This window comes from Streptomyces sp. NPDC048269, from assembly GCF_040652395.1.
In the GTDB taxonomy this organism is placed as follows: domain Bacteria; phylum Actinomycetota; class Actinomycetes; order Streptomycetales; family Streptomycetaceae; genus Streptomyces.
This window is the reverse complement of sequence record NZ_JBEZLW010000011.1, coordinates 1-220,285: the sequence shown is the minus strand read 5'-3', so window position 1 is coordinate 220,285 and position 220,285 is coordinate 1. Positions and strand designations below refer to the sequence as shown.

Annotated in this window: 214 protein-coding genes, 1 tRNA gene, 3 pseudogenes and 1 riboswitch (1 of these 219 cut by a window edge); of the genes and pseudogenes, 119 read left to right on the top strand and 99 right to left on the bottom strand. The window is 72.0% G+C overall.

Going from position 1 to position 220,285, the window contains the following annotated elements; all coding sequences use genetic code 11:
- From AB0D48_RS15935 to AB0D48_RS15920, 4 genes are all read right to left on the bottom strand, one after another.
- A protein-coding gene (locus tag AB0D48_RS15935; protein WP_362396024.1) for an SCO6880 family protein crosses the window boundary here: on the bottom strand, window positions 1-1,380 show its 5' portion. Its footprint begins 183 nt before the window's first position; only the first 1,380 of its 1,563 coding nucleotides appear in the window; its start codon is at window positions 1,378-1,380; its stop codon lies beyond the left edge, outside the window.
- Window positions 1,377-2,678: a hypothetical protein gene (locus AB0D48_RS15930; RefSeq protein WP_362396021.1), complete on the bottom strand. Its 1,302-nt coding sequence runs from the start codon at window positions 2,676-2,678 to the stop codon at window positions 1,377-1,379. Before AB0D48_RS15930 ends, AB0D48_RS15935 begins: the two co-directional genes overlap by 4 nt.
- Window positions 2,668-3,474, bottom strand: coding sequence for a hypothetical protein (locus AB0D48_RS15925; RefSeq protein ID WP_362396018.1), 807 nt, complete (start codon window positions 3,472-3,474; stop codon window positions 2,668-2,670). Before AB0D48_RS15925 ends, AB0D48_RS15930 begins: the two co-directional genes overlap by 11 nt.
- A gap of 73 nt (window positions 3,475-3,547) precedes the next feature.
- Window positions 3,548-3,856: a hypothetical protein gene (locus AB0D48_RS15920; protein ID WP_008742356.1), complete on the bottom strand. Its 309-nt coding sequence runs from the start codon at window positions 3,854-3,856 to the stop codon at window positions 3,548-3,550.
- 306 nt (window positions 3,857-4,162) lie between these two features.
- Between AB0D48_RS15920 and AB0D48_RS15915 the strand changes: the two genes are divergently transcribed.
- Complete coding sequence (locus AB0D48_RS15915; RefSeq protein ID WP_362396015.1) at window positions 4,163-5,317, top strand: alpha/beta hydrolase; 1,155 nt, start codon at window positions 4,163-4,165, stop codon at window positions 5,315-5,317.
- A gap of 445 nt (window positions 5,318-5,762) precedes the next feature.
- On the opposite strand, the gene AB0D48_RS15910 is transcribed toward AB0D48_RS15915, so the two are convergent.
- Both AB0D48_RS15910 and AB0D48_RS15905 read right to left on the bottom strand, forming a co-directional pair.
- Entirely contained in the window at window positions 5,763-6,617 is an 855-nt protein-coding gene (locus AB0D48_RS15910) for a pentapeptide repeat-containing protein (RefSeq protein ID WP_362396012.1), read from the bottom strand.
- Between the two features lie 2 nt (window positions 6,618-6,619).
- Window positions 6,620-7,114 carry a GNAT family N-acetyltransferase gene (locus AB0D48_RS15905; protein WP_362396010.1) on the bottom strand — a complete coding sequence of 165 codons (495 nt, stop codon included), beginning with the start codon at window positions 7,112-7,114 and terminating at the stop codon, window positions 6,620-6,622.
- Window positions 7,115-7,178: 64 nt separating this feature from the next.
- Here AB0D48_RS15905 and AB0D48_RS15900 point away from each other — a divergent pair, with 64 nt between their 5' ends.
- The 4 genes from AB0D48_RS15900 (at window position 7,179) to AB0D48_RS15885 (ending at window position 10,852) form a co-directional block, all read left to right on the top strand.
- On the top strand, window positions 7,179-7,787 hold the full coding sequence (locus AB0D48_RS15900) for a LysE family transporter (RefSeq protein WP_362396008.1): 609 nt from the start codon (window positions 7,179-7,181) through the stop codon (window positions 7,785-7,787).
- A 100-nt stretch (window positions 7,788-7,887) separates the two neighbouring features.
- A complete protein-coding gene (locus AB0D48_RS15895) occupies window positions 7,888-8,682 on the top strand; it encodes a thioesterase family protein (protein ID WP_362396006.1) in 795 nt (264 codons plus the stop codon).
- Window positions 8,683-8,900: 218 nt separating this feature from the next.
- Window positions 8,901-9,908, top strand: a complete 1,008-nt coding sequence (locus tag AB0D48_RS15890) for a bifunctional lytic transglycosylase/C40 family peptidase (RefSeq protein WP_362396067.1) — start codon at window positions 8,901-8,903, stop codon at window positions 9,906-9,908.
- Window positions 9,909-10,111: 203 nt separating this feature from the next.
- Window positions 10,112-10,852: a phosphatase PAP2 family protein gene (locus tag AB0D48_RS15885; RefSeq protein ID WP_362396003.1), complete on the top strand. Its 741-nt coding sequence runs from the start codon at window positions 10,112-10,114 to the stop codon at window positions 10,850-10,852.
- A gap of 183 nt (window positions 10,853-11,035) precedes the next feature.
- Here AB0D48_RS15885 and AB0D48_RS15880 read toward each other — a convergent pair whose 3' ends face one another.
- Together AB0D48_RS15880 and AB0D48_RS15875 are read right to left on the bottom strand one after the other, a co-directional pair.
- Complete coding sequence (locus tag AB0D48_RS15880; protein WP_362396000.1) at window positions 11,036-11,284, bottom strand: hypothetical protein; 249 nt, start codon at window positions 11,282-11,284, stop codon at window positions 11,036-11,038.
- A 145-nt stretch (window positions 11,285-11,429) separates the two neighbouring features.
- Window positions 11,430-11,702 carry a hypothetical protein gene (locus AB0D48_RS15875; RefSeq protein ID WP_362396073.1) on the bottom strand — a complete coding sequence of 91 codons (273 nt, stop codon included), beginning with the start codon at window positions 11,700-11,702 and terminating at the stop codon, window positions 11,430-11,432.
- Window positions 11,703-11,834: 132 nt separating this feature from the next.
- Here AB0D48_RS15875 and AB0D48_RS15870 point away from each other — a divergent pair, with 132 nt between their 5' ends.
- Entirely contained in the window at window positions 11,835-12,668 is an 834-nt protein-coding gene (locus AB0D48_RS15870; RefSeq protein WP_362395997.1) for a hypothetical protein, read from the top strand.
- A gap of 160 nt (window positions 12,669-12,828) precedes the next feature.
- Complete coding sequence (locus AB0D48_RS15865; protein WP_362396070.1) at window positions 12,829-12,984, top strand: hypothetical protein; 156 nt, start codon at window positions 12,829-12,831, stop codon at window positions 12,982-12,984.
- 26 nt (window positions 12,985-13,010) lie between these two features.
- Here the strand turns inward: AB0D48_RS15865 and AB0D48_RS15860 are convergent, their stop codons facing one another.
- On the bottom strand, window positions 13,011-13,325 hold the full coding sequence (locus AB0D48_RS15860; protein ID WP_030009310.1) for a metal-sensitive transcriptional regulator: 315 nt from the start codon (window positions 13,323-13,325) through the stop codon (window positions 13,011-13,013).
- 195 nt (window positions 13,326-13,520) lie between these two features.
- Between AB0D48_RS15860 and AB0D48_RS15855 the strand changes: the two genes are divergently transcribed.
- Together AB0D48_RS15855 and AB0D48_RS15850 are read left to right on the top strand one after the other, a co-directional pair.
- The gene (locus tag AB0D48_RS15855; protein ID WP_008742369.1) at window positions 13,521-14,141 is read left to right on the top strand and encodes a DUF47 family protein; all 621 of its coding nucleotides are present in this window, start codon (window positions 13,521-13,523) and stop codon (window positions 14,139-14,141) included.
- 5 nt (window positions 14,142-14,146) lie between these two features.
- Window positions 14,147-15,145: an inorganic phosphate transporter gene (locus tag AB0D48_RS15850; protein WP_362395993.1), complete on the top strand. Its 999-nt coding sequence runs from the start codon at window positions 14,147-14,149 to the stop codon at window positions 15,143-15,145.
- A gap of 121 nt (window positions 15,146-15,266) precedes the next feature.
- On the opposite strand, the gene pstB is transcribed toward AB0D48_RS15850, so the two are convergent.
- From pstB to mshD, 7 genes are all read right to left on the bottom strand, one after another.
- Window positions 15,267-16,043 carry a phosphate ABC transporter ATP-binding protein PstB gene (pstB, locus tag AB0D48_RS15845; protein WP_362395991.1) on the bottom strand — a complete coding sequence of 259 codons (777 nt, stop codon included), beginning with the start codon at window positions 16,041-16,043 and terminating at the stop codon, window positions 15,267-15,269.
- A 28-nt stretch (window positions 16,044-16,071) separates the two neighbouring features.
- Window positions 16,072-17,154: a phosphate ABC transporter permease PstA gene (gene pstA, locus AB0D48_RS15840; RefSeq protein ID WP_362395988.1), complete on the bottom strand. Its 1,083-nt coding sequence runs from the start codon at window positions 17,152-17,154 to the stop codon at window positions 16,072-16,074.
- Complete coding sequence (gene pstC / locus AB0D48_RS15835; RefSeq protein ID WP_362395985.1) at window positions 17,154-18,143, bottom strand: phosphate ABC transporter permease subunit PstC; 990 nt, start codon at window positions 18,141-18,143, stop codon at window positions 17,154-17,156. The genes pstA and pstC overlap by 1 nt, the downstream gene beginning before the upstream one ends.
- A gap of 135 nt (window positions 18,144-18,278) precedes the next feature.
- On the bottom strand, window positions 18,279-19,415 hold the full coding sequence (gene pstS / locus AB0D48_RS15830; RefSeq protein ID WP_362395983.1) for a phosphate ABC transporter substrate-binding protein PstS: 1,137 nt from the start codon (window positions 19,413-19,415) through the stop codon (window positions 18,279-18,281).
- Window positions 19,416-19,660: 245 nt separating this feature from the next.
- Entirely contained in the window at window positions 19,661-20,608 is a 948-nt protein-coding gene (locus AB0D48_RS15825; RefSeq protein ID WP_362395980.1) for a CHAD domain-containing protein, read from the bottom strand.
- A gap of 4 nt (window positions 20,609-20,612) precedes the next feature.
- Window positions 20,613-22,886, bottom strand: coding sequence for an RNA degradosome polyphosphate kinase (locus AB0D48_RS15820; RefSeq protein WP_362395977.1), 2,274 nt, complete (start codon window positions 22,884-22,886; stop codon window positions 20,613-20,615).
- Window positions 22,887-23,333: 447 nt separating this feature from the next.
- On the bottom strand, window positions 23,334-24,266 hold the full coding sequence (gene mshD / locus AB0D48_RS15815; RefSeq protein WP_362395975.1) for a mycothiol synthase: 933 nt from the start codon (window positions 24,264-24,266) through the stop codon (window positions 23,334-23,336).
- Window positions 24,267-24,436: 170 nt separating this feature from the next.
- Between mshD and AB0D48_RS15810 the strand changes: the two genes are divergently transcribed.
- Window positions 24,437-26,251 (top strand): bifunctional metallophosphatase/5'-nucleotidase, encoded by a 1,815-nt coding sequence (locus tag AB0D48_RS15810; RefSeq protein WP_362395972.1) that lies wholly within the window; start codon window positions 24,437-24,439, stop codon window positions 26,249-26,251.
- 99 nt (window positions 26,252-26,350) lie between these two features.
- On the opposite strand, the gene AB0D48_RS15805 is transcribed toward AB0D48_RS15810, so the two are convergent.
- Both AB0D48_RS15805 and AB0D48_RS15800 read right to left on the bottom strand, forming a co-directional pair.
- The gene (locus AB0D48_RS15805; protein WP_362395969.1) at window positions 26,351-26,995 is read right to left on the bottom strand and encodes a dihydrofolate reductase family protein; all 645 of its coding nucleotides are present in this window, start codon (window positions 26,993-26,995) and stop codon (window positions 26,351-26,353) included.
- 103 nt (window positions 26,996-27,098) lie between these two features.
- A complete protein-coding gene (locus AB0D48_RS15800) occupies window positions 27,099-27,881 on the bottom strand; it encodes an alpha/beta hydrolase (RefSeq protein WP_362395966.1) in 783 nt (260 codons plus the stop codon).
- A gap of 143 nt (window positions 27,882-28,024) precedes the next feature.
- Between AB0D48_RS15800 and AB0D48_RS15795 the strand changes: the two genes are divergently transcribed.
- Together AB0D48_RS15795 and AB0D48_RS15790 are read left to right on the top strand one after the other, a co-directional pair.
- Window positions 28,025-28,594 carry a helix-turn-helix domain-containing protein gene (locus AB0D48_RS15795; protein WP_362395964.1) on the top strand — a complete coding sequence of 190 codons (570 nt, stop codon included), beginning with the start codon at window positions 28,025-28,027 and terminating at the stop codon, window positions 28,592-28,594.
- 88 nt (window positions 28,595-28,682) lie between these two features.
- Complete coding sequence (locus AB0D48_RS15790; protein ID WP_362395961.1) at window positions 28,683-29,561, top strand: phosphatidylinositol-specific phospholipase C; 879 nt, start codon at window positions 28,683-28,685, stop codon at window positions 29,559-29,561.
- Here the strand turns inward: AB0D48_RS15790 and AB0D48_RS15785 are convergent.
- The 5 genes from AB0D48_RS15785 to AB0D48_RS15765 all read right to left on the bottom strand — a co-directional run bounded on the left by AB0D48_RS15785 (window position 29,541) and on the right by AB0D48_RS15765 (window position 35,036).
- Complete coding sequence (locus AB0D48_RS15785) at window positions 29,541-30,974, bottom strand: HAMP domain-containing sensor histidine kinase (RefSeq protein ID WP_362396064.1); 1,434 nt, start codon at window positions 30,972-30,974, stop codon at window positions 29,541-29,543. The two genes, AB0D48_RS15790 and AB0D48_RS15785, sit on opposite strands and share 21 nt — an antisense overlap.
- 5 nt (window positions 30,975-30,979) lie before the next feature.
- Window positions 30,980-31,729 carry a response regulator transcription factor gene (locus tag AB0D48_RS15780; protein WP_362395958.1) on the bottom strand — a complete coding sequence of 250 codons (750 nt, stop codon included), beginning with the start codon at window positions 31,727-31,729 and terminating at the stop codon, window positions 30,980-30,982.
- A 50-nt stretch (window positions 31,730-31,779) separates the two neighbouring features.
- Window positions 31,780-32,961 carry a trypsin-like peptidase domain-containing protein gene (locus AB0D48_RS15775; RefSeq protein ID WP_362395955.1) on the bottom strand — a complete coding sequence of 394 codons (1,182 nt, stop codon included), beginning with the start codon at window positions 32,959-32,961 and terminating at the stop codon, window positions 31,780-31,782.
- 178 nt (window positions 32,962-33,139) lie between these two features.
- Window positions 33,140-34,162 carry a LacI family DNA-binding transcriptional regulator gene (locus AB0D48_RS15770; protein WP_362395952.1) on the bottom strand — a complete coding sequence of 341 codons (1,023 nt, stop codon included), beginning with the start codon at window positions 34,160-34,162 and terminating at the stop codon, window positions 33,140-33,142.
- Window positions 34,163-34,259: 97 nt separating this feature from the next.
- Window positions 34,260-35,036 carry a response regulator transcription factor gene (locus AB0D48_RS15765; RefSeq protein WP_362395949.1) on the bottom strand — a complete coding sequence of 259 codons (777 nt, stop codon included), beginning with the start codon at window positions 35,034-35,036 and terminating at the stop codon, window positions 34,260-34,262.
- Window positions 35,037-35,506: 470 nt separating this feature from the next.
- Between AB0D48_RS15765 and AB0D48_RS15760 the strand changes: the two genes are divergently transcribed.
- The 13 genes from AB0D48_RS15760 to AB0D48_RS15700 all read left to right on the top strand — a co-directional run bounded on the left by AB0D48_RS15760 (window position 35,507) and on the right by AB0D48_RS15700 (window position 45,452).
- The gene (locus AB0D48_RS15760) at window positions 35,507-35,761 is read left to right on the top strand and encodes a MoaD/ThiS family protein (protein ID WP_362395945.1); all 255 of its coding nucleotides are present in this window, start codon (window positions 35,507-35,509) and stop codon (window positions 35,759-35,761) included.
- A 10-nt stretch (window positions 35,762-35,771) separates the two neighbouring features.
- Window positions 35,772-37,256: a hypothetical protein gene (locus AB0D48_RS15755; RefSeq protein ID WP_362395942.1), complete on the top strand. Its 1,485-nt coding sequence runs from the start codon at window positions 35,772-35,774 to the stop codon at window positions 37,254-37,256.
- A gap of 64 nt (window positions 37,257-37,320) precedes the next feature.
- Window positions 37,321-38,037, top strand: a complete 717-nt coding sequence (locus tag AB0D48_RS15750) for a DUF2993 domain-containing protein (protein ID WP_362395939.1) — start codon at window positions 37,321-37,323, stop codon at window positions 38,035-38,037.
- Window positions 38,038-38,192: 155 nt separating this feature from the next.
- Complete coding sequence (locus AB0D48_RS15745; protein WP_350875872.1) at window positions 38,193-38,282, top strand: Ms5788A family Cys-rich leader peptide; 90 nt, start codon at window positions 38,193-38,195, stop codon at window positions 38,280-38,282.
- 191 nt (window positions 38,283-38,473) lie between these two features.
- Complete coding sequence (locus tag AB0D48_RS15740) at window positions 38,474-39,319, top strand: sulfurtransferase (protein ID WP_362395936.1); 846 nt, start codon at window positions 38,474-38,476, stop codon at window positions 39,317-39,319.
- Window positions 39,320-39,383: 64 nt separating this feature from the next.
- Window positions 39,384-39,674, top strand: coding sequence for a DUF1416 domain-containing protein (locus AB0D48_RS15735; RefSeq protein WP_362395933.1), 291 nt, complete (start codon window positions 39,384-39,386; stop codon window positions 39,672-39,674).
- A gap of 137 nt (window positions 39,675-39,811) precedes the next feature.
- Window positions 39,812-40,075, top strand: coding sequence for a DUF3099 domain-containing protein (locus AB0D48_RS15730; RefSeq protein ID WP_362395930.1), 264 nt, complete (start codon window positions 39,812-39,814; stop codon window positions 40,073-40,075).
- Window positions 40,076-40,196: 121 nt separating this feature from the next.
- The gene (locus tag AB0D48_RS15725; protein WP_362395927.1) at window positions 40,197-40,961 is read left to right on the top strand and encodes a hypothetical protein; all 765 of its coding nucleotides are present in this window, start codon (window positions 40,197-40,199) and stop codon (window positions 40,959-40,961) included.
- Complete coding sequence (locus AB0D48_RS15720; RefSeq protein ID WP_362395924.1) at window positions 40,958-41,878, top strand: hypothetical protein; 921 nt, start codon at window positions 40,958-40,960, stop codon at window positions 41,876-41,878. The genes AB0D48_RS15725 and AB0D48_RS15720 overlap by 4 nt, the downstream gene beginning before the upstream one ends.
- Entirely contained in the window at window positions 41,875-42,990 is a 1,116-nt protein-coding gene (locus AB0D48_RS15715; protein WP_362395922.1) for a hypothetical protein, read from the top strand. Before AB0D48_RS15720 ends, AB0D48_RS15715 begins: the two co-directional genes overlap by 4 nt.
- Before the next feature lie 270 nt (window positions 42,991-43,260).
- Window positions 43,261-43,833 (top strand): FABP family protein, encoded by a 573-nt coding sequence (locus AB0D48_RS15710; protein WP_362395919.1) that lies wholly within the window; start codon window positions 43,261-43,263, stop codon window positions 43,831-43,833.
- 141 nt (window positions 43,834-43,974) lie between these two features.
- The gene (locus tag AB0D48_RS15705) at window positions 43,975-44,430 is read left to right on the top strand and encodes a Fur family transcriptional regulator (RefSeq protein WP_362395916.1); all 456 of its coding nucleotides are present in this window, start codon (window positions 43,975-43,977) and stop codon (window positions 44,428-44,430) included.
- 53 nt (window positions 44,431-44,483) lie between these two features.
- Entirely contained in the window at window positions 44,484-45,452 is a 969-nt protein-coding gene (locus AB0D48_RS15700; RefSeq protein WP_362395914.1) for a folate-binding protein, read from the top strand.
- Between the two features lie 55 nt (window positions 45,453-45,507).
- Here the strand turns inward: AB0D48_RS15700 and dtd are convergent, their stop codons facing one another.
- The gene (gene dtd, locus AB0D48_RS15695; RefSeq protein WP_362395911.1) at window positions 45,508-45,933 is read right to left on the bottom strand and encodes a D-aminoacyl-tRNA deacylase; all 426 of its coding nucleotides are present in this window, start codon (window positions 45,931-45,933) and stop codon (window positions 45,508-45,510) included.
- 136 nt (window positions 45,934-46,069) lie between these two features.
- Between dtd and AB0D48_RS15690 the strand changes: the two genes are divergently transcribed.
- From AB0D48_RS15690 to AB0D48_RS15665, 6 genes are all read left to right on the top strand, one after another.
- Window positions 46,070-46,669 (top strand): AmfC protein, encoded by a 600-nt coding sequence (locus AB0D48_RS15690; protein WP_362395908.1) that lies wholly within the window; start codon window positions 46,070-46,072, stop codon window positions 46,667-46,669.
- A 97-nt stretch (window positions 46,670-46,766) separates the two neighbouring features.
- Complete coding sequence (locus AB0D48_RS15685) at window positions 46,767-48,011, top strand: GNAT family N-acetyltransferase (protein ID WP_362395905.1); 1,245 nt, start codon at window positions 46,767-46,769, stop codon at window positions 48,009-48,011.
- Between the two features lie 187 nt (window positions 48,012-48,198).
- On the top strand, window positions 48,199-48,969 hold the full coding sequence (locus AB0D48_RS15680; RefSeq protein WP_362396061.1) for a putative protein N(5)-glutamine methyltransferase: 771 nt from the start codon (window positions 48,199-48,201) through the stop codon (window positions 48,967-48,969).
- 80 nt (window positions 48,970-49,049) lie between these two features.
- Window positions 49,050-49,496, top strand: coding sequence for a helix-turn-helix transcriptional regulator (locus AB0D48_RS15675; protein WP_362395902.1), 447 nt, complete (start codon window positions 49,050-49,052; stop codon window positions 49,494-49,496).
- Window positions 49,497-49,519: 23 nt separating this feature from the next.
- The gene (locus AB0D48_RS15670; RefSeq protein ID WP_362395899.1) at window positions 49,520-50,107 is read left to right on the top strand and encodes a hypothetical protein; all 588 of its coding nucleotides are present in this window, start codon (window positions 49,520-49,522) and stop codon (window positions 50,105-50,107) included.
- Between the two features lie 126 nt (window positions 50,108-50,233).
- The gene (locus AB0D48_RS15665) at window positions 50,234-50,572 is read left to right on the top strand and encodes a DUF2516 family protein (RefSeq protein WP_362395897.1); all 339 of its coding nucleotides are present in this window, start codon (window positions 50,234-50,236) and stop codon (window positions 50,570-50,572) included.
- A gap of 77 nt (window positions 50,573-50,649) precedes the next feature.
- Here AB0D48_RS15665 and AB0D48_RS15660 read toward each other — a convergent pair whose 3' ends face one another.
- The 3 genes from AB0D48_RS15660 to AB0D48_RS15650 all read right to left on the bottom strand — a co-directional run bounded on the left by AB0D48_RS15660 (window position 50,650) and on the right by AB0D48_RS15650 (window position 54,854).
- The gene (locus AB0D48_RS15660; RefSeq protein ID WP_362395894.1) at window positions 50,650-52,005 is read right to left on the bottom strand and encodes a fused response regulator/phosphatase; all 1,356 of its coding nucleotides are present in this window, start codon (window positions 52,003-52,005) and stop codon (window positions 50,650-50,652) included.
- 711 nt (window positions 52,006-52,716) lie between these two features.
- Entirely contained in the window at window positions 52,717-53,757 is a 1,041-nt protein-coding gene (locus AB0D48_RS15655) for an NlpC/P60 family protein (protein WP_362395891.1), read from the bottom strand.
- 266 nt (window positions 53,758-54,023) lie between these two features.
- Window positions 54,024-54,854 (bottom strand): class I SAM-dependent methyltransferase, encoded by an 831-nt coding sequence (locus AB0D48_RS15650; RefSeq protein ID WP_362395888.1) that lies wholly within the window; start codon window positions 54,852-54,854, stop codon window positions 54,024-54,026.
- Window positions 54,855-55,074: 220 nt separating this feature from the next.
- Between AB0D48_RS15650 and mshA the strand changes: the two genes are divergently transcribed.
- Window positions 55,075-56,445 (top strand): D-inositol-3-phosphate glycosyltransferase, encoded by a 1,371-nt coding sequence (mshA, locus tag AB0D48_RS15645; protein ID WP_362395885.1) that lies wholly within the window; start codon window positions 55,075-55,077, stop codon window positions 56,443-56,445.
- A complete protein-coding gene (locus tag AB0D48_RS15640; RefSeq protein ID WP_362395882.1) occupies window positions 56,438-56,938 on the top strand; it encodes a YbjN domain-containing protein in 501 nt (166 codons plus the stop codon). The genes mshA and AB0D48_RS15640 overlap by 8 nt, the downstream gene beginning before the upstream one ends.
- A gap of 94 nt (window positions 56,939-57,032) precedes the next feature.
- On the opposite strand, the gene AB0D48_RS15635 is transcribed toward AB0D48_RS15640, so the two are convergent.
- Complete coding sequence (locus AB0D48_RS15635) at window positions 57,033-58,319, bottom strand: MFS transporter (protein WP_362395879.1); 1,287 nt, start codon at window positions 58,317-58,319, stop codon at window positions 57,033-57,035.
- A gap of 151 nt (window positions 58,320-58,470) precedes the next feature.
- Between AB0D48_RS15635 and AB0D48_RS15630 the strand changes: the two genes are divergently transcribed.
- A complete protein-coding gene (locus AB0D48_RS15630) occupies window positions 58,471-59,232 on the top strand; it encodes a phosphoglyceromutase (RefSeq protein WP_362395876.1) in 762 nt (253 codons plus the stop codon).
- A 133-nt stretch (window positions 59,233-59,365) separates the two neighbouring features.
- Here the strand turns inward: AB0D48_RS15630 and AB0D48_RS15625 are convergent, their stop codons facing one another.
- The 3 genes from AB0D48_RS15625 to phoU all read right to left on the bottom strand — a co-directional run bounded on the left by AB0D48_RS15625 (window position 59,366) and on the right by phoU (window position 62,300).
- Window positions 59,366-60,892, bottom strand: coding sequence for a hypothetical protein (locus tag AB0D48_RS15625; protein ID WP_362395873.1), 1,527 nt, complete (start codon window positions 60,890-60,892; stop codon window positions 59,366-59,368).
- A gap of 409 nt (window positions 60,893-61,301) precedes the next feature.
- The gene (locus AB0D48_RS15620; RefSeq protein WP_167344738.1) at window positions 61,302-61,451 is read right to left on the bottom strand and encodes a hypothetical protein; all 150 of its coding nucleotides are present in this window, start codon (window positions 61,449-61,451) and stop codon (window positions 61,302-61,304) included.
- 171 nt (window positions 61,452-61,622) lie between these two features.
- The gene (gene phoU, locus AB0D48_RS15615; protein ID WP_362395869.1) at window positions 61,623-62,300 is read right to left on the bottom strand and encodes a phosphate signaling complex protein PhoU; all 678 of its coding nucleotides are present in this window, start codon (window positions 62,298-62,300) and stop codon (window positions 61,623-61,625) included.
- Window positions 62,301-62,515: 215 nt separating this feature from the next.
- Here phoU and AB0D48_RS15610 point away from each other — a divergent pair, with 215 nt between their 5' ends.
- Both AB0D48_RS15610 and AB0D48_RS15605 read left to right on the top strand, forming a co-directional pair.
- Entirely contained in the window at window positions 62,516-63,754 is a 1,239-nt protein-coding gene (locus tag AB0D48_RS15610; protein WP_362395866.1) for an ATP-binding protein, read from the top strand.
- A complete protein-coding gene (locus AB0D48_RS15605) occupies window positions 63,751-64,431 on the top strand; it encodes a response regulator transcription factor (protein WP_030387286.1) in 681 nt (226 codons plus the stop codon). Before AB0D48_RS15610 ends, AB0D48_RS15605 begins: the two co-directional genes overlap by 4 nt.
- Window positions 64,432-64,526: 95 nt before the next feature.
- Here the strand turns inward: AB0D48_RS15605 and AB0D48_RS15600 are convergent, their stop codons facing one another.
- On the bottom strand, window positions 64,527-65,213 hold the full coding sequence (locus AB0D48_RS15600) for a DUF461 domain-containing protein (protein ID WP_362395863.1): 687 nt from the start codon (window positions 65,211-65,213) through the stop codon (window positions 64,527-64,529).
- Between the two features lie 658 nt (window positions 65,214-65,871).
- Here AB0D48_RS15600 and AB0D48_RS15595 point away from each other — a divergent pair.
- The 6 genes from AB0D48_RS15595 to AB0D48_RS15570 all read left to right on the top strand — a co-directional run bounded on the left by AB0D48_RS15595 (window position 65,872) and on the right by AB0D48_RS15570 (window position 72,091).
- The gene (locus AB0D48_RS15595) at window positions 65,872-66,354 is read left to right on the top strand and encodes a CarD family transcriptional regulator (RefSeq protein WP_003953493.1); all 483 of its coding nucleotides are present in this window, start codon (window positions 65,872-65,874) and stop codon (window positions 66,352-66,354) included.
- Between the two features lie 220 nt (window positions 66,355-66,574).
- Window positions 66,575-67,330: a 2-C-methyl-D-erythritol 4-phosphate cytidylyltransferase gene (gene ispD / locus AB0D48_RS15590; protein ID WP_362395860.1), complete on the top strand. Its 756-nt coding sequence runs from the start codon at window positions 66,575-66,577 to the stop codon at window positions 67,328-67,330.
- Window positions 67,320-67,823 carry a 2-C-methyl-D-erythritol 2,4-cyclodiphosphate synthase gene (gene ispF / locus AB0D48_RS15585; protein WP_362395857.1) on the top strand — a complete coding sequence of 168 codons (504 nt, stop codon included), beginning with the start codon at window positions 67,320-67,322 and terminating at the stop codon, window positions 67,821-67,823. Before ispD ends, ispF begins: the two co-directional genes overlap by 11 nt.
- A 94-nt stretch (window positions 67,824-67,917) precedes the next feature.
- Window positions 67,918-69,318: a cysteine--tRNA ligase gene (gene cysS, locus AB0D48_RS15580; RefSeq protein ID WP_362395854.1), complete on the top strand. Its 1,401-nt coding sequence runs from the start codon at window positions 67,918-67,920 to the stop codon at window positions 69,316-69,318.
- Between the two features lie 95 nt (window positions 69,319-69,413).
- Window positions 69,414-70,385 (top strand): 23S rRNA (guanosine(2251)-2'-O)-methyltransferase RlmB, encoded by a 972-nt coding sequence (rlmB, locus tag AB0D48_RS15575; RefSeq protein ID WP_362395851.1) that lies wholly within the window; start codon window positions 69,414-69,416, stop codon window positions 70,383-70,385.
- Window positions 70,386-70,582: 197 nt separating this feature from the next.
- Window positions 70,583-72,091 carry a DoxX family membrane protein gene (locus tag AB0D48_RS15570; RefSeq protein WP_362395849.1) on the top strand — a complete coding sequence of 503 codons (1,509 nt, stop codon included), beginning with the start codon at window positions 70,583-70,585 and terminating at the stop codon, window positions 72,089-72,091.
- 140 nt (window positions 72,092-72,231) lie between these two features.
- Here the strand turns inward: AB0D48_RS15570 and AB0D48_RS15565 are convergent, their stop codons facing one another.
- From AB0D48_RS15565 to ugpC, 3 genes are all read right to left on the bottom strand, one after another.
- On the bottom strand, window positions 72,232-73,008 hold the full coding sequence (locus AB0D48_RS15565) for a nucleotidyltransferase family protein (RefSeq protein WP_362395846.1): 777 nt from the start codon (window positions 73,006-73,008) through the stop codon (window positions 72,232-72,234).
- Between the two features lie 26 nt (window positions 73,009-73,034).
- On the bottom strand, window positions 73,035-73,448 hold the full coding sequence (locus AB0D48_RS15560) for a hypothetical protein (protein ID WP_362395843.1): 414 nt from the start codon (window positions 73,446-73,448) through the stop codon (window positions 73,035-73,037).
- Between the two features lie 241 nt (window positions 73,449-73,689).
- Window positions 73,690-74,778, bottom strand: a complete 1,089-nt coding sequence (gene ugpC, locus AB0D48_RS15555) for a sn-glycerol-3-phosphate ABC transporter ATP-binding protein UgpC (protein ID WP_362395840.1) — start codon at window positions 74,776-74,778, stop codon at window positions 73,690-73,692.
- Window positions 74,779-74,961: 183 nt separating this feature from the next.
- Here ugpC and AB0D48_RS15550 point away from each other — a divergent pair.
- Window positions 74,962-75,035 (top strand) — tRNA-Thr (locus AB0D48_RS15550).
- 50 nt (window positions 75,036-75,085) lie between these two features.
- Here the strand turns inward: AB0D48_RS15550 and AB0D48_RS15545 are convergent.
- Entirely contained in the window at window positions 75,086-76,468 is a 1,383-nt protein-coding gene (locus AB0D48_RS15545; protein WP_362395837.1) for an FAD-dependent oxidoreductase, read from the bottom strand.
- Window positions 76,469-76,701: 233 nt separating this feature from the next.
- Here AB0D48_RS15545 and AB0D48_RS15540 point away from each other — a divergent pair, with 233 nt between their 5' ends.
- Both AB0D48_RS15540 and AB0D48_RS15535 read left to right on the top strand, forming a co-directional pair.
- Entirely contained in the window at window positions 76,702-77,649 is a 948-nt protein-coding gene (locus AB0D48_RS15540; RefSeq protein WP_362395834.1) for an aminoglycoside phosphotransferase family protein, read from the top strand.
- Window positions 77,646-78,137, top strand: coding sequence for a GNAT family N-acetyltransferase (locus AB0D48_RS15535; RefSeq protein ID WP_362395831.1), 492 nt, complete (start codon window positions 77,646-77,648; stop codon window positions 78,135-78,137). Before AB0D48_RS15540 ends, AB0D48_RS15535 begins: the two co-directional genes overlap by 4 nt.
- On the opposite strand, the gene AB0D48_RS15530 is transcribed toward AB0D48_RS15535, so the two are convergent.
- Together AB0D48_RS15530 and AB0D48_RS15525 are read right to left on the bottom strand one after the other, a co-directional pair.
- Window positions 78,134-78,352 (bottom strand): hypothetical protein, encoded by a 219-nt coding sequence (locus AB0D48_RS15530; protein ID WP_362395828.1) that lies wholly within the window; start codon window positions 78,350-78,352, stop codon window positions 78,134-78,136. The two genes, AB0D48_RS15535 and AB0D48_RS15530, sit on opposite strands and share 4 nt — an antisense overlap.
- A gap of 111 nt (window positions 78,353-78,463) precedes the next feature.
- A pseudogene (locus tag AB0D48_RS15525) lies at window positions 78,464-78,589 on the bottom strand (zinc-binding dehydrogenase); the annotation flags it as partial.
- A 212-nt stretch (window positions 78,590-78,801) separates the two neighbouring features.
- Between AB0D48_RS15525 and AB0D48_RS15520 the strand changes: the two are divergent.
- Window positions 78,802-79,476 (top strand): pentapeptide repeat-containing protein, encoded by a 675-nt coding sequence (locus AB0D48_RS15520; RefSeq protein WP_362395825.1) that lies wholly within the window; start codon window positions 78,802-78,804, stop codon window positions 79,474-79,476.
- Between the two features lie 259 nt (window positions 79,477-79,735).
- Here the strand turns inward: AB0D48_RS15520 and AB0D48_RS15515 are convergent, their stop codons facing one another.
- From AB0D48_RS15515 to AB0D48_RS15505, 3 genes are all read right to left on the bottom strand, one after another.
- Window positions 79,736-80,239: a hypothetical protein gene (locus tag AB0D48_RS15515; RefSeq protein ID WP_362395822.1), complete on the bottom strand. Its 504-nt coding sequence runs from the start codon at window positions 80,237-80,239 to the stop codon at window positions 79,736-79,738.
- A gap of 71 nt (window positions 80,240-80,310) precedes the next feature.
- On the bottom strand, window positions 80,311-80,934 hold the full coding sequence (locus tag AB0D48_RS15510; protein WP_362395819.1) for a response regulator transcription factor: 624 nt from the start codon (window positions 80,932-80,934) through the stop codon (window positions 80,311-80,313).
- Window positions 80,931-82,151 (bottom strand): sensor histidine kinase, encoded by a 1,221-nt coding sequence (locus AB0D48_RS15505; RefSeq protein WP_362395816.1) that lies wholly within the window; start codon window positions 82,149-82,151, stop codon window positions 80,931-80,933. The genes AB0D48_RS15510 and AB0D48_RS15505 overlap by 4 nt, the downstream gene beginning before the upstream one ends.
- Window positions 82,152-82,440: 289 nt before the next feature.
- Here AB0D48_RS15505 and AB0D48_RS15500 point away from each other — a divergent pair, with 289 nt between their 5' ends.
- Together AB0D48_RS15500 and AB0D48_RS15495 are read left to right on the top strand one after the other, a co-directional pair.
- On the top strand, window positions 82,441-82,998 hold the full coding sequence (locus tag AB0D48_RS15500) for a heme-binding protein (RefSeq protein ID WP_362395813.1): 558 nt from the start codon (window positions 82,441-82,443) through the stop codon (window positions 82,996-82,998).
- Window positions 82,999-83,086: 88 nt separating this feature from the next.
- Window positions 83,087-84,496, top strand: coding sequence for a M1 family metallopeptidase (locus AB0D48_RS15495; protein ID WP_362395810.1), 1,410 nt, complete (start codon window positions 83,087-83,089; stop codon window positions 84,494-84,496).
- 38 nt (window positions 84,497-84,534) lie between these two features.
- On the opposite strand, the gene AB0D48_RS15490 is transcribed toward AB0D48_RS15495, so the two are convergent.
- Window positions 84,535-85,059 (bottom strand): GNAT family N-acetyltransferase, encoded by a 525-nt coding sequence (locus AB0D48_RS15490; RefSeq protein ID WP_362395807.1) that lies wholly within the window; start codon window positions 85,057-85,059, stop codon window positions 84,535-84,537.
- A gap of 83 nt (window positions 85,060-85,142) precedes the next feature.
- Entirely contained in the window at window positions 85,143-85,718 is a 576-nt protein-coding gene (locus tag AB0D48_RS15485) for a TerD family protein (RefSeq protein ID WP_362395804.1), read from the bottom strand.
- Between the two features lie 227 nt (window positions 85,719-85,945).
- Between AB0D48_RS15485 and arfB the strand changes: the two genes are divergently transcribed.
- On the top strand, window positions 85,946-86,371 hold the full coding sequence (arfB, locus tag AB0D48_RS15480; protein WP_362395802.1) for an alternative ribosome rescue aminoacyl-tRNA hydrolase ArfB: 426 nt from the start codon (window positions 85,946-85,948) through the stop codon (window positions 86,369-86,371).
- A gap of 27 nt (window positions 86,372-86,398) precedes the next feature.
- Here arfB and AB0D48_RS15475 read toward each other — a convergent pair whose 3' ends face one another.
- Window positions 86,399-86,968, bottom strand: a complete 570-nt coding sequence (locus AB0D48_RS15475; RefSeq protein WP_362395799.1) for a flavin reductase family protein — start codon at window positions 86,966-86,968, stop codon at window positions 86,399-86,401.
- A 301-nt stretch (window positions 86,969-87,269) separates the two neighbouring features.
- On the opposite strand from AB0D48_RS15475, the gene cdgB reads away from it, so the two are divergent.
- Window positions 87,270-89,003, top strand: a complete 1,734-nt coding sequence (gene cdgB / locus AB0D48_RS15470; RefSeq protein WP_362395797.1) for a diguanylate cyclase CdgB — start codon at window positions 87,270-87,272, stop codon at window positions 89,001-89,003.
- Window positions 89,004-89,071: 68 nt separating this feature from the next.
- A complete protein-coding gene (locus AB0D48_RS15465) occupies window positions 89,072-90,103 on the top strand; it encodes a CBM35 domain-containing protein (protein ID WP_362395794.1) in 1,032 nt (343 codons plus the stop codon).
- Window positions 90,104-90,177: 74 nt separating this feature from the next.
- Here the strand turns inward: AB0D48_RS15465 and AB0D48_RS15460 are convergent, their stop codons facing one another.
- The 4 genes from AB0D48_RS15460 to AB0D48_RS15445 form a co-directional block, all read right to left on the bottom strand.
- A complete protein-coding gene (locus AB0D48_RS15460; protein ID WP_362395791.1) occupies window positions 90,178-90,639 on the bottom strand; it encodes a hypothetical protein in 462 nt (153 codons plus the stop codon).
- Window positions 90,640-90,770: 131 nt separating this feature from the next.
- Window positions 90,771-91,691 carry a 1-phosphofructokinase family hexose kinase gene (locus AB0D48_RS15455; protein ID WP_362395784.1) on the bottom strand — a complete coding sequence of 307 codons (921 nt, stop codon included), beginning with the start codon at window positions 91,689-91,691 and terminating at the stop codon, window positions 90,771-90,773.
- Window positions 91,692-91,790: 99 nt separating this feature from the next.
- Window positions 91,791-92,954, bottom strand: coding sequence for an N-acetylglucosamine-6-phosphate deacetylase (gene nagA / locus AB0D48_RS15450; RefSeq protein WP_362395781.1), 1,164 nt, complete (start codon window positions 92,952-92,954; stop codon window positions 91,791-91,793).
- Window positions 92,954-93,886: an ROK family protein gene (locus AB0D48_RS15445; protein ID WP_362396059.1), complete on the bottom strand. Its 933-nt coding sequence runs from the start codon at window positions 93,884-93,886 to the stop codon at window positions 92,954-92,956. The genes nagA and AB0D48_RS15445 overlap by 1 nt, the downstream gene beginning before the upstream one ends.
- Window positions 93,887-94,060: 174 nt before the next feature.
- Here AB0D48_RS15445 and AB0D48_RS15440 point away from each other — a divergent pair, with 174 nt between their 5' ends.
- From AB0D48_RS15440 to otsB, 3 genes are all read left to right on the top strand, one after another.
- A complete protein-coding gene (locus AB0D48_RS15440; RefSeq protein ID WP_362395778.1) occupies window positions 94,061-95,368 on the top strand; it encodes an extracellular solute-binding protein in 1,308 nt (435 codons plus the stop codon).
- A 247-nt stretch (window positions 95,369-95,615) separates the two neighbouring features.
- Complete coding sequence (locus AB0D48_RS15435) at window positions 95,616-95,852, top strand: DUF3263 domain-containing protein (protein ID WP_362395775.1); 237 nt, start codon at window positions 95,616-95,618, stop codon at window positions 95,850-95,852.
- A 33-nt stretch (window positions 95,853-95,885) separates the two neighbouring features.
- Complete coding sequence (otsB, locus tag AB0D48_RS15430; RefSeq protein WP_362395772.1) at window positions 95,886-96,734, top strand: trehalose-phosphatase; 849 nt, start codon at window positions 95,886-95,888, stop codon at window positions 96,732-96,734.
- A 218-nt stretch (window positions 96,735-96,952) separates the two neighbouring features.
- Here otsB and AB0D48_RS15425 read toward each other — a convergent pair whose 3' ends face one another.
- Entirely contained in the window at window positions 96,953-98,401 is a 1,449-nt protein-coding gene (locus tag AB0D48_RS15425) for a trehalose-6-phosphate synthase (RefSeq protein WP_362395769.1), read from the bottom strand.
- 46 nt (window positions 98,402-98,447) lie between these two features.
- Window positions 98,448-99,398 carry a glucosyl-3-phosphoglycerate synthase gene (locus AB0D48_RS15420; RefSeq protein ID WP_362396056.1) on the bottom strand — a complete coding sequence of 317 codons (951 nt, stop codon included), beginning with the start codon at window positions 99,396-99,398 and terminating at the stop codon, window positions 98,448-98,450.
- A gap of 186 nt (window positions 99,399-99,584) precedes the next feature.
- Window positions 99,585-99,741, top strand: a riboswitch (SAM riboswitch).
- A 17-nt stretch (window positions 99,742-99,758) separates the two neighbouring features.
- Here AB0D48_RS15420 and thrC point away from each other — a divergent pair.
- The 6 genes from thrC to AB0D48_RS15390 all read left to right on the top strand — a co-directional run bounded on the left by thrC (window position 99,759) and on the right by AB0D48_RS15390 (window position 105,575).
- Window positions 99,759-101,042 carry a threonine synthase gene (thrC, locus tag AB0D48_RS15415; protein ID WP_362395766.1) on the top strand — a complete coding sequence of 428 codons (1,284 nt, stop codon included), beginning with the start codon at window positions 99,759-99,761 and terminating at the stop codon, window positions 101,040-101,042.
- 86 nt (window positions 101,043-101,128) lie between these two features.
- On the top strand, window positions 101,129-101,407 hold the full coding sequence (locus AB0D48_RS15410; protein WP_362395763.1) for a MoaD/ThiS family protein: 279 nt from the start codon (window positions 101,129-101,131) through the stop codon (window positions 101,405-101,407).
- 382 nt (window positions 101,408-101,789) lie between these two features.
- The gene (locus AB0D48_RS15405) at window positions 101,790-101,996 is read left to right on the top strand and encodes a cold-shock protein (protein ID WP_030009783.1); all 207 of its coding nucleotides are present in this window, start codon (window positions 101,790-101,792) and stop codon (window positions 101,994-101,996) included.
- 307 nt (window positions 101,997-102,303) lie between these two features.
- On the top strand, window positions 102,304-103,926 hold the full coding sequence (groL, locus tag AB0D48_RS15400; protein WP_362395760.1) for a chaperonin GroEL: 1,623 nt from the start codon (window positions 102,304-102,306) through the stop codon (window positions 103,924-103,926).
- A 220-nt stretch (window positions 103,927-104,146) separates the two neighbouring features.
- Entirely contained in the window at window positions 104,147-104,764 is a 618-nt protein-coding gene (locus AB0D48_RS15395) for a phosphoribosylanthranilate isomerase (RefSeq protein ID WP_362395757.1), read from the top strand.
- A gap of 70 nt (window positions 104,765-104,834) precedes the next feature.
- The gene (locus tag AB0D48_RS15390) at window positions 104,835-105,575 is read left to right on the top strand and encodes a beta-glucanase (protein WP_362395754.1); all 741 of its coding nucleotides are present in this window, start codon (window positions 104,835-104,837) and stop codon (window positions 105,573-105,575) included.
- Window positions 105,576-105,660: 85 nt separating this feature from the next.
- On the opposite strand, the gene AB0D48_RS15385 is transcribed toward AB0D48_RS15390, so the two are convergent.
- On the bottom strand, window positions 105,661-107,280 hold the full coding sequence (locus tag AB0D48_RS15385) for a serine/threonine-protein kinase (protein WP_362395751.1): 1,620 nt from the start codon (window positions 107,278-107,280) through the stop codon (window positions 105,661-105,663).
- Window positions 107,281-107,560: 280 nt separating this feature from the next.
- The gene (locus AB0D48_RS15380) at window positions 107,561-107,761 is read right to left on the bottom strand and encodes a hypothetical protein (protein ID WP_362395749.1); all 201 of its coding nucleotides are present in this window, start codon (window positions 107,759-107,761) and stop codon (window positions 107,561-107,563) included.
- Between the two features lie 138 nt (window positions 107,762-107,899).
- On the opposite strand from AB0D48_RS15380, the gene AB0D48_RS15375 reads away from it, so the two are divergent.
- Window positions 107,900-109,336 (top strand): hypothetical protein, encoded by a 1,437-nt coding sequence (locus AB0D48_RS15375; RefSeq protein ID WP_362395746.1) that lies wholly within the window; start codon window positions 107,900-107,902, stop codon window positions 109,334-109,336.
- Between the two features lie 11 nt (window positions 109,337-109,347).
- On the opposite strand, the gene AB0D48_RS15370 is transcribed toward AB0D48_RS15375, so the two are convergent.
- The 5 genes from AB0D48_RS15370 to AB0D48_RS15350 are packed head-to-tail and all read right to left on the bottom strand — an operon-like array spanning window position 109,348 to window position 113,771.
- A complete protein-coding gene (locus tag AB0D48_RS15370) occupies window positions 109,348-109,938 on the bottom strand; it encodes a GNAT family N-acetyltransferase (protein ID WP_362395743.1) in 591 nt (196 codons plus the stop codon).
- Window positions 109,935-110,339, bottom strand: coding sequence for a hypothetical protein (locus AB0D48_RS15365; RefSeq protein WP_362395740.1), 405 nt, complete (start codon window positions 110,337-110,339; stop codon window positions 109,935-109,937). The genes AB0D48_RS15370 and AB0D48_RS15365 overlap by 4 nt, the downstream gene beginning before the upstream one ends.
- Window positions 110,340-110,377: 38 nt before the next feature.
- Window positions 110,378-111,850: a PTS transporter subunit EIIC gene (locus AB0D48_RS15360; protein ID WP_362395737.1), complete on the bottom strand. Its 1,473-nt coding sequence runs from the start codon at window positions 111,848-111,850 to the stop codon at window positions 110,378-110,380.
- Between the two features lie 58 nt (window positions 111,851-111,908).
- Entirely contained in the window at window positions 111,909-112,838 is a 930-nt protein-coding gene (gene murQ / locus AB0D48_RS15355) for an N-acetylmuramic acid 6-phosphate etherase (RefSeq protein WP_362395734.1), read from the bottom strand.
- Between the two features lie 45 nt (window positions 112,839-112,883).
- The gene (locus tag AB0D48_RS15350; RefSeq protein ID WP_362395731.1) at window positions 112,884-113,771 is read right to left on the bottom strand and encodes an SIS domain-containing protein; all 888 of its coding nucleotides are present in this window, start codon (window positions 113,769-113,771) and stop codon (window positions 112,884-112,886) included.
- A gap of 217 nt (window positions 113,772-113,988) precedes the next feature.
- Here AB0D48_RS15350 and AB0D48_RS15345 point away from each other — a divergent pair, with 217 nt between their 5' ends.
- Window positions 113,989-114,360 carry a hypothetical protein gene (locus tag AB0D48_RS15345; RefSeq protein ID WP_362395728.1) on the top strand — a complete coding sequence of 124 codons (372 nt, stop codon included), beginning with the start codon at window positions 113,989-113,991 and terminating at the stop codon, window positions 114,358-114,360.
- On the top strand, window positions 114,357-114,626 hold the full coding sequence (locus AB0D48_RS15340; RefSeq protein ID WP_362395725.1) for a DUF4031 domain-containing protein: 270 nt from the start codon (window positions 114,357-114,359) through the stop codon (window positions 114,624-114,626). Before AB0D48_RS15345 ends, AB0D48_RS15340 begins: the two co-directional genes overlap by 4 nt.
- A gap of 10 nt (window positions 114,627-114,636) precedes the next feature.
- Here the strand turns inward: AB0D48_RS15340 and AB0D48_RS15335 are convergent, their stop codons facing one another.
- Both AB0D48_RS15335 and AB0D48_RS15330 read right to left on the bottom strand, forming a co-directional pair.
- Window positions 114,637-115,923 (bottom strand): Cmx/CmrA family chloramphenicol efflux MFS transporter, encoded by a 1,287-nt coding sequence (locus AB0D48_RS15335; protein ID WP_362396053.1) that lies wholly within the window; start codon window positions 115,921-115,923, stop codon window positions 114,637-114,639.
- Window positions 115,924-116,009: 86 nt separating this feature from the next.
- Window positions 116,010-116,672, bottom strand: coding sequence for a hypothetical protein (locus AB0D48_RS15330; protein WP_362395722.1), 663 nt, complete (start codon window positions 116,670-116,672; stop codon window positions 116,010-116,012).
- Between the two features lie 110 nt (window positions 116,673-116,782).
- Here AB0D48_RS15330 and AB0D48_RS15325 point away from each other — a divergent pair, with 110 nt between their 5' ends.
- Window positions 116,783-117,469, top strand: coding sequence for a copper homeostasis protein CutC (locus AB0D48_RS15325; RefSeq protein WP_362395719.1), 687 nt, complete (start codon window positions 116,783-116,785; stop codon window positions 117,467-117,469).
- Window positions 117,470-118,032: 563 nt separating this feature from the next.
- On the opposite strand, the gene AB0D48_RS15320 is transcribed toward AB0D48_RS15325, so the two are convergent.
- Complete coding sequence (locus tag AB0D48_RS15320; protein ID WP_362396050.1) at window positions 118,033-120,006, bottom strand: AAA family ATPase; 1,974 nt, start codon at window positions 120,004-120,006, stop codon at window positions 118,033-118,035.
- Between the two features lie 399 nt (window positions 120,007-120,405).
- On the opposite strand from AB0D48_RS15320, the gene AB0D48_RS15315 reads away from it, so the two are divergent.
- Window positions 120,406-120,591, top strand: coding sequence for a hypothetical protein (locus tag AB0D48_RS15315; RefSeq protein ID WP_362395716.1), 186 nt, complete (start codon window positions 120,406-120,408; stop codon window positions 120,589-120,591).
- Window positions 120,592-121,102: 511 nt separating this feature from the next.
- On the opposite strand, the gene AB0D48_RS15310 is transcribed toward AB0D48_RS15315, so the two are convergent.
- The 3 genes from AB0D48_RS15310 to AB0D48_RS15300 form a co-directional block, all read right to left on the bottom strand.
- Window positions 121,103-122,746 carry a DNA repair helicase XPB gene (locus AB0D48_RS15310; protein WP_362395713.1) on the bottom strand — a complete coding sequence of 548 codons (1,644 nt, stop codon included), beginning with the start codon at window positions 122,744-122,746 and terminating at the stop codon, window positions 121,103-121,105.
- 401 nt (window positions 122,747-123,147) lie between these two features.
- Window positions 123,148-123,843 carry a DUF4291 domain-containing protein gene (locus AB0D48_RS15305; protein ID WP_362395711.1) on the bottom strand — a complete coding sequence of 232 codons (696 nt, stop codon included), beginning with the start codon at window positions 123,841-123,843 and terminating at the stop codon, window positions 123,148-123,150.
- Window positions 123,844-123,886: 43 nt separating this feature from the next.
- Entirely contained in the window at window positions 123,887-126,379 is a 2,493-nt protein-coding gene (locus AB0D48_RS15300; RefSeq protein WP_362395708.1) for a helicase C-terminal domain-containing protein, read from the bottom strand.
- A gap of 86 nt (window positions 126,380-126,465) precedes the next feature.
- On the opposite strand from AB0D48_RS15300, the gene AB0D48_RS15295 reads away from it, so the two are divergent.
- Window positions 126,466-127,458: a hypothetical protein gene (locus AB0D48_RS15295; protein ID WP_362395705.1), complete on the top strand. Its 993-nt coding sequence runs from the start codon at window positions 126,466-126,468 to the stop codon at window positions 127,456-127,458.
- 339 nt (window positions 127,459-127,797) lie between these two features.
- A complete protein-coding gene (locus AB0D48_RS15290) occupies window positions 127,798-128,433 on the top strand; it encodes an HAD family hydrolase (protein WP_362395702.1) in 636 nt (211 codons plus the stop codon).
- Between the two features lie 93 nt (window positions 128,434-128,526).
- Here AB0D48_RS15290 and AB0D48_RS15285 read toward each other — a convergent pair whose 3' ends face one another.
- Complete coding sequence (locus AB0D48_RS15285) at window positions 128,527-128,778, bottom strand: hypothetical protein (RefSeq protein ID WP_362395699.1); 252 nt, start codon at window positions 128,776-128,778, stop codon at window positions 128,527-128,529.
- A 187-nt stretch (window positions 128,779-128,965) separates the two neighbouring features.
- Here AB0D48_RS15285 and AB0D48_RS15280 point away from each other — a divergent pair, with 187 nt between their 5' ends.
- The gene (locus AB0D48_RS15280; RefSeq protein WP_308312115.1) at window positions 128,966-129,349 is read left to right on the top strand and encodes a cold-shock protein; all 384 of its coding nucleotides are present in this window, start codon (window positions 128,966-128,968) and stop codon (window positions 129,347-129,349) included.
- A 92-nt stretch (window positions 129,350-129,441) separates the two neighbouring features.
- Here AB0D48_RS15280 and AB0D48_RS15275 read toward each other — a convergent pair whose 3' ends face one another.
- The 4 genes from AB0D48_RS15275 to AB0D48_RS15260 all read right to left on the bottom strand — a co-directional run bounded on the left by AB0D48_RS15275 (window position 129,442) and on the right by AB0D48_RS15260 (window position 133,047).
- Entirely contained in the window at window positions 129,442-130,290 is an 849-nt protein-coding gene (locus tag AB0D48_RS15275) for a 1,4-dihydroxy-6-naphthoate synthase (RefSeq protein WP_362395696.1), read from the bottom strand.
- Window positions 130,280-131,002, bottom strand: coding sequence for a futalosine hydrolase (locus AB0D48_RS15270; protein WP_362395693.1), 723 nt, complete (start codon window positions 131,000-131,002; stop codon window positions 130,280-130,282). Before AB0D48_RS15270 ends, AB0D48_RS15275 begins: the two co-directional genes overlap by 11 nt.
- A 13-nt stretch (window positions 131,003-131,015) precedes the next feature.
- A complete protein-coding gene (locus AB0D48_RS15265; protein WP_362395690.1) occupies window positions 131,016-131,507 on the bottom strand; it encodes a DUF2771 domain-containing protein in 492 nt (163 codons plus the stop codon).
- 175 nt (window positions 131,508-131,682) lie between these two features.
- Entirely contained in the window at window positions 131,683-133,047 is a 1,365-nt protein-coding gene (locus tag AB0D48_RS15260; protein ID WP_362395687.1) for an MFS transporter, read from the bottom strand.
- A gap of 345 nt (window positions 133,048-133,392) precedes the next feature.
- Between AB0D48_RS15260 and AB0D48_RS15255 the strand changes: the two genes are divergently transcribed.
- The 3 genes from AB0D48_RS15255 to AB0D48_RS15245 all read left to right on the top strand — a co-directional run bounded on the left by AB0D48_RS15255 (window position 133,393) and on the right by AB0D48_RS15245 (window position 136,213).
- A complete protein-coding gene (locus AB0D48_RS15255; protein WP_362395684.1) occupies window positions 133,393-134,310 on the top strand; it encodes a DUF3027 domain-containing protein in 918 nt (305 codons plus the stop codon).
- A 65-nt stretch (window positions 134,311-134,375) separates the two neighbouring features.
- Entirely contained in the window at window positions 134,376-134,600 is a 225-nt protein-coding gene (locus AB0D48_RS15250) for a hypothetical protein (RefSeq protein WP_362395681.1), read from the top strand.
- A 137-nt stretch (window positions 134,601-134,737) separates the two neighbouring features.
- Window positions 134,738-136,213, top strand: a complete 1,476-nt coding sequence (locus AB0D48_RS15245; protein WP_362395678.1) for an SPFH domain-containing protein — start codon at window positions 134,738-134,740, stop codon at window positions 136,211-136,213.
- Window positions 136,214-136,683: 470 nt separating this feature from the next.
- Here AB0D48_RS15245 and AB0D48_RS15240 read toward each other — a convergent pair whose 3' ends face one another.
- On the bottom strand, window positions 136,684-137,682 hold the full coding sequence (locus tag AB0D48_RS15240; protein ID WP_362395675.1) for a WD40 repeat domain-containing protein: 999 nt from the start codon (window positions 137,680-137,682) through the stop codon (window positions 136,684-136,686).
- Between the two features lie 76 nt (window positions 137,683-137,758).
- Here AB0D48_RS15240 and AB0D48_RS15235 point away from each other — a divergent pair, with 76 nt between their 5' ends.
- Together AB0D48_RS15235 and AB0D48_RS15230 are read left to right on the top strand one after the other, a co-directional pair.
- A complete protein-coding gene (locus AB0D48_RS15235; protein WP_362395672.1) occupies window positions 137,759-138,442 on the top strand; it encodes a GDSL-type esterase/lipase family protein in 684 nt (227 codons plus the stop codon).
- Window positions 138,443-138,549: 107 nt separating this feature from the next.
- Window positions 138,550-139,539 (top strand): aldo/keto reductase, encoded by a 990-nt coding sequence (locus AB0D48_RS15230; RefSeq protein ID WP_362395669.1) that lies wholly within the window; start codon window positions 138,550-138,552, stop codon window positions 139,537-139,539.
- A gap of 237 nt (window positions 139,540-139,776) precedes the next feature.
- Here the strand turns inward: AB0D48_RS15230 and AB0D48_RS15225 are convergent.
- From AB0D48_RS15225 to AB0D48_RS15215, 3 genes and pseudogenes are all read right to left on the bottom strand, one after another.
- A pseudogene (locus tag AB0D48_RS15225) lies at window positions 139,777-140,969 on the bottom strand (tachylectin-related carbohydrate-binding protein).
- Between the two features lie 65 nt (window positions 140,970-141,034).
- The gene (locus AB0D48_RS15220) at window positions 141,035-141,169 is read right to left on the bottom strand and encodes a hypothetical protein (protein ID WP_362395666.1); all 135 of its coding nucleotides are present in this window, start codon (window positions 141,167-141,169) and stop codon (window positions 141,035-141,037) included.
- A gap of 183 nt (window positions 141,170-141,352) precedes the next feature.
- Complete coding sequence (locus AB0D48_RS15215) at window positions 141,353-141,640, bottom strand: hypothetical protein (RefSeq protein WP_362395663.1); 288 nt, start codon at window positions 141,638-141,640, stop codon at window positions 141,353-141,355.
- Between the two features lie 137 nt (window positions 141,641-141,777).
- Between AB0D48_RS15215 and AB0D48_RS15210 the strand changes: the two genes are divergently transcribed.
- Window positions 141,778-142,770: a helix-turn-helix transcriptional regulator gene (locus AB0D48_RS15210; RefSeq protein ID WP_362395660.1), complete on the top strand. Its 993-nt coding sequence runs from the start codon at window positions 141,778-141,780 to the stop codon at window positions 142,768-142,770.
- 33 nt (window positions 142,771-142,803) lie between these two features.
- Here AB0D48_RS15210 and thpR read toward each other — a convergent pair whose 3' ends face one another.
- From thpR to AB0D48_RS15195, 3 genes are all read right to left on the bottom strand, one after another.
- Window positions 142,804-143,358 (bottom strand): RNA 2',3'-cyclic phosphodiesterase, encoded by a 555-nt coding sequence (gene thpR, locus AB0D48_RS15205; protein ID WP_362395657.1) that lies wholly within the window; start codon window positions 143,356-143,358, stop codon window positions 142,804-142,806.
- A gap of 348 nt (window positions 143,359-143,706) precedes the next feature.
- Window positions 143,707-145,059, bottom strand: coding sequence for an MFS transporter (locus AB0D48_RS15200; RefSeq protein ID WP_362395654.1), 1,353 nt, complete (start codon window positions 145,057-145,059; stop codon window positions 143,707-143,709).
- 26 nt (window positions 145,060-145,085) lie between these two features.
- Complete coding sequence (locus AB0D48_RS15195; RefSeq protein ID WP_267726860.1) at window positions 145,086-145,523, bottom strand: MarR family transcriptional regulator; 438 nt, start codon at window positions 145,521-145,523, stop codon at window positions 145,086-145,088.
- Between the two features lie 119 nt (window positions 145,524-145,642).
- Here AB0D48_RS15195 and AB0D48_RS15190 point away from each other — a divergent pair, with 119 nt between their 5' ends.
- Entirely contained in the window at window positions 145,643-145,825 is a 183-nt protein-coding gene (locus tag AB0D48_RS15190; RefSeq protein ID WP_030156886.1) for a hypothetical protein, read from the top strand.
- Between the two features lie 24 nt (window positions 145,826-145,849).
- Here AB0D48_RS15190 and AB0D48_RS15185 read toward each other — a convergent pair whose 3' ends face one another.
- On the bottom strand, window positions 145,850-147,304 hold the full coding sequence (locus AB0D48_RS15185; RefSeq protein WP_362395651.1) for an NCS2 family permease: 1,455 nt from the start codon (window positions 147,302-147,304) through the stop codon (window positions 145,850-145,852).
- Between the two features lie 128 nt (window positions 147,305-147,432).
- Here AB0D48_RS15185 and AB0D48_RS15180 point away from each other — a divergent pair, with 128 nt between their 5' ends.
- The 3 genes from AB0D48_RS15180 to AB0D48_RS15170 all read left to right on the top strand — a co-directional run bounded on the left by AB0D48_RS15180 (window position 147,433) and on the right by AB0D48_RS15170 (window position 150,874).
- Entirely contained in the window at window positions 147,433-147,729 is a 297-nt protein-coding gene (locus AB0D48_RS15180; RefSeq protein WP_362395648.1) for a DUF2530 domain-containing protein, read from the top strand.
- 110 nt (window positions 147,730-147,839) lie between these two features.
- A complete protein-coding gene (locus AB0D48_RS15175; protein ID WP_362395645.1) occupies window positions 147,840-150,293 on the top strand; it encodes a cation-translocating P-type ATPase in 2,454 nt (817 codons plus the stop codon).
- Between the two features lie 122 nt (window positions 150,294-150,415).
- Window positions 150,416-150,874 (top strand): hypothetical protein, encoded by a 459-nt coding sequence (locus AB0D48_RS15170; RefSeq protein WP_362395642.1) that lies wholly within the window; start codon window positions 150,416-150,418, stop codon window positions 150,872-150,874.
- Between the two features lie 91 nt (window positions 150,875-150,965).
- Here the strand turns inward: AB0D48_RS15170 and AB0D48_RS15165 are convergent, their stop codons facing one another.
- Window positions 150,966-154,115 carry a molecular chaperone Hsp90 gene (locus AB0D48_RS15165; RefSeq protein WP_362395639.1) on the bottom strand — a complete coding sequence of 1,050 codons (3,150 nt, stop codon included), beginning with the start codon at window positions 154,113-154,115 and terminating at the stop codon, window positions 150,966-150,968.
- Window positions 154,116-154,283: 168 nt separating this feature from the next.
- Entirely contained in the window at window positions 154,284-155,402 is a 1,119-nt protein-coding gene (serC, locus tag AB0D48_RS15160) for a phosphoserine transaminase (RefSeq protein ID WP_362395636.1), read from the bottom strand.
- A 175-nt stretch (window positions 155,403-155,577) separates the two neighbouring features.
- On the opposite strand from serC, the gene AB0D48_RS15155 reads away from it, so the two are divergent.
- Genes AB0D48_RS15155 through AB0D48_RS15145 form a run of 3 tightly spaced genes read left to right on the top strand, consistent with a single transcriptional unit; the run spans window position 155,578 to window position 159,684 of the window.
- A complete protein-coding gene (locus AB0D48_RS15155; protein WP_362396046.1) occupies window positions 155,578-158,280 on the top strand; it encodes an FAD-binding and (Fe-S)-binding domain-containing protein in 2,703 nt (900 codons plus the stop codon).
- Between the two features lie 46 nt (window positions 158,281-158,326).
- Entirely contained in the window at window positions 158,327-159,328 is a 1,002-nt protein-coding gene (locus tag AB0D48_RS15150; RefSeq protein WP_362395633.1) for an EamA family transporter, read from the top strand.
- The gene (locus AB0D48_RS15145; RefSeq protein ID WP_362395630.1) at window positions 159,328-159,684 is read left to right on the top strand and encodes a DUF1801 domain-containing protein; all 357 of its coding nucleotides are present in this window, start codon (window positions 159,328-159,330) and stop codon (window positions 159,682-159,684) included. The genes AB0D48_RS15150 and AB0D48_RS15145 overlap by 1 nt, the downstream gene beginning before the upstream one ends.
- Before the next feature lie 25 nt (window positions 159,685-159,709).
- Here AB0D48_RS15145 and cutA read toward each other — a convergent pair whose 3' ends face one another.
- The 3 genes from cutA to AB0D48_RS15130 form a co-directional block, all read right to left on the bottom strand.
- On the bottom strand, window positions 159,710-160,120 hold the full coding sequence (cutA, locus tag AB0D48_RS15140) for a divalent-cation tolerance protein CutA (protein WP_362395627.1): 411 nt from the start codon (window positions 160,118-160,120) through the stop codon (window positions 159,710-159,712).
- 30 nt (window positions 160,121-160,150) lie between these two features.
- The gene (locus AB0D48_RS15135) at window positions 160,151-160,294 is read right to left on the bottom strand and encodes a hypothetical protein (protein WP_362395624.1); all 144 of its coding nucleotides are present in this window, start codon (window positions 160,292-160,294) and stop codon (window positions 160,151-160,153) included.
- Window positions 160,295-160,424: 130 nt separating this feature from the next.
- Window positions 160,425-162,047 (bottom strand): CocE/NonD family hydrolase, encoded by a 1,623-nt coding sequence (locus AB0D48_RS15130; RefSeq protein WP_362395621.1) that lies wholly within the window; start codon window positions 162,045-162,047, stop codon window positions 160,425-160,427.
- A gap of 351 nt (window positions 162,048-162,398) precedes the next feature.
- On the opposite strand from AB0D48_RS15130, the gene AB0D48_RS15125 reads away from it, so the two are divergent.
- The 7 genes from AB0D48_RS15125 to AB0D48_RS15095 all read left to right on the top strand — a co-directional run bounded on the left by AB0D48_RS15125 (window position 162,399) and on the right by AB0D48_RS15095 (window position 171,724).
- Window positions 162,399-163,256 (top strand): TIGR03084 family metal-binding protein, encoded by an 858-nt coding sequence (locus tag AB0D48_RS15125; RefSeq protein WP_362395619.1) that lies wholly within the window; start codon window positions 162,399-162,401, stop codon window positions 163,254-163,256.
- A 23-nt stretch (window positions 163,257-163,279) separates the two neighbouring features.
- Window positions 163,280-165,265: an acyclic terpene utilization AtuA family protein gene (locus tag AB0D48_RS15120; protein ID WP_362396044.1), complete on the top strand. Its 1,986-nt coding sequence runs from the start codon at window positions 163,280-163,282 to the stop codon at window positions 165,263-165,265.
- Window positions 165,262-166,860: a carboxyl transferase domain-containing protein gene (locus AB0D48_RS15115; RefSeq protein WP_362395617.1), complete on the top strand. Its 1,599-nt coding sequence runs from the start codon at window positions 165,262-165,264 to the stop codon at window positions 166,858-166,860. Before AB0D48_RS15120 ends, AB0D48_RS15115 begins: the two co-directional genes overlap by 4 nt.
- An 8-nt stretch (window positions 166,861-166,868) precedes the next feature.
- Window positions 166,869-168,803: a biotin carboxylase N-terminal domain-containing protein gene (locus AB0D48_RS15110; protein ID WP_362395615.1), complete on the top strand. Its 1,935-nt coding sequence runs from the start codon at window positions 166,869-166,871 to the stop codon at window positions 168,801-168,803.
- Window positions 168,800-169,960 (top strand): acyl-CoA dehydrogenase family protein, encoded by a 1,161-nt coding sequence (locus AB0D48_RS15105; RefSeq protein WP_362395613.1) that lies wholly within the window; start codon window positions 168,800-168,802, stop codon window positions 169,958-169,960. Before AB0D48_RS15110 ends, AB0D48_RS15105 begins: the two co-directional genes overlap by 4 nt.
- Window positions 169,961-170,366: 406 nt before the next feature.
- Entirely contained in the window at window positions 170,367-171,125 is a 759-nt protein-coding gene (locus AB0D48_RS15100) for an enoyl-CoA hydratase family protein (protein WP_362395611.1), read from the top strand.
- Window positions 171,113-171,724: a TetR/AcrR family transcriptional regulator gene (locus tag AB0D48_RS15095; RefSeq protein WP_362395609.1), complete on the top strand. Its 612-nt coding sequence runs from the start codon at window positions 171,113-171,115 to the stop codon at window positions 171,722-171,724. Before AB0D48_RS15100 ends, AB0D48_RS15095 begins: the two co-directional genes overlap by 13 nt.
- 66 nt (window positions 171,725-171,790) lie before the next feature.
- Here AB0D48_RS15095 and AB0D48_RS15090 read toward each other — a convergent pair whose 3' ends face one another.
- On the bottom strand, window positions 171,791-172,897 hold the full coding sequence (locus AB0D48_RS15090; protein WP_362395607.1) for a citrate synthase 2: 1,107 nt from the start codon (window positions 172,895-172,897) through the stop codon (window positions 171,791-171,793).
- Between the two features lie 200 nt (window positions 172,898-173,097).
- Here AB0D48_RS15090 and pdxH point away from each other — a divergent pair, with 200 nt between their 5' ends.
- The 3 genes from pdxH to AB0D48_RS15075 all read left to right on the top strand — a co-directional run bounded on the left by pdxH (window position 173,098) and on the right by AB0D48_RS15075 (window position 176,377).
- The gene (gene pdxH / locus AB0D48_RS15085) at window positions 173,098-173,769 is read left to right on the top strand and encodes a pyridoxamine 5'-phosphate oxidase (RefSeq protein WP_362395605.1); all 672 of its coding nucleotides are present in this window, start codon (window positions 173,098-173,100) and stop codon (window positions 173,767-173,769) included.
- A 536-nt stretch (window positions 173,770-174,305) separates the two neighbouring features.
- Window positions 174,306-174,911, top strand: a complete 606-nt coding sequence (locus AB0D48_RS15080) for a PH domain-containing protein (RefSeq protein WP_362395603.1) — start codon at window positions 174,306-174,308, stop codon at window positions 174,909-174,911.
- A 149-nt stretch (window positions 174,912-175,060) separates the two neighbouring features.
- Window positions 175,061-176,377: a PAS domain-containing protein gene (locus AB0D48_RS15075; RefSeq protein WP_362395601.1), complete on the top strand. Its 1,317-nt coding sequence runs from the start codon at window positions 175,061-175,063 to the stop codon at window positions 176,375-176,377.
- A gap of 145 nt (window positions 176,378-176,522) precedes the next feature.
- Here AB0D48_RS15075 and AB0D48_RS15070 read toward each other — a convergent pair whose 3' ends face one another.
- Window positions 176,523-177,278 (bottom strand): SIS domain-containing protein, encoded by a 756-nt coding sequence (locus AB0D48_RS15070; protein WP_362395599.1) that lies wholly within the window; start codon window positions 177,276-177,278, stop codon window positions 176,523-176,525.
- A gap of 233 nt (window positions 177,279-177,511) precedes the next feature.
- Between AB0D48_RS15070 and AB0D48_RS15065 the strand changes: the two genes are divergently transcribed.
- On the top strand, window positions 177,512-178,204 hold the full coding sequence (locus tag AB0D48_RS15065) for a metal-dependent transcriptional regulator (RefSeq protein WP_362395597.1): 693 nt from the start codon (window positions 177,512-177,514) through the stop codon (window positions 178,202-178,204).
- 296 nt (window positions 178,205-178,500) lie between these two features.
- Window positions 178,501-179,421 (top strand): alpha/beta hydrolase, encoded by a 921-nt coding sequence (locus AB0D48_RS15060; protein ID WP_362395595.1) that lies wholly within the window; start codon window positions 178,501-178,503, stop codon window positions 179,419-179,421.
- Between the two features lie 205 nt (window positions 179,422-179,626).
- Here AB0D48_RS15060 and AB0D48_RS15055 read toward each other — a convergent pair whose 3' ends face one another.
- From AB0D48_RS15055 to AB0D48_RS15045, 3 genes are all read right to left on the bottom strand, one after another.
- The gene (locus tag AB0D48_RS15055; protein WP_362395593.1) at window positions 179,627-181,267 is read right to left on the bottom strand and encodes a transporter; all 1,641 of its coding nucleotides are present in this window, start codon (window positions 181,265-181,267) and stop codon (window positions 179,627-179,629) included.
- Window positions 181,264-182,109, bottom strand: a complete 846-nt coding sequence (locus AB0D48_RS15050; RefSeq protein WP_362395591.1) for an ABC transporter ATP-binding protein — start codon at window positions 182,107-182,109, stop codon at window positions 181,264-181,266. The genes AB0D48_RS15055 and AB0D48_RS15050 overlap by 4 nt, the downstream gene beginning before the upstream one ends.
- A 138-nt stretch (window positions 182,110-182,247) precedes the next feature.
- The gene (locus AB0D48_RS15045) at window positions 182,248-182,934 is read right to left on the bottom strand and encodes a bifunctional DNA primase/polymerase (RefSeq protein ID WP_362395589.1); all 687 of its coding nucleotides are present in this window, start codon (window positions 182,932-182,934) and stop codon (window positions 182,248-182,250) included.
- A gap of 213 nt (window positions 182,935-183,147) precedes the next feature.
- Here AB0D48_RS15045 and AB0D48_RS15040 point away from each other — a divergent pair, with 213 nt between their 5' ends.
- Together AB0D48_RS15040 and AB0D48_RS15035 are read left to right on the top strand one after the other, a co-directional pair.
- Window positions 183,148-184,518: a transcriptional regulator gene (locus AB0D48_RS15040; protein WP_362395587.1), complete on the top strand. Its 1,371-nt coding sequence runs from the start codon at window positions 183,148-183,150 to the stop codon at window positions 184,516-184,518.
- A 379-nt stretch (window positions 184,519-184,897) separates the two neighbouring features.
- Window positions 184,898-186,139 (top strand): hypothetical protein, encoded by a 1,242-nt coding sequence (locus tag AB0D48_RS15035; protein ID WP_362395585.1) that lies wholly within the window; start codon window positions 184,898-184,900, stop codon window positions 186,137-186,139.
- Window positions 186,140-186,178: 39 nt separating this feature from the next.
- Here the strand turns inward: AB0D48_RS15035 and AB0D48_RS15030 are convergent, their stop codons facing one another.
- Entirely contained in the window at window positions 186,179-187,525 is a 1,347-nt protein-coding gene (locus tag AB0D48_RS15030) for an ABC transporter substrate-binding protein (RefSeq protein WP_362395583.1), read from the bottom strand.
- 208 nt (window positions 187,526-187,733) lie between these two features.
- Between AB0D48_RS15030 and AB0D48_RS15025 the strand changes: the two genes are divergently transcribed.
- A complete protein-coding gene (locus tag AB0D48_RS15025; RefSeq protein ID WP_362396041.1) occupies window positions 187,734-188,180 on the top strand; it encodes a hypothetical protein in 447 nt (148 codons plus the stop codon).
- A gap of 14 nt (window positions 188,181-188,194) precedes the next feature.
- Entirely contained in the window at window positions 188,195-189,073 is an 879-nt protein-coding gene (purU, locus tag AB0D48_RS15020) for a formyltetrahydrofolate deformylase (RefSeq protein ID WP_362395581.1), read from the top strand.
- A gap of 390 nt (window positions 189,074-189,463) precedes the next feature.
- Here purU and AB0D48_RS15015 read toward each other — a convergent pair whose 3' ends face one another.
- Complete coding sequence (locus AB0D48_RS15015; protein ID WP_362395578.1) at window positions 189,464-189,982, bottom strand: EF-hand domain-containing protein; 519 nt, start codon at window positions 189,980-189,982, stop codon at window positions 189,464-189,466.
- Window positions 189,983-190,281: 299 nt separating this feature from the next.
- On the opposite strand from AB0D48_RS15015, the gene AB0D48_RS15010 reads away from it, so the two are divergent.
- Complete coding sequence (locus AB0D48_RS15010) at window positions 190,282-190,860, top strand: sigma-70 family RNA polymerase sigma factor (protein ID WP_362395576.1); 579 nt, start codon at window positions 190,282-190,284, stop codon at window positions 190,858-190,860.
- Window positions 190,857-192,122 (top strand): zf-HC2 domain-containing protein, encoded by a 1,266-nt coding sequence (locus AB0D48_RS15005; RefSeq protein WP_362395574.1) that lies wholly within the window; start codon window positions 190,857-190,859, stop codon window positions 192,120-192,122. The genes AB0D48_RS15010 and AB0D48_RS15005 overlap by 4 nt, the downstream gene beginning before the upstream one ends.
- A gap of 174 nt (window positions 192,123-192,296) precedes the next feature.
- Here the strand turns inward: AB0D48_RS15005 and AB0D48_RS15000 are convergent, their stop codons facing one another.
- Entirely contained in the window at window positions 192,297-193,847 is a 1,551-nt protein-coding gene (locus tag AB0D48_RS15000) for an AMP-binding protein (protein ID WP_362395572.1), read from the bottom strand.
- Window positions 193,848-194,006: 159 nt separating this feature from the next.
- Here AB0D48_RS15000 and AB0D48_RS14995 point away from each other — a divergent pair, with 159 nt between their 5' ends.
- The 4 genes from AB0D48_RS14995 to AB0D48_RS14980 all read left to right on the top strand — a co-directional run bounded on the left by AB0D48_RS14995 (window position 194,007) and on the right by AB0D48_RS14980 (window position 198,122).
- A complete protein-coding gene (locus AB0D48_RS14995) occupies window positions 194,007-195,194 on the top strand; it encodes an amidohydrolase family protein (protein WP_362395569.1) in 1,188 nt (395 codons plus the stop codon).
- Window positions 195,194-196,357, top strand: coding sequence for an acyl-CoA dehydrogenase family protein (locus tag AB0D48_RS14990; RefSeq protein ID WP_362395567.1), 1,164 nt, complete (start codon window positions 195,194-195,196; stop codon window positions 196,355-196,357). The genes AB0D48_RS14995 and AB0D48_RS14990 overlap by 1 nt, the downstream gene beginning before the upstream one ends.
- Before the next feature lie 5 nt (window positions 196,358-196,362).
- A complete protein-coding gene (locus AB0D48_RS14985) occupies window positions 196,363-197,325 on the top strand; it encodes an acyl-CoA dehydrogenase family protein (protein WP_362395564.1) in 963 nt (320 codons plus the stop codon).
- 332 nt (window positions 197,326-197,657) lie between these two features.
- On the top strand, window positions 197,658-198,122 hold the full coding sequence (locus AB0D48_RS14980; RefSeq protein ID WP_362395562.1) for an ATP-binding protein: 465 nt from the start codon (window positions 197,658-197,660) through the stop codon (window positions 198,120-198,122).
- Between the two features lie 238 nt (window positions 198,123-198,360).
- On the opposite strand, the gene AB0D48_RS14975 is transcribed toward AB0D48_RS14980, so the two are convergent.
- From AB0D48_RS14975 to AB0D48_RS14945, 7 genes and pseudogenes are all read right to left on the bottom strand, one after another.
- Entirely contained in the window at window positions 198,361-198,669 is a 309-nt protein-coding gene (locus AB0D48_RS14975; protein WP_362395559.1) for a hypothetical protein, read from the bottom strand.
- 357 nt (window positions 198,670-199,026) lie between these two features.
- A pseudogene (locus tag AB0D48_RS14970) lies at window positions 199,027-199,233 on the bottom strand (RHS repeat-associated core domain-containing protein); the annotation flags it as partial.
- Between the two features lie 13 nt (window positions 199,234-199,246).
- On the bottom strand, window positions 199,247-199,519 hold the full coding sequence (locus AB0D48_RS14965; protein WP_362395556.1) for an SseB family protein: 273 nt from the start codon (window positions 199,517-199,519) through the stop codon (window positions 199,247-199,249).
- A gap of 15 nt (window positions 199,520-199,534) precedes the next feature.
- Window positions 199,535-199,696, bottom strand: a complete 162-nt coding sequence (locus tag AB0D48_RS14960) for a hypothetical protein (RefSeq protein WP_362395553.1) — start codon at window positions 199,694-199,696, stop codon at window positions 199,535-199,537.
- Between the two features lie 171 nt (window positions 199,697-199,867).
- On the bottom strand, window positions 199,868-200,113 hold the full coding sequence (locus AB0D48_RS14955) for a DUF2283 domain-containing protein (RefSeq protein WP_362395550.1): 246 nt from the start codon (window positions 200,111-200,113) through the stop codon (window positions 199,868-199,870).
- 303 nt (window positions 200,114-200,416) lie between these two features.
- Complete coding sequence (locus AB0D48_RS14950; protein ID WP_362395547.1) at window positions 200,417-201,112, bottom strand: hypothetical protein; 696 nt, start codon at window positions 201,110-201,112, stop codon at window positions 200,417-200,419.
- Between the two features lie 166 nt (window positions 201,113-201,278).
- Window positions 201,279-201,698, bottom strand: coding sequence for a hypothetical protein (locus tag AB0D48_RS14945; RefSeq protein WP_362395544.1), 420 nt, complete (start codon window positions 201,696-201,698; stop codon window positions 201,279-201,281).
- A gap of 301 nt (window positions 201,699-201,999) precedes the next feature.
- Between AB0D48_RS14945 and AB0D48_RS14940 the strand changes: the two genes are divergently transcribed.
- Window positions 202,000-202,593 (top strand): MBL fold metallo-hydrolase, encoded by a 594-nt coding sequence (locus AB0D48_RS14940; protein WP_362395542.1) that lies wholly within the window; start codon window positions 202,000-202,002, stop codon window positions 202,591-202,593.
- A gap of 195 nt (window positions 202,594-202,788) precedes the next feature.
- On the opposite strand, the gene AB0D48_RS14935 is transcribed toward AB0D48_RS14940, so the two are convergent.
- Entirely contained in the window at window positions 202,789-203,715 is a 927-nt protein-coding gene (locus AB0D48_RS14935) for a cyclase family protein (RefSeq protein ID WP_362395539.1), read from the bottom strand.
- Window positions 203,716-203,823: 108 nt separating this feature from the next.
- Here AB0D48_RS14935 and AB0D48_RS14930 point away from each other — a divergent pair, with 108 nt between their 5' ends.
- From AB0D48_RS14930 to AB0D48_RS14920, 3 genes are read left to right on the top strand one after another with little or no spacing between them, the layout of a single operon-like run.
- Window positions 203,824-204,807 (top strand): SDR family oxidoreductase, encoded by a 984-nt coding sequence (locus tag AB0D48_RS14930; protein ID WP_362395536.1) that lies wholly within the window; start codon window positions 203,824-203,826, stop codon window positions 204,805-204,807.
- A gap of 9 nt (window positions 204,808-204,816) precedes the next feature.
- Entirely contained in the window at window positions 204,817-206,019 is a 1,203-nt protein-coding gene (locus AB0D48_RS14925; protein WP_362395533.1) for an acyl-CoA dehydrogenase family protein, read from the top strand.
- The gene (locus AB0D48_RS14920; protein ID WP_362395530.1) at window positions 206,016-207,125 is read left to right on the top strand and encodes a Zn-dependent alcohol dehydrogenase; all 1,110 of its coding nucleotides are present in this window, start codon (window positions 206,016-206,018) and stop codon (window positions 207,123-207,125) included. Before AB0D48_RS14925 ends, AB0D48_RS14920 begins: the two co-directional genes overlap by 4 nt.
- A gap of 89 nt (window positions 207,126-207,214) precedes the next feature.
- On the opposite strand, the gene AB0D48_RS14915 is transcribed toward AB0D48_RS14920, so the two are convergent.
- Window positions 207,215-207,826, bottom strand: a complete 612-nt coding sequence (locus AB0D48_RS14915) for a flavin reductase family protein (RefSeq protein ID WP_362396039.1) — start codon at window positions 207,824-207,826, stop codon at window positions 207,215-207,217.
- Between the two features lie 174 nt (window positions 207,827-208,000).
- On the opposite strand from AB0D48_RS14915, the gene AB0D48_RS14910 reads away from it, so the two are divergent.
- The 3 genes from AB0D48_RS14910 (at window position 208,001) to AB0D48_RS14900 (ending at window position 210,606) form a co-directional block, all read left to right on the top strand.
- Window positions 208,001-208,885: a hypothetical protein gene (locus AB0D48_RS14910; protein ID WP_362395528.1), complete on the top strand. Its 885-nt coding sequence runs from the start codon at window positions 208,001-208,003 to the stop codon at window positions 208,883-208,885.
- 123 nt (window positions 208,886-209,008) lie between these two features.
- Window positions 209,009-209,839, top strand: coding sequence for a hypothetical protein (locus AB0D48_RS14905; protein ID WP_362395525.1), 831 nt, complete (start codon window positions 209,009-209,011; stop codon window positions 209,837-209,839).
- A 26-nt stretch (window positions 209,840-209,865) separates the two neighbouring features.
- Complete coding sequence (locus AB0D48_RS14900) at window positions 209,866-210,606, top strand: hypothetical protein (RefSeq protein WP_362395522.1); 741 nt, start codon at window positions 209,866-209,868, stop codon at window positions 210,604-210,606.
- 42 nt (window positions 210,607-210,648) lie between these two features.
- On the opposite strand, the gene AB0D48_RS14895 is transcribed toward AB0D48_RS14900, so the two are convergent.
- Window positions 210,649-211,665, bottom strand: coding sequence for a LuxR C-terminal-related transcriptional regulator (locus tag AB0D48_RS14895; RefSeq protein ID WP_362395519.1), 1,017 nt, complete (start codon window positions 211,663-211,665; stop codon window positions 210,649-210,651).
- Window positions 211,666-211,909: 244 nt separating this feature from the next.
- On the opposite strand from AB0D48_RS14895, the gene AB0D48_RS14890 reads away from it, so the two are divergent.
- From AB0D48_RS14890 to AB0D48_RS14850, 9 genes are all read left to right on the top strand, one after another.
- The gene (locus AB0D48_RS14890; RefSeq protein ID WP_362395516.1) at window positions 211,910-212,221 is read left to right on the top strand and encodes a hypothetical protein; all 312 of its coding nucleotides are present in this window, start codon (window positions 211,910-211,912) and stop codon (window positions 212,219-212,221) included.
- A gap of 34 nt (window positions 212,222-212,255) precedes the next feature.
- The gene (locus AB0D48_RS14885) at window positions 212,256-213,989 is read left to right on the top strand and encodes a carbamoyltransferase N-terminal domain-containing protein (RefSeq protein ID WP_362395513.1); all 1,734 of its coding nucleotides are present in this window, start codon (window positions 212,256-212,258) and stop codon (window positions 213,987-213,989) included.
- 12 nt (window positions 213,990-214,001) lie between these two features.
- Window positions 214,002-214,964 (top strand): hypothetical protein, encoded by a 963-nt coding sequence (locus tag AB0D48_RS14880; RefSeq protein WP_362395510.1) that lies wholly within the window; start codon window positions 214,002-214,004, stop codon window positions 214,962-214,964.
- A complete protein-coding gene (locus AB0D48_RS14875) occupies window positions 214,964-216,301 on the top strand; it encodes an ATP-grasp domain-containing protein (protein WP_362395507.1) in 1,338 nt (445 codons plus the stop codon). The genes AB0D48_RS14880 and AB0D48_RS14875 overlap by 1 nt, the downstream gene beginning before the upstream one ends.
- 51 nt (window positions 216,302-216,352) lie before the next feature.
- Window positions 216,353-216,613, top strand: coding sequence for a YciI family protein (locus tag AB0D48_RS14870; RefSeq protein WP_362395504.1), 261 nt, complete (start codon window positions 216,353-216,355; stop codon window positions 216,611-216,613).
- 30 nt (window positions 216,614-216,643) lie between these two features.
- Window positions 216,644-217,978, top strand: a complete 1,335-nt coding sequence (locus AB0D48_RS14865) for an MFS transporter (protein WP_362395501.1) — start codon at window positions 216,644-216,646, stop codon at window positions 217,976-217,978.
- 3 nt (window positions 217,979-217,981) lie between these two features.
- Window positions 217,982-219,262, top strand: coding sequence for a GNAT family N-acetyltransferase (locus AB0D48_RS14860; protein ID WP_362395499.1), 1,281 nt, complete (start codon window positions 217,982-217,984; stop codon window positions 219,260-219,262).
- A gap of 23 nt (window positions 219,263-219,285) precedes the next feature.
- Complete coding sequence (gene cysC, locus AB0D48_RS14855) at window positions 219,286-219,894, top strand: adenylyl-sulfate kinase (RefSeq protein ID WP_362395496.1); 609 nt, start codon at window positions 219,286-219,288, stop codon at window positions 219,892-219,894.
- Between the two features lie 26 nt (window positions 219,895-219,920).
- Window positions 219,921-220,285 (top strand): phosphoadenosine phosphosulfate reductase family protein (locus tag AB0D48_RS14850; RefSeq protein WP_362396036.1); only part of this gene is annotated, 365 nt, incomplete at its 3' end.

Genomic DNA, 220,285 nt, shown 5'->3' with positions numbered 1-220,285 from the left:
CGCACCGCTGGCGAGATCTTCACCCCTTTGGTCGAGCCGGCCGTGGGCCGCGATGTCGCGCGGGTCGACGGTCCGGTTCATCTTCGCGGCGCGGGAGGCGTCGGCCTCGTCGTTGGTCTTCTCCGTGAGCATGCGCTCGATGGCCACCTCGGTGGGCTCCAGGTCCATGGTGACGGCGACGGTGCGGATCACGTCCGGGGTGTGGACGAGGAGGGGGGCGAGGAAGTTGACGCCGACGGGGGTCATCGGCCATTCCTTCACCCAGGCGGTGGCGTGGCACCAGGGGGCGCGGGTGGAGGACTCGCGGGTCTTGGCCTGGAGGTAGGTGGGTTCGACCGCGTCGAGTTCGGCGGGCCAGGCGTTGCGCTTGGTCATGGCCTGGATGTGGTCGATGGGGTGGTCGGGGTCGTACATGGAGTGCACCAGGGAGGCGAGGCGGCCCTGGCCGAGGGGCTGGCGGACGCGGATGTCGGCCTCGGCGAGGCGGGCGCAGATGTCGGTGAGCTCGCGGGCCATGACGATGGCGAGGCCGGCGTCGCGGTCGAGCTTGCGGCCCTTGTGGGGGGTGGCGGCGCGGGCGATGGTATGGGCCTCGGCGGCGAGTTCGCGGTTGTAGTGCATACAGGCGACGAGGTACGCGCGGTGCTGCTCGGAGGAGGTCGACACCATCGACTGGAGCTGGTCGTAGGACTCGCGCAGCCAGCCGGGGGCCTGGGTGTCGCCGCGCTGGGCGACGTCCTTGGCGTGTGCGTCGGGGTCTGCGGGCAGCGTACGGGCGAGCATCTGGAGGCGGGTGACGAAGCCGTCGCCGTTGGCGACGTGCTTGAGGAGGGTGCCGAAGCGGTCGACGAGGGCTTCTTGGTCTTCGCTGTCGCGCAGGCCTACGCCGGGGCCCTCGATCTCGATGGCCGCGGTGACCGTTCTGCGGTCGGCGTGGAGGAGGACGGCGATCTCGTCGGGGCCGAAGGGGGCGGCGAGCCAGCTGATGCGGCCGATGCCGGGGGGCGGGCCGACCTCGACCTCGCGGCCGTCGGCCGCGCGGGTGCCCGCCTCCATGGCCGGCGAGCGGTACGTGGTGCCGCGGCGCAGGGTGCGCTTGTAGCTGCGGCTGATCTCGAACCAGCGGTAGAAGGTGCGGCCCTTGTACGGGACGTACACGGCGGCGAGCGCGAGCATGGGGAAGCCGGCGAGGCTGACGATGCGCAGGGTGAGGTCGGGGACGAGCAGTCCGCTCATCATGCCGAAGAACGCCCCAGCGATGATCAGGGCGATCTCGCCGGTCTCGCGGTTCTTGCCGACGATCGCGTTCGGCCGGGCCCGGCCGATGAGATACGTGCGGCGGGGCGCGACCGGGTGCAGCTGATGGGACTGGGTCGTCAACGCCCGTCACCTCCTGTGTTCCTCGTACTCGAACTCGTGCGGGGCGGGGGTGCGGCGGAGGGGACAGATCCGCCGCCGGACCCGCCGCCGGAGGTGGGGCGGCTGCTGTGGGCGGCCACGCCTCCGGAGATGGGGTTGGCGGGGCGGGGCGCGCTGATGCCGCCGTCGCCGCGGTGGGCGCCGCGGCTGCTGTGGGTCTTGATGCCCTGCGAGACGAGGGAGGCCGGGGAGCTGATGACGGCTGCGGCCTGGGCGCCGTCGGTGGCCTTGCTGTGGTTGGAGCGGGCGGAGGCGATCTCGTCGCCGAAGCCCGGGACGAAGCGGTAGATCATCGCGGAGGCGAAGATCGCCAGGAGGATGATGGCGAGGCCGGTGACGACGGCGGAGAAGGCGTCGGGGCCCTTTTCGCCGGCGAGGGCCCCGGCGAGGCCGAGGACGATGACGATGACCGGCTTCACGAGGATGACGGCGACCATAATGCCGGCCCAGCGGCGGACGTGGCCCCAGAGGTTCCGGTCGACGAGGCCCGCGTAGACGACGACGCCGAGGAGGGCGCCGACGTAGAGGAGCGCGGCCCGGATGAAGAGCTCCAGGAAGAGGATGCCGGCGGCGAGGACGGTGACGAGGGCGACGACGATCAGCATGATCGGGCCGCCGCCGATGTCGTCGCCCTTCTTGAGGGCCTCGGAGAAGGAGCCGAAGAAGACGTCGGTCTGGCCGCCGGTGGCGGAGGCGATGACCTCGGTGACGCCGTCGGTGGCGGAGACGACGGTGTAGAGGATCAGGGGGGTGAAGGCGGAGGCGAGGACAGTGAGCCAGAGGAAGCCGATGGCTTCGGAGAGTGCGGTGGTGAGGGGGACGCCGCGGACGGCTCGCTTGGCGACGGCGAAGAGCCAGAGGACGAGGGTCAGGATGGTGGAGGCGGCGAAGACGACGGCGTACTGCTTGAGGAAGGCGGGGTTGGTGAAGTCGACGTTGGCGCTGCCCTTGACCGCTGCGCTGAGCTTGCCGACGATCCAGGCTGCGGCGTCGGCGCAGCCCTTGGCGAGGGAGGCGAGGGGGTTGAGGGCGTCGGCGGGGTCGTTGGGGGCTAGGCCGGTTGCCGGGGCTTGGCCGCTGGAGCCGCGCTCGCAGTACTGCTTGGCCGGGCCGATGAGAAGGTCGCAGGGGTTGTTGCTGGCCTGCGGTGTAGGTGTCGGCTGGGGTGGCGGTGCGGCGTAGGCGCGGTCCGCCAGCGTTACGACGGCCAGGTGGACGGAGGCCACGATGCCAAGCCGGAGCCGGAAGCTAGCGGGCATAAGTGAACCCTCCGAACTCCTTGACTGCCTTGCTGATGTCGTCGGACGTCGCCGCGGCGTTGTCGCCGGGAACCGGGGCGGGCCCGTCCTGCTGGGTATCGGTGACGATCTTCCAGTCCTCGCCCACCCAGGTCAGTTCGAAGGTCCAGGTCTTCCAGAGGGTCCGGACCGGGTCGGTCGATTTGGTGCCGGACATGCCGATCAGCCCCGTGTACCACACCGCGATCTTCGCGCCGGTCGGGGTGTAGCTCTCGACGCGGGTGCCGATCGGGACGGCGCGGGTGACGAAGGTGTTGCCCTGCGGGGGGTTGCCGTTCGCGTCGAGGCCGAGCTGGGCGAGGAAGGCGGCGGAATAGGCCTCGTCCTGTGGTCCTTTAAGCCGGTTCGCTGCGTCCGACGTGTAGATCCCGTCCACGAGGGCGTGGCGGGTGTTCTTTCTGAACATCCCGTCGGAGCCCAGGGCTACCGCGTAGTTGGCGGCCGCCGACTGGGCTCCCTGTTCGTCGTGGGCGAAGCCCTTGGGGATGGCGCCGTTCTTGCCGGTCACCGGGGATGTGCCCGTGGCTGCCGTGGAAGAAGTGGTCGGAGCGTTGTCCTTCGACGGGGAGGTGGGAGCGTCCGGGCCCTGGTTCGCGAACGCGATGGCGGCGATCAGGAGGACCACCACGCCGACGACCGTGATCAGGCTGCGGGAGGTGCGTGGGGTGCGGCGGGTGGGGCCGTACGGGTCGGCGGGGGAGTCCGGGAGGCGGGTACGGGTCTGGCCCGTGCCGCCGTACTGGTCGTCGTTGCTCATTCCGTTTCGGCCCCCTCGTTCCCGCGTAGGCGCGGTGTGGTGATTCCTCATCAAGTACGGCCGCGGTGGCCCGCTAGACGGCCATTCCGTAGACGATGGTGAAGAGGGTGCCCAGGGAGCCGATGATGAAGACGCCCGTGAGGCCGGCCACGATCAGGCCCTTGCCCTGTTCCGCGCTGAACGTGTCGCGCAGGGCGGTCGCGCCGATGCGCTGCTTGGCCGCGCCCCAGATGGCGATGCCGAGGCAGAGGAGGATCGCCACGGCCATGACCACCTCGATCATGACCTTCGCTTCGTTGCCGAGACTGCCGAACGGCCCCCAGTTCGGGGCGATTCCGCCGATGATGGTGGTGATGTCGCCCTTTTCGGCTGCCAGGATCATGTAACTCACCGCCCCTGTATGGGTAGTTCCGAAAGCCCGTGCCCGACGGCAGGGGTCACGCACTATCTTCGCTGATGAAACTGCCGCCGTCGTCGACTTGACGGCTCTCTTTACCCGATCCTCCGGCCCGCGCCCCGCCCCTGCGCTCTGACCTGGGCCGGGGCGGTGTGGACGCGAACGAACGTATGGTCACTCTGTGTATCACGGGGGGTGACGCCGGGCAATGATTGTCGTCTCGGCGTACGGGGGGTGGCGGCGTTCCCCGTGTCGGCGGCGTTGTCAGTGGGGTGCGGCAGGCTGGTGGGCATGAGGACGACTCCGTGGACCCTTGCCGATGTAGAGGCGGCCATCCGGGCTGGATGGTCGGCCGAGACCTGCGAGCCGGCCGGCATCACGCGGCTCCCGTGGTCGGCCGAGAATCCGGCCTGGGGGCATTGCGACATCACGGCCGTGGTCGTGCAGGACATCGTGGGCGGGGAGCTGGTGCTGGGCGAGGTGTTCCTCGACGGCCGGCAGGAGGGGTACCACTGGTGGAACCAGCTGCCCGGGGGGATACGCATCGATCTGACGCGGGAGCAGTTCCGTCGGGGTGAGACCGTGACGCCGGGGCGGGTCGTGAAGCGGCCGCCGGGGCGGCTGCCGAGGCGCTGGGAGGAGTACCAGCTGCTGCGCCGGCGGGTCATCGACAAGCTGGGGCCGTTGCCGGGCGCGATGGAGACACCGGACGGGCGGCGGCTGGCCTACACGGACTTCGGCGGGCCGGGGGCGCCGCTGCTCGCGCTGCACGGGCATTTCCAGGACGGCAGGAGCTTCGAGGAGCTGGCCGGGGAGGTGGGGCCGGCGTGGCGGGTGATCGGTCTCGACCAGCGGGGGCACGGGGAGTCGGACCGGGCCGCGGAGTACACGCGAGAGGGGTACGTGGCGGACGCCGCGGCGGTCCTGGAGCACTTGGGGCTGGGGCCGGCGGTGGTGGTGGGGCACTCGCTGGGCGGGGTCAACGCGTACCAGCTCGCTGCGAGGCGGCCGGATCTGGTGCGGGCGGTGGTGGTCGAGGACATCGGGGCGGTGGTCGACGGCGACCTGATGTTCGCGCGGGAGTGGCCGAGGCGAGCCGCGACCCGGACGGGGTTCCTGGCTGCGGTGGGGAGTGCGGCGCCGCATCTGGACGGGTCGCTGAGGGAGTACCCGGACGGGTGGGGGACCGCGTTCGAGGTGGAGGACATGGTGGATTCCCAGCGGGGGCTGAACGGGGACCACTGGGGGGACTGGCTGGCGGTGCGTCAGCCGACGCTGCTGGTGCGGGGGGACCGGAGCGGGGTGCTGTCCGCCGAGCATGCGCGGGAGATGACGGTGCGGAGGGCGGGGGTGCGGTTGGTCGAGTTGCCTGCTGGGCACGCGGTGCGGGGTGGGGATCCGGAGGGGTTCTACGCCGCCGTGCGGGGGTTTTTGGCGTGGGTGTGAGTGGGGGCGGGTCCGGCGCCGTTGCCGGCTCCGCCGCCGGGGACCGAGCCTCAGACGTCGGCGGGGCCTGAGGGGCTTCGGCCCCAGTTCCCTGCGCCTCAAGCGCCAGCGGGGCTGGGATGTGCCTGGCGGGGCTGAAGGATCGGGGCTCCGCCCCGGGCCCCGCGCCTCAAGCGCCGGCGGGGCTGGATGGTGCGGCGGGGCTGGGATGTGCCCGGTGGGGCTGAAGGGTCTGCGCCTCAAGCGCCGGCGGGGCTGGATGGTGCGGCGGGGCTGGGGGGTCGTCGGGCGGGCTGGGGAGGGTTCGGCGGGGTAGAAGTTGCCGGGCGACGGTTGCCCGTCCCTGCACCGGGCCCGCGCGGGCACGGGCGGGGCTGGGATGTGCCCGGTGGGGGTGGAGATCCGGGGCTCTGGCCGTGCCTCGAGCGTCGGGGGGCTGGTGCGGTCAGGCCCAGTGGGTCGGGCGGGTGAGGGTGGGGGGGATGTGGGTGGTGGGGTTGCCGTGGGCGGCGTTGAGCTGGGGTTGGGTGAGGAAGACGGCGTTGCGGAGGTCCGCGTCGCGGAGGTTGGCGTCGCGGAGGTCCGCGCCGATCAGGTCGGCCGTGCGGAGGTCGGCGCGGCTGAGGTCGGCGGCGATGAGGTAGGCGCCGCGGAGGTTCGCGCCGCGCAGGTCGGCGCCGGAGAGGCGGGCGCCCATGAGGTCGGCGCCGCGGTGGTTCTTCTTGCGGCCCGGCACCTTGGCCCGTACGAGTTCGCTGGTCTTCAGCAGCAGGGTGTTGATCTTCTGGCGGAGGGCGCCCACGTCCAGGTCGGCGAGGGCCCGCGCGTCGGCGCGGGTCCACTCCTCGGTCTCCGTGAGCGCGTCGCGCAGCTGCGCGTGGACCGGCGCGGCGTCCGGGAGGGTCAGAGCCTCGGCGACGTAGAAGAGGAGCTCGTGCAGCTGCCGCATCACGGGGAAGACGTCGAACATCCGACGGGCCGTGCCGGGGTCGGTGCGCCAGTCGCGGCCGCCGAAGGTGACCTGGGAGACCTGCTGGCCCGCGCCGAAGCAGTCGAAGACGGTACAGCCCTGGAACCCCGAGTCGCGCAGCCGGGTGTGGATGCCGCAGCGGAAGTCCTCGCGCAGGCTCTTGCAAGGGGTTCCGGCGGGCTTGTTCACGGCGAAGTCGTTGGACCTGGCGAAGGGCAGGGCGACGCAGCACAGCGCGAAGCAGTTCGCGCAGTCGGCCTGCAGGACGGGGAGGTCGGGGAGGTCGGGCTGGGCGGGCCGGGCGGCGGGAGTACTGGACACGTCGTCCATTGTCACCGCTCAGGGGCCGTGAGCCGCATCTGGAGGGCGGTCCAGCAGACGCCGTCGACCTCCTCGACGTCCTTGAGGATCTCCTCCGTACGGAATCCGAGCTGCTCGTATATGCGGATCGCCGCGGTGTTGTGGGCCCAGACGCCGAGGCTGAGCTCCGGCAGGCCCAGCTCGCCGAAGCAGAGTTCGACGGCCTGGGTGACGAGGGCCCGGCCGTAGCCCTGGTCGCGGGCGTCGGGGGCGATCAGTACGCGGCCGAAACGGGTGCCGGCCACCGAGACGTGCCCGACGCGGTATTCGTCGGGGGTCACGGCGGTCCAGATGTGGCGGCCGGGCGCGGCGGCGTAGGCGGCGAGCTGTGCGTCGTCCAGGGGCCAGGTGAAGGCGGGGCCCGCCCAGGTCATCAGCTCGGCGGGGGTGGTCACCCACTCGCGCAGCAGCGGGGCGTCATCGGCCGGGCGGTAGGGGTGGAGGGAGAGCAGGTACGGGAAGGTCATTCCCCACGTATCGGGAGGGCGAACGGGGTTGATCGGGGAGGTGGGCCCCGGTGAGCATGCCGGTATGACAGAAGTGATCGCAGTCGCCGTCATTACTCTTCTCGCCGTGATCAGTCCCGGCGCCGATTTCGCCATGGTGGTCCGCAACAGCTACCTCTACGGGCGGCCCACCGGGCTGTTCGCCGCCGCCGGGGTCGCGGCGGGGGTCCTGGTCCACGTCTCCTACACGATGCTCGGGGTCGGTCTGCTGATCGCCTCCTCCACCGCGCTGTTCACCGTGATCAAGCTGGCGGGTGCGGCCTACCTGGTGTGGATCGGCATCCGCACCTTCCGGGCGCGGACCGAGGTGACCGTGGACCTGGAGTCCCAGCCGGGGCTGACCCGGCTCGGGGCGATGCGGTCGGGGTTCCTGACCAATGTGCTGAACCCGAAGACCACGCTGTTCGTGGTGTCGACCTTCACGCAGGTGGTCAATCCGGATACGCCGGTGTGGCAGCAGGCCGGCTACGGGCTGTTCATGTCGGCGGCGCACCTGGCCTGGTTCGGGGCGGTGGCGCTGTTCTTCTCGAACTCCCGGCTGCGGGACCGGATGCTGAAGGCGCAGAAGGCGCTGAACCGGGCCATCGGATCTGTGCTGGTGGGACTGGGGGTGGGGCTGGGGTTCGCCCGCTGACCGGTCGGCCGCGGTCGTCGGCCGCGGTCGTCGGCCCCGGTCGTCGGCCCCGGTGGCGCGGGGCTGGTGTGCCTGGTTACCTGTCGGTAGCGTGCAGGGTATGGGCGCTGTCGAGGGCTTCTTCGAACGGGTTGACACCGGGCGGTTCACCGCCACCGAGTACACGCGCGGGCCGTGGGACCCGGGCGCGCAGCATGCCGGTCCGCCGGCCGCTCTGCTCGGCAGGGCCGTAGAGGAGCGGCCGGGTGCGCGCGCGGACATGCGGATCGCCCGGATCACGTACGAGATCCTGCGCCCGGTGCCGATCGGCTCGCTGGAGATCACCACCAGCGTGCTGCGGGCCGGGCGCGGTACGGAGGTGGTGGAGGCCGCGCTCACGCCGGCGGGCGCGGACGCCCCGGTGATGCTGGCGCGGGCCCTGCGGATCAGGGTGGCGCAGGAGCCGGTGCCGGCCGTGGTGCCGGGGCCGCAGCTGCCGACGCCAGGGGAGGCCGTGGTCACGCCGTTCTTCCCGGTGCCGTGGGACACCGGCTATCACACGGCCATGGAAGCCCGCTTCACCGAGGGCGCCTTCGTGGAGCTCGGCCCCGGTACCTGCTGGATGCGGATGAGGGTGCCGCTCGTCGCCGGGGAGGAGATCCGGCCGCTGGACCGGGTGCTGGTCGCCGCCGACTCCGGGAACGGCATCAGCTCGGTGATGGACTTCGGCCGGTTCGTGTTCGTCAACGGCGACCTCACGGTCCACCTGCACCGCCATCCGGTCGGGGAATGGGCCTGTGTGGAATCCCGTACGAGCGTGGACGCGGCCGGCATCGGCCTCGTCGACGCCCGGCTCCACGACGAGAAGGGCCCCATCGGGCGCAGCGCGCAGAGCCTCTTCGTCGCACCCAGGTAGGGGCCGGGCCGCCGGACACGTGGCCGGTCCGCCGTGCCCCCGGCCGCCGGGTCGTGCGGACTGGACGGTGGTCTTCTGCCGCGTCGAGGATGACCCCACGAAGTACGCGAGCATCGCCTGTTCGGGCTTCCGAGTGGGGTAGTACGACATGCGACACGGCCGAATCACACGTTGAAGTGACGAGGATGGGGGAGGGTTGACGGGTGCGTAGATTCTGGATGGCCGGCGGGATCGGGTTCGGGCTGTGTCTGACCTTCGTGGTGCTGCTCGTCGTGGGGACGTACTCCGCGGCCGCGGGCCTGGTGGGGGCGGGGGCGGGCGGGCGTGCCGTCGGCCTCGCGAAGGGGGCGGTGCCCGCCAAGTACCAGGCGCTGGTGGAGAAGTGGGGCAACCTGTGCCCGGCCATCAGCCCGCCGCTGCTCGCCGCCCAGCTGTACTCCGAGAGCGGCTGGAACCCGAGCGCCGTCAGCCCGGCGGACGCGCGCGGGATCGCGCAGTTCATCCCCGGCACCTGGGCGGGTCACGGCATCGACGGTGACGGGGACGGGGACCGGGACATCTGGGACCCGAGCGACGCGATCCCCTCGGCGGCCTCGTACGACTGCGAGCTGGCCAAGGACGTGGCGAGCGTGCCGGGTGACGCGACGTCGAACATGCTCGCGGCGTACAACGCGGGTGCCTACGCGGTCATCAAGTACGCGGGGGTGCCCCCGTACAAGGAGACCCAGGGCTACGTGAAGACGATCACGACCCTGGCGAAGAGCTTCGAACGGCCCGTGGGCCGGGTGGCGCCCTCGCAACAGGCCGCCGGGGCCATCTACTTCGCGCAGAAGCAGCTCGGCACGCCGTACTTGTGGGGCGGCAACGGAACGCCCGACCAGGACGGGCGGTTCGACTGCTCGGGACTGACCAAGGCCGCGTACGAGACGGTGGGGATCGAGCTGCCGCGCGTGGCGAACGACCAGTACAACGCCGGTTCGCATCCCTCGCGCGACCAACTGCTCCCCGGGGACCTGGTGTTCTTCTCCGATGATCTGACGAACTCTCGGGAGATTCGGCACGTCGGGCTCTACGTGGGCGGCGGCTACATGATCAACGCCCCGTACACCGGCGCCGTGATCCGTTTCGACAAGATCGACACCCCTGATTATTTTGGTGCGACGCGCGTGACGAAGGACGGCGCCGCGGCCCTTCCGGAGCGCGCGGCGGCGAGCAAGGCGCCCTAGTGACGCTCTGTTAACCCAAGGCCCTGAGCTGCGACGATGAGTCACTCTTCGATAACGTTGGAGTGATCATTCAGTGGAGAGTGGAACGTAGTCGCCAGAACGGGCGTTCCATGGGCACGGGGGTTGATCACACGGGGGCGAAGGGGCGCACACCGGCGTGCGCCCGCAGGCGAACCACGGCAAGGGCAAGGGGCCGCATCACCATGGCTGGACTCTCAACCGGTGGGCCGAACGTGGATGTCAGCCTGCTGTACGAGATCAACGGAGTGGCCCGGCACGCCCCGGACTGGCTGGACCGGACCGTGAGCCTGGCCGGTGAGTACGGGATCCCGCTGGCCCTGGTGCTCCTGGTCCTGTGGTGCTGGCGAGGTGCCCGCCGCCAGGACGAGAGCACGGCCGTCGAGTCGTTCGCCGCGCTGGTGTGGGCCCCGCTGGCCGCCGGGCTGGCGCTGCTCGTGAACGCGCCGCTGCGCGAACTGGTCGGGCGGCCGCGGCCGTTCCACCAGCACGAGGGTCTGCAGGTACTCGATCCCACCCTCGATCCCGGTTTCGGCGCCGGTCTCGCGCAGCCGGAGTTCTCCTTCGTCAGCGACCACGCCACCCTCGCGATGGCCCTGGGCGTCGGCCTGTTCGTGGCGAACCGCAGGCTCGGGCTGATCGGGATCGGGCTGGCCTTCGCCGAAGGCGTGTGCCGCGTGTACACGGGCGTCCACTACCCCACCGACGTGATCGGCGGGTACGCGCTCGGCACCGCCGTGGTCCTGGTCCTCGCACCGCTCGCGATGGCGCTGCTGACGCCGGTGGTGCGGGCGGTGGCCGGCTCCCCGCGTCTGGGCCGTCTCGTACAGGCCAAGGGCCGGACCTGGCTCCGGCCCGTCGGCCTGGCCCAGCCGCAGACCCCGCCGGCGGAGCAGCTCACACAGGAGAGCGACCTCGCCGCCTGACGTCCTGACACGTTGACGCCGGCCTCGACGGGCTGCGCGCTGACGGACTGACCCCCTGACACGTACGGGGCCCTCAGGCGTGGGCGTACAACTCCCATACGGCGAGCAGCACGGCCGCCAGCAGGCACAGCCCCGCCACGCCGAAGCAGACGCGGACCGCCGCAGGGCGAGTCCGCGGCGGCGTCATCGGTCGCCACCCTCGGCGGGCCGCGCACCCGGCCCGTCCGCGCCGCCGGTACGGCGGGAGCGCAGCCACAGCCCGGTGGCCACGGCCGCAGCGGTCGTCAGTGCGACGGCCAGGGTCACGTCGCCGGGTCCGTCCGCCGAGCCCACGGGCCGGGCCCAGGCCGTGACGACCGGGGCCCCCAGGATGTCGAGAGCGATGAGCAGGGCCCAGAGGAGGGCCGCGAGGCGGGCTGCGGGTCCTGGCATGAATCAAGGGCATCCGCTGCGCTCCGCCCCGGCCAGCCGGGCCGTCCGAACGGGCGACGCCGGTCGTACCCGGCCGTTCCCGGAACTTCCTGGAACTTCCCGGAACCGGAACGTCGCGGAACTTCCCGGTCCTTGGCCTGCCCCGTCACTCCGTCGCGTGCCGGGCGGCGTCCTTGCGCGCCAGGTCGCGGGAGCGGCGGGCGGGCCCCGTCCAGCCGCAGGCGCAGACGGCCAGGCAGAAGGAGCCGCGGTCGGCAGTGGAGGCGGTGTGTGCGGTGGGCGGCGGCTGGGGCTGCGGCTGTTGCTGTGGCGGCTGTTGCTGTGGCGGCGCCGAGTCTTCGGCGGCGGGCCGCGGTGGCGGGAGCGGCACGGAGGAGGCAAGCGGAGGGGCCGGGGTCGCTTCGGTGTGCGGTTCCACGCCTCCACGGTACCCGGGTCGGCCACGGGCCGGGGACGTGTTCGGGCCGTGACGGGAAACCCCTGACCTCGTTAAGCGGAGCGGGTGGGGGCCTCGGGCAAACAGCGGTCACGCGTTGGGGGTTGGCAGGCGATGGTGGTTCACCAGCACAGGCGGCTGCGCGGACGTGTGGCTGGGGCGCTGCTCGCCGCCGGCGTCACCCTGGCGGTCACGGAGCTGAGCGGCTGCGCGGGCGGCGGCGCAGGCGACGACCGGCCCCCCGCGGACGCGGCGGCGGTGGTCCGCGGGGCCGCCGACGCGCTGGCGAGGGCGGGCACTGCGCAGGCCCGTACGGCCATGGAGATGGCCACCGGCGGCACCCGGGTCACGATCCGCGGTGAGGGCGGGGTCGACTTCAAGAACCGGATGGGCCAGCTGCTGGTCATGCTCCCGGCCGATGTGAAGGGCAAGGCCGAGCACCGGCCCATCACCGAGCTGCTGGTGCCGGGCGCGCTCTACATGAAGAACAGGGGGGCGGGTGTCCCAGACGACAAGTGGGTCCGGGTCGACACGACGGCCCTCGCCGACGGGAACCTCGTCACGGGCGGGGCCACCGATCCGCTGGTCGCGGCCGAGCTGCTGCGGGGGGCGCAGGAGGTCACGTACGTCGGGGAGACCGAGGTGGCGGGCATCAAGGTGCGGCACTACCGGGGGACCACCGACATCGGGCGGGCCGCGGGGAGCGCGTCGCCGGAGGCCAGGGGGGCGCTGGAGGCGGCGGCGAAAGGGTTCAGCAAGGACACCGTGCCGTTCGATGCCTACCTGGACGAGGAGGGGCGGCTGCGGAAGGTCCGCCACCGCTTCACGTACGTCAACAATGGCGTGATCGATGTCTCGTCGACCACGCTGCTGTACGGATTCGGGACGCCCGTGACGGTCGTATTGCCCGCAAGCGGGGACATTTACGCCGGGAAGATCGCCGAATAGCGGAGGTGGGCCCTGGCCGACGGTGTGATCGGGCCATGGCCGGGTATCCGGAAATGGTCCATCCGTGTCATGCGCCGTGTGCCGCGGCCTCCCTAGGCTGAGAAGACGAGCGCCGACGCTGACGACCGATGACCGAAGACGGCAGATTGGGGTGACACGCGTGACTCCCGCAGGCGGTACGACGGTGCAGGACCACGTGGCGCTCGCCGAGATCGAGCTGTGCGGTGAGCTGATCATCGCGGCGTCGGCCGCGGTCGAGGACCGCTTGAGTCAGGATCGGATCGACGAGGTGCTGATGGGCATCTGGTCCGGCTGACCCGCCGCCGGCCCCGCGGGGCCGGGTCAGGTGCGCAGGAGACGGGCGATGGCCTTGGTGGCTTCCTCGACCTTGGCGTCGATTTCGGTGCCGCCCTTCACGGCGGCGTCGGCCACGCAGTGGCGGAGGTGTTCCTCCAGGAGCTGGAGGGCGAAGGACTGGAGGGCCTTCGTGCTCGCCGAGACCTGGGTGAGTATGTCGATGCAGTAGACGTCCTCGTCGACGAGTCGCTGGAGGCCGCGGATCTGGCCCTCGATCCGGCGCAGCCGCTTGAGGTGCTCGTCCTTCTGGTGGTGATAGCCGTGGACGGCTCCGGAGCCCTCGGCCTCGATGGTGGTCATGCGTCCTCCCGTGGTCCGGAACGAGGGACGTATACCCCTCATGGGTATAGGGTACTGGGCTCCTGCCGCGGGGGCAGGGGGTCCGTGGTCCTCACTCTGCCTGATGGAGGACACTGGGGAACCGCCGGTTAGCCGTGGCCGGGGGATGCGCCTAGCATCAGCCTGACCGAATCCAATGCACCCCGAGGACCTCACGTGCGATTTCGTCTGACCCCCAGGGAGACGAGCTTCTACGACATGTTCGCCGCATCCGCGGACAACATCGTCACGGGCTCCAAGCTCCTGATGGAACTGCTCGGAGCGGACTCCTCCGCCCGGGCCGAGATCGCGGAGCGGATGCGGGCGGCGGAACACGCGGGGGACGACGCGACCCACGCGATCTTCCACCAGCTGAACTCCTCCTTCATCACGCCGTTCGACCGCGAGGACATCTACAACCTGGCGTCGTCGCTCGACGACATCATGGACTTCATGGAGGAGGCGGTCGACCTGGTCGTCCTCTACAACGTGGAGGAGCTCCCCAAGGGCGTAGAGCAGCAGATCGAGGTGCTGGCGCGCGCGGCGGAGCTGACCGCCGAGGCGATGCCGCACCTGCGGACGATGGACAACCTCACCGAGTACTGGATCGAGGTCAACCGCCTTGAGAACCAGGCCGACCAGATCCACCGCAAGCTGCTCGCCCAGCTCTTCAACGGCAAGTACGACGCCATCGAGGTGCTGAAGCTCAAGCAGATCGTCGACGTGCTCGAAGAGGCGGCCGACGCGTTCGAGCACGTCGCGAACACGGTGGAGACCATCGCGGTCAAGGAGTCCTGAACCTCGTGGACACCTTTGCCCTGGTCGTGACCATCGGTGTCGCGCTCGGCTTCACGTATACGAACGGCTTCCACGACTCCGCGAACGCGATCGCCACGTCGGTCTCCACGCGGGCGCTGACCCCGCGGGCGGCACTGGCGATGGCGGCCGTGATGAACCTCGCCGGTGCCTTCCTGGGCAGCGGGGTCGCCAAGACGGTCAGCAAGGGCCTGATCGAGACGCCCCACGGCAACCGCGGCATGTGGATCCTCTTCGCGGCGCTGGTCGGCGCGATCGTCTGGAACCTGATCACCTGGTACTTCGGCCTGCCCTCGTCCTCCTCGCACGCGCTGTTCGGCGGCATGGTGGGCGCGGCGCTGGCCGGTGGTACGGAAGTGATCTGGTCGGGTGTGGTCGACAAGGTCGTCATCCCGATGTTCGTCTCGCCGGTCGTCGGTCTGGTCGTCGGTTACCTGGTGATGGTGGTCATCCTGTGGATGTTCCGCCGGTCCAACCCGCACAAGGCCAAGCGCGGCTTCCGTATCGCGCAGACCGTGTCGGCGGCCGGCATGGCGCTCGGCCACGGCCTCCAGGACGCCCAGAAGACGATGGGCATCGTCGTGATGGCCCTGGTCATCGCCGACGTGCAGGCCGCCGATGCCGCGATCCCGGTCTGGGTCAAGATCGCGTGTGCCGTGATGCTGTCGCTGGGTACGTACGCGGGTGGCTGGCGCATCATGCGTACGCTCGGCCGCAAGATCATCGAGCTGGATCCGCCGCAGGGCTTCGCGGCCGAGACCACGGGCGCCTCGATCATGTTCGGCTCGGCGTTCCTCTTCCACGCGCCGATCTCCACCACCCACGTGATCACCTCGGCGATCATGGGTGTGGGCGCGACGAAGCGGGTGAACGCGGTCCGCTGGGGCGTCGCCAAGAACATCATCCTGGGCTGGTTCATCACCATGCCGGCGGCCGCCCTCGTCGCCGCGTTGAGCTTCTGGATCGTGGACCTGGCCTTCGTCTAGCGACGCGGCGGGCAGACGAAAGCGGGCCGGCTCCCCCCACCCAGGGGGAGCCGGCCCTCTTCTTTCTTTCGCCTTGCGGTGGCACCGCCATGCAGCACCGCAGGACGTTCACGGCATCTCGTCAGCCGAAGCGGCCCGAGATGTAGTCCTCGGTCGCCTGGACGGACGGGTTGGAGAAGATCCGGTCCGTGTCGTCGATCTCGACGAGCTTGCCGGGCTGGCCGACCGCGGAGAGGTTGAAGAAGGCGGTGCGGTCCGAGACGCGGGCCGCCTGCTGCATGTTGTGCGTCACGATGACGATCGTGAAGCGCTCCTTGAGCTCGCCGATCAGGTCCTCGATCGCGAGGGTGGAGATCGGGTCGAGGGCCGAGCAGGGCTCGTCCATCAGCAGGACCTGCGGCTCGACCGCGATCGCGCGGGCGATGCACAGACGCTGCTGCTGGCCGCCGGAGAGGCCGGAGCCCGGCTTGTTCAGGCGGTCCTTGACCTCGTTCCAGAGGTTGGCGCCCCTGAGGGACCGCTCCACTATGTCCGTGAGCTCGGACTTCTTGAAGCTGCCGTTCAGGCGCAGGCCCGCCGCCACGTTGTCGAAGATCGACATGGTGGGGAAGGGGTTGGGGCGCTGGAAGACCATGCCTACCGTGCGGCGGACCGCGACCGGGTCCACGCCGGGGCCGTACAGGTTCTCGTCGTCCAGGAGGACCTTGCCCTCGACGCGGCCGCCGGGGGTGACCTCGTGCATCCGGTTGAGGGTGCGCAGGAAGGTGGACTTGCCGCAGCCGGAGGGGCCGATGAAGGCGGTCACGGAGCGCGGCTCAACGGTCATCGAGATGTCGTCGATGGCCTTGTGGCTGCCGTAGAAGGCGGAAAGGCCGCTGACGTCGATTCGCTTGGCCATGAGGGGTCACTTCGCTTTCATAGTCGCGTCAGCGACCGGTCTTCGGGGCCTTCCAGCGGGCGATGCCGCGGGCCACCAGATTGAGGATCATGACGAAGGCGATCAGGACGAGCGCTGCGGCCCATGCCCGGTCGTAGGAGGCTTCACTGCCGACCTTGTACTGCTCCCAGATGTAGAGGGGGAGCGAGGACTGGGCGCCTTCGAAGGGGTTGCCGTTGATCAGCTGGGAGCCGAAGACCAGCAGCATGATCGGCGCGGTCTCACCGGCGATGCGGGCCACGGCCAGCATCACACCGGTGGAGATACCGCCGATGGCGGTCGGGAGCACGACCTTGAGGATCATGCGCCACTTCGGCACACCGAGGGCCAGGGCGGCCTCGCGCAGCTCGTTCGGGACGAGCTTGAGCATCTCCTCGGTGGAGCGGACCACGACGGGCATCATCAGGATCGACAGGGCCATGGCGCCGGCGAAGCCGGAGGGGCCGAAGCCGAGCATCAGGTTCCAGGTCGTCAGGATGAACAGACCCGCGACGATGGAGGGGATGCCGGTCATGACGTCGACGAAGAAGGTCACGGCCCGGGCGAGCGAGCCCCGGCCGTACTCGACCAGGTAGACGGCGGTCAGCAGGCCGATGGGAGCCGCGAGCAGGGTGGCCAGGGCGACCTGCTCGATGGTGCCGAGCAGGGCGTGGTAGACGCCGCCGCCTTCGTCGAAGCTCGTCACGCCGTTCATCGAGTGGCTGAGGAAGTTCGCGTCGAGGAGCTTCAGACCGCGGCTGATCGTGGTCCACATCAGCGAGAGCAGCGGGACGACCGCGAGGACGAAGCAGACCCACACGACGGAGGTCGCGACGCGGTCCTTGGCCTGGCGGCGGTTCTCGATCACCGCGCTCGCGGTGTACGTGACGAGGACGAACAGCAGGGCTGCGATCAGACCCCACTGGATCTTGCTGTGGAGGCCGAAGACGAGGCCGATGCCGCTGCCGAGGGCGATCGAGAGGACCGTGATGCCGGCCGGGGCCCAGCGGGGCAGGCCGCCTCGGGTGAGGCGGGTGGGGGCGGCGGACTTCGGGGCCCGGGCGGGCCGCTGGTCCTGCAGTGCGTGGCTCATCAGGCGTTCGCCCCCGAGAAGTCCTTGCGGCGAGCGATGATCAGGCGAGCTGCACCGTTGACCAGCAGGGTGAGCAGGAAGAGGACCAGACCCGAGGCGATCAGCGCGTCCCGGCCGAACTCGTTGGCCTCGTCGAACTTCGCGGCGATGTTCTGCGCGAAGGTGCCGCCGCCCGGGTTCAGGACGTGGAACGAGATCAGGAAGCTCGGGGAGAGGACCGTCGCGACGGCCATGGTCTCGCCGAGCGCGCGGCCGAGGCCGAGCATCGAGGCGGAGATGACACCGGAGCGGCCGAAGGGCAGCACCGACATCCGGACGACCTCCCAGCGGGTCGCGCCGAGGGCCAGGGCGGCCTCCTCGTTCATGCGCGGGACCTGGAGGAACACCTCGCGGCTGACGCTGGTCACGATCGGCAGGATCATGATCGCGAGCAGGATGCCGACGGTGAAGAGCGAGCGGGCGACACCGATCTGGGTCTTGTCGAAGACGTACGTCCAGCCCAGGTACTCGTCGAGCCAGAGGTTCAGGCCGTTCAGCTGCGGGACGAGGAAGAGGGCGCCCCAGATGCCGTAGATGATCGACGGCACGGCGGCCAGCAGGTCGACCACGTACGCGAGGGGCGCCGCCAGCCTGCGCGGCGCGTAGTGCGAGATGAAGAGGGCGATGCCGACAGCGATCGGAACCGCGATGGCCATCGCGATGATCGAGCTGACGACGGTGCCGAAGAGCAGGACGGCGATGCCGAAGACGGGCGGGCTGGCCGACGCGTTCCAGTCGAAGGTGGTGAGGAAGTTCCCCTCGTTCTTCGACAGGGCGATCGAGGCGCGGTAGGTGAGGAAGGCGGCGATCGACGCCATGATCACCAGGAGCAGGATGCCGGATCCCTTGGAGAGGCCGGCGAAGACCTTGTCCCCGGCACGGCCGGTGGACCTTCCGCTCTTGGTGACAGGCGGAGCCGTGTCTATCTGGGTGGGTGTGGTGGAAGCCATGGTCTTTCCGGTCTGTGTGGGGGGCAGGCCCCCTGGCGGCGGTGCACCGGATTCCCCTGGGCGAAGGGGAAGGTCCCCCCGAGGTGTTGGTTGCCCGGACGGGGGCGGCCGACACCTCGGGGGTCAGGATTTGCTTCAGCCGAGGGTCTTGATGACTTCGCGGACCTTGGCGTTGATCTCGGCCGGGATCGGCGCGTAGCCGTTCTCGAGGAGGACCTTCTGGCCCGAATCGGAGGCGGTGTAGTTCAGGAAGGACTTGACGGTCGGAAGGGTCTCGGCCTTGTTGCCCTTGTCGCAGACGACCTCGTACGTGACCAGGACCAGCGGGTAGGCGCCCTCGGCCTTGGTGGTGTAGTCGAGCTTCAGGGCCAGGTCGCAGCCGGTGCCGGCGATCTTGGCGGCGGCGATGGCCTTGGAGGCGTTCTCGCCGGTGGCCTTGACCGGGGCGGCGGCACCCGTGTTCAGGTCGACCGTCTTGATGCCCTGCGAGCCGGCGAAGGAGAGCTCGAAGTAGCCGATCGCACCGTCGACCTGCTTGACCTGGGCGGCGACACCGGCGGAGCCGGAGGCGGCCTGGCCACCCGGAGCGGCCCACTTCTTCGCGGCCTCGTGCGGCCAGGCGTCGGGCGCGGCGGCCTTGAGGTACTTGGTGACGTTCTCGGTGGTGCCCGAGTCGTCGGAGCGGTGGAAGGCCTGGATGGCGGTGGAAGGAAGCGTGACGCCGGGGTTCAGCTTCTTGATCGCCTCGTCGTCCCACTTCTTGATCTTGTCGTTGAAGATGTTGGCGACCGTGGCGGCGTCGAGGTTCAGCTTGTCCACGCCGGCGACGTTGAAGCCGAGCGCGACGGGGCCGCCGACCATCGGCAGGTTGACGCCCTGGCCACCGGTGCAGACCTTCTTCGACTCCTCGACCTGCTCCGGCTTCAGCGCCGAGTCGGAGCCGGCGAAACCGACGCTGCCCTGGTTGAAGGCGACGATGCCCTCACCGGAGGAGGAGGACTTGTAGTTCACCTCGACGCCGGAGCAGACGGCCATGTAGTTCTTCACCCACAGCTCGACCGCGTTCTTCTGCGCGGACGAGCCCGAGGCCAGGAGCTTGCCCTTGGCGTCGTCGCACTTGATGTCGCCGGCGGCGGCCGCGGAGGGCTTCGCCGTCCCGTCGGCGGTCTTCGTGTTGTCGTCCGAGCCGCACGCCGTGAGGACCAGGGCGCCGGACACGACGAGCGCCCCGAGGGCGGAGGCACGAAGCATGTTCTTGCGCTGAAGCTTCACTTTCGGGTGTTCCTTCCAGAAGCCGCCGGCCGCTTTCTCTATCGGGGCGGCGTGCGAAGAGGACTACGTCGGTTGCCCGGGTGGGCCGCTGGTTCTGGCCGGCGACGCGCTCCGTGCACCACTCAAATTAGGCAGAACAGGTGAAGCGGCCGACCGGGGCGAGTGAACGGACGGTGAACCGTGGCGGACGACCCGGTGCGTTCGCGCGGCTGTACCCACAGCCGTAAGCGGACGTTATCCGCCCGTTACCTCGGCGTGACGGCGCTGCCCGATGCCAGGGGCGCCGGGAGCCAGATCTGCCGGAAGGCGAAACGGGCGGCCTCGACCTCGTGCCGCTGGTCCGCGTGCAGGACGCCCAGGGCGTACGCCGTGGCCGGGGCGATGCGCGGGGTGCGCGCCGCGGTCGCCGAGGCGGCGGCCGCCTCGGCCGCGTCGCGGTGGCGGTCCAGGGCCTCGCCCGCGGCCGCCGCTCGGGTCACGTCGTCGCCCAGCGCCTCCCGGGCGTACCGGTGGACCCGCAGGAGGCGGCGTACCTCGTGCCAGCGCCCGTCGTGGTCCGCGTCGTAAGGGTGCGTGACCTCGGCCGGCGGCAGCGCCGCGACGGCCGCCGACAGACGGGTTTCGGCCACTGCCGCCAGGGGGACCAGGACGTCGTCCACCTGCCCCCGGGCCGCGACCGCGTCCAGCGGGACCTCGGAAGCCAGCACGGCGACCGCGTCCGCCACCGCGTGGAAGCGGGCGGAGCCGAGCGCCTGGAGCGTGGCCGAGTGGGAGCGGGTCCGCGCCAGGGTCAGCTGCCGTTCCAGCAGCGCACCCGCCCGCGCCGAGCCCACCGTGAGGGCGCCGGCCGAGCCGCGCGGCGCCGGAACCCCGGAGTCCCCCGACAGCCGGCGCAGCGCGTCCATCAGCCGGTCCAGCCGGGCGGCGTACGCGTGCTCGCCGGCCAGCGTCGAGGACAGCCACACCAGCTCGGTGCGCAGCCCGTCCGCCCAGGAGGACTCGGTCACCACCCGGAAGGTGGCCAGGGATCCGCTGATCCGGCGCGCAGCCCCCCGCAGGCTGCGCGCCGCGTCACTGCCCTCCGCGGCGTCGGCTCCGCTCTCCTCGTGCAGGCGCAGCCCGCGGAGGAAGGCGGTGGCCTGGGCGCGCAGGTACGCGCCGAGCACGTCGCCTGCGCGGGGCGGAGCCGTCATAGGGTCAAGGTTTGGCTGAGCCACGCCGGCGCCTCCGGGCGTCTATGAGCATCTCCTGTACGTGCCGCAGCGGCTGGCCTTCCGCGTCCGTGCTGTGCCGGGTCCATTCGCCGTCCGGGCCCAGGTGCCAGGAGGAGGTGGCGTCGGACATCCCGGCTTCCAGCATCCGGTCCAGGGCCGCGCGGTGGGCCGGGTCGGCGACCCTGACCAGTGCCTCGATACGGCGGTCGAGGTTGCGGTGCATCATGTCGGCGCTGCCGATCCACACCTCGGGTTCGCCGCCGTTGCCGAAGGCGAAAACCCGGGAGTGCTCCAGGAAGCGGCCGAGGATCGAGCGGACCCGGACGTTCTCCGAGAGCCCGGGGACCCCTGGGCGCACCGCGCAGATGCCGCGCACCCAGATGTCGACCGGGACGCCCGCCTGCGAGGCCCGGTACAGCGAGTCGATCAGGGCCTCGTCGACGATCGAGTTCATCTTCAGGCGCACGTACGCGGGACGGCCGGCCCGGTGGTGGGCGGTCTCCTTGTCGATCCGGGCTATCAGCCCGTCGCGCAGCGAGCGCGGAGCCACCATCAGCCGGCGGTAGGTCTCGCGGCGCGAGTACCCGGACAGCCGGTTGAACAGGTCGGAGAGGTCCGCGCCTACCTGCGGGTCGGCGGTGAGCAGGCCGAGGTCCTCGTAGAGCCGGGCGGTCTTGGGGTGGTAGTTGCCGGTGCCCACGTGCGAGTAGCGGCGCAGCTGGTCGCCCTCCTGGCGGACGACGAGGGACAGCTTGCAGTGGGTCTTGAGGCCGACGAGCCCGTAGACGACGTGGCAGCCGGACTCCTCCAGCTTGCGCGCCCACTTGATGTTGGCCTGCTCGTCGAAGCGGGCTTTGATCTCGACGAGTACGAGGACCTGCTTGCCTGATTCGGCGGCGTCGATCAGGGCGTCCACGATCGGGGAGTCGCCTGAGGTCCGGTAGAGCGTCTGCTTGATCGCGAGGACGTCCGGGTCGGCCGCGGCCTGCTCCAGGAATGCCTGCACCGAGGTGGAGAAGGAGTCGTACGGGTGGTGCAGCAGCACGTCCCGCTCGCGCAGCGCGGCGAAGATGTCCGGCGCGGACGCGGACTCGACCTCGGCCAGGTCCCGGTGGGTGCCGGCGATGAACTTGGGGAACTTCAGCTCGGGCCGGTCCAGGGAGGCGATCCCGAAGAGGGCGGTCAGGTCCAGCGGGCCGGGCAGCGGGTACACCTCGGAGGCGTTGACCTTCAGCTCCTGCACCAGGAGGTCCAGTACGCCCGGGTCGATGGACTCCTCGACCTCCAGCCGCACCGGCGGGCCGAAGCGGCGCCGCATGAGCTCCTTCTCCAGGGCCTGGAGGAGGTTCTCGGCGTCGTCCTCCTCGACCTCCAGGTCCTCGTTGCGGGTCACCCGGAACATGTGGTGCGCCAGCACCTCCATGCCGGGGAACAGCTCCTCCAGGTGCGCGGCGATGACGTCCTCCAGCGGGACGTACCGGTGCGGGGAGGCCTCCAGGAAGCGGGAGAGGAGCGGCGGGACCTTGACCCGGGCGAAGTGGCGGTGGCCGCTGACCGGGTTGCGCACGACCACGGCCAGGTTCAGCGAGAGGCCCGAGATGTACGGGAACGGGTGCGCGGGGTCCACGGCCAGCGGGGTCAGCACCGGGAAGATCTGGTTGCGGAACAGCGTGAAGAGGCGGGCCTGCTCCTTCTCGGTGAGGTCCGGCCAGCGGATGAGGTGGACGCCCTCCTCGGCCAGCGCCGGCGAGATGTCCTGCTGGAAGCAGGCGGCGTGGCGGGCCATGAGCTCGCGCGAGCGCGTCCAGATGAGGTCCAGCACCTCGCGGGGCTGCAGGCCCGAGGCCGAACGGGTGGCGACACCGGTCGCGATACGCCGTTTGAGGCCGGCCACGCGGACCATGAAGAACTCGTCGAGGTTGCTCGCGAAGATCGCCAGGAAATTGGCGCGCTCCAGGAGCGGGGTCGTCGGGTCCTCGGCGAGCTCCAGCACCCGCTCGTTGAAGGCCAGCCAGCTGCGCTCGCGGTCGAGGAAGCGGCCGGGCGGGAGCTCGCCGCCGTCCTTGTCGTCGTAGGCGTCCAGGTCGGCGTCGAGATCGGGCTCGAGATCGACGTGCGGACGGTGCGCGGAGATGGAACCAATCCGCGCGTGGGTGCCGGTGACGGCGTTGGCGGTGCCATTGCCTGCGGCGCCGGGCGTGTGCGACGGGTGCTGGGCGGGGACCTCGGTGGGGCCTGCGCTGGGCTGGTGGCTCATGACTCCATTCTTCCGCGCACGGGGGAGGACAGGCGCGTCGGAAGCGTCGGCCGTCAGCCGGAGGCGGGGGTACATGCGGGGAGGGTCGCAAGCGTGTCTTAATGCCCGGTTAATGGCGTGTGGCTTCCCGGGTCTCGCTGGCGCACGAGTCCGTCGCGTGTGCGCCGGGGGGTCCGGTGTGCGGTGTCCGCGGGGGTCCGGTTCGGGGGTGCGCTGTGCGCGGGGGTCCGGTCCGGGGTTGCCGGGTTTGCGGGGGCCCGGTGCGGGGGTGCGGTGTGCGCGGGGGTCCGGTCCGGGGTTGCCGGGTTTGCGGGGGCCCGGTGCGGGGGTGCGGTGTGCGCGGGGGTCCGGTCCGGGGTTGCCGGGTCCGCGGGGGTCCGGTGCGGCGCCATTGCCCGGGGCTCCGCCCCGGACCCCCGCGCCTCACACGCCGGCGGAGCTGGAGGCTCAGCTCTCCGTGCGGTACATCAGGTCGACCTCGTGGGTCGTGAAACCGAGGCCCTGGTAGACGGCGAGGGCTGCCGGGTTGTCGGCGTCCACGTACAGCATCGCCGTCGGAAGGCCCGCCGCGGCGAGGTGGCGCAGGCCGATCGCCGTGAGGGCCTTGCCGAGGCCGCCGCCCTGGGCGCCGGGGCGGACGCCCACCACGTACACCTCGCCCAGCTGCTCGGCCTCGTGGATCTTCGTCCAGTGGAAGCCGACCAGCTCGCCCTCGCGCTCGGCGAGGAAGAACCCCTTGGCGTCGAACCACGGCTGCGCGATCCGGTCGTTGAGGTCCCGCTGGTTCAGCGCGCCCTGCTCGGGGTGGTGGGCGAAGGCGGCCGCGTTCGCCGCGAGCCAGGCCGCGTCGTCGGTGCCGGGCACGAAGGTCCGTACGGTCACACCCGGCGGGAGCACCGGCTCGGGCAGCGGCTCCGCGCCCGGGCCGAGCGGCCGGCGCAGCTGGCGCAGCTCGCGGAAGAGGGTCAGGCCGAGCACCTGGGCCAGGTGCCGGGCGGCCGACTTGCCGCCGTGGGCCCATACCCGGATCCGCTTGCCGGAGGCGGCCAGCAGGGCCGTGCCGAGCGCCCGCCCGTGGCCGCGCCCGCGCAGCGCCGGGTGGATGACGAGCTCGGCGGCCGGGGCCTCCACCGGGTCGGTGTCCTCCAGTTGCCCGTATCCGGCGAGCCGGCCGCTCTCGGTGAGCAGGAAGTGCCGGATGCCCTCGCGCGGGCCGCCGCGCAGCTGGAGCCGCCCCTGCTCGGACACGGCCGTGGTCCCGTCGGTACGGGCCGCGTCCTCGATCAGGGCGAGCACGGCTCCGGCCTGTTCCTCCGTCAGCTCGTCGAGGGTCTCAATCTGCCGTCCCGGCTCCAGGGCCGCTGCTGCTGCGTCAGTCATACCCCGAGCCTACGACCGCAGGGGGCGCATGGCGGAGTGCGGCCCCGGCGGTGATCCGTCTTCTGCGCGTAACCAGCTCGATACCGGTTACCCCCTGTCGTGCTACGCGCGTTGACAATAGGCTGCGGCGGACCTCCCATGTTTGTCTCGCTGTCCACAAAGGGGACTAAATGTCAGCGACGCCACAACGGCACCCCCGCGCCCGCCGGTTGACCCTCACCGCCCTCGCCGTCACGGCCGGGGCCGGGGCGATGGTCGCCGCCGCACTGCCGGCCGGAGCCGCGAGTGGTGGCGGTGCCGCCAAGGGCCGCACCGTCGACGTGCAGCTGCTGTCGTTCAATGACTTCCACGGCACGCTCGAGCCCCCGCAGGGCTCCTCCGGCACTGTGACCGAACGTCAGGCCGACGGCACCACCAAAGCCATACCCGCGGGCGGGGTCGAGTACCTCGCGACCAGCCTGCGCGAGGCCCGCAAGGGCCACGAGTACTCCGTCACCGCAGCGGCCGGTGACATGATCGGCGGCAGCCCGATGCTGTCCGGGCTCTTCCACGACGAGCCGAGCGTCGAGGCGCTGAACAAGCTGAAGCTGGACGTCACCAGCGTCGGCAACCACGAGTTCGACGAGGGCAAGTCCGAACTGCGCCGCATGGCGTACGGCGGCTGCCACCCGGTCGAGGGCTGCTTCGAGCCGGGCAAGGAGTTCACGGGCTCCGAGTTCAAGTACCTCGCCGCGAACGTCACGGACGAGAAGACCAAGCGTCCGATGATGAACCCCACCTTCATCTGGAAGAAGGGGGACGTGAAGATCGGCTTCATCGGCGTCACCCTGGAGGGCACTCCGGACGTCGTGACCGCCGAGGGCGTCAAGGGCCTGAAGTTCGGCGACGAGGTCGAGACGATCAACAAGTACGCCGCCGAGCTGAACAAGCAGGGCGTGAAGTCGATCGTCGCGCTGATCCACGAGGGCGGCCTGCCCGCGAACGGCGCGTACAACTACGACTGCGACGTCCCGGGCGCGGGCGCCGGCGTCTCCGGTGCCATCGTGGACATCGCCAAGAACGTGGACCCGAAGGTCGACGCCCTGGTCACCGGACACACGCACCAGGCGTACGCCTGCAACATCCCCGACCCGGCGGGCAACCCGCGCATGGTGACCTCCGCCGCCTCGTACGGCCGGCTGTTCACGGACTCCACCCTCACCTACGACCGGCAGACCAAGGACATCGTCCGTACGCCGGTCAGCGCGCCCAAGCCGGTCAACAAGGTCGTCACCCGCGACCAGCCCAAGGCCGCGGACATGACCGAGCTGATCCAGCGCTGGAGCGCGCTGGCGGCCCCCGTCGCGAACCGCCCGCAGGGCTTCATCTCCGCCGACATCCCGGGCCGCGGCTCGGAGGCGTACGAGAAGCCGCTGGGCGACCTGATCGCCGACGCGCAGCTCGAGGCGCTGGCCCCGGCCGACAAGGGCGGCGCGCAGCTGGCCATCATGAACCCGGGCGGCATCCGCGCCGACCTCGCGTACAAGGCCTCGGGGGCCGAGGGCGACGGTGTGGTGACCTACGGCGAGTCCTACACGGTCCAGCCGTTCAACAACATGATGAACATCGTGGACCTGACCGGCGCGCAGCTGATCACCGCGCTCCAGCAGCAGGTCAGCGGGCCGGTCAACGGCCCGAGCCCGAAGATCCTGCAGGTGTCGAAGGGCTTCACGTACACCCTGGACATGACGAAGACCGGCGCGGACCGCGTGGTCGTCGACTCGGTGAAGCTGAACGGCGCGGCGATCGACCCCGCCAAGACCTACCGCGTCGCGATGAACGAGTTCCTCGCGGGCGGCGGTGACGGTTTCACCGTCCTGAAGGAGCACAAGAACAAGCTGGTCGGCGCGCCCGACCTGGAGTGCTTCAACGCCTTCCTCGGGAAGTCGACGGAGACGAGCCCGATCGTCCCGCCGGCGGCGGACCGGATCACGGTCATCAAGTAGTGCCGGTACCGGTGAACCGCTCGTACCAGTACCGGTGACACCGCGCACAGCACGCCCGAAGGGGCGGTGGGCCCGTCGGCCCGCCGCCCCTTCGGCTTGTCACTTCCGCCAGAACAGGTGGTGCGTCACTCCGCTCGGGCTGGGCACGACATCGCAGTGGAAGCGGTCCAGTAGCTCGTCGGGCGACTCCCAGAGCCGCACCCCGGATCCGAGCCGCACGGGCGAGACCGCCACGTGCAGGGTGTCGACGAGTCCGGCGTCGAGGAACTCCCGGATGGTGGTGGCCCCGCCGCCGAGCCGGACGTCCTTGCCCTGCGCCGCCACCCGCGCCCGTGCGAGCACGGTGGCCGGGTCGGCGTCGACGAAGTGGAAGGTGGTGTCGGAGAGCGTGAACGAGGGGCGCTCGTGGTGGGTCATGACGAACACCGGGGTGTGGAACGGGGGCTCGTCACCCCACCAGCCGCGCCATTCGTGGTCCTGCCAGGGCCCGCGCTGCGGTCCGAACTTGTTGCGGCCCATGATCTCGGCGCCGATGTTGCGCCCGAAGTCCCGCGTGAAGTAGTCGTCGAGGCCCCGGCTGCCCCCGGGGGCGGTCCGCATGGGCCAGCTCGCCGTGGCGCCGGCCCAGGAGAACAGCTCACCGGGATCGGCGTGGCCGAACGGTCTCTCCAGGCTCTGTCCCTCACCGGCACCGAATCCGTCACTGGAGACAATGAAGTTCTGGACCCTCAGCAACTGGTTCACGTGTTCCTCCTGTGCGTCGACAACGATGAGACTGCCGGTGCGGGCCGAACTCATCGGTGTGGACGCGGCCGGTCGGTCACCCGGTCGGGGGCGGGCGGGCGGTCTAGAGCCCGGCCAGGAACTTCCGCACGGCCTCGTGGAACCCCTGCGGGTCCTGGAACGGGGCGAAGTGCTCGGTGTCGAGGGCGGTGTACGAGGTCCCGGGCCGCCGGGCCACCATCGCGTCGGCCTGCTCCCGCAGGAGGACGTCGCTGCGCAGGCCGTGGATCAGCAGCGCCGGGCAGCGGCTCGCGAGCCAGACGTCCCAGCGGTCTCCGTACCCGGCGGCGAGGGTGTCCAGGGTGGCCTGAGGGTCGAACGGCAGCCGCCAGCCGCTCCCGTCGGGCAGCAGCCGCAGGGCCGGGCCGACCATCTCGCCGAGGGGGCCGGCGGCGGTGATGAGTTCCTCGCGGGTCGGTGCGGTGTACGGCAGGTGGTGGAGGAAGTCCCAGAAGTCCGGGCCGTCCCCCCGCACGATCTCTACGGGCGCCTCGGCGTTGACGAGCGCGGAGACCAGCCCGGGGTGGCGGGCGGCCAGGTGGTACGCGTTGAGGCCGCCGAGCGAGAACCCGAGGACGGGCAGCGGCTCGGCGAGGCCGAGGTGTTCCAGCAGGGCGACGGCGTCGGAGACGTAGCCCTCGCGGCTGTACTCGGCGGCGCGGTCGGAGTCGCCGTGGCCGCGCTGGTCGGGGGCGATGACCCGCCACTCGTCGCCCAGGGCGGCGGCCAGGCCGGTGAAGTGGGCGCCTTCGGACATGCCGCCGTGCAGGGCGAGCAGCGGGCGGCCGGTGCCGCCGAAGTCCAGGTAGGAGAGGGTGCGGTCGTCGATCTTCAGCTCGTGGCGCATGGCTGCTCTTGCCTCCCGTAGGACCGTGGATCTTCCGATGGCTGAAGCCTGCCAGTGTTTGGGCAAATGCGCAATACGCACGTCTAGCGCACTTGCCCAAATCGGATGGGACCCCACAGCGGGGGCACGGCTACGATCCCGGCATGGGAAATCGCGAGGACCTGCTGGCCGGAGCGCGGCGCTGCCTGGAGGAGAAGGGCTATCTGCGCACGACCGTGCGCGACATCGCCACGGCCTCGAACGTGAGCATGGCCGCGATCGGCTACCACTTCGGATCGCGCGACGCCCTGCTCAACCAGGCCCTGTTCGACGCCATGGAGGAGTGGGCCGCCGGGTCCGGCCGGCTCCTCGGGCAGGGCGACACCGCCGAGGAGCGCTACGCCGACACCTGGGACCGCAAGATCCGGGACTTCGGCGAGATGCGCTGGCTCTGGACCGCCTCCGTCGAGGCCTTCGTCCACGCGCAGTCCCAGCCGGAGCTGCTCGCGATCCTGGCCGAAGGCCAGCGCCGCAACCGGCGCATGGTGGCCGCCGGGCTGGCCGGAGTGCCCGAAGGGGAGGTCGCGGAGGAGGACGTACGGGCCCTCGGCTCGCTGCACATCGCACTGCTGACCGGGGTCATGGTGCAGTGCCTGACCGATCCGGAGCAGGCCCCGACCGGCCCCGAGCTCGCCCAAGGGCTGCGCCGGATGGCGGAGTTGCTGGAGGGCTAGGGCGGGGTGGAGGTTCGTACCCACGGGTAGTGAAATTGACGTGCGCACGCCATAATCTGGCCACCACTGGGTCGGCAAAGGGGCGGGCATGGGCATGGGACCGGGACTGGACCGACGGGCCTTTCTGGTCGGAGCACTGGCTGCGGGCGTCACCGCCGGGCTCGGCACACCACCCGCCGCGGCCACGGCACTCGGCACCCAGGACTGGATGGCGGGCCTCGCCGACTCCACCGCCCTCCAGCGGATGACCATCCCCGGCACGCACGATTCCGGTGCCCGCCAGGGCGGGCTCTACGTCGCCTGTCAGAACACCTCGATAGCCGAACAACTCGACTCGGGCATCCGGTTCCTCGACGTCCGCTGCCGGGTGACGGGCGGCTCCTTCGCCATCCACCACGGGTCCTTCTACCAGAACCTGATGTTCGGCGACGTGCTCGCGGCCTGCTGGAACTTCCTCGCCGCGCGCCCGTCCGAGACGGTCCTGATGCGGCTCAAGCAGGAGTACTCCACGGACAGCGACGCCACCTTCCGCGCCGTCTTCGACGACTACCTGGACCACCGCGGCTGGCGTCCGCTCTTCCGGATCGCCGACACCCTGCCCACGCTCGGCCAGGCCCGCGGCAAGGTGGTCCTGCTCGCCGACAACGGCGGACTGCCCGGCCTGCGCTACGGGGACGGCAACGTCTTCGACATCCAGGACGACTGGAACGCCGAGCCCTTCGCCAAACGCGGCAAGATCGAGAACCACTTCCGCAAGGCCTTCCAGCAGCCCGGCAAGCTGTTCGTGAACTACGTCAGCACCTCGGCGTACATGCCGCCGCGCTGGAACTCCGACCGCCTCAACCCCCAGGTGCACGCCTTCGTCGACGGCGGGGAACTGGCCGGCCGGACCGGGCTCGGGATCGTCCCGATGGACTTCCCGAACACCCGCTCCGGCCTGGTCGCCTCACTGATCCGGCACAACTGACGGCTCGGGCGGCGGCGGTGCCGGCGCCCCCGGGATGCGGAGCACCGCCTCAGTGCCCGGACCCCCGCCGGCCGCCGCCCGCAGCTCGGCGCTCCCGCCCGCGCGTGCCACCGTACGGGCGACGATCGACAGACCGAGGCCGCTGCCGGGCAGGGCGCGGGCCGACGGAGAGCGCCAGAACCGCTCGAAGACGTGCGGCAGGTCCTCGTCCGGGATGCCCGGACCGTGGTCCCGTACGGTCAGTTCGCCCGCCCGCAGCGTCACCTCGACCGCGCCGCCCGGCGGGCTGAACTTCACCGCGTTGTCCAGGACGTTGACCACCGCGCGCTCCAGCGCGGCCGCCTCGCCCCGTACGTACCAGGGCTCCAGCGCGGAGCTGAAGCTCAGCTCCGGACCGCGCAGCCGGGCCCGGGACAGCGCGGCCCCCGCGATCTCGTGCAGGGCCACCACCTGGAGCGGGCCCGGGGACGCCGCGTCCGGGCGGGACAGCTCCTGGAGGTCCCCGATGAGGGCGGCCAGCTCCGTCATCTGCGCCTTGACCGAGTCCAGCAGCTCCTTGCGGTCCTCGGGCGGGATGGCCCGGCCGGTTTCCTCGCTGTGTGCGAGCAGCTCGATGTTCGTACGGAGCGAGGTGAGCGGCGTGCGCAGCTCGTGCCCGGCGTCGGCGATCAGCTGGGCCTGCCGTTCCTGGGAGGAGGCGAGTGCGGCGGTCATGGAATTGAAGGACCGCGACAGGCGCGCGATCTCGTCGTCGCCCTCGTCGGGGATCCGTACGGTCAGGTCCTCGGTCCGGGCGATGTGCTCGACGGCGCCGGTGAGTTCGTCGACCGGCCGCAGCCCCGTCCGGGCCACCCACAGTCCGGCCGCGCCCGCGCCGACCACTCCGATGCCCGAGACCAGGAGCAGCACCCAGGCCAGGGTGGACAGGGGCTTGTCGACGTCGGCGAGGGGTTTGGCGACGGACAGCGCGGCGGGCTGCCCCGCCAGGAGGGCGGGCTGGGTGTAGACGCGGACGGGGGTGCCGTCGGAGGTGGTCGCGTCGTAGTGGACGGGGCCGCGGCGGCGCTGGGCGACCTCCAGGTCGGTGTCGGTGACCTGCAGTGTGCTCCGGCCGTCGACCCAGCAGTGTCCGCCGTCGGGCAGCACGATCTGCACCTGCGCGCTGAGGTTGTTGGACGGCCGGTCCGGCAGGGTGCTGGCGACGACGCAGCCGAACGCCTTGTACACCTGGTTGGCCTGTGCCTCGGCGTTGGTGGCGCGCAGGGAGCCGTCCAGCTGGTCGCGGAGCTGGGCCCGCACCATCACCCAGGACACCGCCGTGACGGCGGCCACGGCGAGTGCCACCGCCACCGTGACCAGCAGCGCGAGGCGGGAACGCAGCGGGAGGGCGCGGAACCTGGCCACCGGGTTCATGCGGCTCACTCGGGCCCGCTCTCGCCGGCGCGCAGGACGTAGCCCACCCCGCGCACGGTGTGGACCAGACGCGGCTCGCCGGCCGCCTCGGTCTTGCGGCGCAGGTACATCACGTACACGTCCAGGGAGTTGGAGCTGGGCTCGAAGTCGAACCCCCAGACGGTCTTCAGGATCTGCTCGCGGGTCAGGACCTGCCGCGGGTGCGCGAGGAACATCTCCAGCAGCGTGAACTCGGTACGGGTCAGCTCCACCGGGCGCCCGGCCCGGGCGACCTCGCGGGTCGCCAGGTCCATGCGCAGGTCGCCGAAGGTCAGCGCGTCCTCGTGGGCCGGCTCGCCGGCCTGCGGGACGGCGTAGGAACTGCGGCGCAGCAGGGCGCGGACGCGGGCGAAGAGCTCGTCGAGCTCGAAGGGCTTGACGAGGTAGTCGTCGGCGCCCGCGTCGAGGCCGGTGACGCGGTCGCCGACCGTGTCGCGGGCGGTGAGCATCAGGACCGGGGTGACGCTGCCGGCCGCGCGCAGCCTGCGGGCCGCCGTCAGGCCGTCCATCCGGGGCATCTGGACGTCCAGGACGATCAGGTCGGGGGCGTACGAGGCAGCCTGGTCGAGGGCGTCGAGGCCGTCGACGGCGGTCTGTACGGCGTACCCCTCGAAGGCGAGGCTGCGGCGCAGGGCCTCGCGGACGGCCGGCTCGTCGTCCACGACGAGGATCCGCTGCTGGTCGCCTTCGGCGCCCGTGACGGAATGTGCAGCCATCTTGGTCCCCCAGGGGTGGTGGTCGGTGGCACGTACCAGGGTCCAGGGTCTCAGTACGAGGTGCCGAAGCCGTTGGCGGCGGTGCCGCCGCTGTCGCCGCCGGAACCCGTGCCCGTGCCGCCGGGGCCGCCCTTGCGCAGGGAGTCCAGGTCGGCCTTGATCGTGTTGACCGGGATGGCGAAGCCGAGGCCGACGCTGCCGGCGGTGGAGCTGTCGCTGGAGGGGGAGTAGATGGCGGAGGGCATGCCCACGATCTCGCCGTTCAGGTTGACGAGGGCGCCGCCGGAGTTGCCGGGGTTGAGGGAGGCGTCCGTCTGGATGGCCTTGTACGAGGTGGTTTCCGAGCCGGTGTTCCCGTTGAACTGCCGGCCGTCGTACGAGAACGGCCAGCCGCCGCTGCCGCCCTGCTGGCGCTGCGGAGACTGCTGCTCCGACTTCGGTACGTTCACCTCGCGGTCGAGCGCGGAGACGATGCCGCTGGTGACCGTGCCGGTGAGGCGGTCGGGGGAGCCGATGGCGACGACCTGGTCGCCGACCTTCAGGCTGCCGGAATCGCCGAGCTCGGCGGCCTTGAGTCCGCTCGCGCCCTGGAGCTTGATGAGGGCGAGGTCCTTGTCGGGGTCGGTCCCGACGGTCCTGGCGCTGTACTTCTTGCCGTCGCTCATCGTCACCTGGATCTCGGAGGCGCCGCTGACGACGTGGTTGTTGGTGACGATCTCCCCGTCGGCGGTGACGACGATGCCGGAACCGGTGCCCTGGCCGGAGCCGGTGCGGGTGTCGATGCGGACCACGGAGGGGCTGACCTGCTCGGCGACGCCGGAGACGGTGCCGTTGCTGGACTGGGAGACGTTCGTCCCGTTGACGCCGCTGCCGCTGGTGCCGTCGTGGGTGCCGATCAGCTGCTGGACGGCCGCCGCGGTGCCGCCGCCGACCACGGCGGCGGCGAGTGCGACGGCGGCGAGCAGCGCGACCGGGCGCTTGGCGCGGGGGGCTGCGTGGGGGGCCGGGGCCGACGGGGCCGCGGGGACGGTCTCCCCCTGGATGACCGGGGGCTGGTGCGCCTCGTGCCACCCCGGGGCGGCGGGCGGGTACACGGGAGGCGGCGGGTAGCCCCCTGCCGCGGCGGCCTGCGCCGGCTGGTCGGGCTCCCGCTGCCAGTCCTCGCCGAACGGCGTGTGCTGGGTCGGGCGGTGCTGCGGGTACTCGCCTTCGCGGCGGAAGCTGTCGGTCATGTCTATGACCATGTCCGCGGATCATGAGAGCTTCCTGAGTCCCCGCTGAGAAGCCCGACAGAACCGCGTATGCCCGACATAAGGCCGGGCACGTCCCAGCGGGGAGGCGGCCCGCAGGAAGGCGGGCCCCAGTGAGGCGGGCCGCAGGCGAAAAGCCGGCCTGCCGACCGCCGGACGGCTAGCGGCAGCCGCAGGACCGGCGGATCACCAGCGCCGACGGGAACTGCTTCAGCCGTTCCCGGCGGGAGCCGGCCACACGCAGGGCGTCGTCCAGGACCAGGTCCACCGCCGCCCGGGCCATCGCCGGACGGTCCGAGGCGATGGTGGTGAGGGGCGGGTCCGTGAGGGCCGCCTCCTTCACGTCGTCGAAGCCGGCGACGGCCAGCTCCCCGGGCACGTCGATCCGCAGCTCCCGCGCAGCCCGCAGCAGACCGATCGCCTGGTCGTCCGTGGCGCAGAAGATGGCCGGCGGGCGGTCCGGCCCGGCCAGCACCTCGAGCGCCACGCGGTACGCGTCGTAGCGGTTGTACGGCGCCTGGAAGAGCCGGCCCTCCACCGAGCGGCCCGACTCCAGCATGGCCCGGCGCCAGCCCTCGACGTGGTCGGCCACCGGGTCGCCGACCTCCGGGGTGGTCTCGACGCCGCCGAGGCAGGCCACGTACTCGTGCCCGTGCTCCAGCAGGTGGCGGGTGGCGAGCTGCGCGCCACCGATGTCGTCCGTGACGACGGCGACGTCGTCGATCGCCTCCGGACGTTCGTGAAGCAGCACGACCCGCGCGTCCCACGCCTCGATCTCCGACGCCGCGCGCTCGCTCATGCCCTGGCTGACCAGGATCAGGCCCGAGACCCGCATCCCGAGGAAGGCCCTCAGGTAGTGGACCTCGCGCTCGTCGCGGTAGTCGGAGTTCCCGACGAGCACCATCTTTCCGCGCTCGGCGGCGGCCTGCTCGACCGCGTGCGCCATCTCCGCGAAGAAGGGCTGCCGGGCATCGGGGACGATCATGCCTATGAGGTCGGTGCGCCGCGAGGCCATCGCCTGGGCGACCCGGTCCGGGCGGTAGCCCAGGTCCTTGATCGCGGCGAGTACACGCTCGCGCGTGGCCGGGGCAACCGGCCGGGGTCCGTTGTTGATGACGTAGCTCACGACGGCGGTAGAGGTACCCGCAAGTCGCGCCACGTCATCCCGCGTCACCTTGGCCACGCGCGAAGTCTACGCGGGGTGACCTACCTCTGGGCAGGGCGTCCGGCCAATGGATGCTCACGCCGCCTTCCGCCGAGTGGGTGATGGCCGCGCCGCACTACGCCCCGGTCTGGGCGCCGACCTGTGCGGCCGTCTGCGCGGCGGCCTCGGCCGCGGCCTTCGCCGCAGCCTGTGCCGCGGCCTCCGCCGCCGCCCGCTCGACCTTCTCCGGCGTGACGAAGCGGTAGCCGACGTTGCGGACGGTGCCGATCAGCGACTCGTGCTCGGGGCCGAGCTTCGCGCGCAGCCGCCGTACGTGGACGTCGACCGTCCGGGTACCGCCGAAGTAGTCGTAGCCCCACACCTCCTGCAGCAGCTGGGCGCGGGTGAAGACCCGGCCCGGGTGCTGCGCGAGGTACTTGAGCAGCTCGAACTCCTTGAAGGTGAGGTCCAGCACCCGCCCCTTGAGCTTGGCGGAGTACGTCGCCTCGTCCACCGACAGATCGCCGTTGCGGATCTCCATCGGGGAGTCGTCCGAGCCCAGCTGCTGGCGGCCGGTGGCCAGCCGCAGCCGCGCCTCGACCTCGGCGGGGCCGGCGGTGTCCAGGAGTACGTCGTCGACGCCCCAGTCGGCGGTGACGGCCGCGAGGCCGCCCTCGGTGACGACCAGGATGAGCGGGCAGCCCGGCCCGGTGGAGCGGAGCAGCTGGCACAGCGACCGCACCTGCGGCAGGTCGCGGCGGCCGTCGACGAGGATGACGTCGGCGCCCGGGGTGTCCACGAGGGCCGGGCCCTCGGCGGGGGCCACCCGCACGTTGTGCAGGAGCAGGCCGAGGGCGGGCAGGACCTCGGTGGACGGCTGCAGGGCGTTGGTCAGCAGCAGGAGTGAGCTCATGCCCGACCACCCCGCCCGGTGCCGGTGGGTCGGTCGATCACGGTTCGCTGGTCCATCACGTCGGTTCCTCCTCGGTCCCGTCGAGGACGTGCGCGGTACTGCTTCGTACGTGGTGCGTCTGGTGCGGTGTCCGCCGGCCCCGCGCCCTGAGGCCCGGACGGATGCCGTCGTTCTCGGTTGTTCTCGGTTCGTTCAACGCGCTGAAAGCACAAAAGGACCCGGGGGCAACGTTGCCCGGATCCTCTCGCAGCAGAATAGCCCACTGGCGCTTTCGGGGCCGAGGCCTCCATCACTCCCTCTTCTGTGGTTCCTGCCACGCCCCTGCCCTGCGTATGCCCCGGTTTCACCGGATCGATGGACCTCCCGCGGGCCGCCCGGGCGCATACGGGGCGCGCGGAGGCACGCTGGTGTGCGGGGTGGGAGGGGTCATCATGGAGGCCGACGGTAGAGAGCCGACGATAGGAGCTGCAGTGGCAACCGGAACCATCCGCTACTGGGCGGCGGCCAAGGCCGCGGCCAAGACGGCGGAGGAGCCGTACTCGGCGGGCACACTGGCCGAGGCGCTCGAGGGCGTGCGGGAACGCCACCCCGGGGAGCTGACCCGGGTCCTGCTGCGCTGCTCCTTCCTCGTGAACGATGAGCCTGTGGGCAAGCGCCCGCACGATTCCGTCCTGCTGACCGAGGGGGGCACCGTCGAGGTGCTCCCGCCGTTCGCGGGCGGGTGAGCGGGAGCCGATGAGCACGCCTGAAGAACAGCAGAACCAGCAGAACCAGCACCAGCACCAGCAGCAGGAGTACGCGCAGCAGCAGGACCCGTACGGGACCCAGACCTGGCAGTCCGACACCTGGGACACCGGCTATCAGCCGGTGCCGCCGCCGCTGGGCGGGGTGCCGGGGCAGCCGGTCGCGCCCGAGGGCTGGTTCCGCGACGACGTCGCGCCTGCTCCCGCCCCCGCTCCCGCCCAGGAGTGGGCCGAGACGGCGTACCTGCCGCCGTACCCGGGTCCCGCGCAGCAGCAGCCGGTGCAGCAGCCGCAGCCGGCGGCGCCGGAGGGGTGGTTCCGGGACGAGGTTGCGGCTCCGGCTCCGGCCCAGGACTGGTCCCCGGCACCGGCGGCAGAGCAGACCGCCTACCTCCCGCCCTACCAGGCTCCGGCCCCGGCCGAGGAGACCGCGTACCTGCCGCCGTACCCGGGTCCCGCAGTCGCACAGCAGCAGCAGCAGCAGCAGCAGCAGCAGCAGCACCAGCAGCCGGCGGCGCCGGACGGCTGGTTCCGCGACGAGGCCCCGGCCCCGGCCCCGGCCCAGGACTGGTCCCCCGAAGCCCCGGCCGAGCAGACGGCCTACCTCCCGCCCCAGGCCGCCGCCGAAGCCCAGGCCCCGGTTCCCGCCCCGGTCCTGCCGGACGCGCCCGAGGAGGAGCCGGAGTACTCCCCGCCCACCCTCGCCGGCAATACCCTTCGCGCCGTCGACCCGGCCCAGGCCCGCGCCGAGGGCCGGTCGCCGATCATCGACCCCGGCCCGCAGCCGGCCATACTGACCGCCGTTCTCGGGGTGCTGCTCGCCGTGGCCGCGGCCCTCGGGCAGTACGCGCTGCTCCTGCCGCTGGTCGCCCTCCAGGGCCTCACCGCGGCCGGCTGGTTCCGCCTCAACGGCATGTGGCCCGCCCGCCAGGGCATCGCCCTCGCCTTCGCCGGAGCCCTCGTCGCCGACGTGGCCGTGCTCGCCGTGGACGACTCGTACGGCCCCGGCGCGATCGTCGGCACCCTCGGAGCCTGGGTGCTGCTCACCCTGGTGCTCCAGCTGCGCAGTCACGCCGACCCCGACGAGCGGATGTACGGCCTGATGGCATCGGTGGCCTCGGCCGCGCTCGCCATCGTCTGCGCCGGGTACCTGGCCGCGGACACCGCCGCCGTCACCGTCGGTGCGGCCGCCGTCGCCGTCGCCGTCTTCGCCCGCGCGCTGCCGCTGCCCACCCCGGCCTCCGTCGGCGTCTCGCTGGCCGCGGCCGTCGGTGCGGGCATCGCCGTCGGAGGGCTGACCGACATCGGGGTGGGCGGGGCGCTGCTCGGCCTCGCCGCCGGCGTGTGCGCGCTGGTCGGGCTGCGCGTGGCGGCGTACGACTACCCGTCGAAGTTCGTCCACATGACGGCCGGTGTCGCACTGCCGCTGGCTGCCGCCGCGCCCGCCGTCTATCTGATCGGCCGGGTGGTGGCCTGATCTGGCCCTGACAACGGACATGGTCCACTAGACCGCACGTACCGACTAGTAGGGGGAGTGGCACGTGCGTTTCCTGCGCGCCGTCGTGATCATCGGAGTGGTTCTGGGAGCCCTGTTCGTGGGGGTGGACCGCTGGGCGGTCGGCTATGCCGAGAACCGGCTGGCCGACCGGCTCCAGGCCCGGCAGGGGCTGGCCGGCACCTCTGAGGTGGACATCCACGGGTTTCCGTTCCTCACCCAGGCGCTCAGTCACGACCTGGACCGGGTGGACCTGAAGCTCCGCGGCGTCGACGTCGCCGCGGAGGGCCGCAAGACGCGGCTCTCCGAGCTCGACGCGACCTTCCGCAACGTGAAGCTGAACGCGGACTACAGCGGTGGCACGGCCAAGCGTGCCGAGGGCACCGGCCTCATCACGTACGCGGACCTGACCGCGGCCTCGCAGACCGGCGCGACCCTCTCCTACGGCGGGGCGCCGGGCAAGGTGAAGGTGACCGCGTCGGTGGACGTCCTCGGCAAGACGCTGACGCGCAGCGTGGTGTCGACCATCACACTGGAGGACGCGCAGGACGGCAAGGGCGGCCGGATCGTGCGGGTGCGCGCCGACGAGGTGCCGGGCGAGGGGATCCCCGGGGTCGAGAAGCTGGTCCGCAAGAAGACCGACTTCGACCGCAGTCTCGACAGCGGGCTGCCGGCCGGCCTGCACCTGTCCGCCCTGACCTCGGACGAGGCCGGTGTACACCTCACGCTGGGCGGTACGGACGTGGTGCTGGCCGGATCGTGAGACGGAGCGGTCCGATCCGCAGAAGGACGGGCCGCACGGTGGCTCCGGAAGGCCGCGCGGCGGTCGCTCACCCAGCATTGATCCCACTATTCGGACGATCCCGTCTCGGGATATGACACGCCGGTGACAGGGTGGCCGCTTCGTCCCTACGATCCATGGCTATGAAGCATCAGCAGGCGGACCTCACGAAGCGGCGGGCAGTAGACCTGTGCCGCGTCGCCGCCATGCTCTGTCGATCCATGTGACGTGTGAGCGCATCCGCTCCATCAGCCGGACGACGGCTCTTCCCGCGTGACCGCACCCGACTCCTGACGCCTCCCCGCGCAGGAACTGTGGGGCACCCGGACACACGCACGAGTGACACCTGCAGCCAGCCCGGCAGGTTTTCAGCAGTACCCGCACAGCCCCGCCGCACACTGCCCCGGAGGAGAACACCATGAGCCGCAGCGACGTCCTCGTAGACGCCGACTGGGTCGAGGCCCACCTGAACGACGCCAACGTCGTCATCGTCGAGGTGGACGAGGACACGTCCGCGTACGACAAGAACCACATCACCAACGCCGTCCGGATCGACTGGAAGCAGGACCTCCAGGACCCGGTCCGCCGCGACTTCGTGGACCAGGAGGGCTTCGAGAAGCTCCTCTCCGCCAAGGGCATCTCCAACGACGACACCGTCGTCCTCTACGGCGGCAACAACAACTGGTTCGCGTCCTACGCCTACTGGTACTTCAAGCTCTACGGCCACCAGGACGTGAAGCTCCTCGACGGCGGCCGCAAGAAGTGGGAGCTCGACTCCCGCGACCTGGTCGACGGCAAGGACGTCCCGAACCGCCCGGCCACCCAGTACAAGGCCAAGGCCCAGGACACCTCGATCCGCGCCTTCCGCGACGACGTCGTGGCCGCGATCGGCTCCCTGAACCTGGTCGACGTCCGTTCGCCCGACGAGTTCTCCGGCAAGCTGCTCGCCCCGGCGCACCTCCCGCAGGAGCAGTCGCAGCGCCCCGGCCACGTCCCGAGCGCCCGCAACATCCCGTGGTCGAAGAACGCCAACGACGACGGCACCTTCAAGTCCGACGAGGAGCTGACCGCCCTCTACCAGGAGGAGCAGGTCGACCTGGCGAAGGACACCATCGCCTACTGCCGCATCGGTGAGCGCTCCGCGCTCACGTGGTTCGTGCTGCACGAGCTCCTGGGCCAGGAGAACGTCAAGAACTACGACGGCTCTTGGACCGAGTACGGCTCGCTGGTCGGCGTGCCGATCGAGCTCGGCGCCAACAAGTAATCCCGGCCGGGCACGCGACGCCCGCCCCGTAGCAGCAGAACCTCTCTAGGACAGGACAGAGAACATGTGTGGAGCACAGATCGGCGGGCCCGACCTCGCGACGCTCAAGCCCGGTGAGACCGCGATCCAGGGTCAGGTGACCAAGGGGGGCGAGCCGGTGTCCGGCTACGTCCGCCTGCTGGACTCGACCGGCGAGTTCACCGCCGAGGTCCCGACCTCGGCCACCGGCCAGTTCCGCTTCTACGCGGCCACCGGCTCCTGGACGCTTCGGGCGCTCGTCCCCGGTGCCACGGCGGACCGCCAGGTCGTGGTCGCCGAGGCCGGAGGCGTGACGGACGTGGCGATCGCGGTCTGATCGACAGCTGAACCGGCCGAAGGGCCGCACCCCCGGGGGTTGGACGCCACTGGACCGGGGTGCGGCCCTTCGTGCCGTCGTGGCCGCGTGCCGTCCGCGCGGGTTGTACTTGCGGGGCCCCGCTCTACCCTGGAGACATGTACGCCCGGCGCCGGCGCGCCTACTTCCTGCTCATGGGCGGATGCCTCTTCCTCTTCGTCTCCGCCTGGGCCTTCGTGCGCCTCCTCTCGGTGGAGGCCGCGGTCGCCATGTGTGTCGTCGCCATGGTGATCCCGCCGGTCGCCGCGATGATCGCCAACCGGCGCGGCCCGGACGACCGCTGGTGGGACGACCCCTCGGGGGATCCGAAGTCCGACGAGTGGTGGGACGAGCTGGACGGAAAGCGCCGTCACGAGGACTGAAGCGGGACCGGCCCAGCGAGATAAGAATGTAATAAGCATTCATACAACTGCGTCCCCCCGGATCGGGTCATGGGTACGCGCGGGTAATGCGCCTGCGCCTCAGTCCTGTGGGGGGACCCTTTTGGAACACGAACAGACCACCCCTGAGCAGCAAAAAGGGACGGAATCCGGGCCGCGCCGTCCCCGCCGGACACCCCTGCTGATCGCGGGCGCGGCCACCCTCGGCATCATCGCGGGCACGGTCACCGGCTACACGATCCAGTACCACCGCGCCCCCACCCCGCTGCCGCCGCTGGCCCAGCAGTCGGTGGACGTACCGAAGCCCCTGCCGGCGGACGGGTCGACGACCCCGCGCACCGTGAATGCCAACCGGTGGCACAAGACGGACGACGACCTGGCCAGGCTCCTGGTGGAAGCCCCGGCCGGGGTGGAGGTCAGCTACTCCGGGGTCGAACCGGTGGACGAATACGCCGCGGACTACTTCGCGGATCCCGGGTCGGGGCTCCGCGGCCTGCTCTCCAAGCACGTGCGGCGCATCGCGACACTGCGGTGGAAGGACGGCGGACACAACGTCGTCACGGTACGGCTGAAGCAGTTCCACGAGCGGTCGGGAGCCGAGGACGACCAGGCCGGTTACTCCTTCATGTCGCAGCCGAAGTTCGCCGGGAACCCGGGCAAGGACTTTCCCGGCGTGCCTGCGGCCTACGGTCACCTCTGGGTCGACTCGAAGGCGCATCAGACCCCCGGCTACCAGCCGGTGCAGTCGGGCCGAGCCGTCGCCCGGCGCGGCGACATCGTCATGGACGTCAAGATCCAGAACAACCGGGGCGACCTGGACGAGAACGCCCTGGTCGATCTGGCCAAGCGGCAGTGGGAGCGGCTGTGAGCGACGAGCAGAACCGCCTGCCGGACGCGGCGACCGAAGACCGGCCGGACGACCGGAACCGCCGGCCGGACGCCGCGACCGAAGAGGGACACACCACCGCCGGGCCGCCCGCCGGGGTGTCCGCTCCGGCTCGCCGGACCAGGCGGCCGGCCGTAGCCGTACTCGCCGGCGTACTGTCCGTGGCCGTGCTCGCCGGCGGCGGCCTCTGGGCGTCCGCCGTGATGGACCGGGCCGACCGCACCGCCCCGACGCTCTACTGGGCCGCCGAGGACGCGCCGGATCCCTCGGGCTCCGAGCCGCCGGTCCCGACCGTGCCGCCGAACGACCTCGTGGCCAAGCTGCTGCCGTACACCAGCGCCCTCTCCGTCGGCCCCGACATAGATGCGGAGGGCCATGACTTCTACGTCCCCGGGGAACGGGCGCTCCAGTCGATGAAGGACGCCGAGACCGGACTTTCCGACCAGCAGCGCGCCGAACGGGAAAAGACGCTGGCCGAGCTGAAGCTCAAGGGCCTGGCGGCACGCAGCTACCGCTCGGGCAACCACGCGAAACTGTCGGGCGTGGAGATCACCCTGACGCAGGCCGATCCCGAGGCCCTCGCTTCGCTGTCCTCCCTCACCGGGAAGCTCCTCGAACTGCTCCGGTCGCTCGGCGGCGACGGCCGTGAGGCGCCGAAGGTGGAGGGCTTCGACAACGCCAAGTGCGTGCTGAGCACGGTGCGCGCGCCGAGGAGGGAGAACACGGAGAAGGACAAGGACACGAGCACGGTCGAGAGCATCGACTGCGTCGCGGTCCAGGGTGACGTCCTGGTGGACTTCACGATGTACGCAGGGGCAGGCCAGTTCTCCGCGACCGATGCCGTGAACCTCTTCGAGGAGCAGCTGAACCGACTGAAGTCCCCCGGGGAGTCCGTGTGAGCGAGCAGAACACCGCCAAGACCCAAGCGGCTCCGGCGCTCGGCGCACCGGTCGCGGCCGCGCCGGACACCACGCCCGAGGCCGTGCCGGACACCACGCCCGAGGCCGTGCCGGACACCACGCCCGAAGCCGTGCCCGAGGCAGCGCCGGAAACCACGCCCGAAGCCGTGCCCGAAGCCGTGCCCGAGACCGTGCCGGAAACCACGCCCGAAGCCGTGCCCGAGGCCGTGCCCGAAACCGCGCCGACGACCGCGCCGACGACCGCGGCAACACCCCGGCCGGATGCCCCGCCCGAGACCGCCCCCGCCGCGTCGCGGGACCGCCGCCGCCTGCGTGCCCTCCTGCGCTGGACGGCCGCCGTCGTCGTCTTCGCCGCTGCCGGCACGGGAGCCGCGTACGGGATGATCCAGCCCGAGCGCGCCGACCTGCCCGGGCTGTCCACCGAGGCCGACGGCCGCTGGTCCTACCCGGCGCTGTCGTGGCCCACGCTGCCGCCGGGTGCACCCCTGCCGGGGGCCGAGGACAACAAGGCCGGGATCCACTACGCCGCGCTGTCGGCCCTGCTGCTGCCCAGCCCGGGGGCCGCCCGGCCGGATGGCGCGTTCAAGGCCGACAAGGACGGGAACGTGTCGACCGACGCCTTCTTGGAGGAGTACGCCCCCGCCACCCGGGCGAAGATCAAGGAGGGCCTCGACCACGACGGGCTGCGCCAGATCACCGGCCGCGGCTGGACGATGCCGGACGGCACGAGGGCTCGTATCTACCTGCTGCGCGCCCACTCCGGGAGCTTCAGGGACTCCTACGAAGTCTGCAACAGCAACAGCGTCTTCCTCGGCGCCGAGGCGCTCACGCTGGACCCGCACTGGAGCAAGGCCAAGTCGGGGCAGCCGCCCGCGACGGGGCGGAGCGGCCCGGGCCGGCCCGCCGGCGTCTTCTACAGCAACGACATCAGCGTCTACGTGGAATCCGTGCCGTACGGCGACGAGCAGACCAAGGTCGGCTGCCTGAAGGCGGGTGACGTGCAGGCGGTGATCATCCAGACCCGGAAGGGCGAGGTGGCCACCGTCCCCTTCCACCAGACGGTGATCCTGCAGAGCCAGATGCTGAGCTGAGCTCCCGCGGCGGGCGGAACGGCCGACCTCACAGAGTGCGGCGGTCCCCGGGCCAGTAGGCTTGGGGACCGGCCGTACCTCCCCCGAACGAAACCTCCGAGGAGCACCCCGTGCTTGAGGCAGTCTTCACCTCCCTGCTGGTCCTGGTCTGCGTCGGCGTCCTCGCCTTCACCGGCCTGGCCGTCAAGAAGCTGTACCAGGGTCAGCGCTGAGCGTCCGCCCAGCAGACCGCCCCGGAACCCCTCCCACAGATCGCCTGAGCAGCCAATCATGATCCAGATCCCGTCCGACCTGAATCCGGGACTCGTCCCCCTCGCCTTCCTCCTCGGCAACTGGGAGGGTGCGGGAGTCTTCGACTTCCCGGGCGAGGAGAAGTGCAACTTCGGCCAGGAGGTCGTCTTCAGCCACGACGGCCGGGACTTCCTCCAGTACACCTCCCACACCTGGGTCCTCGACGCCGAGGGCAACAAGGTGCGGCCGCTGGAGTCCGAGTCGGGTTACTGGCGCATCGACAAGGACCGCAAGGTCGAGATCGTCATGGTCCGCGACCAGGGCGTCGTCGAGATCTGGTACGGCGAGCTCGCCGACCAGAAGCCCCAGATCGACCTGGTCACCGACGCGGTCGCCCGCACCGCGGCCTCCGGCCCGTACAGCGGCGGCAAGCGGCTGTACGGCTACGTGAAGAGCGACCTCATGTGGGTCGGCGAGAAGGCCACCCCGGACGTCGAGCTGCGTCCGTACATGTCGGCCCAGCTGAAGAAGGTCGTCACGCCCGAGGAGGTCGCCGAGATGGCGCGCAACCTCCCGGACATGCCGGACGACGGCATCGCCTTCTTCCGCTGACCGGACCGGCAGGCACGGACCGGCAGGCACGGACCGGCAGGCACGGACCGGCCGGTCCGGCCGGCCGAACATGTCCACAGGCTGTGCACGAAGGGGACCGCGGGCAGCCCGCGGTCCCCTTCGCGCGCTTACACTGGCCGGGTGGCGAGGACCGAGAGCACCGAAGGCGCCGACTGGAAGACCGATCTGCGGCAGCGCGGATACCGCCTGACCCCGCAGCGCCAGCTTGTCCTGGAAGCGGTCGACGCCCTGGAGCACGCCACCCCGGACGAGATCCTCGCCGAGGTGCGCAAGACCGCCTCCGGCGTCAACGTCTCCACCGTCTACCGCACGCTGGAGCTGCTGGAGGAGCTGAAGCTCGTCTCCCACGCCCACCTCGGCCACGGCGCGCCCACGTACCACCTCGCCGACCGGCACCACCACATCCACCTGGTCTGCCGCGACTGCGGCGACGTCATCGAGGCCGATGTGGACATCGCCGCCGAGTTCACCGCCAAGCTCCGCGCGACCTTCGGGTTCGAAACCGACATGAAGCACTTCGCGATCTTCGGGTTGTGCAAGAAGTGCGCCGCCCAGCACCGCGACGGCCACGCGTAGGCCACGCGCGGGCGCCGTAGGCCCTGTCCTGGCCGGGTCGTACGCTTGGTCCCATGACCAGCAGCCCTTTGCTCCATCTCCCCGGCGCCGTGCAGGCCGAAGGCCGTGACGAGGGCGTCGCCGCCCACTACGGAGAGCTGTACGGCGAACAGCGCGCCCTCGCGGACGGCCGCGGGTTCGTCGACCTCTCGCACCGAGGAGTCGTCACCGTCACCGGCCCGGAGCGGCTGAGCTGGCTGCACCTGCTGCTGACCCAGCACCTCACCGAGCTGCCGGCCGGGCAGGCCACCGAGGCGCTGATCCTCTCCGCCCACGGTCACATCGAGCACGCGCTCTACCTCGTCGACGACGGGGAGACCACGTGGGCGCACGTGGAGCCCGGAACCCAGGGCGAGCTGATCGCCTACCTGGAGTCCATGAAGTTCTTCTACCGCGTCGAAGTAGCCGACCGCACCGAGGAGTTCGCCGTCGTGCACCTGCCGGCCGGCTCCATCGCCGAGGTCGCCGAGGAGCACGTGGTACGGGAGACCCCGCACGGCCGCGACGTCTTCCTGCCCCGCGCCGAGCTGGAGGCGTTCGCCGCCTCGCACGGCCCCGCCGCGGGCCTCCTCGCGTACGAGGCCCTGCGCGTCGAGGCGCACCGGCCGCGGCTCGGCCAGGAGACCGACCACCGCACCATCCCGCACGAGCTCGGCTGGATCGGCACCGCCGTGCACCTCCAGAAGGGCTGCTACCGCGGCCAGGAGACGGTGGCCCGCGTCCACAACCTGGGGAAGCCCCCGCGCCGCCTGGTCTTCCTGCACCTGGACGGCTCCGAGGTGGTCCTCCCGGCGCACGGCGCGCCCGTCCGGCTCGCCGCCGACGGGGAAGAGGGCCGGCAGCTGGGCTTCGTGACCACCGCCGTCCGCCACCACGAGCTGGGCCCGATCGCGCTCGCGCTGGTCAAGCGGAACGTGCCGGTCGACGCGCCGCTGCTGGCCGGGAAGACGGCCGCCGCGCAGGAGGTCGTCGTAGCCCCCTGACCGACGCGGCAGCGCCCCGACCCGCGGCACGAGGTCCTGTCCGCCCGGACAGGACCTAGACGTCGATGACGATGGTGAACGGGCCCTGGTTGGTGAGCGAGACCCGCATGTCCGCGCCGAACCGGCCCGTCTCCACCGTCGCGCCCAGCGCCCGCAGCTGCGCCACGACCTCGTCCACCAGCGGCTCGGCGACCGGCCCCGGCGCGGCCGCGTTCCACGTGGGCCGACGACCCTTGCGGGCGTCTCCGTAGAGCGTGAACTGGGAGATCACCAGCAGTGGCGCGTCCACGTCGCTGCAGGACTTCTCCGCCTCCAGGATCCGCACGGACCACAGCTTGCGCGCCAGCAGCGCCGCCTTCTCCGGTGTGTCGTCGTGGGTCACCCCCACCAGCACGCACAACCCCTCGCCGACGATCTCGCCCACCGTCTCACCGGCCACGACGACGCTCGCGCCGTCCACCCTCTGCACCACAGCTCGCATACCACCTGTGTACCAGCCGTGCACCCGTCCGGGGCCGATCGGGTGGACTGGGACTGCGTCGGGACCACGGAGAGTGGCACGATGCAGGCAGGCGGTGCGGGTGCGCCGCACCGGTCGAGGGGACGGACTCGTTCGTATGAATACTTCTGGTACCTCCGTACCTGCATCACCCGCGTCCATGTCCGCTGCCGCGGTACGACCGCCCGCGCAGCGCAGCGCCGACGTACCGGGTACGGCCACGGCCGTCGCCCCGGCCGGGGCCGCGCCGACCAGCGCGCTACGGCTGCCGGAACTGCGCGCGCTGCGCCGTGACGCGCAACGCGACGAGGCCGACCTGAGCTACGTGCGCCGGCTGCTCCAGGGCCGCATCGACATCCTGCGGGCCGAGCTGGCCCGGCGTACCGACCCCGAGACGCCGGTGGTGGACCGGCTCTCCGAGATCCTCGCCGACGCTCCCTCCAGCCGCAGCGCCTCGGCGCGGCACGTCACGCTCGGCACCCCGCACAGCGAGGAGTACCGGCTGCTGGCGGCGGAGATGCTGGCCGACGTGGAGCTGTCGGACCTGGGCGCGCGCACGGACGGCGAGCTGTACGACGGGATGGGCAAGCTGATCCGTTACGAGCAGCAGGTCTCGCGGCGCCGCCAGCAGCTCCAGCGCACGGTGGACGACTGCAGCGCGGAGATCACCCGGCGGTACCGGGAGGGCGAGGCGCAGGTGGACGACCTGCTGGCCTGAGCCGCGGGCGGCGCGGGCGGCGTGCGAGCCGGGGGGGTACGGAGGGCGCCGGAAAACCGGGCGACTTGGGCCGGGCCCACGATTAGCGTGGCCGGTTATGAGTGCTGACGTCCGGCCGATCGCCGAATCCGAACTCCACGAGTGGCTCAACACCCTGAACACAGGCTTCCTGAGCCCGGCCCGGGCAACGGAGAACGACGTTGCCGAGCGGGCCAGGTACAGCGACCTGACCCGTATCCAGGGCGCGTTCGACACCGACACCGGCCGCTGCGTGGCGGCCTTCCTCTCCTTCGCGCAGGAGCTGACCGTGCCCGGCGGGGCGACCGTGCCCGTCAGCGCCGTCTCGAACGTCGCGGTGCTCGCCACACACCGCCGGCAGGGTCTGCTGACCCGCATGATGGCCGCCGAACTCGCCGCCGCCCACGCGCGCGGGGACGTGCTGGCGACGCTGATCGCCGCCGAGTACCCCATCTACGGGCGGTACGGGTACGGGCCCGCCACCTCGACCTCGGAATGGGAGATCGACGTACCGCGGACCGGACTGGACCGGCGCCTGCCCCCCGACCTGGACGGGGGGCGGATCGACATCGTGGACGCGGCCGAGGTCCGGCGCGTGGGCCCTGAGCTGCACGAGCGGCTGCGCGCGGTCACGCACGGCGCGGTGGACCGGCGCGAGCGCTGGTGGAACCTCACGACCGGCCTGGAGGAGATGTCGCACCGCCCGTACAAGGACAAGTTCCACGCCGTGTACCGGACGGCGGTCGGCGAGGTGGCGGGCCTGGTCACCTACCAGGCCGACGACCACTGGACGGACGCGAAGGTCCCGCAGAACACCGTGCAGGTCAGGGACCTGCTGGCGGTCACCCCCGAGGCGCAGCGGGCGCTGTGGCACTTCCTGTGCTCCATCGACTGGGTGCTCAAGGTCCGCACCGGCTACCGGGCTCCCGACGACCTGCTCCCGCAGCTGCTGCCCGACCCGCGCTCCGCCAGGACCCTGACCTCCGCCGACTTCCTGTGGGTGCGGCTGCTGGACGTCGTACGGGCGCTGGGCGCGCGGACGTACGCGGTGCCCGGGGTGCTCGTGCTCGAGGTGACGGACGCGACGGGCCCGGCGGCCGGCCGCTACCGGCTGGACGCGGGCGCCGGCTCCTGCGAGCGGACCGAGGAGGCCGCGGACCTGCGACTGGACGTGGCCGTCCTGGGCTCGCTGTACCTCGGCGACGAGTCGGCCGTGCGGCTGGGCGCGCTCGGCAGGATTGCCGAGGAGCGTCCGGGGGCCCTGGCGCTGGCCGACGCGGTGTTCCGCACGGCACGCCGGCCGTGGTGCCCGGACGTGTTCTGAGCCCTGGCCGGCCCTTCGATGGCGTTCGAGGAGATCGCGCCCATCGTGGAGTGCACGCCGGTCGCCGCCCGGCGGCTGGCGACCCGGGCGCGACGGTGCGTGCGGGTCGGCGACCGTATCGTGTGATCGTTTGTGGAATTTCGACAACGAACATCGAACAACGAGCAATGGGTACTGGGACTGAGGACTGAGGTATTTGACGACTGTCGTGGAACAACTGCGTGCGGCGGGCTGTGTCTTCGCGGAGGAGGAGGCGGACCTGCTGCTCGCGGCCGCGCGGGACGACGCCCACCTGGCGGAGCTGCTGGGCCGCCGGGTCGGCGGCGAACCGCTGGAACACGTGGTGGGCTGGGCCGAGTTCTGCGGACTGCGGATGGAAGTGGGCGCGGGGGCCTTCGTACCGCGCAGGCGCACCGAGTTCCTGGTGACGGAGGCGGTGGCGCTGGCCCGGCCCGGCGCGGTCGTGCTGGACCTGTGCTGCGGGGTGGGCGCCCTGGGCGCGGCCGTGGCGGCTCGGGTCCCGGGCGGTGTGGAGCTGCACGTGGCGGACATCGACGCGGCGGCGCTGGCGTACGCGCGGCGCAACGTGGCCCCGTACGGCGGCAGTGTGTGGGAGGGCGACCTGTACGCCCCGCTCCCGGAGTCACTGCGCGGGCGGGTGGACGTGCTGGTGGTCAACGCCCCGTACGTGCCGACGGAGGAGATCGGGTTCATGCCGTCGGAGGCGCGCGACCACGAGCCCCTGGTCTCCCTGGACGGCGGCGCGGACGGTCTGGACTTCCACCGCCGGGTCGCGGCGGGCGCCCTGCCCTGGCTGGCTCCGGGCGGTCACCTGCTGATCGAGACGAGCGCCCGTCAGTGCCCGACGACGGCCGCGGTCCTGACTTCGGCGGGACTGACGACCCGGGTGGCCGCCTCGGAGGAGCTGTGCGCGACGGTGGTGATCGCCGCGGCCTGAACCGGAGCGGCGGAGACCGGGGTGGGAGATGTTGCAAGCGCCTGCTTGCAATAGTTAGCAGAATCGGGCAGGATCGAGTCATGGCATCGCTCAACGTCGGAAACCTCGGCGAGTACCTCCGTGAGCAGCGTCGGCAGGCCCAGCTTTCGCTGCGGCAGCTCGCCGAGGCGGCGGGGGTGTCGAATCCGTACCTGAGCCAGATCGAGCGCGGGCTGCGCAAGCCGAGCGCGGACATCCTCCAGCAGCTGGCCAAGGCGCTGCGGATTTCCGCGGAAACGCTGTACGTGCAGGCCGGGATCCTGGATGAGCGGGACCGGGACGAGGTGGAGACGCGGGCCGTCATCCTCGCCGACCCGTCCATCAACGAGCGGCAGAAGCAGGTGCTGCTCCAGATCTACGAGTCGTTCCGCAAGGAGAACGCGCTCGACGCGCCCGCCGAGGCCGGGACCGACGGGACCAACGGGACCGACGGGACCGACGGGGCCGTCAGGGCCGACGAAGAGATGCCGTCGAAGACGACGAACTGAACTTGATCCGGGAGGACCAGCACATGGCCATCGCCGATGACCTGAAGAAGACCCTCACCGACCCCACCCCGCTCTACTTCGCGGCCGGCACCGCCGACCTCGCCGTGCAGCAGGCCAAGAAGGTGCCGGGGCTCATCGAGCAGCTGCGCGCCGAGGTGCCGGCGCGCATCGAGGCCGTGAAGAACACCGACCCGAAGGTCGTGCAGGAGAAGGCCAAGGAGGCCGCCAAGGAGGCGCAGGAGGCGGTCACCGCCAAGGCCGCCGAGGTGTTCGGCGCGATCGACCCGAAGAAGCTCGGGGAGACCGCGCAGGACCTGGCGCTGCGCGGCGTCGGGGTGGCCGCGGAGTACGCGGTCCGCGCCAAGGAGACCTACGACAAGGTCGCCGAGCACGGCGAGCAGGCCGTCCGCGCCTGGCGGGGCGAGGTCTCCGAGGAGATCGTCGAGATCGCCGTGGCCGTCGAGCCCGGGGCCGAGCGCACCGCTGAGCCGGCCGCCGAGCCGGCCGCCGGCGACGCGTCCGCCGGTGACGAGAAGCCCGCCGCGAAGAAGCCCGCGGCTCGCAGGAACGCGGCCAAGAAGGCCGGCGTCACGGCGGGCGACGAGAGCTGAACCGCATGACCGATGGCGGGCCGGGCACCTTGAGGGTGTCCGGCCCGTTGTGGTTCACGAGGGCGTTCGTGCCGGTAGCGTGGAATCAGGTGTGCGGAACACGAGCATGAGAAGGCGGTCGAAGCGATGTTGATGGACGGGTTCGATCGAGGGGTGATCCCGCTGCTCGGGCTCGCCATGCTGGTGCTCGCGGTGGTGGCCTTCGTGTTCGCGCTGCTGGCGCGTGAGGACGCGTACCGGGCGGCCGACAAGCAGACCAAGACCTTCTGGCTGGTCATTCTCGGCATCACCGTCCTCGTGGACTTCTTCCTGGGGATGCTGTTCCTGGAGATCGCCGGCCTGGTCGCGACCATCGTGTTCTTCGTCGACGTACGCCCCGCTCTCAAGCAGGTCTCGGGCGGCGGCCGGCGCAGCGGCGGGAGCAGCAGCGACGGGCCGTACGGGCCGTACAACGGCGGTCGCTAGGCCTCGCTAGGCCTCGTAGCGGTACCGCACCGCGCCGTGCCACCGGGGCGGTAGCGCCCCGTACCGCCCCGTTCGGCTCAGCCTTCGGCGCGGGAGAGCAGGACCACGGCCACGTCGTCGGTGAGTTCGCCGCCGTTGAGGCGGCGCGCCTCGGTGACGGCGGCCTCCAGCAGACCCTCGCCGCTCAGCCCGCGGTCCAGGTGACGGTTGATCATCTCGACCATCCCGTCCTGCCCGAGACGCTCCTTGCCCTCACCGATCCGGCCCTCGATCAGCCCGTCGGTGTAGAGCATCAGGCTCCAGGTGCCGCCGAGCTCGACCTGGCGCCGGGGCCAGCGGGCCTTGGGCAGCAGTCCCAGTGCCGGGCCGCTGTTCTCGTACGGAAGGAGCCGCGCGGGGCGGCCCGGCCTGGATATCAGCGGGGCCGGGTGCCCGGCCAGGCACAGGCCCGCGCGGCGGCCGTCGGGGGAGATGTCCACGGTGCAGAGCGTCGCGAAGATCTCCTCGCAGGGGCGCTCCACCTCCAGGACCTCCTGGAGCGTGGCCAGCAGGTCGTCGCCGCACAGGCCGGCCAGGGTCAGGGCGCGCCAGGCGATGCGGAGCTCGACGCCGAGGGCGGCTTCGTCGGGGCCGTGGCCGCAGACGTCGCCGATCATGGCGTGGACGGTGCCGTCGGGGGTGCGGACGGTGTCGTAGAAGTCGCCGCCGAGGAGGGCCCGGCTGCGACCGGGTCGGTAGCGGGCGGCGAAGCGGAGGTCGGAGCCCTCCAGGAGGGGGTTGGGGAGCAGCCCGCGTTCCAGGCGGGCGTTCTCCTGGGCGCGCAGTTTCGATTCTGCGAGCTTGTACTGGGCGATGTCCGCCCGTTTTCTCTCCACCGCGTAGCGGATGGCACGGCTCAGCAGCCGGCCGTCCAGCTCGTCGCGGAAGAGGAAGTCCTGGGCGCCGACCCGGACGGCCTCGGCGGCGCGCTCGGCGTCGTCCTCGGCGGTCAGGACGAGGACGGCGTGACCGGGGGCGATCCGGAGCACCTGGCGGAGGGCGGCCAGCCGGTCCACGGCGGTCGCCGCGGCGGACGGGGACGGCGACGGCGTACGGGGGCCCGTGTCCGGGAGGGACAGGTCGAGCAGGATGCAGTGCACGTCGGGCGTGAGCAGCCGTGCGGCCTCGGTGAGGTTGCGGGCGGTGCGGATCCGGATGCGGTGGCCGTCGGCGTCGAGGATCTCGGGGACGGTGAGGCCGCCGGCGGGGTCGTCCTCGATGACCAGGAGGGTAAGGGCGGTCGTCTGCGAGGTCGTCTGCGAGATCGTGTGCGAGGTCGCCTCGCCGACCGCCGGCGCGGTCGCTCCCGCGAGGGGCGGCGCGGCGGTGTGCAGAACGGCCTGACCGCTCTCCGTGGCCGGGGTGTCCCTCTGCCGCGGTACGGGTACGGGCATCGTCTCCGGTTCCTTCCCTCCCCCCGAGGGTGCGCTCGTCCGGCAGACCCTAGCGGTCCAGGCCCGGCGAGCGGAATGCCGTCCTGGGCCAAGGCCTCCGTCATATGCCGTTATCGCGGGGGAAAATCGGCCTCACTGGATGACAAAAGTCACGCGGGGGCCGTGTCCGTCCCGTCCACCCAGACGCGCCGGACGCCGGATCGGTTGCCTCCACCGGCCGCCCCGAAGCCACCTGCGCCGGTGCGCCCCCGACGCAGGCCGGCCCGCCGCTGGCGGCCGGCCGCTGCCGGTGCCGGACAGGTGACGGCTTCGGTGGCTCGGCTGCCGACCGCCCGGGGCGCCGAGCCAACCGGGCCCCGGCCCGGGCGCGGCCCTTGGCGGGCCCACCCGCAGACGGCTCCGGCTGCCCGGCCGATCCCCGGTGCAGCGGCCTGCCCGCCGGAGGCCGTGCGCCCGGCACCCGCCCCCGGTCGGTCGGTGGGGCCGGTGCGAGCGCCCCGGCGGCCGATCCCCGCCGCCCCCGAGGGCTACGCGTCCGGGCGTACCAACACGTCGTGTTGCGGGGGCCCCGCGGCCCGGGTACGCGTGGTGGCCCGGCCCGCGGCCCGGCGGCCCGGGTACCGTGGCGGGCCGGGCCGCGGCCCGGCCCGGGGGCCGCGGCGGGGCGGCCAGTGCCCCCGCCAGCGGTACGTGCGGCGGTCCGCTCAAGGGCTACGCGTCCGGGCGGACCACTGCCTTGATCGGCATCGAGCCCGCGCCCGCTATCGTCACGTTCCGGCCGGGCCGTGGGGCGTGGACCATCGCGCCGTCGCCGACGTACATCGCGACGTGGCTCGCGTCGTCGAAGTAGATGATCAGGTCGCCCGGGCGCATGTCCTTGAGCGCGACCTTCGGCAGCAGCCGCAGCTGCTCCTGCGAGGTGCGCGGGATCGGCCTGCCCGCCGCCAGCCAGGCCTGGGAGGTCAGGCCGGAGCAGTCGAACGAGCCCGGACCCTCGGCTCCCCAGACGTACGGCTTGCCGACCTGGGCGGTGGCGAACTGCACGGCCCGCTTCCCGGCCTCCGTCGCCGCGCCGTTGACGTCCTTCATCGCGCCCGACGACAGCCACGCCGTCTGCGCCTTGTACTGCGCTTCCTGCTCCAGCTGGATCAGCCGGGCCTTCTCCTCGGCTTCGAGCTTGTTCTCCAGCTCCTCCGCAGCCTTGATCTTCTCCTCGATCTGCTTCTTCGAGGCTTCCTGCTTCAGCCGGTTGGCCTCCAGCGTCGCCCAGTGCGCGCTCGCCTCCTGCGCATACCGCTTCAAGTCGTTCTGCGTCCGGTCCAGTTCGGCCAGCATGTCCGACGCGGCCTTCTCGCCCTGCTTCAGCCGGCCCGCCCCGTCGAGGAACTTGCCCGGGTCATCGCTCAACGCCAGCTTCGCGCCCGCCGGCAGGCCGCCCGAGCGGTACTGGGCCCGGGCGGCAGCGCCCGCGCGGCCCTTCAGGGTGGTGATCCGCTCCTGGCCGGCGACGATCAGGTTGGCGATCTCGACGATCTTGTCCGACTGGGCCTTGGCCTCGGCCTCGGCGAGGTTGTACGCGTCCGTGGCGGTGCCCGCCTGGCGGTAGAGGTCCTCTATCTCCTTGCGGACCTGCTCCAGGGACTTGGCGCCCGGCTCGGGCGCGGGTGCCGCCGGCGCTCCGGGAGCGGCCGGCGCGGCCGGTGCCGCGTACGCCGTGCCCGTCGCCAGGCCCGGTGCCGTCAGTACCGCCATCGCGCACAGCAGCACGAGAGCGCTTGCGCCTCGCTGTCGCCTTTCGGCCCCCATGGTCCCCCCAGGCACCCCGAGCCAGACCCCGCATCACTGCGTAGAGAATCTGACTATTCGTCAGTAACTTATCGCTGCCTTCGGGATGGTGCCACGAGTCGATGAATTGCAACACCCTCACGGGTGTTCGTCCGACCTTGTCCGCCCCAACGGACCCCATCCCTGACGGCTCAACGGGCGATCCGTATCACCGGTTCCCCACGGCGCCGCATTCACCCCGTCGGGCGCAACGCCTCCCAGCGCACCGTCAGTTCCCCCTGCCGCCACCGCCCCGGCCCGTCCGCCAGCGGCCAGTCGCCGGACAGCGCCCGCGCAGTCCGGATCCAGCGCTGCCGGGCGCCGTACGAGGCGTACGGAGCCGCCGCCGCCCACGCCCGGTCGAAGTCGCGCAGGAACGCGTGCACCGGCTCGCCCGGCACGTTGCGGTGGATCAGCGCCTTCGGCAGCCGCTCCGCCAGGTCCGAGGGCCGCTCCAGGGAGCCCAACCGGGTCGCGAAGGTCACCGTGCGCGCTCCCTCCGGCCCCAGCGCGACCCACACGTGCCGCCGCCCGATCTCGTCGCAGGTCCCCTCCACCAGCAGCCCGTCCGGGGCCAGCCGCGCGCACAGCCGCTGCCACACCGCCGCGACCTGCTCCTCGTCGTACTGGCGCAGTACGTTCGCCGCGCGGATCAGCGCCGGCCGTTCCCCGCCGCCCGGCCCGTCCAGCGGCACCTCGAAGCCGCCGTGCCGGAAGCTCAGCCCCTCCCGTTCGTACGGCTTCGCCGCAGCGACCCTCGCCGGTTCGATCTCGATGCCGACCACCCGCACCCGCGGCGCCGCCTCGCGCAGCCGCGCCAGCAGCTCGACCGCCGTCCAGGGCGCGGCCCCGTATCCGAGGTCCACAGCGACCGGCGCCTGCGCGCGCCGCAGCGCCGCCCCGTGCGTGGCGGCGATCCAGCGGTCCATCCGGCGCAACCGGTTCGGGTTCGTCGTCCCGCGCGTCACCGAGCCCACGGGGCGGCCGGGGACGCGGCTCGGGGTCGGGGTGGTGCGGGAGGCCATGAGCCGAGCGTAAGCGGAGGGCCCTCGCCCGATGAAAATCAGGCCTCTTCCCGTGCCCCGCCAAGAAACATCGAGCAAAACCTGGAGACCCCGGAATGCGCGGGGCGCCCATCCGGGTTGCACTGCTTGCAGAGCGCCGAGCGGTGCTCCTGCAGTCATGCCGTCCGAGTGGCCTGTCCGATCGTCCGAGTGGCCCGTCCGAGCGAGAGGAACTGCTCCCTTGAGTCAGTACGTGTCCCGCATCAGCGGCCGTCTCGCCGCCGCCCGCGCCACCCGCCACGAGCCTCCGCGCATGCGCCTCCCCGCCGTGGGCCACCACCGCAAGCCCCGCCGCGTGGCCATGCTCAGCGTGCACACCTCACCGCTGCACCAGCCCGGCACCGGCGACGCCGGCGGGATGAACGTCTACATCGTGGAGCTGGCCAAGCGCCTCGCCGCGATCAACATCGAGGTCGAGATCTTCACCCGGGCCACCGAGGGGGGCCTGGCGCCCGTGGTCGAGCTGGCCCCCGGCGTCCTCGTACGGCACGTGGACGCGGGCCCGTACGAAGGCCTCGCCAAGGAGGAGCTCCCGGCCCAGCTGTGCGCCTTCACCCACGGCGTGATGCAGGCGTGGGCCGGCCACCGCCCCGGCTTCTACGACCTCGTCCACTCCCACTACTGGCTTTCCGGCCACGTCGGCTGGCTCGCCGCCGAGCGCTGGGGCGTGCCGCTCGTGCACGCCATGCACACCATGGCCAAGGTCAAGAACGCCGCGCTGGCCGAGGGCGACACGCCCGAGCCCGCGGCCCGCGTCATAGGCGAGACCCAGATCGTGGCCGCCGCGGACCGGCTCATCGCCAACACCGCCGAGGAAGCCGACGAACTCGTCCGCTACTACGAGGCCGACTCGGGCAAGGTCGCCGTCGTCCACCCCGGCGTGAACCTCGACCGCTTCACCGTCGGCGACGGCCGGGCCGCCGCCCGCGTCCGCCTGGGCCTGCCGCAGGACGCCGTCATCCCGCTCTTCGCCGGCCGCATCCAGCCGCTCAAGGCCCCCGACATCCTGCTGCGCGCCGTCGCCGAGCTGGTCGACCGGGACCCCTCGATGCGCAGCCGCCTCTTCGTCCCCGTCGTCGGCGGCCCCAGCGGCAGCGGCCTCGCCAAGCCGGAGGGCCTGCAGAAGCTCGCCGCGAAGCTGGGCATCGCCGATCTCGTGCACTTCCATCCGCCGGTCGCGCAGGACGGGCTCGCGGACTGGTTCCGCGCGGCGTCCGTGCTGGTCATGCCCTCGTACAGCGAGTCCTTCGGGCTCGTCGCCATAGAGGCGCAGGCCAGCGGTACGCCGGTGCTCGCCGCCGAGGTCGGCGGCCTGCCCGTCGCCGTCAACGACGGGGTCACGGGCATCCTCGTACCGGGCCACGACCCCGTGGACTACGCGCGGGAGCTGCGCCGCTTCGTCGACGAGCCCGGGCTCGCCGACCGGATGGGCGCCGAGGCCGCGCGGCACGCGCAGTTCTTCGGCTGGGACACGGCCGCGAGCGGCACGGCCGACGTGTACACCGCGGCCATGCATGATCATCGCCGTCGCGTACGCTCCCACCATGGCTGACGCTGACACCGACACCACCGCGATCATCGAGAGCGTCCTGACCGGCTCGGAGCTGAGCTGGGAGAGCCCCGGACCGGGCTCGTACGTCGTCCAGCTCCCCGGCACCCGCAAGCTGAGCACCACGTGCTCGCTGCGGATCGGACGGCACTCGCTGTCGGTCAACGCCTTCGTGATCCGGCACCCGGACGAGAACGAGGCCGGCGTCCACCGGTGGCTGCTGGAGCGCAACCTGAAGCTGTACGGGATGGCGTACGCGGTGGACGGCCTCGGTGACGTCTACCTCACGGCGCGGCTCCCGCTGTCCGTGATCACCCCGGACGACCTGGACCGGCTGCTCGGCACGGTCCTGGAGGCGGCGGACGGCGCGTTCAACACCCTGCTGGAGCTGGGGTTCGCGAGCGCGATCCGGCGGGAGTACGAATGGCGGGTGTCCCGTGGGGAGCCGACGTACAACCTCGACGCGTTCAAGCACCTGACGCAGCCGGCGTCCTGACCTGCCGGTGCGGCGCAGCTGCCGGGGGCCGGCCCCCGGACCCCCGCGCCTCAAACGCCGACGGGGCTGAAACGGCCTTGCGGGCGATCCGGCCCTACGCCTCGGCGGCGGCCGGGAGCGGTGGGGACACCGGGGCGGCAGCCGTGGCGGCCTCGGGTTCCTGACCCGCGCCCGCGGCAGCCGGGAGGCTCCTCATCAGCAGCCAGTACCCGAGCCCCGCCACCGTCCCCAGGACCGCGGTCGTCCCCCACAGCCAGGCCGCCCCGAAACGGTCGATCACGAAGCCCGCCAGCAGCGGCGCGATGAGCGAGGCCACCGCCCAGGACATCGTGTACATGCCCTGGTAGCGGCCGCGCCCGTGCAGCGGGGAGAGCCGCGCGACCAGGCCCATCTGGGTCGGCGAGTTGATGATCTCGGCCAGGGTCCACACGCAGACGGTCAGTCCGAGGACCCCGATCGAGCCGCCGAAAGCCGTGAGTCCGAACCCGTACCCCGCCAGCAGCGCCGAGATCACCAGCAGCTTCTGCGGGTCGCGGTGCTCGATGAACCGGGTGACCGGGATCTGCAGCAGCACGATCAGGATCCCGTTCACGGCGACGACCATGCCGTAGTCGCCGGCGGAGAAGCCCGCCGAGCCCATCGCGAGCGGGAGCCCGAACGAGCCCTGCATGAAGATCAGCGAGATCAGGAACGACAGCCCGACCACGCCCATGAAATGGCCGTCGCGCAGCACCGTGCCCAGGCCGATCTCCGCCTCGGCTGCTTGCTGCGCCGCGTCGCCCTTCTCGGGCCGCGACTCGGGCAGCTTCACGTACACCAGGACCGCGCAGAGCAGCGTCAGCGCCGCCTCGCCCAGGAACCCCGCCAGGTAGCTGTACTCCGCCACGAAGCCGGCCACCGTCGCGGAGACGGCGAAGCCGAGGTTGATCGCCCAGTAGTTGAGCGCGAAGGCCCGTACCCGGTCCTCGGGGCGGACGATGTCCGCCATCATCGCCTGCACGGCCGGCCGGGACGCGTTCGAGGTCATGCCGACCAGCAGCGCGACGGCCGCGATCGCCGCCGGGTGCTCCATGAAGCCCAGCAGCGCGACGGAGAAGGCGGTCGAGGCCTGCGCGGCCATCAGCGTGGGCCGCCGGCCCAGCCGGTCGGTCATCACGCCCGCGACGAGCGAGGAGATCACACCGCCGAGCCCGTGGAGGGCGACCACGAGTCCCGCGAAGGAGGCCGAGTAGCCCCGGTCCACGGTCAGGTACAAGGTCATGAACGTGGCGACGAAGGCCCCGAGGCGGTTGACGAGCGTGCTCGTCCACAGCCACCAGAACTCGCGGGGCAGCCCCGACACGCTCTCCCGGGCGGCCCGTCTCAGACTGGCAACGGACATAAGGATCCCCCCGGGCGTGTAAGTGTCTCTCTGGCTCCCCGCACATTACGAGTGGGCGCCTTCCGGCGCCACTCAATTGACGTCCGCCGTCAATTGACAGGGGGCGGACACCGCGCGCGAGCGGTCCGGCCCGTCCATTAGGCTCGTACGCATGGCCGACGCACCGTACAAGCTGATCCTCCTCCGCCACGGCGAGAGCGAGTGGAACGCGAAGAACCTGTTCACCGGCTGGGTGGACGTCAATCTCAACGAGAAGGGCGAGAAGGAGGCGGTCCGCGGCGGTGAGCTGCTCAAGGACGCCGGCCTGCTCCCCGACGTCGTGCACACCTCGCTCCAGAAGCGCGCGATCCGCACCGCGCAGCTGGCGCTCGAGGCCGCCGACCGTCACTGGATCCCGGTCCACCGCTCCTGGCGCCTGAACGAGCGCCACTACGGCGCCCTCCAGGGCAAGGACAAGGCCCAGACCCTCGCCGAGTTCGGCGAGGAGCAGTTCATGCTGTGGCGCCGCTCGTACGACACCCCGCCGCCGGCCCTCGAGGACGGTACGGAGTTCTCGCAGTCCGAGGACCCGCGCTACGCCTCCATCCCGCCGGAGCTGCGCCCGCGCACCGAGTGCCTCAAGGACGTCGTCGTCCGCATGCTCCCGTACTGGTACGACTCGATCGTCCCGGACCTGCTGGACGGCCACACGGTGCTGGTCGCCGCGCACGGCAACTCCCTGCGCGCGCTGGTCAAGCACCTGGACGGCATCTCCGACGCCGACATCGCGGGCCTGAACATCCCGACCGGCATCCCGCTCTCCTACGAGCTGGACGCCGACTTCAAGCCCCTCAACCCGGGCGGCACCTACCTCGACCCGGCCGCGGCCGCGGCCGCCATCGAGGCCGTCAAGAACCAGGGCAAGAAGAAGTAAGTATCGCGATCATGCCCCTGACCCGCGCGTTCGGTGCAGGTCAGGGGCTTTCGTCTGCTCCGGGCCCACTGTGGGCACGGAGCCGGGGAACGGCCGACGGGCCGGTCCCGGGACGCCTCGAAGCACTGCTCGGCTACTCGTTGTCGTAGTAGCCGAAGATGTCGACGACCAGGTCGGCGGCGTCCCAGCCCTGGTTCCAGAGGTCGACGATGCCGTAGGGGCCGGTTCTCGTCTGAACCAGGTTGGCGACGGTCTTGCCCGCCGTCCAGTTCAGGGTGGAGGACACCGGACGCTCCGGAGTGACGGCGGTTCCGTGGGCGTAGTCGATGCTCGAGTTGGGGTCCGGTGCGACCGAGAGGAAGCCCGTGCCGCGCGTGTTGGTGACCGTGGTGTTCAGCACCCAGGCCTCCTGCTCCAGCGAGAAGGCCTGCCGGATGTACCCGCGCGTGGGCCACGGCCCGTTGGGCCAGCTCCGCGTGTCGATCGTCCGGCCGGGCGTGACCGGCACGTAGGCGGCACCGCCGCTCGCGGTGCTGTACGTGCCGACCAGGTCCACGATGACGTCGGACGGGGCCCAGGCGCCGTTGCGGACGGTGATCTCGCCGTCCTTGCCGACCGGCACGATCACCGAGTTGGCGACCGTCTGCCCGGCGGTGAAGTTCACGTTCGACGTGGTCGGCGCCGCCTGCCCGGCCGGGTGGACGGTCAGGTGACCGGCCTCCTGCGGATTGGTGACCGTCACGTTCAGCGCGACGGCGGTGGCGCCCGGCTGGGCCACCTTGACGGTGAAGGTCCCCTGGCCGGCGACGGGACCGCGCTGCGTGCCGGTCCCGTCACGGGTGTCGACGACCCGGGCCGGCGCCTGCGGGGCATACCCGCCGGCTTCCTGCCGGCCGAAGTAGCCGGTGACGTCCGCGATCAGATCGACCGGCTCCCAGCCGCCGTTGTACAGCTCGACGTAGCCGTCCTCGCCGACCTTCGCGATCACCAGGTTCGGGACGGTCTGACCGGCCTCGAAGTTGATGTTCGATGCGGTCGGCCGCGTGTCACCGGAGGCGAAGACGCTGACGTGTCCGCCACTGGTGGTGTTGGTGGCGGTCACGTTGAGCGCGACGGCGGTGACCCCTGTGGGGATGCCGCCGTTCCCCGCGACCTTCAGGCGGGTCGAGGAGTACCCCTGGACCTTGCCCTTGACGGCGCCCGTGCCGCTGCGGGTGTCCAGCAGGCGGGTGGGACCGTACGGGGTGAACTCCGAGCCCAGCGTCTTGACCTGTACCTCGTTGGTGGCGTGCGTCCCGAGTACCGGATCGACGACAGTGGCCTTGATCGTGTACTCGCCGAGCTCCTTGTAGATGTGCTTGGTCCGCGTCTCCGAAGAACCGGAGGCCACCACCGTGCCCGTGGTCCCGTCACCCCAGTCGATGGTGGTGTCCAGCGGCGGGGTACCCCTGTTGAGCGAGGTCGTCAGCTCGAAGCCGTGCGCCGACGACATCCGGGCGCTCAGGAACAGACTCAGCTGCGCGCCGCTCGGGGCGGCGCTCGTGAAGGTCCCGAACCCTGCCGCCACACCCTCTGCCGGGTCGACCGCAGGTGCTCCCGCCGCCTGCGCGGCGGGCTTGACCGGATCAGCGGCCTGAGCCGTGCCGGGTATGAAACCCATGCTTGCCGCCACGATGGCGGCAGCGGACATTACGAGTCGGCGATTGCGCACCGAACCCCCCCCGTTTTTTAGCTTTTGAACGCGCTCAGCATGAGCTCGCGCACAGCCTACATAGCAGCGCGCGGGCGATCACCCGGCACGGGTCCGGCGGACTCTCCGCTGGGCACAGACGTCTGGCGTGACAGCTTCGACGGCGACGTCCCGTGTGTCACGCCGGCAGAGAGGCAGAAGGCCGAGAACAGGGCCAGCCACGGCCGGCTGATCGACAACGGCCCGCACCTCACCGGCATTCCGGGGAAGTGATCCCTCACCGGGGAAGGGCGAGAAGTGGCGCCCACGCACGAAACGGGCCCCGTCCGAAGGAAGTTCGGACGGGGCCCTTCGCGTGCGTCGAGCGGGGGCGGGCGGGTCAGCCGCCGCACTGGCAGGGGGCGCCGGACTGGCAGCCGCAGCCGCAGCCCGAGCCGCAGCCGCAGGCTGCGAGCAGCGGGAGGCGGAGGGGCTCCGGCCTCGGCGGCTGCTCCTGCTCCGGGGTGATGGGGACGGGGGAATCGGGCATGGTTCCTCCTCGTGGGCGGCGTACGGGACTTCGCACGATGGACCGCCTCGCCTCATTCATGCCCAGCCACAGCGGCGCGTCAACGGCGCATTGGGGCTCGCCGCCGCCCGCCCGGTGTGCCCCGACGCCGCCCGGTCGCCGCCCGACGCCGCCCCGCCCGTGCCCGTACGGTCAGACGCCCTCGACCTGCGTCGGCGGCTGGAGTTCGTCCGCGTGCTCGCCCGTCACCAGGTAGACCACGCGCTTGGCCACCGACACCGCGTGGTCCGCGAAGCGCTCGTAGTAGCGGCCCAGCAGCGTCACGTCGACCGCCGTCTCGATGCCGTGCTTCCAGCGGTCGTCCATCAGGTGCTGGAACAGCGTGCGGTGCAGCTGGTCCATCTCGTCGTCGTCCTGCTCCAGCTGGAGGGCGAGGTCGACGTCCTTGGTGATGATGACCTCGGCGGCCTTCGCCATCAGCCGCTGCGCCAGCTGCCCCATCTCCAGGATGGTGGCGTGCAGGTCCCGCGGCACGGCCCTGTCCGGGAAGCGCAGCCGGGCCAGCTTGGCCACGTGCTGGGCCAGGTCACCGCTGCGCTCCAGGTCGGCGCTCATCCGGAGCGAGGTCACGACGATGCGCAGGTCGGTGGCGACCGGCTGCTGCCGGGCCAGCAGCGCGATGGCGCGTGCCTCCAGGTCGTGCTGGAGGTCGTCGACCTTCTGGTCGGCGGCGATGACACTCTCGGCGAGCTTCAGGTCCGCGTCGAGCATGGACGTCGTGGCCCGCCCGATCGCGGAACCGACCAGCCGGGCCATCTCGACCAGGCTTTCACCGATCGAGTCCAGTTCCTCGTGGTACGCGTCACGCATGTCTGGTGTCCCTCTCTTGACCTACGGCACTACTGCCCGGGGGGCCGGCCGGGGCGGCCTCCTGCCCCACGTTGACACGGTGAGCCGCAAACGCGTCCGACTCCGGCACCACAAGTGAATCAACCCCGTCGCCAGGGTGAACTCTGGGCGACGACTGTTCGAGGTGCCACCCGAACGGCTGTGGAAGTGTCGTTGTGCCTGCTTAACCTGGATGCATGGACGTGAACGCGGCGGTCGCCGCAGCTGCAGCGATTGCCGGTCTTTGCACCGGCGTCATCGCCATGCTGGCGTTCCGCTGGAGCGAGCGCGACCAGGCCCGCCCCACCCGGAGCTCCATGCGCCCCGACATCAATGCGGTGCTCCCGCCCGGCGTGGACACCGTCCTGTCCGTGCTCCGCTCCTCCGCCGTCGTACTGGACGAGGGCGACGCGGTGGTCAAGGCCAGCTCGGCGGCGTACGCCCTCGGGCTGGTCCGCGGCGGGAAGCTCGCCGTGGAACCCATGCTCCACATGGCCCGCGACACCCGCCGCGACGGGGAGATACGCCAGGTCGAACTGGACCTCCCCCGGCGCGGCACCGGCCGTGGCGAGGCCCTGGCCGTCTCGGCGCGAGTCGCCCCGCTCGGCTCCCGCCTCGTGCTCCTCCTGGTCGAGGACCTCACCGAGGCCCGCCGCATCGAGGCGGTGCGCCGCGACTTCGTCGCCAACGTGTCGCACGAGCTGAAGACCCCGGTCGGGGCGATCTCCCTGCTGTCCGAGGCCGTCATGGACGCTGCGGACGACCCCGAGGCCGTCAGCCGCTTCGCGGGCCGCATGCAGATCGAGGCCACCCGGCTGATCAACCTCGTACAGGAGCTCATCGACCTCTCCCGGGTGCAGAACGACGACCCGCTGGAGGACGCCGAGCCCGTCCGCGTGGACACGCTGGTCGCCGAGGCCATCGACCGCTGCCGTCACACGGCGTCCTCCAAGCAGATCACCATGGCCGCGGGCGGCACCGCCGACCTGCGCGTCTGGGGCAACCGGGGACAGCTCGCGGCCGCCCTCGGAAATCTGGTCGAGAACGCCGTCAACTACAGCCCCGCCCGCACCCGCGTCGGCATAGCCGGGCGCAGGGTGACGGCACCCGGGGGAGACTTGATCGAGATCGCCGTGACCGACCAGGGCATCGGCATCCCCGAAAAGGACCGCGAGCGCATCTTCGAGCGCTTCTACCGCGTGGACCCGGCCCGCTCCCGTGCCACGGGAGGAACGGGCCTCGGCCTTGCGATCGTGAAGCATGTAGCGGCCTCGCACGGCGGGGAGGTGTCGGTGTGGAGTTCGGAGGGCCAGGGCTCCACGTTCACGCTGCGACTCCCCGAAGCGGCCGCGCCGGCCCCGGCGACGGCCCCCGCCTCCGCACCGCCCCTGCCTGAATCAGCAACAGCCATTCCTGCCCCGGAGGTCCTTCCGTGACCCGAGTGCTCGTCGTCGAGGATGAGGAATCCTTCAGCGACGCCCTGTCCTACATGCTCCGCAAGGAGGGCTTCGAGGTCGCCATCGCCGCGACCGGGCCCGACGGGCTCGACGAGTTCGAGCGCAACGGCGCCGACCTCGTCCTCCTCGACCTGATGCTCCCCGGGCTGCCCGGCACGGAGGTCTGCCGGCAGCTGCGCGGCCGCTCCAACGTCCCCGTGATCATGGTGACGGCCAAGGACAGCGAGATCGACAAGGTCGTCGGGCTGGAGATAGGAGCCGACGACTACGTCACCAAGCCCTTCTCCTCGCGGGAGCTGGTCGCCCGTATCCGCGCGGTCCTGCGCCGCCGCGGCGAGCCGGAGGAGGTCACCCCGGCTGCCCTGGAGGCGGGCCCCGTGCGCATGGACGTCGACCGCCACGTGGTCACCGTCGCCGGCGGGAAGGTGGACCTCCCGCTGAAGGAGTTCGACCTGCTGGAGATGCTGCTGCGCAACGCGGGCCGCGTACTGACGCGCATGCAGCTGATCGACCGTGTCTGGGGCGCCGACTACGTCGGTGACACCAAGACCCTGGACGTCCACGTCAAGCGCCTGCGCGCCAAGATCGAGCCGGACCCGGGCGCACCGCGCTACCTGGTCACGGTGCGCGGCCTCGGCTACAAGTTCGAGCCGTAGGCCGGAGTCGTCACAGCCGTACGTGCGGGAAGGGCCCCGGTCGCCGTTGCGACCGGGGCCCTTCCCGTGTGCGTACGCGTACGCCGCTCCGTGTGTCAGTGGCCCGCACTGTGCGAGGCGGCGCCCGACGGCGTACCGGCGGCGCTGCCCGAGGGGGAGCCGGAGGGGCTGCCCGAGGCCGCCGCGCCGGTGGCGGCACCCGAGGGGCTGCCGGACGGGGTGCCCGAGGGGCTGCCCGACGGGGTGGAGCCGGCGGCCGGGGCGGGGGCCGAGGTCGGGCCGAAGCCCGCGTACATGCCGGTGGCCGGGACCACGAAGGCCTCCAGCTCGACGTCGCCGGTGCTGCTCAGCTGGAAGACGACGTCCTGCACGTCGCCGTCCTTGGCCGCCTCGGCGCCGTCCTCGATCACGGCGGACGCGTTGCCCTTGCCGCCCAGCACCACGGAGCCGCCGGCCGGCACGGTGACCTTGCCGGTGCCCTCGGCGGCCTTCAGCACGACCTTGCCCTTGCTACCCGGAAGGGTGATGCCGTCGAGGGTCTGCGCCTTGGCGCCGGCGTTGAAGACCGTCGCCGACACGGAGGCGGGGCCCTTCTTCTCCTTCTGGCCCTGGGTGATCACCAGTGCGTTCTGGATCTTGATGTCGCCCTTGGTGACGGCGGCGTTGTCCGGCTTGATCTGGAGGGTCTGCGCGTCGTTGCCCGCACCGCATGCGGCCAGCGAGGCGATCGAGAACACGACGGCAGTGGCGGCGAGGGCGCCGCGTCGAAGGCTGCGGCTCACGGCGGCGGCAACTCCTTGGACGAACGGAAGGGGCGGGTGGGCTCTCGGAACGGCCGAGGTAAAGCCGCTCTAAGGGTGTGTCAGCGCGCTTAGGTTACCGAGCCGCCACCCCGCCCCCGCACCCGACCCTCCGCAGCGCGGCGGCCGCTCCCGGCGGGGTGTCCCGCCCGCTCCGCGATCTTGCATTCGCGCCCCGTCCCCCCTTGCCGTCCTCATGTCGTTCCCTTGCCGTTCCCCTTGCCGTTCCCCTTGCCCATCACCGCGCCGATCTCGCGGCGCGCGCATATCGTGCGCCGGGCGCGCCGTGATCAATTTCCGGATTCCCCGAACACCGCTTCGTGATCAATTCAGGATTGGGCCGGAACCCGCTGCGTGTGGGCGCCCGCCAGTCCAACGGAGTAGTTCGGTTTCCCGACTCCGAAACCGGCAAAACGGGACGTACGTCACACTGGCGGCCCTGCCCGGCAGGTGTAGCGTGGCCCTTTCGCCTGGTCCGCACAGCACCCCCGACCTGCGAATACCCCCTTCCGCAAGCCTTCCGCAGCACGTTCCTGTCGCTGTTGTCAAGCCCCGAGATGTGCCCTGACCTGCGAAAACGCCATTCATAACAGTCAGTTCTCGTGTTACCCTGGATAGCCACGGAAGGGGTACCTGTCACATGACGTTCAAGGTTGGCGACACCGTGGTCTATCCCCATCACGGGGCCGCGCTGATCGAGGCCATTGAGACTCGTCAGATCAAAGGCGTGGACAAGACCTACTTGGTGCTCAAGGTCGCCCAGGGCGACCTGACGGTTCGTGTGCCTGCGGACAATGCGGAGTTCGTCGGCGTTCGCGACGTAGTCGGCCAGGACGGGCTGGACCGGGTCTTCGAGGTGCTTCGCGCACCGTATGCAGAAGAGCCGACGAACTGGTCCCGGCGCTACAAGGCAAATCTGGAGAAGCTCGCTTCTGGCGATGTCATCAAGGTCGCCGAAGTGGTGCGTGACCTGTGGCGTCGTGAGCGTGAGCGCGGGCTTTCCGCGGGTGAGAAGCGCATGCTCGCGAAGGCGCGTCAGATTCTGGTGAGCGAGCTCGCGCTCGCCGAGAACACGAACGAGGACAAGGCCGAGGCCCTCCTCGACGAGGTTCTCGCGTCCTGACGCGAGTTCCCGTTCATCGAAGTTCATCAAAACAGTGTGTACACAGTTGTGCCGTGGTGCCCGATGACACTGCCTCTCCTCCACGAGAGGCCTGTCGCCGGGCGCTGCGGCATGTCTGTTTCCATGATCTTCTGAACTGCTGCCTCACTGGCGTGCCGGGGGTTACCCCCAGGGCCATACCCATGTCGGCCGAAGTCACAAACCTGGCTCGGAGCTACTGATGTCTGACGAAACGCGCCCCCACCGCACCGCCGCGGTGATCCCGGCCGCCGGCCGCGGGGTACGCCTCGGCCCCGGTGCCCCCAAGGCCCTGCGGGCCCTCGGCGGTATCCCGATGCTCATCCACGCCGTCCGCGCGATGGCCCGCTCCCGAGCGGTCTCCCTCGTGGTCGTCGTGGCCCCCCCCGACGGCGCCGCCGAGGTACGCCTCCTGCTCGACGAGCACGCGCTGCCCGACCGCACCGACATCCTGGTCGTCCCCGGCGGGGAGACCCGCCAGGAGTCCGTACGCGCCGGCCTGGACGCGCTCCCGCCGGACATCACCTCCGTGCTCGTGCACGACGCGGCCCGCCCGCTGGTCCCCGTCGACACCGTGGACTCCGTCGTCGAGGCCGTCCGTGACGGAGCCCCCGCCGTGGTGCCCGCCCTCCCGCTGGCCGACACCGTCAAGGAGGTCGAGCCCGGCAAGCCCGGCGAACCCGAGCCCGTCCTCGCCACGCCCGAGCGGGCCCGGCTCCGCGCCGTACAGACCCCCCAGGGCTTCGACCTCGCCACCCTCCGGCGCGCGCACGAGGAACTCGCGGCGGGCACGGCGGACGGCGAGGGCGCCACCGACGACGCGGGCATGGTCGAGCGCCTCGGCGTCACCGTCGTGGTCATCCCCGGCCACGAAGAGGCCTTCAAGGTCACCCGCCCCCTCGACCTGGTCCTCGCCGAGGCCGTACTCGCCCGCAGGAGGGCCACCGATGCGTACTAGTCCCCCCGGTCCCCTGATCCCGCTCGTCGGCATCGGCACCGACGTGCACGCCTTCGAGACCGGCCGCGAGCTGTGGTGCGCCGGGCTCCTCTGGGAGGGGGAGGACGGCCTGGCCGGACACTCCGACGGCGACGTCGCCGCGCACGCCGCCTGCGACGCCCTCTTCTCCGCCGCCGGCGTCGGAGACCTCGGCGCGCACTTCGGCACCTCCCGCCCCGAGTGGTCCGGCGCCGCCGGCGTCACCCTCCTGGCGGAAGCCGCCCGTATCGTCCGCGCGGAGGGCTTCGAGATCGGCAACATCGCCATCCAGGTGATCGGCGTACGCCCGAAGATCGGCAAACGGCGCGAAGAGGCGCAGAAGGCGCTCGCCGCCGCGGCGGGCGCCCCCGTCTCCGTTTCCGGCACCACCACCGACGGACTGGGCCTCACCGGCCGGGCCGAAGGGCTCGCCGCCATCGCCACGGCCCTCGTGTACCGGACGAACCAGACCTGAAAACAGCCGGAGGCGGCACTTCTTCGGCAACAAAGGTGCCCCGGGGCCCCAAAGGGTCGCGGGGCACTGCTATGCGCGCACTACCCTGGATGCCGTGACTATTCGCCTGTACGACACCAGCGCCCGGCAGATCCGTGACTTCACCCCGATCGTCCCGGGCTGCGTCTCGATCTACCTGTGTGGCGCCACGGTGCAGGCGGCCCCGCACATCGGGCACATCCGGTCCGGCCTCAACTTCGACATGATGCGCCGCTGGTTCGAGTACCGGGGCTACGACGTCACCTTCATCCGCAACGTCACGGACATCGACGACAAGATCATCGCGAAGTCCGCCGAGCAGCGGCGCCCCTGGTGGTCCATCGGCTACGAGAACGAGCGCGCCTTCAACGACGGCTACGCCGCCCTCGGCTGCCTCCCGCCCACCTACGAGCCCCGCGCCACCGGCCACGTCACCGAGATGGTCGAGATGATGCGCGGCCTCATCGAGCGCGGTCACGCCTACGAGTCCGAGGGCAACGTCTACTTCGACGTGAAGTCCTACCCGGACTACCTCGCGCTCTCCCGCCAGGAGCTCGACAACATCCGCCAGCCGGAGAGCACCGGTGAGACCGGCAAGCGCGACGCCCGCGACTTCGCCATGTGGAAGTCCGTCAAGCCCGGCGAGCCCTCCTGGGAGACCCCGTGGGGCCGGGGCCGCCCCGGCTGGCACCTGGAGTGCTCCGCCATGGCGCACAAGTACCTCGGCGAGGCCTTCGACATCCACGGCGGCGGCCTGGACCTGATCTTCCCGCACCACGAGAACGAGATCGCCCAGGCCAAGGCCTTCGGCGACGAGTTCGCGAAGTTCTGGGTCCACAACGCCTGGGTCACCATGTCCGGCGAGAAGATGTCCAAGTCCCTCGGGAACTCGGTCCTCGTCTCCGAGATGGTCAAGCAGTGGCGTCCGATCGTCCTGCGCTACTACCTCGGCACCCCGCACTACCGGTCGATGATCGAGTACAGCGAGGAGGCCCTGCGCGAGGCGGAGTCCGCCTTCGCCCGCATCGAGGGCTTCTGCCAGCGCGTCATCGAGAAGGCCGGCGGGGCCGTCGAGCCCGCCGCCGAGGTCCCGCCCGCCTTCGCCGAAGCCATGGACGACGACCTGGGCGTCCCGCAGGCGCTCGCCATCGTCCACACCACCGTCCGCCAGGGCAACAGTGCGCTCGCCGCCGACGACAAGGACGCGGCCATCGCCCGGCTGTCCGAGGTACGGGCCATGCTCGGCGTCCTCGGCCTGGACCCGTTCGACCCGCACTGGGCGGGCGAGGCCGACCGTGGCGAGGACCTCCACGGCGCCGTCGACACGCTCGTACGCCTCGTCCTCGAGCAGCGCGAGTCCGCCCGTGCCCGCAAGGACTGGGCCACCGCCGACGCCATCCGCGACCAGCTCCAGCAGTCCGGTCTGGTCATCGAGGACAGCCCGACGGGCCCGCGCTGGACGCTCGGCCCCCGCTGAGCGCGGGCAGCTGAACTTGGTGTGCCGCCCGGCGCTCCGGGCGGCACACTCTTCATACGTACATACCGCAGCATCAACGAAAACAGGTAGAAGTCATGGCCGGGAACAGCCAGCGCAGGAACCGCCGCACGTCCAACAAGAAGGGCGCGACGGTCGGCAGCGGTGGCCAGCGACGCAAGGGCCTGGAGGGCAAGGGCCCGACGCCGCCCGCCGCCGAGCGCAAGGGCCACAAGAAGAACCGCATCACCAACGCCATGGCCAAGCAGGCGGCCAAGCGCCGCCCCGCCCCGCGCCGCGGCGGTCCCAAGGGCACCAGTGAGATGGTCGTCGGCCGCAACCCGGTCTTCGAGGCGCTGCGCGACGGGGTCCCGGCCACCACGCTGTACGTGCAGCAGTTCATCGACAACGACGAGCGCGTCCGCGAGGCCCTCCAGCTCGCCGGCGAGCGCGGCAACATCAACCTGATGGAAGCCCCGCGCCCCGAGCTCGACCGCATGACCAACGGGCTCAACCACCAGGGCCTCGTCCTCCAGGTCCCGCCGTACGAGTACGCGCACCCCGAGGACCTCACCGCCGCCGCGTACGACGACGGCGAGGACCCGCTGATCGTCGCCCTCGACGGTGTCACCGACCCGCGCAACCTCGGCGCGATCGTCCGCTCCGTCTCCGCCTTCGGCGGCCACGGCGTGGTCATCCCCGAGCGCCGCGCCGCCGGCATGACCGCGGGCGCCTGGAAGACCTCGGCCGGCACCGCCGCCCGTACCCCGGTCTCCCGCGTCACCAACCTGACCCGCGCCCTCCAGGACTACAAGAAGGCCGGCATCACCATCGTCGGCCTCGCCGCCGAGGGCACGCACACGGTGAACGACCTGGACGCGCTCGGCGGCCCGGTCGTCATCGTCGTCGGCTCCGAGGGCAAGGGCCTCGGCCGCCTCGTCGGCGAGAACTGCGACTACCTCGTCCGCATCCCGATGCCGGGCGGCGCCGAGTCCCTCAACGCCGGTGTCGCCGCCGGCGTCGTCCTCTACGAGGCCGCCCGCCGCCGCGCGGACCGCGGTCGCGTCTGACCGGCACGGTTGCGCAGGTGCCCTGATCGGCTCTGATCTGCCCCGATCCAGGCGATCTGCTTGATCCACTTGGCCCACGGAACGTGACCCGTGAGCGTGTCACCCCGCCCGTGATGGGCGGGGTGGCTTGATCTTGACGGGTCTCGGACACATCCCTGGTGTCAAGGCAGTGTCCTAACCACTGATCACTCGGTTAGATGAGTGTGGACACCAGAACGTCAGGGTTCGACGACCAGCCCGCGCTGAGCATGGTCAAGGTGCCGTGCGATCCCGCACAGGTCATCGTCAACCACGCCAGCTTCCGCGTGCGGCTCGCACCGAGCCCGAGCGCGCGTTCCAAGCCCGCGAAGGCTCCCGGCCGGGCACCCGTCCTGGGCGGCGCCGTGGCCGCCACCGCCGGAGCGACCCGCCGCAGATCCCCCGTGGTCTGGAGCGGCAGGTCGGAGGCCGGTGACTCCGCTGCGATGGGCGGACTCCTCCAGGCCGTACGGGAGGCCGGCCGCGGGCACGACGAGTACGACGGCGGCGCCACCCAGGTCATCCCGCGCATCGACCTGGCCCACGACCTCGCCGACGACACCCCGGCCACGCCGACGGTCATCGGCCAGCGCACCTACGGGGCCCCCGGCGAGACCCGCCCGATGGCCCCCGTACGGGACCTGCCGTACGGTGACCCGCCCGGCGGCGCCGGACCCACAGCGGACTCCCGGCGGCCCGGCCCCGACACGCGCGCCCAGGCCTCCTATTACCCCGGCCGCCGGATGAACCTCGGCGTCGTGCTGCTCCCGCTGCGCGTCTTCCTCGGTTTCATCTCCATCTACGCAGGCATGGGCAAGCTGTGCGACCCCGTCTACTTCGACGGCGGCGAGCGCGGTTCCATGGTCACCTGGCTGCGCACCCTCCACCCCTGGGCCCTCGCCGAACCGCTGCGCGACTTCGCGCTCGCGCACCCGGTCGGAGCCGGCCTGACCGTGGCGTTCCTCCAGGTCATCGTCGGCGTGCTGACCGTGTTCGGCCTGTGGCAGCGGTTCGCCGCCTGCTTCGGGGCGCTGCTCTCCGCCGCGCTGCTGATGACGGTGAGCTGGAAGACCGTCCCGGCGTACGACGCGCCCGACATCATCTACCTCGCCGCCTGGAGCCCGCTGATCATCGCGGGCGCGCCGGTCTACTCCCTCGACGGGCGCCTCGCCGGCGAGGCCTGGCGCACCCTCGGACCCCGCTCGGAGGTCTGGCAGCTGCGCCGGCGCGTCCTGCGCCGCGGAGCCGTCATGGCCACCGTCGTCTGCGGGCTCACCCTGCTCGTCGGCTCGCTCCTCGGCGGCGCCGTCCGCTCCTCCACCGTGGTCACCGTGCCCGGTCCGGGGCAGGCCCCCAGCAACTACCTGCCCGGCCGCCCGCTGCCGAAGGCACCCGCCAGGCAGCAGCCCTCCCAGCAGCCCTCGAAGACGGCGCCCCAGCCCTCCGCCACCCCCTCCGAACCGGCCGCGAAGTCCGGCAGGACCGCGTCCGGCGCCCCCGCCCGCGAGACCGCCGGAACCCGCTCCGAGTCGCCCACCGCGACGAAGGGCACCACCGGCAGGCAGACCCCGCGCAGCACGCCGCGGCAGTCCACCTCCACCTCACCGAAGGCGCCGACCACCTCGGGGTCGACGAGCGGAGGCACCCCGACGAAGCAGCCCGGCCTCATCGGCGGAATCATCGGCTGAGCACTCCACAGCTCGGCAGTTCTACAGCCTCGACGCAACGAGGGGCCCGGCACGCACGGCGTGCCGGGTCCCTCCGCGTCTGCCGGGCGCGCGAAGCGCCGTATGCCACGTGGCATACGCCGCGTGGCCCGTGAAGGGCCTCAGGGGCCCGTCTGCGCCGCCAACTCCCGTGCGGCCTCGGTCAGGTCCTTCGCCGTGTCGATCGCCCGCCAGTAGGCCCCCTGGGGCAGCGGGAAGCCCGCCAGGCGGCGCTCGCGCGCCAGCCGCGGGAACGTGGTCCGCTCGTGGTCCCCCAAGTCCGGCAGCAGCGCGGCGAATTCGGGCCCGAAGACGTACACGCCCGCGTTGACCGGATAGGGCGACGGCGGCGCCTCGATGAAGTCCAGCACCTGCCCGAACTCGTTCGTCTCCACCACCCCCCACGGGATCCGCGGACGGGCCAGCGCGAGCGTCGCCACGGCGCCGCGCTCCGCATGGAACGCGGCCATCTCGCGCAGCGAGAAACGGGTCCAGATGTCGCCGTTCGTCGCGTACCAGGCACGGTCCGGGTGCGGGAGACGGCGTGCCGCGTGCTTCAGGCCGCCGCCCCGCCCCAGCGGCTCCTCCTCCACCACCGTCGTCACGCGCAGCGGCAACTGCGCCCCCGCCAGCCACTCCTGGAGCACGCCGGCGAGGTGCCCGCACGAGACCACGGCGTCCGTGACCCCCTCCGAGGCCAGCCAGGCCAGCTGGTGTCCGATGATCGGCACGCCCGTCCCCGGGATCTCGACCATCGGCTTCGGACGGTCGTCCGTGTACGGCCGCAGCCGCGAACCCTGGCCGCCCGCCAGGACGACTGCCTGGGTGGGGGCGGCGGGGAACGCGGCTGCGGGAGGGTCGGATCGGGGTGCGGAGAACGCGGGTTCGGCGTCGGTCATGCCGGCCAGCGTAGGGACGGGGCGGGTCAGCCCATGGAGGCGACGCCGGTCGCGTACGAGGTGTCGCACACGGGACGGGCGAAGGACTGGGCCTTCGTCGGACCGTACGCGTCGACGGCCGCCCGTCCCAGCGCCCGCGCGATCCCCACGCAGTGCTCGGCCAGTGACGGCCGCTTGTTCACCTCCTGCTGGAGGTGGGTCAGGACGTCACCCGGCTCCTGGCCCTGCTGGATCTCGCCGACGAGCTTGTCGCGCAGCACGTCCTGCACCGCGCGCGGCTTCGCGGGGACGGAGACGTCCTCGGCGGACGCGGTCAGGATCTGGGAGGAGGAGGTGTCCGCCCAGGGGACCATGGTGACCGCGAGGGTCCCGGACAGGACCAGGACGACGGGCAGGACCAGGGCGAGGGAACGGCCGATACGGCGGGCAGTGTGGGTCACGAGGGCGAGAGTAGCGCTCGGTGAAGATATGGCGACATTTAGTCACCCTGACGGGGGATGGTTCGACGTGGTTTTTCGAATTACGGGTTGACGGGCGGGGCTGAATGGGCCGTTCTGCCGGGGTTGTCGCGGCGCCGGGACGACATGAGAAGCCGGGGTGATGTGAGAAGGGGCGCCCCGTCAGACGGAACGCCCCTTCTCGCGGCCTCACGGCCGCACTGCCCGAATCATCCGAGCCGTGTCAGCTGGAGAGCCGCTCGCCGGAGGACGTCGAGAACACGTGGATCTCGCCGGCCCGCGGCACCACGTGCAGGCTCGAACCCTTCTCGGGCACCTGCCGCCCGCCCACGCGGACCACGAGGTCCTGCGAACCCGCGGCGGAGGTCGCCGATCCGTACACGTACCCGTCGGCGCCGAGCTCCTCGACCACGTTCACGACGATCGTCAGACCGCCGGACTCGGCGATGTCGAAGTGCTCCGGGCGCACGCCCACCGTGACGGTGCGGTCGCCCGCGTCGGCCGCGGCCGACAGCGCCTCGCGCGACACCGGGACCACGCTGTCGCCGAACTTCACGCCCCCGTCGGTGATCGGGACCTCGACCAGGTTCATGGCCGGGGAGCCGATGAAGCCCGCGACGAACAGGTTCGCCGGGCGGTCGTACATGTTGCGCGGGGTGTCGACCTGCTGGAGCAGACCGTCCTTGAGGACCGCCACGCGGTCGCCCATCGTCATGGCTTCGACCTGGTCGTGGGTGACGTAGACGGTGGTGATGCCGAGGTCGCGCTGGAGCGCCGCGATCTGCGTACGGGTGGACACGCGGAGCTTGGCGTCGAGGTTCGACAGCGGCTCGTCCATCAGGAACACCTGCGGCTTGCGCACGATGGCGCGGCCCATGGCGACGCGCTGGCGCTGGCCGCCGGAGAGCGCCTTCGGCTTGCGGTCGAGGTACTGGGTGAGGTCGAGCATCTTCGCCGCGTCCTCCACCTTCTTGCGGATGGTGGCCTTGTCCTCACCGGCGATCTTGAGCGCGAAGCCCATGTTGTCGGCGACGGACATGTGCGGGTAGAGCGCGTAGTTCTGGAACACCATCGCGATGTCCCGGTCCTTGGGCGGCAGGTGCGTGACGTCGCGGTCACCGATGCGGATGGCGCCGCCGTTGACGTCCTCCAAGCCGGCGAGCATGCGCAGCGAGGTGGACTTGCCGCAGCCGGACGGACCGACGAGGACGAGGAACTCGCCGTCCTCGATCTCCAGCTCCAACTGGTCGACGGCGGGCTTGTCGCCGCCGGGGTACAGCCGGGTCGCCTTGTCGAAAGTGACAGAAGCCATGGTGATGAATCCCTTCTACCGGCAGGAACGTGCCGGACGATCCGAGTGGAAGGTCTAGTCCAGTAAGCGGACTCCGCTCGACGCTACCCGCCACGGCCGCTCCTGTCAGTACTCCGGGGGCGGATGACGTCGTGAAATTTTCGACAGACGCCCCGCCCGGCCCTGGGTACACTGCACGGGCATGCCTCCTTAGCTCAGCTGGCCAGAGCACCGCTCTTGTAAAGCGGGGGTCGTCGGTTCGAACCCGACAGGGGGCTCTGCGCATGAAGGCCCCGGACCGCTGCGTCCGGGGCCTTCTTCCGTGGGTTCAGTGGCGGCCCGAGATGCGGTCGGCCAGGCGGGCCAGGGGGACCGTGGCCGGGGTGTGGGTGAGGGTCTCGCGGCGGTCCGCCTCGCGGTAGGCGGCGTAGAGGGCCTGGACGCCGAGCCAGCGGAAGGGTTCCGGTTCCCAGCGGCGGACGCGGTGGCCCACCCAGGGGAGGGTGGTCAGGTCCGTGGAGTTGCCGAGGACCAGGTCGCGGAGGGTGCGGCCGGCGAGGTTGGTGGTGGCGACGCCCGAGCCGACGTAGCCGCCCGCCCAGCCCAGGCCGGTGGTGGCGTCCAGGGTGACGGTGGCGCACCAGTCACGCGGGACACCGAGGACGCCCGACCAGGCGTGGGTGATCTCCGTGCCGGTGAGGGCCGGGAAGAAGGAGAAGAGGAGGTCGCGGAGGGAGTCGATGGTGGCCGGCTGGGTGCGGCCGTCATTGTCCGTGCGGGAGCCGAAGCGGTACGGGACCCCGCGGCCGCCGATCGCGATGCGGCCGTCGGCGGTGCGCTGGGCGTACATGTAGGCGTGGGCCATGTCCCCCAGGAGCGACGCGTCCGACCAGGCCAGCTGCTTCCAGGTCGACTCCGGGACCGGGGCGGTGACGATCATCGAGGAGTTCATCGGGAGCCACGAGCGCTTCTGGCCCTTGAGGGCGGCGGTGAACCCCTCCGTGCAGCGCAGGACGTACGGGGCGCGGACCGTCCCGTACGGGGTGACCGCCTTCCCGGCGGTGATGTCCGTGACCGGGGTGGACTCGTGGATCACCACGCCGAGGCGTTCGCAGGCCACGGCCAGGCCCTTGGCCAGCTTCAGGGGGTGGATGCGGGCGCCGTGCGGGGTCCAGCTGGAGCCGACGGCGTCGGCGATGTCGATGCGGGCACGGGTGTCGGTGGCGTCGTAGAGCTCGCGGTCCGTCTCGCCGAAGGAGAGTTCGGCGGCGTGGAAGGCCTTGAGGCGGGTGAGCTGGGCGGGGGTGCGGGCGACTTCGAGGACGCCGCCCCGGTGGATGTCGGCGTCGATGCCTTCCTTGGCGGCGATGTCGATGACCTCGGTGACGGTGTCGTTCATGGCGCGCTGGAGGCGGAGGGCGGCCTGGTGGCCGTGGAGCGTGGCGTAGCGGTCGCGGCCGGCGATGCCGTTGTAGAGCCAGCCGCCGTTGCGTCCGGAGGCGCCGTAGCCGCAGAACTTCTGCTCCAGGACGGTGACGCGGAGGTCGGGTGCGGATTCCTTCAGGTAGTAGGCGGTCCACAGGCCGGTGTAGCCGCCGCCCACGATGACGACGTCGGCCGTGGCGTCGGCGGTGAGGGGTGCGCGGGGTGGGGTGGCCGGGGTGGTGTGGTCGGTCGCGTACCAGAAGGAAATGCCGCCGTTGATCGTCATGGGGGAGTTGCTACACCCCGTTTCGGAGGGGTGTCCAGGGACTGGTTGTCGTGCTTCGGGGTGTGTTTCCAGGCTGGATGGCGGATGTGGGAGGGGTGGCGGGGGCCGTAGGGCGAGGGGCGGGTCGCGGTGGCCGAGCGGGGCTCCGAGGCGACGGGGCCGCAGGGGACGGGGCCGCAGGGGAGGAGCCGCAGGGGACGCCCGTTGTGCTGGTTCCGTCGTAGCCTCGCGGCATGGTGGACGTGGTGGACGTGGTGGAGGTACCGGAGGCGCTGGCCGAGGCGCAGGCCAGGTTCAACGGGGCGGCCGGGCGGGAGTTCATCGCCGGGCTGCCCGCGCTGGCGGGCCGGTTCCTGGAGCGGTGGGAGCTGCGGCGCACGGGGGCCGGGATGCACGGGGTGACGGCTCTGGTGCTGCCCGTGGAGCGGCTGGACGGCACGCCGGCCGCGCTGAAGCTCCAACTGGTGGACGAGGAGAGCGCGGGGGAGCCGGTCGCGCTGCGCGCGTGGGGCGGGGAGGGTTCCGTACGGCTGCTGGAGCACGACGAGCCGACCGGGGCGATGCTGCTGGAGCGGCTCGACGAGGGGCATCACCTGTCGGCGGTCGCGGAGCGGGATTCGCGTGAGGCGGTCCAGGTGGTCGCCGAACTGCTGGCCCGGCTGGCGGCGGTGCCGGCGCCGGCGGGGCTGCGCGGACTCGGGGGGATGGCCGCCGGGATGCTGGACCGTGTGCCGGGGGCCTTGGCGAGGCTGGGCGACGAACGGGACCGCCGGGTGGTGCGCGACTGCGCGGCGGCGGTCGCCGAGGTGGCCGGGGAGCCCGGGGACCGTTTGCTGCACTGGGACCTGCACTACGACAACGTGCTGGGCGGCGGCGAGGGCGGGAGGGAGGAGTGGCTGGCGATCGATCCGAAGCCGCTCGCCGGGGATCCGGGGTTCGATCTGCTGCCGGCCATCGTCAACAACTTCGCGGTGGACGAGGTGCGCCGGCGGTTCGACCTGCTGACGGAAGTGCTGGCGCTGGACCGCGAGCGGGCACGGGCGTGGACGCTGGGGCGGGTGCTGCAGAACTGCCTGTGGGGCGTGGAGGAGGGGGAGGCGCGGCTCCAGGAGGAGCAACTGGCAGTGGCCGAGGTGCTGCTGGGGCGGCGCACGGGGCCAGCCCTTAGGGTGCGGGCATGATCCGTAACGCTGTGGTCGACGACGTCCCTGCCATTCGCGCCATGATCCGTGAGCTCGCGGAGTACGAGAAGGTGCCGGACGAGGCGCGGGCGACCGAGGAGCAGTTGCGGGAGGCGTTGTTCGGGGAGCGGCCGGCGGCGTTCGCGCACATCGCGGAGACGGCCGAGGGGGAGGTCGTCGGCTTCTCGGTGTGGTTCCTCAGCTTCTCGACGTGGCGTGGGGTGCACGGGATCTACCTGGAGGACCTGTACGTACGGCAGAGCGCGCGCGGAGGCGGTTACGGGAAGGCGCTGCTGCGGGAGTTGGCGCGGATCTGCGTGGAGCGCGGGTACGGACGGCTGGAGTGGTCGGTGCTGAACTGGAACGCGCCGACGATCGCGTTCTACGAGGCCTTGGGCGCGCGGCCGCAGGACGAGTGGTCGGTGTACCGGTTGACGGACGGGCCGTTGGCGGAGCTGGGTGCGGGCGGCCCCGAGGATCCGGCCTAGCCGGCGAGCAGGGCCAGGACGCGACGGACCGCTTCGGCCGCGGGGACGCCGATCTCGCCGACGAGTGCGGCGATACCGGTGACGGAGGCGAGGGCCCGGCGGAAGGCCCCGGGCGGCGCGGCGTCGCCCTGGCTGATGGTCGCCAGGGACTCGTCGATGATCTGGCGGTCGTCGGCGGAGACCTGGTCGCGGAGGATCCGGATCGTCCGGATCATGTCCTCGAAGATCACGCCTGGCCATGTCGTCTCCCCCGAAATGCCCGCCGTGACGCACGTGATCCTCGGCAACTGTGCTGTCGGCAAGGGAAATTGAAGGACCGGGCGTGTCTACGGCTCCAGGACGACCTTGCCGATGGTGGCGCGGGTCTCCAGGGCGCGGTGGGCGGCCGCGGCCTCGGCGAGGGGGTGACGCTGGACGGCGGGGCGCAGGCGGCCGGCGGCGGCTTCGGCGATGCGGACCTGGCCGGGAGCCGGGGCGGGGGTGGGGACGGCCTCGTGGATGAGGTTCTCGGCGGGACCGAAGGTGTGGAGGCGGATGGCGTTCATGGTGTCCGGGGCGGTCATGGTGTCCATGCCGCCAGCCTCGGACCTCGACCGTGGTTGAGGTCAAGGGTTGCCTGGCGGTGCTGCGGGGGCTTGTCAGTGGGCTGCGCCACGATGGGGGAATGGCGCGCAAAGGGCAGCAGGAGACGGTGAAGGCGGCGCGGCGGCCGGAGGTGCGGTTGCCGGAGCTGGCGGTGTGGGACGGGGACGGGCTGGAACCGGACGGGGACTACGACGGGCTGGAGTTCGCGGACCTGGATCTGGCGGGGCAGGAGGGGGTCGGGGCCCGGTTCATGGACTGCGCGGTGCGGCGGTGCGCGCTGGACGAGGCGGGGCTGGCGAAGGCACGGTTCCTGGACTCGGTGCTGGAGGGGGTCCGGGGGGTGGGGGCCGATCTGGCGGGGGCCACGTTGCGGGACGTGGAGGTGGTGGACGCGCGGCTGGGCGGGGTGCAGTTGCACGGGGCCGTGCTGGAGCGGGTGGTGGTCCGGGGCGGCAAGATCGACTACTTGAACCTGCGGAAGGCGCGGTTGCGGGACGTGGTCTTCGAGGGGTGCGTGCTCGTGGAGCCGGACTTCGGGGATGCGGTGCTGGAGCGGGTGGAGTTCCGGGACTGCGGGCTGCGGGGGGTGGATTTCAGCGGGGTGCGGATGACGGATGTGGATCTGCGGGCTGCGGGTGTGCTGGAGATTGCGCGGGGGGTGGAGGCTTTGGCCGGGGCCGTGATCAGCCCGGCGCAGCTGTTCGAGCTCGCCCCGGCGCTTGCTGCGCAGCTGGGGGTGCGGGTGGTGCCGTGACGGGGCCCGGTGGGGCCCCTGCGGGCCGTCTCCCGGGGCGCCGCCCCGGACCCCCGTGCCTCAAGCGCCGGCCGGGGCTGAGGTGGGGGCTCCGCCTTGGACCCCGTGCCTCAAGCGCCGGTGGGGCTGAGGTGGGGGCTCCGGCCCGGGTCCCGTGCCTCAAGCGCCGGCGGGGCCGAGGGTCGGGGCTCCGCGCCGGGGCCCGCGCCGCGAACAGCGGCGGGGCTGAAGATCGGCCGTTGCCGGCCGTCCGCAGGGGTTAGGCCGGGACGCGGGGGAAGCGGGACTGGAGCATCCAGATGGCGGGGTTTTCGGCCAGGCCGTCGTGCATGTCGACCAGGTCGGCGATGAGGTCGTGCAGGAAGTCGCGGGCCTCGCGGCGCAGCAGGCGGTGGCTGAAGGTCAGCGGCTCCTCCTCGCCCGGCATCCAGTCGGCCTCGACGTCGACCCAGCCGAAGCGGCGCTCGAAGAGCATCCGGTCGGTGGACTCGGTGAAGTCGAGTTCGGCGTACTGGCGATTGGCGGAGCGGTTGCCGCGGGGGTCCTGGTCGAGCTGCTCGACGATGTCGCACAGGGCCCAGGCGAAGTCCAGTACGGGCACCCATCCCCAGGCTGTGGACACTTCCCGGTCCGTGGTGGTGTCGGCGAGGTAGACGTCCCCGCAGAACAGGTCGTGGCGCAGGGTGTGGACGTCCGCAGAGCGGTAGTCGGTCTGCGGGGGGTCGGGGAAGCGCCGGGAGAGGGAGTAGCCGATGTCGAGCACGTCACCGATGGTGTCACGGGTACGCGGGGTGTCCTCACCCCGGAGGGGGCGGGGGCTGTGCGAGGGGCGCGTCAAGAAGGCAGCAGGCGTTGTTCCTTCGCCACGGCGACGGCGCCCGCGCGGGTGTCGACGCCGAGTTTGTCGTAGATGCGGCCCAGGTGGGTCTTGACGGTGGCCTCGCTGATGAAGAGCGCGCGGGCGATGTCGCGGTTGCCGAGGCCGCGGGCCAGCTGGCCGAGGATGTCCAGTTCGCGGTCGGTCAGGGTGGGCCGGGTGCCGCGCATGTGGGCCATGACGCGGCTGGCCACCGGCGGGGACAGGGTGGTGCGGCCCTGGGCTGCCGAGTGGATGGCGGCGAAGAGTTCCTCGGGGCGTTCCGCCTTGAGGAGGTAGCCGGTCGCGCCCGCGCCGATGGCCCGGGTGATGTCCGCGTCCGTGTCGTAGGTGGTGAGGACCAGGACGTGCGGGGGGTTCGGGGCGGCGGTGATGCGGCGGGTGGCCTCGACCCCGTCGATGCCCTCGCCCAGCTGGAGGTCCATGAGGACCACGTCGGGGCGGAGCTTGGCGGCCAGCGCGACGGCCTCCTCGCCGCTGCCCGCCTCGCCGAGGACCTCGATGTCGGGCTCGCTGCCGAGGAGGGCCAGGAGTCCGGCGCGGACCACCACATGGTCGTCGCAGAGCAGGATCGTCGTCATCCGGTGGGCTCCAGGGGGATGGCCGCGGAGAGGACGGTGCCCTCGCCCGGCGTGGATTCGATCGTCAGGGTGCCGCCCAGCTGGCGCACGCGGGCGCGCATCGCCGGGAGGCCGTGTCCGCGTTCCCCGGTGGCGACGCGGGGCTCGTGGAAGCCTCGGCCGTCGTCGGCGATGTCCAAAACCACCTGGTCACCGAGGAAGCTCAGGGTGAGCGCGGCCGTCCGGGCGCCGGAGTGCTCTCGTACGTTGGCCAGCGCGCCCTGGGCTATGCGCAGCAGGGCGGACTGGACCCGGTCGGGGAGTGCGGCCGGGGCGCCTTCGAGGTGGAAGCGGACCTCGATGTCCGGACCGGCGTCCAGGGCGCGCAGGGCGTCGGCGAGGCCGGTGCCGTCGGCGAGTTCGGCGGGGGCCAGGTCGTGGACGAGGCGGCGGGCCTCGGCGAGGCCGCGGGCGGCGATGCCGGTGGCGGTACGGACGTGCGCGCGGGCGGTGGCCGGGTCGGTGTCCCAGGTGCGGTCGGCGGCCTGGAGGAGCATCTGCTGGCTGGAGAGGTTCTGGGCGAGGGTGTCGTGGATCTCCATGGACAGCCGCTGGCGTTCGGCGAGGGTGCCCTCGCGGCGCTCGGTGGCGGCCAGTTCCCGGCGGGTGCGGATCAGGTCCTCGATCAGTGCGCGCTGGGCCTGGGCCTGGCGCTCCATGTGGACGAATACGGCGGTGGCCAGGGCGGCGACGGCGGGCGGGGCGAGGAGGAGGTTGGGGTCGAAGGACCCGGCCAGCTTCAGCTGGGCGATCACCACGAAGCCGGTGAGGAGGGCGACGAGGACGATCGCGGCGCGTGGGGGGAGGGTGCGCAGGGCGGTGAAGAAGAGCGGAACGGCGCACCAGGCGAAGCTCGGCGCGAGGACGACGAGGACCACCCAGGTGGCGACGATCAGGCCGAGCCAGAGGGTTTGCCGTGCCCGTCCTGTCGGACGTGTCTGCCTAGTCCGTCCTGTCCGGCGGGAGGTCGGGGCGGCGCCGAGGGCCGGGCCGACGGCGGGGCCGAGTACGTACAGGAGGGCCAGCGTGATGCTGAGGGCGATGATCCACGGGGTGCGGGGTTCACCGGGGTGGCGGAGGAGGAAGCGGGCCAGCGAGGCGCCGAGGAGCAGGAAGAACGCGGTGTGGGCGACCGTGGCCAGCGTGCGGGTGTCGCGTGGCGGGGCGGGGGTCGTCACGGGGTGCTCCTGGGTTCGGGGCTTGCGTCCATTGTTGCCCGCGGCGTCGTCTCCGGGGCGTGGCCCCGGACCCGCGCCTACCTCGCCGGGGGGCCGGCACGGCGGCGCCGGCTGTGCCCGGAGGCGTGACCAGCCAATACGGCCCTCGTGACGGTGCGCATCGACCGATCGGATGACCCCCGGGTCAGCCGGTGCGGTCGGTGGGGGGAGCCGGTACGGGGACGGGGCGGCGGGGGGTGCGGGGACAGGCTTGGAGCAGTCACCGCGTCAACCGTTCTCAGGAGCACAGATGAACACCCGTACCCGCGTTCTCACCGGTACCGCCCTCGCCGTCGCGCTCGGCGCCGGGACCTTCGGCGCCGTCAGCGCCGGCGCCACCCCCGCCGCCGAAGCCGCGCCGGCCGCCGTGGCCGTGAAGAAGGACGGGCCGGGCGACAAGAACTTCACCACCACGACGCACCTCACCCTCGACGCCGCCACCCGCGCCGCCCAGGCCGCGCTCCAGGCCGCCCAGAGCGAGAACCAGAAGGTGACCGTCGCGGTCGTGGACCGCAACGGCAACACCCTCGTCACCCTCCGCGGCGACGGCGCGGGCCCGCAGTCCTACGACTCGGCGCAGCGCAAGGCCTACACCGCCGTGTCCTGGAACGCCCCGACCTCGGTGCTCGCGGGCCGCCTCGCCCAGGCCCCGAACCTGAAGGACATTCCCGGCACCCTCTTCCTCGGTGGTGGCACCCCGGTGCAGGCCAACGGTGCCCCGGTCGCCGGCATCGGCGTGGCCGGCGCCCCGAGCGGCGAGCTGGACGAGAAGTTCGCCAAGGCCGGCGCCGACGCCCTCGCCAAGTAGAGCAACAAGCAGAGCCCCAAGTAGAGCGACGAGCAGATCAACAAGGCGATCAAGCGGGACCCGACGGCGCCCGCCTAGGATCGAGTGCGTGGAACACCGCGCTCTTTCCCGCCTCGCCGCCCCCGCCGTAGCCGCCCTGCTCGCCCTCACCACGGCGTGTACGGGCGGCCCGGTGCAGGGGCGGCCGGGTGCGGCGGGGCTGCGCGACCCGTACTTCCCCAAGGCGGGCAACGGCGGCTACCAGGTCGAGCACTACGACCTGGACCTGGACTACGACCCCGCCGACGGCCTGCTGCACGGAACGGCGGTGATCACCGCCCGCGCCGAGCAGCGGCTCAGCTCCTTCAACCTCGACCTCAGCGGCCTGAGCGTCGAGGACGTGACCGTGCAGGGCGCCGGGGCCCGGTACAACCGGACCGGCAACGAGCTGACCGTGCGCCCGGCCGAGGACCTGCAGAAGGGCGAGGTCTTCCGTACGGAGGTCGACTACGGCGGCAGGCCGAAGGCGCTCACGGACGCGGACGGCGCCAAGGAGGGCTGGATCACCACGGACGACGGCGCGGTGGGCGTCGGCGAGCCGGTTGGTTCGATGACCTGGTTCCCGGGCAACCACCATCCCAGCGACAAGGCCGCGTACGACATCACGATCACGGTGCCGAAGGGCTACGAGGCCGTGTCGAACGGCGAGTTGCGCTCGCGGACCACCGACGCCGACGGGCGGACCGTGTTCGCGTGGCACAACCCGGAGCCGATGGCGAGCTACCTGGCGACCGCCGTCGTCGGCAAGTACCGGGTGGCGTCCGGGCGGACCCCGTCGGGGGTCGCCCTGTACAACGCGGTGACGCCCGATGAGGCGGCGGCGAGCGCGGGGGTCCTCGCGCGGCTGCCGGAGATGGTGGAGTGGGCGGCGGGCCGGTTCGGGCCGTACCCCTTCGGTACGGCGGGGGCGGTCGTGCTGCCCGCCGGGACCCTCGCCTACGCGCTGGAGACCCAGACCAAGCCCGTCTTCCCCGGCGCGACCGACGAGGAGACCCTGCTGCACGAGCTCGCCCACCAGTGGTTCGGCAACTCGGTGTCGCCGAAGTCCTGGAAGGACATGTGGCTCAACGAGGGCTTCGCGACCTACGCGGAATGGCTGTGGGCCGAGGACCACGGCGGGACCACCGCGCAGCAGGCGTTCGATGCCTTCCTGGCCGGTGACACGGACGCCGACGAGGACGCCGGCTCCGACTGGGGCGCCTTCCCGCCGGCCGCGCCGCCCGGGCCCGAGGACATCTCCTCGAAGCCGGTCTACGTCCGCGGTGCGATGGTGCTGCACCGGATCCGCCAGGAGGTGGGCGACGAGAAGTTCTTCGCCCTGCTGCGCGGCTGGCCGGCCGACCACCGGCACGGGAACGCGAGTACGGCCGACTTCACCGCCTACGCGCAGGAGAAGACCGGGCACGACCTGAAGAAGGTCTGGGACGTGTGGCTGTACGGGAAGGACCGCCCCAAGTAGCCCGGTGGGCCTTACGGATGACGGGGTACGGCACGGCCTTACGGGGCCGCCAGCGGCTTGCGGAGCACCGTGCACGCACGGCCCCGTTCGCGGTCCTCGGCCCGGCGCAGCGGGGTGTAGCCCTGGGACTCCCAGAAAGCCATGGCCTTGGGGTTGTTGTCGAGTACGGCGATCCGTACGCCGGTCCGTCCGGCGGCGCGGAAGCGGTCCTCGACGAGGGTGGCCACGGCGCGTCCGTAGCCCTCGCGGTGGGCGGTGGCGTCGACCAGCAGCAGGCCGATCCACGGGTCCGGGTCGTCGGAGGCCGGATCGGGGTGGGTGGCGAGGGTGGCCGCCATGCCGACGAGCCGGCCGGCGGAGCGGGCGAGGAGGACCTCGGCGCCGTCATGGGCGAGTTCGCCGGCGAGGGAGGCCGCGACCTGTTCGACCGTGATGCGGTTCGGGTCGGGGAAGTCGCCGCTGAGTTCGAAGAACGCATGGTTCGTCGCGTACAGGGAGGCGATCTCGGTCAGGACCGGACCGGGCAGGGCGCCGTCCACGGGGACGAGCGGTTGGAGAATCACCTGGTCAACGGTAGCGAAGCCCCCTCCCCGGACGGCTGGGAGGGGGCTTCGGCAGCGGTGGTGTCGGCCGCTGCGGGCGGAACTCAGACGTTGACGCCGAAGTCCTGCGCGATGCCGGTGAGACCGGAGGCGTAGCCCTGGCCGACCGCGCGGAACTTCCACTCGGCGCCGTTGCGGTAGAGCTCGCCGAAGACCATGGCGGTCTCGGTCGCCGCGTCCTCGGAGAGGTCGTAGCGGGCGATCTCGGCGCCGCCGGCCTGGTTCACGACGCGGATGTACGCGTTGCGGACCTGGCCGAAGTTCTGGCTGCGGGCCTCGGCGTCGTAGATGGAGACCGGGAAGACGATCTTGTCGACGTCGGCCGGGAGGCCGGCGAGGTTGACGTTGATGGCCTCGTCGTCGCCCGCGCCCTCGCCGGTGCGGTTGTCACCGGTGTGGACGATGGTCTGGTCGGGGGTGGACTTGTTGTTGAAGAAGACGAAGTGGCCGTCGGAGACGACCTTGCCCGTCGCGTTCACGGCGATGGCCGAGGCGTCGAGGTCGAAGTCGACACCGGTGGTGGTACGGACGTCCCAGCCGAGGCCGACCGTGACGGCAGCGAGGCCGGGGGCCTCCTTCGTGAGCGAGACGTTGCCGCCCTTGGACAGGCTGACAGCCATGGGAATGTCCCTTTCCTCATCCGACATGCACGTGCAGGCGGTCAAATTACCGCTCATCCCTATAACGCCACGAGGGGGCCGCCGGGTTCCCGTGCGAAATCCGCACGGCAGGCGGATGACGGTAGGGGGTGGCAGTACCGCCTGACGGCAGAGCGGTACGGGCCGGCAGTACCGGCTGACGGTAAATGAGGGTGACGGGGCGGGGGCGGGCACGGATCATAGGGGGCATGCCTGGTCCCTATGTCATCCGCGGTTCGGTCGTGCTCCCCGAGGGCGAGCTCGCCTGGCGCTTCTCGCGGTCCTCCGGACCGGGCGGCCAGCACGTGAACACCTCCGACTCCCGCGTGGAGCTGCTCTTCGACCTGGCGGCGACGAACGCGCTGCCCGAGGTGTGGAAGGCGCGGGCGCTGGAGCGGCTCGCCTCCCGTCTGGTCGACGGGGTGGTGACCGTACGGTCCTCCGAGCACCGCTCGCAGTTCCGCAACCGGGAGATGGCGTTGGTCCGGCTGGCTTCGCTGCTGGCCGAGGCGACGGCGCCGCCGCCGAAGCCGCGCCGGGCGACGAAGATCCCTCGCGGGATCAACGAGCGCCGGCTGCGGGAGAAGAAGGCGCGGGCCGAGACCAAGCGGGGGCGGACCGGGCGGGACTGGTAGCGCCGCCGGGGCCCGGGACTACTGACCCTACTGACCCAGGTGGCGGTAGCGGCCGCGGAAGTACGTCAGCGGCTGCCCGTCCGGGGAGGGCAGGCCGGCGGTCAGGACGCGGCCGATGACCAGGGTGTGGTCGCCCGCCTCGACGCGGTTCTCCGTACGGCATTCGAGGGTGGCCAGGGCGCCGCTCAGCAGCGGGGCGCCCGATGCCTCGCCGCGGACGTGGGGGAGGTCCGCGAAGAGCAGCCGGTCGCTGATCCGGCCCTTCATGGCGAAGCGGCCGGCGACCTGGAGCTGGTGGTCGGCGAGGAGCGAGACCGCCCACAGCGGCTGTTCCGCGAGCAGGTCGTCCATCCGGGAACCCTCGCGCAGGCTCACCAGCACCAGGGGTGGGTCCAGGGACACGGACATGAACGCCGTCGCCGTCATGCCGACGTCCTCGCCGCGCGGGCCGTCCGCCGTCAGAGGGGTCTCGTACGCGGTGATCAGGCACACGCCCGCCGCCAGCCGGGACATGGCTGCCCGGAACTCGTCGTTGCTCACCCCCTCAGCATGGGGGCTGGCATGGGGCACGGGGGTGACAGGGATCGTCTTCAGCACGCTGGAACGCTAATCTCGCCCTCCCGCGCGCACATCGGGCCCTGGTCCGAGTCGCGTCCCCGCCCCTCGGCCTAGGCCCGAGAGTATCGTTTGCTTCCGGGAAGGTGAGGGAGCGCTCCCAGCCAAATCCGACCAGCGGGACGCTGATTATTCATCTCATGTGACTTGAGTCACAGACGGCAAGATTTGTTGACCCTGTGTACCTGCGGCACAGCTCACTGTGATTCAGTGGACGGGACACCGCAACGAAACGCCGATGACAAAACTGGAGTTGCTGTCGAGGTCTCGGGGAGAGCGAGCAATGGAGACCGAGTCGGAGCCGTACGTCCGTCTTGCGACCCTGCGGCAGCTGCACCGGGTGGTGGCCGAACTCAACACGGCCAGGAGCCTGGCGGACACTCTGCAGACCGTCGTGGACGGCATCGTCGTGGGCCTCGGCTACGAACTCGCCTGTGTCAACCTCGTACGCCCGGACGGTGATCTCGTCGTCGCCGCCTTCGCCGGCGACCCCGCCGCGGAGGCTCTCATCACCGGCCGGGTCGGCTCCCGAAGCTCCTGGGAACGCCGCCTGACGATGGGTGAGAACTGGGACGGCCTCCGCTTCATCCCGCACACCGAGGGCTGGGTCCTCATGGAGGACGACGTCCCGCAGTGGCACACGGAGGGCCCCGAGCCGCGGTTCGAGGACGAGTGGCATCCAGAGGACCGGCTCTACGCCCCCATGTATGCGTCCGGCGGGGAACTTCTAGGTGTCATTTCGGTGGACAGACCGCGCAATGGGCGCCGGCCGGGCGCCTGGGGCCGCGAAGCGCTCCAGATGTACGCCTTCCAGGCGGCGATTGCGATCAGTAACGCGAGGCTCCGCGCGAACATGCAGCGGGCCCTGGTCAGGCTGGAGCGCGAGCAGCAGGCACTGCGTGCCAGTGAAGAGTCGTTCCGCCAGGCCTTCGAGTACGCGCCCAGCGGCATGGCCATCGCCGAGATGGGCGGCGACCAGCACGGCCGGCTGCTGCGGACCAACGACGCGCTGTGCCGGCTGCTGGGCCGCCCGGCCTCGGTCCTGCGCCGCTACTCCTTCTCCGACCTGGTCCACCCCGAGGACATCGGCACCCTGCTGCGGACCTCCGCCGAGGGCGGCCGCGCCGAGCTGCGCCTCGGCCGGCGCGACGGCACGTACGTATGGGTCTCCCTGCGCAACTCGGTCGTCGCCGACGCCGCCGACGGCCCCCGGTTCCTGCTCACGCACGTCGAGGACATCGAGGAGCGCAAGCGGCACGAGCTCCAGCTCGCCCACCGCGCCAGCCACGATTCGCTGACCGGCCTGCCCAACAGTGCCGAGCTGCGGTCCCGGCTCGGCGCCCGGCTGTGCCGCAGGCCGCAGTCCGTACGGGCCACCGCCGTGGAGGCTCTGGACGCGGCCTACGAGGGCCGCGTGGCGCACACCGGGTACGGCGACGGCCACGAGGTGCGGAGGGAGGCGGGTGGTGCCGGTGAGCACGGCTTTCAACCCGACGGCCCCGACCGGTTCGCGGGGTCCGACCCCTTCGAGTACGCCGGGACGCTGCCCGCCCAGGCGGACGGCCCGTACGACCACCACGTGCACACGGTGGCGCCCACGACGGACGTCGACGACGGGACGAAGGGGCTCGCGGTGCTCTTCTGCGACCTCGACGGCTTCAAGTCGATCAACGACCGGTTCGGGCACCACACGGGTGACGCGGTCCTGATCGAGGTGGCCCGGCGGCTGACGACGTGTGTCAGGGACGGCGACACCGTCGCCCGGCTGGGTGGTGACGAGTTCGTCGTCCTCGCGGACGGCCTGGGCGCCGCGGACGCCGCCGATCTCGCCGTCCGGCTGCGCAACGCGATCATCCCGCCGATCCGGGTGGACGGCCGCGCGGTGCGTGTCGGAGCCAGTTTCGGGATCGGCTGGGCCAGCTGCGGGATGTCGGCGGACGAGGTGCTGCGCTCCGCCGACCAGCGCATGTACATCGAGAAGAGGTCCCGCTCCAAGGCGCACCGCCGGGCCGGCTGAGACGATCGGGCGCCCGTGGGCGCACCTGTTCGGGGTAGGCTCCCGGGGGTCGAAAGGAGTGACCTGCGATGACGACGCCCGCGAACAACGGCCCGCACGGTGGGGCGAACAAGCCCGAGGACGACGATCCGTTCGGCTATCTCTACGCGGACGGCCAGGCCGCCGGAGCCACCCCGCCCGGTCAGGGCGGCGGATACGGCTACCCGGGGCCCGCGGCAGGCGGTCCTTCCGGCGCGCAGCCCGGCGTTCCCCGTACCTCCCACCACCAGGTGCGCACGGTCGGCGAGCGCAGGAACGGCGGCCAGCGCGGGCAGGTGCCCGCGCAGCAGCCGCCCTACCAGGCGCAGTACCAGGCCCCGGAGGCGCTCCAGGCGGGCGGGTACGGCGTTCCGCCGCAGCAGCAGCCCCCGCAGCACCAGACGCAGTCGGTCACGCCTTCCGGCGGTCACGGCGGTCACGGCGGCGGCGGCGGATCCAGCCGCAAGGGTCTGCTGATCGCGGCGGTCGCGGTGGTCGGCGCGGTCGCGATCGGCATCGGCGCGGCCCTCGCCTTCGGCAAGGACAAGGACAAGAACGACAAGGCGGACGGCAACGGCCAGCAGTCGGCGGCTCCGCACAACCCCTCGTCCCCGACCCCGAGCGGCTCTCCCAAGCCCTCCGAGGCCCCGCTGCCCAAGGGCGAGGCGGCCGGTGCGGGCATGGTGCTGAGCGGTGGTGCGCAGTTGCAGAGCGCGGTGCCGGGTTCGAAGAGCTCGGGCGGTCAGTACGTCGGCAACTTCAACCAGACCGGTGCGGCGCTCACCTGGACGGTGGAGGTGCCGGATTCGGGCGACTACACGCTGTTCGTCAACTACGCCGTTCCCGGCAAGGACGGTAAGGCGACCCTCACGGTCAACGGGCAGAGCCCGAACCAGTCGCTGAACCTGTCCAACTTCGCGAAGGCGGCGGACGGGGCCTGGGACAAGGGCTGGACGCGCACCTTTGCGTGGATCACCCTCAAGAAGGGCTCGAACGCGCTGAAGATCTCGTGCGAGCCCGGCAACCAGTGCGACGCGATCTTCGACCAGCTGGAGCTGGGTTCGGGGCACACCAGGCGCTGACCGCCCCACCGGTACGGAAAAGGGTCCGGTCCCACCGCGCACGCGGCGGGACCGGACCCGTTTTCATGGGGCTGTCAGCCGCAGTGGACCCAGCCGGTGTTTTCCCTGTGCGTCTTCTCCAGGTAGCTGGAGTCGTCGCCCAGCCAGACGCCCGTGATGTGCCCGGAGACCTTCACGCAGCTGCCGGGGGCCTTGACGTACACCGGGCCCGCGTACTGGGTGTAGGCGCGCTGGCCGTCGACGTCGGACTTGCCGCCGCCTTCAAGGGAGATGCCCATGCCGTCGGTGACGTGGAAGCTGGCGTCGCGGCGGAGGATCGCGCAGTTCGTGCCGGTGGAGCGGTTGTAGTAGAGGAACAGGACGCCGGCGCCGGTGGCGCCCTGGTCGTCGCCGAGCGGGTAGGCGTCCTGCTGGTAGTAGCCCGCGCCGCAGGAGCCCCCCGAGATCGTCTGGGCCTGGGCGGGAGCCATCGCCAGTGTGGAGACGGCCACCACCCCGGCGAAGGTGGCGAGGGTGTTGCGGACGATGCGCTTCATGTGGTTCAGCCTTGCGTTTCGAAGATCGAAATGATCTTGTGATCCTACTGGCTCGAATGCGCAGTCCGAATCACCGGACGCATCGTCAGGAGCGATGTCCCCAAGACCTGCTGACGGATGTGCACTGCACGTCAGTCACTGCTGGTGACGGCGACCGCGTCCCGCAGCTCCTCGTAGGTGCCGGGGTCGAATTCCCCCGCCACCGGGGCCGCGACCGTGGCCGCCGAGAGGGCCACCGCGCGGGTGAGGCGCTCGGGCCAGTCCAGGCCCTCCGCCAGGGCCGACAGGAGGCCCGCGACGGCGGAGTCGCCCGCTCCGGTGGGGTTGCCGGCCAGGGTGCGCGGCGGGGCGGCCTGCCAGGTGCCCTCGGGGGTGGCGGCCAGCAGGCCCGCCGGGCCGAGCGAGGTGATCACCGCGTGGGCGCCCCGGCGGCGGGCGTCGCGGGTGGCGGGGAGCGGCTCGCGGGATCCGGTGAGCTCGGCCAGCTCGGCGGCGTTCGGCTTGATCATCTCGGGGCGGGCGGCGACCCCGCGGCGCAGGGCCTCGCCGCTGGTGTCCAGGAGGACCGGGACCCCGGCCGCGCGGGCGGCCCGTACGAGCACGGCGTACGCGCCCACCGGTACGCCGGGCGGGAGGCTGCCGCACAGCGCCACGGCCCGGGCGCCAACCAGCAGGGCCTCGTAACGGGGGAGGAACCCAGCCCACTCCGCGGGCGTGATCAGCGGGCCCGGCTCGTTGAACTGCGTGGTGTCGCCCGAGGCGTCGTCGACCACGGCCAGGGTGCGGCGCGTGGTGCCCGCGCAGGGGACGAGCGCGTCCACCACACCCGGGGACTGTGCCAGCAGCTCATGTACGACTGCTCCGACCGGGCCGCCCGCGAAACCGGTCGCGGTCACCTCGTGGCCGAGGGCGGCCAGTACGCGGGCCACGTTGATCCCCTTGCCGCCGGGACGCTCGGTGACCGCGGCGACCCGGTGCGAGGCGTGCGGGAGCAGCCTCGGCACGCGGTAGGTCACGTCGAGCGCGGTGTTGAGCGTGACGGTCAGGATCATGGGCACCCCCGGGTCTGTTGCTGCCGGGATCATGCCAAAGAGAAGGCGGTCGGCCCAGTCCTGGGGGCGACCGCCTTTCCGGGTACAGCCGGTTGGCCGTCAGGAACCGTCCCCGAGGACCGGGCTGACGACCCATTCACCGCGCCGCATGACGCCCTGGACGTCGAACTCGGCGTCCAGGACGACCAGGTCCGCGTACTTGCCGGGCTCCAGCGACCCGATCTCGTCGTACAGGCCGAGCAGCTTGGCCGGGTTGGCCGAGATCGCCTGGACCACGGACTCCACCGGCAGCTTGTCGAGGGTGACCGAGCGCTTGAAAGCGGTGTCCAGGGTCAGGGTCGAGCCGGCGATGGAACCGCCCTCCACGAGGCGGGCCACGCCCTCCTTGACCTCGACCTCCAGCGGGCCGAGGTGGTAGGTCCCGTCGCCGAAGCCCGCCGCGTCCATCGCGTCGGTGATCAGCGCCACGCGGTGGGCGCCCGCGTGGTGGAACGCCAGCTCCAGCATGGCGGGGTGCAGGTGCGTGCCGTCGTTGATGAGCTCGACGGTGACCCGCTCGTCCTCCAGCAGCGCCGCGATCGGGCCGGGCGCGCGGTGGGCGAGGCCCGGCATCGCGTTGAACAGGTGGGTGGCCACGGTCGCGCCCGCGTCGATGGCCTGCCGCGTCTGGTCGTACGTGGAGTCCGTGTGGCCGACCGCGGCGATGACCCCGTGCTCGGCCAGCAGCCGTACGGAATCCAGGCCGCCCGGCAGCTCGGTGGCGAGGGTGAACATCCGGGCGGCGCCGTGCGCGGCGTCGATGAGCTTGCGGACCTCGGCCGGGTTGGGGTCGCGGAGCAGCTCCTCCTTGTGCGCGCCCTTGCGGCAGGCGTTGATGAACGGCCCCTCGAAGTGGATGCCCGCGATCTCGCCCTGCTGGGTGAGCTCGGCCAGCAGCCCGGCCCGGCGGGCCAGTTCGTCGAGGTCCCCGGTGACGGTGGAGGCGACCAGGGTGGTGGTCCCGTGCTCGCGGTGGGTGCGGACGCCCGTCAGGACGTCCTCCGCGGTGCCGGAGGTGAAGGAGGCTCCGCCGCCGCCGTGGTTGTGCATGTCGACGAAGCCGGGGACGATCCAGTGCCCGGACAGGTCCACGACCCGCGCACCCTCCGGAGCGCTGCCGGCGATGCGGTCGCCGTCGACGATGACCCGGCCGCCCGCCACGGTTCCGGTGGGCAGCACCACCCTGGCGCCGGAGAGAACAGTGCTGTGCGCGCTTCCGGACATCAGGCAGGTACCTCCGTGGCGAGTAGGTCCCAGGCGAGCAGACCTGCGCCCAGGCATCCGGCGGTGTCCCCGAGGGCCGCCGGCACGATGTGGGGGAGCCGCTGGAACGTCACGCGCTCCTCCACGGCCGTCCGTAGTGGTGTGAACAAGGTTTCCCCCGCCTCGGCGAGCCCGCCACCGATGATCAGCGTGCGCGGGTCCAGCAGGGTGATCGCGGTGACCAGCCCGTCGGCGAGGGCGCCGACGGCGGCCAGCCACACCTCCCGGGCGCGTACGTCGCCGGATTCGACCGCCTTGGCGCAGTCCGCGGCATCGGCGTCGGGGTCGCCGGAAGCGGCCGCCCACGCCCGGCTGACGGCGGAGGCGGAGGCGAGGGTCTCCAGGCAGCCGTGCTGGCCGCAGCCGCAGGCGGGGCCGCCGGGGCGGACCACGATGTGGCCGATCTCGCCCGCGTAGCCGTGGGCGCCGGCCTCGATGCGTCCGCCGATGCCGATCGCTCCGGCGATGCCGGTGCCCAGCGGCACGAACAGGAAGCGGTCGGCGCCGCGGCCCGCGCCGATGCGGCCTTCGGCGAGTCCGCCCGTGCGCACGTCGTGGCCGAGGGCGACGGGGATGCCGCCGAGGCGACTTCCGAGCAGGGCGCGCATCGGTACGTCGCGCCAGCCCAGGTTCGCCGCGTAGACGGCGATCCCGTTCTCGGCGTCGACGATGCCGGGGACGGCGACCCCGGCCGCCGAGGCGGCTTCTCCGAACTGCTCCCGGCCGATGTCGAGCAGGTCGGCGGCGAAGTCCTGGATCGTCTCGACGACGGCGTGGGGGCCCCGCTCACGGCCGGTGGCGCGGCGCGCCTCGTGGAGCAGGGTGCCGTCGGCGGCGACCAGGGCGGCCTTCATCCCGGTGCCGCCCACATCGAGGGCGATGACGTGTTTCAGGGGTTTCACAGGAGACAGTCTCGCGTGCTCGACGGGGAAAGGTCTAGTCCATTGGAGGGATTGTTGAGCGGCCATACAAATTCGGGACCGAGGTCGGATCCGGATGTGATCGAGCCGCCAAAGTGGTGTAGACCTTACGTGGATCGTACGTACAACAAGGGGTGGACGAGAACTGTGAAGCGCCGATACCTGAGCCTGGCCGCGTCCGGCGCCGCACTGTGCCTGTCCGCGGTGACGCTGACGGGCTGCGGAGCCCTCGACGGACTCACCGGGGACAACGAGGTGACCCTGCGGGTCGTGGCGGCCGAGTACGGGGACAATCCGCAGAACTCGTCCGCGACGTACTGGAAGACGCTCGCCGACGGCTTCGAGAAGGCCAACCCGGGGATCAACGTCGAGGTCAGCGTCTACTCCTGGTCGGAGGTCGACGCCAAGGTCGCCGAGATGGTCAAGGCGGGCAAGGCCCCCGACATCGCGCAGATCGGCGCCTACGCCGACTACGCGGAGGCGGGCAAGCTGTACACGGCGGACGAGCTGCTCTCCGTCAAGACCGAGGCCGACTTCCTCGGGCCGCTCGCCGACGCGGGCAAGGTCAAGCGGATCCAGTACGGCCTGCCCTTCGTGGCCAGCACCCGGCTGCTCTTCTACAACGAGAAGCTGCTGACCGACGCCGGGGTCATCCCGAAGGACGCCAAGAACGGGTGGCAGCCCAAGAGCTGGGCGGAGCTGGAGGCGGCCGCGAAGAAGCTCAAGGGCGCCGGCGTCCAGACCCCCTTCGCGCTGCCGCTGGGACGCGAGGAGGCGCAGGCCGAGACGATGATGTGGATGCTCGCGGGCGGCGGCGGCTACACCGACAACGAAGAGCAGTACTCCATCGACTCCGCCGAGAACGTCAAGGCCCTGGAGTTCCTGCGGGACAAGATGGTCGGACAGGGGCTGACCGGGCCGTCCGAGCCGGGCAAGACCGACCGGCAGGCCGCGTTCGACGCCTTCACGCGCGGCGAGGTCGGCATGCTCAACGGGCACCCGACGCTGATCAAGCAGGCGGCCGGGAAGGGCGTCAGGTTCGGCATGGTGACCATGCCGACCATCGACGGCACGGAGCACTCGGCGATGGGCGTCGCGGACTGGGTGATGGCCTTCAAGAACGGCCACCCGAAGGAGTCCGGCAAGTTCCTGGACCACCTGTACGAGGCGAAGAACGTGACCGCCTTCACCAACAAGTACGACCTGCTCCCGGTGACGACCACCGGCTACCGGGCGATGCAGGCCGGAGCCGGCACGGGCGGCGTCGCACCGCAGCTGAAGACCTTCCTGGACGCCCTGCCGAACTCGCGGCTCTACCCGGTCGGCAAGAAGTCCTGGGCGGGCGTCAGCGAGGACATCAAGCAGAAGATCGGCAAGTCCGTCCAGCCGGGCGGGCAGCCGGCGCAGGTGCTGGAGGAGATCGCGACGGCGGCGCGGGCGGCCGATCCGCGCTGACCGCGGGGTGATCGGGGCGGTGCGGCGTCCCGGGTGACCGGGTCAGCGCGACGGCACGAATGCCCGGTCCGCGCCGATGGGGGGGGCGACCGGGTCGCCGCGGGCCGACCCGTGCCGGGCCGACCGTGCCGGGGCGGCCCGTGCGTGTGCGGGCCTGTGCGTGCCGGTGCGGTCGGGCCCGGCGGCCAGGGCGGCCTGCGGGCCGGGCGGTCGGGCCGGTGTCGGTGGGCGGCGTTAATCTGGCCGTATGACGGACGAGGGGCAGCTGACGGCCACGGAGGCCGCGGTGCTCGCGTACGAGGGACGCACCTGGCCCGGGCCCGGGGCCAAGGAGCGGGCGATACGGGAGGGGCTGGGGATGACCCCGGTCCGCTACTACCAGCTGCTCAACGCGCTGATGGACGACCCCCGGGCGCTGGCGCACGCCCCGGGCACGGTGAACCGGCTGCGGCGCATCCGCGCGGCCCAGCGGGCCAGGCGATAGCCGTCACGCGGCTGGGCCGTTAGGGTCATCCCTATGGGGAGCCATCCGCACGACTTGCCGATGCCCGTCACCGCAGCCGGACGCGAGGGACTCGAAGCCCTGCTCCGCGCACCCCGCCGGTCGGTGATCGGCCTGGACTTCGACGGGACCCTTGCCGACATCGTCCCGGACCCGGACCAGGCGCGGGCCCACCCCGCAGCCGTACCGGCCCTGGCCGCGCTGGCCCCCGAGGTGGCCTCGGTGGCCGTGGTCACCGGCCGGCCGGCGGGCGTCGCCGTCCGCTACGGGGGCTTCGCCGGGGTCCCCGGACTGGAACACCTGGTGGTCCTCGGCCACTACGGGGCCGAGCGCTGGGACGCCGTCACCGGGATCGTCCACGCCCCCGCCGAGCACCCCGGGGTGGCGGCGGTCCGGGCCGAGCTGCCGGGGTTCCTGGAATCGATCGGGGCCTGGCGGGGCACGTGGATCGAGGAGAAGGGCCGGGCGCTGGCGGTCCACACCCGCCGCGCCGAGGACCCGGAGGCGGCCTTCGCGGCGCTCCGCGAGCCCCTGGCCGAGCTGGCCGCGCGGCACGGGCTGATGGTCGAACCGGGCCGGGCCGTGCTGGAACTCAGGCCGCCGGGCACGGACAAGGGCGTCGCCCTGACGGAGTTCCTGGCGGAGACGGACGCGGGGCCGGTGCTGTACGCGGGTGACGACCTGGGCGACCTCGCCGCGTACTCGGCGGTCGAGAAGCGGCGGGCCGACGGTCTGCCGGGGCTGCTGGTGTGCAGTGGGTCCGCGGAGGTTCCGGAGCTGGCCTCCCGCGCCGACCTGGTCCTCCCGGGCCCGGGCGCGGTAGCCGCCTTCCTGTCCGACCTGGCCGAGGCCCTGCGCTCCTGACCCGCCCCGCCGCCGCTGGGACTCCGCCGCAGACCCCGCGCCTCAAACGCCGGCGAGGCTGGGTTGTGCCCGGCGGGGCTGGGGTGTGCCGGGCGCACGGCATGTGCCAAATCCAGCCCCTCCGGCGTTTGAGGAGCGGCGTACGGGGCGGAGCCCCGGTCCTTGAGCCCCGTCGGCGTTTGAGGCGCCCGGGGCGGAGCCCCAGGGGCGGGCCGCGGTCAGGCCTGGAGGTCGGACAATTGGGTGGTGAACCACTGGGCCGGCGGGAGGGCGGTGGCAGCCGCGGCCAGGCGCTTCGTACGGTCCGCACGCTCGGCGTCCGGCATGGACAGCGCCGCGTGCAGGGCCTCGGCCGTCTCCGACACGTCGTACGGGTTCACCGTGAGCGCGTCCTGCCGGAGTTCCTCGTACGCCCCCGCCCCGGTCGACAGCACCAGCGCGCACCCCGCCTCCGAGACCACCGGGATCTCCTTCGCCACCAGGTTCATCCCGTCCCGCACCGGGTTCACCAGCGCCACGTCCGCCATCCGGTACGCCGCGAGCGAGCGCGCGAAGTCGTCCTGCACCGACACGTGCACCGGCTGCCAGTCCGCCGTGCCGAACTCCGCGTTGATCTCGGCCGCCAGCTCACGCACCGACTCCGTGTACGCCCGGTAGACCGCCAGGTCCTGCCGCGACGGGTACGCGGACGCCAGGTGCACCACCCGGCCGCGCCATTCGGGGTGCGTGGTCAGCAACTCCCGGTAGGCGAGGAGCCCGCGCAGGATGTTCTTCGACAGCTCCGTCCGGTCCACCCGGACGATCGTCTTCAGGTCACCGACCTCCGCCCGCAGCGCCGCCAGCTTGTCGTCCACCTCCGGCCGGTGCGCCAGCGCCCGCAGCTCGTCCGCGTCGACCCCGAGCGGGTACTTGGTCACGTGCGTGAACCGGGCCTCGCCGCCGGGCTTGATGTGCTTCACCCCGCGCAGCGGGTCCTCCCCGCTCGGCAGGTGGGTCCGCGCCACGCCGCTCTCGTCCTCGAACTGCGCGCTGGTGATGAAGGCGAGCGCCCAGCTGTAGGTGTGGAAGCCCAGCCGGTCCGCCCCCAGCATCCCCCACACCAACTCCCGGCGGACGTCGTCCGGGAGCATGTCCATGAACTGCCGCGCGGCCCACGGCGTGTGCGTGAAGTGCCCGATCCGCAGGTCCGGCCGCAGCTCCCGCAACTGCCCCGGCACCAGCGCCAGGTGGTAGTCCTGCACCAGGACGCAGGCACCCTCCGCCGCCTCCTCCGCAAGCGCCGCCGCGAAGGCCTGGTTGTAGGCGACGTACGACCCCCACTGCCGGCGGAACTCCGCGTCGAAGACCGGCGTGCGCGGGATGTCGTACAGGTGGTGGTGGGTGAACCACAGCACCGAGTTCGCGATGCCGTTGTACGCGTCGTCGTACACCGTGGGATCGATGTCCAGCATCCGGACGCCGGGTTCCGTCACGCCCCGCCGGACCGCCTCCCGGTCCGCCTCCGACAGGGCCGCGCAGATCCACACCGCGTCCGGCTGCTCCGCCAGGGCCGCGGAGAGTCCGGAGACGAGACCGCCCCCGCCGCGCCGGGTACTGAGGGTGCCGTCGGCGGAGAGGGCGTACGAGAGCGGGCCGCGGTTCGCTGCAACGAGTACCTGAGAAGCCATGCGGCCAACCTAGCCCGGCCCGCGCCCGCTCAAACCGTACGATCCCTCACGCCACGCTGCGCAACGCGTACTCCTTGACGCCCAGCATCGGCGGCCGCTCCTCCGTGTCCACCGCGTACGTCCGCGGCACGAACCCGTCCGGCCCCCGCTCGAACTGCGTCAGCTCCGGCCGTACGAGATGCCCGCGCGAGAGCCGCAGCTGCGCGGTCCGGTATATCGCCGCGGCCATCCGGCCCAGGGCCTGCCCGTCCTGGTGGCGGTGGACCCGTACGCCCACGTCCACCTGGGCCAGCGCGTCCAGTCCGACCGTGTGCAGGGCGTCCACCAGCAGACCCAGCTCGACGCCGTACCCGACGGGGAACGGCAGCCGCTCCAGCAGGGAGCGGCGCACGGCGTACTCGCCGCCCAGCGGCTGGACGAAGCCGGCCAGCTGCGGCCAGTGCAGGTTGAGCAGCGGGCGCGCCACCAGCTCCGTGACCCGGCCGCCCTGGCCGGGGGCGTCGCCCAGCGGGCGGTCGTACATCGCCTTGACGAACTGCACGTCCGGTTCGGTCAGCAGCGGACCCACGATCCCGGAGACGAAGTCGGCCGAGAAGTCCCGGAGGTCGGCGTCGACGAAGCAGACGATGTCCCCGCCGGTGGCCAGCAGGGAGCGCCACAACACCTCGCCCTTGCCGGGCACCGCCGGGATCCGCGGCAGGATCTCGTCGCGGTGCACGACGCGGGCGCCGGCCTTCGCCGCCACCTCCGCCGTCCGGTCGCTGGAGCCCGAGTCGATCACCACCAGTTCGTCCACGAGGGGGCACGGCAGTCCCTCGATCAGCTCGCGGCGGATCACCTCGACGATCGCGCCGACCGTCGCCTCCTCGTCGAGCGCGGGCAGCACCACGCTGACCGTGGTCCCAGCCGCCCGTTTCCGGTCCAGCAGCTGGTCGAGCGGTCGGTCGGCGGCGGACCAGGAGCGGTCTGCCAGCCAGCGCTCCACCTCTTCCAGCACCTTCGGCACTCCCTGCATCGTCACTCGTTTGGACCGATTTGTGATCCATCTCGCGGTTCGGACGGCTGTCTCAACCATCCGCCCCTTCGGTTACAGTCTTGAACAACGCAGAGGACCACCGCATGCCGGGGGTCCTCGCGCACAAACGCCCGGACGCGCCGTAGAGCGCGCGGCCCGGTGCCATACCGCTCATCCAGAGGGGCAGAGGGACACGGCCCGTTGAAGCCCCGGCAACCCTCCAGTCGGTTCTCGCGATGCGTTTTCACGCACCCCCGCGAGGTCCCCGGCTAGGGAAGGTGCCAATTCCGTCTCATGGCGAAGTGCGCCATGGGGAAGATGAGGAGAAAGGGCCTCGCCATCATGGCTGCACAGACTGTTGCCACCTCTGCCGGAACCGTCGACCTCGGACCTGCCACCGGCCTTTCCTGTCGCGAGTGCGCTACCCGCTTCGAGCTCGGACCCATCTTCGCGTGCGTCGAGTGCTTCGGACCTCTGGAAGTCGCCTACGACCTCCCGACCGGCGACCCCGAGGCCCTGCGCGCCGCGATCGAGGCCGGCCCGAACAACATCTGGCGGTACGCGCCGCTGCTGCCCGTCCCCTCGGACGTGGCGTCCAAGCCGAGCCTGAACCCGGGCTTCACCAAGCTCGTGGACGCGCAGAACCTGGCCAAGGAACTCGGCGTCACCGGCAAGCTCTACGTCAAGGACGACTCCGGCAACCCGACGCACTCCTTCAAGGACCGCGTCGTCGCGATCGCCGTCGAGGCCGCCCGCGCCTTCGGCTTCACCACCCTGTCCTGCTCCTCCACCGGCAACCTGGCCGGCGCCGTCGGCGCCGCGGCCGCCCGGGCCGGTTTCCGCTCCTGCGTGTTCATCCCTCACGACCTGGAGCAGGGCAAGGTCGTCATGGCCGGTGTCTACGGTGGCGACCTGGTCGGCATCGAGGGCAACTACGACGACGTGAACCGCTTCTGCTCCGAGCTCATCGGCGACCCGCTGGGCGAGGGCTGGGGCTTCGTCAACGTCAACCTGCGCCCGTACTACGGCGAGGGCTCCAAGACCCTGGCGTACGAGATCTGCGAGCAGCTCGGCTGGCAGCTGCCCGACCAGATCGTCATCCCGATCGCGTCCGGCTCGCAGCTCACGAAGATCGACAAGGGTCTGCAGGAGCTGATCAAGCTCGGCCTCGTCGAGGACAAGCCGTACAAGATCTTCGGCGCCCAGGCCGAGGGCTGCTCCCCGGTGTCCACCGCCTTCAAGGCCGGCCACGACGTGGTCCGCCCGCAGAAGCCGAACACCATCGCCAAGTCCCTCGCCATCGGCAACCCGGCGGACGGCCCGTACGTCCTGGACATCGCGCGGCGCACCGGTGGCTTCGTGGAGGACGTCAACGACGAGCAGGTCGTCGAGGCCATCAAGATCCTCGCGCAGACCGAGGGCATCTTCGCCGAGACCGCGGGCGGCGTGACCGTCGGCGTCACGAAGAAGCTCATCGAGAACGGGCAGCTCGACCCGGCGCTGACCACCGTCGTCCTGAACACCGGTGACGGCCTCAAGACCCTGGAGGCGGTGGCCGCGGACAGCGGCCAGACCGCCACCATCCGCCCGAGCCTGGACGCGTTCCGCGCCGCCGGCCTGGCCTAGGAGGTCTGTCCGGCGGATCAGGGCCGGGCCCTGATCCGCCGGACACCCCCTTCCCTCCCCCTGCACACCGGAAAGGCAGTAGCGCCATGAGCGTCAACGTCCGCATCCCCACCATCCTGCGCACCTACACCGGCGGTCAGGCCGAGGTCCCCGCCGAGGGCGCGACCCTGGCCGAGGTCATCGAGTCGCTGGAGAAGAGCCACCCGGGCATCGCTGCCCGTGTCCTGGACGACCAGGGCAAGCTGCGCCGCTTCGTGAACGTCTACGTCAACGACGACGACGTGCGCTTCGAGGGAGGGCTGGAGGCGGCGACGCCGGACGGCGCCGGTGTCTCGATCATTCCCGCCGTGGCCGGCGGCTGCTGACGCGCGATAAACGTAATTGCCCCCTCCGCTAAAAGCGGAGGGGGCAATTCTGCTTGATTGGGCGCGGTAGAGTTGGGGAAGTCCCCTCCGCTGGACTTGCCCGCCGCATATGAACGGGCCGCGTGAGGGTCGACATCGGGTCAATGTGCAAGCGCGGTATGGGGCTTTGGCGAGATATGTCGGGCCCGAGTTGCCCTGGACTATGCCAAATTTTCACTCTATTTCAATGTTTCTGGGTGACCAGATTTCTCGTCGGATTGACCTGTTGCAGACAGCACCGACGCAGATACATTCAGCCTCGGTCGACGCGTTCCGACGCAAGTTCTGACCCGGGAGCGCGAAGTGCGTTCCTGCGCAAGGGCCAGTAATAGGGGAGTTAGGCATGGCTCAGGGCACCGTCAAGTGGTTCAACGCGGAGAAGGGCTACGGCTTCATCGCGGTCGACGGTGGTGCGGATGTGTTCGTCCACTACAGCGCCATCCAGATGGACGGGTACCGCACCCTTGAAGAGGGTCAGCGGGTCGAGTTCGAGATCTCGCAGGGCCAGAAGGGTCCGCAGGCGGACATGGTCAAGCTCGCACTCGGCTAGTCCCGGCGCGATCGACCGCCCACGCGTACGTAAGAGGGGCCCACATCCTGGACACGGGGTGTGGGCCCCTCGTGCGTTCGCGGGGGCTGTTCGCGGCGGCGTTCCCCCAAGCCGCTTGCACTCGTGGGGGTCGAGTGCTAATCATTGGCGTTAGCACTCTCCAGGTGAGAGTGCTACCAAAACGAGGACCGGGTCGGTGAGGCCCGCAGGGTCCGGCGGGAAGGAACCGCCGGGCACGCAGGCCGTCCGTCGCGGGCGCGGGCGCGGTCCGGGAGCAATCCACCGCTGTCCGGGAGGACCACTTCAGATGGCCAAGATCATTGCGTTCGACGAGGAGGCCCGGCGCGGTCTCGAGCGTGGGATGAACCAGCTCGCCGACGCCGTCAAGGTCACCCTTGGCCCCAAGGGTCGCAACGTCGTCCTTGAGAAGAAGTGGGGCGCGCCCACGATCACCAACGATGGTGTCTCCATCGCCAAGGAGATCGAGCTCGAGGACCCGTACGAGAAGATCGGCGCCGAGCTGGTCAAGGAAGTCGCCAAGAAGACGGACGACGTCGCCGGCGACGGTACGACCACCGCCACCGTGCTGGCCCAGGCGCTCGTCCGCGAGGGCCTGCGCAACGTGGCCGCCGGCGCCAACCCGATGGCCCTCAAGCGCGGCATCGAGAAGGCCGTCGAGGCCGTCTCCGGCGCCCTGCTGGAGCAGGCGAAGGATGTCGAGACCAAGGAGCAGATCGCTTCCACGGCCTCCATCTCCGCCGCCGACACCCAGATCGGCGAGCTCATCGCCGAGGCCATGGACAAGGTCGGCAAGGAAGGCGTCATCACCGTCGAGGAGTCCCAGACCTTCGGTCTGGAGCTGGAGCTCACCGAGGGCATGCGCTTCGACAAGGGCTACATCTCGGCGTACTTCGCCACCGACATGGAGCGTATGGAGTCGGCTCTCGACGACCCGTACATCCTGATCGTCAACTCCAAGATCGGCTCGGTCAAGGACCTGCTGCCGCTCCTGGAGAAGGTCATGCAGTCCGGCAAGCCGCTGCTGATCATCGCCGAGGACGTCGAGGGCGAGGCCCTGTCGACCCTGGTCGTCAACAAGATCCGCGGCACCTTCAAGTCCGTCGCCGTCAAGGCCCCGGGCTTCGGCGACCGCCGCAAGGCCATGCTCGGTGACATCGCCATCCTCACCGGTGGCACGGTCATCTCCGAGGAGGTCGGCCTCAAGCTGGAGAACGCCGGTCTCGACCTGCTCGGCCGCGCCCGCAAGGTCGTCATCACCAAGGACGAGACCACCATCGTCGACGGTGCCGGTGACAGCGACCAGGTCGCCGGTCGCGTGAACCAGATCCGCGCCGAGATCGAGAACTCCGACTCGGACTACGACCGCGAGAAGCTCCAGGAGCGCCTCGCGAAGCTGGCCGGCGGCGTGGCCGTCATCAAGGCCGGCGCCGCGACCGAGGTCGAGCTCAAGGAGCGCAAGCACCGCATCGAGGACGCCGTTCGCAACGCGAAGGCGGCCGTCGAGGAGGGCATCGTCGCCGGTGGTGGCGTGGCCCTGCTGCAGGCCTCCGCGGTCTTCGAGAAGCTGGAGCTCTCGGGTGACGAGGCGACCGGCGCCAACGCCGTGCGCCTGGCCCTGGAGGCCCCGCTCAAGCAGATCGCCGTCAACGGTGGTCTCGAGGGTGGCGTCGTCGTCGAGAAGGTCCGCAACCTGCCGATCGGTCACGGCCTCAACGCCGCGACCGGCGAGTACGTGGACATGATCGCCGAGGGCATCATCGACCCGGCCAAGGTCACGCGCTCCGCGCTGCAGAACGCCGCGTCGATCGCCGCGCTGTTCCTGACCACCGAGGCCGTCATCGCCGACAAGCCCGAGAAGGCCGGCGCCGGCGCCCCGGGCGGCATGCCGGGCGGTGACATGGACTTCTGATCCGCCGCGGCTCCGGCCGCTGGTTGATCGGCTGTTCTCGAACGAGGGCGGCACCCCCTGCGGGGGGTGCCGCCCTCGGGCGTTTCGGGACTCTCAGAAGCCCGTGGTGTCGATCGCGACTGGTCCGTAGCCGCGCGCCGGTGCCGGGAACCGGAAGAAGAAGGGGCCCGGCCTGTGGGACGCATCGCCGTCGGCCGGCCGGGTTTGGTTGACTGCTGCCATGACGGATGGGGCGAGCGTGTTCATCAAGATCTGCGGGCTGCGGACCGCGCGGGACGTCGACGTGGCCGTGGAGGCCGGGGCGCAGGCCGTCGGGTTCGTCTTCGCGCCCGGCAGCCCCCGTACGGTCGACGCGGCCACCGCGCGGGAGCTGGCCGCGCGGGTGCCGGACGGAGTGCTCACCGTCGGGGTGTTCCGGGGGCAGTCGGTGGCGGAGGTGCGCCGGTTCGCCGAGGAGAGCGGGGTGCGGGGTGTGCAGCTGCACGGCGAGGAGGGCCCCGAGGACTTCGCGGCGCTGCGGGCCGAGGGGCGGACGCTGCTGCGGGCCACCGCCGAACGCGTGAAGCGCTGCGGCGAGTACGGGGAGGACCTGCTGCTCCTCGACGCCCCCGACCCGGGCTCCGGCAAGCCGTGGAACTGGGGCTCGGCGGACTTCACGCCGCCGGAGGGGCGGTGGCTGCTCGCGGGCGGGCTGACCCCCGCCAACGTCCGCGAGGCCGTCCGGGCCACCGGCGCGTGGGGAGTGGACGTCTCCAGCGGCGTGGAACGCGAGCGCGGGGTGAAGTCCCCGGAGCTGATCCGCGCCTTCGTCGAGGCGGCGCGCGCCGATCGTCGCTGAATGCTTCCGCGCGACTACCCTGCGCGATGATTCCGGCATGGGTCCGTCCGCTTGGGGGCACACACCCTGCATGGACTCGGAACAGCTCGGCTGGCTGCGGCGCTTGACGTCCCGGCTCGCCCCGGCGGGCGCGGGCGGCGGCGCGGTCGCGTTCAGGCCTCGCCTCGCCCCCGTCTTCACCGCCGATTTCGCCTCGCCCAGCCAGTGGGTCGCGGGCCGTTCGTGGGCGTATCCCGACGGCGGCCCGACGAACCCGGGGGACAACAAACTGGACCACCTCGTCGACGATCCCGCCTACAGCCGCAGCGGCGTCTTCCGGGCGACGCCGAGGCCCGACGGCAACTGGGACTGCGGGCTGCTCACCACCGAGGGCAGCGACGAGGGGTTCATGGTGCGCACCGGCGACGTGCTGGAAGCCCGGGTGAAACTCCCGGCGGAGACGGGTGCCTGGCCGGCGATCTGGACCTGGCGGGACGGGGGCCAGGAGATCGACGTCTTCGAGTACCACCCCGACAACCCGGATCTGCTGGAGCTGTCCAACCACGTCCGCGAGGCACACCGCTACCACCGCGACCCGTCGGTGCGGCCCGGCGCCTGGGTCGACCTCAAGGTCGAGTTCGGGCGGAAGTCGGTCGTCTGGTGGGTCAACGGCGCCCGCGTGTTCGCCGACGGCCGGGGCGTGGGCCGGTCCTGGCACGCGTACCTCATCGTGAACCTGTCCGTCTCGGCCGGGCGCTACCACCCGGCGCCCGGCCCGGGGGTGACGGAGATGGCGTACGAGGTCTCGCGGCTGTGCGTGTACCGGGGCTAGTGCTGTGGCCGGAAAGGTTTGCCGGGCGTCGCGACCCGGTGACTTCCAGTCACAGCACTGGACGGCCGGTCGGGCGCGCGTTCGGTCAGGATGCGGGCCAGACGGTCATGTCCGCGGTCACCGAGCCGGACGTGCCCTTCACGTACTGGGTCGACTTGATCTGGATCACGAGCAGCGCGATGTCCCCCGAGGGGTGACGGACGCAGATCTCGCTGCCGGCCGCCGCCGCGGCCAGCGGGAACTCCTTGCTCGTGGCGGCACGCGTGAGGAGGCTGCACGTGTCGTGGGTGCCAGTGCCCGGCTCGGCGTACAGCATCGTGAACACGCTCGTGTCGCTCACCAGCTGGCAGCCGGTCACCTCGCAGTTCAGGCGGATGTCCCCCGTGAGGTCGTCGTGCCGGACCGGTTCCCTGATGCCGATCGAGTTCTTCTCGTCCAGGCGCAGCCCGGGGTAGGGGTGGGCGACGGGCTTCGGCGGCTTGGCAGTGCTCGGTGCGGATCCGGAGGTTTTCGGCGCCGTGCCGCCGGCCGCCGAGCCCGATGACCCCGACGGTGTCCCCTGGGCTTCCCCGGCTGCGCCGGGCGTCTTCGACGGGGACGCGTCGAGTTCGCGCATCCTGTCCGCCGCTCCCTTGCCCAGCCAGGCCAGGCCCGTCAGCAGCAGTGCTCCCGCCGTCACCGCTGCGGCCGTGATCAGCGCGATGCGCCGCTTGCGCGCCCGCTGTTCCTCCGGCCCGAGCGGCGTCGTCGGCAGCGGAGGCCGCCAGTTCATCGGCGTCGTGTGCACCGCCGTGGGATGCGGGACCGGAGCCGGGATCACCACCTCCGGCCCCGTCACCTCGCGCCAGACGGCCGGTCCGCCGCCCGCGTCGGCGTCCTTGCCCAGACGCCGACGGCACCACGCCACGATCTCCGCGGGGGTGGCCCGCTCCTGTGGATCGGCGGCCAGGCACCGGGCGATCAGCGGGCGCAGCGGCTCCGGCAGCCTGGACAGGTCGGGGTCGGAGTGCACGATCCGGAACAGCACGCTCATCGACGGACCGTCTCCGTACAGCGGCTCGCCCAGCGCAGCGAACGCCGCTGTCTGGCCCAGTGCGAAGACGTCGGTGGCGGCCGTGGTCTCGCCCGCCAACGCCTGCTCGGGGGCCATGAACTGGGGCGTGCCGATGGCGCTGCCCGTGGCGGTGGGCGCGGTGGTGCCGGACGCCAGCGAGATGCCGAAGTCGATGACACGGGGCCCGTCGGCGGCCAGGAGCACGTTCGACGGCTTCAGGTCCCGGTGCACGATGCCCGCACCGTGGATGGCCTGCAGGGCCTCGGCCACTCCCGCCACCAGCCACAGCACCGCGGGCACCGGCAGCGGTCCGCGCCGGGCGACGGCCTCCGACAGCGAGGGCCCGGGCACGTACAAGGTGGCCAGCCAGGGCGGCGCCCCGTCCGCCTCGGCGTCGATCAGCTCGGCGGTGTACGCACCCCGGACGCGCCTGGCGGCCTCCACCTCCCGGCGGAACCGCCGCCGGAACGAGGGGTCTTCGGCCAGTTCCGGCCTTACCACCTTGATCGCCACAGGGCGGCCGCCCTGGGTGTGCGACAGATAGACCCGGCCCATGCCGCCCGCGCCGAGCCTGGCAGCGAGGCGGTAGCCGGCCACGGCCGTGGGATCGTCCTCGCGTAGCGGCTCGAACACCTCGGTCGCGCTGTTCATCGGTCTCCCCCGATCCGATCCCCCGACCAACCGATGAGTTGATCCGCCTCACCCTAAGCGTCGGGTGGGGGCGGGGAATTGCCGGGTGTCAGCGCCCGAGGCCGCGCCGTGGGACGCGGGAGCGGGCGGGCGGCTCCGGCGGGGGACGGTACGGACGGACGGATGGGGTGCGGAGGCGGGGGCCAGCTGCTGCTGATGGCGGCCGTGCGTGTGCCGAGGCTCGGCTACGGCGCCGATGGCCTGGTGCGGTTCCTGCGCACCGCGGCCGGCTGAGTCGGATTCAGCTGGTGATGCGTTCGCCGTCGTACTCGCCGCCCACGCAGGTATACAGGCCGGTGGCGGAGTCGTATTCCACCTTTCCGTATTTGGACTCGCACGTCGGTCCGGGGACAGCCGGTGCGGCTGCCTGCGCAACGGGGACCGCGGCGCCGAGGGCGGACAGTACAAGGGCGGCGGTGAACGCGAGAATTCGGGTACGCATGGGAACTCCTCTGCGGGCGAGTGACACCAACGCGTCAACACCAGCCTCCCTCTGCGGCGCGTCGTGCGCACCCTGATGGGGGGCGCACAAGGGGGCGCACGAGAGGCGCCGCCCGCGGTCGAGCGTCAGGCTGGTGTTATGGCGAACACGCCCGAGGTAATCGTGGGGGCGCCTGAAGACCTCGGCTTGCGGCAGGTTTTGGTCGACGGCAAGCGCGTGGGCAAGGCCCATTCCCTCAGGGAACTCCGAAGAATCCTGGATCGTGCCGGTGTGGACCCGGGGCACGAGATTCAGTGGCTCGGCGGGGACAGCACTGTCTGGCCGGACCAGGCCTGGGTGCGGCGAACCATTTGCTTCTTCATGGTCCTCGGCCTCCTCGCGACGGCATGGCCGCTCTTCCGGATCGGAATGTCGGACAGCGGCGATGCCCTCACGTACGGCGGACGGATCGCGGGACTCACCATCCTCGCTGTGGCCGTGTTGGAGGTGCTGGCCGTTGGGGCCGCCATCGACTACTGGGGCAAGCGGCGGTGGCGTTACTCGGGGGTGGTCGTTCTGGCCGGAGTCGTGATCTCCCTCCTCTGTAGCGCCACCCTGCTCCTGCTGCAGGTCGGGGAGCGGTTCACCGGCTACACCGTGGTCGGGATGGTCCTCGGCGTCTGGTCCGCGGTGGCCCTGTTCGGACTTTTCAAATGCGGGGCGTGGAAGGGGCTCCGGATTCCCCGGAAAATCGCGATCGGGGTAATCGTTTCCACGCTTCTCGCCGCCGCCAACCTTGCATATTCGCAGATATATGTCCCCTATGTGACGACGCCGCTGATCCAGAGTGGGGCCGAGTTCAGGGAGTCGAACATGGAAAAGGGGGCGAAGCAGGTGTATGTGACGGTCCATCTGTACGTGAAGAACGCTGGTCAGGTGCCCGTCTACATCCTCGGCAGCATGTACTGGATCCATGGTGGGCCCGCGAGCAGCAGGCCTGCTGCCAAACCTGCCGGAACCACACTGCTCTACGTCGGCGAGTTCGTCACGCCGGTCGGCCGCGTGCTGAATCCAGGGGAAGAGGTCGCCCAGGACGCGGTCATTGAGATAAAGGGTACCGATCCTCACAAATATGAAGCGATCAAGGCTCGGACCGAGGTGTACGTGATCAGGAAAGACAGAATGAAGATGACCGAGGACTACGAGCGCTCCTTGGTGGAGGGGAAGAGGCTCAAGGAGGACTGCCAGCCGGGGGATCCGCCCAATGCGGAGTACAGATACCGGACCGGGATCTCGAACAGCAGTGAAATCCTGAACGTGACCCGCGGCCCACAGCGCGTGACCGTGTGGAGGGTGGGAGGCAAGGAGCCGCACGTCGTTGTGGATGTGTCGCCACCGGGTGACCGGATACGGTACGACGGCAAAAACCCCATCGCGAACGAAAAGTCCAGCGAGCGGTACGGACTCACGCAGGTGCGCGGCACCATGGTGCAGACGCCCTACCCGGAGCTCCTGGAAAAGGCCGGCTCGACCGAAAAGAACGAGAGCCCGGCACCGATCCCGACCCCGCCCCCGACCACGGCACCGACCCAGTGACCCACCCCCTCTCACACCGGGGCGTCGGTGCGCAGGCGGGCGTGAAGGTGCTCGTCGTGCCAGCCGTCCGCGTGGAGGAGGGCACCGCGCATGGTGCCCTCCAGGGGGAAGCCGGCCTTCGTCGCGACGGCGCACGAGGCCGGGTTGGCGACGGAGTGGGTGATGCGCAGGCGGTGCAGGCCCAGTTCGTCGAAGGCCCAGCGACTGATCCGGTCGGTGGCCTTCACCGTGACCCCGCTGCCGCGCCCCGCGGGCAGCAGCCAGTACACGATCTCGCCGCTGCCGCCGCGCAGATCGAGGTCGGCCAGGCCGATCAGCCCGACGGCCGGGCCGCCTGCGGCGGGGGCGACGGCCCAGACCGCGGCCTCCTCGGCCTGCCAGCGCCCGTGCCAGCGGGCGATGCGGTCCTCGGCTTCGGCCAGGGTGAGTTGGTCCGGCCGGTTCCAGTGCCGGATCTCGGGGTCGAGGCAGGACTCGGCCAGTGCAGGGGCGTCGTAGGGGGCCCAGGGGCGCAGCAGCATCGGGCCGGGGAGCGGGAGTTCCGGCTGCGGCACGGCGCTCATCCGCCCGGCGGGGACCACGTCGGGTATCAAGTGGGTCATGGACGGATCATGCCCGGTCCCGTGGCCGCCGCGCGGAAGCGGGCGAGCAGGGTGCGGGATTCCGGGGCCGCGGGGTCGAAGAACTGCTTGGCCAGTGGGGGCGGTACGGCCGGGCCGTGGAACCGTACCTCGTGGCAGGCGAAGCAGAACTGGGCCTCGAACAGCGTGTGGGTGAGGCCGGCGTCGTACGCGCGGACGGCCCATCCGGGGTGGAAGCCGCAGCGGTGCTGTTCGCTGCCCGGCAGCGACGCGATCAGGGCCAGGGCCGATGAGGCCTCCTCCGATGTCCACAGGGCGACGGAGTCACCCGTGAACGGACCGGCGGGACGCACCGGCTCCGAGGTGAGGCGTACGACCTCGATCAGCGCGGCGGCGGACACGGCTTCGGCGGGGAGCTGCATGGTGGCATCATCGCCGCTCCCCGCCCGGAGGTCCCCGGTCAGGTCAGGACCGGTTCCTTCGGGGGGTCTGCCAGTGTGTCCGGGGTGGGCTCGGGGCCGGTGTTGAGATCGGTCAGCATCTGGCGGGTGAAACCGAAGAAGTACGTGGCGACGAAGCCCACCAGGTAGCCGACGACCAAGCCGCCCGCGTAGATGGCGAGGGTGGCGCCCATGCTCGACTTGCCGTCCAGCAGCGGGAACAGGGCCCAGCCCGAGGGGCCGATGGCGGTGGAGCCGAAGGCCACGCCGAGCTGGTTGAAGAGGCCGACGAAGGCTCCGCCGGCCGCGCCGCCCACGCAGGCGGTGACGAAGGGGCGGCCGAGCGGCAGGGAGACGCCGTAGATGAGGGGTTCGCCGACGCCCAGGAAACCGGCCGGGAGCGCGGACTTGATGGTCGTACGGAGGGAACGGTTGCGCGGGAGCCGGTAGTAGACCGCGAGGGCCGCGCCGACCTGGCCCGCGCCCGCCATGGCGAGGATGGGCAGCAGGACCGTGTAACCGGACTGTTCGATGAGCGTGGTGTGGATGGGGATCAGGGCCTGGTGCAGGCCCAGCATGACGAGGGGGAGGAACAGTCCGCCCAGGACCAGGCCCGCGAAGGCGCCGCCGGTGGCGAGCAGCCGGTCGGCGAAGGTACCGATGGCGGCGGAGGCCTCACCGGCGAGGAACATCAGACCGAAGATCGTGACCAGGCCGGAGATCAGGACGGTGAGGGTCGGCGTGACCAGGACGTCCAGGGCCTCGGGGACCCACCTGCGGCACCACTTCTCCACGTGCACGGCGAGCACGGCGGCCGCGAGCGCGCCGAGGACGCCGCCCTGGCCTGGGGAGAGCTGCTGGCCGAAGGCCTCGATCTTGGTGATGCCCGGGAAGACGATGATCGCGGCGACCGCGCCGCCGAGGACGGGCGTACCGCCGAACTCCTTGGCCGTGTTGTAGCCGACGAAGACCGCGATCAGCGACATGAAGCCGGAGGCCGTGGCGGCGAGCGCCGGGACGACGGCGGGCAGCCAGCCCAGGTTCGTGAGCACGCCGTTCAGGCCCGCGATGATGCCGCAGCCGATCAGGGCCGGGATCAGCGGGACGAAGATGTCGGCGATGCGGCGCAGGAACAGCTTGAAGGGGGTGGCGTTGCGGGTCTTCTGCGCTTCCTTCAGTGCCGCGCCCTGTGCGGCGAGATCGTCCGCCGTGATCGTGGGGGGCGCCGCCCGGTGGCCCCGCTCGACCAGCGCCTCGAACTCCGGGGTGACGCGGGCGACGGTGCCCGGCCCCAGCACGATCTGGTACGTGTCGTCCTCGACCACGCCCAGGACCGCGGGCAGGGCCTTGAGGGCCTCGTCCTGGACGAGCGTGCGGTCGCGCAGGGAGATGCGCAGGCGGGTCATGCAGTGCGCGATCGAGGTGATGTTGTCCGGGCCGCCGACCAGAGGAAGGATCGCGGCGGCGGTGGCGCGGTTCTTGTCAGTGGACATGTGGTGGTCGCCTTGCCGTAGAGGGGGAAAGGTCAGCGGGGCCGGTCGGTGTGTCCGGTCAGCGGGTCCGGGAGTGGTCGAGGGCCGCGCGCAGGTGGCCCTGCGAGGCGGCGAGCAACTCGGCGGCCTTCGGGCCGTCGACGCCGCCGAGGATGACGAGGACGGCTTGCTTGACCTCGCCGTCGGTGGCGGTCAGCGCGGCCTCGATCTCCGCCTCGGGCGCGCCGGTGGCCAGCGCCACGATGCGGCGGGCGCGGGCGCGCAGCTTCTCGTTGGAGGAGCGCATGTCGACCATCAGGTTTCCGTACGTCTTCCCGAGCCGGATCATCGCGATGGTCGAGATGAGGTTGAGGACCAGCTTCTGGGCGGTCCCGGCCTTCAAACGGGTTGATCCGGTGAGCAGTTCGGGGCCGACGACGACCTCGATGCCGTGTTCGGCGGCCGCGGCGAGCGCAGACCCGGCGTTGCAGGAGAGCCCGACGGTGAGCGCGCCGCGCGTACGGGCGAACTCGACGGCGCCGATCGCGTACGGGGTGCGGCCGGAGGCGGAGATGCCGACGACGGTGTCGTCAGGGGTGAGCTCCAGCGCCGTGAGGTCCTCCGCCGCCAGCTCCTTGGAGTCCTCGGCGCCCTCGACGGCCTCGACCATGGCGGAGGGGCCGCCCGCGATGAGTCCGACGACGTCGGCCGGGTCGGTGTTGAAGGTGGGCGGGCACTCGCTGGCGTCCAGGACGCCCATCCGGCCGGCGGTGCCGGCGCCCGCGTATACCAGGCGGCCGCCCCGGGCCATGCGGGCGGCGATCGCGTCGATCGCGGCGGCGATCAGCGGCAGCTGCGCGGTGACGGCGGCCGGGACGGTGGCGTCCTCGGCGTTCATGAGGCGGGCGATGCCGAGGGTGGACAGCCGGTCGATCTCCGCCAGTTCGGGACGGAAGGCCTCGGTGGTGAGCGTCTCCAGCTGGGCGCGGAGTTCGGCGTACGCGGTCATGGGCGGGGCGCCTCCTGGCGGTTCGGCGAGCGGTTCAGCGGAGGTTCAGCGAGAGGTCCGGTGGCGGTGGGCGAGTGCCTCGTACGAGGCGGCGAGGGCGGGCGCGGCCTTCTCGTACGTCTGCTGCGCGACGGCGACGAACAGGCAGTCCACGACGAGGAGCTGGCTGGTCCGGCTGGACATGGCGGCCGGGCGCAGCTGGGTCTCGCGGGCGGCGGAGGTGGCCAGTACGACGTCGGCGTGGTGGGTGACGGGGGCGTGCGGGCGGGCGGTGAGGGCGATGGTGGTGGCGCCGTGCTCGAAGGCGACCCGCAGCGGCTCGATGACGTCGCCCGTCGAGCCGGAGTGGGTGACGGCTACGGCCACGTCGCCGGGGCGCAGCTGGACGGCGTTGGTGACGGCGAGGTGGGGGTCGCTGTGGGCGTGCGCGATCAGGCCGATGCGCAGCAGCTTGTGGGCGAGGTCCTGGCCGACGAGGGCGGAGGCGCCGACGCCGTAGATGTCGATGCGACGGGCGGCCGCGAGGGCGGCGACGGCGGCGGCCAGCTGGGTCAGGTCCAGCCCCGCGGCGGTGTCGGCGAGGGTCTGCGCCTCCTCGTGGGCCAGTTTGGCGACGACGTCGGCGAGGGAGTCGTCGACGGCTATGTCGACGGTGACGGCGGGGGCGGACCCGGACTCCTGCCGGGCGGCGAGGGCGGCCAGCGCGAGTCGCAGGTCGCGGTAGCCGGGGTAGCCGAGGAGACGGGCGGTGCGGACGACGGTGGCCTCGCTGGTGCCGGTGCGCTCGGCGAGGGCGGAGACGGTGAGCCGGGCGCATCCGGCGGGGTCGGCGGCGACGGCTTCGGCGACGGCCAGCACCGACCGGGTCATGGAGGGGGCGAGGCTGCGCACACGGGCCTGGAGGGCGGGGGCCGGCGGGGTCCCGGGCTTCACGTCGGTCCTCTCGCCCCCCTGGGGCCTTTCGGACCTCTCGGACCTCTCGGTCGTCGCGGTCCCTTCACTTCCATCCGTTCCGACCGGGTTGAAAGTTTCTTTCGCCTTTTTGCTCACATTTGAAAGTTATTTTCGGAGGGGGTGGGCGTCAAGGCGCCATGAGGCCCCTGGAAAAAGGACCTACGCCACTTCGCCCGCACGGGGTCACAATGAGCCCATGGACCACGCGACCCCCCTGGAACAGGCGCTGCACGTCGCACGTGCACTTGTTCTCGCCGACCTCGCCGCCGGCGAGGTCGCCGATGCCGATGTCGTTTCCCTCGTCGAAGACTCGGTCACGCACCGCCGTTGGTGGGTGGAGCAGTGGCCGGAGGGGGTCGACTACCTGGCCGGACTCGTCGCCCAGGACGTGCAGGACGCGTTGCTGGAGAAGTACGGGCGCTGGCCGTTGTGTCCCGTCTGCGCGCACGGTGATCCGCACGCGCTGGACGTGGAGCCGGAACTGGGACCCGACCCGCACTGGGTGTGTTCGGAGGCGGGCGTGAAAGTGGCGGCGGTGGGCGGCCTCGGCCCGGTCCTCCACCGGTGACCGTCTACATCGACCCGCCGACCTGGCCGGGCCACGGCCGTATGTGGTCGCACCTGGTCAGCGACGTCTCGTACGACGAACTGCACGCGTTCGCGGCGGCCATCGGCTGCCCGCCGCGGGCCTTCGAGCGGGACCACTACGACGTGCCCTCGTACCGGTACGCGGACGCGGTCCGGGCCGGTGCGGTGGAGATCGGCAGCAAGGAACTGGTCCGCCGCCTCACCGCGGCCGGCCTGCGCCGCCCGAAGGGCCGGACGCAGGCGTAGCCCGGGGGCGTCACGCCCGGGCGGCTTCCTCCGACGTGACCGACGTGACCGACGCACCCCGCGTAACCGTCGTGCCCCGCGTGACGGGCGGGACCGGCTCGACCCGGACCGCGTCGGCCGAGGACGCGATCACGCGGGTGGTGGCCGGCCGCGTACGGCGGTCCAGGCGGAGGGCGATCACGGCGAGGGCAATGGCGGTGACCGTCATCGCGGCGCCGGCCCACGCGGTGGCGGCGAAGCCGAGGTCCGCGTCGATGACGGTGCCGCCGAGCCAGGGGCCGCCGGTGTTGCCGAGATTGAAGGCGGCCGTGGTGGTGGCTCCGGCCAGGGTCGGGGCGGCGCCGGCCACGTTGAACATGCGGGCGTTGAGCGCCGGGGCGGTGAAGAAGGCCGAGACGCCGAGCAGGAACGACAGCGCGATGGCCGCGACCTGCACGGACGCGAGGAGCGCGAGCGCCGTCAGGAAGACGGTCGAGGCGGTGATGCCCCAGATCATCACGCCGAAGAGGTGCGCGTCGGCGACCCGGCCGCCGACGGTCGTGCCCACCAGCGCGCCCACGCCGAAGAGGCCGAGGATCCACGGGACCCAGCCGGAGTCCAGCCCCGCGACGTCGGTGAGCAGCGGTGACAGGTAGCTGAAGGCGCAGAAGACGCCTCCGGCGCCCAGGGCCGTGATGCCGATGGAGAGCCAGACCTGGCGGTCGCGGTAGATGCGCAGCTCGCGCCCGAGCGAGGGCTTCTCGGCGGGCAGCGGGATCTTCGGGATCAGCGCCAGGATGCCGACGAGGGCGATGGCGGAGGCCGCGCCGACCGACCAGAACGCGGAGCGCCAGCCCAAGTGCTCGCCGAGGAAGGCGCCCGCCGGTACGCCGAGGACGTTGGCGATGGACAGGCCGCCGATCATGACGGCCATCGCGCGGGCCCGCTGGTCCTTGTCGACCATGGCGATGGCCACGGCCGCGCCGACGGCCCAGAAGCCCGCGCAGGCGAGGGCGGAGACCACGCGGGAGGCGAAGAGGAGCTCGTACGAGGGTGCCAGCGCGCCCGCGACCTGCCCGAGGCCGAAGAGACTGATGAGGGAGATGAGGGTGGTGCGGCGCGGCAGGCGCAGGGTGGCCACGGCCAGCAGGGGTGCCCCGACGACCATGCCGATCGCGAAGGCGGATATGAGCAGGCCCGCCTGCGGGATGGTGACGCCCATGTCCTCGGCGATCGGTGGCAGGAGCCCGGAGAGCATGAACTCGCTGGTGCCGAGCGCGAAGACGGACAGGCCGAGGACGTAGACGGCGACGGGCATGCGGGGGCGTGCGGCGGCTGCGGGCATGACTCTCACCAACCACGGCGAACGGGATCGAATTCCCGGAGCCGCGTGAGCCGCGTGCGCTACGTGAGCTCGGCGAGCTCAGCGGCGAGGTTGGCGCGGGCCGGGACCTCCCAGTGCGCGGTGCCGTACGGCGTACGGAAGAGCCGCGGCAGGCCGAGCAGCTGGCGCAGGACGGCCGCGCGGCCGGCGCGGAAGGCGTCGTCCGGGACGAAGCCGTACTCGGCGCGCACGGCGGCGGCGTAGGCGGCGTACGCCTCGGGCGCGCCGGCCAGGACGGCCAGGTCCGCGTCGCAGAGCACCTCGCCGTCGGTGTCGCCGGGGGCGGGGTCGTGGGTGACGGTCAGCCGGACCAGCCGGGCCACCTCGGCGGTGCGGGCGGGGTCGACGCCGAGCTCGGGCAGGGCCCGCTCGGCCATGGCGGCGCTGCGCTCCTCGTTCTCGGAGCGGTCGGGGCGGTAGACGGCGTCGTGGAACCAGGCGGCGAGCTCGACGGCGGCGGGGTCGGCGGCGTACGGCGCCAGTACGTCTATCCGTGCCAGTACGTCGGCCAGGTGCGCGGTGGTGTGGTAGCGGCGCTGCGGCTCCGCCCAGGCGGCGAGGAGGCGGTCGGCGTAGGGGGTGGGGTCGCCGCTCGCTCCGGCGGCGATGAGGGTCGCGAGCCAGCGGGCACGCAGAGCGGTGGCGTCGGAAGTGGTGTCGTTGGGCGGGGTCCCTGTGTCCATGGGCACATTGTGGGGGTGGCGTGATCGTGCTGGTGGAGCGAGGGCGGAGGCCCGTACTCTTAATATTGGACTAGACCTATTTTCCGTACCGGAACGAAGGACGGCATCGAATGAGCAACCGTGCGCTCCTGGAGGTGATCGCCCTCGACGCGGAGGACGCGGTCGCGGCCCAGGCCGGTGGGGCGGACCGACTGGAGCTGGTCACCGACATGGCCGCCGACGGGCTCACCCCGCCGCGCGAGACCTTCGCGGCGATCAGAGCGGCCGTCGACATCCCGCTGCGCGTGATGCTCCGGATGTCGGACGGCTTCGCCTCGGGTGACGTCCCCAGGCTGGTCCGGGCGGCGCGGGAGCTGCGGGCGGAGGGGGCGCGGGAGTTCGTACTGGGCTTCTTGAACCCGGACGGGAGCCCGGACCTCGCGGCGGTCGAGGAGGTGGTGGCGGAGCTGGACGGCTGCCGCTGGACGTTTCACCGGGCGATCGACCGGGCCGCGGACCGGGACGGGCTGCGCAAGGCGCTGGCCGACCTGCCCGGCCTGGACGCGTACCTGACGGCGGGGTCTGCGACCGGGGTCGACGAGGGCCTGCCGGTGCTGCTCGCGGAGGCGGCGCGGCGGGGTGAGCCGGGGTACGAGGCGCGGATCCTGGTCGGCGGCGGCCTGACCCTCTCGCACCTGCCGGTGCTGCGCGGGGCGGGCATCGATGCCTTCCACATCGGCGGCGCGGCCCGGCCGGACGGCTGGGCCCGTCCGGTCTCGGCCGCCGCCGTTGCCGACTGGCGAGCCGCGCTGGCCTGAGCGGGGGCTTGGCGCGCCGGCCTGCCGGGCTGCGTCGTGGCTGTGCGCCTTGTGCCCTGTGCCCCGTGCCTCATCGCCGGCGCGCCTCAAGGACCGGGGCTCCGCCCCAGACCCCGCGCCTCAATCGCCGGCGGGGCTGGGGGTGCGCCTCAACCGTCGGCGCGGCTCAAAGATCCGGGGCTCCGCCCCGCACCCCGCGCCTCAAACGCCGGCGGGGCTGGGTGGTGCGTCTCAATCGCTGGCGCGGCTGGGTGGGTGCGCCTTGATCGTCGGTGGGGCTGGGGCTGGGGCTGGTGGTGGGGGTGGCGGGGCTGGGTTGTGCCGGAGGGGTTTTGTGCCCGCGGGGCTGGAATGCCCTGCGGGCATCCGACCGACCGGGCGGACGGCAGTGGCCAGATCCAGCCCCTCCGGCGTTTGAGGAGCGGGGTCCGGGGCGGAGCCCCGGATCTTTGAGCCCCGCCGGTGGTGGACGAGGCGAGGAGGGGGGTCCGGGGCGGAGCCCCGGATCTTTGGGGTCCGGCGGCGGTGGCGGCACGGCGGGCCGCAGGAGGCCCGGCCGCAGGTCAGGACAGGGCGGCCGGGAGCGGGGCCGAGTGGAGGGCCGTCAGGCCTGAGACGGCGCGGGTCAGGCAGACGTACAGGCGGCGCAGGCCCGTGCGTTCGTCCGGCTCGCCGTCCACGATCGCCGCGGGCTCGTCCAGGACGACGTAGTCGTACTCCAGACCCTTCGCCAACGACGCCGGCACCAGCGTCAGCCGCGCCTCCGCCGTCGTCTCCTCGCCCGGCGACAGGTACGCCAGCCCCGCCTCCGCCAGGGCCTCGGCCAGCACCGGGACACGGGCGTCGGCCGCGATCAGGCCGATCGAACCTTCGTGGGCGAGGGAGTCGCGGCACGCCGCGATCACCGACTCCGTCAGCTCCGCCGTCTGCGTGACGACCAGCGAGCCCGGCGTCTCGCGGACCGACGAGACCGGAGCCAGCCCCGGGGAGATCGACGGCAGCAGACGGGAGGCGTACGCGATCACCTCGCGCGGCACGCGGAACCCCGCCGTCAGCTCCTCCAGCACCGCCTGCGGCTTCCCGAGGTGCGTCAGCGCCTCGTCCCAGCTGCGTGTGGCCCACGGCGTGGTGCCCTGCGCGAGGTCGCCCAGCACCGTCGCCGACCCCGTGGTGCACCGCCGCCCCACCGCCCGGTACTGCATCGGCGACAGGTCCTGCGCCTCGTCGAGCACCACGTGCCCGAGCGAGTGCGTGCGCTCGACGAGGTCGGCCGCCTCGTCGATCAGCACCAGGTCCGCCGCCGACCACTTCGCCGACTTCACGCTCCGGAAGGGCTTCGGCCACAGGAGGAGCTTCTGCTCGTCCGCCGTCAGGACGTCCTGCGCGTGCAGCGCCAGGAAATCCGGGTCGGACAGCAGGCGGAGCACCAGCTTCGCCGGTTCGACCGGCGGCCAGACCTCCTTCACCGCCGCCTTCACCGCGGGGTTGCGGGCCACCGCGTCCTGCACGCGGTCGTCCGGCGCCTCGCCCGCCTGCTCCATCCGTACGAGAACCGCGTGCGCGATCCGCTGCGGCAGCGCGTCGCGCGCCGCGCCGTAGCGGATGTCGCGGTTCTGCAGCTCCTCCACCATCTCCGCGAGCTCGTACGACGGCACCCGCCAGCGGCGCGAACCGCGGACCACCATCAGCGCCTCGGTGGGCTGCGCGACGTGCGAGGCCAGGGCGCGGCGCAGCACCTGCGCCATCCGGGCATCGCCCTTGACGACGGCGGTTTCGGCCGCGTCCGTGCCGCGTACCTCCAGGCCTTCGCGCGCCACCAGGTCGTCGACGGTGGCCTGCTTGACCTCCAGCTCGCCCAGGGCGGGCAGGACCTGCTCGATGTACTGGAGGAAGGAACGGTTCGGCCCGATGACCAGGGTGCCCGTACGGGCGAGGCGCTCGCGGTGCGCGTACAGCAGGTACGCCACCCGGTGCAGGCCGACCGCCGTCTTCCCGGTGCCGGGGCCGCCCTGCACGCAGACGGAGCCGGACAGGCCGGATCGGACGATCTCGTCCTGCTCGGGCTGGATCGTCGCCACGATGTCCCGCATGGGGCCGACTCGGGGGCGCTCGATCTCCTGCTGGAGCAGCTTGCTGACCGCGGCCGCCTCGGCGGGGTCGGAGAGGTGCTCGTCCTCGTACGCCGTCAGCTCGCCGCCCGTGTAACCGAAGCGGCGGCGCAGCGCGATGTCCTGCGGGTCGGTCTTGGAGGCGCGGTAGAACGGCTGGGAGACGGGCGCGCGCCAGTCGATGACCATAGGGTCGCCGTCGGCGTCGTGCACGTGGCGGCGGCCGATGTAGAACTGCTCGCCCTCCGCGCCCTCGGCGAGCTCCGCGCCCGGGGCGTGGAGGTAGTTCAGGCGGCCGAAGAAGAGGGGGGTGTGGGCGAGGTCGGCGAGGGCCTTGATCCGGTCCTCGATCTGGGCCTGGAGGACGATCGCGTTGACCCAGTTCGCGGTGACGTCGCGGATGTCGAGGGCCTCGACGTCCTCGCGCATCGCGCGGAGCGCGGCGCGGGAGGCGGTGAGGTGGGCCCGTTCGCGCGCGAGCGGGGCGATGTCGGATTCGGGGGCGTGCGCGGGCACGGGACTGCCTCCAGCTGCTGAGTACGGAACAGATGGCCCGCCGGTTACCGAGCGGCGGGCGGCTCTCCCCGATGAGGCGGCGGGAGGCGGCAAGAGCGGAGATTCTAACCACCGGGCCGAACCTGCGCTAATGGATTACGGGACCGAAGTCCCTTCCCGCGGGGCACCTGTACGGGTGGCGCGGCGGGGAGTCAGTCATCCCTCGGGCAGAGCCACTAGGGGGTGGCATGGGCCGGGAGGAGGAGGCGGGACGCCCCGGGGTTCCGCCCGCAGGGCGATGTGCCGGCCGGCGCGAAATCGCACCATGGACACATGAGCACCGCAACCTTCACCCCGATCCAGGGCGGCCGACCTGCGGGCGCCACCGCCACCTCCGACTCCCACCCGCGGCTGGGCTTCGGCGGCATGCTGCGCGCCGCGAAGGTCTTCGCGGCGACCGCCGTCAGCGTGGTCGTGCTGGGCGAGTACGCCGAGGAGGCGGGCGTGGTCCGCCGCTGACCCCGGGCAGGCCGCCAGGGCGACGCGCGCGTCGCCGCCCTGCCGTCGGCCTCGGCCTGACCCGTGCGGGCCGCCGCCTGCCGGGGCTCCGCCCGCACCCCGCGCCTCAATCGCCGGCGGGGCTGAAAGACCGGGGCTCCGCCCGCACCCCGCGCCTCAAGCGTCGGCGGGGCTGTAAGACCGGGGCTCCGCCCCGCACCCCGCGCCTCAAGCGCCGGCGGGAGTGGATTTGGCTGATGCCGCCTGCCTGGCGGATGTGGAATGGGGCTCCGCGCCTGCGGGCTGGATTGCCCGCAGGGCAATTTCAGCCTCGCCGGCGTTTGAGGCGCGGGGCACGGGGCGGAGCCCCGGCAGCGGCGCGGCAGGCTCAATCCGCGCACCCTCCCCGCCCGAGCTGGTCCAGGGCCGTGCCCCGGCAGGCTGGGGGGCGCGCCCGTCCGGCCGGAGCCGCGCCTGCCGGCTGGAGCCGCGCCTGCACGGCCGGAGACCGGGACCCGCCCCCCGCCGGAGGCTAGTCGGCGGCCAGGAGCTCGTCGGCGTCCATGATCCGGTAGGCGTAGCCCTGTTCGGCCAGGAAGCGCTGGCGGTGCGCCGCGAAGTCCTGGTCGATGGTGTCGCGCGCGACCACCGAGTAGAACCGCGCCTCGTGACCGTCCGCCTTCGGCCGCAGCACGCGGCCCAGGCGCTGGGCCTCCTCCTGGCGCGAGCCGAACGTACCCGACACCTGGATGGCGACCGTCGCCTCGGGCAGGTCGATGGAGAAGTTCGCGACCTTCGACACGACCAGCACGCTGATCTCGCCCTCGCGGAAGGCGTTGAAGAGCTTCTCGCGCTGCGCGTTGGAGGTCTCGCCCTTGATGACGGGCGCGTCCAGGTGCTCGCCGAGCTCGTCGAGCTGGTCGATGTACTGCCCGATGACGAGCGTCTGCTCGCCCTGGTGCTTGGCGACCAGCGCCTCGGTGACCTTCCGCTTCGTCGCCGTCGTCGCGCAGAACCGGTACTTCTCCTCGGTCTCCGCGGTCGCGTACGCGAGGCGCTCCGACTCCGTCAGGTTGACCCGGACCTCGACGCAGTCGGCCGGCGCGATGTAGCCCTGCGCCTCGATCTCCTTCCACGGCGCGTCGAACCGCTTCGGCCCGATGAGCGAGAAGACGTCCGACTCGCGGCCGTCCTCCCGTACGAGGGTGGCCGTCAGGCCGAGGCGCCGACGCGCCTGGAGGTCCGCGGTGAACTTGAAGACCGGCGCGGGCAGCAGGTGCACCTCGTCGTAGACGATCAGGCCCCAGTCACGGGAGTCGAAGAGCTCCAGGTGCGGGTAGATGCCCTTCCGCTTGGTCGTGAGGACCTGGTACGTGGCGATCGTGACCGGCCGGATCTCCTTCCTCGTACCGCTGTACTCACCGATCTCGTCCTCCGTCAGCGAGGTCCGCTTGACCAGCTCGTGCTTCCACTGGCGGGCGGAGACGGTGTTCGTGACCAGGATCAGCGTCGTCGCCTTCGCCTTCGCCATCGCCCCGGCGCCGACCAGCGTCTTGCCGGCGCCGCACGGCAGCACGACCACACCGGAACCGCCGTGCCAGAACCCCTCGACGGCCTGCTGCTGGTACGGGCGCAGCGCCCAGCCGTCCTCGGCCAGGTCGATCTGGTGCGCCTCGCCGTCGACGTATCCGGCGAGGTCCTCGGCCGGCCAGCCCAGCTTGAGCAGCGTCTGCTTGATCTGCCCGCGCTCGGAGGGGTGCACGACCACGGTGTCGGGGTCGAGCCGTGCCCCGACGAGCGGGGCGATCTTCTTGGACCGCAGGATCTCCTCCAGCACCGGCCGGTCGGTGCTGGTCAGGACCAGTCCGTGCACGGGGTGCTTGGAGAGGGTGAGGCGGCCGTAGCGGGCCATCGTCTCGGCGACGTCGACGAGCAGCGCGTGCGGGACGGGGTAGCGCGAGTACTCGACGAGCGCGTCGACGACCTGCTCGGCGTCGTGCCCGGCGGCCCGGGCGTTCCACAGGCCGAGGGGGGTGATCCGGTAGGTGTGGATGTGCTCGGGAGCCCGCTCCAGCTCGGCGAACGGAGCGATGGCACGCCGCGCGGCTCCGGCGAGTTCGTGGTCGACCTCGAGAAGGAGTGTTTTGTCGCTCTGGACGATGAGAGGCCCGTTCACGCGTCTCCCTTTCCGGCATGAAGTGGTCCGCCCGGGCGCGGGCGGCCAAACCTCCAGTCTGCCGCATCGCCGGGCGGGCCGGGGGTTTCTGCGCACGAGGACGGTTGACGGGGAGGTGGGCGGTGGGTTCGCTGGGGGTATGTCTGATCTTCGCATCGAGCCCGTGGGCGGTGACGTCACGCTCCGGGACTGGAGGCACAGGCCGCCGTGGAACTCCCGGTCCTGGGTGAGGGTCCGGGCGCCACGGGCGGCCTCCGTCAGGTACGGGAACTCCCCCGCCGGCGGGGCGTCGCCAGTTCCTGGGTGGGCGCCGACCGGGCGACCGACCTCGACAGCCCGCTGTACGAGGCCGTGAGCCGCCGGCTGCGCGAGGCCCGGCCCTTCGACGCCGGGCGGATCGACTACGCGCCCAGGTGGGGCAACGGGCCCGCGGCGTACGGGGTTTCCCCGGGCAGCAGGGCGCGCGCCGCGGTCTCCTCACCCGCGCGGAGCAGGCCGTGGATCTCCCGGGCCAGCGGGGTGACGTCCCGGACGGCGACCGTCCAGTCGTCGGCGTAGGCCCGCGAGGCGGGGCCCGAGAGGCCCAGCTGGAGCGAGCGGTACGGCAGCGGGTTCAGGTGCGGGTCGCGCTCCGGGTCCCACTGGACGCGGGCCGACGTCGCGCGCAGCGACCGCCGCCAGGCGTCGCGGTCCGCGTGGACACCGGGCTCGTAGTGGGACAGGCAGGCCCCGCGGAGCGCGTCGTCGAAACCGGACCGGGTGATCTCGATGGCCAGCACCGTCTCCTGGTCGGGCTTGGTGGCCCAGCCGCAGCGGTACATCATCCACAGGAACGACGGCTTGATCCATGTCATCCGCTCCCGCTTCCAGGCGGGCGGGAAGCGGCCGTCACGGGCCGCCGGCACGCCGAGGGACGGGGAGTACGCCTGGTAGACCGTGATCGTGGTGTCGGTGTGGGCGGCGCGGATCTGGCGGTTCGGTACGGCGGAGGACGGCGGGCCGGAAGCCAGGGGGCCGGCGGGCGATGGGTCGCGGTGGAGTGGATCGCGGTGGAGCGGGTCGCCGGGACGAGGGCCGGAGGGCATGGCGAAGGACATGCTGACCAGGGTGCCGGGCCCGGACCCGCCCAGCCAGCGCTTTTCAGACCTGGTCCTCCGCCAGCTCCGCGACCCCCGTGATCCGGTGCAGCGCGTACGTCCGCACCTCGTCCGCCGTGTGGTCGTAGCCGGTGACGAAGCCGCCCTCGACCCGTACCGGGGCGATGACCCGCTGGCTCGCCGCCCCGTCCGCGTTCACGTACCCGATCCACACCGCCGACCCGGTCAGCGCGGCCGCCTGCACCGTCGCCAGGGTCTCCGCCGCGCTCGTGCGCGGCAGTTCGCCGGGCACGGCCACGGCGGACGCGGAGGCCGGCGGCTCCTTGCGCACCGCCGTCGCCGCCAGGTCGCCCGCGCGGATCGCCCGTACGGCCGCCCCCAGCAGTGTCTCGTCCGGCACCGGCGGCCCGTCCGGGACCGGTACGGGCGCCGAGCGGACCGGCGTGCGGTGGGCGTTGGCCCGGGTCACCAGCACGTCGCCGGTACGGGACTCCGCGGCGGGCGCGTACCCCATGGCCCGCAACCCCTCCAGCAGGGCGGTGGGTTCGGCCAGCGCGGCCAGCACCGTCGGCGCGAGGCGGCGCAGCCCCAGCCCCGCCGACCGCTTGTCGGCCAGGATCTCGCCCAGCATCGCGTCGTCGTCGCAACGCACGTACGAGGACGCCGAGCCGACCCGCAGGTGCCCGTGGCGCCGGGCGACGTCGTCGATCAGGTAGGCCAGCGGCTGCGGGACCGGCGTGCGGCTGTGTTCCTTGAGGAAGGCGTGCAGGTCGGCGGCGGCGTGCCCGGCGTCCAGGGCGCGCCGTACCGACCCGGGCGTGAAGCGGTACACGGTGGCCCCGCCCTTGGACTCCACATCGGCGAGCAGCGCCATGGTGTCGCCGAGCGGGCGGCGCAGCGGGCCGGGGGCCACCGCGGTCAGGTCGGCCTGGAGCAGCACGTGGTCCACCGGCTCCGGCAGCAGGGGATCCAGCAGCGGCGCCGGGTCGCTGTGCTCCAGCAGGGCGCGGCCGAAGGAGCTGAGCGCGCCGCGGCCGGTGACGCCGAGGACCTCCGCCTCGGTCACCGTCCAGTGCGCGAGGCGGGCCCGCAGGTCGCTCGTGCCGCGTACGGGACGCTCCCATGCGAGCCGGTCCAGCAGGGTCTCCGGGTCGGGGGAGGCGCCCTCGGGCAGGGCGGCGAGGAGTTCCAGGACGCGCCGGCGCACCTCGGGGGCGGCGGAGCGGTCGAGTTCGGGGCCGAGGACCGAGAGGGTGCGGCCCTTGCCGTCCTGTTCGCCGGCCAGGCCGGCGGTGCGGGTGGCCGGCAGCCAGGCCGCGGCCAGCGCCGACCAGCGCTCGGCCGGCGGCAGTTCGCACCAGTCGTCGAAGCCGGGGGTGGGCGCGTACCGCTCGTCCGCCTCCCCGTCGCTGGCCAGCAGGCCCGCCGCGTAGGCCAGTTCGATCCAGAACGCCGCAGCGGACTCGGTGGTGTCCAGGGTGGCCGCGGCCCGCTTGAGGTCCCGTACGGAGAGCCCGCCCGCGCGCAGCACCAGCGGACCGGCGTACTCCCAGGACTTCACCAGCTCCTCGACGGTGGACAGCGCGCCCAGCGCCTGCCCGGCGGCGTTCGCGTCCACAAGCTGTGGACGGTGCTCGCGGTGCGCGGGGACGGGCGGAGCCACCGGCGCGGTGTCCCGGTGCGCCAGCCCGCCGCGCAGGTGCAGCGCCACTTCGCGGGGCAGGACCACGGTCCGCGCGGAGGCGGGCAGCAGCAGGCCGTGGTCGCGCAGCCAGCGCACCGGCGCGGTCGGGTTCGGGGTGACCTCCCCGTACGGCGGGCCCCACACGAGCCGCCCGAGCACCTGGTGGGCCTCCGCGGGGGCCTCGTCCAGCAGCGCCGACATCCGTTGCGGGTCGGTGAACAGCCCGGTCAGCGCCGACACCGCGGACACCGGGTCGTGGGTGGCGGGCAGCCCCACGGCCGCCACGATCTCCTGGATCCGGGTCGGCGACATCCCCGCCGTGGCCTCGGCGACGGTGGGGCCGAGGCCGGTCGGGGAGGGCCGCTGGGCTGACGGGGCGAGCAGTTCGCGGGCGGTGCGCACCAGGCGCAGCCGGTCGTCGTCGCCCCAGACCAGGGCCTGGTCGCGCAGGGTGGCCAGGGCCCGGGGGAGCGCGGCGCGCGCGCCGTTGTCCTCGCCGGTGGTGCCCTCCTCGCCGGTCAGCAGTGATTCCAGCACCGGGTACGGGCACGGGTCCGGGGCCACCGCCAGCGCCTCGGCGGTCTGCAGCGCGAACCGGTCCAGGCGCTCCAGCGCGCGCACCACCGAGGCCCGGGTGCCGGCGCGGGTGGCCAGCTGGGTCAGGTCGCCGGGCACCGGGCTGAGCAGGTCCGGGCGGGCGTGCAGCAGCGCGGCGAGCGCGGAGTCGTCGCGGGCGCGCAGCGCCTCGGCGAGGGAGCGCGGGGCGCCGCTTCCGCCGGATCCCCCCGCAGTGCTTGCCTCGGGCACAGTCGCCTCCTGGTCGCGTCGGCCGGTCAGTCGGCCGGTCCCCATCCGGTCAACGGTATCCGCTGCGTCCGCGACAGCTCCACGGGCGCACGCGCTACCTTCGGGTCAGGCGGTAGGGGAGGAGCCGGGGCGTGGGCATCGAAAGCGACCAGTTGGTCTACGAATATCTGAGCCGCGTCGGGGACTTGGCGCAGCGGCGGCAGTTGTCCTCCGGCGACCGGATGCGGCTGGTCTCGGGGCTGCGGGACGAGATCGACCGTCGGCGCGCCAAGTACGACCCGGAGACGCCGGCCGCCGTACGGGCCATCCTGGACCGGATCGGCACGCCGGAGGAGGTGCTGGACACCCTGGACACCCTCGGCACGCGGCCGGGATCCTCCGGTGCGGCTGCGGATCCGGTCCCGGCGGTGCCCACCCAGCGGGTTCCCGGCCGGCTGGGCCGCAAGCGGGTGCCGCCGCCGCGCCCGGAGGCGGAGCCGCGGAACGTGCCGCCGCACCTGGCCGGCCTCGACGAACTCGGCCCCTCCGGCGGGGCGGAGCCCGACTGGTGGCGCCTCGGGCCTGCCGCGTACGGCGCGGGCCCGCAGGTCGACGGCTTCGCGGGCGGGATCGAGTTCCCGGAAGTGTTCAAGGACGCCCCGGAGGAGGACGAGGAGCCGCAGACCCCGCCACCCGGCCCGCCGGAGGGGCGGGGGCGGAGCCTCGTACGGTTCCTGCGCGAGCGGCGGCGCGCGAAGAAGGAAGCGGCGGCGGAGGCCGAGCCGGAGGCCCCGGCGGCCGCCGCCGCCCGGCCCCGGCCGAACGCCTTCCTGATGCTGGCCGCGGCGGTGCTCGTCGTCGGCGTGGTCACCGGCTACTGGCTGCTGCTCGTCGTCGGCTGGCTGCTGCCGTACGCCTCGCGCGTGCTGCGGCCCGCCGAGCGCAAGTGGGCCGTGTTCGGCCCGCCCGGTGTGGTCCTGGCGGGGGCGATGGTGTGGCTGTGGGGCCGGCTGAACGGCAAGTGGGGGGAGACCCTGGCCGAGGACCAGGTGAGCGGGGTGCTGCACGGCATGTGGCCGTGGCTGTTGCGGGGCGCGGCGCTGGCGTCCGTCCTGTACCTGGTGTGGCGGGCCCGCCGCCGCTAGACGGGCCCGCCGCCCCGTTCGCCGGTCTCACCCGGCGGTCTCCGGCCGGCCCGCGGTCTCAGCCGGCCGTGGTCTCAGCCGGCGGTCTCAGCCGAGGGGGGCGACCGTCTGCTTCTCCTGCACCGGCTGGCGGTCGGCGGCCTTGACCAGGTCGAGGAAGCCGGGCGCCTTGGCGACGTCCAGCAGTTGCTCCCTGGTGACGGGCGCCGAGGTGTCCGACTCGTCGTCCGAGAGGCGCGGGGAGGGTGGGCGGAGCCCGTGACAACGGCGCCCCGGCCGTTTCCCCCGTTGTAAGCCCGGCGTCGGCCTGCTGTCGGTCGCCTCGGCACAATGGCGGGTATGGACTTCACCGTCGGCTTCGACCTCGACATGACCCTCATCGATTCGCGCCCGGGGATCAAGGCCGCCTACCAGGCACTCTCGGCCGAGACGGGTACGTTCATCGACGCCGACGCGGCGGTCACGCGGCTCGGGCCGCCGCTGGACGAGGAGCTCGCGTACTGGTTCCCGGAGGCCGAGATCCCGGCCGTGGCGGACCGCTACCGCGAGATCTATCCCACATACGCCATCGAGCCGACCCCGGCGATGCCGGGCGCGCGCGAGGCCGTCGAGGCCGTCCAGGCGCTCGGCGGCCGCGCGATCGTCGTCACGGCCAAGCACGAGCCCAACGCCCGCCTGCACCTGAAGCACCTGGGCATCGAGCCCGACGCGGTCATCGGCTGGCTCTGGGCGGAGGCCAAGGCCGGGGCGCTGCGCGAGTACGGGGCGCAGGTCTACGTCGGCGACCACGTGGGCGACGTACGCGGGGCGCGAAAGGCCGGAGCGCTGTCCGTGGTCGTGCCGACCGGCCCGTGCCCCGAGCCGGAACTGCGCGCGGCGGGCGCGGACGTGGTGCTCGCGGACCTCACCGCGCTGCCGCAGTGGCTCGCGCAGTACGTCGCCGCGCAGCCGGCCCAGGGAGTGCCGTCAAAGTAGCGCCGGCCGGACGGGACTTCGACGACACGGCCTGGCGAGCACGTCGCCCCCCGGTCACGTTTGCGAGCGCGCGGGTCTGCGAGCCCGCCCGGGTCACGCCTGCGAGGCCCGGGCGGCCTTGCGCTGCGCCGCGGCCGAGCGGAGCACGCCCGCCGCGGAGATGGCGAAGCCGACGCCCATCAGCATGCACACCGCCCACGCGTACGACGGGAACGGGTCGATGTCGAGGAACAGCGGGGCCATCGTCACGAGCGTGGCCACTGCGCCCGCGATGAACACGATGCCGCCGGTCTTCACCAGTGCGTCGCCGGGCCGCGCTTCGTCGGAATGAGGAGTAACAGTCACCCGGCCAGGGTAGTTCCCAGGCCGGAGCGGCCGAAGCGGCCGCCCGCGAAGGACCGGGGAACGTCTTGTCACCCGGCCCGCGGCCATTAGCCTTGAGGTGGCGGGTCATCCATGACCCGCTGCGCTGTTATCCGGAGCCGTTCCACGGCGTTCCGGACCCCGACGAGCACAAGGACAGAGGACGGACGTGCCTACCGGCAAGGTCAAATGGTTCAACAGCGAGAAGGGCTTCGGCTTTCTCTCCCGCGACGACGGCGGCGACGTCTTCGTCCACTCGTCGGTGCTCCCTGCCGGGGTCGACTCCCTCAAGCCCGGCCAGCGGGTCGAGTTCGGCGTTGTCGCCGGACAACGCGGTGACCAGGCACTTTCGGTGACGGTACTGGACCCGACGCCGTCCGTCGCGGCGGCGCAGCGCCGCAAGCCCGACGAGCTCGCCTCGATCGTGCAGGACCTCACGACCCTGCTGGAGAACATCACTCCCATGCTGGAGCGGGGCCGCTACCCCGACAAGGTGCACGGCGCGAAGATCGCCGGCCTGCTGCGCGCGGTCGCCGACCAGCTCGACGTCTGACCGGTACGAACGAAGGTGCCCCGCCACTCGCGAGAGTGGCGGGGCACCGTCGTTCTGCAGGGTTTCCGCAGCCGTCCGAGGGCGTCCGAGGTCTACGGGAAGGCCAGCGCGCCGGGCGAAATGGCCGGTACCAGCCCCTCGGCCGCCGCCCGGGTCAGCAGCCCGCGCACGGCCGCGTAACCGTCGTCGCCGAGGTCGGCGGTGAACTCGTTGACGTAGAGCCCGATGTGCTGGTCTGCGACGGCCGGGTCCAGCTCCTGCGCGTGGGCGCGTACGTACGGGCGGGACACCTCGGGGTCGTCCCAGGCCATCCGGACCGACGTACGGGCGGACTCGGCGAGCGCGCGCAGCCGGTGCTCGCCCAGCGAACGCTTGGCGATGATCGCACCGAGCGGGATCGGCAGGCCCGTCGTGGACTCCCAGTGCTCGCCCATGTCGGCCAGGCGGTGCAGCCCGTAGTCCTGATAGGTGAACCGGGCCTCGTGGATGACCAGTCCGGCGTCCACCCGGCCGTCGCGCACCGCCGGCATGATCTCGTTGAACGGCAGCACGACCACTTTGCCGACCCCGTCCGGGAGCACGTCCGCCGCCCACAGCCGGAACAGCAGGTACGCGGTGGAGCGTTCGCTCGGCACCGCCACCGTCTTTCCGGCGAGGTCCACACCCGGCTCACGGGTCAGGACCAGCGGGCCGCAGCCGCGTCCCAGGGCGCCGCCGCAGGGCAGCAGCGCGTACTCCTCCAGCACCCACGGCAGCACGGCGTACGACACCTTCAAAACGTCCAGCTCGCCCCGCTCGGCCATGCCGTTGGTGATGTCGATGTCGGCGAAGGTGACGTCGAGGGCCGGCGCGCCCGGGACGCGGCCGTGCGCCCAGGCGTCGAAGACGAAGGTGTCGTTCGGGCAGGGCGAGTAGGCGATCTTCACGGCGTTACCGCTCATGGCGTTCTCCCCAGTTCGCGAGTACGGGCCCCAGCGTGCGGAAGCCGTCGGCGAGGGCGGCGAAGGCGTCCCCGATACGCCAGGCGGCACGGTCACGCGGGCCCACGGCGTTGGACACGGCGCGGATCTCCAGTACGGGCAACCCGTGCGCGGCGGCCGCCTCCGCGACCCCGAAGCCCTCCATGGCCTCGGCCCCCGCCATCGGGTGCCGGGCGGCGAGTTCGGCGGCCCGGGCGGCGGTCCCGGTGACGGTGGAGACGGTCAGCACGGGCGCGAGCAGCGCCCCGGTCGCCTCGGCGGCTCGGGCGGCGAGCTCGGACGGCGGCAGGTGGACGCTGTGTCCGAAGCCGAGCGCCCGTACGTCCACGAAGCCGTCGGGGGTCTCGGCGCCCAGGTCGGCGGCGACGATCGCGTCCGCGACCACGAGGGAGCCGGGCGGGGCGGCGGGCTGGAACCCGCCGCCGATGCCGGCGGAGACGACGAGGGTGTAGTCGGCGAGGGCCAGGGCGGTCGCCGTGCCGGCAGCGGCCGCCGCCGGACCGACGCCCGCGACGAGGACGTCGAAGGCGGCTCCCGGGAGGTCCCGCCGGGTGATGCGGTAACCACCGGACAGCTCGCGCGACTCGGGACCGGGGGAGTCCGGATGAGGGGTCAGGCCGGTGGCGACGGAGTCTGCCTCCGCCGCCACCGCGGTCACGACGAGCGCGCGCACCGGTGTCGTCCGGTTACTTGAGCTTGAGGTCGAAGGTCCAGACGGAGATCGGCTTGCCGTCCTCGCCGAGCTGGACGAACGCCAGCTTCTTCGACGCGGGGGCCTCGCCCTGGCCGCCGGTGGCGAAGACGTCGGCGCCCGGGAAGCTGCGGTAGGTGTTCTCGGACGGCTCGGTGATCTGCTGGCCGTCCAGGAAGGCCTGCCACTTCTTGCCGTGCTCGACGACCTCGGGGTCGACCCCGAGACGCAGGGTGTCACCCCGCCCGTACTCGAGGGTCTTGGAGTTCTTCGCCTCGGTGAGGCACTCCTGGAGCCGCTCCATCGTGAGCGACTCCTTGCCTTCGTGGCAGGCGGCTTCGGCGGACACCGACGAGGTGCCGACCGTCACGGTGGCCAGTGACGTCGGCTTGTCGCCGCATGCGGAGAGGAGGAGGAGGCCGGCGGAAACGGCTCCGAGGGCCGCGACGCTGCGGCGGGCCCTACCCGAGAAAAGCGGTGCGGTCATGAGCCGAAGGCTATCGGGCCCTTGGGCTGCGCCGCAGCATGGGGTACCACTGACCTGCTGTGGCGCGGGTTGCCGGGTGCGGCGCCGTTCCCGGGACCTGTGCCCCTGGCCCTCCGGACCCTCCCCCACTCCGTGCGGAGGCCCCCGGCGCCCGGAACGCCGGCGGGGCCGGAGTTCAGGCCACCCTGGGGCGGGAGGTCCCCGGGTGGTGGTGGCGGGGCGCGCCCAGGAGGCCGCGGAGGGCCATGGTCGTGCCCAGGGCGACCATGGCCGCGGCCACCGACATGCCCAGGGCGCCGTTCAGGGGCAGGACGATGCCGATCGCGCCGCCCAGTACCCACGCCACTTGGAGCAGCGTCTCCGAACGGGCGAAAGCGGAGGTGCGGACCGCCTCCGGCACGTCCCGCTGGATCAGCGCGTCCAGCGACAGCTTCGCCAGGGCCTGGCAGAAACCCGCCGTGGCGGCGAGTACGGCCATGAACAGGCCGCTGAAGAAGGCCGCCGCCAGGATCGCGACCCCGAGGGTCAGGCTGAGCACCGCGGCGATGATCGCCTCAGGCGCCCTGGCCCGCAGCCACGCGCCCACCGCCGTACCGCACGCGTTGCCCACGCCCGCAGAGACGCCGACGATCCCCAGCGACACCGCCGCGCTCTGCCCCGCCAGGGGATGCTCGCGGAGCAGAAACGCCAGGAAGAAGATCAGGAAGCCGGACAGGGCGCGCATCGAGGCGTTCGCCAGCAGGCCGCACAGGACCGAGCGGCTGACCGTACGCAGCCCCGGCCGCCGCGAGTGCGCCTCGTGCGTGGAGAGCCGGGCCCGCCACTCGCCCTTGGCCTCGTCCACCTTGGGCGGCATCGTGAACGCCGCGAAGGTGCCCCAGATGAAGATCACACAGGCCCCGTAGAGCGGCCACTCCGGCCCGATCGTCTGCAGGGCGGCGCCCACCGGCGCCGCCGCGCCCGTGGCCAGCAGGCCGGCCAGCGTGACCCGGGAGTTCGCCTTGACGAGTGAGAACTTCGGCGGGAGGAGCCGCGGGACCACGGCGCTGCGCACCACCCCGTACGCCTTGGACGCGACCAGCACACCCAGCGCCGCCGGATACAGCTCCAGCCCGCCCGTGGCCACCGCGCCCGACATCAGCAGCGCCAGCAGCGCCCGGGCCAGCATCGCCGCCGCCATCGCCGCCCGCCGCCCGTGCGGCAGCCGGTCCAGCAGCGGCCCGATCACCGGTGCCAGCACGGCGAAGGGGGCCATCGTGATCGCCAGGTACAGGGCCACCCGGCCGCGTGCCTCGTCCGTGGGTACCGAGAAGAACACCGTCGAGGCCAGCGCCACTGTGATCATCACATCGCCGGCGCCGTTGATGGCGTGCAGTTCGATCAGCTTGCCGAGGCCCGATTCACCCGCCCCGTGCGCGTGCGTGGCCCGCCGGATGCCGCGCGCCGTACCGGTGAACGGCAGGTGCAGGGCACGCCCCAGGGCCCGGCCGGCCCGCCTGGCCGGTCCCGAGCCGTCGCGGGACGACCGTACGGGTGCCACCTGGCCATAGTGCCCCACCGGGCCCTCCCCGACCCCTCCCGGCGCGTCGGGGGCGTGCCCTCACTCGTGGGCTTGTCCGCGAATCGGACCTTGCATGTGGGCCCACGGCTTCAGACGAGGTAGCGTGCGTAGCGCGCCACCGGCGGTTGCTCTTGGCCGCGCGCCTCTTCGCGATCCCGCAGAATGGATCGCATAAAGGTGCGCCCGGAGTCCGATCGGGTGCGGACGTCGACGCGGCCCTCTGGTCCGCTCCGCCCGCTCCACGTACGGACAGGACCGACGGGTCGTTGTGGACGACAGTACGGACGGCGCACTCGTGAGACGGCGTAGGAGAGAACGAGACCAGTGAGTGCTGCGACGACGCGAAGCCGTACCCCGCGTACCCCCGACCGCCTGTGCGTCGAGGCGGTAGAACTCGCCCGAGCGGCGGCCGAGGAGGCCGCCTTCCCCGGCGTGGTGGGCGCGCACGTCTCCGCCGTGGCGGAGGGCGACCGCGTCGTCACGCACTTCTTCGAGTCCAAGGAACCGGGCTACCGGGGCTGGCGCTGGGCCGTCACCGTGACCCGCGCCTCCCGCGCGAAGAACGTCACCCTCGACGAAACGGTGCTGCTGCCCGGTGACGACGCGCTGCTCGCCCCCGAATGGGTGCCGTGGAGCGAGCGGCTGCGCCCCGGCGACATGGGCCCGGGCGACCTGCTGCCCACCGAGTCCGACGACCTGCGCCTGGAGCCGGGCTGGTCGGGCGAGGACGCCCCGCCGCCGAACTCGGTGGTCTCCACCGAGATGGCCGAACTGGTCGAGGCCGAGGACGCCGACGTCACCGACCGCGCGGTGGTCCCGGTGCGCGGCTCCATCACCTCGGTCGCCGAGGAACTGGGCATGCGGCGCGCGCGCGTGCTGTCGCGGTACGGGCTGCACACCGCCGCCGACCGCTGGGACGATTCGTTCGGCGCGAAGACCCCGATGGCACAGGCGGCGCCCGCGTCGTGCGTCTCCTGCGGCTTCCTCGTCGCGATCGGCGGGTCGCTGGGCCAGGCGTTCGGAGTCTGCGCGAACGAGTTCAGCCCGGCCGACGGCCGGCTGGTCTCCCTGTCGTACGGGTGCGGCGGGCACTCGGAGGCCGCGGTCATGCCGGCGCCGCTGCGGCCGGCTCCGCCGGTTCTCGACTCGATGGCCTCCGACGAGTTCCTCCTGCGCCCGGCCCCCGACACCGGCTCGGTCCCCGTCTCGGACCTCCCGGCTGCCGACCTGGGCCACTCGTAGCCCCTGCGGGCCGGCTCTCCCGTGCGCACCCCCGGGAGGCCGGTGCGGCGGCGTACCCTCGGCCCATGGGGGACGGCGGCGTGGACATGGTGGGGATGGCCGGGCGGGTCACCGGGACGGTCGGCCCGGGACTGGTCGGCGAGGTGATCGTACGGATCCGCGGCGGGGCCGAGCACTTCCTCGCGCACCCCGTCCACGGCACCGGCCGGCTGCCCGTCGGCACGGTGGTGACGGTCGTCGAGTACCTGCCACCGCGCACGGTGTACGTGATGGCTGCCTACGACAACTGAGGCCCGGCCGGCCCCGTCGCGACCTGTGCGTATCAAGATGGCGACAAGACCTCGCGCGCGTCTTCCCGCAGGTGCGCGGCAGGCGCAGACTCGCCCTCGTCGGTGCCGAACGGCACCGCGCTAAGGGGGCGTTGCCGATGGCTATCGGCGTCGTGGCGGGAATCGTTCTCGCCGCAATTCTGGCTCTGATCGGGCTGTTCAAACTCATGTGGCGGGTGGCCGAACCCAACGAGGCGCTCGTCATCTCCGGTTCCGCGCACAAGACCGAGGGCATCGGCGAGGGCATGGGGTTCCGGATCGTCACCGGGCGCGGGACACTGGTCCTGCCAGGGGTACAGGCGGTGCGGAAGCTGTCGCTGGACCTCAACGAAACGCAGCTGAACGTGGACTGCGTGACCCACCAGGGCATCCCGCTGCGCGTCAAGGGCGTGGTCATCTTCAAGATCGGCGACGACTTCGTGTCCATCGCCAATGCCGCGCGCCGTTTCCTGGACCAGCAGAAGATGATGCCCGAACGGGTGCACATCGTCTTCGCCGGTCATCTGCGGTCCATCGTGGGCGGATTGACGGTCGAGGACATGATCCGGGACCGGGAGAAGCTGACCGGGCAGACCCGGGCGGCCTGCGGTACCGAGATGGAGAAGCTGGGCCTGATCGTCGACTCGCTCCAGATCCACGAGATCGAGGACCCGACGGGCTACATCAAGAACCTGGCGATGCCGCACGCGGCCGCCGTGCAGCGGGACGCGCGGATCGCGCAGGCCGAGGCGAACCGGCTGGCGACCGAGGCCGAACAGGCCGCGTTCGCCCGGATGTCGGAGGCCACCCGCGACAGCGAGATCCTCCAGGCCGGCTACCAGGCCGAACGGGACAAGGCCGCGGCGACCGCCCGGCAGGCGGGCCCGCTCTCGGAGGCGGCGGCGCGGCAGGAGGTCGTCGTGCAGGAGACCCGGGTCGCGGAGCTGGAGGCGCACCGGCGCGAGCAGCAGTTGCAGGCGGACGTACGCAAGCCGGCGGACGCGGCGGCGTACGAGACGCGGACCCGGGCGGAGGCCGAGCGAGACGCCCGGATCTCGGCGGCGCAGGCCAAGGCGAAGGAGACGGAGCTGGCGGCCGCCGCGGAGGCCACGCGGGTGACGACGGCGGCCGCGGCCGACGCGAAGGCCACGGAGGCCAGGGGCCTCGCGGCGGCGACCGCGACCCGGGCCACGGGTGAGGCGGAGGCGGCGGCCACGCAGGCGCGGGGCCTCGCGGAGGCCGCCTCGGCGAAGGCGAAGGGTCTCGCCGAGGCGGAAGCGATCAAGGCGCGGGCGGCGGCCCTGGCGGAGAACCAGGAGGCGGTGGTCGCGCAGCAGCTGGCCGAGAACTGGCCGGCGATCGTGGAGGCGGGTGCGGGGGCCTTCGGGAACGTGGAGCACATGGTCCTGCTGAACGGAGCGGAGGGCATGTCGGAGATGTTCGCCAAGGCCCTGACGATGGGCGGCACGGGCCTGGGCGTGGCCCGCCAGCTCCTGGCCTCGATGTCCCAGCCCCCCGGCTCCGCCGGCTCCACGGCCCCTGCCGGCCCGCCCACCCCCACGGTGAACGGCCGCATCCCCATCAGGGAGGACTGACCCGCCCCACCCCTGATGACTCCGCCCCGCGCCTCAAATCGCCGGCGAGGCTCGAAGACCGGGGCTCCGCCCAGCGCCTCAAACGCCGGCGGGGCTGGATACGGTCCGCCCGTCCGGGTTGCACGTGCCCGTGCGTGAGGTTGGGCCGCGCGCAGTTCTGGGGCGAGGGCCTGGCACATTCAGCCTCGCCGGTTTGAGGCGCGGGGTCTGGGGCGGAGCCCCGGCAGCGGTGCGGCAGGCGCGTACGGGCGCGGCACCCCGCGGAGCCCCGGCAGCGGTGCGGCAGGCGCGTACGGGCGCGGCACCCCGCGGAGCCCCGGCAGCGGTGCGGCAGGCGGGTGCGGGCGCGGCACCCCGCGGAGCCCCGGCAGCGGTGCGGCAGGCGCGTACGGGCGCGGCACCCCGCGGAGCCCCGGCAGCGGTGCCGCAGGCGGGTGCGGGCGCGGCATCCGCGGAGCCCCGGCGGAGGGCTACTTGCGCGGGCCCGCTCGGCGGAAGAGGCGCTTCGCGGCGAAGGTCAGCGCCAGGGCCGCCGCCAGGACCAGGGCTCCCTTGCCGAAGGTACCCGACGGCTCCGCGGAGGGGGCCGGCTGCGGCGGGGAACCGGGCTGCGGCGCGGCGGAGGGAGACGCCGCCGCGGCCAGCGGGACGGCCACGACACGGCTGTCGGCACCCTCCGCGCCGAACATCAGCGCCGACGCGTCCGCCGCGTACGTCACCGACTCCGCCTGCCCCTGCCACGGCGCGTCCACCCGCTCGCCCTCACCCTCCGGCCGGCCGTTCTTCCACGGGTAGGTACGGGCCGTGAAGTAGCCCCGCAGGGTCAGCCGGCTCCCGTCGGGCGAGAACGCCCCGTCCGTCACCCACGGCACGTCCGCGACCCGCCGGAACACGTTCGTCCCGCTCGCCGACAACTGCTCCGGACCCTCGTACAGCCCGCCCTTGCTCTCGTTCTTGCTCGCGATGTACACCCGCCCCGTCACCGGATGCACCATCAGCGCCTCCGCGTTCCGCGGCCCGTCCGCGTACCGCACCGTGAACTGCGCGGCCGTGACCGTGGTGTCGCGCAGCTCCTTCGGCTCCGGGAACCGGTAGATCCACACGTGGTCCCAGGTGCCGTCCCGGTTGTCCCCGATGTCACCCACGTACAGCTGCCCGTCGGGCCCGAGCGAGATCGCCTCGACGTCGCGCGGCTTCCCGATCCCGGTCAGCGTCACCCGGGCCACCGTCCTGCCGGTCGCGGAGTCCACGGCGTACACGTACGGTCCGTCGTCGCTGTCGTTGTGCGTCCAGTACACGCCGGGGTGGAGCCGGCTGGCCGCCAGCCCGCTCGACTCCTTGATCCGCGGATCGCTGATCGTGAACGACGACGTCCCGGAACTCTCCGCCGCGAAGGCGGTGAAAGCCGCGGTCGGCAGCAGGAGGAGAGCGAGGGCGGCGGAGGCGGACGACAACGGCAGCAGGCGCATCCCTCAAGCCTGCCAGGCCGCGGCGCGTGTCCGGCATCACAGATGCGCCAGTCGCGTGATCCGCGATGATGACCGGATGCGTTTCATGTTCGTCGGCGACTCCATGACCATCGGACGCGCCGGCGACTACACCTGGCGCTACCGGATGTGGCAGCACCTCACCTCCGCCCCCGGCGGCCCGTACGAGATCGTCGGGCCGCGCAGCGAGCTGTACGACACCTCCACCGACGCGCCCACCAGCCACGCCTACGCAGACCCGGCCTTCCCCGGGGCGGCCCGCCGCCACCTGGCCGGCTGGGGCGAGGGCTGGCAGCACATGGCCCCCCTGATCGGGCCCGCCGCCCGCGAGGGCCGGGCCGACGTGCTGCTCGTCTCCCTCGGCCTGATCGACCTCGGTTTCTACACCAAGGCCGACGAGACCGCCGCCAACGTCCGCCGCTTCATCGCGGCCGCGCGCGAGGCCCGTCCGGCCGTCCGGATGGTCCTCCTCCCCGTCATCCCGAACGTCCGGGCCGAGGAGGACGCGCCGTTCGCGGCCGAGGTCGCCCGCTTCAACGAGCTCCTGGCGAAGGCGGTGGCCGATCTGACGACCGACGCCTCGCCGATCCTGCTGGCCGCACGCCCGCAGTCGTACGACATCCACCACGACACCTACGACGGCACCCACCCCAACGCCTCGGGCGAGCACCGCCTGGCGGGGGAGTTCGCGGCGGTCCTCCACCAGGCCTGGGGCATCGGCGGCCCCTACCGGGGCCCGTAGCCGGCTGCCGGGGGCCGTCGGGGCCGGCGGGGCCGGCGGGGAGCGGTAACACGCCCGTCAGGTGGGGTCTTGCCTGGAGTCCACTCCAAGCAGTTGGCTAGTGGCCCATGAAGTACACGCAGCTCGGACGCACCGGCCTCAAGGTCAGCCGACTTGTACTCGGCACCATGAACTTCGGCCCCCAGACCGGGGAGTCCGAAAGCCACTCGATCATGGACTCCGCCCTCGACTCGGGCATCAATTTCGTCGACACCGCCAATGTCTACGGCTGGGGCGAGAACAAGGGCCGCACCGAAGAGATCATCGGCACCTGGTTCGCCCAGGGCGGGCGCCGCCGCGAGAAGACCGTGCTCGCCACCAAGGTCTACGGCGGCATGGCCCCCCACGGCGAGGACTGGCCCAACTACGACCGCCTGTCGGCGCTGAACATCCGGCGGGCCGTCGACGCCAGTCTCAAGCGGCTCCAGACCGACTACATCGACCTCTACCAGTTCCACCACGTGGACCGCCGGACCCCCTTCGAGGAGATCTGGCAGGCCGTCGAGGTCCTGGTCCAGCAGGGCAAGATCCTCTACGCGGGATCCTCGAACTTTCCCGGCTGGAAGATCGCCCAGGCCAACGAGACAGCGGCGCGCACCGGGCGGCTCGGGCTGGTCAGCGAGCAGTGCCTCTACAACCTCGCCGAGCGGCGCGCGGAGATGGAGGTCATCCCGGCCGCCGAGGCGTACGGGCTCGGTGTGATCCCGTGGTCCCCGCTCCACGGGGGCCTGCTGGGCGGCGCGATCCGCAAGGCCGCCGAGTCGGGGCGCAGTGCGTCGGGCCGCTCGGCGGACGCGCTGTCCAACAGCTCCGTACGCGCGCAGGTGCAGGCGTACGAGGACCTGCTGGCCAAGCACGGTCTGGAGCCGGGGGAGGTCGCGCTGGCCTGGCTGCTGACCCGTCCCGGCGTCACCGGGCCGATCGTCGGGCCGCGTACGCAGGAGCAGCTCGACTCGGCGCTGCGCGCGGTCGAGCTGGAGCTGTCGGAGGAGCTGCTGGCGGGCCTGGACGAGGTCTTCCCCGGTCCCGGGCCGTCGCCGGAGGCGTTCGCCTGGTAGGAGGCGGGCCTGGCTACTGGCCGACGGCGGCCGCCACGGCCACGACGACGAACATCAGTACGAGCACACCGGCCATCACGCGGTTTCTGGTCTTGGGATCCACCCGTCGAGACTAACGCGACACGGTCCCGCCCCTCGCACGGAGGGGCGGGACCGTGGTGGTTCTCACGCGCCGAGGCCCGCCGCCGTGCGGTCGGGCCCGGCAAGGTCCGAAAGAGACGGCCTACGGGACAGCCCTCAGTACCAGCCGGTCTCCTGGGAGTGGTTCCAGGCGCCGCACGGGGTGGAGTAGCGGTCGTCGATGTAGTTCAGGCCCCACTTGATCTGCGTGATGGGGTTGGTGCGCCAGTCGTCGCCGTAGACGGACATCTTCGACCCGGGGTTGGACTGCGGGATGCCGTACGCCGCGGAGCTCGGGTTGTCGGCGTTCCAGCGCCAGCCGCTCTCGCGGTTCCAGAGCTTCTCCAGGCAGTCCCACTGGGTCGCGTTGGCCCAGCCCGCGTCGTACTTGTTCATCATGTCCCGGCCGGCGGCCTTGACCTCGGAGATGTTGTCGCGGTCGACGGTGTCCACGGAGGTGGTGCACTTGAACGTGTCCGGCTGCGCGGACAGCAGCTTCTGCGTCCAGCCGCCCGCCGTGACGGGGTCGTCGTTGTGGTAGGTGATGTCGGCGCCGCTGCCGTCGGCCGGGTCGGCGTCCTTGTACCAGTACATCGAGCCGGTCGTGGGTATCCGGCCGTAGTAGAGGCCGCCGCCGGGCGAGACGAGCTGGTCGAAGGCGGACCAGCCCGAGGGCTTCAGGTCGTCGCGGTCCCAGGTGCCGTCCGCGTTCACCTTGTACGAGAGGAGGCGCCCGTCGGAGGTCGTGGCCACCACGCGGTCGTCGGCGGCCGCGGCGAGGGTCTTCAGCGTGAAGCCGGTGCCGATCTCCTTGCGCTGGCCGATGTGCTGGGAGCCCGCCGGCTTGTCCTGCGAGACGAGGTACTGGAGCAGGGTGCCCGCGGCGGTGGTGCATACAGGTGGCCGTGGCCGTCGTACGTCAGCTTGTCGTGGGTCCAGCCGCTGTCGGCGATCTTCACGACGCCGGAGAGTTCCAGGGCGTTGCTGTTCGTCAGTACGTCGACCCGGTAGAGCGCGCCTGTCGTCGAAGTCACCAGCACGGTATTGAAGTTGAGGGTCGCCATCGCCTTCGGTTCGAATCCGAGGGCCGGACCGACGCGCACCCGGGAGAGGTTGCCGGTCGACGGGCTGATGGCGCTGAAGGTGAAGCGTCCGTCGGGGAGGACCCCGTAGACCGAGGCGGTGCCGCTGCAGGTGGTCGCGGCCTGGGCGGCCGGGGCGGCGATGGTGACGGCGGTCAGCAGACCGGCGGCGATCGCGCCGGAGAGGACGGCGCCGGAGGTCTTGCGGGCAGCGTGACGGACGGCCACTGGGGGGTCTCCCTCGGGAAGGTTGGCGTGCGGTACGGGAAATCGGGCGGGGTGCGTACCGGCTGCTACTGCCAGCCCATGTCGTTCGTCGAGGCGACCGGCGGCTTGGCGGCGGGCAGCGGGGCGGCGACGGCGGGGGTCCCGAGGGCGAGGGCGAGCAGGGCGACCGCGGCGGCCTGGAGGATGCGGGTGGTGGTCATGACGGGCGGGTCCCTTCGCAGTCGCCGGGAGGCGAGTTCGTCGAGTGGCGGTGTCATATGGCCGGTTCCGCGCCCCGCGGTGGCGCCGGTCCGTTCCGGTGGGACATAGCTAAGTCGCCGTCGGGCAGCGGGAGAAGAGCTTCCCGCTGGCCCAAACCGTCCCTGGACGGATGCGGACACACGTCATCGGTGCACGGGCACGAGCGGTACGCCGACACCGAGCAGCCGCGCGTCCGGCAGCGCCCCCGTCGCGAGCAGGCGCCGGCAGACGGACCCGGCGTGCCCCTCGGCCTCCTCCAGGGAGTCCGCCACCAGGTAGAAGCCGAGCGTGAAGTGCCCGGCGGACTGCGGGTGCACGGCCAGGTGCTCGATCCGGTCGCCGGGATCCAGGCCGGCGCGGACCGCTTCGCGCAGGTCGTCGGGGAGGGCCGCCGGAGGGACCGTACACAGGCGGGCGTGGACGAGATACATACGTCAACGGTCTCCCCGGACGGCTCGTCCTGGATGCCGATCCGGGTGGCCTCTTGTGGTCGTGGACGGAACGGGCCAGCTTCCGGGACGATGGGATGATCGCGCTACCGAAGTGCCAATGGGGCTGGGGGACATACGTGTTGACCGAACTGGGACTCGATGCCAGAGCCGAAGCCGTCTACCGGGCCATGCTCATGCAGCCCACGGCGGGTGTGGCGGCCCTGGCGGCCGCGGTGGAGGCCACCGAGGACGAGGTGCGCACCGCCCTGGACCTGCTCAGCGAGCTCGCGCTGGTCCAGCCGTCGGCAGCCGACGCCGGACGGCTGCGGGCCGTCTCCCCGGACATCGGCATGGAGATCCTGATGGCCCGGGGACAGGCCGAACTCGCCGCCCGGCAGCAGCGGCTGGAGGCGTCGCGGGCGGCCGCGGCCCGGCTGATTTCCGAGTACTCCGAGCTGCGGCCCGCCGCCAGTCACCCGGGCGTCGAGCAGCTCATCGGCCTCGACGCGGTCCGTGACCGGCTGGTGGCGCTGACCCGTGAAACGAAGGAGGAGCTGCTCGCCTTCTCGCCCGACGCCACGCTGACCGAGTCGAACATCGCGGCTTCGCGTCCGCTGAACAAGGCGCTGCTCGCACGCGGGATACGCATGCGCACGGTCTACCTGGACAGCGTGCGCAACAGCCGGCACTCCGTCGAGCACGCCAACTGGCTGACGGAGCTGGGCGGGCAGGTCCGTACGGCGCCGTCCCTGCCGACCCGGATGCTCATCGTGGACCGTTCCACCGCGCTGATCCCGGTGAGCGACGACTCGGCGGCCGGCGCGGTGGTCCTGACCGGGCACGGGATGCTGGTCGCGCTGTGCGCGCTCTTCGAGTCGACGTGGGCGTCGGCGCAGCCGCTGGCGGAGACGGTGGTCCTGGGTCCGCACGGGCTGACCGCCCAGCAGTCGGAGGCGGTCCGGCTGCTGGCGGAGGGACACACGGACGAGGCGATCGCCAAGCGGCTGGGGGTGTCCTCGCGGACGGCCCGGCGCATCGCGAACGAGCTGATGGAACGGCTCGGCGCGCGCAGCCGCTTCGAGGCGGGCGTCCGCGCCGTGCAGGAGGGCTGGCTGCCGGCGCGTCCCTAGGCGGTGACCCGCCTCGGGGCCGGGCCCGCGCCGTCAGCCTTGCAGCGGCCAAGCCCCGACGGTCTCGTAGCGGGGCTGCTCTCCTGGGATGCCGCTGACGGGCAGGTTGCTGCGGACGAGGCTGAGGGTGCCGGCCTGCCAGGGCGTGCCCTCGAAGCCCGTGAGGGCGTCCACGTAGGGGCGCAGGCGGACCGTGCCGTCGCGGGACCGGCCCAGGGTGAGGTGCGGGGTGTAGCGGCGGTGCTGCTCCATGGGCACCCCGGCCCGCCGGGCGGCGGCGTCCGCCCGCTCCGCGAGCAGCCGCATCGAGTCGAGGTCCCCGGCGGCGCCGACCCACAGTGCGCGGTCGCCGAAGTGGCCGGCGCCGTGGAGTCGGAGCGCGAACGGCGCGGTGCGCGTCGCCGCGCGGGAGAGCCGGGCGTGCAGTTCGGGGAGCACCTCGTCCCGTACCTCGCCCATGAAGGCGAGCGTGAAGTGCCAGCCCGGCTCGCCGGTCCACTTCAACCGGTCGTCGCGCAGCGGGCTTACGGCGTCCCGCAGCTCGGCCAGGGCCGCCTCGGGCGGCAGGACGGCGGCGAACAGTCTCATATCGCCGAGCCTAGCGCCGCCGCCGGGGGGCGCTGCCCCGCATCCCCGCGCCTCGATCGCCGGCGGGGCTGAATGTGCCCGGTGGCTCCGCCCCCAGAGCCCGCGCCTCAGTCGTGGCGGGGCTCAAGGACCGGGGCTCCGCCCCCTACCCCGCGCCTCGATCGCGGGGCTGGATTTTGGCTGATGTCGCCCGGCGGGCTGAGGTGCCCGCAGGGCACATCCAGCCTCGCCGGCGTTTGAGGCGCGGGGTCCGGGGCGGAGCCCCGGGAGGCCGGGCCGCAGGGCCCGACGGCCCGTTGCGGGGACTGGGGCGGAGCCCAGGAGCCCAGGCGACCGGGGGCGGCGGGGTCAGGCCGCGGCCACCAGGTCGCGGCGTCGCGGCGACGGGACGAACGCCACGCCGTGCCGGTTCACGCGCAGGCGGAGGTTGCCCACGCGGGCCAGGACCACCGCGATCCCGACAGAGGCGAGCAGCGAGACGACGCCACCCGCGGCCATGCCGATCCGCGCACCGTAGGTGTCGGTGACCCAGCCCAGCAGCGGAGCCCCCAGTGGGGTGCCGCCGGTGAAGACCATCATGAACAGGGCCATGACCCGCCCCCGCATCTCGGGGTCGGTCGCCATCTGCACGCTGGAGTTCGCCGTCACGTTGACCGTCAGGCCGAAGACCCCGATGGGTACGAGCAGCGCGGCGAACAGCCCGAAGCCGGGCGCGAAGGCGGTCACGAGCAACAGCCCCGAGAACAGCACGGCCGCCGCCACCAGCAGCCGCAGCCGCGAGTGTCCGCGCCGGGCCGAGAGCAGGGCGCCCGCCAGGGAGCCGGCCGCGATCAGGGTGTTGAAGAGCCCGTACGTGCCCGCGTCCCCGTGGTAGACGTCGTTCACGAACGCCGACAGCCAGATCGGGAAGTTGAACCCGAAGGTGCCGATGAAGCCCACGAGCACGATCGGCCAGATCAGCTCCGGGCGGCCGGCGACGTACTGCAGGCCTTCGCGGAGCTGTCCCTTGGAGCGGGGCTGCGGCTCGACGGGGTGCAGTTCGGACGTCCGCATCATCAGGAGGCCGGCGATGGGCGCGGCGAAGGACAGCCCGTTCAGCAGGAAGGCCCAGCCGGAGCCGACGGCGGTGATCAGCACACCGGCGATCGCCGGGCCGACCAGCCGCGCGGACTGGAAGTTGGCCGAATTCAGGCTGACGGCGTTGGCGACCTGGCCCTTGCCGACCATCTCGGGGACGAAGGTCTGCCGCGCCGGGTTGTCCACGACGGTGACCAGGCCGAGTACGAAGGCGGCGAGGTAGACGTGCCAGACCTGGACGTGTCCCGCCAGGGTGAGCACGGCGAGGGCGATGCCGGTCAGGCCCATCGCGCTCTGGGTGACGAGCAGCAGCGGCCGCTTCGGCAGCCGGTCGGCGAGGACGCCTCCGTAGAGGCCGAACATCAGCATCGGCAGGAACTGCAGGGCGATCGTGATGCCGACGGCGGACGCGGACCCGGTCAGGGAGAGGACCAGCCAGTCCTGTGCGATGCGCTGCATCCAGGTGCCGGTGTTCGAGACGACCTGGCCCGTCGCGAAGAGCCGGTAGTTCCGGATCTTCAGCGAGCTGAACATCGAGTTCTTGCGCGCGGGGGTGCCCCGCGGTGTTTCAGAGAGGGTGGATGTATGGCCGGGTGCGGAGTCTGCTCCGGTTCCCGTACTCAAAAGCGGTCGCCTCCTGGCGTCGTTCCTTACAAGTGGGCGAGCTTCTCCAGGACGGGCGCGGCCTCGCGCAGCTTGGCCCATTCGTCCTCGGTCAGCTCGGCCGCGAGGCCGGCCAGGAAGGCGTTGCGCTTGCGGCGGCTCTCTTCGAGCATCGCCTCGGCTTCCTCCGTCTGGCGGACCACCTTCTGGCGGCGGTCGTCCGGGTGCGGCTCCAGCGTGACCAGTCCCTTGGCCTCCAGCAGCGCGACGATGCGTGTCATCGACGGCGGCTGTACGTGCTCGCGCCGGGCCAGCTCGCCGGGCGTCGCCTGGCCGCAGCGGGCGAGGGTGCCGAGGACCGACATCTCGGTCGGGCTCAGCGACTCGTCGACGCGCTGGTGCTTGAGGCGCCGGCCCAGTCGCATGACGGCGGAGCGGAGGTCGTTCACGGCGGCAGCGTCGTCGCCATGGGAGAGGTCGTGCATGTCCTTAGAGTAACTCATTACCCAGTCTAAAGAAAACCGGTTATGGGTCGTCACTCGTACGGGTGAGTCGGCGGTGGAAAGTGACACGCGTCCGTGCGCTGTGCCCCGACTCTTTCGGCATGGGGACACATGTGCTGAGCATGCGCATAGACGGGGAGCTCCTCGACAGGCTCCGGACTCATGCCGCCAAACGCGGAATGAGCGTCCAGGACTATGTGGTCCGGACGCTCATTCGCGACGACTTCGACGAACGCTTCAAGGCGGCCGTCGACGAGACAGAGAAGTTCTACGGGCTCACCTGATCAGGTGCGACCCGCGCGGGGTGCTCACGTGAGGCCCAGCGCCGGCATCGCGTAGTAGAAGACGAACACCGCCGACACGACGTACATGGCCACCGGGACCTCGCGGCCCCGGCCCGTCGCCAGCCGCAGCGCGCAGAAGCTCACGAAGCCGATGCCGATGCCGTTGGTGATCGAGTAGGTGAAGGGCATCATCACCATGGCCAGGAAGGCCGGGACGGCGATGGTGAAGTCGCTCCAGTCGATGTCCTTGACCGAGCCCGCCAGGATCAGGAACCCGACCGCCACCAGGGCGGGGGTGGCCGCCTGGGAGGGGACCATGGTGGCGAGCGGGGTCAGGAACAGCGCCACGGCGAAGAGGCCGCCCGTCACGACGTTCGCCAGACCCGTACGGGCGCCCTCGCCGACCCCGGCCGTGGACTCCACGAAGCAGGTGGTGGCCGAGGAGGAGGTCGCGCCGCCCGAGGCGACGGCCAGGCCGTCGATCAGCAGGACCTTGTTGATGCCGGGGAAATCGCCGTTCTCGTCGATCAGCTTCGCCTCGTCGCCGACGCCCAGGATCGTGCCCATGGCGTCGAAGAAGCAGGACAGCAGCACGGTGAAGACGAAGAGGGCGCCGGTCAGCATCCCTACCTTCCCGAAGCCGCCGAACAGGCTGACCTGGCCGACGAGCCCGAAGTCGGGCGCGGCCACCGGGTTGCCCGGCCACTCGGGGACGGTGAGGCCCCATGCCTCGTTCGGCAGATCGGTGATCAGCTGGACGGCGACCGCGATGACGGTCATCACCACGATGGAGATCAGGATCGCGCCCGGCGTCTTGCGGATCAGCAGGGCGAGGGTGAGCAGCACACCGACCACGAAGATCAGCACCGGCCAGCCGTGCAGGTGGCCGTTTCCGCCGAGCTGGAGCGGGACGGTGGTGTGCGCGGCGTCCGGGATGCGGGAGACGAAGCCCGCGTCGACCAGTCCGATCAGCATGATGAACAGGCCGATGCCGATCGCGATGCCCTTGCGCAGGCCCACCGGGACGGCGTTCATGACCCGCTCGCGCAGGCCGGTGGCGACGAGCAGCATGACGACGAAGCCGGCCAGGACGACCATGCCCATCGCGTCGGCCCAGCTCATGCGCGGGGCGAGCTGGAGGGCGACGACGGTGTTGACGCCGAGGCCGGCGGCCAGCGCGATCGGGACGTTGCCGATGACACCCATGAGGAGCGTGGTGAAGGCGGCGGTCAGGACGGTGGCGGTGACGAGCTGGCCGCCGTCGAGCTGGTGCCCGTACATGTCCTTCGCGCTGCCCAGGATGATCGGGTTCAGCACGATGATGTAGGCCATCGCGAAGAAGGTCGCCAGGCCGCCGCGGACCTCACGGGCCACGGTCGAGCCGCGCTCGGAAATCTTGAAGTAACGGTCGAGGCCCGATGTTCCCTGGGGGGAGGGCTCCGGGAGGGTGGCCACGGGGGTGGGGGCCGGGGTGCTCATACGGTCCTCATTGGGTGGTTCATACGAAGAAAATGGGCCGCGCCCACAGCGTTTCAGTATGAACACATGAACGAAGGAGCGTCTATCTCCGCGCGTAGACAACGAATCCGCGCACCTAGACTTGCCGCATGGCGAAATGGACTGCGAAGCACGAGGCGCCCGAGCCCCTGGAGGGCCCGGTCGTCGCCACCGTCACCGGCGGCACGATCCTCTGGTTCGCCATGTTCGTGGTCCAGCTCCCCTTCTACGGCTGGTTCGCCGACCGGGACCTCCTGTGGTGGGTCTGGACCTGCGCGGCCGGCGGCTTCCTCGGCCTGATCGGCATCTGGTACGTCCGCGGCCGCGACGCCGCCCTCAAGCGGCACGCGGCAGCGGAACGGGCGGCCGGGGCCGAGCAGTCGGATCCGCCCCCAGCCGGCGATTGACGCGCGGGACCGCGAGGGGCGCGACCCAGGGACGATTCGGGTCATCCCGAAGTCGGATCTTGCGCCTGCTCGGCGGGTGAAGCCCCCCAACCCCCTCTAACGTCGAAGGCATGACGCAGCGGGCGAGGACCGACCAGGACGGGCCGGACCGGGCCGGCGCCGCCATCGACGCGGGGGCCGAGCTCGACCCGGTCCACCCCGTGCGGCCACCGGCGCCCCGGTTCAAGCCCGCCGGACTGACCACCACCGAAGTCGCCGAGCGCGTCGCGCGCGGTGAGGTCAACGACGTCCCCGTCCGCAGCAGCCGCTCCACGACCGACATCGTCCGCGCCAACGTCTTCACCCGGTTCAACGCGATCATCGGCGTGCTCTGGGTGATCATGCTCTTCGTCGCCCCGATCCAGGACAGCCTCTTCGGCTTCGTGATCGTCGCGAACACCGGCATCGGCATCATCCAGGAACTGCGCGCCAAGAAGACCCTCGACAGTCTCGCCGTCATAGGCGAGGCCAGACCGAGCGTGCGCCGCGACGGCCGGACCGCCGAGATCTCCACCTCCGAGATCGTCCTCGGCGACGTCATCGAACTCGGTCCCGGCGACAAGGTCGTCGTCGACGGAGCGGTCGGCGAGGCCGACGGCCTGGAGATCGACGAGTCCCTGCTCACCGGCGAGGCCGACCCCGTCCTGAAGAAGCCCGGCGACCAGGTCATGTCCGGCTCGTTCGTCGTCGCCGGCGGCGGCGCGTTCACCGCCACCAAGGTCGGCCGCCAGGCTTACGCCGCCCAGCTGGCCGAGGAAGCAGCCCGCTTCACCCTCGTCCACTCCGAGCTGCGCTCCGGCGTCTCCACCATCCTCAAGTACGTCACCTGGATGATGATCCCGACCTCGATCGGCCTGATCATCAGCCAGCTGATCGTCAAGGACTCCAACCTCAAGGACTCCATCGCCCGTACCGTCGGCGGCATCGTCCCGATGATCCCCGAAGGCCTCGTCCTCCTCACCTCCGTGGCCTTCGCGATCGGCGTCATCCGGCTCGGCCGCAAGCAGTGCCTGGTCCAGGAGCTGCCCGCCATCGAGGGCCTCGCCCGCGTAGACGTGGTCTGCCTCGACAAGACCGGCACCCTCACCGAGGGCGGCATGGACGTCACCGAGCTCCGCCCGCTCGGCGGCACGGATCCCGCGTACGTCAAGAAGGTGCTCGGCGCCCTCGGCGAATCCGACCCCCGCCCCAACGCCAGCCTCCAGGCGATCATCGACGCCTACCCCGACAGCGCGGAGTGGCGCTGCACCGAGTCCCTGCCGTTCTCCTCCGCCCGCAAGTACAGCGGCGCCAGCTTCAGCGAGGGGGACGGCGAGAACAATACCTGGCTGCTCGGCGCCCCCGACGTACTCCTCCCCGCCGGGGACCCGGCCCTCAACGAGATCAGCGGCCTCAACGAGCAGGGTCTGCGGGTCCTCCTGCTTGCCCGGTCCGCCCGCGAACTGGACGACGCGGCCGTCGCCACCGGCGTCCGGCCGACCGCCCTGGTCGTCCTGGAGCAGCGGCTGCGCCCCGACGCCGCCGACACGCTGCGCTACTTCGACGACCAGGACGTCAAGGCCAAGGTCATCTCCGGCGACAACGCCGTTTCCGTCGGCGCGGTCGCCGGCAAGCTGGGCCTGCCGGGCGCGGAGAACACCGTCGACGCCCGGGGACTTCCCGCCGGACAGGCCGACATGGCGACGGTCCTCGACGACAACTCCGTGTTCGGACGGGTCACCCCGCAGCAGAAACGGGACATGGTCGGCGCCCTCCAGGCCCAGGGCCACACCGTCGCTATGACGGGCGACGGCGTCAACGACGTGCTCGCTCTCAAGGACGCCGACATCGGGGTGTCGATGGGCTCCGGTTCGGAGGCCACCCGCGCCGTCGCCCAGATCGTCCTCCTCAACAACAGCTTCTCCACCCTCCCCTCGGTGGTCGCCGAAGGCCGGCGGGTCATCGGCAACATCACCCGGGTGGCCACCCTCTTCCTCACGAAGACGGTCTACTCGGTGCTGCTGGCCGTCCTGGTGGTCTGCTCGCAGGTCGAATACCCCTTCCTGCCCCGCCACCTGACGCTGCTGTCCACGCTCACCATCGGCATCCCGGCGTTCTTCCTGGCCCTGGCCCCGAACAAGGAGCGGGCGCGGCCGCACTTCGTGAAACGCGTGATGCGGTACGCGATCCCGGGCGGCGTGATCGCGGCGACCGCCACCTTCGTGACGTACCTGATCGCCCGTCACCACTACACCGGCCCCGACGCCCTCAATGCCGAGACCAGCGCCGCGACCCTCACGCTGTTCCTGACCTCGATGTGGGTCCTGGCGATCATCGCCCGCCCGTACACGTGGTGGCGCGTCGGCCTGGTCGGCGCGATGGGCGGCGCCTTCCTGATCGTGCTGGTCGTGCCGTGGCTCCAGGACTTCTTCCAGCTCAAGCTGGTGGGTGTGACGATGCCGTGGATCGCGGTGGCCATCGCGGCGGGCGCCGCCATCCTGATCGAGTTCACCTTCAGGTGGGTGAACCGCAAGTTCCCCGCGTAGCACGCGCCGCGACCCCGTCCCAGCCGTACCTGTCCCACTCGGATACGCACGACGGAGTCCTGGGAGAATTCCAGGACTCCGTGCGCTCCGTGCGCCCGGACGGAGAGGGAGGGAACCCGACGATGGGCAGACTCTGGGACAAGTACATGGGCACCAAGTACCCCGACACCGGTGTCAGGCCGCTGCCCGCCATGGAACTCCGCCACGCGCTGCTCGCGCTCAACGGGCCGGACGTGCCGTTCGCCGTGCGCAACGGCACCCCGAAGGAAGGCGCCGACCTGGTGGCGGAGTGCCGGATCCAGGAACTGCGCCTGACCCTCAAGATACGTATGCGGCTGGTCCCCTCGACCCGTGAGGTGCGTACGCTCGACGAGCGGTGGGAGCCGTCGCAGGACTCCGGCGAGCAGTACGGACGTGGGCCGGCGCACGCGGTGTACAAGCAGTGGGAGTTCAGGAAGGGTCCGGACGGCCGCCGGCGCAAGGTCGAGACGCTCCGCTTCGACACGCGGGATGTGAAGAACCCCCTGCGGAACACGGTCATCGGCGCGGGATGGACCTGGCGAGGAGTGTTCAAGCTGTGACCGGCCCGCCCGGGTCCTCCCGGGCGGGCCGTTCGGCGATGCACGGCACCAGCCGCCGCGGGCTGGGCCGACAGCATCCGAAAGAGACGGCCTAGTCGAACCAGCGGTCGCGCGCCAGTTCCCCCGTGCGGGACGGGTCCTCCAGGAGGGCCGCCACCTCGAAGCGGCGGGGCCACTGGCCCGCAGACCAGGCCAGGCCCGCCGCGACGCCCTCCAGGGTGGAGGCGTGGAGGGTGCCGTCCGGGGTGCGGCGCCAGTCCAGTTCGGTGCCGCCCGCGATCAGCTCCTCGTGCTCGACGTAGGTGTACGGGGTCGAGGGGCCCAGCAGGACCCGGACCGCCTCCGGGACGTCGTGCTCCTCGCCCGGCGTGCTCACCTCCGCCGGGACCGTCTCCGAGAGGCGCCGGACCTGGAGGAGGTCCGCCAGGTCGGCCGCCCGGGACGGGGACACCGGGAGCAGGGGCAGGCCCGCGGTCAGCGGCAGCAGGTCCGGGGCGTCGGCGATGACCGCGTCCGCCGCGTCCCCCACGCGGACCTCGCCGTCCACCACCGCGCGCAGCTCGTCCGGCAGGGTGACCTGCTCGGGGTCCAGGTCGGCCAGGGCGTTGTAGAGGCCGTGCAGCTGGCGGTCCGTCACGTCACGGTCAGGGTCGGCGAGCCGGCCCAGGAGCTCGGCCGCGCCACCCGGCTCGTCCAGCAGGGCCGCCACCGTGGTCCGTACGCCCAGGGCCCGCAGCACCTGCTCGTCCTCGAAGCCGGTCGCGTCCGCCGGGGTGTAGAGGCCCTCCAGCAGCGGATCGCCGCCCGCCGCGCGCAGGCCCGCCGGGCGGCGGCCGTCGAGCACCGGGTGGTCGCGCAGCCACCAGGCGGTGTACGGGCGCACGGACTGCGTGGTGCCGTCCGGGAGGAGGATGCGCACGGGCTGGGTCAGCGCGTCCCGCAGCGGTGGCTGCGCCAGCATGGCCAGGGCCTGGGGCCAGCAGTCGTCGTCGACCAGGTCGAGGTCGCGCACGGCGACGAGCTCGGTCGCCACCGGCGGCACCGGGGTGTCCGGCAGCTGGTCCAGTACGTCCTCGCACCACACGTCCACCGCGTCGAGCAGGCCCGCGTCGTCGGGCTCGGCGAAATCGCCCTCGCGCGGCTCCAGTTCGTCCGGGTCCAGGACCACGTCGGTTGCGCGGACCAGCTGGAAGGCGGCCAGCACGCCGCAGGCGGTGAGGGTGTCGGCGTCCCACCGGGAGGCCAGTTCGGCGTCGACGTACGGGACTTCGTCCTCGCGGATGACCGAGGCGAGCGGCGAGCCGGGCAGCAGCAGTTCGCCCGCCGGGGTCAGTTCCCCGTCCTCGTCCGGGAGGGCCAGCGCGCCCAGCCAGGGCTCGTCGCCCGGGCTCAGATCGGCGTCGCGGACCAGGCCCAGGACCACGTCGGCCAGTTCCTCCGCGTCCAGCGCGTCCTCGTCCCAGATCTCGCCCGCGTCCAGCGAGGCCGCCACCGCCGCCCGGACCTGCGGGGTCGTCAGCACCGCGCGCGGCGTCGCGGGCAGGGCCCCGAGCTTCTCCAGCAGCGGGTGCGTGGCGTCCGGGTGGGCCACCTTCAGCCCCAGCCGGGCCAGGTCCGCCGGAGTGTCCGCGTACGGGAGGAGGACGTGGCGCGGCCCGATCGTCGTACGGCCGTCGGCGAGCGGCACGGGCAGCCCGGACAGCCGGTCGGGGTCCACCCCGGCCAGGCTGTCGTAGAGCCGGTGCCACCAGTCGGGGGTGCGCTCGATGCCCGCGATCCGCTCGATGGCATCGCCCAGCGGGAGCCGGCCCACGCCCAGGGTGCGCAGCTCGGCGCGGCGCTCCAGGCCGGCCGGGAGCAGGGTCGGCAGGACCTCGGCGAGGACCCGTACGGTGTCGGCGCCCGCGCCCTCCACGACCTCGGCCTCGAAGGGGCGCAGGGCGCCCCGTTCCTCCGCGTGCTCGGGCGGCGCGGCCGGCGCGAGGAAGGCCGTACGGGGCAGTCGCCGCAGGACGGCGGCGCGCAGGGCCCCGTCCAGCTCGCCCTTGCCGAGCGGGCCGGGCACCAGGTCCACGAGGGCGGTGGTCACCGGGTCCCAGGCGCCGAGGAGTTCGGCGTACGCGTCGGCCGCGCGCTCCACGAGGAAATCGGTCAGCGGACCGGGCGCGGGATGCCGGCGGGTGGTGTCCAGCGGCAGGGTCGCGATGAGCAGGGCCGGGATGCCGAGGGGTTCGTCCGTCGGGGTCGGGGCGTGCACCACCGGCGCGGTGGCCGGGCGCAGCGGGGCGCCGTCGGTGTCGACGGGCACCGCCCAGGACACCGTCCAGGAGGGCCGCAGCCGCTCCTCCACCGGCCGGTCGGCGAGCAGGGCCCGCTCGATGGGTCCGCCGTGGCGGACGGTGCGCCAGCGACTGGTGCCCGACCGGGAGTCCTCGATGACGGTGTACGGGCCTTCGTCGTGGCGGTACAGGGTGCGGGCGGGGCCGGCCGAGCCGCTCGACGGTGTCTCGATGACGATCTCGCGCAGCCCGGGCAGGGTGAGGAGGAGGGCGTCGTCGATACCGGTGAGGAGCCGCTCCACGAGGTCCTCGGCGGCGGCGTCGCGCAGCGGGAGGACCACCACGGTGTCGTAGCCCTCGGGCGCCGTGCCCTCGGCGGGCAGCGGGAGCCGCAGCAGCGGGACGTGGCCGTCGCGGCGGCGCAGCTCGTCGCCGAGGCCGGGGCTGCCGACGGCGGCTTCGCGGGCCAGCTCGCGGGCCTCCGCCAGGGACCAGCGGACACCGCCGTGGCGGCCGAGCACCGCGGGTTCGTCGGAGACGGCGAGGACGGCCGCGAAACCGACACCGAAGCGGCCGACGGTGTCACCCGAGCCGGAGCCGGAGCCCGTTCCGGATTCGCGCTTGGCGGAGGCGCGCAGGGTGCTCAGCGATTCCACGCCCGTGGCGTCGAGCGGGGCACCGGTGTTGGCGACGGCCAGCACCGCGTGCCCGCCCCCGCCGGAGTGCAGGGTCAGCCGCAGCCGGCCCGGTACCTGTGCCCGGGCCGCGGCGTCGGCGGCGTTCTGCGCCAGCTCGACGACGAGCCGGTCGCGGTAGCCGCCGAGAGCCAGGTCCTCCTCGGCGTTGGCGTCCTCGCGGAACCGGGCCGGCCCCGCGCCCCAGGAGTCGAGCACCCCGCGCCGCAGCCGGGCCGTGCCGAAGGGGTCCACACCGTTCTGGGCCGCCGTCACTCGCACGCTCACGCCGCTGCCTCCAAGAATTGCCGTACCCGAACGTCCTGAAGGTAGCGCGTACGGGGCTGCCGCTTCCCCGTGAGGTGGGCGAACACGGCGTACGCCCCGGCCCCGCGCCGGTGGAACGCGGGAGCCCCCGGTGACACGAGGTCACCGGGGGCTCCGACGGTCGGTCGTTCAGAGCTTCTCGATCACGTAGTCGATGCACGCGGTCAGCGCCTGCACGTCCGCCGGGTCGATCGCCGGGAACATCGCGATACGGAGCTGGTTGCGGCCGAGCTTGCGGTACGGCTCGGTGTCCACGATCCCGTTGGCGCGCAGCACCTTGGCGACGGCCGCCGCGTCGATGTCGTCCGAGAAGTCGATCGTGCCGATGACGGCGGAGCGCTTGTCGGCGTCCACGACGAACGGGGTCGCGTACTTCGACGCCTCGGCCCAGCCGTACAGGTTGCGCGCGCTGGCCGCCGTACGTCCGGTCGTGAACTCCAGACCGCCCTGGCCGTTCATCCACTCCAGCTGCTCGTTCAGCAGGAAGAGGGTCGACAGCGCCGGGGTGTTGTACGTCTGGTTCTTCAGCGAGTTGTCGATCGCCGTCGGCAGCGAGAAGAACTCCGGGATGTGCCGGCCGGAGGCGTGCACGCGCTGCGCACGCTCCAGGGCCGCCGGGGAGAACGCGGCCAGCCACAGGCCGCCGTCCGAGGCGAAGGACTTCTGCGGGGCGAAGTAGTAGACGTCGGTCTCGGTGATGTCCACCGGCAGACCGCCGGCACCCGAGGTCGCGTCCACCAGGACGAGGGACCCGGCGTCGGCGCCCGCGACGCGCTTGACCGGCGCCGCGACACCCGTCGAGGTCTCGTTGTGGGTGTACGCGTACACGTCCACGCCCGCCTCGGCGACCGGCTCGGGGTGCGTGCCCGGCTCGGAGGAGATCACGGACGGCGCGTCCAGCCACGGCGCGAGCTTCGCGGCCTTGGCGAACTTGGAGGAGAACTCGCCGAAGGTGAGGTGCTGGGACTTCTGCTCGATCAGCCCGTGGGTCGCGATGTCCCAGAAGGCGGTGGAGCCGCCGTTGCCCAGGATCACCTCGTAGCCCTCGGGGAGGGAGAAGAGGTCCCGGAGCCCCTGGCGCACCGAGCCGACCAGGTTCTTGACCGGGGCCTGGCGGTGCGAGGTTCCGAGCAGGGAGGTTCCGGTGGCGGCGAGGGCGTCCAGCGCCTCGGTCCGCACCTTGGAGGGGCCCGCGCCGAAGCGTCCGTCGGCGGGCTTGATGTCAGCGGGAATCTGGATCTCAGCCACGAGCGGAGCGTATCGGGTCCCGGTCCGTGCTTCGGACGCGCGTCCACCCGATGAGACGCACGGGCGTGGTGGGAGGCTTTGGGACGTGACGTCTCCCGGGGAACTCGAACGGACATTGCGGGCGCGGCTGCGCGGGGAGGTGGACTTCGGGGCCGCGGCGCGGGCGCTGGTGACCATGGACGCCTCCAACTACCGGCGCGTCCCGCTGGGCGTGGTCAGCCCGCGCGATGCCGAGGACGTGGCGGCCGCCCTGCGCGTGTGCGCCGACGCCGGAGTCCCGGTCGTCCCGCGGGGCGGCGGCACCTCCATCGCCGGGCAGGCGACGGGGCTCGGGGTGGTGCTCGACCTCACCCGGCACATGAACGCCGTGGTGTCGGTCGATGCGGCCGCGCGCACCGCCGTGGTCCAGCCCGGGCTGGTGCTCGACCGGCTGCGGGACGCGGTGCGCCCGTACGGGCTGACCTTCGGGCCGGACCCCTCCACGCACTCGCGCTGCACCCTCGGCGGCATGATCGGCAACAACGCGTGCGGCGCCCACTCGGTCGCCTGGGGGACCACCGCGGACAACGTGGCCGAGCTGGCGGTGACGGCGTACGGGGGCTCCTCGTACCGGATCGGGACCGGCTGGGCGGGTGCGCCGGCCGGGCTGCGGGAGCTGGTCGACGGGAGCCTGGCGGTGCTCCGGACGGGGATGGGCGGCGGCTTCTCGCGGCGGATCTCCGGCTACGGCGGGCTCGACGCCCTGCTGCCCGAGCGGGGCGTCGAGCTGGCCCGGGCGTTCTGCGGGAGCGAGGGCACGCTCGGGGTGGTGACCGAGGCAGTGGTGCGCCTGGTGGAAGCGCCGCGCGCGCCGGCGCTCGCGGTGCTCGGGTACGCGGACGAGAGCGCGGCGGCGGACGCGGCGGCGGGGTTGCTCCCGTACCGCCCGCTGACGGTGGAGGGCATGGCGGAAGACCTGGTCGGGGGCGCGGGCGGGCTGCCGCGGGGCGCGGCGTGGCTGTTCGTGGAGATGGCGGACGAGGGCGGCGCCCGCTCGCTCGTACGGGGCGCTGACGCGCTCGACGCGGTGGTGGTCACGGACCCGGCGGGGCAGCGGGCCCTGTGGCGGATCCGGGAGGACGCCGCGGGCACGGCGACACGGCTGCCGGGAGGCGAGATGGCCTGGCCGGGCTGGGAGGACTGCGCGGTGCCGCCGGCCCGGCTGGGGGCGTACCTGCGGGAGTTCCGCGCCCTGCTGGCGCAGCACGGGCTGCGGGGGTCCCCGTACGGGCACTTCGGGGAGGGCTGCGTCCACGTACGGATCGACTTCGACCTGGCATCGGCGGGTGGCGTGGCCCGCTTCCGGGCCTTCTCCACCGAGCTGGCGGATCTGGTCGTCGCGCACGGCGGCTCGTTGTCGGGGGAGCACGGGGACGGGCAGGCGCGGGCGGAGCTCCTGCCGAAGATGTACGGCCCGTCGGTCATCGCCCTCTTCGGCGCGTACAAGGACGTGTGGGACCCGGCGGCCGGAATGAACCCGGGGATGCTGGTCCGGCCGGCACGGCTCGACGAGAACCTCCGCTTCGCCGTGCTGCCCGGGACGTCCTTCGCCGGCGAGGTCGCCCGGTGCGTCGGCGTCGCGAAATGCCGTTCCGTGGACGTCGGCGGTCCGGGGGTGATGTGCCCGTCGTACCGGGCCACGGGGGAGGAGCGGCACTCCACGCGGGGCCGGGCCCGGCTGCTGCACGAGATGCTCGCCGGGGAGGTCGTGGAGGACGGCTGGCGCTCGGCTGAGGTCGCCGAGGCACTGGACTTGTGCCTGGGCTGCAAGGGATGCCTCAGCGACTGCCCGGTGGGCGTCGACATGGCCTCCTACAAGTCGGAGTTCCTGCACCGCCACTGGGCGGGCCGCATCCGCCCGCTCGCCCACTACACACTGGGCGGCCTGCCGGACTGGCTCCACCTGATCGCCCGTCTCCGCGCGGCGGGGGCGGTCAACGCCCTGGCGCGCCTGCTCCCGGTCCCGGGGCTGACCCGCGAACGGACGCTGCCGGAACTGGCCCGCGAGCCGTTCAGGCGCGGGTGGCGCGGCCTGCCTGCTCCATCCCCGCCGGCGGTTGGGGCGCGGGGGCCCGGGCGGAGCCCCGGTCCCGGGAAGGGGCGGGCTGGGGGAAGCCGCCCGCAGGGCCCCGCGACCGTCACGCTCTGGCCGGACACGTTCACGGAGCACCTGGCCCCGGATGCCGGCCGGGCGGCAGTACGCGTCCTGGAGGCCGCCGGCCTGGGAGTGTCCGTCCCGCCGGGCAGAGTGTGCTGCGGCCTCACCTACCTCTCCACCGGCCGTCTCGACCGTGCCCGCAAGGTCCTCAACCGCACCCTGGACACCCTCGGCGAGATCCGGGCCCCCGTCCTCGTCCTGGAACCCAGCTGCGCCGCAGCCCTCCGCGCCGATCTGCTCGCCCTCCTCCCCGACGATCCCCGGGCCCGGCAGCTGGCGGCAGCCGTCCGCACGTTCGCCGAGACCCTGGAGGAATACGCCCCGGACTGGCGGCCGCCCCGCCTCGACCGGCCGGTGGCCGGCCAGACCCACTGCCACCAGCACGCGGTCCTCGGTGACGCCGCCGACCGGCGGCTGCGCGAGCGCGCCGGCCTGATGGGTGAGCTCAGCGGCGGCTGCTGCGGCCTGGCCGGGAACTTCGGCTTCGAGCCGGGCCACCACGCGGTGTCGGTGGCGTGTGCGCAGGAGCAGCTCCTCCCGTCCCTGCGTACCGCCCCGCCAGGCGCCCTGGTCCAGGCCGACGGGTTCTCCTGCCGCACCCAGATCGCGCAGCTGGGCGGGGTCCGGGCCCGCCACCTGGCAGAACTCCTGGCGGAGGGGCTGGAAGAGGAGGGTCTGTAAGGCAAGACACGGAGCAGCACTCCTTACGACCCACTAATCTGGATAAATGCCCGCACCTTCGTCCCCCTCCCCGGTCACCGCAGCCGCCACGGCACCCACCTCGACAGCCGCCCCGGCAGCGGACAGCGCCCCGCCGTCTGCCAAGGGCGCCCTCCTCGGGCCGGTCGCGCTGGTGATCTCGGCGGGGATCTCGGTGCAGTTCGGTGCCGCCCTCGCGGTCATGATCATGCCGAAGGCCGGGGCGGCGGGCGTGGTCACCCTGCGCCTCGCGGCCGCCGCGGTCGTGCTGCTGCTCCTGTGCCGCCCCAAGATCCGCGGCTACGTCCGCGCCGACTGGGGCACGGTGGTCGCCTTCGGCGTGGCCATGGCGGGCATGAACGGACTCTTCTACCAGGCCATCGACCGGATCCCGCTCGGCCCGGCCGTCACCCTGGAGGTGCTGGGGCCGCTCGCCCTCTCCGTCGTGGTCTCCCGGCGCCTGGTGAACCTGCTGTGGGCGGGCCTGGCCCTGGGCGGTGTCGTGCTGCTGTCCAGCCACGGCGGGGGCGGCTTCGGCGGTCTCGACCTCCTCGGCGCGGCCTTCGCGCTCGGGGCGGGCGCGATGTGGGCGGCGTACATCGTGTTCAGCGCGCGTACGGGCCGCCGCTTCCCGCAGGCGGACGGCCTGGCCCTGGCGATGGCGGTGGCCGCGCTGCTCTCGCTTCCGCTGGGCATCGTCGAGGCCGGCTCCGACCTGCTGGTTCCGAGCACCCTCGCGCTGGGCGTCGGCGTGGCCGTCCTGTCCTCCGTGCTCCCGTACACCCTGGAACTGCTGGCCCTGCGGCGGCTCCCGGCGTCGACCTTCGCGATCCTGATGAGCCTGGAGCCGGCCATCGCGGCCACCGCGGGCTTCCTCGTCCTGAACCAGGCCATGTCCGCCCTGGACGCCCTGGCCATCGCGCTGGTGATCGCGGCCAGCATGGGCGCCGTCCGCTCCCAGACCCGCAAGCCGACCCGCGAGCAGACCCGCAAGACGCCCCGGGAACGACCCCGGAAGCAAGGAGCCTGATGGACGCCGTCACGTACCTTGCCGGAGTTCCAGAGGCCCGCCGCCCAGCCCTGACGCGGCTGCGTGAGCTGTGCCTCGCGGAATTGCCGGGCTTCGAGGAGGTCATCGCGTACGGGATGCCCGCGTACGTGCGGCCCGGCGAGCCGGCCGGGGAGATCGCCTGGGCGAACCAGAAGCAGTACGTCTCCTTCTACCTGCTGCGTACGGACATCCGCGACGCCTTCGCGGACCGCCTGGCCGGCCACGACATGGGCAAGGGCTGCCTCCGGTTCCGCCGTGCGGACCGGATCGACTTCGATCTCGTACGCGACCTCCTCCGCGCGACGGCCGGAGCTGCGCCGGGCAAGGTCTGCTGAAGCCGGGCGGTGGCCCGGGCGCGGGCTACTCGGGTGTCGTTTCTCCGGCGACCCACGAGAGATAGGCGGCCGAGCCGGTGGACACGGGGAGCACGATCCACTCGGGTACGTCGTAGGAGTGTGCGGTCCCGACCCATTCGGTCAGGGCGGGCAGCCGCTCGCGGGTCGTCTTGTAGGAGACGCGCCACTCCGTGGCGGTCTCCACGGCCCCCTTCCACCGGTAGACGGCGGTGACGGGCGGGTCGATGTGCGCGCAGGCCGCCAGCCGCATCTCCACGGCGCCCCGGGCCAGCTCCCCCGCCTTGAGCGCGTCGTCGATGGCCGTCTGCGCGACCACGATGCCGGGCGCGGTCCCGGTCCCGGTTCCGGTCCCGGTCTCGGTCCCACGCCCAGGCCCAGTCCCGGTCCCGGTCCCGCTCTCGGTCTCGTTCGTCACGATGGCCCTCCCGCGTCGGTGTGCCCGACCCTAACCGCGGTCGGCGTAGCGGGAGGTCATCGCCGCCAGGGTGGTGTGGTCGGGGACGGGGGTGGGGGAGTCGCCGAGCTGGGAGCAGTTCTTCTCGGTCGACGAGGGCGCCGGCTGGATCCACGACTGGACGATGGACTTCACCCGTCGCGCCTGAGGCCGTACGCCCGATGAGCCGCTACGCCGGCCCAGGCCGTCCGCCGGCCCCTGAGTCCGTACGCCCGTCCCGCCGGCCTCGGGGGACCGGCCGGGCGGGCGTACGACGGCACGAGGGCTACCCGAGCGGCAGGTCCAGGTAGGAAGGCGTCGGCTCCGGTGAGGTGAACGCCAGCGTCGCGCGCGGCAGGTTGGCGTCGCCGTAGAAGGGGTCGCGGGCGTCGATCACCAGCATCAGCCGGTTGCCGCGCGGGACGTCGTACGCCGTGGCCTGGAGCTCGATGTCCGCGCTGATCAGGCTGTCGGGCCCCGAGTCGAGGTCGCTGAAGGGGGCGTGCGTGACGATGTGGGCCGAGCCGTCGGGCGCCGTGTCGAGGAGGTACGCGACGAACGTGGACCCGGGGTTGGCCGCCCGGTAGGTGACGCGCAGTTTCGGCGTGCCCCGCAGGCGGGTGGTCTCCGGAGCCGGGGCCGCGGCCCAGACCGCGGCGACGGAGCGGTCGATGTCGCCCGTCGGGTAGACCTTCGGCCGGCCGGCCATCTCGGCGTAGCCGGCCGTGACGACCGCGTCGGCGACGGTCGCCGGGGTGTCCACCCCGCACAGCACGGTCGACGTCCAGCCGGCCTCCGGCTCCTCCGCGAGTTCCCCGCCGCCCGCCAGGTACAGCCGGTGTACGTGTTCGGTGAGGGAGGGCCAGGTCGGGCGGGGTTCGAGGGTCTGGCTCCACATGACCTCGCTGAGCACCTGGCCCTCGTCGGCGATGCCGTTGCCGATCCCCTTGAGGTGGTGGTCGAACCATCGGTGGGCGTCGGTCCATATCCGGTTGGGCAGGCCGTACATCCCGGACGACTCGGGGCCGGAGTGGTCGCCGATGGACAGGACCAGGCGCTTGGGGCCGGTCAGCTCGTTGAACATCTTCAGGGTCTGGTTGGGCGGGAAGAGCGTCTCGTGCCAGGCGTGCGCGTAGAACACCGGCACCTCCCGCCGGTTGAACTCCTTGACGTGCGTGAAGGGCGAGCGCTGCTCCGCCCAGGCCAGGGTGCCCTGGACGTCGCGACCGGCGAGGACGTTGTCGAAGACGCTCTGCGTCTGCGGGCTCAGCCGCGCTTTCGCGGCCGCCTTGAGCAGGGCCCGTACGGCTTCGACGTGGCGCGTGGAGTTCTCGTAGAACGCCTCCCCGAGATCGCCCCAGCTGCTCAGCGCGACCACCGCGTCGACCCGGGTGTCGTGCGCGGCGACCAGCTGGCTGATGCCCGAGCCGTACGAGTCCCCGAGGAAGCCGATCCCCGTCACCGGGCCGGCGGTGCGCTCCACGAGGTGGTCCAGGGCGCGGCTCGCGTCGGCGACGTCGAGCGGGCCGGCCACCTCCACCTGGCCCTCGGACGCGGCGAAGCCGCGGGTGGTGTAGGCGAGGACGTTGTAGCCGCGGGCCGCGAACAGGGTGGCCTGGACGGCGTACACGAGCCAGCCCAGGCTGGTCCAGGGCGAGGGCATCACGATGAGCGGGCGCGGCTGGACCCCGGTGTGACGCCAGAGCGCGGCGTCGAGCCGGTCCCCATCGGCGCCGGTCACCCTGGCCCGGCTGAAGACGGCGACGGAGCGGAGCTCGGCGATCTCGGCGGCGCGGGCGGGGGCGAGGCCGGTGACGTCGCCGCTCTCCAGGGCGGTGACGAAGGCGCCGAGGGCGGTCGCGTCGAGTTCGGGGTAGAGGGAGAAGGGGGTTCGGGCTGCTTGAGTCACGTCGGTTCATCCTCTTCGTCGTCGTCTGCATCGTCTGCGTCGAGTGCGTCGAGTGACATGAACGTGCTGCTGCGTTCGCCCGGGGCCCTGAGCGGAACGTCCAGTATCGACGGGACATCCGGTGACGTTTCGCGAGTTTCCGGCTTACGGCCTGAATCGCCCCCCGCACACCCGGTGGCGGGGCGCAGTGGGACCAGCACCCTCTGTGATGGGAGCCAACTCGCGCTCGCCTGGGCCGGGTTGGCGCCGGTGGCGGGAACGTGCCGCCCCTGGGGTCAAATCATGCAAGCACGCTTGATTGTTTTCTCGGAGGCTGCCACTCTTCCCCTCACGCCGAGAGGGGAGCACGCCGTGCCCGATCCGTTCGCCGTCGATGCCACCGCCCATGCCACCGCCCATGCCGGCGCCCAGGTCGCTGCCGCCACCGTCGCGGTCCTCGCGGATCTGCGCGAGGAGGGCAGTGAACTTGACGTCCTGGTTGCGGAGTTGCCGGAGCCGGACTGGGCCCGGCCCACCCCCGCACCCGGCTGGAGCGTCGCCCACCAGATCGCCCACCTGCACTGGACCGACCGGGCCGCGCTGCTCGCCCTCACCGACGCCGACGGCTTCGGCCGCATGGTCGAGGAGGCCCTCAAGGCCCCCGACTCCTTCGTCGACGAAGGAGCCGAGGAGGGCGCGGCTCTGCCGCCCGCCGAGCTGCTCGCCCGCTGGCGCTCCGCGCGCACCGTGCTCGACGAGGCCCTCGCCGCGGCCTCGCCCGACACCCGCTTCCCCTGGTACGGGCCGCCGATGAAGGCCGCCTCCATGGCCGGCGCCCGGCTGATGGAGACCTGGGCGCACGGCCAGGACGTCGCCGACGCGCTCGGCGTACGCCGCACCCCGACGGCCCGGCTGCGGCACGTGGCCCGGATCGGCGTACGGGCCCGCGACTACGCCTTCGCCGTCCGCGGACTGCCCGCGCCCGCCGAGGAGTTCCGGGTGGAGCTGACGGCCCCCGACGGCCCGGACGTGTGGACGTACGGTCCGCCGGACGCCCCGCAGCGGATCGCGGGCCCGGCGTTCGACTTCTGCCTCCTGGTGACCCAGCGGGCCCACCGCGCGGACCTGTCCCTGACCGCGACCGGCCCCGACGCGGACCGCTGGCTCGACGTCGCCCAGGCCTTCGCGGGCCCGGCGGGCCCCGGCCGCGCGCCGGGAGCCTCGCGGTGACCCGTCGCGCACCGTCCCGTCCGCTGCCACGCCCGCTGCGCATCGGCAACGCGTCCGGCTTCTACGGCGACCGCTTCGACGCCCTGCGCGAGATGCTCACCGGCGGCGAGCTGGACGTGGTCACCGGGGACTACCTGGCCGAGCTGACCATGCTGATCCTGGGCCGCGACCGCCTGAAGAACCCGGACCTCGGCTACGCCAAGACCTTCTTGCGGCAGCTGGAGGAGGGGCTCGGGCTCGCGCACGAGCGGGGCGTACGGATCGTCGCGAACGCGGGCGGCCTGAACCCGGCCGGACTGGCCGATGCCGTACGGGCGTTGGCGGCCGAAGCCGGGGTTCCCGTCTCCGTCGCGCACGTGGAGGGCGACGACCTGATGCCGTACGGGGAAGGGGCGCTCACCGCCAACGCCTACCTCGGCGGCGCCGGCATCACCGCCTGCCTGCGGGCGGGCGCGGACGTGGTCGTCACCGGCCGGGTCACGGACGCGGCGCTGGTCAGCGGCCCGGCGGCCTGGTGGTTCGACTGGGATCCGGAGGACTACGACCGGTTGGCGGGGGCGGTGGTGGCGGGCCACGTCCTGGAGTGCGGCACCCAGGCCACCGGCGGGAACTACTCCTTCTTCACCGCCCACGACGTCCGCCGCCCCGGCTTCCCCCTCGCGGAAGTCTCCGAGGACGGCTCCTCGGTGATCACGAAGCATCCGGGCACGGGCGGGGCCGTCACCACGGGGACGGTCACGGCCCAGCTCCTCTACGAGACCCAGGGCGTCCGCTACCTCGGCCCGGACGTGACGGCGCGCCTGGACACGGTCCGGCTGTCCGAGGAGGGTCCCGACCGCGTCCGCATCTCGGGTGTGTGCGGAGAGGCTCCCCCGCCCTCCCTCAAGGTGGGCGTCACCCGCGTCGGAGGCTGGCGCAACGAGGTGGTCTTCGTCCTCACCGGCCTGGACATCGGGGCGAAGGCGGACCTCGTCCGGGCCCAGCTCTCGGAGGCCCTGGAGGGCGTGGCCGACGCCACCTGGACCCTGTCCCGCACGGACCACGAGGACGCCCCGACGGAGGAGACGGCCAGCGCCCTCCTGCGGCTGGTGGTCCGCGACCCGTCCCCGGACCGGGTGGGCCGCGACCTGACCTCGGCGGCGATCGAACTCGCCCTGGGGAGCTACCCCGGCTTCCACGTCACCGCCCCGCCGGGCCCGGCCCAGCCGTACGGGGTCTTCGCCTCGGCCCTCGTCCCGGCGGATTCGGTCCCCCACGTGGCGGTCCTGACGGACGGCACCCGCCTGCCCATCCCCGCCGCGCGGAGCCTTCCCCCCACCCCGCCCCTCCCCGAAACCGTGGGCCGCGCCCCCACTCCCCCTTCCCGGGGCTCCGCCCCGGCCCCCACGGGGGCTCCGCCCCCGGACCTCCAGCCGGGCTCCGCCCGGACCCGCGCCTCAAACGCCGGCGGGGCCGAAACGGCGCTCCGCGCCATCCAGCCCACGCAGAGGCAGGGCGCGGATGCATATCCAGCCCCGCCGGCGTTTGAGGCGCGGGGGTCCGGGGGCGGGGCCCCCGTCGGGGCCGGGGCGGAGCCCCGGGCTCGGGGTCTTGGAGCGGAGCCCCGAGTTTCGGGAAGGGGCGGGGCGGGGGAGAGCCCCGCAGGGCCCACCACCCGCGCCCCCCTCGGGGCAGTGGCCGGAGCCCGCAGCGGGGACAAGGGCGGCGACGCCAACGTCGGCGTCTGGGTGGAGACCGACGCCGCCTGGGCCTGGCTGCACCACACCCTCACCACGGAGACCTTCAAGGCCCTGCTCCCCGAGGCCTCCGGCCTCCCCGTCACCCGCCACGAACTCCCCCACCTCCGCGCCCTGAACTTCACCGTCACCGGCATCCTCGGCGACGGCGTCGCCTCCGGCCACCGCTTCGACCCCCAGGCCAAGGCCCTCGGTGAATGGCTCCGTGCCCGCCACCTCGACATTCCGTCCCACCTGCTGCCCACACCCGCCCCGGAGAAGACCGGCCCATGACCCGCCTCGGCACCACCGTCGACCCCCACGCCCCCGAGCACGCGCAGGCCCGTACCGCCGCCCTCGAACGCCTCGCCGCCCTCGACGCCGAGCACGCCAAGGCCCTCGCCGGGGGCGGCGAGAAGTACACGGCCCGCCACAAGACCCGCGGCAAGCTGCTGGCCCGCGAGCGCGTCGAGCTGCTCCTCGATCCCGACACCCCGTTCCTGGAGCTGTCCCCGCTCGCCGCCTGGGGCAGCGACTACCCGGTCGGCGCCTCCATGGTCACCGGCATCGGCACCGTCGAGGGCGTCGAATGCCTCGTCACCGCCAACGACCCCACCGTCCGCGGCGGTGCCAGCAATCCCTGGACCCTGAAGAAGGCGCTGCGGGCCAACGAGATCGCCCGGCAGAACCGCCTTCCCTGCATCAGCCTCGTGGAGTCCGGCGGCGCCGACCTGCCCTCCCAGAAGGAGATCTTCATCCCGGGCGGCGCGATCTTCCGCGACCTCACCCGGCTCTCCGCCGAGGGGATCCCCACCGTCGCCGTCGTGTTCGGCAACTCCACCGCCGGAGGCGCGTACATCCCCGGCATGTCCGACCACACCATCATGATCAAGGACCGCTCCAAGGTGTTCCTCGGCGGCCCGCCGCTGGTCAAGATGGCCACCGGCGAGGAGAGCGACGACGAGTCCCTCGGCGGCGCCGACATGCACGCCCGCACCTCCGGCCTCGCCGACTACTACGCCCTCGACGAGCACGACGCGATCCGCCAGGCACGACGCGTCGTCGCCCGGCTCAACCACCGCAAGCCGCACGCGGACCCGCCGGAGGCCGACGAGCCGCTGTACGACCCGGAAGAGCTCCTCGGGATCGTCCCGCCCGACCTCAAGACGCCCTTCGATCCCCGCGAGGTCATCGCCCGCCTCGTCGACGCCTCCGACTTCGACGAGTTCAAGCCCCTCTACGGCACCAGCCTCGTCACCGGCTGGGCCACCCTCCACGGCTACCCGGTCGGCATCCTCGCCAACGCCCAGGGCGTGCTCTTCAGCGCCGAGTCGCAGAAGGCCGCCCAGTTCATCCAGCTCGCCAACCAGCGCGACATCCCGCTGCTGTTCCTCCACAACACCACCGGCTACATGGTCGGCAAGGAGTACGAGCAGGGCGGCATCATCAAGCACGGCTCGATGATGATCAACGCGGTCGCCAACTCCCGCGTCCCCCACCTCTCCGTCCTGATCGGCGCGAGCTACGGCGCCGGCCACTACGGCATGTGCGGCCGCGCCTACGAGCCCCGCTTCCTCTTCGCCTGGCCCAGCGCCAAATCCGCCGTCATGGGGCCCCAGCAGCTCGCCGGAGTGCTCTCCATCGTGTCGCGGCAGTCCGCCGCCGCGAAGGGACAGCCGTACGACGAGGAAGCGGATGCCGGGATGCGGGCCTTCGTCGAGGCGCAGATCGAGTCCGAGTCACTGCCCATGTTCCTGTCCGGACGGCTCTACGACGACGGGGTCATCGACCCGCGTGACACCCGCACCGTCCTCGGCCTGTGCCTGTCGGCCGTCCACAACGCCCCCGTCGAGGGCGCCCGCGGCGGCTTCGGCGTCTTCCGGATGTGAGCCCCCTCATGACCCTGCCCAGCACCGTCCTGTCGGCCGTACTGGTGGCCAACCGCGGCGAGATCGCCGTCCGCGTCTTCCGCACGGCCCGCGCCCTGGGCCTCGCCACCGTCGCCGTCCACTCCGACCCGGACGCCGATGCCCTGCACGTCCGCGCCGCCGATGCGGCCGTACGACTCCCCGGCGCGGCCCCCGCCGACACCTACCTGCGCGGCGACCTGATCATCAAGGCGGCCCTCGCCGCCGGGGCCGACGCCGTCCACCCCGGCTACGGCTTCCTCTCCGAGAACGCAGACTTCGCCCGCGAAGTCCGGGCCGCCGGGCTGACCTGGATCGGCCCGCCGCCCGAGGCCATCGAGGCCATGGCCTCCAAAACCCGCGCCAAGGAACTGATGCGCGCCGCCGGGGTCCCGCTCCTCGACCCCGTCGACCCGGCCACCGCGACCTCCGCCGACCTGCCGCTCCTCCTGAAGGCCGCAGCCGGGGGAGGCGGCCGTGGGATGCGCGTCGTCCGCGATCTCGACGCCCTCGAGGAGGAGCTGGAGGCCGCCCGCGCCGAGGCCCGCTCCGCCTTCGGCGACGGAGAGGTCTTCGCCGAGCCCTACGTGGAGCGCGGCCGCCACGTCGAGGTGCAGATCCTCGCCGACGCCCACGGCACCGTCTGGGCGCTGGGCACCCGCGACTGCTCCCTCCAGCGGCGCCACCAGAAGGTCATCGAGGAGGCGCCCGCGCCGGGACTGCCGGACGGCCTGCGCGAGAGCCTCCACGAGGCCGCCGTCGCCGCCGCCCGCGCCGTCTCCTACCAGGGCGCGGGCACCGTCGAGTTCCTCGTCACCGCCGACGGGCGCCCGTACTTCCTGGAGATGAACACCCGGCTCCAGGTCGAACACCCCGTCACCGAAGCCGTCTACGGCATCGACCTCGTCGCCCTCCAACTGCGCGTCGCCGAGGGCACGGCCCTGCCCCTGACACCGCCGCCGCCCACCGGCCACGCCGTGGAGGCCCGCCTCTACGCCGAGGACCCAGCCCAGGACTGGCGCCCCCAGACCGGGGTCCTGCACACCCTCGCCGTCCCCGGCGAGGTCCGCGTGGACACCGGCTTCGCCGACGGAGACACCGTCGGCATCCACTACGACCCCATGCTCGCCAAGGTCGTCGCCCACGCCCCGACCCGCGCGGAGGCCGTACGCGCCCTCGCCCACGCCCTCGCCGGAGCCCGCATCCACGGGCTCACCACCAACCGCGAGCTCCTCGTACGGTCCCTGCGCCACCCGGAGTTCACCGCCGGACAGCTCGACACCGGCTTCTACGAACGCCACCTCACCGCCCTCACCGACGCAGCCCCTGACGCCACCCTGTCGGCCTTGGCCGCAGCCCTCGCCGAAGCCGCCCCGGCCCCCGGCGCCCCGCTCGCCACCCGCCTCGGCGGCTGGCGCAACGTCCGCTCCCAGCCCCAGACCCGCCGCTACACGGCGGCCGGCACCGCGGCCACCGAGTACACGGTCCGCTACCACCCTGTGGACCACCCGGGCGTCCGCGTCCTGGCCACGAGCCCCTCCCTGGTCACCCTCGAAGTCGAGGGAATCCGCCGCATGTTCCACGTGAAACAAAATTCGAACAGGCGCGAGGTCTACGTCGACTCGGCGCTCGACGGATCCCACACCCTCACCCCCGTCCCCCGGTTCGCCGATCCCCAGGACCGCACCGAACCGGGCTCCCTGCTCGCCCCCATGCCCGGCACCGTCGTCCGCGTCGCCGAGGGCCTCGCCCCCGGCAGCCCCGTCACCGCCGGGCAGCCCCTGCTCTGGCTGGAAGCCATGAAGATGGAGCACCGCATCCTCGCTCCCGCCTCCGGCACGCTCACCGCGCTCCACGCCGTCACCGGCCGGCAGGTCGAGTTCGGCGCCCTGCTCGCCGTAGTCCAGGAGGAATCGCAAGCATGAGCTCCGTCATCGAGACCCATGAACACAAGGCCCTGCGCACGGCGGTCGCCGCCCTCGGGCAGAAGTACGGCCGCGAGTACCTCGCCCGCCTCGCCCGCGAGGGCGGTCACCCCGACGAGCTGTGGGCCGACGCCGCCGAGCTCGGCTACCTCGGCGTCAACCTGCCCGAGGAGTACGGCGGTGGGGGCGGCGGCATCGCCGAGCTGTCCATCGTCCTCGAAGAACTCGGCGCCGCGGGCTGCCCGCTGCTCATGATGGTCGTCTCACCCGCCATCTGCGGGACGGTCATCTCCCGCTTCGGCACCGAAGCCCAGAAGCGGGCCTGGCTCCCCGGACTCGCCGACGGCAGTCGCACCATGGCCTTCGGCATCACCGAACCCGACGCCGGCTCCAACTCCCACCGGATCACCACCACGGCCCGCCGCGACGGCGACGACTGGATCCTCACCGGCCGCAAGGTCTTCATCTCCGGCGTCGACGTCGCCGACGCCACCCTCATCGTCGGCCGCACCGAAGACGCCCGCACCGGCCGCCTCAAGCCGTGCCTCTTCATCGTCCCCACGGACGCCGCCGGCTTCGCCCACGTGCCGATCGACATGGAACTCCAGGCGGCGGAGAAGCAGTTCGAACTGACGCTGGACGAGGTGCGGCTCCCCGCCGACGCCCTGGTCGGCGACGAGGACGCGGGGCTCCTCCAGCTCTTCGCCGGACTCAACCCCGAACGCATCATGACCGCCGCCTTCGCCATAGGCATGGGCCGCTACGCCCTCGCCAAGGCCGTCGACTACGCCAAGACCCGCCAGGTCTGGAAGCACCCCATCGGCGCCCACCAGGCCGTGGCGCACCCCCTCGCGGCTGCCCACATCGAACTGGAACTGGCCCGCCTGATGATGCAGAAGGCCGCCCATCTCTACGACGAGGGTGACGACATGGGCGCGGGCGAGGCCGCGAACATGGCCAAGTACGCGGCCGCCGAGGCCTGCGTGCGGGCGGTGGACCAGTCCGTGCACACCCTCGGCGGCAACGGCCTCACCCGCGAATACGGTCTGGCCTCCCTGATCACCGCCGCCCGCGTGGCCCGCATCGCCCCGGTCAGCCGCGAGATGATCCTCAACTTCATCTCCCACCAAACCCTGGGCCTCCCCAAGTCGTACTAGGTCCGTGCGCCCGTTCTCCCGAGGCCCCGCCCCCGGACCCCGCGCCTCAATCGCCGACGTGGCGGGGTTCGGCTTCGCCCGGGGACGGGGGTGGGGCGGGGTGTCGACCGGGACGTAGAACGTGATTTGTGGCGCGCACCAAGCCCGTAAGGACCGAAGCACGACCCATGGCGCCATAAACATGCAGTCCCGGCCGACACCCTGCCCCACCCCCGGCCCCCGCGCAGCCGAGCCGCCCCGGCCAAGCCCCCGCGGGGGGCACCCGCTCCGGCGCAGCCGAGCCCGCCCCTGCCAAGCCCCCGGCAGGGCACCGGCCCCGGCGCACCCGAGCCCGCCCGCGGCACGGGTACCGCATACCCTCCCCCCGGGAGACCCAGCCCCTACGCCCACCCCCTCCGGAGGAGACATGGCCCATCCGCACACCCGCTCCGGAGGAACCGTGCACGCCACGCAAGCCGCCGGCGTCGCCACGCTCACCCTGGACTCCCCGGCCAACCGCAACGCGCTCTCCGCGGCCCTCGTCGGAGACCTCCGCTCCGCTCTCGCCACCGCCGCCGCGGACCCGGAAGTCCGCGCCCTCGTCCTCACCCACACCGGCACCACCTTCTGCGCCGGCGCCGACCTCAAGTCCCCTTCCGCACCTGCCGATTTCCTGGCCCTGCTCCGCGAGATCGCGGAGCTGCCCAAGCCGGTGGCCGCCCGCGTCACCGGCCACGTCCGGGCCGGTGGTCTCGGACTGCTCGGCGTCTGCGACATCGCCGCCGCCGGACCGCAGTCCTCGTACGCCTTCACCGAGACCCACCTCGGCCTCGCCCCCGCCGTGATCTCCATGCCGCTGCTCCCGCGCCTCGACCCGCGCGCCGCCGCCCGCTACTTCCTGACCGCGGAACGCTTCGACGCCGCCGAAGCGACCCGGATCGGCCTGCTCACCCTGCACGCCGACGACGTCGACGGGGCCCTGGAGCCCGTCCTCGCCGGCCTGCGCAAGGCCTCCCCGCAGGGCCTGGCCGCCACGAAGGCGCTGACCTCCGCCGCGGTACGCGAGGTCCTGGAGCGCGACGGCGCCCGCCTGACGGAGCTGTCGGCAGAACTCTTCGCCTCCGCCGAGGCCCGTGAGGGCATCACCGCCCGCTTCGAGCGCCGGGACCCGTCATGGTCGCTGTGACCAGCCCGAAGCAGGGCCCCGCGCAGGGGCCCAAGCAGGCCCGCAGCCGCGTCACCCGCCGCCACCTCCTGGAGGCGGCCGTCTCCTGCCTGGCCGAACACGGCTGGGCCGGCTCCACCGTCTCCGTCGTCGCCGAACGCGCCGGCGTCTCCCGCGGCGCGGCCCAGCACCACTTCCCGACCCGCGAGGACCTCTTCACCGCGGCCGTCGAGTACGTCGCCGAGGAGCGGTCCACCGCCCTGCGGGACCTCTTCCACGCCGGCCCCGCCGCCCGCACCTCCGTGGTGGAGGCGCTCGTGGACCTGTACACCGGCACCCTCTTCCGGGCCGCCCTCCAGCTGTGGGTGGCCGCCTCCAACGAGGAACAGCTGCGCCCCAGGGTCACCGAACTGGAGGCCCGCGTCGGCCGCGAGACCCACCGCATCGCCGTCGAACTGCTGGGCGCCGACGAATCCGTCCCCGGCGTACGCGAGACGGTGCAGGGCCTCCTCGACATGGCCCGCGGCCTCGGCCTCGCCAATGTCCTCACCGACGACACGGCCCGCCGCGCCCGCGTGGTCGCCCAGTGGGCCCGCATCCTGGACGCGTCCCTCGGCTGAACGCGGGCACGCGAAGGGCGCCGCGACCCCGGCACGTGGGGATGCGACGCCCTGAAAACGCGGCGGTCAGGCCGTTTCGGCGATGTCGGCGTACCCCACGATGTCGCGGGGGTCACGCCGCCCCGGCCCGATGTAGCGGGCCGACGGTCGCACCAGGCGGCCGGTGCGCTTCTGCTCCAGGATGTGGGCCGACCACCCGGCGGTGCGGGCGCAGCTGAACATCGAGGTGAACATGTGCGCCGGGACCTCCGCGAAGTCCAGCATGATCGCGGCCCAGAACTCCACGTTCGTCGCGAGCACCCGGTCGGGGCGGCGCGCGTGCAGTTCCTCCAGGGCGGCCTTCTCCAGCGCGGCGGCCACCTCGTAGCGCGGCGCGTCCAGCTCCTTGGCCGTGCGCCGCAGCACGCGCGCACGCGGGTCCTCGGCCCGGTAGACGCGGTGTCCGAAGCCCATCAGCCGCTCGCCCTTGTCCAGGGCCCTCTTCACGTACGCCACGGCGTCGCCGGTGCGCTCGATCTCCTCGATCATGCCGAGGACGCGGGACGGCGCCCCGCCGTGCAGCGGCCCCGACATCGCACCGACGGCGCCGGACAGGGCGGCCGCCACATCCGCCCCGGTCGAGGCGATCACCCGCGCGGTGAACGTGGAGGCGTTCATGCCGTGCTCGGCGGCCGAGGTCCAGTACGCGTCGACGGCCTTGACGTGCTTGGGGTCCGGCTCTCCCCGCCAGCGGATCATGAACCGCTCGACGACGGACTCGGCCTTGTCGATCTCCCGCTGCGGCACCATCGGCAGGCCCTGGCCGCGGGCGGACTGGGCGACGTACGAGAGCGCCATGACGGCCGCCCGCGCGAGATCGTCGCGCGCGGTCCGCTCGTCGATGTCCAGGAGCGGTTTCAGACCCCACACGGGGGCGAGCATGGCGAGCGCGGACTGCACGTCGACGCGGATGTCACCGGAGTGGACCGGGATGGGGAAGGGTTCGGCGGCGGGCAGCCCGGGGTTGAAGGCACCGTCGACCAGCAGACCCCACACGTTCCCGAAGGAGACGTGACCGACCAGGTCCTCGATGTCGACCCCGCGGTAGCGGAGCGCACCGCCTTCCTTATCCGGTTCGGCGATCTCCGTCTCGAACGCGACGACCCCTTCGAGCCCGGGTACGAAGTCGGACATCAGGCGGCTCCTCAGATAGTGCGAACACGCGCGGCTCCCGGCGTGATTCGCGGTCCGGCGCGGTCATCCCCGTTGATGCCCGGCACGGCCGATGGTCATCCGTGCGGGGACCCTCGGACCGGCCCCAAGATTTTGTCCGTTCCGGATGGACTGCGGAAGCGTGACATACGGCACACCGCCGACGGTCCCGCTGCGGCAGGATGGCCAGCGTGACCCACCAGGACCTTGACCCCGCCATCATGCGCAAGCAGTACCGCTCGGAGATCGTGGAGGAGGACAGCCTCGCGGAGGACCCGATGCGGCAGTTCGACCGGTGGTTCCAGCAGGCCGCCGCCTCGCACCTCTTCGAACCCAACGCCATGATCGTTTCCACGGCGACCCCCGACGGCCGCCCCAGCTCCCGTACGGTGCTGCTCAAGCAGTTCGACGGGCGGGGCTTCGTCTTCTTCACCAATTATGCGTCCCGCAAGGGCCGTGAACTCGACGCGAACCCGCACATCGCCCTGCTGTTCCCGTGGCACCCGATCTCCCGCCAGGTCGTCGTCACCGGCACGGCGGCCCGTATCGGCCGCGACGAGACGGCGGCGTACTTCCGCTCCCGCCCGCACGGCTCGCAGCTGGGCGCCTGGGCGAGCGAGCAGTCCAGCGTGATCGGCTCCCGCGCGGAACTGGACCGCCGCTACGCCGAGCTCGCCGCCCGCTACCCGGAGGGCGAGCAGGTACCGGTCCCGCCGGAGTGGGGCGGCATCCGGGTCACCCCCGACGAGGTGGAGTTCTGGCAGGGCCACGAGAACCGCCTCCACGACCGCCTGCGGTACGTCCGGGAGGGCGCGGAGCCCGACGAGTGGCGCGTCGAGCGGCTCTGCCCGTAGGTCCTGAGACCGGTGAGTGCCGAGACCCGTAGGTTCTGAGACCGGCTGGACGCATGGACCCCGCAGATCCGTAGCCCCGCGGGCCCGCGAACGCAGACGACCCGCGGGCTCGGGTCTCTCCCCCTGCAGTGGGAGAAGCCGGCCGGACGTGCCGGCGAGCCCGCGGGTCGGGTGACTGCTGTGGATTGGCGCCTGGCATTCCCGCCGGGCACCGCACTGGGTGCGTGCGACGACGGGCGCTAGCCCGCAGTCACCTCACGCGTCCGGAATTCGTACATTTCCGGGATCACCTCCTTTCAGTGTGGGACCACTCTAAGCAGGTCCGCGCTGCCCGCTCAATCGAATTTCCGGGGTGAATTCATTCGCGTATCCATCGGGGTGCCGGGCCAGCCTTCCGAGGCCGCCGCAGGCGCGGGAGGCCGCAGCGGTCCGGGGTGGTTCCGGCGCACGAGCCGCGGCCCGTCTGTTTCACAACTAGCCTCCACTCAAAGGGAGTTCACCCCTACACTGAGCCCCTTGACCCAGGGGGTGGGCACATGGGCGTGCAGGCGCTGCCGCGCGACTATCGGATCAAGCCCGGCCGGACGGCCGTTCTGCTCGGGGTCATGGGGGTCGGGTCTCTCGCGGTCCTGACGCCCGTGTGGAGCGAAGAGGCCATTCCCGGCTGGGTGAAGTCGCTGGTCACCGGCGGGCTGCTGGCCTTCTTCGGGTGGCTGGTGATCGCCGCCCGGCGGTGTGTCACCTCCGTGGACCTCAAGGGAATCCGGGTGCGGACCCTGGTCCGCACCCGCCGCCTGGCCTGGGAGGACGTCCAGGACATCCGCGCCGTGCCCAATCCGAGCGCCTCCATGGCCGCGAACGCGCCGAAGGTCATCGCGTACGCCTACGGAGCCGACGGCAAGCGCGTGCAGCTCATGTACGTGGACGACATCCACGTGGCCGTCGACCGCGAGATCGCGGTCATCCGGGCCGCCTGGGCCGAGCTGCGCGGCGAGGGCTGGGAGCCGAGTGCGGACGCGGAGCGGCGGATCGAGCGGCGCGACCGGCGGGAGGCGCGCGCGTTGGGGGCGGTGGCCTGGTTCTCCGGGTTGCTCTTCCTCGGTCTGATCGTGTTCCTGGTGTTCCTCTTCGCCGGCGGCTGACCCCCCGCGGTCGTGTGTGGCCGCCCCCCACCAGCCCCGCCCGAACCGGATCATTCCGGGGTATTCGGAGGAACGGGGTGTGGGCTGCGTCACGTTCCAGTTCAATGATCTGACGTGCCGCACACGCGAACACCTGCTGGGGGTGCCAGGTGAGTGCTTTCGGACGTAACGAGACCGGACGTAACGAGACCGACGACGATCTGCTCGCAGCGCTGCTGGACGGGATGGACGCCGCCTTGTGCGCGTTCGACTCCGACGGCGTGATCACCCACTGGAACCGCGAGGCCGAGCGGATCCTGGGCTGGTCCGCCGCGGAGGCCGTGGGGCGCAAGGGCTTCGAGGGATGGGCGGTGCGCGCCGCCGACGCGCAGGACGTGCAGGACAGGCTCATGGCCGCCCAGGACGTGCCGGGCCGGCGGGTGCACGAGTTCGCGCTGCTGACCAAGGACGGCGGGCGCGTCCTCGTACGCACCCAGTCGGCCGGCGTGCCGGGCGCGGACGGGAAACCCGCCGGGGTGTACTGCGCCTTCAGCGAGGTGCACGCCCAGATCGACCTGGAACGGTCCATCGCGCTGAGCGAGGCCCTGCTGGAGGACGCCGCGTGGGGCGTGGTCCTCGTCGACGTCGACCTGCGGCCCGCCGTGGTCAACGCGCACGCCGCGCGCGCCCTCGGGGCCGGGCCCACCGCACTGCTCGGCCGCCCGCTGGGGGAGCTCCTCGCGCAGGGCGTGGAGGAGCTGGAGGGCGCCCTCCAGCACGTGCTCGCGGAGGGGGCTCCGCCCGCGCCGGTGGAGCTGTGGGTCTCGGTGCGCACCGCGGAGGGGGTGCGGCGGCGGTGCCTGCGGTGCGGGTTCCTGCGGCTGGCCTCGCCGCTGGCGGAGGAGCCGGTGCCGCTCGGGGTCGGATGGCTCTTCCAGGACGTCACCGAGGCCCGGCAGGCCCAGCTGGACACCGCGCAGTTGCGGTTCCGGTCCCATCAGCTGCACCGCGCCGGGCGGGCCGCCGCGGAGTGCGAGGATCCGGCCGAGGCGGCCGCCGTACGCCTGGACTTCGCCCTCGCGGGCTTCGCCGAGCACGCGCTGCTCGACGTACTGGACCCGTCGGCCGGCCCCGAGCGGCGCCGGCTCGTACGCTCCGCGGTCGCGCCGCCCGCGCTGCCGGGGCCCGGGTCGATCCCCGTACGGTACGAGGCCGGTCATCCGGCGCTGCAGGCGCTGGACCGGATCGGCTCGGTGCGCACGAGCGCCCCGCGCGGGGAGGCGGACCCGCAGTGGGCGCGGACCCGGCAGTGGCCGGAGGGCGCGGCCCACGTGCTGTGCACGGTGCTGCGCAGCCGGGGGCGGACCCTGGGCGCGCTGACGTTCGTGCGCGGACCCTCGCGGGCGGCCTTCGAGCGCGCGGACGCGGCGTACGCGGAGGAGGTCGCGGCCCGGATCGCGGCGGATCTGGACCTGGCGGCCCGCTGAGGACCGTTCCGCAATCCCCGCCTGGCCCCCGAAGATCGCCCGGAAGGGGGGCTAAGGGCTTGCAGAGAATTAACGTGCGTGTTTCAGCTCTTGACAGGCCAGCTCATGCAGGGTGTTCGATCGCAGGTTAATTCTCTGCAAGCCCTTAGTGGCGGAAGAAGATCCGGTCGCCGTACTCCTGCATCACGCGGCCGTTCCACTCGTGGCCGCCGTCGACGTTGCCCGAGCGCAGCAGCGGGGGCTCCACGCCGCGGGCGGCGAGCTCGCCGGCGGCCGCCGCCATGACCGCCTGCATGATCGCGCTGGTCACGACGGTGGAGGCGGGGGCGAAGGGGGCGTCGATGCCGTCGAGGGACAGCTCGGCGTCGCCGACCGCGATCTTGCTGTCGAGGACGACGTCGCAGTGGTCCTTGAGGAAGGTGCCGGAGACGTGCCGCGACTTGGTCCCGGTCGCGTACGCCACCGAGGTCACGCCGATCACCTTGAGGCCGATGGCGCGGGCGTTCATGGCCATCTCGACCGGCAGGGCGTTGCGCCCGGAGAGCGAGATGATCACGAGGACGTCGCCGTCGGAGGCGGGGCTGCTGTCCAGGACGGCGCCGGCGAGGCCGTCGACCCGTTCCAGGGCGCTGCCGAGCGTCGCGGGCATGACGTCGATGCCGGCCGTGCCCGGCACGGCGAGGAAGTTCATCAGGGCCAGTCCGCCGGCCCGGTAGACGACGTCCTGGGCGGGGAGCGAGGAGTGCCCGGCGCCGAAGGCGAAGAGCCGGTTGCCGGAGGCGACGGCGTCGGCGACGAGGGAGCCGGCCTCGGCGATCCGGGCGCCCTCCTCGTCCCGCACCCGCTCCAGCAGGCCGATGGCGGCGTCGAAGAACTGACCGGCCAGCTTGCTCTCGCTCATACGCCGATGGCCTTCCGGGGGTGGGGTGCGTCCGTGTCCGCCGCTCACCGTGCGGTCTGGACCAAGGGCGTGTCAATACGAACGTCAATCCCGGGACGAAGGCAACGCGGAGATGTCCGGGTGATGTCCGGGGAGATGTCCTGGAGAGGGCTTGACGCTCGGCACGGGACGGTTGTCGGCCCGATGCGTCAGAATTGGGGGCAGGGCCAGCGCACGCAATCCGAGGGGCACGAATGTCCGGACTGATCGATACCACGGAGATGTATCTCCGCACCATCCTCGAGCTGGAAGAGGAAGGTGTGGTCCCCATGCGCGCCCGTATCGCCGAGCGGCTCGACCAGAGCGGACCGACGGTGAGCCAGACGGTGGCGCGCATGGAGCGGGACGGCCTGGTGGCCGTCGCCAGCGACCGGCACCTGGAGCTGACGGAGGAGGGGCGGCGGCTGGCGACGCGCGTCATGCGCAAGCACCGGCTGGCCGAGTGCCTGCTCGTCGACGTCATCGGCCTGGAGTGGGAGCAGGTGCACGCCGAGGCCTGCCGCTGGGAGCACGTGATGAGCGAGGCGGTGGAGCGGCGCGTGCTGGAGCTGCTGCGCCACCCGACGGAATCGCCGTACGGGAATCCGATCCCGGGCCTGGAGGAGCTGGGGGAGAAGGCGGAGGCGGACCCGTTCCTGGCGGACGGCATGATCAGCCTGGCCGAGCTGGACCCGGGCGCCGACGGCAAGACCGTGGTCGTGCGCCGGATCGGGGAGCCGATCCAGACGGACGCGCAGCTGATGTACACGCTGCGGCGGGCGGGCGTGCAGCCCGGCTCGGTGGTGAGCGTGACCGCGTCCGCGGGTGGTGTGCTGGTGGGCAGCGGCGGCGAGGCCGCCGAGCTGGCGGCGGATATCGCCTCGCACGTGTTCGTGGCGAAGCGCTGACGGCGCGTTGACGTCGTAGGGATCGATCCCGTTCGGGGTCCCCGGTGTGGGCGGTCCCGGCGCCTCACGGCGCCGGGACCGGTCCTCCCCTTGTGACCTGGAGCCCCGAGCTCTCAAGGTCGTCCCCTTCGGACCGTCTTCCCCGAGCGGCCCGCCTCCCTGTTGAAAGGATCTCCATCGGCAGTGGCGGTCAATCCTTGAGCAAGGTCACTCGAAAGAGCGGTGTTGTCGGCGAGACGGCCGTTTTCGAATGCGGGTTCGATAGTCTGGCCGGGAGTGAAGGGGGTGCATCTGCGGTGGTACAGCGCATCGATGTGACAGGGGCCGACGGCGTACGCCTGGCAGCCTGGGAGTTCCGCGAACCGACGACGGAAGCCGCGTCGGGTCCCGCGACGGAACCGGCCTCCGCGCCGCATGCCCCGCCGCATGCCGAGGCGGATTCCCGTCCCGCGGTGCTGTTACTCCACGGGCTCATGGGCCGCGCCTTCCACTGGGCCGGAACGGCCCGCTGGCTCGGCGAGCACCGCCGCGTCATCGCTCTCGACCAGCGCGGCCACGGCCAGAGCGACCGCCCGCCGGACGGTCCTTATACGCGCGAGGCCTTCGTGGCCGACGCGGAGGCCGTCGTCGAGCATCTCAACCTCGCCCCCGTGACCCTGATCGGCCACTCCATGGGCGCCCTCACCGCCTGGCAGCTCGCCGCTCGCCGCCCGGACCTGGTCGAAGCCCTGGTCATCTGCGACATGCGCGCCTCGGCCCTCGGTGAAGCCTCGCAGCAGGAGTGGAAGGACTGGTTCCACCGGTGGCCCCTGCCCTTCCCGACCCAGGACGCGGCCCGCCGCTGGTTCGGCGAGGACGACCCCCGGGTGGAACGCCCCGACCCCGGCCGCGGCTCCTTCTTCGCCGAGGTCATGCACGAGGCCCCAGACGGCTGGCGCCCCCTCTTCTCCCGCCGCCAGATGCTGACGGCCCGCGAAACCTGGGTCCACGACGCCCACTGGGAGGAACTGGCCCAAGTCCGCTGTCCCGCTCTGGTGGTCCGGGGCCTGGACGGCGAACTGGGCCGCGCCGAAGCCCAGGAAATGGTCCGCGTCCTCCCGGCCGGCCAGTACGCGGAAATCCCGGACGCCGGCCACTACCTCCACTACGACCAGCCGACGGCCTGGCGCGCGGCCCTGGAACCCTTCCTGGACGGCGTCAAGGCAGCTCGGATCTGAGCCGCGCGGCGGCGGCTCAGGTCTCGACGCGTACCCGGACGTCACCGGCACGCAGCCACAGCGTGCCGTCACGGCGCCGCGGCCGCCGCGCCGCCCCCGGCCGCGCCTCAGAACCACCACCCGGCCGGGGACGCTCACCCGCCCCTACCTCCAGAACCCCGGCACGGCGTCGTCTCCGTCGGCTCCCTCGCCGCCCGCTGACCCGTCAGCCCTTGCTGACCGCCAGCAGGATCTCCGGCAGCCTCCGCGCCACCGTCGGGGCCGACAGGCGCAGGCCCGTCCAGGCCGCCAGCGCACCCCAGGCCGCGCCCAGCGGCAACAGCAGCCAGGAAACGTCTTGGTGGTCCGCCCCGTTGAGCCAGATCGTCAGGGCGATCACCGGGGAGCAGAGCAGCGCCGACGCCAGCATGCCGCCGAAGATGCCCATCCAGGCCAGCCCGGCCTGCCCCGGGGCGACGTTCTTGAAGGCGCCGTCCGTCGGGATGGAGTACGGGAAGCGGGCCGAGCACACGGCCCCCGTGCAGAGCATCGCGCCCAGCAGCGCCAGGGCCAGGCCCAAGGCCATCGGGAAGGCCGACCAGTTGCCGACCAGGGCGGCGGTGACCGCCGTGACGAAGACCGTGTACGGGACGGTGACCAGGGCCAGCGCTGCGGCGCGGGCGCGCAGCTCCACGTACGCGTCGCGCGGGGTGGAGATGGTCTGCGCGACCATCCAGAACGCCGAGGTGTCCTGCCCGAACTGGTTGTACATCTGGACGCCGAGCATTCCGGAGCCGAAGCAGGCCAGGTAGATGGATCCCGTGCCCTGCAGGGCGTTGAAGACGGGGATGATCAGGCCGATCGCCAGCGCGGTCACGAAGGCCGACTTCGCCTTCGGGTCGCGGACCGCGTAGCGGAGGGTCCGCTGCATGACCGCGCCCGTACGGCCCGCCGGCAGCAGCGACCAGAAGCCGCCCGCGCCGCGGTCCTTCTCCGGCTTGGCGGCCGCGAGGGTCGAACCGTCCGGGGTGACCATCAGCTTGGTGAGGCTGCGCTCCCAGAACCAGAGGAGCAGGGCCAGCGCGCCGACCGTGAGGGCCAGCTGGGCCGCGGCGACCCCGTACGCGCCCTCGCTCGCCGAGTCCACCATCCCGACGGCGGTCGCCGGAGGCAGCCACCGGACCACCGCCTCGGCGGGCTCCAGCTGGGCCAGGCCGCCCGCCTGGAGCAGGCGCTGGCTGCCGAAGTTGGCCAGCTGCGCGCCCACCGCGATCAGCAGTCCGCTGAGCAGCGCCAGGTCGCGCCCCTTGCGGCTGGTCAGCAGCCGTACGTTGGCCGTGGCCACCGCGCGGGCGAGGGCCACGCAACCCAGCAGGAGCAGCGGGACGGCCACGACCGCGGCCGCCACCCCCGCGCCGCCCCGGGCGACGGCCATCACCGAGCCGACCGCCAGGCACAGCGTGAACAGCGGTCCGATGCCGACGAGCGAGGAGGCGAGGAGGGCCCGTACGAGGGGACGCGGGCGCAGCGGCAGCATCACCAGCCGGCTCGGGTCGAGCGTCTCGTCCCCGCTGGGGAAGAACAGCGGCATGACGGTCCAGGCGAGCGCCAGGATCGCGGCCAGCAGGACGACGACCGTCCCCGCGTGGGCCTTGCCGTGCAGCATGGCCAGGCCGAGCGTGACGAAGAAGCCGACGACGAGCGCGAACACCAGGGAAGTGATCCAGGCGGCCTTGCGCTTGGAGGAGCCCTTGAGCCCGTTGCGCAGCAGCGACAGCTTCAGCCGGACGAAGACGCCGGTCAGCGAGACGGGTGCGGCGTCAGTGGCCGGAGCGGCGGGCGTGGCGAGAGCGCCGGTCGTGGTCATCGGACGGCCGCCGTACCGGAGCCGCCGCCCAGCCAGTCCAGCGAGTCCCCGGCCGCCTCGCGCCCGTGCGCGCCGACCAGTTCGAGGAACGCGGCCTGCAGGGAGGGCGCGGAGCCCCGTACGTCGGCCAGCGGGCCCGCGGCGCGGATCCGCCCGGCCGCCATGACGGCCACCCAGTCGCACAGCGACTCGACGAGCTCCATCACGTGGGAGGAGAAGACGACCGTCGCGCCGGACGCGGTGTAACGTTCCAGCACTCCGCGGATGGTCTGCGCCGACACCGGGTCCACGCCCTCGAACGGCTCGTCCAGGAACAGCACTTCGGGGTTGTGCAGCAGTGCGGCCGCCAGGCCGATCTTCTTGCGCATGCCCGTCGAGTAGTCCACGACCAGCTTGTGCTGCGAGCCCGCGAGGTCCAGGACGTCCAGCAGCTGCGTCGCCCGCTTGTCGGTCTCCTCGCCCGGCAGCCCCCGCAACCGGCCCATGTAGCCGAGCAGTTCACGCCCCGACAGCCGCTCGAAGAGCCGCAGCCCCTCCGGCAGCACGCCGATCCGGGCCTTCACCTCGACCGGGTCCGCCCACACGTCGTGCCCGGCGACGAGGACCCGCCCCATGTCCGGGCGCAGCAGCCCGGTCACCATCGACAGCGTCGTCGTCTTGCCCGCGCCGTTCGGGCCGACCAGACCGATGAACTTGCCCGCGGGCAGCTCCAGGTCGATCCCGGCGACGGCCACCTGCTCGCCGAAGCGCTTCCACAGACCTTCCACCCGCACGGCGGACGGCGCGGATCGCGCGCCACCCGTCCCGTACGTCCCGCCCGTCGCATCACCCTGGTCCGGCATGCGCCTGCCTCTCGTCACACGTCCCCGTTGGTCGTTCTTTCCTCACCATAGGAGGAGGGGAAGAGGCCTGAGCAGTTACTTATGTCATGAGTTTCCGGTCAGTAATGTCCCTGCTGTTCCCGCCCGCGGACCGGGTGGTCAGCCCTGCCGCCGCTTGCGCCCCGCCGCCGCCTCGCTCCCGCACGCGTACGCCAGCGCGTCGATCAGCTCCTCGGTGTCCGGCAGCCACCGGTTCGCCGGCGTGGGCCGCCGCGCCCACTGGACCGAGCCCCGGCCGCCGAAGCGGGTGGGCGGGGCGGCCACGTACTCGCCCTCGCCCCGCACGGCGAGGTCGATCGCCGACGGCGACCAGCCCAGCTTGCGCACCAGGTCCGTCATCTTGGCCCCGGCGCCCGGCAGGACGAAGAACAGCATCCGGTGGTCGGGCGTGAGCGCGACCGGCCCCAGAGTGCGCTGCATCCGCTCCAGCCGCGCCAGGGCCAGGAACCCGGCGGCGTCCGGCACGTCCAGCGCGTCGAACGCCCGGCCCGTGGGCATCAGGATCGAGGCCTCGGGGTGCTTCGCCCAGATCCGCCGGACCTGCACCGCGCTGCCGGTCGCCAGCGACGCCCAGTCCTTCACCGCCGGGTGTGCGCCGGGCGCCACGCAGTCCTCCGCCCCGCAGGAGCACAACTCCCGCCCGTCACCGGCCTCCAGCCAGGTTCCGGCGAAGACGTCCCAGTGCCGTTCCTCCGCGTACCGCACGGCATGGTCCAGCAGCTGCTCGCCGCGCTGCTTGGGGATGGGTGCGGTCTCCGTGACTCCGATGGTCTCTTTCACGCCCATCACAACTACCCGGACCACCCGGGGTTACGGGCGTAAACCGGCCGGTGGGCGGAGCATCGATCCTGCATGCGGGGCGCACTGGTGCACGGGCGGGGGCGCGTGGGAGGGCGGGGCGCGGCCGCTGGGTAGCGACAAGACGCAGAGCGGAAGATTCTCCGCACATCAGGCGGGAAGTGATCATTCCACGATCACCCGCGGCCTCAGGGGGTTTTCATGGCAGCCAGGCCTCTCGTCGCCCGCCAGCCGAACGAACGGCTGCAGGCGCTCATCCAGGAAGCCGGGTGCTCCAACGCCGGGCTCGCCCGGCGCGTCAACATGTGCGGGTCGGAACACGGTCTCGACCTCCGCTACGACAAGACCTCCGTGGCCCGCTGGCTGCGCGGCCAGCAGCCACGCGGCCGGGCCCCCGGGATCATCGCCGAGGCGATCGGCCGCAAACTCGGCCGCGCCGTCACCATCGACGAGATCGGCATGGCCAACGGCAAGAACCTCGCCTCCGGCGTCGGCCTGCAGTTCTCCCCGACCGTCGTCGGCGCCATCGAGCAGGTCTGCGAACTGTGGCGCAGCGACGTGGGGCGGCGCGACTTCCTGGCGGGCTCCAGCGTGGCAGCCTCCGCGCTCGTCGAGCCGAGCCGCGACTGGCTGATCACCGGCACGGACACGCAGGTGGCCCGCAGTGGCGGTTCGAAGGTCGGCATGTCCGACGTCGAGGCCGTACGGGCCACCACCGACGCGCTCACCGAGCTCGACCACCGCTTCGGCAGCGGGCACGTCCGGCCCGTGGTCGTTCACTACCTCAACTCCGTGGTGTCCGGACTGATCGGCGGCTCCTACCGGGAGCCGGTCGGGCGGGCGCTGTTCGCGGCGGTGGCCCGGCTGACGGAACTCGCGGGCTACATGGCGGTGGACACGGGCCAGCCCGGCCTGGCCCAGCGCTACTACATCCAGGCGCTGCGGCTGGCGCAGGCCGCCGGCGACCGGGCGTACGGGGGCTACGTGCTCGCCGCCTCCATGAGCCATCTCGCCGCCGAGCTGGGCAATCCCCGGGAGATCGCGCAGCTGGCGCGGGCCGCGCAGGAGGGAACACGGGGGCAGGTCACCCCGCGGGTGGAGGCCATGTTCTACGCGGCGGAGGCGCGCGGGCACGCGCTGCTCGGGGACACCCGGGCGACGGCGGTGCTGTCGTCGCGGGCCGTCAGCGCGCTGGAGCGGGCGGAGCCGGAGTCGGGTGACGACCCGGTGTGGATCCGCCACTTCGACCAGGCGTACCTCGCGGACGAGCTGGCCCACTGCCACCGGGACCTGGGCCAGGGGGAGGCGGCGGCCCGGATGGCGGAGGAGGCGCTACGGGGCCTCCCGGCGGGCAAGGCGCGCCGCAGGGCCATCGGGCTGCTGCTGCTGGCGGCGGCGCAGGTGCAGCAGCGGGAGGTGGAGCAGGCCTGCCATACGGCCACGAAGGCGGCGGACCTGCTGGAGGGGCTCCGCTCGAACCGGGGGACGGAGTACCTGGACGACTTCCGGGAGCGGCTGGAGCCGTACCGGGAGGAGGCGGCGGTAAGGGAGTTCGCAGCGCGGGTCGCCTAGCGGCGGGCCGGGCCGGGCCGGGTTCGGTCGGGCCGGGCCCCCTGGGTGGGTGCGGCGCCGTTGCCGGGGCGCTGCCCCCGGGCCCCCGCGCCTCAAACGCCGGCGGGGCTGGGTATGGCTCCGGCGGGGCGGGGTTCGGGTCGGGTCGGGCCCGTTGGGTGGGTGCGGGGCCGTTGCCGGGGGCGCTGCCCCCGGGCCCCCGCGCCTCAAACGCCGGCGGGGCTGGGTATGGGGCCGGGTACGGCTCCGGCGGGGCTGGGGACGGCTCCGGCGGGGTGGACGGGGCCGGGGGCGCGGGTGGCCTCACCGTGGTGGGGCGTGACCCGGTAGCGTGAGCCGACGGTTCCGTAGGTTCGGGCGAGTCGGAGAAGGAGTCCCGGTGACGGAGAACGGACAGGGGAGCGCCCCCCAGCCGGGTGCCCCGTGGGGTCCGGACCCCGGGCAGCAGCCGCAGGGCGGGCCCGGGCACGTGGTGGGGCCCGGGTACGAGGGACCGGGGCAGCCGCACGGCTACGGCTACCCGCCGCTGCCCGAGGCCGTCACCCAGTACATCCCGCCCGTGCCGGCGGGTCCGGGTCAGGGTGAGGCGGCGACTCAGTACATCCCGCCCGTGCCGGCGGGTCCGGGTCAGGGTGAGGCGGCGACGCAGTACATCCCGCCCGTGCCGGCGGGTCCGGGTCAGGGTGAGGCGGCGACGCAGTACATCCCGCCCGTGCCGGCGGGTCCCGCGCACGAGGAGGCGGCGACCCAGTACATACCGCCGGTACCCGCGGCCGGCGGGCTCGAGCCGTTCGACGGGCTGTTCCGCGGCGACGACTCCGCCGGGCACACCCAGCACCTGCCGCCGGTCCAGGAGCCGGTGCTGCGGCAGCCGCCGCCGCGCCCCTATCCGCCGCGCGCGCAGGGCCGCCCCGTACCCCCGCCGCAGCAGCTCCGGCAGCCGCAGTTCCAGCAGGCGCAGTACGCGCCGCCCCCGCCGCCGGAGCCGTCCCGCAAGGTGTCTCCCGCGATCATCGCCGCGGTGGTCATCGGCCTCGCCGTGGTCGGGCTCGGTGTCGGCTCGCTGCTCAGCGAGGACAAGCCGCAGAACAACGACCCGGGCGCGGTGGCCGCCGCGCCCAGCACGAGCGGCGGCACGGCGGCGCCCGCCGGCGAGGCCCCCGTGGACCCCGGCCGCCCGCAGGCCGTGCAGCTGGACAAGGTCCTCGCGGACAGCAACGACAGCCGGGCCTCGGTGATCAAGGCCGTGGACGACATCAAGGGATGCAAGAACCTCGCCCAGGCGGCCGGCGACCTGCGCGACGCGGCCCGTCAGCGGGAGGAGCTCGTCACCCGCCTCCAGGAGCTGAAGGTGGAACAGCTCCCGGAGAACGCGAAGCTGACCGCCGCCCTCACCAAGGCCTGGCAGTCCTCGGCGGCCGCCGACAACAGCTACGCGGCCTGGGCGGACGACGTGGACCACGACAAGTGCAAGGACGGCAAGGCCAAGAACTCGGAGAACGCCGTCGCCGGCAACAAGGCGAGCGGCGAGGCCACGAAGGCGAAGGAGTCGGCCGCGGCGCTGTGGAACAACATCGCGGCCAAGTACGGACTCACCAAGCGCGACAAGTCGCAGCTCTGACACCTCCCCCTCCAGGGGGACCGACAGGCCCGCCGGGGCTCACGCCGCCCGGGGAGCCTGTTCCAGTGTCGCCGTCATGTCCAGCGACCCCTCGCCCTCCTGGGCGACGAGCCGGCCGGACCGGACGACCTGGAAGGTGACCCGGCCGTTGACGATGCGGGGAAAGCCGGCGACGGCGCGCATGTCCTGGTAGCGCCAGCTCAGGTCCGGGGTGAGGCCGCCGGTCTTGACCGCCTGCGACTGGTTGAGCATGCGCCCGACCTTGCGGGCCGTGATGTCCTCGTCCGCCTTGAAGCGCTTCACGATCTCGCTCAACACGGTGTACGCGATCCAGGTGGTCTGCGCCCCGCTGTCGTCGGGGTCGACGGTGTCGTCGCCGAACGCGTACTCGGAGATCACCTTGCGCATCGGCTCCCAGAGCGGGTCGCCCGCCACCGGGTACCAACTGGTCAGGAACGCGCCCTCGAAGGGGCTCTCCTTGCCGCCGGTGCGGTCCACCAGGGACTGGCTGACGCTGCCCAGGACCGAGGAGATCTGCGGCTTGCGGTTCTGGGTGTCGGCCCGGCGGAAGGCGTCGAAGAAGGTTTCGGTGCGCTCGCCGAGCACCGCGGTCACACACCCCCTGCCGCTCTCCTTGGCGTCCTTGGAATCCTTCGGGTCCTTGGCGGCGTCCTTGGAGTCCTTGGTGCTCGCGGCACCGGTGGGGGAGAGGGTGCCGAAGAGGGCCTCGCGGGCCTGTGGCGCGAAGTCCGCGGAGTCCTCGGCGGCCCGGATGTCAGAGGCGTCGGCCATCTTGTTGGCCTTGAGCCCGGCGTTCAGCAGGACGGGCATCGAGTCGCCCGCGAGGGTGTCGGGGCGGACCAGGGCGACCTGGCCGCACACGCGGCCCAGTTGGTGACCGGCGCCGGCGAGGAGCACCGGCTGGCCGCCGTTGACGGGGTAGGAGAGGGTCGACTGGAACTCCTCGGACGTGACCCCGTAACCCCCGATGAACGGGATGCCCTCGGCCTCCAGCGGGGCCATGAAGGCGCGTCCGTGCTGGCTGTAGGAGCCGACGACGGCGACGGCCTTCTCGCTGATCGCCTTGCGGGCGCAGTCGGCGGCGCCGGTGGGGGTGTTCTTCTCGTTGCAGGTCAGGACGCGCAGCTTGCGCCCGTTGATGCCGCCCTTGGCATTGACCCAGCGCTCGTACGCCTTGGCCATGCCGGGCATTCCGGGCATGTTGGTCGCCTTGGTGTCCTCGGGCGCGAACGTCATGACGGTGAGGGTGTCCCCGGAGCCCCCCGAGTCTCCGGGGAGCACCCCGCACCCGGCGACGAGGCACGCGCCCATCGCCGTGGCCAGAAGGGTGCGGGAGAGGGCTGTTGCGCGTCGCCGATCGGTCATGTCCATGCACCATTCCGCCCCGTGGGGAACTGGAGAGTGAGGAGTCCGCAACATTGGGTGACGCCCAGGTGAATTACCGGGGGGAAGGTCATATTCCGTTTGTTCACATGCGGCGCAAGATCACAGGGGGCGGGAACGTACGATCGAACGCGTGACATTCGCCCAAGGTTCGAAGAACCCTTCCCGACGCGGTGGCCGCTCCTCCACCATGGGCGGCATGCCCCTGAACGACATGCCGTGGTGGCGCTGGCGCAGCAATGTGCGCTCGGCGCTGCACATGCTCTCCGACCCTGCCTTCCACGAGGACACCTGGCTGGCCGGCGCCGAGGGGTACGGGGACGTGACCGACGCCGTGTACCGGCTCGTCGAGGACACCTGGCTCGACAGCTGGTCGGCGGAGAAGTACGTCGGCACGATCTTCCGCGACTCACAGGAAGCGGCCCTGGTCGACCTGGCCGTGCTGCGGGTGCTGCGCATCCTGCACCAGGTCGGGCCCGACGCACCCGTTTCCGTCTACCTGGAGCACCACGCCTGGCCCGAGGCGGTCCGCGCTGCGCGCGAGGCGCACGTACGGCTGGCCGTTGCGGACGGGGACGATCCGGACGCCCGGCCGACGTCGTTGGAAGTGCTGAGGATCCTCACCCGCGCGGTGTGAAAGGCTATGCGGTCATGAGCGACCCGCAGCCCGAGGCACAGCCGCAGCCCCAGTACGTCCTTACCGTGTCCTGCCCCGACAAGCAGGGCATCGTGCACGCCGTGTCGAGTTACCTCTTCATGACCGGCTGCAACATCGTGGACAGCCAGCAGTTCGGAGACCGGGAGACCGGGCTCTTCTTCATGCGGGTGCACTTCGAGGCCGAGCCGGCGGTGACCGTGGAGAAGCTGCGCGCGAGCTTCGCCGCGATCGGCGAATCCTTCAAGATGGACTGGCAGATCCACCGCTCCGACGAGCGCATGCGGATCGTCCTGATGGTGTCGAAGTTCGGCCACTGCTTGAACGACCTGCTGTTCCGTTCGTCTATCGGCGCCCTGCCGGTCGAGATCGCGGCCGTGGTCTCCAACCACACCGACTTCGCGGAGCTGGTGGGCTCGTACGACATCCCGTTCGTGCACATCCCGGTGACGAAGGACACAAAGGCGGCGGCGGAGGCGGAGCTGCTGAAGCTCGTGCGCTCCGAGAACGTCGAGCTGGTCGTGCTCGCCCGGTACATGCAGGTGCTGTCCGACACCCTCTGCAAGGAGCTGAGCGGGCGGATCATCAACATCCACCACTCGTTCCTGCCGAGCTTCAAGGGCGCGAAGCCGTACCACCAGGCGCACGCGCGCGGTGTGAAGCTGATCGGCGCGACCGCGCACTACGTGACGGCGGACCTGGACGAGGGGCCGATCATCGAGCAGGAGGTCGAGCGGGTGGGCCACGAGGTGACCCCGGACCAGCTGGTGGCGATCGGGCGCGACGTGGAGTGCCAGGCGCTGGCGCGCGCGGTGAAGTGGCACAGCGAGCACCGCGTCCTCCTCAACGGCAGCCGCACGGTCGTCTTCGCGTAGCCCTGCGGGCTGCTGCGGTCCGGGACCTGGACCTGGACCGGCGTCCGGGGTCCGGGAGGCCGGCCGTGCGGGTCGGCCGCCGGGGGCTGCCCTGGGGCCTGCGGTGCTGGGGCCTGCGGTGCGGCGGGGTGCCGCGGGGTGGGTCCGTGCGGGCCGGCTGCCGGGGCGCTGCCCCGGGCCCCGCGCCTCGATCGCCGGCGGGGCTGGGTCGGCCCCCGGGCGGCCGGATCGTCGGCCTGGGGCGCGCGGGATCGGCCCCGGCGTGCCCGTTTCGGCCCGAGGGCCCAATTTGCCTGGTGGGGCTGGAGGGTCGGGGTCCGGGCCGGAGGCGCAGCGGAGCGGTGGCGGGGCCGCGGGCCCCGCCGTTCACCGCCGAGCTCGCCGCAGGCGTCAGGCGTCGGGAGCCTCCACGCCGCAGTAGGCGGCGAAGGCCGTCAGGATCTCGTCCTCCGAGATGCGGCCGTCGCCGTCCGCGTCCAGGGCCGCCGCCACCTGTGTGGCCAGCTCCGGCGGTGTGCCGAGGACCCGCAGGACCCGCGCCGCCGCCGCGGGGGCGGCGCCGCCGCCCTCCCCGTCCGCCACCGCGATCACGGCCCGCAGGAACGGCCGCGCGATCTCCGCGAACCGCTCCGGGCTGTCCCGCAGCCGCTTCGCCGCCCCGGTGATGAACTCCTCGCGGGACACCCGCTGGTCCCCGTCGACGTCCGCGATCCCGGCCATCCCCTGCCAGAAGGCCTCGGCCCCGGCGAACACGGCCTGGCCCTTGTCCGACCGGGCGGTGGTACCGAATTCGGCCAGGACGGCCTTCGCGGCCGCGCTGAAGTCCTCCCGGTCGATATAGCCGGACCCGTCCTGGTCGAAGGTGGCGAATCGGGCGGCGATCTTGCGCTCGTATTCTGCGCTGTCCATGTTCGGCGTTCCGCCTTCACGTGTGCGGTGGGTTCAGATCAAGACAGGCAGGAGCGTAAGGCCTAGGTGGCCTGCGCGTTAAGCGAAGCGGTCAAGCAGGCGGCCGCATCGAACCCGCGCACGGGGAGCGCGGCGGGGCGCGTACACATGTGCCCATGTGCCGTCGCCCCTACCACGGTTCACACGCTGCCACCCGCCTATCACGCAGGGCTCACTTCCAGAGTGACCTTCCCGCAAAACGGGCGCACCTGGCCATGTGGCCACTACATTCGATGCGTCGACACACGGCTGGGGGCATCATGCCTAAGGACGTACCACCGCGCTGGGACCGCCGCATGCAGCAGCGCCTCGCCCGCGGCGAGGCCGCCGCGCTCGGGGAGCTGTACGACCGGTTCGCCTCGCTCGTACACAGCCTGGCGCACCGTGTGCTGGGCGACGAGAAGGCGGCGGACCGGATCACCCGTGAGGTCTTCGGCTACATCTGGGAGAACCCGGACGCCTACGACCCCAAGCAGGGCTCCATGCGCTCCTGGGTCGCCCGCATCACCCAGGGCCAGGCGGTGGACCGGCTGCGCCAGGCCGAACTGGGCCGCGGCTCGCGCGAGGAGCTGGAGCAGAAGGTGCGCAGCGCCAACGCGGCCGCCCGCGCGGACTACATCGTCACCTCCATGCCCGCGCCGCTGCGCGCCGCGCTCGAACTCGCGTACTTCAAGCGGCGCGACTACCGGCAGGCCGCCGCCGACCTCCAGATCAGCGAGGACGAGGCGCGCCGCCGGCTGCGTCTCGGGCTGCAGTTGCTGTCGACCGCCAACACCCTCCCGCAGGAGGACACCGCCCCGCCCGGATACGGCCCGCGCGAATACGGAACGCCCCGATGAACGGCCCCGCCGAGTCCCACGACGACGGATACGAGCGGCCCGGCGGCCGGGCCCGGATACCGGCTCCGCGCGGCGCCGCCGACGACATGGATCCGCGGCACGCGCCGCTGGTCGCGGAGCCGCCGGGGCCGGAGCCCCTGTCGGCGCCGGTGCCGCCGCCGCGGTCGCACGCCGTACTGAAGTCCCTGCTCGGGGCGTGGGCGTTGGCCGCGTGCTCCGCCGAGGAGACGCAGGCGGTGGAGGACCACCTCACCGAGTGCGCTCCCTGCGCGGAGGAGGCGCTGCGGCTGCGCGACGCGGTGGGGCTCCTGCACCCGGAGGAGAACCTCGACCTCAAGCCGCTGCTGCGCTCGCGGGTGCTGGAGGACTGCCTGGGCAAGCGGCCGGCCCGTATCCCCGTACCGGTGTGGGCGAACCCGTACGACACCGAGACCGCGCGGCTCGACGCGCTGCTCCAGGACTTCGGGGACTCCGAGTGGCACACCCCGGTCCGGCTGAAGTGGTTCGAGGACGAGCGGCGGACGACGCACCGGACCACGGTGGCGGGGGTGATCGGGCATCTGCTGACGGTGGACGGCCTGGTGGCCACCGCGCTGGGGCTGGACGATCCGCTGGGGAAGGAGGCGCCGGAGGGCGGCGGCACGACCGCGCGCACGGAGCACTTCTGGAACGCGTCGGAGTACCCGGCCACCCGGAAGGTCCGCGAGCCGTGGCGGGAGCAGGGACACACGCTGGTGCGTACGGTGTCGTTCGCGGGCCGCGGTGTCGCCGAGCTTGCCGTGGACTACGGGGGCTTCGCGCTGCCGCTCGGGGACGCGTTCCTGGAGCGGGCCTTCGAGTGCTGGGTGCACGCGTGGGACATCGCGGAGGCCGTTGACTACCCGTACGAGCCGCCGTCCGGGCCGCATCTGTACCGGATGATCGACCTCGCGGCGCGGCAGTTGCCGGGAGCGCTGGCGCGGCGCCGTCGGGCGGGGCTGGCGGCGCCGGCGCGGGGGCTGGTCGCGGCGGGCGCGCCGGGGCGGACGCTGCACCTGGAGATCGAGGGTGCGGGCGGCGGGGGCTGGGACATCTCGCTGGACTCGCCGGGGGCGGTGCCGTCGGCGGAGCGGACGGTGGCGGAGATCGCCCTGGACGGGATCGAGTTCTGCCAGCTGGCCGCCGGCCACATCTCGCCGGAGGAAGCGGCGGCGGGCCAGCACGGTGACCGCGAGGCGATCCGCGACGTCCTGTTCGCAGCGGCGTCCCTGAGCCGGATGTAGCCACCCGGCGGGGCGGTGGGGGCGGGGCGGTGGGGCGCCGGTCCGGGTGCGGCGCGAAGGTCCGGGAGGTCCGGGCCTCCGCCCCGTACCCCGCTCCTCGAACGCCGAAGGGCCGCATTCTGCCCGGCACCCGCACCCGCACCCGCACCCGCACCCCCGCGCCGCCCGGCGGGCTCAGCTGAAGCGTTCGCGGAGGCGGTACTTCAGGACCTTGCGCAAGGCGTCGTTGCGCGGGAGGGACTCCAGGAGTTCCAACTGCTCCGGGAGCTTGTGCGGGGACAGGCCCTGCCCGCGCAGGTACGAGGTCAGGGCCGGCAGGGTCAGCGCCGGGCCCGCGTCCGGAACGGGTTCCACCACCGCGCAGACGCGCTCACCCCGCTCCGGGTCCGGCAGCCCGATCACCGCCACGTCCGCCACCCCCGGCAACTGGTGCAGCAGGTCCTCGATCTCCTTCGCCGAGATGTTCTCGCCCTTGCGGATGATCACGTCCTTGCTGCGCCCCGTGAGGACCAGGTATCCCTCCGGCGTCAGGTGGCCGAGGTCGCCCGTGATCAGATAGCCGTCGGGGTCGAAGACCTCCGCCGACTGGTCCCGGTTCAAGTAGCCCTGGCAGACCGCCTCGCCGCGCAGCCGTACCTCTCCGTCCGTGTTCGCGGGGAGCGGGGTGCCGTCGGCCGACGTGATGCGGATGGACATGCCCGCCGGCGGGCGGCCCTCGGTGGTCGCGAGGTGTTCCGGGGTGTCGTCCGGTGCGCCCATGGTGATCATCGGGACCTCGGTCATGCCGTAGCCGTGGGTCAGCTGGCAGCCCATCTCGCGTACGACCGCGTGGTAGATCTCCGGCGGCTTGGGGGCTCCGCCGCCCGCGAGGAGGCGGAGGGTGGGGATCAGCGGGACGTCCGGGTCCTTGCGCTGCTCCGTGAGGAACATGGAGTAGAAGGCCGTCGAGCCGCCGGCCACCGTGACCCCGTGGCGGCGGTAGCCGTCCAGCGCGTCCGGCATCGCGAACTTCTCGAAGAGGACCGCGGGGAAGCCGTACAGCAGCAGCATCACGGTGTAGTCGGGCCCGGCTATGTGCGCGAAGGGGAAGGCCATCGAGCCGACGTCGGCCGGGGTCAGGTGCAGGGCGTGCGCGAGGCAGGAGCCGCCCGCGATCAGGGAGCGGTCGGTATGCAGGACGCCCTTGGGGTCGGAGGTGGTGCCGGAGGTCCAGTAGATCCACCGGACGTCCGTGCCGGAGGCGGGGGGTGGCGGGAGTACGGCGGGGTCGCCGTCGGGGAGGGACGCGTACGCCTCGAAGACGCCGCGTGCCCCGAGCCGCTCCGCCATCGCCGGGTGGTCGAAGCCCCGCCAGAGGCCGGGGACGGCGAAGTACTCGGCCTTGGACTCGCGGAGCGCGAAGCCCACCTCCCGGTCCCGGTAGAAGGGGATGACGGGGGACTGGACGGCGCCGATCCGGGCGAGGGCGACCGAGAGCAGCACGGTCTCGATACGGGTGGGGAGCTGCCAGGCGACGACCGTGCCGGGGCGCACTCCCATGCCGTGCAGGCCCGCGGCGACGCGCTCGGAGCGGTCGCGGAGCTCTCCGAAGGTCAGCCGGCGGTCGTCGGCGGGGTGGTCGGTGGCCTCGATGAGGACGGTGGTGTCCGGGGTCAGGGCGGCCCGGCGGGTGATCAGTTCCCACAGGGTCGCGCAGCGGCTCAGTTCTGTCGCGGTGTCCGTCATCCCGGACCTCCCCTTGGCCGACGCGAGATGGCCGGTCGTTCGATAGCTGACGGTTAGTCAGATCAAGCGCAGAGCGTAGAGCGCCGACGCTTGTCGGTCCAGGGGTGGCGGGGCTAGCTTGTTTCTGACGATCCATCAGATCGGGGAATTGGGGAGACCATGGAACTGCCTCGGATCATCAGCGTCGACGACCACGTGATCGAGCCCGCCCACCTGTTCGACGTCTGGCTGCCGGCCAGGTACCGGGACCGCGGGCCCAAGGCGCTCACCGCCGGCATCGGCGAGCTCGAGTACACGGGCGGCAAGTACGTGATCTCCATGGACCCCGACGGCCCGCCGACCGACTGGTGGATCTACGAGGACCTGAAGTTCCCGTACAAGCGCAACATCGCCGCCGTCGGCTTCGACCGCGACGACATGACGCTGGAGGGGATCACCCGCGAGGAGATGCGGCGCGGCTGCTGGGACCCCAAGGCGCGCCTCGCCGACATGGACCTCAACCACGTCGAGGCCTCGCTGTGCTTCCCGACCTTTCCGCGGTTCTGCGGCCAGACCTTTGCAGAGGCCCGCGACAAGGAAGTCGCGGTGGCGTGTGTCCGCGCCTACAACGACTGGATGGTCGAGGAGTGGTGCGGCGACAGCGGCGGCCGGCTGATCCCGCTGTGCATCATCCCGCTGTGGGACATCGACCTGGCGGTGGCCGAGATCCGGCGCAACGCGGCGCGGGGCGTAAGGGCGGTGACCTTCTCCGAGATCCCGACCTACCTGGGACTGCCGTCGATCCACTCCGGCTACTGGGACCCCTTCTTCGCCGTCTGCCAGGAGACCGGCACGGTGGTCAACATGCACATCGGGTCCAGCTCCCAGATGCCCGCCGCCTCGCCCGACGCGCCGCCCGCCGTACAGGCCTCGCTGAGCTTCAACAACGCGATGGCCTCGATGATGGACTTCCTGTTCAGCGGTGTGCTGGTGAAGTTCCCGACGCTCAAACTCGCCTACAGCGAAGGGCAGATGGGCTGGATCCCGTACGCCCTGGAGCGCGCCGACGACGTGTGGCAGGAGCACCGCGCCTGGGGCGGGGTCCGCGACCTGATCCCCGAGCCGCCGTCCACGTACTACTACCGGCAGATGTTCTGCTGCTTCTTCCGCGACAAGCACGGCATCGCCTCGCTGGACGTGGTCGGGCGGGACAACGCCACCTTCGAGACCGACTACCCGCACGTGGACTCGACCTTCCCGCACACCAAGGAGGTCGCCCTCGACCACGTGAAGGGACTGGACGAGGAGACCGTCTACAAGCTGATGCGCGGCAACGCCATCCGGATGCTCAGCCTGGACCTCGTCTGATGGATCTGACCTACACCGAGGAGGAGCGGGCCTTCCGGGCGGGGTTGCGCGAATGGCTCGGCAAGGTGCTGCCCGAGCTGCCCGCAAAGCCGTCCCCGGACGACTGGCCGGGGCGCCGCGCGTACGACCTCGGCTGGCAGCGCCGGCTGTACGAGGCCGGGTACGCGGGCCTGCACTGGCCGGTGGACGCGGGCGGCCGCGGGGCCACCCCGACCCAGCACCTGATCTTCCTGGAGGAGACGGAGCGCGCGGGCGCCCCGTACGTCGGCGCGAACTTCGTCGGGCTGCTGCACGCCGGCCCCACCATCGCCGCCGAGGGCACGGCGGAGCAGCGGGCGCGCTGGCTGCCGCCCGTACTGCGGGGCGACGAGGTGTGGTGCCAGGGGTTCAGCGAGCCGGAGGCTGGCTCCGACCTGGCCTCCCTGCGCACGCGGGCGGTCCGGGACGGCGACGAGTACGTGATCACCGGGTCGAAGACATGGACCTCGCACGCGGAGGTCGCCGACTGGTGCGAGCTGCTGGTGCGGACCGACCCCGTCAGCGCCTCCGCGCAGAAGCACCGGGGGATCTCCTGGCTGGCGATGCCGATGGACGCCCCGGGGGTGACCGTACGGCCACTGCGCACCCTCGCGGGATCGACCGAGTTCGCGGAGATGTTCCTGGACGAGGTACGGGTCCCCGTCACCCACCGGGTCGGGGCGGAGAACGACGGCTGGCGGGTCACCATGGTGACCCTGTCCTTCGAGCGGGGCACCGCCTTCGTCGGCGAGGTCGTCGCCTGCCGCCGGACCCTGGGCGATCTGGCCCGCACGGCGAAGGCGAACGGGCGCTGGGACGATCCGGTGCTGCGGCGCAGGCTGGGGCGGCTGTACGGGGAGTTCGGCGCGCTGTGGCGGCTCACGCAGTGGAACGTCAGCGAGTCGGAGCGCTGCGGCGGGGTCCCCGGCACCGGCGGCTCCGTCTTCAAGCTCGCCTACTCGCACGCGCGTCAGGAGCTGTACGACACGGCGGCGGAGGTGCTGGGGGCGGACTCGCTGGTGATGGAGGAGGAATGGGTCCTGGACCGGCTCTCGTCCCTCTCCTACACCATCGCTGCGGGCACTTCGCAGATCCAGCAGAACATCGTCGCCGAGCGGATCCTCGGCCTTCCGAAGGGCGGGTGAGGGACATGGACTTCCAGCCGACCGAGGACCAGCGGGACCTGCGGGCGGGCGTACGGGACCTGCTGGCGGGGCGGTACGGACGGGAGGCGCTGCGGGCGTCGGTGGACACGGGGACCGCCGTCGACCGCGACCTGTGGCGGGAGCTGGGCGAGGCCGGTCTCTTCGCGCTGCGGCTGCCGGAGGCGGCGGGGGGCGTGGGCCTCGGCCTCCCGGAGGCGGTCCTGGTCTTCGAGGAGGCCGGGCGGGCCCTGCTCCCGGGGCCGCTGGTGGCCACGCACCTGGCCGCCGGGCTGGTGCCGGGCGCGGCGGCGGGCACGGCGGTGGTGACCGCCTTCGACCTGGGCGGGGGGCTGGTGACCCACCTGGCGGATGCGGACGCGGTGCTGGGCGCGGCGGAGCTGCCGGCGGGGGAGCCGGTGCGTTCGGTGGACCCCCTGACCCCGCTGCACCGGGTGGCGTCCGCCGGCGACGTGTCCCCGTACCGCTCCGTGGGGGCGTTGCTGACGGCGGCGCTCCAGGTGGGCAGTGCGCTGCGGACGGTGGAGCTGGCGGTGCGGTACGCGGGGGAGCGCGAGCAGTTCGGGCAGCCCATCGGCGCGTTCCAGGCGGTCAAGCACCTGTGCGCGCAGATGCTGGTGCGGGCGGAGGTGGCGCGTACGGCGGTGTACGCGGCGGCGGTGATGGCGGAGGGGGCGGCGGAGTCGGGCGAGGGGGCGGAGCTGGGTGAGGGGGCGGAGTCGGGCGAGGGGGCGGAGTCGGGTGAGGTCGCGGCCGCGAAACTCCTGGCGGACGAGGCGGCCGTGCGCAACGCCCGGGACTGTCTCCAGGTCCACGGAGGCATGGGCTTCACATGGGAGGCGGACGTGCACCTGCACCTGAAGCGGGCCTGGGTGCGGGCCGAGCAGTGGCGGACCGCGGCGGAGGCCGAGGAGCTGCTGGCGGCGGAACTGCTGGGCTCGCTGTCGTAGCGTCGTCGTAGCGCGTTGTCACCGGAGGGCACGGGAGGGACGGCGAGGGACTCATGTCCGATTACAGAGAGTTGATATCGGTTTGTGTCCTTCGCCCACCCCTTTGCGGCCCGAAGGCAGGGGGCCGCTCCGGTACGCTCCCACGAATGCGAGCGGTTGAGCGGCGCAGGCGTCGCACAGTATGCACCACGCCCACTCCTTCGCGCGGGAATATGCCCGAAGCGCTTGTTGTCGTGACTGTATGTCAACCATGCTGCTCCGCAAGGGGATCACACTGGGTGATCCCATCCTGTCGCGAGGCGAAGTGTCCGCCGGTTCGGATGGTGTGAGCGGTGCAGGTGCTTCAGGTTCAGCTGGAGGTAGGACCGGACCCCGCCGAGGTCGGCCGGGCGCGCCGGTGGGCCCGGTCCCGGCTGGCGGGGTCGGGCATAGGTGAGGACGAGCCGCTCGCCGAGACGCTCATCCTGCTGATCTCCGAGCTGGTCACGAACGCGGTCGTGCACACGGGCTGTCCGGCCGTGCTGCGGATGCTGTTCGGGGAGCCGGGCGTGCGGGTCGAGGTCGCCGACACGAGCGACCGGGCGCCGGCCCCCCGCCAGGCCGCCGGGGACGACACCGGCGGCAGGGGCCTGGAGCTGGTGGACGGCCTGGCGGACCGCTGGGGCTGGCAGCGCGAGGGCGCGGGCAAGCGGATCTGGTGCGAGATCGACCGCGCGGAGAAGGCGGCGTCGGACTGCGCCTCGGACGGCCCTTCGGAGATTCACCCTCAGGTGCGGGAACCGCGCGTGTACCTCTAACGAGGTGTTGACGTTCCGTCACATCTTGATCACCCTGGTGTGGAGCGATTCGACGCGAGGGGACGCCAAGGGCCTGCCTTGACGAGTGCGGGTCGCGGGGTGGCGGCCGCGGTGCCGCGCTCGGGGCGTGCATGCGCGCCGCCGCCACCCGCATGTGTTCCCTGGTTGTGCGGACACGGGGCAGGGTGAACGAGCATGGCGTCGCTTTCCAGGGTTTGGCCTTGGGAACGGACGGATCCTACAGAGGGAAGTCGTTCTTCCATGGAGCGTCGAAGTCGTTCGGGTCCACCCCTATATTGCTGACCACCTCATCGACTTCCGACAACTTGCCCACGGTCGCGATGTGAATGCGTGAAATGTCCTCCTCGGAGAAGCATTCGTCCTCGTCTATCAGGTTCTTGGGGATTTCCACCATGGACACGCGGAAAGTGCCATCTTGCGAAGGGAATACCCAAACCCAAGCGTAGAGATCCTCAGAGCTCGGTTTGTGTCGTGCGGATACCGTCGAGCGGGTCATCGTCAAGCGGTTGGCGACCTCGGGCCTCATTTCTCTTCACCTCTCCTCTCCCCAGAATATTCGTATGATCGAGCCCTTGTAAGGGGAGTCCTCGTGTGTGTGAATCTGCAAGTGGGGTCGATCGCCGTCCCTGTTCTCTGATCCGTGGCCCAAAACTCGGCCATCTTCTCCGAGCTTGTCATCCCAGTGATATGTGCCACTCTTGGATCCGAAGTGCTGGCGAGTACCCTTTCCGTCGAAACCCTCGGCGTTCCGGTATCCGTCGCCATGGAATTTGCCAAGATATATCTCCTCTGCCTCGCTCCGGGAACGGACACTGATCTGAGTCGACCCTTCATCGATCGCTCGTACCGCGGATGAAACGCTACCGCTCGACCACGGAATGGGGCACGGGCCGAGGCCCAGCGGGTCGGACCAGGTGTGGGGGTTCGAGACGTAGGTGGCCGGGTTGGGGGACGGGGCGAGGCCCAGGGGGTCCGGGGAGAGGTAGCGGGCCGTTTGGGGGTCGTACGTGCGGAAGTAGTTGTGGTGAAGGCCCGACTCGGGGTCGAAGTACTGGCCCGGGAAGCGCAGGGGTGTGTAGGCCGTGGAGTCGCGGCGTCCCCGCTCACGCCACCACCTGACCGTCGAGCGCAGCCGCATCCGGCACGATCCCGCGCACCGGCGGGAACACGATGCCGTCCGGTCCCGCCGCGTCCAACGCCTCCCCGCACGGGAAGTCGAGCGCTGGTATCACCTCATCCAGCAACCGCGCCCCCACCACCCGCCGGTACTCCCACTCGCGCTCCGCCTCGCCCCGGGCCTCGGCGAAACGAGCCAGCGTCTCCTCACCGGAGAACGCACAGATCCAGTCCAGCCCGCCGAGCTCGGCAGTCCACAACCCGCCCCGCTCGTCCTACGGCACCAACACCACCCCGGCACGGAAATCCGCCAGCCGATCCAGCACCGCCGCCCGGGCCACAGCCACCGGGTCAGCCTTCGCGACTGGACGATCCGGCTCACCCGCCCGCTCCGCAGCCTCCGCCCGCAGCCGGCCCCACTCCTCGTCGAACCCCACCCGAAACCCCTCACCGGTCCGCCCCCGCTGAACCAGGCCAGTACGTCAGACACTTAACGAATCGAACGTACCTTTGCATAGCCTCACAGTCCCGGCGAAGTCCGTCGTTCGACAGTGAGTCACTTCCGGCCTGGTGCAGAGCGCGGCGGGTGGCGCCGGGCTCCGCGTGTTTCATGCCGTTTCGGTGTCCAGGCGCTCCGCGGACTGGAGCAGGTACTCGGGCAGTTTTGAACTGGCCGCCAACACGTCGATGCCGATGAGGTGGCCCTGCTCGTCGAAGTCGAGGTTGATCATGCCGCGACGTCGACCGGGTCGCCTGGGGTGCATGCGAGTGACCTTCGCGCGGACCTGCGGATCGGTGAAGTGCACGTACGCTGCGTTCGCGGTCTTGTCGTAGGTGACCTTGAGGTTTGCCACGCTGGGCCGGCTCCCTCGGTGTCGTTGCTGTCGGCGGTGCCCTGCGCGTCGACTCGGTGAGCTGCAAGGCCAGGACGACTTCGACGATTTCGGTGATGCGGGGGCGCCGCAACCGAGTTCCCGCAGGAGGCGCCAGCCCTTGAGGGACGGCCTCGCGGACGTAGCGGTACACCGTGGCCGTGCGTAGCAGTGGCAACGCCCGCCGGCGCGAGGTGGGGAAGGCCTCGTGGCGGCGGGCGGGCGGCGGGCGGCGGGCCGCCGAGCAGGGCCTGGAGGGTGGGCGAGGGGCGGTCGGCCGGGGGCTCAGCCGTCGGCGCAGATCACGTCGTACGGGCGGCCGACGGCCATGGTCAGTTCCATGGGCTCGCTGGTTCCCGACGGGCACTCGCTCTTCTGCTTGACGAGGCCGAGCACCTTGTAGGTGCCCGAACCGCCGGAGGCGCAGGCGACTTCCTGGGCCTGGTCGGTCACGCAGTCACCCTTCACCAGCTGTCCGCCGCCGGCGCCCGGGTCGCCGGGGTGGTCGTTGGACAGGTTCCGGCCGCAGACGGTGTTGGTGGGTATGCCGCCCTTCTTGCTGCTGCCGTAGGAGATGCTCACCTCGATCATGAGGTCGGTGCCGGGCGGGCACTGGATCGAGCCCGGAATGATGCTGGCGTCCTTGATGTCCATCGCCTTGAACGTGGCACCGGAGGCGGAACAGCTCTGCGGCCGGTACCCGTCGGGCTTGTTGTCCGGGTCGGGGCCGCCGCAGTCGCCGACCTTCCACGAACTGGAGGTGTCGGAGGAGGACTCGGGGGAACCGGGGTCCGACGGCTTGGCGGAGGGGGACGCCGAGGCCGACGCGGATGCCGACGGCTTGCCGTCGTCGTGGCCGAGGTACCGGGAGGCACCGTAGATGCCGCCGACGATCAGGGCGACGGTCAGGAAGCCGGCGAGGCCGCCGTTCGACCGGCGTCTGGGGGCCTGGGGCGGCGTTGCCTCGTACGGGTTGGCCATGCGCTCCTCCTGCGGTGAGGGTGGTGGGTCCGGGGTGTGACGCGCGAACGGTGACGCGTCATGGACACCTCATGGTTCCACGGTGGGGGAGGCCCGGGTGACCGTGGGGCGGGGCCCGGGCGTGGCCGCCGACGCGGGTGGGGAGTCCCGCGCCGGCGGGCGGGGCTCAGGCGACCGGCTGGCCGGTCAGCGTGGTCAGCAGCTGGTCCATCTCGGTGCGCCAGATGCGGTGGACGTTCATGCGCGTGGGCTTCGGCTGGCCCGGGAGCTGCATGTGGAAGTGACTCCAGACCGCGTTCCGGTTGATCTCCGAGACCAGGCCGGCGGTCTGTTCCTTGGGGATCGCGAAGGCTATCTCCTGCGGCCGGTTGCTCATCCGGCTCGCCTTGTGGATCACCACGGCCTGGTCGGTCACGGTGACGAAGTAGTACGTGAGGAACGCCTGGCCGATGAGGCCGAGCATGCTCATCAGCCACACGCTGGGCCCGGCGACGGCCTGGATGGTGACGTGGGGACGGTCGGCCGGGTTGGCCTGGGTGATGGCCTCTGCGACCTGCTGCTGGATCGTGGCCTTCTTGACGGCCATGGGGGACTCCTGAGCGGAAACGCGGCCCCCGGCGGTCGGGGGCAACGCAGGGTACCGGGCCGTCCCGGGACCCCTCGGGGCAGGGGGGTCGTCGCCCGTCCCCCCGTACGGAGCGGCTGCGTGACATGAAACGCGGGGGGCATGAACGCGCGTGGCATGCAAACCGCGTGGCACGAAACGCGCGTGGCATCAAAGCCGGGTACCCCGAAAGCCGCGTGGCACAGTTGCGTGGCACGAAACCCGCGATCACCGGCAGAAGAGCCACTCGTGGCATGGGGGCCCGCGGCGCGAAGCTGAAGCCATGACAGACAAGCCCCTCGGCCGCAGCGCCGTGTTCACCGTCCTGACTACCGGTTACACCCTCTCCACCGGGCCCGGGGTCGCCGCCACCGTCTCGTACGTCTCCGACGGTGACCGCCACGTGATCGTGGACCCGGGCATGGTGGCCCACCGCGACCGCATCCTCGGCCCGCTCGCGGAACTGGGCCTGGGGCCGGACGACATCACCGATGTCGTGCTCAGCCACCACCACCCCGACAACACCATGAACGTGGCCCTGTTCCCCCAGGCGTGGGTCCACGACCACAAGGCGGAGTACCGCAACGACCAGTGGATCGACCGGGACGCCGAGGGCCATGAACTCTCCGACTCCCTGCGCCTGATCCGCACCCCGGGCCACAGCCCCGAGGACATCACCCTCCTCGCCGGCACCGCCGACGGCGTGGTCGCCTTCGCCGGTGACCTCTGGTGGCGCCCGGACGGCCCGGCCGAGGACCCGGTGGCCCCGGACCGGGACGTACTGCGCACCTCCCGCCTGCGGGTCGTGGCGGCGGCCGACGTGATCGTGCCGGGCCACGGCGGACCGTTCCCGGCGGGGGACGAGGCGCCGCTGTAGCGGGCGGGCCTCGTGGTCCGCTGCGGAACGGCCGTGGACGGCCGGACCCTGCTGGGCGAGTCGGTACGGGTCAAGGCCGGTCCCCAGTCCGCCCGGACACCGCGGTCCTCGCGGCCTTCGGGGCGGTCCCCCTGCTCACCGCCGCGGCGGCCGTACGGTTCGTCCTCGCCTGCCGGCGCGCATCGCCCCCTGGCCTCAGAGGACGGCCACCGGGGCCACCGGGGTGCCGGTTCCGCCTACGAAGGGTTCCGGCATGGCGGAGAGGAGGAAGGCGTACCGGTTCTCTTCTGCACAGGCTGTGGACAACTTTTCGAGATTCCAGTTCTGGCCCTGGTGCATGCCCATCTCGACCAGGTCCAGGGCGTGGACCGGCAGCCATAGATTCTCCAGCTCCGGCGGGAAGATCTCGAAGGTGAGCGTGTCGTTCGCGACCGCCGCCACGTCCCGGGCGTGGAACCACTCCGGCGTACGGACGGACAGCCCGGGCGACGGGAAGCCGTAGCCGTGCTTGTCGCCCGCCAGGTAGACCTGGACCTGGCCGGTCCGGACCAGCACGATGTCGCCGGAGCGGACCGTGACCCCGCCGAACTCCTCGGCCTCGGCCAGGTCTTCCGGGGTCACCGCGTGTCCCCCGGGGAGCCGGTCCAGGCCCTTGGCGCGCGCCACGTCCAGCAGGACGCCGCGCGAGACGATGTGCCCCGCCTTGTCGATGCCGCTGTACTGGGCGCGGGTGTGCGGGGTGATCGAGGAGGCCGGGCGGCCGTTGTAGATCTTCCCCGAGTGAGAGACGTGCGTGAGGGCGTCCCAGTGGGTGCCCGCCTGGAGGCCCATGGTCACGGCGTCGTCGCTGCACGCCACCGTGCCCGGGCCGAATATCTCCTGGTTGATCTGCACCATCGTGTGCAGCGGGTTGATCCTGCCGGGGATCAGACCGGCCTGCACCCCGTCCTCCTTGAGCGGGAGGGCGAGAGGTACGCGGCGGCCGGTGCGGATCTCCGCCGCGGCGGCCCGGACGACCTCGTCGGTGATCAGGTTGCAGGTGCCGATCTCGTCCTCGGCGCCCCAGCGCCCCCAGTTGTTGACGCGTTTGGCGATGTCGTGGAACTCGGCGGGCAGTGACATGGGCCTCAACAGCTCCTTGCGTGGAAACGGCAACGAGGGCTTGTGCTCGCGCATCGAGGTGCCCATAGAATCTAACGGACCGTCAGAAAACGCGGGAAGGGGCCGGACGTGGGGAACTTCTTGGCAGGCAAGGTCGTCGCCGTCACCGGCGCCGGCCGGGGCATCGGGCGGGCCGTGGCACTCGCCGCGGCCGCCGAGGGTGCCAAGGTCGTCGTCAACGACTACGGGGTCGGCATCGAGGGAGGAGAGCCCACCAGCGAGATCGCCGAGGGAGTCGTGAAGGAGGTACTCGCCGCCGGCGGAGAGGCCGTCGCCGTCGCCGACGACATCTCCACCATGGCGGGCGGCCAGCGCATCGTCGACACCGCCCTCGCCCGGTACGGGCGCATCGACGGCGTCGTGTGCGTGGCCGGCATCCTGCGCGAGCGCATGCTCTTCAACATGTCCGAAGAGGAGTGGGACCCGGTGGTCGCCACCCACCTCAAGGGCACCTTCACCGTCTTCCGCGCCGCCTCCGCCGTCATGCGCAGGCAGGGCTCGGGCACCCTGATCGGCTTCACCAGCGGCAACCACCAAGGCTCCGTGGCCCAGGCCAACTACAGCGCCGCCAAGGGCGGGATCATCTCCCTCGTCCGCTCCGCCGCGCTGGGCCTGGCCAAGTACGGGATTTCCTCCAACGCCGTCGCCCCGATTGCCCGTACCCGCATGTCCGCCAACGTCCCCATGGAGCTCAAGGAGATCGGCGAGCCCGAGGACGTCGCCGCACTCGTGACCTACCTGCTCAGCGACAGGGCCGTGGCCGTCGGCGGGGAGAAGATCACCGGGCAGGTCTACACGATCGCCGGCCCGAAGATCGCCGTCTGGGCGCAGCCGCGCGAGCTGCGGGCCGGGTACGCCGAGGGCGCCTGGACGCCGGAGAAGATCGCCGACTTCCTGCCCGGGACGGTGGGCACCGACCCGATGCCGATGCTCGCGCAGCTGGAGGCCATGGCCAGGGCGGCGGCCGCCAAGGACCGCCCGAACGCCGCCGGCACCGCCAGCGCAGCCAGCGCCGCCGGCACCGCCGGCACCTCCAAGGCCGCCAACGCATAGGGGAGCGGTGTGGACTTCAGCTTCGGGGCCGAGGACGAGGAGCTGCGCGGGCGCGCCCGGGCGTGGCTCACGGAGCACCTCGTGGGCCCGTACGCGCACGCCCGCGGCCTCGGCGGCCCGGGGAGCGAGCACGAGCAGGTCGACGTCCGGCGCGCGTGGGAGCGCGAGCTGGGCCGCAGCGGCTGGATCGGGCAGGGCTGGGAGGCCGAAGGATACGGAAACCGCCGGCTGTCCCTGACCGGGCAGGTGGTGTGGGCCGAGGAGTACGCGGCGCTGCGCGCGCCGGGCCGGGTCGGCCACATCGGGGAGAACCTCCTCGCGCCCACCCTCATCGCCTACGGGACCCGGGAGCAGCGGGACCGCTTCCTGCCCGGCATCGCGCGGGGCGAGGAGCTGTGGTGCCAGGGCTACAGCGAGCCGGGCGCCGGCTCCGACCTCGCGGCGATCCGTACCGCGGCCGTACGGGATCCCTCCCTGGGGGCGGCCGGGCTGTTCCGGGTGACCGGGCAGAAGATATGGACCTCCCTCGCCCGGGAAGCCGACTGGTGTTTCGTCCTGGCCCGCACCGCCCCCGGGTCCCTGCGCCACCGGGGGCTGTCGTTCCTGCTCGTACGGATGGACCAGCCGGGCCGGATCGAGGTCCGGCCGATCCGGCAGATGTCGGGGACCTCGGAGTTCAACGAGGTGTTCTTCGACGGGGCGGTGGCGGCCGAGGTCGTCGGTGCGGAGGGCGACGGCTGGTCCGTGGCCGTGGGACTGCTCGCCCTGGAGCGGGGGGTGTCCACGCTGGTCCAGCAGATCGGCTTCGCGGCGGAGCTGGAGCGGGTGGTCCGGGCCTACGCGGCTTCGGGTGCTCCGGACCCGGTCCTGCGGGAGCGCCTCGTACGGCAGTGGGCCGAGCTGCGCGCGATGCGGTGGAACGCGCTGCGCACCCTCGGCGCCCCCGGCGACGCGGGCGCCCCCAGCGTGGCCAAGCTGCTGTGGGGCGGGTGGCACCGGCGGCTCGGCGAGCTGGCGGTGGAGGTCCGCGGCGCGGCGGCCTCGGCAGGACCGGCCGGCTGGGCGCCCGGGGTCCCGTACGAGCGCGGACTCGACGAGGGGCAGCGGCTCTTCCTGTTCACCCGTGCCGACACCATCTACGGCGGCTCGGACGAGATCCAGCGGAACATCATCGCCGAGCGCGTGCTCGGCCTGCCAAAGGAGTCCAGGTGAGAGGCGTCGTGTTCGACGGCAAGCAGGCCCAGGTGGTCGACGACCTGGAGATCCGTGATCCGGGGCCGGGGGAGGTGCTGGTCGCGATAGCCGCCGCCGGGCTGTGCCACAGCGACCTGTCGGTGATCGACGGGACGATTCCGTTCCCGCCGCCGGTGGTGCTCGGGCACGAGGGGGCGGGGGTGGTCGAAGCGGTTGGCTCGGGGGTCACGCACGTGGCGCCCGGCGACCACGTGGCGCTGTCCACGCTCGCCAACTGCGGTGCGTGCGCGGACTGCGACCGCGGCCGCCCGACGATGTGCCGCAAGGCGATCGGGATGCCCGCGCAGCCGTTCTCGCGGGGCGGGAAGCCGCTGTTCCAGTTCGCCTCCAACTCTGCTTTCGCCGAGCGGACGATCGTCGAGGCCGTGCAGGCGGTGAAGATCCCGGCCGACATCCCGCTGACCTCGGCGGCACTGATCGGCTGCGGGGTGCTGACGGGCGTGGGCGCGGTCCTGAACCGGGCGAAGGTGGACCGCGGCGACTCGGTGGTCGTCATCGGCACGGGCGGGATCGGGCTGAACGTCCTGCAGGGCGCGCGGATCGCCGGTGCCACGGCCATCGTCGCGGTGGACGCGAACCCGGCGAAGGAAGCGGTGGCCCGGTTGTTCGGGGCCACGCACTTCATCGAGGCGTCGGCGGCCCGGGACACGGGGGCGGCGGTCCGGGAGATCCTGCCGACGGGCGCCGACCACGCCTTCGAGTGCGTGGGCAGCGTGAAGCTGATCCGCCAGGCCATCGACCTCCTCGACCGGCACGGTCAGGCGATCCTGCTCGGAGTACCCGGTTTCACGGAGGAGGCCTCCTTCCTCGTCTCGTCGATGTACCTCGACAAGACGATCATGGGCTGCCGGTACGGCTCCTCGCGCCCGCAGCGCGACATCGCGCTCTACGCCGACCTCTACCGGCAGGGCCGGCTGCTGCTGGACGAGCTGGTGACGGAGGTCTACCCGATCGAGGACTTCGCCAAGGCCGCCGACGACGCCCACCACGGGCGCGTGGCGCGCGGGGTGCTCACGTTCCAGCCGGGTGGGGCAGGGAACGCCGCGCCGCCCGGGGCCGGGTAGCCGACGTCGTCCCGGGCGGGCGGCGCCCCGGCTCCCCGGGGGCCGCCCGGCGACGGCCTAGGGTCCGTCGCCGGTGCCGGGGCGCCGGCTCAGTCGCTGAAGCGGCCGAAGCGGCCTTTGTGGAAGAGGAGGGGCTCGCCCTCGCCGGCCGCGCCCATGGCCACGACGCGGCCCACGACGATCAGGTGGTCACCGCCGGTGTGCACGGCGTGGATCCGGCAGTCGATCCAGGCGGGCACGGCGTCGAGCTGCGGGGAGCCGGTGACCGGGGCCGGGGTGTGGGACACCCCGGCGAACTTGTCCGCGCCGCTGACGGCGAAGGACCGGCACAGCCCGCCCTGCTCGGCGCCCAGGATGTTGACGCAGAACACCCCGGCGCGGGCGATCCGCGGCCAGGTGGTCGACGTACGGGCCACCATGAACGTGACCAGGGGCGGGTCGAGGGACAGCGAGGCGAAGGACTGGCAGGCGAAACCGGCCGGTCCGTCCTCGTCCGGGCCGGGCGGCGCGGTGATGACGGTGACCCCGCTGGCGAAGTTTCCGAGCACGGCCCGGAATTCGGCGGGGGAGACCGGTGCGCGCTCGTCCTCGCCGACGGCCCGCAGGTCGGGGCGCGGCAGCACGTCCACGGGCTCCGGACCCGCCGCGGCGGAGGTGGGGGCGCCGACTGCCCTGAGGTACCGGACGACGGTGGCCGCCATCCCTGCATGTCCCATCACACAGGCGATTTAAGCTGACGGTTCGTCAGATTGGAAGGGGGGTGCGGCTCGCCTTGACGGCCCGCCGTGCCGCTCCGCCTTGATTGAACGCGTTCAATGGAGGGTGTAGGGTCCCGGGCCGAGAGTGTTGAACGCGTTCAAGGCAGGGGTGGCGGGATGGCGCAGGTCGCGTGGGAGCCGGTCGCGACGGGGCCGGGGTGGTGGCAGTCGGCCCCCGGGGCGGAAGCGGTCGCCGCCGGACAGCTGGCGGTCGGGCTGGGCCTCTGGATCGTCCTGCCGTCCTGGACCGACGACTACGGCCAGGGCGGCTGGGGGTTCGGTGCCGTCCTCATGCTCCCGTTCCTGTGCGTCATCGCTCTCGCCGTGCTCCTCGGCCTCGCCTTCGTGCACGCCATGGTCTTCACCCGGCCGGCCCTCGCCCTGGCCGACCGCTACGGTCGAGGGGTGGCCGCGGCGGCCTGGCTCCTCGCGCTCTCGGCGGCCTGCGCGCTGTTCCCGTGGGCGTGCGGGGTCCCGTACTTCGCCGCCTGGGCCGGGATCGCCGGGTTCGGGGCGGCTCCGCTGCTGGTGGCGCACCGGGCGATCGGCAAGGGCAGGCGACCCGGCTCCGTCGTGGGGGTGACGGGCCTGGTCACCGCGGTGCTCGTGTATGCCGCCATGGCGGCCGGAATCCTCCTGGTCGAGCACGGCTTGGTCAAGGGCTACGAGCCGCCCCGGCTGGAGCGCGCGGAGTACGTCGGCGAATGGCGCGGCGCGGACGGCGGGGTGGTCCGGCTCAAGGAGGGCGGCGGGGCCGTGGTCGAGGGCGTACCGGCGCACGGCGTCCGCAAGGGGATCACGTACTGCACCGCCGCCGGCACCTGGTCGCCGCGGACCGCGAACCCGGACCGCGGCCGGCGGGCCGGGGTGGATCTGGTCGTCCGCGACTGCGACGACTGGCACCCGACCTGGGAGGTGGGCGGGAGCGCGGCCCACCCGGAGCTGTTCCAGCTGTACGGCGACCCGGACGACGGGGACATGTGGCTCCTGAGCCGCCGTTAGGCCGGCCCCGCTGCAGCCTCCAACTCCCCCTGTGGCAAAGGAGACATGGGCCCGAGACGCGCCTGCGGCAGTGCGTGTGTACAGTCGTCGCCAACGACAACGACGTCGGGGGCTGGGGTGGTCATGGGGAACGGTTTTCGCTACCGGGCCGAGCGGATCTCACTGGGTACCATGGCGGCGGCGGGCATCGCGGTTCTGGTCGCCGACCTCCTCGGGTGGCTCGACAAGATGGCCCCCGGAGGCACTCTCCCGAAGATCACGCTGCTCATCCTGAGCACGGTCACCCTGTTCCTCCTGATGGAGTTCGACCGCCTGAAGGTGCTCGACAACATCAACCGCCAGATCTCCGGGCTCACCGTCGACGGCCTGACGGGCGAGCTCCGGCGCGGGCACTACCTCGGCGTGGTCCAGGTGCACAGGGAATTTCCCGAGTCCGCGTTCATCGGGCTGGTGCGGGCCGCCAGGCGGGAGGTGGCCATCCTGCAGACCTGGATACCCAACCTCGGCAGCTTCCAGAGCGAGTTGGCGAACGCCGTCAACGAGCGCCAGATCGAGGTGAACATCCTGCTGCTGCATCCGTCGTCCCCCGTGGCGGGGCTGCGCGACGAGGCGTTGCGCTCGACCGGCCAGCGAGCGGGAGCGGTGGACGTCGACGCGAGCCTGCGGAGCCTCGAACTGGTCCACCGCCAGATTGCTCCGGAGCTCCGCGACAAGCTCCGGGTGCGGGTGTACAACTCCCTTCCGTCCATCGCCGTGTACAAGGTCGACGAGCGCTACCTGGTCAGCTCGTTCCTGCACGGGCAGCTGGCCATCGCGTCCACCCAGACCGAGATCGACGGGTGCGACACCCTGATGGGCGGGGAGGTCCAGAGGGAACTGGACACGTTGTGGCGCATCGGCCACGACGTGGATCTCGGTGACTGGCACAGGTCGATCGACAGCATCAATCAGTGATCCGATCCGGAAGTGAGGTTACGGTCGTGCAGGAACTGGACAGGTTCGAGGACGAACTGATCGAGCGGTACGAGCAGCACCCCGTACTCGCCAACGTCACGCTGCTTCCGGACGAGGACTTCGCCGCGATCCTGCTGCAGCGGCGCTTCCTCTCGCTCGCCTTCACGCCGGCCTACGACCTGGCGATCGATCTCCTGCGTGACGAGGCGGCGGTGCGGATCGCCCGGGTCATCCTGCGCGAGGAGTATCCGGACGGTCGCGGGGACACGCCCTCGCACCGCGAGGACATGATGCAGGACATCCTCAGGCTCGGCGTCTCCCGGACGGACCTCCTCCACACGAGGCCGACGGCGGCGACGAAGAAGGCGATCAGCGACACCTTCGGCCTGATCGCCGAGGCGGGCACCCACGACGACGCCGATCTGCGCGTGCTGACGCTCCTGCGCTTCTGGGGCGAGATCCTGGTCTCCGTCGAGTACGGGCGGCTGTGGGAGCGGATGGAACCCCTCATGGCGCGGGAGGGCGAGTACCGCTCACGCTTCTACTACCCGCACCACGTCCACGACGCCAAGACGCGCACGCTCGAGGGCGGGGGCATGCTGTCCACGGCCCACCCCGACCGGCTGGCGACCCGGCTCAGGGACTTCCTCATCAGCGGGGGCGAGGGGGCGGCCGAGGCCTTCAAGGAGGCGGAGGAGCGCTCGCTCCAGCTCAAGGTGAGCTTCTACGACCAGTTCCTGCCGGCGCCGGACCGCGTGGGAATCTGAGGCGTCCGCGAGGACGGGCCCCCCGACCCCCACGCGGCGCGCTCAGTCGAGGTCGAGCACCCCGGCCTTCGCGAGGCTGTAGCCGAGCTCGGCCCTGCTGCGGCTGCCGAACAGGGACGAGGCGCGCTTGATGTGGGTGCCGATCGAGCGCGCGCTCAGACCGAGGCGCTTCGAAATGGCTTCGTCGGTGTGCCCCTTCACCATGAGTTCCAGAATCGTCCGCTGGATTTCATCGGTGAGTTGTGGCGGAAAATGGTGCGTCGCGTCGAACTCGATCGGATCGGCGCGTTCCCACAGCGCTTCGAACGTGCTGACAAGGTACTGAATCAAGCCATTATCGCGAATGGCCAGGGCACGCTGTTCCTGTCCCTCGGAACCGAGCACCGGTATGAAGGCGACAGACCTGTCGCACACGATCATCCGCTCGAATGTCTCGCCGGTGGTACGTATTTCGGCCCCCACGCGCGTGACGTGTTCCATGTAGCCCAGCGTGGGTCCGTGGGAGCGCACCGTGTGGCTGTAGAGGGTGCGCTGACGGACGCCGCGCTCGATCAGCGCCAGGTCGCGGGGCAGTGCGTCGGCGAGGGTCTCGGCCGGGCGGCCACCTCGCGGATGGGCGGTGAGCAGCTCGCTGTCGCAGGACTCCACGGCCTGCCGGATCGCCGCGCTGATCGTCTCCTCGCCGTGCACCGGCTGCACGTGGGTGTCCCATTGCTGCTGTTCGTGCTGGTAGACGGCTTCCATGGGGGCGAGTGAGGCGGTCAGCGTGTCGAGTTGTGCCTGCAGCTTCTCGATGGCCTCGTCGATGGGCCGCGCCAGGGTGAGGGCGGCGACCGAGGGCGGTACGGGGAGGTAGTGGGCGGGTGCCGCGGCGGCCGCCGCCCCGCCCGGGCATTCCGCGCCGCCCCGTGTCCGGCGCAGCAGGCCGAGGGTGACCAGACATCGGGGAACGGGGCCCGACAGGCCTCCTCTGCGCCAGGCTTCACGGTATTTGGCTACTCCCTCATCGCAGACCGATTTACAGGTCGTATCGTCCGAGTTTGCCTCACAAATTCCCATTGTGGGCCCCCTTCTTGTTTCGGAAGTGCCGGATCATGATGCCTCGACTCGTTGATGCGGCGGCAGGGGCAAGGCAGGATCAAAACCAGTCGGTGATCAAGAAGCGGCCCACGCAATCAATGGCGGGAGTGGCGACGGTGAAACGAATCATCTACTCGGAACCGAGGATTTCCTGTTTCCCTGGGATGGCCTCGAGAGGGATGGCCATGATTTCGGCCACCCGCCCCGGCGGCTCCAGCCGGCCATGAGGAGCCCCGAAGCGGCGGCCGGGTGCATCGAGGCCGATGCGTACCCGGCGCTGGGCGAGGTACTGGCCATGCTGGCGCGGGCGCGCCAGTTCATCGACGACGAGTACGACGCGTACGGCCCGGACGGCCAACTGGCCCGAGTCGCGCTCCACCTGATCGACTGCGCGGCCGACGCCTCGGCCCTGCTGGGCAGGGCCGGGGATCTGGAGGCGGCACGTGAGGCGCTGGGCACCGCCCGGTCCGCCGTGGTCGCCGCGACCTGCGCGGTACGCCACACCCATGACGACATGAAAGCCACGACGCCATGAGCTGCTGCCTGGCTGTTCACGTGAAGGGACGAGCATGATTACTGCGGGTCTGAAGCTGACCCAGAGCGGTGGTGTCGCGCTGCTGAACGGCGACAAGCTCGAGTTCAACGTCGAGATGCAGAAGCTGGACAACGGCCGCCGCTACAGCAACGTCGACGAACTCGATGACATCACCAAGATCCTTGCTCGCTACGGGTACGGCGTGAACGACGTGGGCCAGTGGGTGATCGACGGCTGGGACGGCGCCGTCAACGGCCACGTCTCCACCCTCAGCGGCGGTATCCCGCTGGACCTGATGGTCGCGCCCTACCGTGAGACCGGCAAGGTGCCCGATCCGGCCATGCCCGGCTACAGCGGGAAGATCGTCATCGCGGGCCAGTCGAAGGAGTACCAGAGCTACGTGCACGTGGCCAGCCACCTGGCGGCTGCGTACTGCACCAGCCCGTTCGCCCGCCGCGGTGAACCCTCGATGGTCATGGTCTGGGACGGCGGCTGCTTCCCGAGGCTGTACTGCGTCGACGCGGACGGCCGGATCGAGCCGGGCGGCGAGGTCTTCCCGCTGATCGGCCACACCTACTCCATGGCCTCCCAGCACTGGGGCCCGTACGCACGGAAGAACAAGTCCACCAACGTGGACGACCTCTCGGTGGCCGGGAAGATGATGGCCTACATCGCGCTGGGCACGCCCCGGGCCGAGATCAAGGCCGTCTTCAAGGAGCTGTTCCACGAGCACTTCGAGGCGGACACGCCCCGGGTGCGCGAGTACCGCGAGAAGGTCATCGGCTGCGGTTCGACGGGCGAGCCCTCGCACGGCTACGTCCACGCCTTCCTCGCGGAGGTGGCGACGCGCACCGAGCAGATGGGCGTCTCCGACGAGGACGTCCTCGCGACGGTGCACACGTTCATCGAGGAGCTCCTCCTGGAGCGGGTGGCCGCCAAGATCCGCGCCTGGAAGGGCGGCGAGGCGTGGAACCTGTGCTTCGCCGGCGGCTGCGCGCTGAACATCAAGTGGAACAGCGCGCTGCGTGCGCACCCGATCATCAAGGCCATGTGGGTGCCGCCGTTCCCCGACGACTCCGGCTCCTCGATCGGCACCGCCTGCCTGCGGGCCGCCGACGGCAAGGGCCTGCGGCCCCTCGAATGGGGTACGCGGCAGGGTCCCGCCCTGGTCCGCACCCCGCACGTGCCGCAGGGCTGGACCGTGTCGCCGTGCCGCCCCGAGGAACTGGCCCGTCTCATCCACCACACCGGTGAGCCGGTCGTGCTGCTCAACGGCCCCGCGGAGCTCGGTCCCCGCGCGCTCGGGGCGCGCAGCATCATCGCGCCCGCCGTGGACCCGCAGATGAAGGTCCGGCTCAACGACGCCAAGAAGCGCGAGCACTTCCGGCCCGTCGCGCCGCTGTGCCTGGTCGAGCACGCGCCCACGATCTTCGACCCGGGCACGCCCGACCCGTACATGCTCTTCGAGCACCGCGTCCGGCCCGAGTGGGTCGACAAGGTGCCCGCGATCATGCACCTCGACGGGACCGCGCGGCTCCAGACCGTCAGCGTGGAGGACGATCCGACGCTGGCCGCGATCCTGCGCGAGTACCACAAGTTCAGCGGCATCCCGGTGCTCTGCAACACCAGCGCCAATTACAACGGCCGCAGCTTCTTCCCCGACGTCGCCTCCGCGATCGAGTGGGGCCAGGTCGACATGGTGTGGTCCGAAGGCGTCCTGTACCGCCGGTCGGTCGGCCACGACGGCCGCCTCGGCAACGAGAAGTAGGAAGGGAGAGACATGCCCCAGGCACCGCGCACCATGGTGATCTCCCTGCAGAAGGCCGGCACGCACCTGATGCAGGGACTCATGGTCAAGCTCGGCTACAAGATGACCGGCGTACCCCGGCCCGTACCCGGCAACATGCCCGAGTTCGACGACGCCCAGCTGCTGGAGATCGCCTCGATCACCCGCTCCCGCGAGGAGTACGAGGAGCTGCTCGGCCTCGACTCCGAGCCGCTGCGCAAGGCGACCCGGGACGACTGGGCGGCCCTCGGCTGGCACTGGCAGCAGCGGCTCGGCCAGCGCGTCGTCAACCGGTACGGACAGACCCGCGTCGACTTCGCCGACGAGGTCATCAGCAACGGGCACATCTCGTACTCGAAGTTCGCCGACACCCCGCGCGGACTGTGCTGGATCTTCCACGAGCTCGACATCGACAAGGTGGACGGCACCTTCCTCAGCGAGTGGGTGGCCACCGATGCCCCGCCGCTGGTCTTCAACTACCGAGATCCGCGCGACACCGTCATCTCGATGATCAACTTCCTCGAGGGCCGCACCGCCGCCGGCTACGGCAACTTCTACGAGTTCGACGTCTTCCACAAGATCCTGAAATCCCTCCCCACCTGGGAGGCAAAGATCGACTACGCGCTGCGGGACCCCTCTTTCCTGGGCCGCGACCAGTTCGAGCGCTCCATGTGGCTGCTGCGCCACCCGGACGTGTGCAAGGTCCGCTTCGAGGACCTGGTCGGCCCCAAGGGCGGCGGCTCCCGAGAGCGCCAGGTGGACGCGCTGAGCAGGCTGCTCACGCACATCAGCTCGGGCGAGGATCCCGAGGAAGTCGCCGACAAGATCTACAACCAGGACTCCTGGAGCTTCTTCCGGGGCCGTTCGGGGGCGTGGCGCGAGCACTTCACCGCGAACAACACGGCCCGCTTCAACGAGCAGTTCGGTGACCTCCTCGAACAGTACGGCTACGAGTGATGGACGACGCCGCCCGTGACCGCCCCCGCGCCTTCGTCCTCCTCGGCGGACTCCGCGTCATCCTGCGGAACTGGCGCTACCTGACCGAACTGGAACAGCGAGGCATCGCACCCCTCGTCCTCACCTCCGAGCAGTGGCGCGAGGAGACCTCGCGCCAGATGGCATCCGGGCTGCGGCCCGGCTCGCTCATCACGGAGGCCGGATTCGTCACCGGAACGGTGGGTACGGAAGGGGGCTTCACGGGCGGCGTCGTCGCACAGGTCATGGCCTGGCGCGAGCGCTACGACATCGTCGGAGTGTTCGCGGCGGGGGAGATGCTCGTCGAGCAGACCGGCATCGTCGCCGACCTGCTCGGCCTTCCCTCACCCGGCCTGCGGGCCACCCGGGTCTGCCGCAACAAGTACCTGCAGCGCGCCTACCTCGCCGAGTGGAGCCCGCGCACCGTGGTGATCCCGCCGGGCGGACGCGACAGCGCACCGTACGACGAGATCCGCTACCCGGCGGTGCTCAAACCGTCGGGCCGCCGCGAGAGCTCCGGGGTACGGGTGGTCACGGACCGGGAGCAGCTCCTGGAGCTGATCTCCGGCGACGGCTATCCGTCCGCGGAGACCCTGCTCGTGGAAGAGCAGGTGACCGGCCAGGAGTACTCGGTCGAGGCGATGCTCCAGGACGGGCGGATCGTCTTCGAGTCGGTGACGCACAAGCGGACCAACGAGGAGTCGACCGACTTCTTCGTCGAACTGGGCCACACCGTCCCCGCGCCCCCGTCCCCGGACAACGAGCGGCTGCTGGCCGCCAACCGGGCCATGACGGAACGGCTGGCCTTCGAGAACGGCATCGTCCACACCGAGCTGAGGCTGACCGGCGACGGCCGCGTCGTGCTGATGGAACTGGCGGCGCGCACCCCCGGGGACGGCCTGCTGCCGCTGTACCACCTCGCGACCGGGCGGCCCGTGGAGCCGGACATCCTGCGGATCGCGCTGGGCGAACCGGTGACCCGGACCGCGCCCGTACGGTACGCCCGGCAGGTCTACCTGGAGACGGCGCACGGCGTACTGGAGGACGTGAAGGTACGCCACCCGCAGGCCACCGACGTGGCCTGGACCGCGAACGGCGAACCCTGGCCCGAGATGGCGCCGGGCGACCCCGACGGGCCGGCGGCCCTGCGGGCGGTGCTCGCGCTCAAACGCCGGGGCGCACGCGTCGGCCCGCTCACCGAATCCGGCGACCGGGTGGTGACCTTCCTCCTCGACGCGCGGACGGTGGACGAACTCGACGTGCTGGAGGCGGAAGTGCGTGCTTCCATCGAGGTCTCGATCGCCCCGGCGCAGCCGTGACGGCGACCGGGTCCGTCACGGAACGCACGGTATGGAAAGGGACAGTCAGACATGTGGATCGTTGAACTCGCCTTCACCCAGGCCCCCGAGCGGCTCGCCGCACGACCCGCACACCGCGAGAAGCTGACCGCTCTGCACGAGAAGGGCCTGCTGAGGATGGCCGGCCCGCTCGCCGACGACTCGGGCGCGGTCCTCGTGTTCGACGTCCCGGACCGGCCGGCCCTCGACGAACTCCTCGCCGCAGACCCGTACTTCCGTACGGAGGGCGTGACCATGCGGCAGTCACGGGAGTGGCAGCCCTTCATCAACTGACGACTGCGACAAGAGAAGGGGGAGGGGACGATGGAGGACGACCGGCAGACCCCGGCGTCGGCGCACGAGCCCCGCTCGCTGATGCGGCTGGGCGTCTTCCGCCGGCTGTGGATCGGGGACGCGGTGTCCCGGCTCGGATACCAGGTCGCCCTCTTCCTCTTCCCGCTGCTGGCCGTCGTCGAACTGCACAGCAGCGGCGCCCAGGCGGGACTGGTGTCGGCATCGCAGTTCGTGCCGGTGGTCGTCCTCTCCCTCGTCGCCGGAGTCTTCGCGGACCGCGCGCCCACCCGCACGCTCATCGTGGTGTGCACCGTGGTGCGCGGCGCCGCGCTCGCCCTGCTCGGCGTCGGATACGCCCTGTTCGGCCTGAACCTGTGGATGCTCCTCGCGATCGCCTTCGTGGTCGGATCGGCCACCGTCTTCTACGACATCGGATACCAGTCGGCCGTCCCCAAACTCCTCGGGCCGGCGGAGCTGGCGGAGGGCAACGGCATCCTCCAGGCCAGCACCTCCGCCACCCAGATGGCCGGGCCCGCGCTCGCAGGCGTCTTCGTCCAGCTCGCCGGGCTGCCGTTCGCGGTCACGGTGACCTGCGCGCTGTTCGCGGGCGCGGGGATCAGCTTCTGGTCGCTGCGGATCGCGGAGGACGAGGTATCCGTACCCTCCCGGCCCGGCGGCCGCGCGCTGCTCGCCGGGCTCAAGTTCACCTGGACCTGCCGGCCCATCCGGGACCTGTGCGTCCAGTCCGGCCTCTTCAACCTCCACGAACAGGCCTTCCTCACCGCCTTCATGATCTACGGGGTGCGGCAGGCGGACCTGTCCACCGGCGCCGTCGGTCTGATCATCGGCGTCGCCAGCATCGGCGCACTGGTCGGCTCGGTGGGCGTGGGACGCCTGGCGTCCCGGCTGCACGCCGGGAAGACCCTCACGACCGGACTGCTGATCGCCTCCGGCTCGCTGCTCCTCGGCCCGCTGCTCTCGGGGCCGCTGCCGCCGGTCGTGGCGTTCGGCCTGGCGTTCCTCGCCAACGGCCTGGCGCTGGGTGCTTACAACGTCTACGTGATGAGCCTGCGGCAGACCATCCCACCGCGGGAGTTCCTCGGCTCGGTGACCGCGAGCTACCGGCTGGTCGCCCTCGGGCCCAATCCGCTGGGGGCCCTGATCGGCGGCGCGCTCGCCGACGCACTCGGGGCGGGCGACGCGCTGCTGGCCATCGCCGTCTCGCTCGCGGTGTCCTCGCTGCCCCTGCTGGCCTCGCCCGTCAAACGCGTACGCCGGGTGGAGCAGGCGGGAGCGGACCTGCGGGCCTACGTACCGGCGGCCGCCACGCAGCGGCCGCAGCCGGCACAAGAACGGGAAGGCTGACCGGTGGAAACGGTGGAAACGGTGGAAACGGTGGAAACGCACCTGCACGACAGCGCGGCGCACCTCACGACCGCGCAGTGGGAAGACCTGTACGGTTCCGGGTACGCCGACCGCGGCCACGGATACGCCCTGTTCCGGGAGCGCGTCGAAGCCGGCCCGTCCGCCCTCGTCACGGCCGCCGACGGCACCGGCTGGTGCGGCGCACTGCACGGGGCTGTGACGACACCGGCCTCGGCACTCTTCAGCCACCCCTGGAAACTGCTCACCGCCGAGCAACTGCGCCGGCCCGAGGAGGACGGCGGGCAGCAGGCCTGCGAGACCCACGCCGCATTGCTGCGGACGGCCCTCGGCGAGTCCGCCGGGCCGGACGGCCTCGCCGTCCCCGACGCCGCCGCGCTCACCGCCGTACTCGGCGAGGCGGTCGTCTTCCGCGGCTTCGACTCGACCGAAGCCGGGCTGCGCGACGGCCTGGACGCACCGGCCCGGCGCCGTACGCTGCGCGCCCTGCTGGCGCACACCCAGGACGCGGTGCGCGACGGGCTCGCCGGCGCGGTCTGCCTGCCCTACGTACGCCCGCAGGACACGGACCTGCGGGCGGTGCTGGCGGAACTCGGATTCCGCTCTGCCGTGCTGACGGGCGTCTCGGACTTCGACCTGGGCGGGGTCTCCTCGTACGCCACGTACCTGGAGGCACTGCCCAGCCGCCGGCGCCGCATGTACCGCAAGGAGGAACAGGCCGTGGCGGACTCGGCGCTGAGCCTCGGCGTGTGGCCCCTGGACGGCAACGTGGAGCGGGTCGTGGCGCTGGAGGCCCGCAACATCGCCAAGCACGGCGGGCTCCCGGACCGGGAGGCGCTGATCGCTGCCCGGTCCGCCATGGCGGGCCTGCTGGGCGACCACCTGCGGGTGCCGGTCGCCGTTCGCACGGGTGCCGGTGCCGGTGACGACGAACTCGCCGCGTGCGGGATCCACATGGCCGACGACGACAGCTACTGCGTCCTCATGTACGGGGCGGACGAGTCCGTCTCCGACGCCGGCCCCGTCTACCCGTGCCTGACCTTCTACGAGCCGCTGCGCCACGCCGCGGACCACGGGCTGCGCACGGTGCGTCTCGGCTTCGAGGCGTTCAGCGCCAAGCTGCGGCGCGGGGCACGGCTCTCCCGTCGGGAGACCTGGCTCTGGACCCCCGACGCCGACCGGCTCGCCGCGCTGCACCGGGTCATGGAGTTCCTCTCCGCCCGTACCTCGACGCATTTCGAGCGTCTCACCGGTCAAACCGCCTAGGACAGAAAGAGGTCGACCCGAACATGGTGGTACGTCATGGGCTGCAGCACGACGCCCGGCCGGACACACCCCGCGCCGCCTCGGCCAGGCCGTGCGACTGCGGTGTGACGGTGTGGCTGACCGGACTGCCGAGTGCAGGGAAGTCGACGATCGCGGAGGTGCTCGCCGAGCGGCTGCGGGCCGAGGGATGCCGGGTGGAGGTGCTGGACGGCGACGCGGTGCGCGAGACGCTGTCGGAGGGGCTCGGCTTCTCGCGCGCCGACCGAGACACCCATGTGCGACGGATCGGCATGGTGGCCGAGGTGCTGGCGCGCAACGGGGTGATCGTCCTCGTGCCGGTCATCGCTCCGTACGCGGACAGCCGTGCGGCCGTCCGCGAGCGGCACGCCAAGAGTCGCACCCCCTACCTGGAGGTGCATGTGACGACTCCGGTCGCGACCTGCGCGGAGCGTGACGTCAAGGGCCTGTACGCCAAGCAGCGCGACGGCGAGATATCGGGCCTGACCGGGGTCGACGACCCCTACGAGGTGCCGGTGGAGCCCGACATGCGGATCCCGGCGCACGCCCAGTCGGTGGCCGAGTCGGCCTCGATGCTGCTGGGCCTGCTGGCCGAAAGGCACTTCCTCCGATGAACCCGCCGATACCGGTGGCGGCCGCCATGGCAGGCCCGTCGTCCGAAGTGCCGCGTCAGCTCGGCCACTTGGACGCCCTCGAGTCGGAGGCGGTGCACATCTTCCGTGAGGTGGCGGGTGAGTTCGAGAAGCCGGTGATCCTGTTCTCCGGTGGCAAGGACTCGATCGTCATGCTGCACCTGGCGCTGAAGGCGTTCGCGCCGGCGCCGGTGCCGTTCACGCTGCTGCACGTCGACACGGGGCACAACTTCCCCGAGGTGCTGGAGTACCGCGACCGCACCGTCGCCGAGCACGGACTGCGCCTGCACGTCGCGTCCGTGCAGGACTACATCGACGCGGGCAAGCTGCGCGAGCGCCCCGACGGGACCCGCAACCCGCTGCAGACCGTCCC

What these genes read in the sequence shown, in the direction of transcription:
- AB0D48_RS15170 (WP_362395642.1), top strand. Translation starts at nt 150,416, where the DNA reads ATGGGCAGACTCTGGGACAAGTACATGGGCACCAAGTACCCCGACACC.
- AB0D48_RS15690 (WP_362395908.1), top strand. Translation starts at nt 46,070, where the DNA reads ATGAATACTTCTGGTACCTCCGTACCTGCATCACCCGCGTCCATGTCC.
- AB0D48_RS15335 (WP_362396053.1), bottom strand. Translation starts at nt 115,923, where the DNA reads ATGCCCGTCGCCGTCTACGTCCTCGGCCTGTCCGTCTTCGCGCTCGGC.
- AB0D48_RS14950 (WP_362395547.1), bottom strand. Translation starts at nt 201,112, where the DNA reads ATGGCCAACCCGTACGAGGCAACGCCGCCCCAGGCCCCCAGACGCCGG.
- AB0D48_RS15535 (WP_362395831.1), top strand. Translation starts at nt 77,646, where the DNA reads ATGATCCGTAACGCTGTGGTCGACGACGTCCCTGCCATTCGCGCCATG.
- AB0D48_RS15500 (WP_362395813.1), top strand. Translation starts at nt 82,441, where the DNA reads ATGAACACCCGTACCCGCGTTCTCACCGGTACCGCCCTCGCCGTCGCG.
- AB0D48_RS15115 (WP_362395617.1), top strand. Translation starts at nt 165,262, where the DNA reads ATGACCCGCCTCGGCACCACCGTCGACCCCCACGCCCCCGAGCACGCG.
- AB0D48_RS15900 (WP_362396008.1), top strand. Translation starts at nt 7,179, where the DNA reads ATGACAGAAGTGATCGCAGTCGCCGTCATTACTCTTCTCGCCGTGATC.
- AB0D48_RS15095 (WP_362395609.1), top strand. Translation starts at nt 171,113, where the DNA reads ATGGTCGCTGTGACCAGCCCGAAGCAGGGCCCCGCGCAGGGGCCCAAG.
- AB0D48_RS15000 (WP_362395572.1), bottom strand. Translation starts at nt 193,847, where the DNA reads ATGACGGACACCGCGACAGAACTGAGCCGCTGCGCGACCCTGTGGGAA.
- AB0D48_RS15410 (WP_362395763.1), top strand. Translation starts at nt 101,129, where the DNA reads ATGAGCGTCAACGTCCGCATCCCCACCATCCTGCGCACCTACACCGGC.
- AB0D48_RS14880 (WP_362395510.1), top strand. Translation starts at nt 214,002, where the DNA reads ATGCCCCAGGCACCGCGCACCATGGTGATCTCCCTGCAGAAGGCCGGC.
- AB0D48_RS14885 (WP_362395513.1), top strand. Translation starts at nt 212,256, where the DNA reads ATGATTACTGCGGGTCTGAAGCTGACCCAGAGCGGTGGTGTCGCGCTG.
- AB0D48_RS15110 (WP_362395615.1), top strand. Translation starts at nt 166,869, where the DNA reads ATGACCCTGCCCAGCACCGTCCTGTCGGCCGTACTGGTGGCCAACCGC.
- ugpC (WP_362395840.1), bottom strand. Translation starts at nt 74,778, where the DNA reads ATGGCTTCTGTCACTTTCGACAAGGCGACCCGGCTGTACCCCGGCGGC.
- AB0D48_RS14940 (WP_362395542.1), top strand. Translation starts at nt 202,000, where the DNA reads ATGACAGACAAGCCCCTCGGCCGCAGCGCCGTGTTCACCGTCCTGACT.
- AB0D48_RS15745 (WP_350875872.1), top strand. Translation starts at nt 38,193, where the DNA reads ATGGCTATGAAGCATCAGCAGGCGGACCTCACGAAGCGGCGGGCAGTA.
- AB0D48_RS15325 (WP_362395719.1), top strand. Translation starts at nt 116,783, where the DNA reads ATGAGCAACCGTGCGCTCCTGGAGGTGATCGCCCTCGACGCGGAGGAC.
- AB0D48_RS15635 (WP_362395879.1), bottom strand. Translation starts at nt 58,319, where the DNA reads ATGTCCGTTGCCAGTCTGAGACGGGCCGCCCGGGAGAGCGTGTCGGGG.
- AB0D48_RS15775 (WP_362395955.1), bottom strand. Translation starts at nt 32,961, where the DNA reads ATGACCGACAGCTTCCGCCGCGAAGGCGAGTACCCGCAGCACCGCCCG.
- AB0D48_RS15570 (WP_362395849.1), top strand. Translation starts at nt 70,583, where the DNA reads ATGAGTGTGGACACCAGAACGTCAGGGTTCGACGACCAGCCCGCGCTG.
- AB0D48_RS15175 (WP_362395645.1), top strand. Translation starts at nt 147,840, where the DNA reads ATGACGCAGCGGGCGAGGACCGACCAGGACGGGCCGGACCGGGCCGGC.
- AB0D48_RS15235 (WP_362395672.1), top strand. Translation starts at nt 137,759, where the DNA reads ATGCGTTTCATGTTCGTCGGCGACTCCATGACCATCGGACGCGCCGGC.
- AB0D48_RS15145 (WP_362395630.1), top strand. Translation starts at nt 159,328, where the DNA reads ATGGACGCCGTCACGTACCTTGCCGGAGTTCCAGAGGCCCGCCGCCCA.
- pdxH (WP_362395605.1), top strand. Translation starts at nt 173,098, where the DNA reads ATGGCCAGCGTGACCCACCAGGACCTTGACCCCGCCATCATGCGCAAG.
- AB0D48_RS15895 (WP_362396006.1), top strand. Translation starts at nt 7,888, where the DNA reads ATGGGCGCTGTCGAGGGCTTCTTCGAACGGGTTGACACCGGGCGGTTC.
- AB0D48_RS15065 (WP_362395597.1), top strand. Translation starts at nt 177,512, where the DNA reads ATGTCCGGACTGATCGATACCACGGAGATGTATCTCCGCACCATCCTC.
- AB0D48_RS15010 (WP_362395576.1), top strand. Translation starts at nt 190,282, where the DNA reads ATGCCTAAGGACGTACCACCGCGCTGGGACCGCCGCATGCAGCAGCGC.
- AB0D48_RS15685 (WP_362395905.1), top strand. Translation starts at nt 46,767, where the DNA reads ATGAGTGCTGACGTCCGGCCGATCGCCGAATCCGAACTCCACGAGTGG.
- AB0D48_RS15105 (WP_362395613.1), top strand. Translation starts at nt 168,800, where the DNA reads ATGAGCTCCGTCATCGAGACCCATGAACACAAGGCCCTGCGCACGGCG.
- AB0D48_RS15665 (WP_362395897.1), top strand. Translation starts at nt 50,234, where the DNA reads ATGTTGATGGACGGGTTCGATCGAGGGGTGATCCCGCTGCTCGGGCTC.
- AB0D48_RS15650 (WP_362395888.1), bottom strand. Translation starts at nt 54,854, where the DNA reads ATGGCCTCCCGCACCACCCCGACCCCGAGCCGCGTCCCCGGCCGCCCC.
- AB0D48_RS15915 (WP_362396015.1), top strand. Translation starts at nt 4,163, where the DNA reads ATGAGGACGACTCCGTGGACCCTTGCCGATGTAGAGGCGGCCATCCGG.
- AB0D48_RS15825 (WP_362395980.1), bottom strand. Translation starts at nt 20,608, where the DNA reads ATGACGGCTCCGCCCCGCGCAGGCGACGTGCTCGGCGCGTACCTGCGC.
- groL (WP_362395760.1), top strand. Translation starts at nt 102,304, where the DNA reads ATGGCCAAGATCATTGCGTTCGACGAGGAGGCCCGGCGCGGTCTCGAG.
- AB0D48_RS15380 (WP_362395749.1), bottom strand. Translation starts at nt 107,761, where the DNA reads ATGCGTACCCGAATTCTCGCGTTCACCGCCGCCCTTGTACTGTCCGCC.
- AB0D48_RS15520 (WP_362395825.1), top strand. Translation starts at nt 78,802, where the DNA reads ATGGCGCGCAAAGGGCAGCAGGAGACGGTGAAGGCGGCGCGGCGGCCG.
- AB0D48_RS15465 (WP_362395794.1), top strand. Translation starts at nt 89,072, where the DNA reads ATGACGACGCCCGCGAACAACGGCCCGCACGGTGGGGCGAACAAGCCC.
- nagA (WP_362395781.1), bottom strand. Translation starts at nt 92,954, where the DNA reads ATGTCCGGAAGCGCGCACAGCACTGTTCTCTCCGGCGCCAGGGTGGTG.
- AB0D48_RS15365 (WP_362395740.1), bottom strand. Translation starts at nt 110,339, where the DNA reads ATGCAGCTCCCCGCCGAAGCCGTGTCCGCCGCCGCGCTGATCGAGGTC.
- AB0D48_RS15755 (WP_362395942.1), top strand. Translation starts at nt 35,772, where the DNA reads ATGAGCACGCCTGAAGAACAGCAGAACCAGCAGAACCAGCACCAGCAC.
- rlmB (WP_362395851.1), top strand. Translation starts at nt 69,414, where the DNA reads ATGGCCGGGAACAGCCAGCGCAGGAACCGCCGCACGTCCAACAAGAAG.
- AB0D48_RS14865 (WP_362395501.1), top strand. Translation starts at nt 216,644, where the DNA reads ATGGAGGACGACCGGCAGACCCCGGCGTCGGCGCACGAGCCCCGCTCG.
- AB0D48_RS15370 (WP_362395743.1), bottom strand. Translation starts at nt 109,938, where the DNA reads ATGACCCACTTGATACCCGACGTGGTCCCCGCCGGGCGGATGAGCGCC.
- AB0D48_RS15195 (WP_267726860.1), bottom strand. Translation starts at nt 145,523, where the DNA reads ATGCACGACCTCTCCCATGGCGACGACGCTGCCGCCGTGAACGACCTC.
- ispD (WP_362395860.1), top strand. Translation starts at nt 66,575, where the DNA reads ATGTCTGACGAAACGCGCCCCCACCGCACCGCCGCGGTGATCCCGGCC.
- AB0D48_RS15790 (WP_362395961.1), top strand. Translation starts at nt 28,683, where the DNA reads ATGGGCATGGGACCGGGACTGGACCGACGGGCCTTTCTGGTCGGAGCA.
- AB0D48_RS14975 (WP_362395559.1), bottom strand. Translation starts at nt 198,669, where the DNA reads ATGAGGCCCGAGGTCGCCAACCGCTTGACGATGACCCGCTCGACGGTA.
- thpR (WP_362395657.1), bottom strand. Translation starts at nt 143,358, where the DNA reads ATGAGACTGTTCGCCGCCGTCCTGCCGCCCGAGGCGGCCCTGGCCGAG.
- AB0D48_RS15100 (WP_362395611.1), top strand. Translation starts at nt 170,367, where the DNA reads ATGGCCCATCCGCACACCCGCTCCGGAGGAACCGTGCACGCCACGCAA.
- murQ (WP_362395734.1), bottom strand. Translation starts at nt 112,838, where the DNA reads ATGACCGCGTACGCCGAACTCCGCGCCCAGCTGGAGACGCTCACCACC.
- AB0D48_RS15930 (WP_362396021.1), bottom strand. Translation starts at nt 2,678, where the DNA reads ATGCCCGCTAGCTTCCGGCTCCGGCTTGGCATCGTGGCCTCCGTCCAC.
- AB0D48_RS15920 (WP_008742356.1), bottom strand. Translation starts at nt 3,856, where the DNA reads ATGATCCTGGCAGCCGAAAAGGGCGACATCACCACCATCATCGGCGGA.
- AB0D48_RS15005 (WP_362395574.1), top strand. Translation starts at nt 190,857, where the DNA reads ATGAACGGCCCCGCCGAGTCCCACGACGACGGATACGAGCGGCCCGGC.
- AB0D48_RS15710 (WP_362395919.1), top strand. Translation starts at nt 43,261, where the DNA reads ATGATCCAGATCCCGTCCGACCTGAATCCGGGACTCGTCCCCCTCGCC.
- AB0D48_RS14915 (WP_362396039.1), bottom strand. Translation starts at nt 207,826, where the DNA reads ATGGCGGCCACCGTCGTCCGGTACCTCAGGGCAGTCGGCGCCCCCACC.
- mshD (WP_362395975.1), bottom strand. Translation starts at nt 24,266, where the DNA reads ATGACTGACGCAGCAGCAGCGGCCCTGGAGCCGGGACGGCAGATTGAG.
- AB0D48_RS15425 (WP_362395769.1), bottom strand. Translation starts at nt 98,401, where the DNA reads ATGGCTTCTCAGGTACTCGTTGCAGCGAACCGCGGCCCGCTCTCGTAC.
- AB0D48_RS15885 (WP_362396003.1), top strand. Translation starts at nt 10,112, where the DNA reads ATGGCTGGACTCTCAACCGGTGGGCCGAACGTGGATGTCAGCCTGCTG.
- AB0D48_RS15305 (WP_362395711.1), bottom strand. Translation starts at nt 123,843, where the DNA reads ATGTCCTTCGCCATGCCCTCCGGCCCTCGTCCCGGCGACCCGCTCCAC.
- AB0D48_RS15375 (WP_362395746.1), top strand. Translation starts at nt 107,900, where the DNA reads ATGGCGAACACGCCCGAGGTAATCGTGGGGGCGCCTGAAGACCTCGGC.
- AB0D48_RS15870 (WP_362395997.1), top strand. Translation starts at nt 11,835, where the DNA reads ATGGTGGTTCACCAGCACAGGCGGCTGCGCGGACGTGTGGCTGGGGCG.
- ispF (WP_362395857.1), top strand. Translation starts at nt 67,320, where the DNA reads ATGCGTACTAGTCCCCCCGGTCCCCTGATCCCGCTCGTCGGCATCGGC.
- AB0D48_RS15620 (WP_167344738.1), bottom strand. Translation starts at nt 61,451, where the DNA reads ATGCCCGATTCCCCCGTCCCCATCACCCCGGAGCAGGAGCAGCCGCCG.
- AB0D48_RS15905 (WP_362396010.1), bottom strand. Translation starts at nt 7,114, where the DNA reads ATGACCTTCCCGTACCTGCTCTCCCTCCACCCCTACCGCCCGGCCGAT.
- AB0D48_RS15630 (WP_362395876.1), top strand. Translation starts at nt 58,471, where the DNA reads ATGGCCGACGCACCGTACAAGCTGATCCTCCTCCGCCACGGCGAGAGC.
- AB0D48_RS15015 (WP_362395578.1), bottom strand. Translation starts at nt 189,982, where the DNA reads ATGGACAGCGCAGAATACGAGCGCAAGATCGCCGCCCGATTCGCCACC.
- AB0D48_RS15670 (WP_362395899.1), top strand. Translation starts at nt 49,520, where the DNA reads ATGGCCATCGCCGATGACCTGAAGAAGACCCTCACCGACCCCACCCCG.
- AB0D48_RS15485 (WP_362395804.1), bottom strand. Translation starts at nt 85,718, where the DNA reads ATGGCTGTCAGCCTGTCCAAGGGCGGCAACGTCTCGCTCACGAAGGAG.
- AB0D48_RS15700 (WP_362395914.1), top strand. Translation starts at nt 44,484, where the DNA reads ATGACCAGCAGCCCTTTGCTCCATCTCCCCGGCGCCGTGCAGGCCGAA.
- AB0D48_RS15455 (WP_362395784.1), bottom strand. Translation starts at nt 91,691, where the DNA reads ATGATCCTGACCGTCACGCTCAACACCGCGCTCGACGTGACCTACCGC.
- AB0D48_RS15290 (WP_362395702.1), top strand. Translation starts at nt 127,798, where the DNA reads ATGGACTTCACCGTCGGCTTCGACCTCGACATGACCCTCATCGATTCG.
- AB0D48_RS15890 (WP_362396067.1), top strand. Translation starts at nt 8,901, where the DNA reads ATGGCCGGCGGGATCGGGTTCGGGCTGTGTCTGACCTTCGTGGTGCTG.
- purU (WP_362395581.1), top strand. Translation starts at nt 188,195, where the DNA reads ATGAGCGACCCGCAGCCCGAGGCACAGCCGCAGCCCCAGTACGTCCTT.
- AB0D48_RS15030 (WP_362395583.1), bottom strand. Translation starts at nt 187,525, where the DNA reads ATGACCGATCGGCGACGCGCAACAGCCCTCTCCCGCACCCTTCTGGCC.
- AB0D48_RS15055 (WP_362395593.1), bottom strand. Translation starts at nt 181,267, where the DNA reads ATGACCACGACCGGCGCTCTCGCCACGCCCGCCGCTCCGGCCACTGAC.
- AB0D48_RS15595 (WP_003953493.1), top strand. Translation starts at nt 65,872, where the DNA reads ATGACGTTCAAGGTTGGCGACACCGTGGTCTATCCCCATCACGGGGCC.
- AB0D48_RS15240 (WP_362395675.1), bottom strand. Translation starts at nt 137,682, where the DNA reads ATGCGCCTGCTGCCGTTGTCGTCCGCCTCCGCCGCCCTCGCTCTCCTC.
- AB0D48_RS14945 (WP_362395544.1), bottom strand. Translation starts at nt 201,698, where the DNA reads ATGGCCGTCAAGAAGGCCACGATCCAGCAGCAGGTCGCAGAGGCCATC.
- AB0D48_RS15180 (WP_362395648.1), top strand. Translation starts at nt 147,433, where the DNA reads ATGGCGAAATGGACTGCGAAGCACGAGGCGCCCGAGCCCCTGGAGGGC.
- AB0D48_RS15910 (WP_362396012.1), bottom strand. Translation starts at nt 6,617, where the DNA reads ATGGACGACGTGTCCAGTACTCCCGCCGCCCGGCCCGCCCAGCCCGAC.
- cdgB (WP_362395797.1), top strand. Translation starts at nt 87,270, where the DNA reads ATGGAGACCGAGTCGGAGCCGTACGTCCGTCTTGCGACCCTGCGGCAG.
- AB0D48_RS15155 (WP_362396046.1), top strand. Translation starts at nt 155,578, where the DNA reads ATGGACGCCTCCAACTACCGGCGCGTCCCGCTGGGCGTGGTCAGCCCG.
- AB0D48_RS15610 (WP_362395866.1), top strand. Translation starts at nt 62,516, where the DNA reads ATGGACGTGAACGCGGCGGTCGCCGCAGCTGCAGCGATTGCCGGTCTT.
- phoU (WP_362395869.1), bottom strand. Translation starts at nt 62,300, where the DNA reads ATGCGTGACGCGTACCACGAGGAACTGGACTCGATCGGTGAAAGCCTG.
- AB0D48_RS15215 (WP_362395663.1), bottom strand. Translation starts at nt 141,640, where the DNA reads ATGTATCTCGTCCACGCCCGCCTGTGTACGGTCCCTCCGGCGGCCCTC.
- AB0D48_RS15880 (WP_362396000.1), bottom strand. Translation starts at nt 11,284, where the DNA reads ATGCCAGGACCCGCAGCCCGCCTCGCGGCCCTCCTCTGGGCCCTGCTC.
- AB0D48_RS15730 (WP_362395930.1), top strand. Translation starts at nt 39,812, where the DNA reads ATGTACGCCCGGCGCCGGCGCGCCTACTTCCTGCTCATGGGCGGATGC.
- AB0D48_RS15785 (WP_362396064.1), bottom strand. Translation starts at nt 30,974, where the DNA reads ATGAACCCGGTGGCCAGGTTCCGCGCCCTCCCGCTGCGTTCCCGCCTC.
- AB0D48_RS15040 (WP_362395587.1), top strand. Translation starts at nt 183,148, where the DNA reads ATGGCAGCCAGGCCTCTCGTCGCCCGCCAGCCGAACGAACGGCTGCAG.
- cysC (WP_362395496.1), top strand. Translation starts at nt 219,286, where the DNA reads ATGGTGGTACGTCATGGGCTGCAGCACGACGCCCGGCCGGACACACCC.
- AB0D48_RS15460 (WP_362395791.1), bottom strand. Translation starts at nt 90,639, where the DNA reads ATGAAGCGCATCGTCCGCAACACCCTCGCCACCTTCGCCGGGGTGGTG.
- AB0D48_RS15405 (WP_030009783.1), top strand. Translation starts at nt 101,790, where the DNA reads ATGGCTCAGGGCACCGTCAAGTGGTTCAACGCGGAGAAGGGCTACGGC.
- AB0D48_RS15025 (WP_362396041.1), top strand. Translation starts at nt 187,734, where the DNA reads ATGGGCGGCATGCCCCTGAACGACATGCCGTGGTGGCGCTGGCGCAGC.
- AB0D48_RS15810 (WP_362395972.1), top strand. Translation starts at nt 24,437, where the DNA reads ATGTCAGCGACGCCACAACGGCACCCCCGCGCCCGCCGGTTGACCCTC.
- AB0D48_RS15860 (WP_030009310.1), bottom strand. Translation starts at nt 13,325, where the DNA reads ATGACCACCATCGAGGCCGAGGGCTCCGGAGCCGTCCACGGCTATCAC.
- AB0D48_RS15740 (WP_362395936.1), top strand. Translation starts at nt 38,474, where the DNA reads ATGAGCCGCAGCGACGTCCTCGTAGACGCCGACTGGGTCGAGGCCCAC.
- AB0D48_RS15220 (WP_362395666.1), bottom strand. Translation starts at nt 141,169, where the DNA reads ATGACCACCACCCGCATCCTCCAGGCCGCCGCGGTCGCCCTGCTCGCC.
- pstC (WP_362395985.1), bottom strand. Translation starts at nt 18,143, where the DNA reads ATGGCTTCCACCACACCCACCCAGATAGACACGGCTCCGCCTGTCACC.
- AB0D48_RS14935 (WP_362395539.1), bottom strand. Translation starts at nt 203,715, where the DNA reads ATGTCACTGCCCGCCGAGTTCCACGACATCGCCAAACGCGTCAACAAC.
- AB0D48_RS15345 (WP_362395728.1), top strand. Translation starts at nt 113,989, where the DNA reads ATGGACCACGCGACCCCCCTGGAACAGGCGCTGCACGTCGCACGTGCA.
- AB0D48_RS14985 (WP_362395564.1), top strand. Translation starts at nt 196,363, where the DNA reads ATGGACTTCCAGCCGACCGAGGACCAGCGGGACCTGCGGGCGGGCGTA.
- AB0D48_RS15360 (WP_362395737.1), bottom strand. Translation starts at nt 111,850, where the DNA reads ATGTCCACTGACAAGAACCGCGCCACCGCCGCCGCGATCCTTCCTCTG.
- AB0D48_RS15540 (WP_362395834.1), top strand. Translation starts at nt 76,702, where the DNA reads ATGGTGGACGTGGTGGACGTGGTGGAGGTACCGGAGGCGCTGGCCGAG.
- otsB (WP_362395772.1), top strand. Translation starts at nt 95,886, where the DNA reads ATGGGGAGCCATCCGCACGACTTGCCGATGCCCGTCACCGCAGCCGGA.
- AB0D48_RS14895 (WP_362395519.1), bottom strand. Translation starts at nt 211,665, where the DNA reads ATGGGAATTTGTGAGGCAAACTCGGACGATACGACCTGTAAATCGGTC.
- AB0D48_RS15275 (WP_362395696.1), bottom strand. Translation starts at nt 130,290, where the DNA reads ATGAGCGGTAACGCCGTGAAGATCGCCTACTCGCCCTGCCCGAACGAC.
- AB0D48_RS15300 (WP_362395708.1), bottom strand. Translation starts at nt 126,379, where the DNA reads ATGGGGACCGGCCGACTGACCGGCCGACGCGACCAGGAGGCGACTGTG.
- AB0D48_RS15545 (WP_362395837.1), bottom strand. Translation starts at nt 76,468, where the DNA reads ATGACGATCAACGGCGGCATTTCCTTCTGGTACGCGACCGACCACACC.
- AB0D48_RS15315 (WP_362395716.1), top strand. Translation starts at nt 120,406, where the DNA reads ATGAGCACCGCAACCTTCACCCCGATCCAGGGCGGCCGACCTGCGGGC.
- AB0D48_RS14905 (WP_362395525.1), top strand. Translation starts at nt 209,009, where the DNA reads ATGGGGAACGGTTTTCGCTACCGGGCCGAGCGGATCTCACTGGGTACC.
- pstA (WP_362395988.1), bottom strand. Translation starts at nt 17,154, where the DNA reads ATGAGCCACGCACTGCAGGACCAGCGGCCCGCCCGGGCCCCGAAGTCC.
- AB0D48_RS15090 (WP_362395607.1), bottom strand. Translation starts at nt 172,897, where the DNA reads ATGTCCGACTTCGTACCCGGGCTCGAAGGGGTCGTCGCGTTCGAGACG.
- AB0D48_RS15625 (WP_362395873.1), bottom strand. Translation starts at nt 60,892, where the DNA reads ATGGGTTTCATACCCGGCACGGCTCAGGCCGCTGATCCGGTCAAGCCC.
- AB0D48_RS15780 (WP_362395958.1), bottom strand. Translation starts at nt 31,729, where the DNA reads ATGGCTGCACATTCCGTCACGGGCGCCGAAGGCGACCAGCAGCGGATC.
- AB0D48_RS15395 (WP_362395757.1), top strand. Translation starts at nt 104,147, where the DNA reads ATGACGGATGGGGCGAGCGTGTTCATCAAGATCTGCGGGCTGCGGACC.
- AB0D48_RS15250 (WP_362395681.1), top strand. Translation starts at nt 134,376, where the DNA reads ATGGGGGACGGCGGCGTGGACATGGTGGGGATGGCCGGGCGGGTCACC.
- AB0D48_RS15675 (WP_362395902.1), top strand. Translation starts at nt 49,050, where the DNA reads ATGGCATCGCTCAACGTCGGAAACCTCGGCGAGTACCTCCGTGAGCAG.
- AB0D48_RS15330 (WP_362395722.1), bottom strand. Translation starts at nt 116,672, where the DNA reads ATGGACACAGGGACCCCGCCCAACGACACCACTTCCGACGCCACCGCT.
- AB0D48_RS15640 (WP_362395882.1), top strand. Translation starts at nt 56,438, where the DNA reads ATGGCTGACGCTGACACCGACACCACCGCGATCATCGAGAGCGTCCTG.
- AB0D48_RS15150 (WP_362395633.1), top strand. Translation starts at nt 158,327, where the DNA reads ATGCCCGCACCTTCGTCCCCCTCCCCGGTCACCGCAGCCGCCACGGCA.
- AB0D48_RS15320 (WP_362396050.1), bottom strand. Translation starts at nt 120,006, where the DNA reads ATGCGCGAGGACGTCGAGGCCCTCGACATCCGCGACGTCACCGCGAAC.
- AB0D48_RS15390 (WP_362395754.1), top strand. Translation starts at nt 104,835, where the DNA reads ATGGACTCGGAACAGCTCGGCTGGCTGCGGCGCTTGACGTCCCGGCTC.
- arfB (WP_362395802.1), top strand. Translation starts at nt 85,946, where the DNA reads ATGCCTGGTCCCTATGTCATCCGCGGTTCGGTCGTGCTCCCCGAGGGC.
- AB0D48_RS15530 (WP_362395828.1), bottom strand. Translation starts at nt 78,352, where the DNA reads ATGATCCGGACGATCCGGATCCTCCGCGACCAGGTCTCCGCCGACGAC.
- AB0D48_RS15510 (WP_362395819.1), bottom strand. Translation starts at nt 80,934, where the DNA reads ATGACGACGATCCTGCTCTGCGACGACCATGTGGTGGTCCGCGCCGGA.
- AB0D48_RS14990 (WP_362395567.1), top strand. Translation starts at nt 195,194, where the DNA reads ATGGATCTGACCTACACCGAGGAGGAGCGGGCCTTCCGGGCGGGGTTG.
- AB0D48_RS15435 (WP_362395775.1), top strand. Translation starts at nt 95,616, where the DNA reads ATGACGGACGAGGGGCAGCTGACGGCCACGGAGGCCGCGGTGCTCGCG.
- thrC (WP_362395766.1), top strand. Translation starts at nt 99,759, where the DNA reads ATGGCTGCACAGACTGTTGCCACCTCTGCCGGAACCGTCGACCTCGGA.
- AB0D48_RS15735 (WP_362395933.1), top strand. Translation starts at nt 39,384, where the DNA reads ATGTGTGGAGCACAGATCGGCGGGCCCGACCTCGCGACGCTCAAGCCC.
- AB0D48_RS15045 (WP_362395589.1), bottom strand. Translation starts at nt 182,934, where the DNA reads ATGGGCGTGAAAGAGACCATCGGAGTCACGGAGACCGCACCCATCCCC.
- AB0D48_RS15185 (WP_362395651.1), bottom strand. Translation starts at nt 147,304, where the DNA reads ATGAGCACCCCGGCCCCCACCCCCGTGGCCACCCTCCCGGAGCCCTCC.
- AB0D48_RS14890 (WP_362395516.1), top strand. Translation starts at nt 211,910, where the DNA reads ATGAGGAGCCCCGAAGCGGCGGCCGGGTGCATCGAGGCCGATGCGTAC.
- AB0D48_RS14995 (WP_362395569.1), top strand. Translation starts at nt 194,007, where the DNA reads ATGGAACTGCCTCGGATCATCAGCGTCGACGACCACGTGATCGAGCCC.
- AB0D48_RS15795 (WP_362395964.1), top strand. Translation starts at nt 28,025, where the DNA reads ATGGGAAATCGCGAGGACCTGCTGGCCGGAGCGCGGCGCTGCCTGGAG.
- AB0D48_RS15655 (WP_362395891.1), bottom strand. Translation starts at nt 53,757, where the DNA reads ATGGCGGTACTGACGGCACCGGGCCTGGCGACGGGCACGGCGTACGCG.
- AB0D48_RS15050 (WP_362395591.1), bottom strand. Translation starts at nt 182,109, where the DNA reads ATGCCGGACCAGGGTGATGCGACGGGCGGGACGTACGGGACGGGTGGC.
- pstB (WP_362395991.1), bottom strand. Translation starts at nt 16,043, where the DNA reads ATGGCCAAGCGAATCGACGTCAGCGGCCTTTCCGCCTTCTACGGCAGC.
- AB0D48_RS15080 (WP_362395603.1), top strand. Translation starts at nt 174,306, where the DNA reads ATGGGCGTGCAGGCGCTGCCGCGCGACTATCGGATCAAGCCCGGCCGG.
- AB0D48_RS15265 (WP_362395690.1), bottom strand. Translation starts at nt 131,507, where the DNA reads ATGACCGCACCGCTTTTCTCGGGTAGGGCCCGCCGCAGCGTCGCGGCC.
- AB0D48_RS15190 (WP_030156886.1), top strand. Translation starts at nt 145,643, where the DNA reads ATGGGGACACATGTGCTGAGCATGCGCATAGACGGGGAGCTCCTCGAC.
- AB0D48_RS15925 (WP_362396018.1), bottom strand. Translation starts at nt 3,474, where the DNA reads ATGAGCAACGACGACCAGTACGGCGGCACGGGCCAGACCCGTACCCGC.
- AB0D48_RS15660 (WP_362395894.1), bottom strand. Translation starts at nt 52,005, where the DNA reads ATGCCCGTACCCGTACCGCGGCAGAGGGACACCCCGGCCACGGAGAGC.
- AB0D48_RS14875 (WP_362395507.1), top strand. Translation starts at nt 214,964, where the DNA reads ATGGACGACGCCGCCCGTGACCGCCCCCGCGCCTTCGTCCTCCTCGGC.
- AB0D48_RS15230 (WP_362395669.1), top strand. Translation starts at nt 138,550, where the DNA reads ATGAAGTACACGCAGCTCGGACGCACCGGCCTCAAGGTCAGCCGACTT.
- AB0D48_RS15800 (WP_362395966.1), bottom strand. Translation starts at nt 27,881, where the DNA reads ATGCGCCACGAGCTGAAGATCGACGACCGCACCCTCTCCTACCTGGAC.
- AB0D48_RS15385 (WP_362395751.1), bottom strand. Translation starts at nt 107,280, where the DNA reads ATGAACAGCGCGACCGAGGTGTTCGAGCCGCTACGCGAGGACGATCCC.
- AB0D48_RS15070 (WP_362395599.1), bottom strand. Translation starts at nt 177,278, where the DNA reads ATGAGCGAGAGCAAGCTGGCCGGTCAGTTCTTCGACGCCGCCATCGGC.
- dtd (WP_362395911.1), bottom strand. Translation starts at nt 45,933, where the DNA reads ATGCGAGCTGTGGTGCAGAGGGTGGACGGCGCGAGCGTCGTCGTGGCC.
- AB0D48_RS15820 (WP_362395977.1), bottom strand. Translation starts at nt 22,886, where the DNA reads ATGAGCCACCAGCCCAGCGCAGGCCCCACCGAGGTCCCCGCCCAGCAC.
- AB0D48_RS15765 (WP_362395949.1), bottom strand. Translation starts at nt 35,036, where the DNA reads ATGAGCTCACTCCTGCTGCTGACCAACGCCCTGCAGCCGTCCACCGAG.
- AB0D48_RS15245 (WP_362395678.1), top strand. Translation starts at nt 134,738, where the DNA reads ATGGCTATCGGCGTCGTGGCGGGAATCGTTCTCGCCGCAATTCTGGCT.
- AB0D48_RS14870 (WP_362395504.1), top strand. Translation starts at nt 216,353, where the DNA reads ATGTGGATCGTTGAACTCGCCTTCACCCAGGCCCCCGAGCGGCTCGCC.
- AB0D48_RS15565 (WP_362395846.1), bottom strand. Translation starts at nt 73,008, where the DNA reads ATGACCGACGCCGAACCCGCGTTCTCCGCACCCCGATCCGACCCTCCC.
- AB0D48_RS14910 (WP_362395528.1), top strand. Translation starts at nt 208,001, where the DNA reads ATGGCGCAGGTCGCGTGGGAGCCGGTCGCGACGGGGCCGGGGTGGTGG.